The organism is Dokdonia sp. Asnod3-C12, from assembly GCF_045063975.1.
Lineage (GTDB): Bacteria > Bacteroidota > Bacteroidia > Flavobacteriales > Flavobacteriaceae > Dokdonia.
Map to the genome: position 1 here is coordinate 1,516,228 of NZ_JBEFNY010000003.1, position 230,686 is coordinate 1,746,913.

Sequence of the window (230,686 nt, forward strand, 5' to 3'; positions counted from 1 at the left end):
ATTAAGCGAACCACAAATTGCCGATGCTTTAATTACTCATCATAAAACTCCAGATGCCGAAGCTCATAAAATAGCTCATCAAGCACAAGGAGATTACCAGCAAGCGATGCATTTATTGCATCACGATGGTGATGATATTCAGTTTGAAAAATGGTTTGTTACTTGGGTGCGTACAGCCTTCCAAGCAAAGGGTAAAAAAGAGGCCGTTTTAGGGCTCATGGAGTGGAGCGAAATCATAGCAAAATCTGGTCGCGAAACTCAAAAGAATTTCCTGGCTTATTGCGTACAATTTTTTCGTCAAGCTTTGCTTAAAAATTACAAGGCAAATGATCTTGTTTTTATGGAACCAGAGACCGGTTTTGATCTCTCAAAATTTGCTCCGTTTGTTCACAATAATAATATATTTCCTATAGTAGAAGCCATACAAGACGCTTCATATCACATAGAACGTAATGGAAATGCAAAAATAATCTTGACAGATCTCTCAATTAAATTAACTCGATTTTTACATCGTAAGAGCTGATCATATCAAATAGTTACGTCTATATTTAGCCTAAACTAAATATATTTTTAGATAAATAAACAATAGTGTACGCTATCTATATGCTCAGATGAGCACAGATCTTTTACTAAACGACAACACTTAAAGACTATATAATCTACCGGCACGGTTTCTATCCCGCTAAGCAGTACCATTTGGTTGGTGAAATCTTATTTAAATAAGCTTGATTATATTGATGAAAATCATGTCGATTTCATGGTTTTATCTCGTCATTTATTGACGAGAAAAATCATCAAAAACGGGCAAAAAAAAAGCGATGATTTCTCATCGCTTTAAAAGCTATTTTAAACACTAGTGTTTAGTCTTCTTTCGGAGCATATTCTCCATTCATTTCTGTAAGAATTGCTTCTGTAAGATTCAATTCATCTTTACCATAAAGAACACTTCCAGCATCGTTAGATCCATAGATATAAGAGTACCCATTTGTCTTTCCGTAAGCCTTTACTTTATCCTTAACTTTTGTAATAAGTGAGTCTATTACTTTCTGGCTTTCTACTTGTAGTTGACCTATTCTTGCCTGGCGTTCTTGTTGTAATTGTTGTGCCTCTGCTCCTAGTTCGTTATAAGTTTCTTCTTGTTTTTTACGTGACATAGAGGGTCCGTTTTTTCTAAACAGGTCTTCTTTGATTTGGTAAGACTTAATCTTAAGCTCTAATTCGCCCATGATTTCGTCATTTTGCTTTGTAAAACGATCCTTTGCGCTTTTAAGCTCTGCATATTCTGTAAGTAACTCTTCAGTATCTACAAAACCAGTTTTCTCTGTTTGACAAGCTACAGCCATCATAGCAGTAACAAGTAGCATTCCTATTTTTTTCATTGTGTTATTTTGATTATTTGATGCGAAAATAGGTAGAATCCATTAAAACTTAATTAAAATCATGTCTATTTCCATTTTGATTCTCAAATAAATATAAATAGACTTAAAGTCCTCGATAATTCACTAAAACTTGAATCTTTTGAAACCTACACTTAGAGAATTAATTGAGAACGCTACAATTTAAAATAAAGAAGTAATTCTTAATTAATAAATACGATATACTGAAAGCATTAAAATTGAAAGCAGAAGTGAAATAATCAGGAAGATTGATAAACACATTACAGGGGATAGTAATCGTGTGATTTAAAAATGAAATTATTAATTGAAAATATTCCACGTGGAACATTTTACAACTAAATGCATTTTTAGCAGAAACTTTGAAAACCAAATTCTCAATCCCAGATTAAATATAAAAAGGTCAAAATTGATTGGAATAAGCCATCATAAGAAAAAGTAATGACCAAAAAGAGAATTAATAATAAAATCTTATTAAAAACGAAGCCTATAAACACTGTTTTTAAGCGGTTTCAGCATTTAGCCATATACATTTAAGGCATTCGTACTCATAAGCCCTTAAAAGCGCTTATTTGCAATTTAAGCGTGTTTTAGGACATAAATATGAGATGAATAACCTCCAGACTGCTTTGCTTTACGATTTGACTTGAATCCAGTTACAAATGCAGTGAAGAAATTCATTTTACCACTTTTATACTTTTCTGAAAGAAGACTCACGTAAAAGGAATCAAATTTCATAGGTAGTGTTTTTACTAATTGTAAATCTTGTTCTGCAAAAAGTCTTTTTATAGCAGTTTCTGAAAAATGGTATAAATGTCTTGGCACATCAAAAGCTGCCCAATATGATTTATAATAACTAGCATCATAAGATTCAAAATTAGGAACGGCAATAAATACAGTTCCATTTTTTGCTAGTTGCTTTTTTAACCATGCTATTTGCTCTTGTAAATCGTAAACATGTTCTAACACATGCCACATAGTTATCACATCGTATAATTCCCCTCCTACTTCATCGATAGTGTTATAAATATCGAGTCCTTTATGTTGAGCAAGCTTTTTAGCTTTAGCATTTGGCTCTACTCCTTTTACATTCCATTTTCTTTTAGATAGAAATTCCAAAAAATCCCCAGTTCCAGCTCCTATGTCTAAAACAGAACCTTGGTCAGGATGAAACTTTTTTAAGAGTTTTTGCTTTCGCGAAAGCGTGATTCCTTTTATAGTTTGATATGCGATTTCAAATAAAGTTCGTTTTCCATCTGTGTGAGATATATAATCTTCACTTTCATAATATGAAGGAAGCTTAGAAATATCCGGCTTAGGATTTGTGAAATACATGTGGTACTTCTTATCATACTTTAGTGTAAATTCTTCTCCACTTACCGAATGATCTCTTACTTTAAAATCTTCTTTCATCAACTTTGTTTCACGTGGAACGTATACTATTTAAAAATTATCGTCCCATATAAACTAACATTACACTTATATCTGAAGGAGAAACTCCACTCACTCTTGATGCTTGAGAAATTGTAGTTGGCCTAATTTTAGATAACTTTTCCCTTGCTTCAAAAGACAGCGACTTCAATTTTGTATAATCAAAACCTTCTGGGATTTTAATATTTTCTAATCGCTGTAACTTATCTGCATTTGCTTTTTCCTTTGCAATGTAACCAGCGTACTTCACTTTAATTTCTGCCTGTTCTAATACATCACGATCAAGATCTTTCTCCTCAATATATGCAGCTACTTTCTCAAAGCCCTTCATATCATCAAGCGTGATTTGGGGTCTAGAAAATACTTTAAACATTTTATCAGATTGTCTCATAGGAGAAGATCCTCTCTCCTCTAGTATATCATTTACTTCTTCAGGAAGAATACTTGTATCTTCAAAAAACTTAACAAGATCATTAGATTCCGCTTGCTTCTTTTCCATTGTAACAAGACGTTCCTCAGAGGCTAAACCTACGGCATTTGACATAGGCGTGAGACGCTCATCTGCATTATCTTGACGCAACAGTGTTCTATACTCAGCACGAGAAGTAAACATCCTATACGGCTCTTCTGTACCTTTTGTGATTAGATCATCTATAAGAACCCCTATATACGCTTCATCTCTTTTGAGCATGAAAGGATCTTTCTCATGCACCTTAAGGTGTGCATTCATACCAGCCATTAATCCTTGAGAGGCTGCTTCTTCATATCCAGTGGTTCCATTAATTTGTCCAGCAAAATACAGTCCGCTTACAAGCTTAGTTTCTAGCGTATGCTTTAACTGTGTAGGCGGAAAATAATCATACTCGATAGCATATCCCGGACGGAAGAATTTTACATTTTCAAAACCAGCTACAGACTTTAAAGCCTTAAACTGGACATCTTCTGGAAGTGATGTTGAGAATCCATTTACATAGATCTCACATGTATTCCACCCTTCTGGCTCTATAAATAATTGATGTCTATCCTTATCTGCAAAACGGTTAATCTTGTCTTCAATAGACGGACAATATCTTGGTCCAAGAGATTTAATTCGACCATTAAACATAGGCGAGCGATCAAAACCTTCTCTCAATATATCATGCACTTCTAGTGAAGTATAACTCATATGACAAGGACGCTGATGTGTAAGCGGACTTGTTTCTTTACTATAACTAAACTTCTCTGGAACTTCATCACCAGGCTGAATAATCATCTTAGAAAAATCTAACGATCTACCATCCACTCGTGGAGGTGTTCCCGTTTTCATTCTTCCAGATTCAAATCCAAATCCCGCTAGCTGTTCTGTAATTCCTGTAGCTGCTCTTTCACCTGCTCTACCTCCACCAAATTGTTTGTCTCCTATGTGGATTAATCCATTTAAAAAAGTACCATTAGTTAGTACTACGGATCTTCCTCTTACTTCTATTCCAAGAGAGGTTTTTACGCCAACTACTTTATCATTTTCTACAATAAGGCCGCTCACCATCTCTTGATAAAAATCAAGATTCTTAGTTCCCTCAAGCTTCATTCTCCACTCCTCTGCAAATCTCATTCTATCAGATTGCACACGTGGAGACCACATTGCAGGACCCTTAGATTTGTTAAGCATCTTGAATTGAATTGCTGTCTTATCAGATACGATACCGCTATATCCTCCTAGTGCATCAATCTCTCTTACTATTTGCCCTTTTGCGATTCCTCCCATAGCAGGATTACAACTCATTTGGGCAATGGTTTGTAGGTTCATAGTTATAAGAAGTGTAGAACTCCCCATATTTGCAGCAGCAGCGGCAGCCTCACAACCAGCATGGCCAGCACCTACTACTATAACATCGTATGTATCTTGAAATAGACTCATTGTTTCACGTGGAACATTAAAATATTAATATCTCTAAGAGAAGTTACGCTTTCGCGAAAGCGTTATATATATTCTTTTAAAGGCGTGCAAAGATACAGCCTTTAATTCTCTCTAACACAACTTCCCACTGGGACAGATGTTAAACCTTGAAATAGAGATCTGTAAGAAAATTACTACTTATCTAACTGATAAATATAAGTTTTCCTTTGCTCTCATCTCCTTAGCCTCATCCTCACTCTTATCTTTATAACCGCAATAGTGCAGTAGCCCGTGAACCATAACACGGCTTAATTCGTCTTTAAAGGAGGTTTTAAAATCTGCAGCATTATCCTCAACACGCTCTACAGAAATATATACATCCCCACTAATTACATCTCCACTCGTGTAATCAAAACTGATTACATCTGTAAGCGTGTCATGATTCAAATATTCAACATTGAGTTTATGCAAGTAGGCATCATCACAAAAAATGTAATTGATCTCCCCCATTTGTTTTTGCTCAGCTTCTATCACAGATGTTAACCACTGAAGTATTTCTTCAGGATTTGATAAGTCAAAATCATTTGTACTATTAAATTCAATCATTGTTTTTCTGGAAGTAATCTTGCACTTTACGCTTGTATTCTTCCTTAAGCGGAAGTGCATTTCTGTTTAATATTTCTGTTGTATTAAAATACTTTTTGGCTTTTTCGAGAGCACTATTTACAGGGTTTGCAAACTCCTTTAAGTTGGTATTTGCTTCACGCTTATTCTCTTCACCTTGTTGTAACGTTGCCTCTTTAAGTTTAAGTAGCTCGTGCTTAAGATTAGTCATACGTTGTAACGTTTCATTATTAAAACCTTTATCTAATAATTGCTGCTCAACATCCTTCATATCCTTTACCAGCTTCTCTGCATTATCCCCAAGACCTTCCCTTTGAATAGCATCTTCTAGTTGTTGTCTTAACTTAGACTGCTCTTTATAAATTTCATAAAGAAGTCCCTGCTCATACTCATCGCTTTGTCCATCTCCATTTTCTCCACCTCCATTCTCGCCATTTCCATCACCTTTTAAATCACTATTACTCGAGCCTTTTCCTCCACCTTGACCACCTTCACCTTCGCCTTCTTTTCCTCCCTCGCCTTCAGATCCAGGTTGATCACCGCCTCCTTTTCCTTGTCCTTCTTTACCTTCAGAACCTTCACCAGATTCTCCTTCCTTACCTTCACCTTCTTTTCCTTCTCCGGGTTTTTTACCCTCACCCATTTTCTTATTAAGTTCTTCTTGACTCTGTATAATATCCGGAAGTTGTTCTCCATTACCACTGCCAGAACCCATGCCCATACCCTTTCCTTTGCCTGAACCGCTACCAGACATCATTGCATTTTGCATATTATCCAGCGTCTGACTAAGGAAGTCTGCTAGTTTATTAGTTCCAGTTATAACATATTGCTGGCTACTTACACCTTGCATTATTTGATTTTCGGCAAGTCTTGAAAGTGCTTGATCCATGCTGTAATCAATATCGACTAAGGTCTCATTGATAATCTCATCCAGTTTTGGCTGACGTAATGACAAGGCATATAAACTATCATCTATATGTTTGAAATTTTGTTTGAGTACATTTTGCCTTCTTAACTTACGTGCATAATTAGGATTCTTATCATCCATCTTACGAAATTCCATCATTAAAGCTTCTTCCTCAAAACTAAAAACAAGAAGATTATCTAGTATCTGTCGTAACATCTCTGCATCTTCTTCAAGACTTTCTTCCCCATCCATTTGCATTTGAGACTGCATAGACTTGCTCATTTGCTTCATCTTCTCTGCAGCCTTTTTTTGCTTTTCTTGAGCACCAGATTTATCTTGAGGTGTTCCGTCTTGTTGTTCTTGACCTTCTTGTTTTTCTAGTTCTTCACTAGCTCCCTCCTGCTCTTCTTTGATTTCTTCTTGTTTCTTTTCGTCACCAGGAAGGTCCATAGGTTTTTTAAGTTCTTGGTTTTCTTTCTCAAGTTCCTTTAGCGCTTCTTCAAGTTTTTTGAACTCTTCATTGAGTTCATCTTGCTTTTCCTTAGTATTTTCTTTTCCTTCCTTCTTACTTAAGTCTTCTTGTTTTTTTGCGAGTTCCTCTAAGTCACGAGCAATTTGCTCGGTCTTTTTCTGAACATAATAACGCTTTGTAAGCTCAACCATTTGCTCTAGGTTTCGCTTATTATTTTTATTTTGCTTTTCAAGTTCCTCAAGCTTTTCAGAGAGTTCTTCTTTTGGCATTTTCTCTCGAAGCTCTTGTAATTCTTTTAAGAGCTTTTCATTTTCCTTTGCTTTCTTTTCTTGACGCTCTAGACGTTCCTTCAGTTTTTCTTTATCCTCATCTGTAAGCTCTTCTTCTTTTTGAAACTCATCTAGATTCTCCTTAAGTTGTTTAGAAAAATCTTTCATCATTTCCTCTTGCTGCTTCTGGCGTTTAAGAAAGCTATCAAGTTTCTTTTGATCGTTAAAACTCAGTTGCTTTTTCTCCTTCTGAGTTCGTGAGATTTCTTGTAATTCCTTCTCACTATCCTTCATCTTCTGTAAGGACTTATCAAGATTACCTATAGATTTTTGTTGTTGCTCAAGCTGTTTGTTTTTAAGCTCATCATCTGTCAGTTTTACAAAACTATATATCGTGCTCTTCGTACTTTTAAAACGATGGATGGCATCATTATCAAAAACCTCAAAATAATACTCATAATTTACTCCTTCTTGTAAATCAAGATTATTAGGGAATGCATATATAAACTGATCTACATTACCCTTTGAAATACTGATTTCCTCATACTGTTTATTATCACTCTCTGCAGGATAATAAACAATTTGTAATTTTTTAAGTCCGTAATCGTCGCTTACTTTTCCGTAGAAATAATTCTGCTGCTCGTTTACAGTATCCTTTTTTGCTTCCAAGGATATTTGAGGATACTGATCTTTTATGACTTGTAAGTTATAAGCCAGATTTTCATAGTTTTTCAGTTGGCTATTACTCGTACTTACTTCATAACTCGTGTTATTATAGATACGTTTTACTGCTTTAAAAACTTTTGAGGTTGTCACATTTTCGCTTAAAGCGAAAGGAATAATAGTATCCTTAAGCACAAGATCTACACCTTCCGTCTGCCTCGTACTTATATTCCAAGAAACGGTAGTTCCTTCTGGAATAATTGCATTGCCCGTATTTTTTACAGTCTCTTTTCCTTTGCGAGTATGTGCAGGATAGTTGAGTTCCATATCAAAATCCATAAGTACAGGAACCTTGAGTACCTCGATAGTATAAGGCTGGGATACGACTTTATTGCCCTTAAGATTAAAGGTGATATTTTCTGTAGGCTGTTCAAAGATATAGCTATACTCTCCCGGAGCAATTTGCTGTAAAAAATATACCTCATCATTAAATCTCACAGACGCCTCCTCAGGAATTATATCTCCCAGTGTGCGCACGCGCAACTCAAAATCTTTATTTTCTATCGCCTGTAAATTCTCATTGACTACATAAAAACTAAATGGAGCTGGTGGCTCATACGCCTCGTTGTAATTTACAACACGCTCATAGCTTGTTGAGAAAACCTTTTCCTTCCCCGCATAGTTTGCAATGAGAAATATAACTACAGGTATTGCAGCATATTTGAGGTACTTCTTATTTTTTGTAAAATCTATAGCTAGTCTAAAAGGGATAGGCTCAAGCTCTTCACTCTTCTGCTCTATGCTTGCGAGCATTAACTCTGAGTCTGTTACTTCACTATGTAATTGCAAGGTGTTTATAAGCTTGTCGCTTACTTCTGGAAAATAATTTCCTATCAAACTAGCGGCATCCTTATAGTTGATACCTTTTGACAATTTAAATAATCTGGCTAGTGGTATTGCTATAAACTTGATGAGTAAAGCAACCTCTACTACTATAAACGCCCAGAAAAGAACCGTTCTTCCCGCTGGACTAAGCCAGAAAAAGTACTCAATGAGCAGTGTGATTAAGAAATAAAATAGGCCTAGTGCAAAAAATAATATCGCACCGCGCAGCAATTCATTAGTGTAATATTTTCTAATAAATCCCTCTAGCTTCTTCTCTATTTTTTCAAATCTGTTCGTCATCTATCCTAATTCTCTTTATAGCAACCTCTAAAGTACTATTTTATTATGTTTTAAGAGGATGTCAACATTTACAAAGATATCACTGTGATCTTCATAAAAAACTTTAAACGGTAATCGTTAAGCCTTTTTAAAGGCTTAAAAGTATCTTTGCACAAAATCTAAGACTATGTCTCAAAACGTTCGGGTGCGATTTGCACCTTCACCTACTGGGCCATTGCACATCGGTGGTGTGCGTACGGCGCTTTTTAATTATTTATTTGCAAAAAAACATGGAGGTACTTTTATCCTTCGTATAGAAGATACAGATCAAAATCGCTATGTACCTGGTGCAGAAGATTATATACGTGAGAGTCTAGACTGGTGCGGGATATCGTATGACGAGGGGCCTACAAAAGACGGTGGTTTTGGACCTTATAGACAAAGTGAACGTAAGGATAAATATCACGCTTTCGCGAAAGCGTTAGTAGACTCAAATAATGCTTACTATGCATTTGATACTGCCGATAGTCTTGATGCACACAGAAAAGATCACGAAGCAAACGGCAAAACCTTTATCTATAACTGGCACAATCGCCTTAAACTAGATAACTCTCTCATTCTATCACAAGAGGAAACAGAGAAACGTATTGCCGCTGGTGAAAACTATGTTATCCGCTTTAAGTCTCCACAAGATGAAATATTACAACTACGTGATGAAATACGTGGTGCTATGGAGATTGATACTAACATTCTAGATGATAAGGTGTTATTTAAATCTGACGGGATGCCAACCTATCACCTAGCAAACATAGTAGATGACCATTTAATGGAAATTACTCATGTAATACGTGGTGAAGAGTGGTTACCATCTCTAGCGTTACACGTGTTATTATATAGAGCCTTTGGATGGGATGCGCCAATATTTGCTCACCTTCCACTTATTCTTAAGCCTGTAGGAAAAGGAAAATTAAGTAAGCGTGATGGTGATAAACTAGGATTTCCAGTATTTCCGCTACAATGGGAAGATCCAAAATCAAACGAAATCTCATCTGGATACAGAGAAGATGGTTACTTTGCAGAAGCCATGGTAAACATGCTTGCTTTCTTAGGATGGAATCCTGGTACAGAACAAGAAATTTTTAGTCTAGAAGAACTTGTAGCAGCTTTTGATTTAAAACGTGTTAATAAAGCTGGAGCAAAATTTGATCCAGAAAAGACTAAGTGGTTCCAGCAGCAGTATATGCAAGAATCTCCTGTAGCACTTATAGCAGATCAATTTATGACATTCTTAAAGGATAAGAATGTTACTACTACAGAGGAATACACTACACACGTAGTTGATCTTATTAAAGAACGCGCCATCTTTGTAGAAGATTTATGGACACTAGGAAGTTACTTCTTTACTGCTCCAACGGAGTTTGATGAAAAGGCAGCGAAGAAAGCTTGGAAAGAAGATACTGCAGCCATCATGGAAGAGGTAAAAATTATCTTATCTGGAGTATCAAATTTTACCACTATTGAAGCACAAACAGCTCTTAAGGAGTGGATTGTAGCAAAGGAATTAGGTTTTGGAAAAGTAATGCAACCTTTTAGATTATCACTTGTGGGCGCTATGCAAGGACCTGATGTTTTTGATATTGCTACCACCATTAGTAAAGAAGAAACATTACGACGTATAGATTATGCAATTACCACACTAGGATAACTGTTATACATCACATTATTAATTAAGGCTACAAATCATTGATTTGTAGCCTTAATTTTTTACCGATAGTTTATAAATAAAAGACCACTCCGGCGGCGATTATTGATGCATTGCCTTTAAAATCTCTCGTATTATTATCAATTACAAGGTTTTGATTATTGAGATTATTCAGGATGTTTGTAAATCCATATTGGTACTGCAGCGTGAGTCTTACGTGTTCAAAACCTCCTGTAAGTCCTATGACACCAAAACCATTTACTCGAGATATTTCTTGTATGTCACTTGCGGTAAGAGTAGTATAACCGCTTACTATATTTGTATTTTGACTAGAATTATCTAGCTTCATTTTACTGTTGATAAGTAGTGCAGGTCCAATGTCTACTGCTAGATGGTTTGCTATTATATTATAACTGAGTAATAGATTAAGTTGAGCACCTATAATATTATATTGAGTATTCTCACTAGTTAGTTGATCTAAGGAAGTTGTTTGAACTGTAACCGCAGTACTTAAAAAATCAATACCGTAAACCATACCCCAATTATTATACACATTTCCTCTAGTAGTAAAACCTGCTAGAAAACCTGTCTCTCCTTGTACATCAAAATTCTTTGTATCTATATCCATGAATGCAGCTTTACCTTGAAGGCCTATACGATTGTAGTTACCACTACTCTTGTAAGATTGAGCATTAATAGTTGTTGATGTGACAAGTAATAAAGCGAGAAGTGATAGATATTTCATAGGGGATTTTGTAAAGAGGTTATGCTTAATTAATGGTTCTAAGGTATAATAACTTTAAGGCAATCAAGAAACTTTTAGTTTATGTGTTACATTTTATCGATTATGGCTACTTATCTTTAAGATTACAATAATCACCATCAATAATTTTTAAAAATATCCAATATGGGACAGATTCTTTTACCAGTATTAATAGTACTAGCCATACTTATAATCCTTTCGGGGATATTTATGGTTAAGCAACAAACCGCCGCTGTTGTGGAGCGTTTTGGAAGATTTATTGGAGTGCGTAACTCGGGGCTTCAATTTAAAATTCCTGTATTTGATAAAATTGCAGGTCGTATTAATTTAAAAATACAGCAGCTTGATGTTGTTGTTGAGACTAAAACTAAGGATGACGTTTTTGTACGTCTTAAGATATCTGTACAGTTTCAAGTAGTAAAAGATAAAGTGTATGACGCATTTTATAAACTTGAAAATCCTCATGATCAGATTACTTCTTATGTATTTGACGTTGTAAGAGCAGAGGTTCCAAAAATGAAACTAGATGACGTTTTTGAGCGTAAAGATGATATTGCGATTGCGGTAAAACGTGAGCTTAACGAGGCTATGTCTAGTTATGGTTTTGACATCATTAAAACGCTTGTAACAGACATAGACCCAGATATGCAGGTAAAGGCAGCTATGAACAGAATTAATGCAGCAGAACGCGAGAAAGTGGCTGCAGAGTTTGAAGCAGAAGCAGATCGTATCAAGATTGTAGCAAAAGCTCGTGCAGAAGCAGAATCTAAGCGCTTACAAGGACAAGGTATTGCAGATCAAAGACGTGAGATTGCTCGTGGTCTTGAAGAGTCTGTAGATGTACTAAACAATGTGGGGATTAATTCTCAAGAAGCATCTGCACTTATTGTTGTGACACAACACTACGACACATTACAATCTATGGGAGAGCAAACTAACTCTAACTTAATTTTAATGCCTAACTCACCACAAGCTGGAAGTAATATGCTTAATGATATGATAACTTCATTTGTAGCTTCTAATCAAATAGGAGAACAAATGAAAAAAGATAATGAAGCAAAAGGTATTGTTAATAAGAAGAAAAGAGACACTCAAGAAGATTAATAATTACCATTGATCTCATAAAAAACCCCAAGAACAAATTGTTCTTGGGGTTTTTATTTATTTATAAAATAAGTCTTTACACTTTGTAATCTCCGTCCTTGTTCACTTCCTTGACACGCTTGTATCCAAAAATGGTACCTAGTAATTTTGTAACTACTGCTTTTTGAATCAAAGATCCTACAAGAGTTCCTAATGATGAAACTGGAGAAAATCCAGAGCTCATACCATTTTTAGCTCCATTTATATTGAGCCTTACCTCCTCCTCGCTTATTTGTCGTTTAAGTTTGAGAATTTTAAGATCATGCTCTATTTGTTCAAAACTACTATATTCGGTCATCAGTGTTTATATTTTGAGTTGCTACAGGAGCAACTGGTGAAACATCTGGAAGTGAATCATCACTAAAAGCGAGTTTACTATATTTCTTAAGTAACATAGTTTCGAGAGGCTTTGCAGCAAAAAGAAATACTAAAAAGAATATTACTAAGTAAATTCCTCCTACAATAAAGAATCCTGCACTCAAGCTATCTAGAGACTCCCCTATCACAATCGAAAGACCTATAGAAAAGAACATCATTGCTATAAGACCAAAAGTTGCTCTCAAAGCTAAGTTTGCACTACTTACTAATCCTCTCATTCCATTTTTGAACAAGCTTAGTTTGTAGTATTCTGCAGTGACTTTGGCATATTCCTGCCCGTTGTCTGTTAGTCCTTTTAAGTTATTTGTTAACTTTTCAAAAGCCATATCTGATTGGTTTCTTTTGGCTTATGATAATGCTTTCTCCACTTTGGCTACATTTTTATCTACAACTGCATCTTTTTGAAGTTTTGCATTTTGTACACGTAACTCAGCTAGTTTTGTTTCTAAAGTTGAGATTACATCATCTGCTTTATGACTCGCTGTTGAAATAGAGTCATTTAACTTTTCTTCAAAAGTTAACTTAGCTTTCTGAGCATTATCTGTAAGCGAGCTTCTTGTTTCTTTAAGTTGCTTTACTAATTTATCCTGCTCTTTCTTAGCTTTCTTAGAAAGATCTTTTCTTGTTTTAGTTCCTTTTTCTGGAGCATATAAAATTCCTGCTGCTGCACCTATTGCACCACCTAAAACTAACGCTAACAATGTATTACTTGACTTACTCATATGATTCTATTTTATATTAATAATTGGTTGAGTGTAAAGATATTTTGATATGTTTCTTTTCTCCGTTAATAACCGGTTAATATCTCTTTAACCAACTCACAATCTTTGTTAAAAGTAGTCTCTTATCTAGATAAATTTAAGCTTTAATCTAAAATACTGTTAAATTATCTTACTTTAATTATAAACTAATAGCCCTCTAAATTAAAATTTAGAGGGCTATTAACTTAAAAATATTAAAATCTTTAGCTTAGAATTGGTAAGCAGATATAACTCTATTCTTCTCATTTACAAAAACAACATTATCTACTTCATCTATAAAGTAATTAGGTGTTTTGTCTAAGAGTTCAATTTGTTTATCGCGTTTACCTGTGGCCTTATTTATCATATAAATATAATGCTGAGAACCTGTTTCCTTTTTGATTTTTGCAACTATAAATTTATGAGAATCAATAGATTTTGAGTTAAAATAACGTGTTTTTGTTATTTCAAAAACCTTGTAATAAGTACTAAGATCACCATCTACAGAATTTTCATCACCTATATATAATCCAACAACAGAATCAGTATTTGAGGTAACATCAGATTGATCACCTCTTGTTCTATATGCGCCATTAGATAGCGAAGAAAGCATACTTATGTTCTCCATAGATCCTTGTATATCTAAGTCTACTCCTGCAATATTTAATCCCAATTGCGCTAACCCTACAAATCCTCCTAGACTAGATGGTGGTGTATAGTAATCTGTATATTTCAAATTTCCAGATGGTTCTAATAAAGACATATGCTGGTCTGTTTGTAATAAATAACCTGCCCCTGGCACATACTCTGCAACTAGGGGCGTTTTTCTTTTTACCGCTTCCAGATCAATATCTTCTGCAAAAAGATTAATATCTCCTGTGGTAAGATCAAACTTATAACCATTGCCATTTTCAAAAAGAACCACTTTATCTTCTTGATTATCATAAGTTACTGCTGGTATGGTTCTAAATTTTACATCTCTTTTCCAAACATCTTTACCATCTTCAAAATCAAGAATATTTGATCTTTCTGTTGAGACATATAATACCCCTTTTTTTGTAGGTGTTACATAATATGCATACCCTTTTACTTTGCTATTCCAGATCTTATCACCTTCACGATCTACAAGAGCTATTGTACCATCATCTTCATCTTTACCGATAGCGATATAACCTTGCTCATTAGGAATCACTTCATCGAGAAATTCAATTTTAAAACTCTTTTTCCAAGTAAATTCGTTTGTTTTTGGGTCTATAATGTTGAAGCCCTCTGTTTCTACAAGGATAAGATTCCCATTATCTTGACGCACATCTATTAATGTACCACGAAGCTTTAATTTTCCTGGTGTTATATCTTCACCAGTAGAAGGATTAAGAACAATAAGTCTTTTTGATTTTCTAATACCTACGTAAAGACTATTATTAACATCTGAATATACTAAAGCGTTTATTTTTTTATCACCCTTATATTGCCACAACATCTCACCAGTAACGGCGTCTATTGTAAATATTTCATCTTTAATACTTATGATGATATTACCTTCTTTATTGAAAAAGGGACCTTTATCAATAATAGATATTCTTGTAAATTTCTTTAATAAATTTTTAGATTTCCCCAGTGCCGTTACCCATTGAGACTTCCAAGTTTTTAAGCTAAAAGACATAAAGTAACGCTCAGGACCATCAAGAAGTTCAAAGAAAATGGCTTCCTTTTCTGGTATCGTAGTAAAATTTCTAATTTTATACCCTTCATCCTTAGTATCAAAAAGTATATCTCCAGTACTAGAGTTGAGTAATAGACCTCTTATATTGCCTAAGATAGGCGTATACTCAACGTAAATAATAGGAAGACCCTCTATGGCAAAAAACGTGTTTTTATCAACAGCCTTCAATTCTTTATTATGCCATAAGGTTTCACCAGTAACATTATTAAGAGCTAAAAGTCCTTTATCACCAGCAGCAATAATAACACCATCATTAGATTGTTTAATCCAGCTTACATTGTAAAGCTCTTCCTTAAGATTCTTTTCCCATAGTTTATCTTGTGCACTCACAGTGTGAATACTCATAATTAAACCAAAAGTGACTAGTAATAATTTTTTCATAAATAGTTAATTGATTAGTTTTTGTCACACCATTAATTAAAAAAAAGGTATAATCTTCTACGTACGAATATACTGTGACCAATCAATACTAAAAAACACTATGCCGATTAAAAACTAATTTAATCGGCATTTGCTTTTCATTTATGTATTAAAATTAAAATCTAGACGCTGCATCTTGTAATATTTCGTTGCTATCTTCTTTTGCCTTTTCAACAAATTCTTCGGCTCCTTCAATGTCATTAATGGTTTTGTTTTGCGCTTTCGCGAAAGCGTACAAACTCTCAATACCCGCAATCCGAGTACCCACCTTTTTTGCCGATGTATTAAAGAATCCTTTTACCTCATCCTCTGTTAAACTCGCTGCTAACTTTTGTATATCTGCAACAGCCGCAATACGTTTATCTTCTGGTAGATTTGCAAGTTTCTTACCTAGTTTATTAATCGTACTAAGAGCTGAAGCTTTTTGCTGTTGCTGTGGTTTTGCTTGACCTTGCGTGTTACCTTGTGCTTGTTTAGGCTTCACTTTTGCCCATGAATCACGCAAACCTACCGTTCTATTAAAAATAAGGTGATCTGCTGTAGATTCTTTATCTACATTAAAATATCCCTTGCGCTGGAATTGGAATATATCCCCTACCTCAGCGTCTTTAAGACTTGGCTCAAGATATCCAGTAATAGTAGTAAGACTGTTAGGATTTATAAATTTCATAAAGTCTTTATCCTCATGACCATCTGGATTTTCATCACTAAATAGTCTATCAAATAAACGTACCTCCGCTTTAATCGCATGAGCAATAGAAACCCAATGTAGTGTTCCTTTTACATTGCGCTTAGAAGCTTCTGTACCGCTTCCAGATCTACTTTCTGGATCATAGGTACAGTGTATCTCTGTGATAACTCCGTTCTCATCTTTGATAACCTCACCACCTTTAATGATGTATGAGTTCTTTAAACGTACTTCTTTATCCGTAGTAAGGCGGAAATACTTGTTTCCAGCATTTTCTTTAAAATCCTCACGTTCTATGTACAACTCTCTACTAAAAGGAACTTTACGTTCTCCAGCAGCCTCATCTTCTGGATTATTCTCTGCATCTAGCCACTCCTCTTGCCCTTCTGGATAGTTAGTTATTACCAGTTTTACTGGATCTAATACTGCCATTACTCTAGGAGCAATGTTATTTAAATCCTGACGAATGTGGAATTCTAACAATGCAACATCAATCACATTCTCACGCTTTGCAACTCCTACTGCATCTATAAAATTACGTATTGCTGCAGCTGTATAACCACGACGTCTCAGCCCAGAAATAGTAGGCATACGTGGGTCATCCCATCCAGATACCACACCTTTTTCAACTAATGTGAGCAACTTGCGTTTACTCATAATTGTATAGTTGAGGTTAAGACGTGCAAACTCGCGCTGCTTAGGGCGTAAATCCTCACCAGAGTATACTTGGTCTAAGAACCAATCATAAAGTTCTCTGTGAGGCTTAAACTCAAGCGAACATAAACTATGACTTACCTGTTCTATATAATCGCTCTCTCCATGTGTCCAGTCATACATAGGGTAGATACACCAGTCACTACCTGTACGGTGGTGATCTTTGTGCAACACACGATAAATAATAGGATCACGCATTAACATGTTTACATGCGCCATATCAATTTTTGCACGTAAAATATGCTCTCCTTCCTTAAACTCACCCGCTTTCATTCTAGCAAAAAGGTCTAAGTTTTCTTCTACCGTACGATCACGGTAAGGTCCAGGTACACCAGGTTGTGTAGGTGTTCCCTTCTGCTCTGCCATTGCCTCACTAGATTGAGAATCTACATAAGCTTTTCCATCCTTAATAAGCTGGACAGTCCAATCATATAACTGCTGGAAATAATCACTTGAAAAACACTCCTTATCCCATTGATACCCTAACCAAGAAACATCTTCCTTGATAGCATCTACATATTCTTGCTCTTCTTTTGCTGGGTTAGTATCGTCAAAACGTAAGTTTACCGGTGCCCCGTACTTCTCCCCTAGCCCAAAACTTATACAGATTGCCTTACAGTGACCTATATGTAAATACCCATTAGGTTCTGGTGGAAAGCGAAAACGCAAATCCTCTTTAGAATAGCTCCCTTTAAGGTCTTCTTCAACAATTTGTTCTAGAAAATTCAATGATTTATTATCCTCTGTCATGATGTATGATTGTACGGGTAAAATTAATCAATTTGTAGTTGGATTTAATAAGTGTTTTCACTGATGTTTTTATTGCTTACGCGAAAACTTGAAATCATTATACAGAAGCATTCATACAAACCATTGTGCTAGGTAACTCTCTTACCAAGCATAGTATCAAAAGTTGTTGTTTATAACTGGCTTATAAGGTAAAAACGGTCATTGTGTAACATTTTAAAAAAATAGACACTCATCTATTATAACAACAATACACTATGAAACCACTTAATTATACTTGCGTAAAATGCCAAAACCATACTTACAAAATAGGCGAAATGCGTGCTACTGGTAGTTTTCTAACAAAATTGCTCAATATGCAAACAGAAAAGTACAGCACAGTAACATGTAAAAATTGCTCATACACGGAGTTTTACAAGGCCAAGACTGGAGCACTTAGTAATATTTTTGATTTGTTTGGAGGATAAGACAAGATTAAACCTCGTGTTTTAAAAATGCAAAATCATGTTTTGAGTTGTAACTTTGGACACTTATAAACAATACCATATCATGGGAAAAATAAGAGTAACAAACATACGTGCCTACGCCTACCACGGCTGTCTTTCTGAGGAAACTGCCATAGGATCAGACTACAGAGTAGATGTAGAGATTGAAGCAGATTTATCAAAAAGTGCACAAACAGATAAACTTGCAGACACGGTAGACTATGTATTACTTAACCGCATTGTAAAAGAAGAAATGGCAATTCCTTCTGCATTACTAGAAGTAGTGTGCGAGCGTATTTTAGTCCGATTTTTTAAGGAAGAAGCTCTTATACAGCTAGCTACGGTTGCAGTATCAAAAGTAAATCCTCCTATAGGTGGAGATGTAGAGATGGTTACTGTCGAGCGTACTCGAGTACGCTAATACCTTTATTCTCAGAGGTAAAACGAGTTAAAAATTCGTAAAAAGAATTTGTATTATTTATAAAGAAAAAAAAGAATATCTCATTTCGATATTTGTCAGTACTATTCCTATATTTGCACCCACATAAGGTGTCGTGGCCGAGTGGCTAGGCAATGGTCTGCAACACCATCTACAGCGGTTCGAATCCGCTCGACACCTCAAAAAGGAACTTCTAACGGAGTTCCTTTTTTTTTGTTCTTTATTGTAAAGACTTAATTAATGGATGGTGTCAGGCTTGATTTCTGGAATCTCTTGAAAACGTTCCATCTCTTGCTGGATATTAAACTCGTCTGAAGGAACAAAACCTTTTGTTACCAGTACAAGACCACAGAAAATAAGAATAAGACCTAAAACCTTTTTCACCTTAAAAATTCTGCGTGGTGTGAGGTAACGCTTAAGTTGCTTTGCAAGTATTATTTTACCTAAGTCTGTAACGAGATAAGCACCTATCATCCCTATAAAGAAACCTAGTAAACGGTCACCATCATTCTCTACCGTAGGACCTACAATTATTAAGATTCCTAACCAGAAAACAAGTACTCCTATATTGATAAAGTTGAGTAAAAATCCTTTTATAAATAGCTGTAAATAACCACCTTTCTTCACTTTGGCTCTGTTGGGATCAAGTGCATCTCGGGTAGGTTTTTTAAGATAAATGGTAAGTCCGTATACAATTAATATCGCTCCTCCAAAAACATAAAGCCCCGGCTGGTTACTTAAATTTTCTAGTAGTTGATAACTACTTAAATATGCAACTACTATAAACACGATATCTGCAATAATAACACCTATATCAAAGGTAAGTGCAGCTCTAAAACCTTTGGTAGCAGCCGTTTCTAGTAACACAAAAAACACAGGGCCTATCAAGAACGCTAAGAAAAATCCTAGAGGTATGGCCGTGTGTAAATCTTGAAACATATAGAAAGTGCTTTACACAAAGTTAGACAAAAGCATACAGTAAAAAGAAAAGGATGCCTACGTATGTAAACATCCTTTGTATATATCTATTGATTAATAATTTAAAGTGCTTTCAAACCTGTTATAGAAGATTGCACTATGATCGTAATAGCTTACATTATTTTGATACGCCCTCCAAAAGTACGACGACGCTTCACCTCTGCTGGGTTACCATAAATTACTATATCTCCACCTGCTCTTATTGTTAAATCTGCTAGTTTACTTGCATAAGCCTCTACTTCTCCTCCTGCTTGTACAAATATCTCGGCAGTTTCTGTTTCTAGATCTCTACCCTCATAGATGCCTCCTGTGTTCACTTTAACCTTTTGTAGGGTTGCTTGACCACTTGCTTCTATAATACCTCCTGTAACGGCTCTTAAATGCGCTTCTTTTACAAGTAAGCCTACTTTTACACGAGCACCTTCTTGCATTTTAATCTCAATCTTGTCTTGTTCTATGAGTTCATTTGAGGTAATTACAGCTCCTTCATTTCCATCTATTACTTGCAAGTTATTGTAATGCACATGTACAAAGGTTTTGTTTCCATCAAAAATAAGATCAAGATCCATTTTGATTTTTAACGTTCCATCCTTGTTTACTACTTGTACTTGGCTCACATCTTCACCCGTAATAATTACTTTATTCTCGGTAGACTTTACAAGATTTACTACAATGCGATCGTACACTTTTACTTCTGTAAAATCACCTACGTCTTTTGTAACTGGATTTTGAGCAAATGCTGTTGCTGTAATTACTAGCGCTACTATCGTATATATAAATTTCATATTCATTGTTTTTGTTTGATATAGAGACACAGCTATTACTAGATTGTTACAGTTTACAGCTTAATGCCTCTTCCCTTTCCATGTTCCACCATAGGTGTAACCTTCTTTATAACGATGTTTATTGCAACATGTTTCACATATAAAAACCCATTCCTTGGCGTGATTTAACCGCGCTCTAAAAGCTACAGTTATTTCTTCATTGCAAGTATGGCAGTTCTTTGTTTTAATATCAAATATTTTATGAAACAGCTCTTTGTGAAATGTGTTACGCTTTCGCGAAAGCGTATTTAAAAATCTATCTTCTTCTTAACTCAAATAAATCTTTACGACGATCTCTTAGGTTCTTAACAGCTCCAAACTGGTTGAGGTTACGTAATAAGTCTATATCACAATCTGCAATAAGAATCATCTCTGTGTTAGGTGTAGCCTCTGCCTTAATACCGTTTGCTGGAAATGAAAAGTCACAAGGAGTAAACACCATAGACTGTGCATACTGGATATCCATGTTATGCACCTTAGGTAAGTTACCTACACTACCTGCAATGGCAACGTAACATTCATTTTCAATAGCTCTTGCTTGTGCGCAGTTACGTACTCGAGAATATCCGTTTTGAGTGTCTGTAAGGAAAGGAACAAAAAGAATATCCATACCGTCGTCTGCAAGAATCCTACTTAGTTCTGGAAACTCAGAATCATAGCAAATAAGAATTCCTATTTTACCACAGTCTGTATCAAAAGAGTGTAATTTATTACCTCCTTGCATTCCCCATACTTTTGCCTCATCTGGAGTTACGTGAAGTTTTTCATAACGTTCTGTACTTCCATCTCTACGGCATAAATAGCCTACGTTGTATAGTAAATCATCTACCACTTCTGGCATACTACCTGTAATGATATTGATGTTATAAGATATTGCTAACTGTGAAAAACGATTTTTAATCTCCTCAGTATGTTTTGCGAGCTCACGTATTGCTTCTGAAACTGGTAGGTGATTATTTTCTGCCATAAGCGGAGCGTTAAAGAACTCTGGAAAGAGTGCAAAATCTGATCGGTAACCAGATACTGCATCTACAAAGTACTCTGCTTGCTGCATGAGCTCTTCAAGATCTTTATACAAACGCATTTGCCATTGTATTAAGCCAAGTCTTACTACCTTTTTTTGTGTAGCTGCAACAACAGATTTTTTCTCGTAGTAGATGTTATTCCACTCTAGAAGTACGGCAAACTCACCTGAGTCTTCATCACCAGGTAGGTATCCTTTTAAAATCTTAGCAGGGTGAAAATCGTTATTGATCTGGAAGTTTAATACTGGATCATGGATTTCTTTACGTTTTACCTTCTCAATATATTCCTTAGGAGTTACAGAATCTGCGTGTTTGTGGTAGTTAGGAATACGTCCTCCAAAGAGAATTCCTTTTAAGTTTTGCTCCTCACAAAGTTCTTTACGGTAGTCGTATAATCTTCTTCCTAGACGTAAACCTCTATATTCTGTTTTAATAAACACGTCTATACCGTATAGAATATCTCCATCTGGCTTATGCGTGTTGAACGTATAATTACCTGTGATTTCTTCGTAGGTATGAACACTGTCAAAAGTAGACTCATTAAGTTTTATGGAAAGCGCGCAACCTGCAAGTTTTCCATCAATTTTAATTACTACTTGACCTTCTGGAAACTTATTAATAAGTGCAGTGATTTGCTTCTCATTCCAGTACATGTCTGGCATATTAGAATACGCCTGTATCATTGCACTTTTAAGTTCTTCGTAATCGTTGAGCGTAAGATATTTAAGCTCGATATTTTCTATGGATGTTGACATGTAGTATGGTTAAGAAGATCGATTTTTAATTCTTCTTTAAGATCACAAAATTAGTGCGCTTTTTCTTAATAATTTGCTAAACTTCTAAGAATAATTAATAGCATAAAAAAAACCATCACACTTATGATAGTGTGATGGTTTAAACTTTAATATAAGTGATAAGTAACCTACTGATGCAACCCTTCCTTTACACCCACAAGTGTAAAATCAAGATGCTTCTTCACTAGATCTGCTTCTTTTACTTTGACAATTACTTCATCTCCTAGAGTAATTTGGTTGCCAGATTTCTGCCCTATTACAGAGTAGCTATCTTGATCAAATTCATAGTGATCACCCTTAATATCTCTTAAGCGAACCATTCCTTCACACTTGTTTGAGATTATCTCTACATAAATTCCCCATTCTGTTACTCCAGAAATAACACCTACAAACTCTTCATCCTTATGATCTTGCATGAACTTAACTTGCATATACTTGATGCTGTCTCGTTCTGAACTTGTAGCTAGCTGCTCCATTTGTGAAGAATGCTTACATTTTTGCTCATACTCTTCTTCACTAGCAGATTTACCACCATCAAGATAATGCTGCAATAATCTATGCACCATTACATCTGGATAACGACGTATAGGCGATGTAAAGTGACTGTAATAATCAAATGCTAGACCGTAGTGACCTATGTTATCTGTAGAGTATACTGCCTTACTCATGGTGCGTATAGCAAGTGTATCTACCATGTTTTGCTCCTTCTTCCCTTGTACATCTGTAAGAAGTTGGTTTAAAGAAGAGGTCGTAGTCTTACGATCTTTTAAGTCTAATTTATAACCAAACTTCCCTATCACTTTTTCAAGAGATGCTAGTTTTTCATCATTAGGCTCGTCGTGTATTCTGTATACAAATGTCTTTTTAGGAGATTGCTTTCCTATAAACTCAGATACTTTTCTGTTTGCTAGCAACATAAACTCTTCAATAAGTTTATTTGCATCCTTAGAGGTTTTAAAATAAACGCCCTCTGGATTCATGTCATCATCAAGCTTGAATTTTACTTCTACTTTATCAAAAGAAATAGCTCCATCCTTCATGCGCTGGCGGCGCATGATTTTTGCAATTCTGTCCATTTCTAATGTTGCTTCTACAAGCTCATCAGATACTTTATAAGCTTCTCCGGTAAGAGAAACTTCGGCTGGGATGAGGTTTGATCTGCTTTCTATAATTGCTTGCGCTTCTTCATATGCAAAGCGGGCATCACTATAAGTTACAGTACGTCCATACCAAGAATCTACTATTTTTCCAGAGTCTGCTTTCATTTCAAACACTGCAGAGAATGTATACTTCTCTTCATGAGGTCTTAATGAGCAAGCGCCATTACTCAATATTTCTGGTAACATAGGTACTACCCTATCTACTAGATATACTGATGTTGCACGCTCATAAGCTTCATCATCTAGTATCGTTCCCGGTACGAGATAATGACTTACATCTGCAATGTGAATTCCTATCTCATAATTACCATTCTCAAGTTTTTGAAAACTTAATGCATCATCAAAATCTTTTGCATCCTTAGGATCTATGGTATATGTGAGAACATCACGCATGTCGCGACGTTTTGCAATTTCGTCTGCTTTTATAGATGTATCTATCTTGTTTGCAAACTCTTCTACCTCTTCTGGAAACTCATATGGAAGTCCATATTGAGCAAGGATAGAATGTATTTCTGTATTGTGTTCTCCTGGTTTTCCTAAGACCTTTGTAATTCTTCCAAAGGGAGAATCTGCCTTATCTGGCCAGTCTTCTATAGTTACCACCACCTTATCACCATCTTCTGCCTTGCCCAGCTTTTTAAGCGGTACAAAAACATCGGTGTACATCTTGTTTGACTCAGAAGTAAGTACAAAAGCAAACTTCTTTTGAAGTTTTACTACGCCTACAAACTCTTCAGTTTTGCGCTTAATTATTTTTGTAATCTCTCCTTCATGCTTCTTGCTACGGCGCTGGCGGTAAATATATACCTCTACTTCGTCACCATTTAAAGCTTTATTTAAGTGATGCGGCGGTACATAAATGTCTTGTTCGAGATCATCTACCATCACATAACCTCCACCTTTTCCAGATACATCTAGAATTCCAGTGTGGTAATTTTTATTTGAAGCAATCTTAAACTGCCCGCGTTCTTCCTCTATAATCTGCTCTTTGGCCTTAAGTTGCTGTAAGTGTTTGATAATTTGGTTGCGGCTGGATGGATCGTCTACATCAAGTTTGGCCGCTATTTGTTTGTAATTGTAGGTTTTTTGGTGATCGTCTTTTAATATTCTAACGATTCTTTCTGAGAGGTTTGATATTTTTCCTGGTCCTCTCCTTCTCTTCTTGCTATTCATCTATTTTATTTCTGTCACAAAATTAGTCCTAAAAAGCTCAACTATAGCTTTTATGTTAAAAATTTAAGGTTTAGTAACGTTTTGTATACTTTAATTTGTTTTTATACGCTTTCGCGAAAGCGTACTTTAAAGATATAATATCTAATGCAACTCTTATACCGTTTTTACACAGTCTCACAACCCTAACAAGATCTATACTAAAGTTTAACACTCTAATTTTAACAAAATATTAGTATAATCTTAATAAAATCTTAATTTTGCTGTAACGTTTTGATTTTTATTACGTCTTTAAGTAGATGACAACTATGAATACCTCCAAATTAATACATAAAAACACGATTCTGCTCCTTGCTATATTCTTAGTAGGGGTAATCGTTGCTGTGGTATATATCAATGCAGCTTTTGAAGAGGAAACAAATAGCCGTCATACTACAGCACCTGCTACAACGAAAGGAGTTTCTTACCACTCATAAATTTCATTTAAGCTTTTCTTTTAAAACGATTCCTTCTTCTTCATTACAAAAGATAGAAGAATATACTCATGCCTTCATCTTTCTAGTATTTTTCTTTTCAAGTATACAGAAAGTCAAGTACTACGCTTTTAAAAATAAATCACTTCAGGATAATCAAAAGTAGTCACTCCCATTTTTTCATTCAATTGACTAAAGAGAGCTTTCATTTTACAGAATTCAATTTTTTAAATTTTAGATGTTATTCACATATATATATATATCATTTGTTTTCTTTTAAAATTTTAAAAAATAATGATGCTTATTATATACTGTGAATAGCGGTATAACTTTTAAGAAGGAATATTGTAAATATCACTTTTTGATAGTTGTTCACACCTTATCATACAGTTATGATATTGTTTTTCTACTGAAAACATGAGGTTTATGAATCACTGTTAACAAATGTTGATAACCATAGATTATTACAAATTGCTCATAAGTCGAGTTATCAACTTATTAAAAATCGGCTCTTTTTGTGCTCATAAAATTGATCACTATTAAGCAAAGAAAAATTTGGTTCGTGTACACTAAGTCTAGTATTGTTTTTTTAATCTTAATCTGCAAGTAGAGTTATCATTTACCGTCAAAAGTTATTGACAAACGCTATCAACAGGTATTCAAGGGTTATTAACAATAGTCTAGAATTGGAATATTTAGTCCCTAATTATGATAATTCACTATGTAAATATTGAGTTAAATAACTACATATTAGTCACTTAACGTTATTAACAATTGTCGTGCTTTATACCATAATGTAGTTAAGAGCTATCACTCACCTTATTGTTCATATAAGAAGGATATCACGTTACCACTTATTTATAAAACGAGAATGCTATTCCTTAACTTTGATGTGTAAAACAAACGTACTATGAAAATCTCTATAGGTAACGACCACGCAGGAACCAGTTATAAGAATCTTATTGTAAATTTTTTAAAAGAAGCTGGACATACCGTTAATAACTACGGCACAAACGATGATGGAAGTGTTGATTATCCAGACTTTGGACACCCTGTCGCTAGCGATGTAGAAAAGGGTGAGGCAGATTTTGGGATTGTTATTTGCGGTAGTGGTAACGGTATTGCCATGACTGTTAATAAACATCAAGGTGTAAGAGCAGCATTATGTTGGATTAAAGAAATTGCAGTGCTTGCACGTGAGCATAACAACGCAAATGTAATAGCAATTCCTGCTAGATATACTTCAGAAAATCAAGCACTAGACATGGTTAAAGCTTTTCTCGCAACAGATTTTGAAGGCGGACGCCACCAAAGACGCGTAGATAAGATAGCTTGTAAATAACTTAAAAAAATTCGCTGCGCGATATACATATGGAAGAAGCTGCCATTCATTTTATTATAAAGAAGTACGAGTTTATAAGTAGAGACGAATTATACGCCATACTACAGCTCAGATCTGAGGTTTTTGTAGTAGAACAAGATTGTGTGTACCAAGATATAGATGGTAAGGATGACAAAGCGGTACACGTTCTAGGTTATAAAGATGACCAACTCATTGCTTACACACGTATTTTCAAACCTGGCGCATACTTTGATCAAGCCAGTATAGGTCGCGTTCTTGTAAAAGAAAACCAACGTAAGTTCAAGTACGGTTATGATCTTATGAACGCATCTATAGAAGCCGTGCATAAATACTACGATGAGCGCATTATAAAAATATCTGCACAGAAGTACTTAAAAAGCTTTTACAACAACCTAGGTTTTAAAGAACAAGGACCAGAATATCTAGAAGATGGGATTCCTCACATTGTGATGATCAGAACATAAAAACAACGTATAATTATTGAGATAATTAGATGGTTGAGTTACGCTTTCGCGAAAGCGTAAGACGTTTAATAAAAAGCTATAATGATGACTCTCAAATCTTTTGAAACAGAGCGATTATTACTCATACCTACTACAGTAGATGACGCTCCTTTATTTCTTGAATTACTCAATATGCCTAAATGGCTTGAGTTTATAGGCGATAGAAATGTACACAATCTTATAGAGGCTCAAACGTATATCAAAACAAAAGTGCTTCCACAGTACGAACGTCTTAGTTATGGCAATTATACGGTGATTAGAAAGGCTGATAACGAAAAATTAGGCTGCTGTGGTCTCTATGACAGAGAAGGTCTAGATGGCGTAGATATAGGTTTTTCTTTTTTAGGAAAATTTGAAGGAAATGGCTATGCATATGAGGCTGCAACTTGCTTAAAAAACGCCGCCTTTAATACATTTAAGATACCAAATTTAGGAGCCATCACCATGGAAAGTAATATCGCCTCCCGAAAATTACTAGAAAAAATAGGACTTAGCTTTACAAAAAACATACAGCTAGAAAACGAGGAACTGATGTATTATGAGCTTGAAAATGAAGGACTGTAACAACTACTTCTTAGCCTTTACCTTCTTGATATAAGTTACATAAATTTCCACACGCTTATCATCTGCCGGGTCACCACCTAGTGGAAATCTGCTTCCAAAACCTTGATAACGCATGCGTTTTTTTGAAACTCCTTGATCTGCTAGATAATCATAAATGAACTTTGCTCTTGCTTCAGAGAGATTACGCTTGCCTGTTTTAAGATTGATACCATCGCGACCATGATCTACACAACACACATGACCTTGAATTTTAAATATGATTTCTGGATGTCCTTTTAAGTATTTGGCTAGCTTTTTTAAATCATTGTATGACTTCCCGTGTATGTAGCTATAGTTGGTTTTAAACAGGATGTTTTTAAGCAAAATACGATCTCCTTTGGCTATCGTGTCTTCTTCGTAGTTTTTATAGCGATCTATTTTAGTCGTGATTTCTTCAGCCACTTCTACTTCTTCTGGAGTAGCCTTGCGGGCTTGTTTTAGAGAAACGATAATTTCTACTTTTCGATTAAGTTTACGTTGTATCTCGCTTCCCGCATCATCTAATCTGGTGAGTAAAAGCTCTCCCTTTCCATCAGAATTTTTGATAATTGTGTCTGCAACACCTTGCAACATAAAAATGTCCTTAATAGTATTTGCGCGATCTTGCGAGAGACGTTTATTATAGGCATCTGTGCCACGATCATCACAATAACCATAAATAGATATATCTTCTATTTTATCTTTAGGCAGCGATGCGATAAAGCGATTTAAAGACGCTAGCTCTGTTTTAATAAGTGCCGACTTGTCTGTATCAAAAAAGGTTTCATGAGTGCGATCTACTTGCGCACTTGCAGAAAGTACACAGAGGTAACATGCAATATGTAAGGCAAGAAATTTAATAATTTAGAATCTTACTATAGCGTTTACTATCATTGAGCACAGTAGTCGCTTCTTTAATTTCTGTATTGTTAATAAGCTGGTATTCATACAGTCCGTCACGATAGAAGTATCGTTTTACAATCTCATCAATCAGTAAATTTTGAATCTCTTCTTGACGCTCATCTATCGCTTTATTTTTGGCTTGTGCAATAGCATTATCTAGTTGTGAGTATGCAGATTGTACTTCTTTTTTAAGATCATCTTTTTCTGCTTGCAAAAGCGCTTTTGCAAAAGCTTTTTCAGTCTCGGTCTCATAGTTAAAACCTGTGCGTGTTAAGAAATTTTTAAAATCACTAAAATCAGCTTGAGACCATGAGAATTCGCTCATATCGCTGTACTGATGCTTGTAATAATAATCTGTAGCGTACTCAAAAATGGCGTTATCCTTAAGTAACGCTGTAGTCACAGGACTAAGCTTTGCAGATGATACTTGAATGTCTGGTAGTACACCACCACCATCAAAAACCTTACGGCCGTTCTTAGTTTTAAACTCGTTATAATCTTCAGAATTCGTACGCACGGCATTACCATCATTATCACGATTCCAGTAATCTAACGCTTGGATACAACGTCCAGAAGGAGTATAATAGCGAGATATCGTAATCTTTACAGAAGTTCCATAAGTAAGTGGCTTAGGACGCTGTACAAGGCCTTTCCCAAAGGTTCTAGCTCCCACAACTACCGCGCGATCATAATCTTGTAAACCACCAGAAACAATCTCAGATGCAGAGGCAGATCTACCGTTTACGAGCACTACTAGTGGTATTTCAATATCCACCGGCTCTTGCTGGGTTACATAGGTTTTATTATACTTTTTAACAACAGACTTTGTCGTAGTAATAAGAGATCCTTTAGGTAAAAATAGATTACAGATATTGATAGCCTCACTTAGTAATCCACCACCATTACCACGTAGATCTAAAATGATTTTTTTTGCCCCATCCGTTTTTAAACTTACGAGTGCATCCTTCACTTGGCTTGATGCTTTTTTACTAAAAGTAGTAAGTACGATATACCCAGTATCTCCATCAATTAATTTTGAAAACGGAACCGCATCAATCTCAACAGAAGAACGTTTTATCGTAGTAGTATTCGTTTTTCCTTGACGTTCATAAGTGATAACGACCTCACTGTTAGGAGCTCCTTTTAATAAATCTCCTGCATCTCCGTCCATATCTGCAACGGTGATATCACCTATTTTAAGGATATTGTCACCCGCTTTTAATCCTGCTTTATCTGCTGGATATCCTTTGCGAGGCTCAACAATGGTCATTTTATTAGCTACGTTTCTTACCGTTGCTCCTATTCCAGAGTAATCTCCAGAGCGATTAATTTTGGCGTCCTCAACCTCTTGCTCAGTCCAGTATTTAGTATAAGGATCAAGATCTGCAAGCATCCCTTCTATTGCGCTATCCATCAATTCTGCAGGGTTAGTTTCATCTACATAATTCATGTTAAGCTCTTTGAAAAGCTCTGTAAAAATTTCGATTTGCTTTGCAATTTCAAAAAAGTCACTTTTAAAACTTACCGTTCCTATACCAATCGCAACCGCAATGATGGGGATGAATATTTTCTTTTTCATAATCTTTTATATCTGTAGTAGACCGTAACTGTGAGTATAACGCTTTCGCGAAAGCGTACGTATATTATTTACTTTTCTTTTTTATCCAGCGACGCACAAAAAACGTGCTTACACTTAACAAGATAAGAAATGGCCAAAGATGCAACAAACCTAAAAAGAATACCGAAACACCGTTCCAGCCACTTTTAAGGGCATTCATCATTTTTGAGCCATAGGAGTTTGTGACCTTAGTCGCCACCTCGTTCTTATAAAAATGTATGTGTAGTGTGCTTAGGGAGACTTGGCTTTGTAGATATTTAAGTCTTCCTTGCTTTGCTTCTATTTCTTCTCGTATCTCTGCGAGTTCGCCTTCTATTTCTAGCATTTCCTTGACATTTTTTGCCTTAGATAGTAAGTTAATGTAACGATCTTCTAGCGCTCGCTTTGCTTTAAGGCGGGCGTTGAGGTCTACAAATTCTTCGGTAACGTCTTTTTGAGAGATGGTCTTCTCGTCAAAATATGCTACACCTTTTGAAATCTCATCAAGTGCCATCTGGAAATTACGAGTAGGAACTCGCACAGTGAGATTTTGAAAAACGCCGCCGTAGCTCTCTTTACCAGAATTATCATTCTGTATATATCCTTCAGTCTTTTTTATAACTGTAAGAATATGTGCGTGCGTTGCCGCCATATCCTGAGTTTCAAAACGTAGATTTCCTGTTTTGATAATTTTTTGTGCAGTGGCTTGAGTATCTGGAGCAGTTTCTTCAAGTACTATTTCATCAAGCTCCATATCGTCATAAGCCTCGTAAGCTAGTCCTGGTTCGCTGGTGCTAGAAGTACCGTTCTCGGCATTTTCACATGAAATAATGAGTAAAAAACTAAGAAGTAGAAGGAGCTGTCGCATCGTTAAAACGTTTTATAAGTTTGACCATTGCCTTATGAAGAACTGCTTGAGAGACTTCCTCTTGGCCTGTATATAAAATAAGCATCGCAAATGTCGTGCCCTTCGTGTCTATAAGGTCTTTATGTAAACGATATGACTCTCGCATTAAACGTTTTATGCGATTGCGAGAAACAGCCAATTTAAAATTACGCTTGGATACAGAGACTCCAGCTTGTACCATGTAAGCATCAGTAGATAGCGGGGTCTCTATATAAACCATCCTAAGCGGAAAAGACTTGACAGACTTTCCCTCAATAAAAAGGGTGTCTATCAATTTTTTAGACTTTAATTTTTCGGCTTTTGGGTATGTGTGTGGCATTGCGAGCAAAGATAGTAGAATTGAAATAGGTTGTGTGGTAGTATTACGCTTTCGCGAAAGCAAAAAAGCACATAAAATTATGGATAAAATACGTTTAATAGGAATATATCCATAAATTTGTAGTGTGAACGAACTACAACCTCATAAAGTAAAAAGAGCCAAAGAAGATTATGCAGGTAATCGATCTGTGCAAACTGGTTTCCCCAGTCCCGCGACGCACTATCGAGAGCCTATGATTGACCTCAATAAAGAGCTCAGTTCTTCTCGAGATGCAACTTTCTTTGTACGCGTAAAAGGGGATACATGGAAGGATTACAATATTCTAGATCAAGACGTTTTAATTATAGACAGAGCTTTACATCCTAGTCAGGGCAAACTTGCTCTAGTGGTGACCTCAGACGGTTTTGATGTACAGAGAATCAACACTAATAAAATGGTAGAACTCTGGGGAATGATAAGCTACATAATTCACAAAGCGCTATGATTGCGATGGTAGATTGTAATAGCTTCTACGCCTCGTGCGAGCAAGTATTTCGTCCAGATTTACGAGGAAGACCAGTGGCTGTACTTAGCAATAATGATGGTTGTATTATCGCCAAAAATAAAGAAGCAAAGGCGCTCACACACATTCCTTATCGCGATCCACTATTTAAAATCAAGGGATTGCTAGCGCAAAATGATGTGACTCTATTTTCATCTAATTATACGCTGTACGGCGATATGTCTGATCGCGTGATGAATGTGCTGAGAGATTTCTCACCAGCCGTTGAGGTGTATAGTATAGATGAGTCATTTGTAGACCTATCTGGTATTACCCACGTAAACCTCGAAACATATGGGCACCAAATTAAAGATGCCGTTGTGCGACGCACAGGAGTGCCAGTAGGCGTAGGGATTGCACCTACTAAAGTCCTTGCAAAACTTGCCAATAGAATCTCAAAGAAGATAGCACGCTTTAATTACGTCTTTGTCATGGATACCGAAGAACGCCGTATAGAATGCCTCAAATGGGCCGAAACAAAAGATGTCTGGGGACTTGGTAAAAAGCATGTAGAACGCCTGGCAAATGTGGGTGTTTTTACAGCTTATGATTTTACACAATTGCCGCTAGCTTGGGTACGCAAAGAAATGACGGTAATAGGGGAGCGGCTCTGGCGCGAACTTAATGGAGAATCATGTATTCCTTTTGATACGCTTCCGCGAAAGAAAAAAGCAATAGGTACCGCAAAGTCTTTTGGTAAAAAGCTGGATAATCTGCCTCAAATTGAGGAGGCTTGTGCTTACTACATAAGTGAAGTAAGCGAGGTGTTACGTTTCCAGAAATGTTGCTGTACACAACTGCGTATCTATCTTACCACAAACTACCACAGCACAAATGATGTGCAACACGCAGACAAGACCATTATAACCTTGTCGGTGCCCACAAATGATACATTCATACTCATAGTAGAAGCTAAGAAAGCTTTAAAGCGAATCTATAAGCCAGGATTTAAGTATAAAAAAGTAGGAGTAGACCTCTTAGGCCTCATCCCAGAGGAGCAAGTACAAGGCAATCTCTTTATGCCTGAAGCGACGGGAGATAAACGTCTCATAAAAGCCTTTGACGCTATTAATAACCGCTATGGGAAGTCTACCGTTTCTGCAGGATTATCTGGAACCACAAAAAGTAACAAGGAATGGGAACTCATCAAAGAAGAGCGCAGCCCTAGATATACCACGCAGTGGGATAGTTTACTGGAGATAGGGGAATAAAAAAACCAACCCGCAATGGGTTGGTTTATAATTTTTATGTTTTCAGAGAGGTTCCTTACTCCTTCTCCCAAACGTTATCTGTTTGATCAATATCTGCCATCATTGATGTAGGATCAATCTTCATCATTTTTACCTCAGTTAGTGGTGCATCAATGGTGAATGTATAGGTAGGATTTGTCCAAGGCCAGTCTGCTAGTTGCTCACGAGCGATGTTTGGTGTTGGGTTTGGCTTTTCGGCACGCATCATGCGTAGCGGCATGTAGTATGATTTTTGAGAACCATCTGCCATATCAACGTAAAGATCTATAGGCATAGGCATAAGTCCTTTTCGCGTAAGCGTAACTTTAGTTTTATTACCATCTGCTTCTACACTTGTGATACCATAATCAATAGTGTTTGTAGTCTGTGCCCAGTCCATTAAATACCAGTCTAGCTCCATTCCAGAAACTTTTTCTGCAGTTCGTTTAATGTCGTTAGGTGTAGGGTGTTTAAAAGAAAAATCATCAAAATACTTTCTAAGTGTTTTCTTAAGGTTGTCTTCACCAATAACGTATCCTAACTGTGCAAGAAATACTGCTCCTTTGCTATATGCAGCGATGCTGTAAGGCATGTTCTCGTTATAACGATCTGCGTGCGTTGTTTGTGGTTGTTCTTTACCGCTTTTAACGAGGTAATAGTAGCCTCTGTACGATCCGGAAAGCGGATTAGGATTATCACCTCCTGTAAGTTCATTTTCGGCAAGAGAAGAGATGTACGACGTAAACCCTTCATCCATCCACTCATGTTTTGCTTCATTACTTGCTAGTAAGAACTGGAACCAAGTATGTGCCATCTCGTGTGCAGTCACACCAAAAAGGCTTCCAAACTTGCGCTCACCAGTAATAAGTGTGCTCATCGCATACTCCATACCACCATCACCACCTTGTATCACAGAGTACTGCTTGTATGGATATGTGCCTACATGCTTATTATAAAAGGCAAGTAAGTCTGCCGTCATAGGCTGGAGTTTCTTCCAGTTTTCCTTGATAGACTCTTTGTTTTTATAGAAAAAGTGAAGCTCCGTATCATTTTCTCCCATGATCATGTCGTGCACATACTCAGGATCTGCCGCCCATGTAAAGTCATGTACGTTAGGTGCTTTAAAGTGCCATTGTAATTTGCCACGTTTTGCATTTTTACCTGGCTTCATAGAAGTTCCTGCATACCCATGACCCATATCTTCTGGATCTTGTAAATATCCTGTACCACCTATTGTGTAGTTCTCATCAATATTGATTTTTACATCAAAATCTCCCCAAACTCCGTGAAACTCACGAGCGATATAAGGATCTGCGTGCCATCCTTCAAAATCATATTCGGCCATTTTTGGGTACCATTGCGTCATAGATAGTGCAACACCTTCTTTGTTGTTACGACCACTACGGCGTATTTGAGTAGGTACTTGACCTTTAAAATCCATCTCAAAAGTAGTCTTTGCTCCGGGTGCAATAGGAGTTGCAAGTTGTACTTCAAGTACTGTTCCCGCTACTTCGTAAGTTAACTTTTCACCATCTTGAGTAAGGCTATTTACTTTTATAAACCCAATCTCATCTGGAGCTAGCTTACTGATACGATCTTTTACACGACCATCTGGATCTGCAATGTTGCGTGAGCGCACGTCCATCTCACTTTCAGGTTGGAACGCGTTAAAATATAAGTGATAGAAAACACGGTCTAGCGTCTCTGGAGAGTTGTTTGTGTACTCTAGCTTTTGTGTACCATCATACTGATAGTTTTTTACATTCATGTCGATTTCCATTTCGTAATCGACGTGCTGTTGCCAGTAAGAGGTGTTGTTTTGTGCATACGCTTTCGCGAAAGCGAACAACGATACCATCAACAGTAATTTGTAAGCGTTTTTCATTATAGATTGATTTAAAGTTAAAATCCCAAACTCCATTATTGAGGAATTTGGGATTTTGAGAAATTACTAAAATTATTTTTGTAGTTCTGCTAGTTTAAAAGCGTTGTACATATTTACCATTTCGCCAGATTTTGATACTTCATTGAAGCGTGCTTGCTTCTCTGTATCTCCACCTAAAATTACCGAAGTATTAGTAGTAAGACCACTCTTCATGATAATATTTTTAACCTCGTTTGCAGAAAGCTTAGGGTAGTAGCTACGTAACATTGCAGCAACTCCAGCTGTGTTGGGCGCAGCCATAGACGTACCGCCTAGATACTCATACGTATCTTCTGGTGTAGTAGAGTAAATATCTACTCCAGGGGCAAATACATCTACATTAGATTTCCCATAGTTTGAGAAGTTTGCAAGCAACTGGCTTCCATACTTAGGTGCTAGAGCGCCTATCGTTAAGAAAGTATCTGCCATTTCTGTTACATTGTCTAGTTGATCATTAGGATACACACGGTTTGCTGGATCATCAAGAGATAACCCTTCATTACCTGCAGCGTTTACGATAAGCACATCATTTTTGGCAGCATACTTTATTGCATCATAAACCCACTCAGGGTTTTGTGCGTAGTACTTTCCAAAAGAGGTATTAATCACCTTTGCACCATTATCTACTGCGTAGCGTATTGCAAGTGCGATATCTTTATCATACTCATCTCCATCTGGCACTGCGCGCACTGCCATGATCTTAATGTTGCTATTTGCAACACCATTCATTCCTTTACCATTGTTACGAGTTGCAGCAATGATTCCTGCTACGTGCGTACCGTGCTTTGCACCGTCTGGCTCAGGTCCATATACATTGTTATTACCGTACTTAGTATCTGTGATATCGTAAGGATCATCACCTAGTACTTTTCTAAAATCTGCTGTTTTATTATAATTTGCTTCTAGCTGACCAGTAAAGTATTCAACACCTTCATCTATGTTTTTCATAAAATCAGGAATACTCTCTGTGTACTGAAACATTTGAGTAATAAACCCAATGTGGTTCTGCATCTCGGCAGAAGGGTTTTTAATAGTTGCAAGATCTGCTTGCGTGTAATCTTCTTTTCCTAATGCCTTTACTATCGCAGGATGTGAAGATTTAAGCTGGCTAGCGATTTGCTCGTATTGTGTTTTTTGACGCTGTGCACCTGCAACTTTCTCGTCATACTCAGCTTTTGCTTTTTGATATTGTAAGAAGATATCTTTTTGAGAAGCAGGAATAGTTGCGAGTGTTTTACCAGCAAACTCACCTTCAAAACGTTTGATGATACGTACAAACTCAAGTTGCTCTGCACCTACATCGCCTAGAAAATTCCAGCCATGTACATCATCTATATATCCATTGTTATCGTCATCCTTACCGTTACCAGCAATCTCTTTTGGATTCGTCCAGATGCGACCTTTAAGATCTTCGTGGTTGATATCTATACCAGAATCTATCACAGCAACAATTACTTGCTGTCCAGACTTACCAGGAAGAATTTCGGCATACGTACGATCTACGCTCATGCCTGGAATGGTATCAGTTCTAAGATCTCTTGAGCTCCATGCTTGTTTCTCACTTTCTGTAAGTGCAGAAACTTTGAGAGGGTTGCTATCTACATTTTCTACGGGTACAGTTACCAGTGCAGATGGAGTCTCACAAGAGGCTAAAAAAGTGGCAGCCATTGCTGCAATCACAAGAGATTTTGTGTGTTGTAAATTCATCATATTAGTTAAATAAGTCTTTAAAGGTATAAATTTCATTTGCACGCACGCCTTTCTCGGTGTGCTGTACGGTAATAATTTCATTGTGAGCATCGTGCTCTAGCCATAGATAGTAATTATTATCTGCAGCGATGTTTAAGAATTGTTCTTTCTCGCTTATAGAAAGTAGCGGTCTTGTATCATAACCTGTCACATAAGGAATGGGTAAGTGTCCTAGAGTAGGGAGCAGGTCTGCCATGAAAACAATGGTCTTACCTTGATACTCGATATGTGGAAGCATTTGCTTTTCTGTATGACCATCTGCAAAGAGAATACCAAAGTTGAGTTCGCTATTTTTTTGAAAAGCTTGTTCTCCTCGTTCTATAAAGTGAAGCTGTCCACTTTCTTGCATAGGGATGAGGTTTTCCTTTAAGAAACTAGCTTTCTCTCGATTGTTTGGCTCAACAGACCATTGCCAGTGATTTTCATTGGTCCAGAATTTCGCATTTTTAAATGCAGGTTCATAACCTGTTCGGTCTTTATTCCACTGGATGGCTCCACCTACGTGATCAAAATGTAGGTGCGTCATAAATACATCTGTAATGTCATCACGGTGAAAACCATATTGAGCAAGCGATGCATCTATGGAGTGGTCTCCCCACTGGTGGTAATAGCCAAAAAACTTTTCAGATTGCTTATCACCCATTCCATTATCAATGAGAATAAGCCTGTTGCCATCTTCTATAAGCATACATCTTGCGGCAATATCAATGAGATTATTAGCATCTGCAGGGTTTGTTCGGCTCCAGATAGTCTTTGGAACAACGCCAAACATGGCACCACCATCTAACTTAAAATTTCCGGCTTCAATGGGATATATTTTCATAAATAAGGTTGCATCTAAGTGGGATTACTACAGTTACGCTTTCGCGAAAGCGTGAAAATTGTAAAAAAGAGTACTATTCCCAAAAACAAAATCTCTGCAAAATACCAAAAAGGCGCTTTTTAAACGGTTGGCACCCCTAGTTTTTAACAAAGAATTGTAACTTCACAACGACCGCCAAAAACGGAAAAACACTAATATCGCATCAAAACAGAATTACCATGTTAGAACTCGCTGGAATCATTATTTTAGGAATCATTGCACAATGGGCCGCATGGCGTTTAAAATTACCAGCAATTTTACCATTACTACTCATAGGTCTCTTTGTAGGACCTGTATCTACTTTAATCTCTGAAGATGGTACAAAATGGATAGAACCTATATGGAATGGGGAAGAAGGACTTTTTCCAGGAGAGAGTTTGTATTGGTTTGTATCGCTTGCCATATCTATTATCCTTTTTGAAGGCGGACTTACACTAAAACGTGATGAAATTAAGAATGTAGGTCCAGTAATTACAAAGCTTATTTCTATAGGAAGCCTTGTAACATTTTTAGGAGCAGGATTTGCTGCCTACTGGATATTTGGACTTAGTCTTCAGATCTCTTTATTGTTCTCAGGACTTATCATTGTAACAGGACCTACCGTGATATCGCCAATTTTGAGAAACGTACCTGTAAAGCGAGATATCTCTACAGTACTTAAATGGGAAGGGATTCTTATAGATCCTATAGGAGCACTTGTGGCAGTATTAATGTATGAGTTTATCTCTGTAGGAGAAGGAGCAGCTTTTACAAAGACGGCCTTAGTGGAGTTTGGTAAAATTGTACTTTTTGGAAGTACGTTTGGGTTTACGTTTGCTCATGCGCTGGCTTTTATTATCAAAAAGAAGCTTGTACCACACTATCTGATGAATGTATTTACACTAGCCGCAGTGCTAGGTGTATTTGTAATGTCAGACCAGTTTGCTCACGAGTCTGGACTACTTGCAGTAGTTGTAATGGGAATGGTACTAGGAAACATAAACCTTCCTAATATTAAGGAACTACTATACTTTAAAGAGTCATTGAGTGTCTTACTTATTTCTGTGCTGTTCATTTTGCTTTCGGCAAATATGAATCTTGTGGACCTTGAGTTATTATATCGCTGGGAGACATTAGCGTTATTTCTTGTAGTGGTATTTGTGATACGACCTATAGGCGTCTTCTTGAGTACTTGGGGATCAGACTTACAGACGAATGCCAAGCTGTTTATTTCATGGGTAGGACCACGAGGAATTGTAGCAGCAGGTATTGCTTCACTTTTTGGGTCTAAGTTGTTAATAAAAGGAGAACCAGGAGCAGAGTACATCACACCATTGGTATTTATGATTGTACTGGGTACCGTATTATTGAATGCAACTACTGCACGATTATTTGCAAAGATGGTGGGTGTATTTCTTACTAAATCTGAGGGTATTCTTATTGTAGGAGCATCAGAAATGCCACGATTAATAGCCAAATATCTTCAAAAAAATGGTCGTCACGTTGTACTTCTTGATAGTAATTCTAATCATATACGTACCGCAAAAGAAGCTGGGCTCATGGCGCTAGAGGCAAATGTCTATGCAGATGATCTTACAGATGATGTTGAGCTTAGTGACATAGGATATTTAATGTCATTAACAGGAAACAGCGATATTAATAAATATGCGATTAACCGATTTAGAAAGCAGTTTGGAGAAAATGGAGCTTACCGTCTTATCTCTAAGAGAGAGATGGATAACATCGCACAACTACCTAAGGAAGGATTATTTTCGGCAACAGATGACTTCTTTAATATGACAGATGTTACGAGACAGTATCCTACGATTAATGAGGTTGCGGTATCTTCAAAGGAGGAGTACATGGCTATAGGAAAACTTGTGGCAGATGATAAAAATATGATTCCGCTGTTTGTAAAGAAGAAGGATAATACCTTAGAAATCATTAGCTCATTTATACAAGACGTGGATGTAAAATCTTTTGAGGGAAGCCACTTAATTTACCTAGGAAAACCGATTACCGATGAAGATCTAGCCAAAGTAACTGAAGCTAGCCAGACACTATCGAGTGATGATGGAGATGTTATTGTCCCAATAGGTGATTAAGATATACTTTAAGATAGCCTGTTGTAATACTTTTTCTTGTAAAAGAAGACGAGCATGCCTGCTCTAAAAAGCATCCATACGATAAAGGCGAGCCAGATGCCTATCACACCCCATCCTAAATATTTACTTATATAGAGCACAGGTACAAAACCTACAAAAGTAGCTAGTAATAGCGTGTTGCGTAGCCACGCCATCTCACCGAGCCCTTTAAAAATGGCATCTAGTGTGAATGCTACAGCATTAATAGGCTGCATGATAATTACCATAAAAAACACTCCGTAAAAGACAGAGAGTACCGTTTCTTCATTGCTAAAAAGAAGACCTAGAGGTTTGTATAAAAAGGTACAAACAATAATTAATACAGCCGAAACAACAAGATTGTAACGAACAACTTTCTTGGTTAATTGCCATAGATTAGGATAGTCTTTTGCTCCAAGTAGACGGCCGCTTAGCAGGTTTCCTGCAGCACCATAACCATCGATAAAAAAGGCTGTAAATAGCCAGATATTGGCAGCAATAGTATGTGCCGCCACAGTTTCATCACTTATTGCAGTTGCTTCTCTTACAGCCAGCACAAGCGCCACGTTAAGAGAAAATGAGCGCACAAACAAGTTAAGACTCATGGAGATAAGCCTTTTTATTTCCGGATGTAAGGGCAATGTAAGTTTAAGAGAAACCTCTGTTTTTACTAGTAAAAGTATGAGCGCCATAATGGCCATAACTCCTTGAGCAATCAAGCTAGCCCACGCAGCTCCTTTTACACCAAGCGGTTCGATAATTCCTTCTACACCGTACACTAATGCAATGTCTAAACCTATGTTTAGAGAAGCACCAATGATGGCAACAATCATAGGCCAAAAAGTGTTCTGCAATCCTCTGAAAATCCCAAAAACAGCAAACGTAAATAAGGTGAGCGGAAAGCCCCATACTCTAATATTATAGTAATCGATACTTAATGAGAGGACTAAACCTTTTGCATTGAGTAGCGTAAAAATTTCGGCAACAAAGAAATAGGTGCTAGCAAGTACCACAATACTTAGGATGATATTAAAGTAAATTGCTTGAGCAGGGAGAACCTTTATATCCTCTAGTTTTCCTGCTCCTAGATTTTGGGAGATAATGGTAGATATCGCACTACGTGTTTGACCTAAAATCCATATTAGCATAGATAAGAAAGAACCCACAATTCCTACCGCAGCAAGTGACTCAACGCTATTTTCTGCCATATTACCCACTACAGCGGCATCTGTACTAGACAGTATAGGCTCTGCAATACCAGCAACAAGCGCAGGAATGGCAAGCTGTTGTATACGCTTGAATGAAATATCTATATTACTTGTGGAGGTGCTGATAGGATAGTTTTTTAAATAGAAAGATCAATAAAATGTAAAATTACAGACTAATAAAATGATAACCCACCTCTAGAGAACTCTTTCGTAGCAGTAAAATGGGTACTCACTTTGTTTTGGAAAAAAGATACTCCCTAGTTTCTCATAACCTCGAGCTTCATAGAACTTTTGATTACGTTTATTTTGAGAAAAAGTATCGAGACGTATGGATGGTGCCGAGTGCGCTTTCGCGAAAGCGTATGCATAATCCATTAGTTTGCGAGCGTTTCCTTGTCCTTGATAGTCGGGATGTACGGCAAGTCTATGGATGTACAAATTATTTTTTGAAGGGGTGAGCCAGTCAATGTCTAGATACTCATCATCCATTAATGTTGACAACACAATGGTACCTATAACGCTATCATTCTCTTTGAGAAGAAAGAGCTCATCACGAGCAATATCTTGCTCAAAAGCAGTGGCAGTAGGATAGTGCTCATTCCACTGAAAAATATTTCTTGAGATCATTTCTTGCGCACAGGCACGAGTAAGTGAAAGGATTTCAGGGATTTCTGAATTTTTTGCAGGTACAATCACAGATTAAAAAGTATTTTTGTGTTAATAGGTAAAAATACAAGTTACAGTATGAAAAATATTCTCGTTCCCATAGGTTCTTCAGATAGCGCTTTTAATACGCTTCAATATGCAATAGATCTTGCACAAGAGATTGATGCAAATGTGTATGCGATATCAGTCTTTCAAGAGTTTTCTAAAGCAGGTAGTGCTTCAAAGCTCAATACCGTTATTAAAGAAGAGTCAGAAAGCAGGCTCGAGAAAGTTGTAAATGGAGTAGACCACAAAGGAGTATCTGTAGTTGCTCACCCTATTAAAGGAGGTGTGATAGAGGGCGTAGAGCGCTTTAATAAGCACGTTCCTGTAGATCTTATGGTATTGTCACCACGTAGTAACTCTGTGCGTGATGAGGTGTATCTAGGTAACATGACAGGGAAGCTTGTAAAAGGAACTGATATTGCGGTACTGGTAGTGCCAGAAAATGAAAAATTTAAGGAGCCTTCAAATATTTTAATGGCTTTCAAAAATGGAAAGTTTGATAAAAAACGTCATTTAGAACCATTGAGAAAGCTTCAAAAACATTTTGGGACAGAACTTCACTTATTGCACGTGGAAACTCCAGAATCTGACGAAGCTATGAAAGAAGTATCTGATGATCTTAAAAAAATGAGCGCGTCTTATAAAAACACAACAAATGCAACTACCTATCAAGGAGTGCTAGAGCACTTCCAGTCTGTAGAGCCAGATATGTTATGTGTTGTGCGCAGAAAACGTGGTTTCTTTAAGAAACTATGGGAGAAAAATGTTGTACTAAAGAAAGAATTCTTTACGACAAAACCTCTTCTTATTTTAAGAGTACAATAATATTGATTATGATGGGGGATTAGCTCATTTGGCTAGAGCGCTTGCCTGGCAGGCAAGAGGCGACCGGTTCGAATCCGGTATTCTCCACCAGTACTCAAAGGGCTTCAAGGGTTTTCAACTCTTGAAGCTTTTTTCATTTGCACGCAATTTGCACGCAAAATGGGCTTTTAAGAATATTAATTAATATTTGATCCATTTTGGTGTAAAACAAGATCTTCACTGCTTTTTATATCTTTTCTAGATTACTTCGAAGAATATAAGCAATGTTTAGATCCCTATAATCTCTATAGTAAAACATAACCTTCCGTTAAACAATTGAAATAATTAAAAATTATACCTAGCTTTACAATAAATGAAACTATTTCTTCACAAATCAATGGCAATCTTTATGGCTTGCGTGGTGCTCGTAACCACGACGTCATTCACCGTGGATATGCACTATTGTGGGGATAACTTGGAAGATTTCAGTTTATTCTCAAAAGCTGAAGGTTGCGGAATGGAAAAAGCGCAATCCGTAAAAAGTTGTGAGAATCCTAAAATGACTGAAAAATCGTGTTGTACTGACCAGCAAATTGTCAAGGAAGGCAAGGACGACCTCAAAATTTCATTTGACACACTTTCATTCGAGCAGCAAACGTTCATCGCTGCTTTTACCTATTCATATATAAACCTTTTTGAAGGAACCGAATCTGAAGAAGTTCCTTTTGAAGATTACCCGCGACCCTTTGTCAAACGGGATGTGCAAGTGTTGCACCAGACTTTCTTAATTTGATTTGTTAGATTTTTAGAATGAAGCCCAACAGCTATGCTGTCGTGGGCTAAAACTCGTGTTTGCCATTTTTTGCAATACGCAATTCCAATTATCTAATAATCAAATGCTATGCTGAATAAGAGCATTAAATTTCTCATAGAAAACAAACTTGTTGCTGTTCTACTACTCGCCCTATTCGTGGGTTGGGGCGTGGTTAATGCGCCTTTTAATTGGGAAACTGGCTTTCTGCCTACAGAGCCAGTTGCCGTAGATGCCATACCTGATATTGGCGAGAACCAGCAGATTGTTTTTACCAAGTGGCAAGGTCGCTCGCCACAGGATATAGAAGACCAAATCACATATCCGCTTACCACTTCCCTTCTGGGTATTCCAGGCGTGAAAACCATTCGTAGTTCTTCTATGTTTGGATTTTCGAGCATCTACATCATTTTTGAAGAAGACATTGAGTTCTACTGGTCACGCAGTCGCATACTCGAAAAACTGAACTCACTTCCTGCAAACCTTTTGCCCGATGGTGTCAACCCATCATTAGGGCCAGATGCCACAGGTCTGGGACAGATATTTTGGTACACGTTGGAAGGTCGTGATAAAGACGGAAACGTGACTGGCGGTTGGGATTTACAGGAATTGCGTAGTATTCAGGATTACTATGTAAAGTTCGGGCTATCCTCTGCAAGTGGTGTTTCTGAGGTAGCTTCCATAGGTGGCTATGTTCAGGAATATCAAGTCGATATCGACCCAGAAAAAATGCGCCAGTACAATGTAAGTATGGGCGATGTGGTCAAGGCCGTAAAGCAGAGTAATCAAGATATAGGCGCACAAACGCTCGAAATCAATCAAGCAGAATATCTTGTGCGCGGATTAGGTTACGTAAAGTCTATCGCAGACATTGAAAGTGCGGTGGTTGATTCTGAAAATTTTACTTCAATCCGTATCAAAGATGTGGCTAATGTTCATTTAGGGCCAGCCACAAGACGTGGTATTCTGGATAAGGAAGGTGCCGAAGTCGTAGGTGGTGTTGTAGTCGCTCGCTATGGTGCAAATCCGTTGGAAGTTATCAATAATGTGAAGGCACAAATTGCCGAAATCAGCTCTGGTCTTCCCACAAAAACCTTGGCAGATGGTCGCACTTCACAAGTAACCATCGTTCCATTTTACGACCGTACCGAACTCATTCAAGAAACGCTGGACACGCTAAACGAAGCCCTGACTTTGGAAATCTTGATTACCATTTTGGTCATTATCATAATGGTGTTCAACCTGCGAGCATCTATACTTATTTCAGGATTATTGCCCGTAGCCGTTTTGATGGTATTTATTACGATGAAGCTCTTTAATGTAGATGCAAATATCGTTGCGCTTTCAGGTATCGCCATTGCCATCGGTACAATGGTGGACGTGGGTGTCATACTCGCTGAAAATATGATACGGCATTTGGAAGATGAAAAGTTACGCCTTAATGAAAACGGTAAGGAATACAGTACAAACGAAATCATCTACAACGCAACTGCCGAAGTTTCTGGTGCTATCCTAACCGCAGTTTTAACAACAATAATCAGTTTCTTGCCCGTATTCACGATGATTGGTGCCGAAGGAAAACTGTTTCGTCCACTTGCCTTTACTAAAACAATGGCACTCACTGCATCGCTCGTCATTGCGCTGTTTATTATTCCACCCATCGCGGCATTCCTTTTCCGCAAGACGAGTGTACGAGAACGCACCCAATATGCCATCAATGGCGTACTTGTTTTATTGGGGATTCTCGCCATCGTTTATGGCTTTTGGTTAGGACTAATTCTTATCGCCTTTGCCATCACATCATTTTTAAAGATGCGTGGTACGCTTTCGCGAAAGCGTAAAAACCTAATCGACATTATCATTTCATCGGTTGCCATCGTGTTTTTGCTCGCGACCTATTGGCGACCGTTAGGCTTTGACCGAAGCATCGTGATGAACCTGATATTTGTTTCCACTATCTGTTTTGGATTGCTCGGTGTATTCTCAATTTTCAGGATATATTACGAGCGTATTTTGCGATGGGCACTTCAGAACCGATATCTATTCTTAATCGTTCCGGCTACGGTGCTCACGCTCGGTATTCTCATAATGCGAAATACGGGCAAAGAGTTTATGCCAGCGCTCAATGAAGGTTCATTCCTTTTAATGCCTACCTCACTACCGCACGCAGGTGTCGAAGAAAACAAACGTGTTCTGCAACAGCTCGATATGGCGGTGGCAAGCATTCCTGAAATTGAAACCGTGGTAGGAAAAGCTGGAAGGACAGAAAGCGCTCTTGACCCAGCACCACTCTCAATGTACGAAAACGTCATTCAGTATAAATCTGAATATATGCGAAATAGCTCTGGCGAGCGACAACGCTATAAGGTTAATGACGATGGATTGTTTGTGCTGAAGAACAATAAATTCATCATCAACCCAAATAATGACATAGATGAAGATGTAAACTATGAAAAAGCTTCGCTCAAGACTACTGCCTCACGCAATGATTTGATTGAAGATGAAGATGGCGAATACTATCGCAACTGGCGACCAGAAATCAGCAGTCCAGATGATATTTGGAACGAGATAGTACGAGTTACGAAGTTGCCTAGCGTGACATCTGCACCTAAGTTGCAACCCATCGAAACCCGATTGGTAATGCTACAAACGGGAATGCGAGCACCTATGGGTATCAAGGTAAAAGGTCCCGATTTAAAGTCGATAGAAAACTTTGGACTGCAACTGGAAGACATTTTAAAACAAGCCGAAGGTGTTAAAGAACAAGCCGTCTTTGCAGACCGAATCGTGGGCAAACCGTACTTGCTCATCGATATTAAGCGAGACCAACTGGCACGTTACGGCATATCTATAATGGATGTGCAGGAAATCCTTCAAGTGGCGGTTGGTGGTATGCCACTCACACAAACCGTGGAAGGTCGTGAACGCTATGCCGTGCGTGTACGTTATCCACGAGAGTTACGGGCAAATCCAGACGACCTTAAAAACATCTACGTTCCCGTAGAAAAAGGCAGTCCTGTACCGCTGGGTGAATTGGTTGAAATTCGATACGAACAAGGACCACAAGTCATTAAGAGCGAAGATACTTTTCTAATTGGCTATGTGCTGTTTGATAAACTCGATGGCTTTGCCGAAGTAGATGTGGTGGAAAATGCTCAAGCCTTAATCCAAGAAAACATTGACAACGGTACGCTGGTCGTACCCCAAGGTGTTAGCTATCGCTTTACGGGAACTTATGAAAATCAGTTGCGAGCAGAAAAAACCTTATCGGTTGTCGTACCACTTTGTTTGCTCGTTATTTTCTTGATTTTGTATTTCCAGTTTAGATCGGTTTCTACATCGCTTATGGTGTTTACAGCAATCGCCGTAGCCTTTGCAGGTGGTTTCATAATGATTTGGTTGTATGGGCAAGAATGGTTTTTCAATTTCAGCTTTTTTGGCGAGAACCTACGGGACTTATTCAATATGAAAACCATCAATTTAAGTGTGGCCGTTTGGGTTGGTTTTATAGCTCTTTTCGGTATCGCAACGGATGATGGCGTGGTAATGGCCACCTATTTAGACCAATCTTTCAAAAGCAATGACCCAGATTCTCAAAAAGATATAAGGCTCGCCACTTTGGAAGCGGCTGGAAAACGTATCCGTCCGTGTTTGATGACAACCGTAACCACAGTTTTGGCACTACTACCAGTACTCACATCTACAGGAAAGGGAAGCGATATAATGATACCGATGGCGATACCCATTTTTGGCGGAATGATAATCGATGTCACGTCCTATTTCCTACTGCCAGTCCTATACAGCTGGAAAAAGGAATACCAACTTAAAAAAGCAAACAGATGAAAAAATTAAAATATATACTGGTGTTCTTGTTTGTTTCCGCTTTCGCGAAAGCGCAACAATTACAATCCTACATTCAGGAAGCCGAAGCCAACAATCCAGAAATTCAAGCCTTTGAATTGCGCTACAACATCGCCGAAGAAAAGGTAAACGAAGCCAACTGGATTCCCAATACCGAAGTAAGTGCCGGCTATTTTGTGAGCGAGCCAGAAACCAGAGTGGGCGCGCAACGAGCACGTATAGGTGTCAAGCAAATGTTGCCGTGGTTCGGTACTATCACGGCTCGTGAAAATTATGCAACCGCAATGGCAGATGCCGAATATGTAGACATCACGATTGCAAAACGCAAACTCGCACTTTCGGTCGCACAATCCTATTATCGTTTGTATTCCATACGTGCCAAGCAAGCCGTACTGGACGAAAACATACAACTACTGGAAACCTATGAGCGACTTGCACTCACATCTGTAGAAGTGGGCAAAGCGAGCGCCGTAGATGTATTACGACTTCAGATACGGCAGAACGAGTTACAGCAACAAAAAGAAGTGCTGGAAGAAGAATTTACAGCAGAACAAACAGCTTTCAACAACTTGCTTAATCGTGATTCAATGATGAATGTTGACGTAATTCCAGAAATGGAAATTCCGCAGGAAGACCCATTTTATGACAATGAAGCGCTGACGCTAAATCCGGAACTACTCAAGTACGATAAGCTCTATGAATCGGTAGCACAATCTGAATTGCTCAACCAGCGTGAGAGCTTGCCTATGATTGGTTTTGGTTTGGATTACTTGCCTGTAACTGAACGTAGCGATGTCAACTTCAGCGATAATGGGAAAGATGTATTGATGCCTATGGTTTCGGTGTCCATCCCCATTTTCAACAACCGTTATAAATCTATTTCAAGGCAAAATGAACTGCGTCAGCAAGAAATAGAAACACAACGGGAACAACGATTAAATGTGTTGGAATCCGCTTTCGCGAAAGCGCAATCGCAACGCAATCAAGCACGCATAGCATACAACACACAAGCCCGAAACCTAAAGAAAGCGCAAGATGCCGAAGAAATTCTAATAAAAAATTATGAGACAGGCACTATAGACTTTAATGATGTGCTGGATATTCAGGAATTGCAGTTAAAATTTCAAATGAATCAAATCGAGTCGGTAAAAGGGTACTATGTGCAATCGTCCATTATCAACTATTTAATAAATCAATAATCTAAATATATATCCTATGAAAAACGTAATTAAAACAACATTATTAATGCTTGCCTTAGTAAGCTTTGTTTCGTGTAAGAATGAAACTAAAAACGATAAAAACACATCAAATTCTGAAACTGCTACGATGGCAGAATTGTCTTTTGAAGATGAAAATGTAGGCAAACAATTTCAGCATTATATCCACCTTAAAACCGCATTGGTAAATTCAGATATGGACGAAGCGAAAACTGGTGCAAAAATGCTTTTGGAAAATTCAGACGATGCCACTTTAAAAGAATTGCTTTCTAAAATTTCTGCATCAAATGATATTGAAAAACAGCGCGCCTTGTTTTCTGATGTGACAGAGAAAATGACTGGCATTGTCAACGAATCAATTAATTCGGGCGAAGTGTTTCAGCAATTCTGCCCAATGGCTTTTAACAATGAAGGTGGCTACTGGTTATCGACGGAAGAAGAAATCCGTAATCCTTACTTCGGCGATAGAATGTTAAAATGTGGTAAAGTGACGGAAACTATTAAGTAAAATGAAAAGTGATGGATAAATTTTTAGAACAATGGGGCGAAGCCGCATATACGACTACCGGATTTTTCTGGATGGCATTGTGGGCATTTATTTTGGGCTATATCATCAGTAGTATGATACAGGTTTTTATAACCGAAAAACGGATGCAGAAAACAATGGGCGAAAATGAAAAGAAGAGTGTACTTCTTGGAACATTTTTCGGATTTATAAGCAGTTCGTGCAGCTTTGCCGCACTTGCTTCTACCAAGTCCATTTTTAAGAAAGGTGCCAGCTTTGTTTCATCTATCGCTTTCTTACTGGCATCTACAAATCTTGTCATCGAGCTGGGTATCATCATATCCATTTTCTTGGGATGGCAGTTTGTAGTGGGCGAATATGTGGGCGGTATTTTGCTCATTCTCATTTGCTGGATTTTAATACGCCTTATCAACCCGAAAAAACTTATCCAAAAAGCCCGCAAAAACCTTAAAAGCGAAGGCGACGATGAAGAGATGGATGATTCCACCGATTGGAAAAAACAAATACAGCAAGAATCGAGCTGGGCAAAAGTAGCCAAGAAATACAAGATGGAATGGCAGATGGTCTGGAAGGATGTTACCGTAGGTTTTACCATCGCAGGTATCGTCGCGGCTTTTGTACCTGATTCATTTTTCCAAACGCTGTTTATCAATAGTGGTAAAGGCAATACAGATTTTACGTTTCTTGAAATATTGGAACATATAGTCGTAGGTCCAATTGCCGCATTCTTAACCTTTATAGGCTCGATGGGTAACATCCCATTGGCAGCTTTGTTATTTGGTAAAGGTGTGAGTTTTGCAGGGGTTATGGCATTTATTTTTAGTGATTTGGTGGTTTTTCCGGTATTACGTATCAACGCAAAATACTATGGTTGGAAAATGTCATTTTTCATTGTATTCCTATTATTCACAGCACTAATAGGTACGGCACTTGCCCTTCATTATAGTTTTGATTTACTGAACATATTGCCAGATCCGTCACAGGTTACCATTCAGGATAAAGAACATTTTAAATTGGATTATACCTTTTACCTGAATATCGCCTTCCTTGCCATTTCAGGATATCTAATTTATCTGGGATTTTTCAAGAAAAAAGATGTGGAACACTCAATGAGTGAGATGGCACCAAAAAGCCCATTGCTTGAAACCGTTTTAAAGTATGTCGCTATCGCCTGCTATATCTGGCTGGCAGGCGGATTAATCACTAAATTTTTAATTTAATAAAATGAAACACACATTTAACATACAAGGGATGACCTGCAATGGTTGTCGCACCAGCGTTGAGAAAAAGCTTTCGCAAGTAAACGGTGTTACAAACGCATCTGTAAATCTTGAAAAGGAAGAAGCGGTCATTCAAATGGATAGCCATATCGATACGGCAACATTTCAAAATGCACTTCCAGAAAAATATACCATTTCAGAAAAGAAAACCGAGCAAAATGTTTTTGCAAATATTAATGATGGTAACGCTTTCGCGAAAGCAGAAACCGAAAAAACCAAGCTTCAACAGCTCAAACCGTTGCTCATTATTTTAGGCTACATCGCTATTGCAACGGTTTTACTGAACTATTCACGGGAAAATTGGGATGGTGCGATGCTTGACTTTATGGGTCTGTTCTTCATTGTTTTCAGCTTCTTTAAGATTTTAGATTTAAAAGGCTTTCCTGACAGTTTTAGAATGTACGACCCGCTTGCCAAAGTTGTACCTGCCTATGCTTGGGTATATCCATTTATTGAAACAGCGCTGGGATTAATGTTCTTGATGCGATTTAAAATACCTACCGCATTAATCGCCACGCTTATCATTTTGGGAATTACAACCGTGGGTGTAACTAAAATATTGCTGGATAAGAAATCGATACAATGCGCTTGTCTGGGTACTGCTCTAAAGCTACCTATGACCGAAGCCACCTTTATAGAAAACGCCATTATGATTGTAATGGCCGTTGTAATGCTAATTCAATATGTAAACTAAAAAACCAAAAATTATGAATTCAAACGAACACACAAATTCAGGAAAATCAAAAAATCATTATACACGTTTTGTAGCGATGCTGGCTTGCTCTTTTGTAGCAATGTATATCACGATGTATTTAAATACCTATGAATGGGACCACGTATGGTTTAGTCTTACGAGATTTTATATGGTCTGTTTAGGTATCTCAGCTATGGCCATCATAATGTTTGTTGCAATGCGTGGTATGTATCAAAATAAAAAGAAAAATTTAGCGATAGTCTTGGGAAGTATAGTTCTCTTTGCAGGTGCATTGGGACTTGTACGTGACCAAAAGTCAACTGTTGGCGATATACTTTGGATGAAGGCAATGATACCGCACCACTCAATAGCAATTCTAACAAGTGAGCGTGCAGATATTAAAGACCCAGAAGTTAAAAAGCTAGCTGACGATATCATTAAGGCACAGCGTAAAGAAATTGCAGAGATGAAAGCAATGATAAACCGTTTACAGAACGAAGAATAAAATTATGAATAAAAACATTTTATATATAGGAATTGCTGTCGTGGTAGGGCTATTTGCTGGATGGCTTATTTTTGGAAATGGGTCGAGTGATTCAAATAAGGATATGTCTGAAATGTCAGACCACGACCACTCTGGCGAAACCGAAGACCAAATGTGGACGTGTTCAATGCACCCACAGATAATGCAACCCGAAGCTGGTGATTGCCCTATATGTGGAATGGACTTAATCCCTGCGGAAGCTGGTGCTGAAGGTCTTGCAGCAAACGAGATTAAAATGACCGAAAACGCAATGGCGTTGGCAAATATCCAAACTACTATCGTGGGGAATACGCAAGTAAGCGATGATGATGGGATGATATCCCTTTCGGGGAAAATAGCTGCAAACGAAGAAAATAATACCGTGCAAGCCAGTTATTTTAAAGGTAGGATAGAACGACTTAATGTCAACTATGAAGGTCAGCGAGTAAAGCGTGGTCAGTTACTGGCAACCATTTACGCGCCAGACCTTGTCGCGGCGCAGCAGGAATTAATTACAGCTGCATCGCTGAAAGAATCACAACCAGCTTTATACAAAGCGGTGCGCAATAAGCTCAAAAACTGGAAACTTTCAGAAAAACAAATCAATGCAATTGAAGAAAGTGGCAGCGTACGTGACAACTTCCCTATTTATGCAACTGTTTCAGGAACGGTTTCAGAAGTAATGGCTGCGCAGGGTGATTATGTTAATCAAGGACAGCCTATTATTAAATTGAGCAACCTTAATTCAGTTTGGGCAGAATTTGATGCCTATGAAAATCAGATTGCACAATTTAAGGTTGGACAAAAAATCAACATTACGACCAATGCCTATCCCAATAAGGAATTTGAAGGAACTATCTCTTTCATCGACCCTATGCTTAACAAAGCAACACGTACGGTAACGGTGCGTGCAACCTTACAAAATCGAGACGATCTATTTAAACCAGGAATGTTTGTGACTGGAAAGGTAGAAGGTGCAACCCAAACTATGGAAAACGCTCTTTCTGTTCCAGCAAGTGCTGTATTATGGACTGGCGAGCGTTCATTAGTATATATAAAAACCAATCCTAATGAGCCTATTTTTGAAATGCGAGAAGTTACCTTGGGCAATCGCTCTGGTGAGAATTACCAAGTATCGACTGGACTGAATAATGGCGATGAAATAGTAACTAATGGGACGTTTACAGTAGATGCAGCTGCGCAACTGCAAGGTAAAAAATCAATGATGAATCAGCTATGATGGGCGATATGGAAATGAGTTTCAGTAATACGTTCAGTTCTGATTTCAACAAAGCATTACCATCATATCTTAAAATGAAAGATGCTCTTGTGGCAAGCGATGCTGGTCAGGTTTCCGCTTTCGCGAAAGCGACATCAAAAAAATTAAAGGAAATATCTATAACGGAATTAGGCAAAATGGAAAAGCAGCATCTTACCAAAAGTATTGAGATGTTGGATGCTATTGTTGCCAATAACAATTTGGAAAACCAGCGAGCACATTTTGTGATACTCAATGAGAATATCGTGCCTATTGCTATGAACATAGAAAACTCAACAAATTACTATGTCCAAAAATGCCCAATGGCAAACAACAATAAAGGGGCGGTTTGGTTGAGTACAGAAGAAGAAATAAAGAATCCTTATTATGGCGATGCGATGTTGACCTGTGGTAGTGTGATTGATTCGTTGTAAAATCCCTTTGCAACTCAATTGCATCATTATTCTTTTATCTTTGTATAATTAATGAAAGCATTTTATTCTATATCAATGTCAATGTTATTCCTTTTTCAAGGAATAACGGCCAATATGGAAATATGTGAACAAATAGAGAAATTCTCACATTTTATATCACATTATCAAATGCATAAAGAGTATGGTGGAGATACCTTTTATGAATATGTAGTAGAGGTAATTTTCAGTGATCAAGCAGATAATAAAGACCATCACGACGGCTCGCACGATGATAGTGCACCAGTACATTCACACCATCAATGCTGTCATCCTACAGTTTTTTTAACGCCTTCTAACGCGTTAGCCTTAAAGCCTCTTCTTTTTAAAGAAAGAGCGACATATTCACATTATTCTTATCAATTTAATTCCAGATATCTGGAATCTCTTTTCCAGCCACCACGGGCATAATTCAGTTTTAATAGGACAACTATATCCTTTTTTGAAGTTTTCCTAATAGGAATACTCAACTATGTTTTTGCTTTCGCGAAAGCGTAAACTCATTTTTTTAACTGAATTAATACATTAATCTATGATTAATAGAATCATTGATTTTTCAATCAATAACAAATTTATCATTGGTCTTTTCACGTTGACTCTTATAGGAGTTGGTATTTGGTCAATGGCAACAGTAAACCTTGGGTCTGTACCAGATATTACAAATAATCAGGTGCAGGTCATCACGCAATCGCCTAATCTGGGAACGGAAGATATCGAACAGTTCGTAACCTATCCCGTAGAGCTATCTATGGGTAATTTACCTGGTGTTACTGAAATTAGATCCATTTCAAGATTTGGGCTCTCTGTAGTAACCATCGTTTTTGAAGACGATATGGGAACCTATCTTCCTAGACAACTGGTAGGGGAAAAACTCAACGAACTTGGAGAATCTATACCTGAAAAATTTGGAAGTCCATCTATGGGTCCCATTTCCACAGGATTAGGCCAAATTTATGAATACACAATTCAACCAGAAGAAGGTTTTGAAACCAAGTATTCGCCTATGGAACTGCGCACCGCGCAAGATTGGGTTATCAAAAGACAACTCACATTATTGGAAGGCGTTGTAGAGGTCAACTCTTATGGTGGTAGCATAAAACAATATGAAGTTGCTGTCGATCCAGAGAAGTTAAACAGTATGGGTATCAGCATTTCACAAGTGTATGAGGCTCTCTCACAGAACAACGTAAATACTGGTGGCGCTTATATAGAGAAAAATAAAATGTCAAATTTTATAAGAGGTGAAGGTCTAATTCGCTCTTTGGAAGACATTAAGGATATTTCCATTATTAATGAGGGCAACATTCCTATTACTATTGGGGACGTGGCAACGCGCGTCCATTTTGGGAGTCAAGTACGCTATGGTGCTTTTACACAAGACGGTAAAGAAGCTGTGGGCGGTATGATAATGATGCTCAAGGGCTCTAATCCTAATGCAGTCATTCAAAATGTAAAGGATCGTATGGCAGAAATTGAAAAATCTCTACCAGATGGTCTGACTATCGCCCCAATAATTGATCGTAGTGAGCTTATTGCAAGAACCACCGATACAGTTAAAACCAATCTTCTGGAAGGTGCATTGATTGTGATTTTTGCACTTGTCCTATTGTTGGGTAGTTTAAGAGGTGGAATCATAACTGCTACTACGATACCATTGTCCTTACTTTTTGCCTTTATTCTTATGAAGCAGTTTAATGTATGGGCAAACTTGATGAGTCTGGGAGCAATAGATTTTGGAATCATCATAGATGGTGCTGTAATTATTATTGAAGGAACGGTGTATGAAATCCAAAAAAGAATAAGGTCTGGTAAGCTAAAATTCAATCAAGGAGTGATGGATAAAGTTGCCTATGATGCCGGAAGCACGATGATGGGTTCTGCGTTCTTTGGACAGATTATTATTCTCATTGTTTTTACACCTATACTTTTTCTTACTGGTGTAGAAGGTAAAATGTTTAAACCTATGGCATACACCTTTGGGTTTGCAATGATAGGTGCCATCATTCTATGTCTTACGTACGTTCCTATGATGGCAGCACTTTTTATGAAACCAGTACAAAACACCAAAAATTGGTTTGGCAAATTTGAGCGCAGGCTCGAAAAGATAAGTGATAAAATCATAGGTGCTATTCATAGTGCATATATGCCTTTATTAAAAGGTGCTCTTAAACTGAAGTTTATCGTTTTATCAGCTGCTACCGTACTACTTGTTATCGCTGGATTCATATTTTCTAATATGGGAGGAGAATTTGTACCACAGCTTGATGAAGGAGATTTAGCAATGCAGGCACTTATAAGACCAGGAAGTTCGCTAACAGAATCTATTGAAGTTTCCAAGAAAATAGAAACCATCCTATTAGAAAGTTTCCCTGAAATCAAGACGGTAACTGCTCGTATAGGTGTTGCAGATATTCCTACAGATCCTATGCCTATGGATATTGCAGATATGTACATTATCCTTAATAAGGATATGGACGAGTGGACAACAGTTTCTACTAAAGAAGGTTTAATAGATGCTATAAGAGATAAACTGGATGATGAACTGGTGGGTGTGAATTTAGTTTTTACCCAACCGGTTGAATTGAGATTTAACGAGCTGTTAGAAGGCGTAAGAGAGGATATTGCTGTAAAGCTGTATGGCGAGGATTTAGAGGTTTTATCAGAAAAAGTTCAGGAAATGGCGGCTATTATACAAACCGTTCCTGGCGCTGGCGATGTAAGTGCAGAACGTACTGCTGGATTACCACAGATGACCGTAAAATATAGGCGTGATAAAATGGCGCAATACGGACTGAATATTCAAAAAGTAAATGATTACGTAAGTACCGCTTTTGCTGGAGGAACCGCTGGAGTCATCTTTGAAGGCGAAAAGCGATTTGATCTTGTTGTACGATTTGATGAAAGTCATAGAAAAAGTATTGATGACCTGCGCAATATGTATATTGATCTTAAGGATGGTAGTCAGGTGCCCATTATCGAAATAGCCGAGATTGAATATGTCCCTGGACCTATGCAAATCTCACGTGACAATACGTATAGAAGAACGTATGTAGGTGTAAATGCCCGAGGCAGAGATGTAGAATCTGTCGTTAAGGATATTCAACAAAAACTGAATGAAGAATTGGACTTACCATCAGGATATTATATTACCTATGGTGGAGAGTTTGAAAACCTACAAAGCGCAAAGGATCGTTTGATAATCGTTGTGCCCATCGCCCTGTTTTTAATCTTAATACTGCTATACTTTGCGTTAAAATCCTTTTCACAATCTTTAATGATTTACATCGCGATTCCTTTGGCAGCCATAGGTGGTGTATTTGCTTTATGGCTTCGCGGTATGCCATTTAGTATCTCGGCAGGTGTAGGGTTTATTGTACTATTTGGTGTGGCAGTTCTTAACGGTTTGGTACTTATAAACCGGTTTAATTCTCTTAAAGACGAAGGTGTTATAAGCATAAAGAATAGAATATTTCAAGGGACTAAAGAACGTATTCGCCCTATTATGCTCACGGCGACCACAGATATTTTTGGCTTTTTACCAATGGCATTTTCCACATCGGCTGGTGCAGAGGTACAACAGCCACTTGCGACGGTGGTTATAGGTGGTATGCTTACGGCAACGCTGCTTACATTAATCGTTCTTCCCGTGCTTTATACATTTATAGAAAAGAGACGTGAGCGCAAAGATCAGAACAAGATGGGTTCTTTTAATCCGCAAGCGTCAACTACGATTTTAATAGTTGGTTTTATTTTAGGTGGCACCGCTTTCGCGAAAGCGCAACAATCACAAGCACCTGTGCAAGACATTGTTGTCCAGGATAGCATCATACCCATCGCAATTTCACAAGCCATAGAAATTGCCAAAGAGAATTATCCTGTGCTGAAAGCGAGCCAACTCGAAATCGAAAGACAGAACGCACTTAAGGGCATTGCTTACGACTTCGGTAATACCCAAGTTTTTACTGGTGGCGAAGAGATTACAGACGGTCAAGGCATTTATACCGTGATAGGCATCGGGCAACAGAATATTGATCTACTGGGCATAGGAGCCAAAAAACGTTTGCAACAACGACGTATCGAGTTGGCACAAACTGCATTTAACCTTTCTGGAATTCAGATAGAATTGGAAGTCAAAAGAGCGTGGTCAGAAACATTTCAAGCAAAAAAGAAGTTCTCTTTGTACCGTGAATTGGATAGCATTTATGGTCAATTTTCAAAATCTGTAGAACTAAATTATGAAGTCGAAGCTATTTCACGGTTGGAATATGCCGCCGCGCGCAATCAGGCCTTGCAAATCAACAACAAATTTCAGCAGGCAGAAATTGATTATTTCATCGCGTTACAAAAACTCAATCTTTGGTTAACACCAGAAACGATGTATACCGTAACTAATGATTTGGAAGTTGCCGAAATTTCGATTTTGGATGCCGATGATACATTAGATGAACATCCCGATTTATTGCTTTCGCGAAAGCTTATAGATGAAGCACAAGCAAGCTACGACGCAGCTAGAGCAAACTTATTACCCAAGTTCAACCTGCAAGGTGGCTTGCAGCGTGTTAATGGCGATAGTAGTTTTTATACCTATCAAGCTGGAATTTCCATTCCGTTATTTTCTGGTCCAGACCGCAGTCGTGCAAAGACTGCAAAACTGGATACACAGATAGCAGAAACAAATGCCACTTTCAAACAACGAGAGTTGCAATCACAATTCATACAGGCACGGCAAAATTTTACAAAGTGGCGAGACACGTGGTTTTTCTATAAAATCGAAGCGCTGCCACTTGCCATAGACCAGCGCAAAGGCGCATTGCTCGCTTACAAGGAAGGAGCACTGGATTATGCCGCATTCACGCAAATCATACGCGATGCCATACAAACAGAAATGGATGCGCTGGACGCACTCGATAATTATTTAGATGCCTTGTTTGAAATACAATATTTTCAAAACTAAAAATATGAAAACGAAAAAATATATACCTATTACAGCGATGCTATTAGCATTATTATTGACCAGTTGTGGCGACTCAAAAACTGCCAAAGATGAAACTAAAGAAAGTACACAAACTGAAGAAAGCCATACAGAAGGCGAAGCTGAAGAAGTGATGCTCACGGCACAACAGTTTGAAGCCTTGCAGATGGAAATTGATACGCTCTCTCAACGCAATATGAGCGGTTATGTAGAAGCAAACGGTACGTTGGAAGTACCACCGCAAAACGAAGCAAATATTACAGCCCTTACGGGAGCAAATATTGCATCCATAGAGGTAATAGAGGGCGACGAAGTCAAAAGGAATCAAGCAGTTGCCTATCTATCTCATCCCAGTATTATACAGATACAGAGTGATTACCTAAATGCATACAGCAATAGTCGGTTTTTAAAACAAGAATATGAACGTCAAAAAAGGCTTTACGAAGCTGGCGTAGCATCTGGTATGAATTATCAAAAAGCCACGGCAGATTATCAAGCATCTACTGCAATGGTAAACGGGCTGGAAGCACAATTACGACAGTATAATATTAAGGTGAGTGGCGTCCGCAATGGTACAATTTATCAGCTTGTTGCTTTGCGCAGTCCTATTGCAGGTGTGGTAGAAAAAGTTTTCATAAAAACTGGTCAATATGTGGAGCCACAGACCAATCTAATGGAAATAGTAGATACAGACCACGTACACGCAGATTTGATGGTTTTTGAAAAGGATGTGGACAAAGTGAAGAAGGGACAAAAGGTACGGTTCAGCATTCAATCTCGACCAGGAAAAGAACTGGAAGCAAAGATTTATTCAGTCAGCCAGACTTTTGAGCAGGACCCAAAAGCGGTTCACGTTCACGCTGAGATCGAAAATAAAGAAGGTGGTCTTATCCCTGGAATGTACATTAAAGGTAAGATTGAAGTTGATAATGAGAAGACTACAGCATTTCCTGAAAGTGCTATAGTCACAGAAGCTGGTAAGAATTATGTGTTTGAAGCTCATAGGGAAGATGATGCGTGGAGTTTTATACCAATTGAAATTACTACAGGCGAGAAAGATGGCGAATGGATAGCCATACGCTTTTTTGAAACCCCAGATCCTAATGCTCGTTTTGCATACAATAATGCTTATTACCTAATGGGAGAAATGAAAAAGGGAGAAACTGAACACGAACATTAATAACTATGGATAAGACAAGAAGAAATAATCTAAAACAAGCCAGAACGCTTCAAATCTGGAATGTTATTTATGATGTGATAGAAGTAGTTGTGTCACTCATAGCAGGAATCACAGCAAATAGTTCAGCCTTAATAGGTTGGGCTTTAGATAGCGTTATAGAAGTAATAAGTGCAGCAACATTAGGATGGCGATTACACGGCGAACTCAAAGGCATCGATGAAGAAAAAGTAAAGCGAAGACAAAAAATCACGTTGAACGTGATTGCAGTTTCATTTACTCTCATCTGCATTTTCATTTCTTACGACTCGATTACCAAGCTTATCAATAAGGAAACTGCAAGCTGGAGTACGCTTGGATTGATTATACTATTGGTCTCGCTAGTCGTGAATCCTATTTTGATTTATTACAAGAGAAAGTATGGTAATAAGTTAGACAGTCCAGGCTTATTGGCAGATGCCAAGGATACCTTTATTTGTTTGTATCAGACCGTAGTTGTATTGATTGGATTGCTATTGGTCAACTGGCTGGGCTGGTGGTGGGCAGATCCCGTAGCAGCATTACTTATCGTCCCGTATGCAGCAAAAGAAGGTTGGGAAGCCTACAAGAAGGCAAAAGATATTAATTATAACATCGCACAAAATGACTGAAATAGAAAAAACATTAAATGATAACAATGTGCGTCCTACTGCTATGCGCATCTTGATTTATAAACATTTAGCACAAAAAGATGTCGCTCAAGCTTTACTGGATATAGAAACCGCTTTCGCGAAAGCGGAACGATCTACCATTTTTAGAACATTAAAGACTTTCGAAGAAAACGGTATCGTACACCAAATAGAAGATGGAACAGGAAACACGAAATATGCTCTTTGTGAACCAGGTTGCAATTGTGAGATAGACCAAGATTTACACTTGCATTTTCATTGCAGTAATTGTGATGAAACTGTTTGCTTGACAGAACATAAAATACCACACATCAACCTACCTGATGGATACATTGCAGAAGATGTAAATCTTGTTGTGACAGGTATTTGTGAAAAGTGTAGTGGTTGACTTTGCACAACAGTTGCGCAATCATTTCATTAAATTTAACAAATTAAAAAAACTGATAAAATGTTACAGATAATAAGTTCGGATAAGGAAAATGTAATTGCAGCTCGCATCACAAAAAAGGTTTCAAAAAACGATGTAGAAAAAATTCATCCACTCATCCACAATATTGTTGATAAAGGAATGAAAGCCCATTTCTATTTTGAATTGGTCGATTTTGAAGGCTATACCCTAAAGGGTTTTTGGGAAGATATAAAAGTAGATGCGGCTCATATTTCAGACTACGGGAAAATGGCTTTTGTAGGTGATAAAGATTGGCAAAAATGGGTAGCAAAAGCTACTGATTTCTTTACCAGTTCTGAAGTAAGATTTTTTGAACTAGAAAACAAAGAAGATGCACAAGAATGGATTAATCTATAAGTCGAATAAATGAAATTTAATATTGCCATTCCCACAGCATTGAAAGCGCACTATGATAAAGAGATAGAATCATATCGAGTTGCTTTAAAGGAACAAAACTGGTCAACTGCGTGGCAACACTTGGAACGCTCTCACGTAATTGGTCAATCCTATCCATTTGAGCACAGCTACTCGCATTGGTTAATGTTGAATTTTGGTTTTAAACAAAAGGACTTTAAAGAAGTTGCAGGACAATTGATACGACTACTTGTAGGTGGGTGGAAATCATTCATTAATCACGTCCCTAAAGGTAATACAGGTGGTTCAAATGTGCCGCCATTAAAGAAAATGGAAGTTCCAGCAGATTTGAAATTTATTTTAAATCAACACAATTAAATAGAATGAAAAAACAAAAACAAAATTTAAGGGATATAAATCCCAAAGAACATCAAGGCGAACACAGCCACGACGATGGACACGATCACGATCACGGAGATGGTAGTTCATTTAAAACATACATTCCTGCGATAATTAGTTTTGTAATGCTAATTGTAGGTATTGCGGTAGACTATTTTAATGCTATTCCAGCATTTGAAGGTTGGGTACGTATTGTCTGGTATACTATTGCTTATTTACCTGTAGGTTTTCCAGTTATTAAAGAAGGTTGGAAAAGTATTATGCGTGGCGATGTCTTCACAGAATTTTTCTTAATGTCTATTGCCACCTTGGGTGCATTTGCGATAGGAGAATATCCAGAAGGTGTAGCCGTAATGTTATTTTATGCCGTGGGCGAGCTGTTCCAGAACGCAGCGGTCAATCGAGCAAAGAGCAATATAAAAGCACTACTCGATGTACGACCTAATGAAGCACTTGTATATCGCACTGGAGACTACATAGCTGTAGATCCTGAAACTGTTGAGATAGGCGATAAAATTCAAGTACGTGTGGGCGAGAAAGTACCATTAGATGGAATTTTACTTTCAGAAAAAGGCTCGTTCAATACCGCAGCGCTCACAGGCGAAAGCAAACCTGATACTATTGCAAAAAACGATACTGTTTTTGCTGGAAGCATTAATCTCGACGGTGTTATCGAGGTTGAAACCACCAGAGAATTTAAGGACAGTTCCATTGCCCGAATTCTCGATATGGTGCAAAACGCCACAGCAAGAAAATCAAAAACCGAATTATTTATTAGGAAGTTTGCGCGCATCTATACGCCAATTGTAGTATTTCTCGCTATTGGCCTTACTTTTTTGCCTTACTTCTTCATTGATGATTACGTGTTTAGAGATTGGTTGTATCGTGCATTGATATTCCTTGTAATTTCTTGTCCTTGTGCTTTGGTGATCTCGATACCGCTAGGTTATTTCGGTGGTTTGGGAGCTGCATCACGCAATGGAATTTTATTCAAGGGCGCATCATTTTTGGATGCAATGACACAGGTTAATACCGTAGTGATGGATAAAACAGGTACAGTAACTAAAGCAGTATTTAAGATTAAGGAAATTGTTACTGCTTCCGCTTTCGCGAAAGCAGAATTTATGAAATACCTAATGGCAATGGAAGAGCAATCCACGCACCCAATTGCAATAGCCATTATGGAATATAAAGCTGAAGGAGCAGATTATAATGCTACAGACGTTTCTGAAATTGCAGGTAAAGGTTTGAAAGGTAGCGTAAATGGAAAAACAGTCTTAGTTGGGAACAAGGCATTAATGACAGCAAACCAGATAGAAGTTCCAGCAGAAACCGACAACATTGTTGAGTCTATGGTGATGGTAGGCATTGATGGCGCATTTGCAGGTTATGTAACAATCGCCGATGAATTGAAAGACGATGCACATCAAGCGATCAAAGAAATAAGATCAGCAGGAATCGATAAGATTATAATGTTGTCTGGAGATAAGGATTCTATTACTCAAGAAGTAGCAAAAGAATTAGGCATCGACTGGGCAAAAGGTGGAATGCTACCAGAAGACAAACTCAATGAGGTGGAAAAATTAAAACAGCAACCAGATACTAAAGTGGCTTTTATAGGTGATGGTATTAATGATGCACCTGTACTTGCTGCCAGTGATGTAGGGATTGCGATGGGTGGTCTTGGTAGCGATGTGGCGGTTGAAACCGCAGACGTTATTATACAAACAGATCAACCCAGTAAAATATCCAGAGCGATAAAGATAGGCCGTTCAACACGACGTGTTGTTTGGCAAAATATCATACTTGCCTTTGGCGTAAAAGTTATTGTTTTAATATTAGGCGCTGGTGGTCTTGCCACAATGTGGGAAGCAGTCTTTGCTGATGTAGGTGTAGCATTGCTCGCTATTCTCAATGCCGTTAGATTGCAGAAAATGAAGTGGGATTAATGTCTTTCTTTTAAAATAGTATTTCAAGCCTCTTAATTTTAGGGGGCTTTCTATTATGTGATTGATTCCGCTCCAGCCCTTCCCCTTTCATTCCGCAGAAAAAGCTCCATTCCAAGAAAAGAGCTTCACTCACAAAATCTTGAACACAATCTCAAAGTTAAAAGGATGGTGAAAATAGAAATGGCTGACTAGAGACTATAGCATATTTAACCTAGAAGGAACTTTGAGATAGCGTTCGCTAAAAAAAATCATACTAAAACCTGCGTTAATTATCCCTGATTTTTCCCCTTTTAAGCTTTTTGAAGTGTTGATAACCCAATTTTCTCCTGTTAGTAATATTTCTACCACATTTTCAAATTCTATCAAATCATCCCAAATAAAATTAATTGAAATTTTCACTCATTAATTTTGAATGATTTTATTACTCTTTGATACAACTAACTGATTTGAAGTTATCTGTGAATAACTATTGCCTTTTTTTACTGCTCCATAGGTCCGTTCTTTTACCTTTACTGCACACTTCCCACTAAGGGAAAGACAAAAGCGCTTTTGTCCATTTTGTAATCTAAAAAACAAATCAAATGGACAATTTTTTGATACTCGAACGGCTGGACCGTCTCGAAAAATTATTGATAGGAAGCAAGGAAGTACTTACCCTTGAGGAAACCTGTGATTATACCGGAATATCCAGAAGCTACCTCTACAAACTGACCGCCTCGGGCAAGATCCCACACTCCAAACCCAACGGGAAAATGATCTACTTCGAACGTAGAAAGATAGACAGATGGTTACTGCGCAATGAGCAGAAACTTCATCATACGGACGGCTAATTGCAAAGGTTATGAAAGCGATCCATTCACAGCTCTACACAGTTACAGACCCTAAGAAAAAGACCATCTATGATTATACCATAGAGTACCTTCTGGAAAAATATGACATCTACTATAATGAGATTTCCCACGATTTCCAGATTTCGATGCGAGGAAAGAAACAATGGCAGTATATCAATCTCAATTCACTTATTATCGAGCTCACCAAAGCTGGGATCGACATCAGCACCTCAAAGCTGGAAATCCTCATCAAGTCTGAACTCATCCCTAAATATAATCCGATTAGAGAGTACTTTGAATCCCTAAGTGCCTGGGATGGGTTTGACCACATCGGTAAACTAGCATCCTACGTGCCGGTGTATGACAATAAAGCGTTTGTTTATCATTTTAAGAAATGGTTGGTGCGTGCCATAAAGTGTGCCCTGGAACCCGGTTACTTTAATAAGCAGGCACTTATCATAAGCCATAGCGGGCAGAGTTCCGGTAAATCTACTTGGTGCCGTTTCCTGTGCCCGCCAGAGCTGTCAGAGTATATGGCCGAGGATATCAATAGCGATAAGGATGCACGTATCCAGTTGTGCCGGAATTTTCTCTATAACCTTGATGAGCTTGCGGTACTCTCAAAGAACGATGTGAATGCGCTAAAGGCCTTTTTCTCAAAAACGTTTATCAACGAAAGATTACCATATGACAGAAAGAACACCATCCTGCCCAGAATCTGCTCGTTTATGGGATCGACCAATATGTCCTCTTTTCTCAATGACGAAACGGGTTCCGTGAGATGGCTCTGTTTTGAGCTGATGCAACCCATCAACTTTGACTATAAAAAGGACCTAGATATCAAAAACGTTTGGACACAAGCGTACCATCTAGCGTATAGCGACAAAAGTTTCAACCCAGAACTTACCGTCCAAGATGTAAATGAGAACGAAGAGCGCAACCAGCGGTATACTAAAATGACCACCGAACAGGAACTCATCGCCAAATACTATTTGAAGTCAGATCAAGAGAAGGATTTTGTAACCGCCACGGATATTATGGTGAGTTTGAACTGTCTCAACATTAGGATCAGCCAGGTCAACTTGGGCCGTGCGCTTTCGGGGTTTGGATACCAGAGGGTCAAACATCCCAAGCGAAGAATCTATGGCTATCTGGCCAAACGGAACTTTAAGGACTCGCCCTATGATATAGGCTGATGAAAGAAAAAAGAGCAAATCCTCTTACCATGCTACCACAAATTTTCTAAAGTCCTATAAACAGTAACACCATTTGTGGTAGGATGTTCAATAACCATCTTACCACAAACCTACCTAACCTACCACACAACTGTGGTAAGATGGGTAAGATGAAAAAACAGTCCTAAGAACCATCAACCCCTGTAAACAAAAGGCTGGGTAAGATGGTAAGATGTTTTAGCAATTTTAAACTATTCACAGATGAAAACTATAAAACTATCCTGTAAGGAAGCCCGCGATATCTCTATTGTAGAGATGTTGGCTGTTCTAGGACACTTTCCAAAACGCCAGTCGGAAAGGGAAGCCTGGTACCTGAGTCCATTTCGGTCAGAAACAGAAGCATCCTTCAAAGTTTCTCTTTCGCTCAACAGGTGGTACGATCACGGAGAAGGCATTGGCGGGAATTGTATCGATTTGGTTTGTAAGATTAAAGAGTGTTCAGTAGGAACTGCACTTTATTTTTTGAAACACTTAGATTTTCAAACAACAGCGCCCATTCTAAAGTTGAGTAGTACGCTTTCGCGAAAGCTAAAAATTACAGAGGTCAAAGAGATTGAAAATTCAAATTTGATAACGTATTTGAGTGAGCGGAAAATCCCAATAAATATCGCAAAAAGATATTGCAGAGAGGTTCATTATGTATGGTCTGGCCGATCCTATTATTCCATCGGTCTGAAAAACCGGTCAGAGGGATGGGAGCTGAGAAATGCATACTGTAAGAACGGTTCGTCCCCAAAGGATATAACCCTAATCTTGAAAAAAGGAAGTAAAAATCTGGCCGTGGTTGAGGGAATGTTCGACCTGCTTTCACTGGTCAAAGAGGAACTGAACTATTTAAAGGAGGCGTCAATATTGGTTCTTAATTCCATTTCCTTTTTGGAGAAAGCATTTCCGATCATAAGGGAATTTGAAAATGTAGCACTCTATCTAGACAGGGATGAAGCTGGCAGAAAGGCAACCTCAAAATTATTGAACAGGCATACAAATACAATAGACAGATCTGATTTATACACTGATTATCATGACCTCAATGATTGGATCGTGAACAGGGTAAAATGACACAGCGCGAAGCAAAGCAAGATGTGTGCCTGTGGCCACAAATCTTGCTTTGCTCCCGAAGGTCGCAAAGTTTTTAAGGAATGAAAAGAGCCGTTATAAAATTTAGATGTACCGTCTACGAGAAGCGATTGCTTGCAGTAAAAGCGAAGCAGGCGGGAACCACTTTGAGCGCTTTTTGTAGAGATACCCTGATGGAAAAGCAACTCACCGAGCGTATGAGCGAAGAGCATATATCCATCTATAAGATGATGGTGCAATATCATAACAACTTTAAGCGAATTGGGAATATGTACAAAAAGAATAATCCAAAGCTCTCTGACGAAGTAGTGAACCTGGCCAATGAAATTAGACTTCACCTTAAAAAGATTACGGGATGATTGCAAAGGCAACCTCCATATCGAGCACTAGGGCTTCCATTGCTTACGGCAAGGATAAAGAAAAAGGTGCGGAGACGATATACTCACATCTGCTCACCTCAGAAGATCCTACAGAAGTCACTGCGGAGTTCAAAAGTGTTCAAGCCCTCAATTGCAATTGTAAGCGCAACACGCTCAGTTTTATAATCAGCCCCACAATAGAAGATGGCCAAAAATTGGACAGGCATTCTCTCAAGGAAATCACAGCTAATTTTATGAAGCAGATGAAACTTGGAGATCGGCAGGCCATTGCATTTGTTCATTTGGACAAGGCACACAAACATATCCACCTCTATGTTAATAGGATTGACCTTAATGGAAAGGCGTACAACGATAGCTTTATAGGCAAAAGAAGCCAGCTCGCTGCAGAACGGACTGCAAAGAAACTCGGGCTGACCACAGTAAAAGAGGTGCAAATGACCAAAGCTTTGGAATCAAAAAAGATTCGACAGCAGATTCGAAATATCCATAACGATACTTTAGAAAAGGTAAAGCCTAAAAACTTGGATCAGTATATCAAAGCAATGAACAAACTAAAGGTCAAAGTGATTCCTAGCATCAACAAATCAAAACAGTTACAAGGATTTCGTTTTGAATATAAAGGTCAAAGCTTTAAAGCGAGTGAAGTTCATCGCTCGATGTCAGGAGGTAAATTGCTTTCGGCTATAGACAGTAATACTTATAAAAATGTAATCAATAAAAGTACTAATAGTATTCTACTTAAAGGAGTTTCACTTCCACTGTCAACAAATCTTATTACGGCAATAGGGAAGAAGCTGATCACAAAAGCAATCAAAAAATCAATTCAAATAGGAATGGGAATATGACACGACTGGAAACCATATCACAATTACTTGTTGAGGAACTAGAAACCTTTAAGGAACAAATAGACAGGCTTGAGAAAGTTTCTGAAAACCTGAAGGATGTTCGTGTCAAGGCAGATAGCTCTGCCATCGAGAAATTATTAAGTGAACATTTGAAAATTGTAATCGAAAGATCAAATGAGCAACAAACTCAATTAGAGAATATGCATAATAGAATAAAGTCGGCAAAACTATATCCTAACTGGTTGATTGTTTTGACGCTACTTCTTTTTCTTTCAATGGCATTTTTAATAGGCTACCTATTGCTGTTTCATTGAACACCCATAAGTGCGCCCTATGCTGTTTTTACTTCACGCTTATCAACCCGAACACTATAAAAACAGCACAGGAACCACGCGCAGGTAAGTTTTGGTAGATTTGGGGGCTATCAATTTGATTAAAGGAGAATCATAAAATTCAATAGTAAAACTTCCTTTTTTCTTAAAGTTGTATATCAACTAGATTTCTGTTGTAATTGTCTAATATTTCATTGGGTAAGGTTTTTAGATAAATTTGAGTAGTTGATAACCGATTGTGTCCTAGCATCGCTGATATAGCTTGTAATGGTACGTCCTGTAGCATTGCTTGAGTTGCAAAACTATGACGAGATACGTATGAGGATAGGCGTTGATTAATTTTGCATTTTATTGCAATTTGCTTCAAACCTTTATTATATCTCTTTCGAGCCCACAACACATCTTTATACTGAAGTTCGAATGTATCTCTTTTTATGATTGGAAAAATAAAATCCGTGCTACTCTTATCTTTTAAATAGAATGAAAGTATTTTCCCTAATTGTTCAGTTATACCTATATCATAAGGCTTAGCTGTTTTTTTTCTTTGAAATTTAATGCGATTATCAATAATATTTTCAGTTTTTAAGAATGCCAGATCCATATACGAAATACCATAGAGCATATATGAGGCTAAAAAATAATTGCGGTAATGAAAGAGATTGTCAGATTCCTCAAGATCCAGGAGCATTATGGATTTTAAACTATTGATATCAAGAGCTCTTTTTTCGGTTGGAGCTGTTCTAATTTTATAGTTTGTGAAAGGATAAGCATCTTTAGATAGGACATCAGATCTGATTGCTACATTTATAATGGCTTTTATTGTTCTCATATATGTTGAAAGACTATTCACTGAATTTCCTCTTGAATAATGCCATCTTTCAAATTTGTTTAAAAAGTCATAATTGATCTCGTTGAATTTGAGATCGTTGCCATTAGTAAATTTTTCAAGCACCTTTATAACAGCATAATAGGTGTTGGCATTTCCAAAACGGTCTGCTGCTTTCATTTCGTCCACGAGCATTTTTCCGTATACGAAAAAAGACTCATAAGACGTAATTTTTACAATCTTGCTTTTGAGTTGAACAATTGATAAATGATCAAGTTCTTCTTTTTCATTCAAAGCGTCGATGATGTCTACTGCCCGAGCCTTTTCTTTTAAAAACTGATTATTTAATTTACTAACTGAATTTGTCCCCTTGAATGCACGCTTGATTTTCTCATTTTTATCATCCCAAAACTCTTTCTGGACGGAATGACCCAAGCTTATTGAGGTTGTTTTTCGAAAGTGAGTCAATCTTAAAATAATTGGGTAGGAGGAATCTTTTTTCTGCCTCCTCGTATCCAATGATATTTTTATGTTTGTATTCATTACAAACTAAAGGTAATAAAAATTTGCACGCAATTTGCACGCATATATCTGATATTAAAAGATATCAATTGTGCACAAAATTAATTAAAATACTGATATTCAGTAAATTATGTTATGTTTTGAAACTAATTGAGATGGTTATCGTGTGCCTGGCAGGCAAGAGGCGACCAGTTCGAATCTGGTATTCTCCACCAAGGTATAAAGGCATTTACAGGGTTTCTGTAAATGCCTTTTTTATTTGCGATATTGTTGGTTTTTACGCTTTCGCGAAAGCACAACAACCCTTAGATCTCCCTTTGTGTAAAAGGAATTTCTGGATTGAGTATCTCTGCTATCAGTGATTTTAAAACTCCTTCAAACTCCAAAAGTGTATCTTCTGTGACCTGCTCATTTTTATTATATCTAAATGGAAGATACCCCGATTGTAAATTTTTGAAAGATATGATACCAACGCTTACTGGGAAATCAAGCGGTTTTTTCTTGTTAAGCATATAAGCATACATCAAGACCTGAAAAGCTTTTTCAAACTTCCCTTCTGGTAATAGTAAATCATCAAATGCAGAGAGGTTCAAATCCTTCTGCGCTACTTTTCCGGTTTTATAATCTACGATGTTGATATTGTTATTGCGTTGTTCTACTAAGTCTACTTTTCCTCTCAAAAATATATCTTCTGTAAGCTGTATGTTTCTTAGATCATCTTCTACAGACATAATCGTTACGGTATCACCCTTTTTAAGGAGTCCTTTTTCTCTTTTGAGGTAATTCTCTACATAACGGGTAACTATTGCATAGACAATCTTATTTTTGCCCTCACTGATATGATTAAGTCCATATACAAGTTTAAACTGGTTGCGAACTTCAACTTCTATCATTGTAAGTAATTCTTCAATGATAGTAACAGTTAATTGTTGTCCTACGTGTGGTTTATATAATTCTTCTAGTGTATTATGAACTATAGTACCCATGGTATTTGCCGCCACAGTTTCTTCTACTTCATTACTTGAATTGATACCGAGAACATATCGCTCATAAAACACGATAGGATCTCTCAAGTAAGTCGTGAGAGCAGAGGGCGAAATACCTTTTTTAAATAAGTTCTTAAGAGAATCAATAATTGTTGTGTCCTTAGGAATATGAGGTAATCGCTCTTCAATCTTTATTGTAGATGGAGTAACGACGTGTTTTTTTATACTGTGTATACCTTCCTCTTCTATTTGTCTTATAAACCTGCTCTTCTCGCTGCTTCCTAAACCAGTACTATGTGTGGTATATAATAAATCTACAGTGTTAGCCCTGTGTAATAAATGATAGAAGTGATATGCATAAACCGCATCCTTCTCTGAGTAGGTGGGTAAATTATAGAGCTTTTTTAAGTCATACGGGATATATGAATTCTGACTTTTGCCAGACGGTAATATTCCCTCATTTACAGAAGTTATAATGACATGTTTATAATCTAGTACTCTAGACTCTAATACACCCATAATCTGAAGACCTTGCTCAGGATCACCCCGCAAATCTATAGTTTCTGATGATAATATTTCTCTATAAAAATGAATGAACGTTGGTATATCTTTAATGTGATCTTGTGCATCCATAAGCTGCTTGAGCTTATTAAATGCTACGTAAAATCCATAAATGTATTCTAGTTGTAGTGTGTTGTTACCAGTATCAAATAATGCTCTCAGTGCTTCTATGATATGTATACAGTTTGCCACTGCATCTTTAGGGTGTTCATTCCAAGTTTTAAATAGCAAATTAAAAACAGGATCTGCGCTATCACTACTAAGTTGAGCAAGTTGTAGAACACTAATAAATATAAGATTATTAGTAATAATCTCTTGTTCTAAATGCTCTGTCTGTGACCCTAGTAGTTCAGCAGATAATGGATTGCGAAGAATATTTAAAACATCTTTAAAATAATAACCGTTTTTATGAGGGTTCTTTTTTAAGGTAATGAGCTGGTCAAAAAAGGAGGCTGTGGGTGTCTTACTCAATGGTAACCCCATAGTAATATTCACCTTTTGTATAGAGCGAGGTAAGGCATTAAGAACTGGTAATAGAAGAGATTCCTCTCCTAATACAATAGCAGTGTTAGATAACTCTTGACTTGATATTTTAGAAAGGATTGTTCCTAATGTTTTAGCCTGTAAAATATCTTGAGAGCATGCGTATGTAGCGATATTTTTTTGAGCACTATAATTATCAAAGGTCCAGTTAAAAGGATTTGAGCTATAGTAAGACCACTTAGACTTATAGTTTTTTACAAACGAGTTAGTCTCGTGAAAAGGATTATTCAAAAAAGATTTTTCGGTATCCCAGTATATTTCTGCGTTGCCTTCTGAAAGCAAAGCTTGAATGAGTTGTTGTTCAGCAGTATTTAAAGCGTTGAATCCTATAAACACATGTCTAACATTAGATGACGAATGTATATAGTGTTCTATAGTCTCTACAGCTTGTCTGTAGACATAACCTTGATGTACTGCACCTTTATCCAGTGATTTTGAACAAAAGACCGTATAGATGTCAAATAAGCTATTCCAAAAATCAATATAGTTGAGTACTAATTCATTCTTTGAGGAAGACCAGTGATCTGAGAGTTCTTTAATATCCTTTAGATGATTAAATACTTCTGACTGATTTAAGAGAAATCTGTCTATCTCGTTGAAGTCACTCAAAATGGATTGAGCCCATCCACAGAACGTCTGGAAATCGGCAAGCTTTTCCTTGGCTACGACTTCTTTATAACTCTCAAATAGGATAAATATTAAGTCAATATTACTTGCAGATTTTAAACCGGTAACATGACTAATAAATTCTTCTATTGAAAAAACCTTAGGAGCAAACGAAGTGGTGATTGCTCGTGAAGCTATTTTTTTTGTAAGTGTATTTCCTGCACGACGGCTAGGAAGGATATAAATGATATTCTCGTTTTCAGAACCTTGTTCTTTATCAAGTACTACGTCAATAAAAGTTTGCATAGTCTAAAATAAAAAATGCCTCGCAATTGCGAGGCATTTTTAAGATTATAAAAATCTTATTTTCTATTGCTCAAGAATAGAAAGCTCAACACGTCTGTTTTCTTGACGTCCTGCAGCAGTTTTATTTGAAGCAACTGGTCTAGCTTCACCAAATCCTTTAGACTCTAAACGAGACGCTGGAATTCCTTTTCCTGTTAAGTAGCTTCTTACTGAAGCTGCTCTCTGATCAGAAAGGTTTAGGTTATAAGCATCACGTCCTCTATCATCAGTGTGACCTTCGATAAGGAAACGAGTTGTTGGGTATTCCATCATTACTGATGCTACTTTATCAAGAGTTGCATAAGATTCAGATCTGATAGATGCTTTGTTGTAATCAAAAAGAACTTTTTTAGTTTCTACGTTTAGCTCGTTAAGAACTTCAACAGATACTTCAGGACATCCGTTATTTGCTACAGTTCCTGCAACATCTGGACATTCGTCATCTTTGTCAAGTACACCGTCACCATCTTTATCTTCAAAAGGACATCCGTTGTTTGAACGTGGTCCAGCTTCATTAGGACAAGCATCATCAGCATCTTTGATTCCGTCTCCATCAGCATCAGGACAACCACCTAAAGCAGCGATTCCAGCAACAGTAGGACAAGCATCCTTAGGATCAGGGATTCCGTCTCCGTCAGTATCAGGACAACCATCAAACTCAGCTAAACCAGCAACAGTAGGACAAGCATCTTTAGAATCTTCGATACCATCACCGTCAGAATCAGGACAACCGTTAAATTCAGGTAAACCTGCTACTTCTGGACAAGCGTCATCTTTGTCATATATACCATCACCATCAGTATCTTTTCCTCCGAAAACAATACCTATAGCAGCAACGTGTTGGAAGTGCTTAATACCGTCATCTTCAAAAGCATGCTTATATTTAGATTGAACACCAACGTTGATGTTTTCTCCTAACCATATTTTTACACCAGCAGCAGCATTTGCTGTACCGAAACCATCAAGATCACCATCAAGAGTACTTTCTACCCAAGTATAACCAGCACCTACAGAAATGCTAGGATCAAACCATCCACCTTCACCGTTGATAAGATCTCTTAAACTATAAGAGAAATCTCCATCAGCACCGTAATACTGTAGTTCATTTCTAGGTCTTGCATCACCTAATTTTTCAATTCTGTTAATAGAACCAGAAACGCCAAATACGAATCCATCTCCTAAGTAACGAGATACATTAATGTAAGAAACAGATGGAATAATGCTCCAGTGATCTTCTACATTATAAAATTCTTCAAAAAGATTCCCTCTTGTTTCTCCTGCGCCAGGAACTCCATCAAATGCGTCTCCTACTGGATACGTATCGATAGCGTTAGCTCCGATAGAGAAAGCCCAAGGGTTGTTTGCGTCTTGTGCATTTACTGATGATCCTATAGCAAGAATCATAAGTGCTGCAACTAAAAATCTGCTAAGATGTTTCATTGTTTAGTCTTAAATTTAAGTGTTAATTGATGTCAAAAGTAAGTTGTTAAAATTAATCAACAAAGGTAAATGTACTAAAATTTTCCTAATACCCCTTATTTACAAGGGTTGAGGTAACATTAAACAACTTTTAATGCTTTTCCAACCTTAATAAATGCATTGATAGCCGTATCTAAATGTTCTATGGTATGAGCAGCGCTTAATTGCACTCTGATCCTAGCTTTTCCCTTAGGAACAACTGGGAAGAAGAACCCTATTACATAAATTCCTTCTTCTAATAATGCATCAGCCATATTTTGAGAAAGCTGCGCGTCATAAAGCATAACAGGTACAATAGCCGATTCTCCATCTATAATATCAAATCCAGCGTCTTTCATCCCTTTTTTGAAATATGCAGTATTGTGGGCAAGCTTATCTCTAAGCGAGGTGTCTTTTTCTAGCATGTCAAAGACCTTGATAGAAGCACCTACAATTGCCGGGGCAAGGGAGTTTGAAAATAAATAAGGACGACTACGCTGGCGCAGTATCTCTATAACTTCTTTCTTTGCTGTAGTATATCCACCCATTGCACCTCCTAGTGCTTTTCCTAATGTTCCAGTGATAATATCTACTCTCCCTAACACACCTTTTTCTTCAAGAGTACCTATGCCACGATCACCTATAAATCCAGTGGCGTGACATTCATCTATCATTACTAGTGCATCATACTTATCAGCTAGATCACAAATTTTATCTAATGGGGCTACAAGTCCGTCCATAGAGAATACACCATCTGTTACAATGATTTTATGACGAGCGCCATTTTCATTTGCTTTTTTAAGTTGCTCTTCTAGATCTGCCATATCATTATTTGCATAGCGATATCTTGCGGCTTTACACAATCTAACGCCATCTATAATAGACGCGTGATTAAGCGAGTCAGAGATTATAGCATCTTCTGCTCCTAGTAGTGGCTCAAAAACTCCACCATTTGCATCAAATGCTGCAGCGTATAAAATGGTATCTTCTGTACCATAAAACTTAGCAATACGATGTTCTAGTTCTTTGTGAATATCTTGAGTACCGCAAATAAAGCGCACAGAACTCATACCAAAACCATGCGTATCCATAGTGTCTTTGGCTGCTTGTATTACCTCTGGATGTGAAGAAAGCCCTAAGTAATTATTTGCACAAAAGTTAATCACCTTTTCTCCTGTAGAAATAGTAATCACAGCATCTTGTGCAGATGTAATGATGCGTTCTTTCTTATATAGTCCTGCCTCTTTAATTTCAGCAAGTTCTTTTTGTAAATATTGTTGAATATTACCGTACATGTGTTTGATTTTTTACAAAGGTATTAAACAGATATCACATCTACAGTGGCGTCTATATATACTAGAAATTTATTAGCTACTTTAAAGCCCATTTCTTCATAAAGTGCTCCATACATAGTGATTTGTTTACTGTGTGATGGATTATGCATTCCGGTTTTATAATCTATAATGGTGGTATCACCATTAGACAATACAACAACTCTATCAGGTATGTAAAATGAGCCGTCACTAGATAAAATCATTCGCTCGTTGTAAACCGTATTTTGATCTTGATAATAATCGGTTAGTTGGTGATTGCTCGTAATGTTGTGAAGAAGATTATTAATGGTTTCATATCCTTCCTCTGGGATAATACCTTGCTTTACGGCATCTTCTAGTACATGCTGGACGTCTGTATAACTATTAATCTGAGCCATTAGCTCATGAATGAGGTTTCCATAGGTAATAGCATTTTGTTTTTGCTCATCCCATAAAAAGGTGGCTTGAGTGATGATCTGAATACCTAATTCTTCTTTTGAGGTAGAGATAATTGAAGGAACAAATGAGGTATAATCTGCCTTGTTGTCTTCTTTTTTTGCAGGTGTCTCGCGTCCAAAAGTATAGGTGCGTTGATCTTCATTCCATAGATTATTCGTTTTAAGATAATCTATAAACAAATCGCTGTAGGTATTTATTTTTTCTTTGCTTTCGCGAAAGCGTGACAACACATATAATCGTTGGGCGGCTCTTGTGAGTGCTACGTACAATACATTAATGGTGTCAAATTGCTGTTCATTATTTCTCGTCTCATATAGCGATGTGCCAGCTTCCCCAAAATCTTTAAGACCACTATTATGGGGAACCATCAACGTTTTAAATCCTCCAAATGCTGGTTCGTCTATAGGATACCATTGATGTTCTCCTCGCACTCTATATAAATCTGAACTTGCATAAGGGTAGATGACAATAGGAAACTCTAATCCTTTAGATTTATGAATGGTCATGGTCTGTACAGCGCTATCTTGCTCTGGAGCAACAATACTAGACTTCTCCTTTTTTTCTTCCCAATAGTCTATAAATCCAAGAATGCCACCACTTTTACTCTGTGAGTAACTATAAGCAAGATCAAGATAAGCCACTACGTAAGCATCAGAAATTGCAGTGAGATTAAAGGATCTAATTATTGACTCTAGATATTCATAAAGCGGCAACGTTTGCATATAGTCAATGTGCACAAAAACATCAAATTGCTGTAAATGCTCAATAAACTCTAAAAATGTGCACGAGGTATTGGTACTATAAAATGTGTGTGTGTCTTCTACATTATAATAAGTTGACAGGAAGTAGAGTACAGGCAGTCTATTTTCTATTTGACTAGGGTAGGAGAGCATTGTTGCAAATGCATGAATAAACTGTACTGTGCTAGAGTTTGAGATAAGCAAGCTCTCAGAAGACACTACTTCTACATTTGCCTCTTGAAGGGCAGTTGCTATTAATGAGCCATCTATATTATTTCTCGTAAGTATACAAATGTCACTATGCAAGTAGCCTTGGCTAGTAGCTTCATTTATAATTTCAATAATGCGCGCAGGATATATCTCATTCGCTTCTTCTTTATTTTCATATTCTAAAAACTCAAGAGATACAAAGCCCTTTGTGTTACTATTAGTTTGTTGTGAGTTGTCTTTATAATAAATTTCTCGATATAGTTCGTTATCAAAGTGAGTTGCGAGATGTGTAAAAAACTGATTATTAAAGTTTATAATTTCGGCGCTACTTCTATAGTTAGTCTCTAGACGGTCTATGGTTGCTGGAGTAGAAAAGGGGTTTGTTTGATTACTCAACGCTATAAATTGCTCTGCTTCTCCTCCTCTCCATCTATAGATTGCTTGTTTAGGATCTCCTACGAGTAATAATGAATTTGCAACAGTATCTTCTGCCTGGCTACTTATGGTGTTATCTATAAGCGGTATTAAATTGTCCCATTGCATTACCGAAGTATCTTGAAACTCGTCTATAAAGTAGTTTGTATACCGCTCGCCAAGTCTTTCATATAAAAAAGCGGCTGGTTGATCTTTAAGCGACTGAGCAATAAGTGCATTAAAATCTGAGATGAGTAACACATTTTCATCTTCCTTTATAAGTTCTAGCTCTTTCTTAATTAAATGTAATACAGAGAGCGGTATAATCTTAGATCTAAAAGATTGTAACATACTTTGCTTAGAAGCAAGTTCCCTAAGCTTCAAAAACGTTGCTATAAAATGATCTCTATGCCCATCAATAGTAGCTTTGATATGGTCTTTTTGAGTCTTTGTATAAAAGGTGTAAGACGTAATATTATCTTTATATGCCGATCCTGTATACGCAAGTCCTTGTACACCATTTGCAACTTGGAGCATGAATTTATAAAAATATCCGCTCGCAAAACTTTTTTGATCTAACCCGAGTTCATGAATCAATGCTATGAGATCTTCTCCTAGCTGTTTTTGTGCTGATACAAGTGACTTAATTTGATTATGTAAATAGCTGGTTAATGTGTCAAAATCTGCAAGAGACTTATCTTTAATTAGCTCCAGCGCTTTGAGGTCGTTTTCATTATGCAGTAAGTTTGCTATTTCTAGCAAATCACGGGCAATGTCCCAGCTCTTATCATCATCTGCTTTTTCTAAAGCAAAATTTATTAGGACTTTAGTAATCTCATCATCTATGCCCACCTTTGCAATAAGGGCATCTACTGCTTGGGCATTGAGTGTTTTTTGATCTAATGAAACCTCAAAACTGCCAGAGATATTTAGGTCTTTTGCAAAAGTGCGTATGATTCTATGGGTAAGAGTATCTATCGTTACAATGTCAAAGGCAGCATAGTTATGTAGTATGCGATTGAGTATTTCTTTAGCCTTTTTTATGACTACCTCCTCAGGCAATGCACTAGATGAAACTAAGTCGTCTAGCATGTCTGGTTTTTTAGTGCCAGGCTCATAATGACCTAAGTTTTTGAGCGTGTCTAGCACACGATTTTTCATTTCTGCTACCGCCTTATTTGTAAAAGTAATAGCAAGAAGATGTCTAAACTTATTGGCATCATTACTCTTGAGAAGCGTTGTGATATATTGCTTTACGAGGCTGTATGTTTTTCCAGATCCCGCAGAAGCATTAAGTACGATAAACGTATTAGTTTCGGTCATAGTACTAAGATAGCAAAAGCGACTTAAAAGGGATAGTATTGTCATTATCTTAGTAATATTTAATTCGCACTAAGAGACTAATAGAAAATATAGCAGAGGTGGTAAGTTTATTACCTTGTAACTGTTTCACAGTTGAAAGAGATGTTTTTTTGCTTTCGCGAAAGCAAAAGCTAACTTTTATAAGAAATCTATAACATAAAGAGTAGCTTACTTTATGTAACTTTGTTAAAATTTGAAAAGAAGTTTAACCAAAAACGAAAAAGAAATGTCATTTACGTTACCAGAATTACCATACGCTAAAGATGCACTAGAGCCTAATATTGATGCTAAAACAATGGAGATACACCACGGGAAGCATCATGCGGGTTATACTTCAAAGCTTAATGCTGCTATCGAAGGAACTGACCTTAACGGAAAAACAATAGAAAATATACTTATCAACCTAGATATGTCTAACACTGCTGTGCGTAACAACGGTGGAGGTTTTTACAACCACAGACTTTTTTGGGAAGTAATGTCACCAGATGGTGGAGGAGAACCTACGGGAGAACTTGCCGAGGCAATAAACGCTGCTTACGGAAACTTTGAGTCTTTTAAAGATAAATTTTCATCTGCAGCTGGAGGACAGTTTGGTTCAGGATGGGCTTGGCTTTGTGTACACGAAGGTGGAAAAGTTGAGGTATGCTCAACTCCTAATCAAGATAACCCACTAATGCCTAAAGTAGGGTGTGGAGGTTTTCCTATCTTAGGACTTGATGTATGGGAGCATGCATACTACCTAAACTATCAAAACAGACGTCCAGATTATGTAAACGCATTTTTTAATGTGATTAACTGGGAAAAAGTGTCTGCATTATATGCGCAGAACAAATAAGAAATAACTCTTATATTAATTCTTAAAGCCCACTTTTATTGTGGGCTTTTTTTATACAAGAAAATGTAGGTAAATTCTTTCTCTAATTTCTTGCGTAAATTCTATCTCAACTTTTTTACTTACATAAAATCGGACGTTTAAAATAAAAATATAGACTGATGTGGTTTGATTCTAAAGGTGGTTTTGAATACTATATTTGGTAATTATAGCTCATTACCAATTAGATATATTTAGTAGTCTAGAAAGGATGATTTTTCAATCAAAACTGAATTACTTTAAAGATTGTATTTGAAGTTTAATGTTGAGGTCTTAAAACTTTAAAAATTGGGCATAAAAAAAGGTGGAAAGATCCACCTTTTTTTGCCCCAAATCTACCATGAACTTAACCTACTTATGCTATGGCAATGCTAATATAAGAGGGTTTTGGTCAGTAGCAGTATGTTTTAGACCAAAGGCATAAATTTTAGACGAAATACACAAATAATTTTTAAATTGTGATATCTTTAAGACCAAATGCATATTTTTTAGTAGGCTCTTTCTTTATTTCCTTCTACATAATTAATGAATGCTTTGTTTACAACGCGGTTACCTCCAGCTGTAGGATAGTCTCCTGTAAAGTACCAATCTCCAAGATTATCAGGACACGCTTTATGCAAGTTTTCTACAGTTTGATAGATGATATCTACTTCTGTTTTTACCGAGCTATCCGTAAGTAATTCTGCAATCTTTTTAGAAACTTCTCTCTGTTCAAAAGGAGCATATATATCCTTAACATGATTCTTTACTTCCTTGTCATCTAGATCTACTTGTGCCTTACACTTCTCATATACCTCTTGTATAAGACTTTCTTTGCCATTTTCTTTGAGTAAAGCAATCGCGGCTCTAAAAGCTATAAAATCTTCTAGTCGCGCCATGTCAATACCATAGCAATCTGGGTATCGTATTTGAGGAGCACTGGACACAACAATAATTTTGGCAGGGTTTAAGCGTGCCATCATTTTGATAATGCTCTTCTTAAGCGTTGTACCGCGCACAATGCTATCGTCTATAATTACGAGTTTGTCTTCTGGCTTAATAACACCGTAGGTAACGTCATAAACGTGCGCTACTAGGTCGTCACGACTACTATCTTCTGTAATAAATGTACGAAGCTTAGCATCTTTTATGGCAATCTTTTCTGTGCGTAAACGCTGTGAGAGAATCTCTGTTAGTTCGCTTTCATTTAGATTTCCCTTGGCAGCAAGAATCTTTTGTCCTTTTTGCTTGTTAAGTTCGTCTTGTGCAGCCTCTACAAGACCGTAAAAAGAGGTCTCGGCGGTATTAGGAATAAAGGAGAACACAGAGTTCTTGGTGTCGTGATTAATGCTTTCAAGTACTCGAGGCATTAATAAACGTCCAAGCATCTTGCGCTCCTTATAGATTTCTGCATCAGAACCTCTAGAGAAGTAAATGCGCTCAAAAGAACATGCCTTACGTTCTAATGGCTCTATGATTTGCTGTATGGTAAGTGTGCCATTCTTTTTAATGATTACTGCAGCCCCTGGATCTAATTCCTTTACTTCATCAAAAGGCACGTTAAACGCTGTCTGTATCACAGGACGCTCACTAGCTACTACAGCTACTTCATCGTTTTCAAAATAATATGCAGGTCTTATTCCCGCAGGATCTCTCAAAACAAAAGCATCACCATGACCTAAAAGTCCAGCCATTGCATAACCACCATCCCAATCTTTTGAAGCTCTTCTAAGTATTTTGCCTACTTTAAGTCTTTCTGCTATTTGAGGAGAGGCTTGTTGTTTATTAAATCCTTCCTTTTTTAATTTCTTGTAAAGTTTTCCAACTTCATCATCCAGAAAATGGCCTATCTTTTCCATTACTGTAATGGTGTCTGCCTGCTCTTTTGGATGCTGCCCTAAAGAAACCAACTTGTCAAAAAGCTGATTTACATTAGTCATATTAAAGTTACCTGCAACGATAAGGTTACGGTGCATCCAGTTATTTTGACGCAAAAATGGGTGTACACTCTCAACGCTGTTTTTTCCGAAGGTTCCATAACGTACGTGACCTAGTAACAACTCTCCTATGTAAGGGACATTACTCTTCTGCCAGGCTACATCATCCTTCTTATCAGGATTTGCAGTCATAAGCTCGTTTATACGACCATTAATTTCTGCAAAAATATCTTGTATAGGTTGTTGTGCTGTAGATCGCTGTCTAGATATGTAGCGTTGTCCTGGAGCGACATCTAGTTTTATACTAGCAAAACCTGCACCATCCTGACCACGATTGTGCTGCTTTTCCATCATTAAGTACATCTTGTTTACCCCGTAAAAAGCAGTACCGTATTTCTCTTTGTAAAATTCAAGTGGTTTTTTTAGTCTTATAACTGCAATACCACATTCATGCTTGATAGCGTCACTCATAGCTTGTAAAAACAAAAGCGCTCCAAAAATGGAGCGCAGGGTTTAGTTGTTTATGTTTATGTCAAATTGCACAAGTTTTTTAAACTGATGCAGTCTCTCTTTTATTTCTTCTGGCGTCACAGATTGTAAACGCTCTGTTCCAAATTTTTCTACCGTAAAGGAGGCAAGGCAAGAGCCATAAATAAGAGCCGTCTTCATAGTTTCAAAAGAAGTGTCTCCTGCTTGAGCTATATAGCCAGCAAATCCTCCAGCAAAGGTGTCTCCAGCTCCCGTAGGATCAAAAACATCTGCAAGTGGTAATGCAGGGGCAAAAAACATATTGTCTCCCTCAAAAATAAGAGCTCCATGTTCTCCTTTCTTTATAACTACATACTTAGGTCCCATCTCGTGGATTTTCTTTGCAGCAGTTACAAGTGAGTACTCTCCACTTAACTGGCGAGCTTCTTCATCATTTATAGTGATAACATCTACTTTTTTGAGCGTAGTCTTAAGCTCATCAAGTGCGATATCCATCCAGAAATTCATCGTGTCTAGTATTACAAGCTTAGGCTTTACTTCCATTTGCTCAATAACACTAAGCTGTACTTGTGGTTGTAAGTTACCTAGCATTACAATAGGTGCTTCCTTATGTGATGCAGGAACCTTAGGAGAAAAATCTGCTAGTACATTAAGTTCTGTAGCTAGTGTATCTCTAGAGTTCATATCATTGTGATACTTACCACTCCAGAAAAATGTTTTACCACCTTTTACTACTTCTATTCCGTCTGTGTTAATTCCTCTCTCTGCAAGAAAATCAAGATATTCTTGAGGGAAGTCATCACCTACAACGGCAACAATGGCTGGATCAACATTATCAAACTGTGCCGCAGCAAGTCCTATATAAGGAGAAGCTCCTCCAATAATTTTATCTGTTTTTCCAAAAGGTGTCTCTATTGCATCAAATGCACAAGAACCAACAATAACCAATTTACTCATCTATAATTTTTGTGCAAATATACGGTTTTGAATGTTTGACAACTCAATTTTAAGGAGACCGCTTTCGCGAAAAAATGTAATTTCAACTACGTAAATAAATTAGCAATAAAACTTTTTATAGCATCCCAGTTTTTGATGACAAGCATTGTAAGGAAAGCCGAAATTGCTATTGTGTAAATTCTCTTTTTTTCTCTTTTCATACTGACACTTATTTCCTCCCAAAATCTGCTGGGATTTCGCCCCAGGCTTTGGTTTCCCACTTCACAATCGTAGTGATGTAGGTGTTTGTTTTGAGCCACTGCTCTGCGCGCGCTATCAGTTCAAATACATCTTTATTTTTTGGGCTTTGCTTGAGGTTGGTCTTGCAATGTTTCTTTTTTACCCAGCCTATTGCTATACGGGAGTCACTATATATAAGACGATCACTACCTATCTTCTTTAAATAAGCAAGCCCATGCACGAGTGCGAGAAACTCTCCTATGTTGTTAGTTCCTTGCTTAAAAGGCCCTTGGTGGAAGAGTTGTTTTACCGTTTGAGTATCTACCCCGCGATATTCCATGATGCCTGGATTACCAGAACTTGCGGCATCTACAGCAATAGAGTAGAGGTTGGGGAAGCCATATTTGGCTTTTTCTTCGGCGGTGAGTACTTTTTTCTTTTTTGAGGAGCCTTTAAAGTCGTTATAGTCTCCATTATATGCGTTTTTTGCTTTGGCAAAGGTTTCAAAACTCTTGTATTTTGCGCCGGCATAACCATCTATCATCTTCTTGCATTCCTTCCAAGACTCATAGATTCCAGGTTTTTTACCTTCCCAGACTACATAGAATTTTTTTGTTTTTGCCATAGTTTAATATCATTCCTGCGAAGGCGGGAAATTCATCCCGAAAGCGTTGTGTAGAATCAAAAGTAAACGAAATTGATGATTTGCTTTGAAATTGAAGATACTAATCCGTCTATCTGGGTCCTCGGATACCAATATAAAATCAAGGGTAAAAGTAAAATAGTTAGACGATTTTGGTTTTTTTGAGAAAATATCGTGCGGAAAGATTATAGAGAATAGGCAGAACCCAAATAATAAGATCCAAATTACGACTCCAAAATTTAGAATTTGCAAACGATTTTTGGTATAAAACGTAAAGCAAAATAATAATCCAAAGAGCGGCAGGTATTAAAAATGCATACTGAGGTCGCTTGTCGTTGGTATAGAAAAAATTAAATGCATTGAGAAAAGCATTTAGTAATGTAAATAAGAATGCATATACTAGGGACATCAACCCAATCCTTGCCCCAGAATACGTATCCACATCTACTAATAAAGTACGCGTATTAGTGATTACAACTACTGCGATAAAACTAAATGCAAGTTGATAAACATAAAGCTTGGCTACTTTATTCTTCATTTCAAAAATTCCGCAATCACCTCTGGAAAATGAGCGTGTTCTAGTTGGTGTATTTTTTCGGCAATTGCTTCTGGAGTGTCTTCTTGGGTTACTTCAACTTTGGCTTGAAATAAGAAATCTCCTTTGTCATATTCTGGCGTTACTTTATGTATGGTGATGCCTGTATATACTTTTTGAGAAGGATTTTTATCGTGTTGCGCTTTCGCGAAAGCGTAAACAGCCTCATGCACATTCATGCCGTACATTCCCTTTCCTCCAAAATCTGGGAGCAATGCTGGATGTATATTTATGACCTTATCTGGAAACGCCGAAATTATTTTTTCTGGAAATAGCCATAAAAAACCTGCCAAAATGATGACATCTGGTCGTGCAGCTTTAAGAAGATGGAGTACATCATCACTTTTATAGAAAGCTTTTCTGTTAAAACTAAACGCAGCAACATCAAGGGCTGAGGCTCTTTGTAGTACTTTGGCACGAGGGTTGTTACTAAGAACTTGCACGACTTGTGCATCCGTACGATCCTGGAAAAACTCTATAATACGCTGGGCATTTGTACCGTTACCCGAGGCAAAAATCACAATTCGTTTCATTTTTCTTGTTGCTGTTGTGGGTGCGAAATAAAGAAATATTAGTAACTATTTGAAGGTTATGGAAAGGAACTTATTTTATATTTCCGTAAATTACCTTCACATTTTTGAGTTGCAAACTTGTTTAACGGTAAAGTTTGTTATTTTTGCGACTTAAATAAAAATTTAAATTAGAAAATTATGTCAGACATTGCATCAAGAGTAAAAGCGATTATCGTAGACAAATTAGGAGTAGACGAAAACGAAGTTGTAACGGAAGCGAGCTTCACAAACGACCTAGGCGCTGATTCACTAGACACAGTGGAACTCATTATGGAGTTTGAAAAAGAATTTGATATCCAAATTCCAGACGATCAAGCAGAAAATATTGCGACAGTAGGTCAAGCAGTATCTTATATAGAAGAGGCAAAATAAGTCTTTATTTATGGAGTTAAAGCGAGTAGTAGTTACCGGACTTGGTGCACTTACCCCGATAGGAAATAATATTCAGGAATACTGGGAAGGACTTTCTACAGGGAAAAGCGGGTGCGCGCCCATCACCTATTTTGATGCAGAAAAGTTTAAAACGAAGTTTGCTTGTGAACTTAAAAACTTTGACGCTCTCGACTTCTTTGATAGGAAAGAAGCTCGAAAGCTCGATAGATTTGCTCAGTATGCACTGGTAGCTTCAGATGAAGCTATCAGTGATGCGGGCATTGATCTTGACTCTGTTGATAAATTTAGGGTTGGGGTTATTTGGGGAGCCGGTATAGGTGGTCTGGAGACATTCCAGAATGAAGTCCTTAACTTTGGTGCTGGAGATGGCACCCCTAGATTTAATCCTTTCTTTATACCTAAGATGATTGCAGATATTGCCCCTGGTAATATCTCTATCAAGCATGGCTTTATGGGACCTAACTATACGACGGTTTCTGCTTGTGCTTCTTCTGCAAATGCAATGATAGATGCCTTTAACTATTTACGTTTAGGGCAATGTGATATTATTGTTACAGGAGGATCTGAGGCTGCGGTAACGCAGGCTGGTATGGGTGGTTTTAATGCAATGCATGCGTTGTCAACTAGAAATGATGATTTTGAAACGGCTTCAAGACCCTTTGACGCAACCAGAGATGGTTTTGTATTAGGAGAAGGTAGTGGTGCGTTAATCTTAGAAGAGTATGAACACGCTAAGGCACGTGGTGCCAAAATTTATGCTGAGGTTCTAGGTGGCGGTATGTCTAGTGATGCTTATCACATGACAGCACCTCATCCAGACGGTATAGGTGTAGAGCGAGTAATGCTTAACTGTTTACGTGACGCAGGTCTAACACCTGAAGATGTAGATCATATTAATACACACGGTACATCTACTCCACTAGGTGATGTAGCAGAGCTTAAGGCTATCAAAAAAGTATTTGGTGATCATGCAAAAGAAATAAATATTAATTCTACTAAGTCTATGACTGGACACCTTCTGGGTGCTGCTGGGGCTATAGAGTCTATTGCTGCTATCCTTGCGATGCAACATAGTCTTGTTCCTCCTACAATCAATCATACTACAGTAGATGAAAATATAGATCCCTCTTTTAATTTAACGCTTAATAAAGCACAAAAGAGAGAAGTAAACGTAGCAATGAGTAACACTTTCGGTTTTGGAGGTCACAATGCTTGCGTATTATTTAAAAAACTTGACGCTTAGATTATAATGAGCGCATTTAAAAAAATATTTAACTCTCGTGCTGAAAAGGACGGGAGTTTTTTTATGCGAATGCATGCCATCATAGGCTTTAAACCGAAAGAGATAAAGTACTATGAGAAAGCTTTTACCCATCGTTCTCTAGGTCTTAAAAAAGCAGATGGTAATCCTCTTAATTATGAGCGATTAGAGTTTTTAGGAGACGCAATGCTCGGGTCTGTTATTGCAGCACATCTCTTTAATGCCGTACAAGGTGGTAATGAAGGATATTTAACTAAAATGAGATCTAAGGTGGTAAGCCGCAAGCACCTCAATGAGCTAGGCAGAGATCTCAATCTTGTGAGATATGTGAGAGCAAGTATACCCCTAGATAATTTTGGGGTTAATATTCACGGCAATCTTTTTGAAGCTTTAGTAGGCGCTATATACCTTGATCGAGGTTATAAATATTGCGAGAAGTTTATAGCTAAGCGTGTTATAGAGCCCTATGTAGATATAGAGAAGCTTGAGGGCCGTATCATTAGTTACAAGAGTGTATTAATAGAATGGTGCCAGAAGGAAAAGCGCATATTTAAATTTGAAACTTTTGAAGATACTGGTCAAGACACTGTAAAGCATTTTGGGGTAAAACTTTTTATAGATGGTAAGGTTGTTGCAAAAGCTCGTGCTACAAGTAAGAAAAAGGCAGAAGAAATAGCTTCAAAACGCACTTTTTATGCTTTTCAACGAGAAATTGAAACTCAATAACGTAAGTTTATTAATTGATTTTACTACATTAGCTTTTTAATCATCTTTTTCCCCTAGAAGATTAAAGATTAGAGTCTTAGGGCTCCACCCCTTATGTTAGTAAAATTTCCAAAGAGATATTATCTCGTTTTTGCATTTTTTGCACTCATAACAGCAATTGCTGTTTATTGGGGAACATCTCGCATAATACAACAAGAGGAAGCTGCTCGTACACTTAACTTAGAAAGAGCAAATAGAGAAGCTGCAAAGGAATTTCAAGAAGCTCTTAACAATTATGCGACTCTAATTTCTGGAGTAAAAAGTTATATTGAAATATCTAATGGGAGCTTTACAGAGAACGATATATCTTCCTTTATAGAACGGCAGCTAGGTGGACTTATCATGGAACGTCCCTTTAGTGTCTCATATATTGATACGAGCCATATTTTTATTTTTGACTTTACCATGCAGCCTGTACCTAATGCAAATTTGGTAGGAAAATCAATAGCGAAATTTATAGGAAAGGAGGGTACATTGAGAATGGACTCTTTAATGCTTAAGAGTAATTTCTATGCCTCAGACCCCACAAATTTATTAGAAGGTAGAGTAGGACTTCCATTAGGTTTTGGTGTTTTGGACAGCCTTGGTAATTCTATGGGTTATATAACTAGTATTGCAGAGTTTGCCCCTATTTTAGATAAAGCATATGTTCATACTAATAAAGATGATTTTGTCTTTAAGTTTAAGAGTAGTAACGGTAATTACTTTGATCGTAGTAGAGCCCATAATGGACAAAAAATATATTCTGTAAATGAGGATCCAGAGTTTTTTAAAAACTTCGATGTTAAAGAAGAAACCTATATCTCTAGTGTAGTCCCTTTTTACAATAAAGAATTTATATTAAGCACCGCCTATAAGAAGTCTCATGAAGGTTTCTTAGCGCTAGGCGTTACATCATGTTTGTGGTATCTCGCCATATTAGGATTTATGTTCTTTTTGATAAGTCAGTATTATCTGTACGAGCGTAAGAATAAAATTATTGCCTCACAAAAAGTCCGATTGTCAGAGTTAGTAGCTACTAAAAATAAGTTTTTTTCAATTTTAGCAAACGATCTTAGAGGTCCTCTATCATCCGTAATAAACTTTCTAGATGTGTTAAAAGTAGAACACGCAAATAACAATCAAACCACCACTATAATAAACTCTCTTGAAGACTCTAGCCGAAATAGTATTTCATTACTTGACAACCTTCTGAAATGGTCAAAACTTCAAACAGATCAAGTTGAATTTACTCCTGTTGCATTAGATATCATGTCTATTACAAAAGATCAAATTAAAATACAAAACCACGCTCTTCAAAATAAAGGGCTCAATATACGTCTAGAGTCAAGCTTTAAAGGTGAAGTAGTAGGAGATAAAAATATGGTGGCGACCATAATTAGAAATGTACTGTCTAATGCAATTAAGTTTTCACACGATAATGATATCATAGTGATTGAGCTTACAAGGCTAGATAATAAGTTTGTTTTTAGTATTGAAGATAACGGAATAGGGATTCCAGAACATGACAAGCAACGACTCTTTGACTTAACTGAAATCACAAGTCGGGTGGGCACTAGAAACGAGAAAGGTTCAGGTTTAGGACTAGTTTTAAGTAATGAGTATCTCAAGGCTCATAGGGGAGATATACTTATAGAAAGTGAAGATGGTAAAGGAACTCTCGTTACATTCACATTGCCTTTAGGTTAATTACTTTACAATTTCTAGCGAAAACGTTTACGTAACTTTAATACCTCTCGCGTATTCCTTTGGATGCTTCTTTGTATCTTTCTAACTTGCTTAAACGTTATGGGAATGTATAAAATTCTTTTGGAAGACTCCATTGGTTATGACTTTACGCTCATAGCTATACATGGTTCATTAGAGCCATATTACTTGGCATACTTACTTAATAAGAATCTTGGATTAAGACTATCTCGTTCTCGTGAAGACCTCATTATTGGCAATCGAGAAGAAGAGGCAAGCTATCCCTTTTTTGAATTTAATGATGAGCATCAGTACGTAGATTACTATGTGTTATCAAATAAGACAAAGATAGAAGTAGAAGCTAAGGCTGTTGTAGGTCTTTTTGAATCAGAGAAAACACTCAAGACTACCTACTTTATTCCTGAGATGCCACAAGTAGATTATTTTATAAAAGTGGTTGAGGATGGTAACGCTTTCGCGAAAGCTAAAGCACTAAAAATTCTCAATCAAATATCACATATTGTTACCGCTTATGAAGTAGACGTAAGCTCGTTAAAAAATAAAGAACACTTAATTTTTGAATAATGCAGAAAAGAAAAAAAACCAAGATAGTTGCAACGCTAGGGCCAGCAACTAGTAAGCGACAAGTATTGCTAGACATGATGAATGCAGGAGTAGATGTATTCCGCATTAACTTTTCACATGCAGACTATGAGGATGTTAAGGAGCGCGTAGCTATGATTCGTGAGCTAAGCGAAGAGACTGGATACAACACGTCAATACTAGCAGATTTACAAGGACCAAAACTTCGTATAGGAAAAATGAAGGAAGAGGTAGTTGTAAATCCTGGAGATAAAATTACCTTCTCAACAGAAAGCGAATTTGAAGGAACAAAGGATCGTGTTTATATGAATTATAAGCAGTTTCCTCGTGACGTAAAAGCAGGTGAGCGCATTTTACTAGATGATGGTAAATTGATGTTTCAAGTTGATAAAACAGATGGTAAAACAGAAGTTGAGGCTACAGTAATTCAAGGAGGACCGTTACGTTCTAAAAAAGGGGTAAACTTACCTAATACAGACATATCACTTCCAGCACTTACTAAAAAAGATGTAAAAGATGCAATTTTCGCTTTAGGACTTAAGGTGGACTGGATGGCACTTTCTTTTGTAAGACATGCAGAAGACTTGCAGCAATTACAAGAGTTGATCAAGAAACACTCTGACCATAAAGTGCCAATTATTGCCAAAATTGAAAAGCCAGAGGCTGTAGCAAATATTGATAAGATTGTTGCTTATTGTGATGCTTTAATGGTGGCGCGTGGAGATCTAGGTGTAGAAATTCCAGCACATGAGGTGCCGTTAGTGCAAAAGCAATTAGTATTGCGCGCAAAAAAAGCAAGAATACCAGTAATCATTGCTACACAGATGATGGAAACAATGATTTCTAGTCTTACGCCTACACGTGCTGAGGTAAATGACGTTGCAAACTCCGTAATGGACGGAGCAGATGCAGTAATGCTTTCTGGAGAAACTTCTGTAGGTCAATATCCGGTACAGGTGATTGAAAAGATGGCTTCTATATGTCGTAATGTAGAAGATTCAGATCTTATTAAAGTTCCGCAGGCACCACCACATATTAAGACTAAACGTTACATTACTAAGGCAATATGTTATCACGCGGCTCACATGGCAGATGAGATAGACGCAAAAGCAATTACTACTTTAACAAATAGTGGTTACACAGCTTTTCAAATCTCTGCATGGAGACCGTCATCTCATATTCTTGTATTTACATCAAACAAGCGCATACTTACACAGCTTAATCTATTATGGGGTGTAAAAGCATTGTTTTATGACAAATTTGTAAGTACAGATGAGACGGTAGAAGATATAAGACAAATGGCTTTAAATACAGAATTAGTAGATAAAGGAGATATGCTTATCAACCTAGTAGCAATGCCATTACTAGATAAAGGAATGGTTAATACACTTCGAGTTTCTGAGGCGTAATTATCCGTATAGTGCATAAAAAAAGGGTAGCCAGCGGCTACCCTTTTTTAGTTAATGAGATTTACAGAGATATTTCTTCCTCTATGATTACAAAGGCATTGTCAGATTTTTTAATCACGACAGTGCGTTTATAATCTCTTAGCGCATAGGAGTAAGTAACATTTGCTATACCACCCTTAGGAGTAATATTGATAGTAAGTTGATCAGTTTGTGTACGATCTCTTTTACCTCCATTTATGATAGTCACTGGTTCTTTTCTATTTGATAGTTCAGGATTTATCCCTTTAGGAAGATTAAAGAGACGCTGAGAAATTCGGTATGCTTCATTCCAGTTTTTTGCAGGAAGCTCTAGCGTTGTAGTCATTCCATAATCTTCTCCCTTTTTATTAGCTTTCTTAATTACTTTAATAGGGTGTTCTGGAGTGCTTATGCGGTTTGTGTATGCTTCTAGACCTTCATTTGGTTGCGGTGGAGCAAGCGACGTTAAATAGCCATTAAAAGCAAAGCCTGTTGCACCTTGATAGTTCACTTCTATCATCTCACCAGTAATTCCATCTACGGTCATTTCTGTGTACTCAGGATTACTCAATAGAGATACTTGTGCACCATATGGGAGTGTGAGAATTTTTTTTGAGGTGAGATTTGTTCCAGATCTTAGTGATAAACCAGAGGAGGAGTTCACATAAAAGTGAGTTGGAGTCGCGAGGATTTTTGGAGTTGCGATGGCAAGAGTTTCTTGAGTAGCATGTTCATTCTTATTTTCTGTTGAAGAATCACAGCTTAAAAAGATAGTGAAGCAGGTTACGGAGAGGATGATGGTGTTGATTTTCATGATGAATGAGTTTTTAGATTAAACATTTATCAATAGAAACCACGATATGTGCCAAATATTAAATCGAAAAGGTTAAAAAAACGATAAAACCGCAACAACGTGTAGGCTATTTAAATATTGCCTGAGAATTGTTTAAAATTCGTAACCTAGACTTATAAACCACTCACTACGTTTAACTTCTGGGCTATAGGTATATTTAAGTCGCAAAGGACCAAGTAACGTTTCAGAGCCATAACCTAGAGAATAACCAGAAAATGTAGCTGGTGGCAACCAGTTATCTGGATTGTCAAAAATATCATAACCTACATTTGCAAAGTTTGCCGAGAGGTTGAGGTGGTTTTTTGGGAAAACCTCAAAGTCAATCTCAAAAAGTGCTTTTACATAGCCATCTCCAGCAATACTGAGGTAATCATACCCTAAAAACGGAACAATGTTATTTACTTTTTTTGCACCATAACCTCCTAAGAAAAAGTCGAGAGAATTATTATCTGCTCCACCTACTTTAAAGCCTCCTGCCGCCTCAACAGTAGCGGTAAATACATTACCTATACTACCAGCATATTTAATACGTGCATTTGCAACCCCAAACTCTGTAAAATCATTATTGTAATCTGATGAGGCTAGAAATAAATCAAAGTCTGCATCAAAAAGAACTCCTGAGTTAGGAAAGTACTTATTATCCAGAGAGTCATATTTTAATTGAGAATACAATCCTCCTAGGTTACTTCGTTCAAAAATAACAGCTGTTTCTTCCTCATTAGTGGACACAACAGTTTCTGTTTCTATATCTAAAAACTTATGCTGTATACCTATGTCAAATGTAAATTGCTTCGCTAGTAGCGTTTGTATATAAATTCTGTTTGTTAAGTCTTGATAATTAAGGCTCACTCTGTTAATTCCATCTAGAGATATGTCGCGTAAATCTTCAATAAGACGAGCGCTTACGCCTTGTTCAAAAGAGGTATAAGAAGAGTTTACTCCCACACTCCAGTAAAAACCTTTATCAATGTAGTAATCAAAATCGTATCTAATATTGTCTCCTAGAATAAAGTCTAAAGAAGCAATATCATTTTTAAAAAGCACACCTTTTTTTGTAAAATTAATAAGTGCAGCAGTGCGAAAAAGGTCATCATAATGTAATGCTAGGCGCAATGATTGCGTGCTACTAGACTCTTTTAACTCAACATGGAGTACAAACTCATCATTTACCTTCTGAAGTCTATGTCCTATTCTATTAAAGTTTTCGGTGGCTGTGAGGTTATTGATGCCATTATAAAAATCATCATAAGATACCGTTACAGGAGGAGTAAGCTTTAATTTTCCGAGAATGTAGGCTCTAGTATATTGCTCATTACCTGTAATACTCACGGCGGCAATCTGTAATGAATCTTGTGGTGTGGGTTTTATACGCTTTCGCGAAAGCGGTTTTTGCCTCATTGCAACTTGTTTAAGTGCATCATACTGTTCCATTGCCTTAGTGCGACCTGTGCCCATAATGACTTTGCCATCATTGAATGAAACCACAGAATAGGCATCAATAGAAGGTCTTATGTAAATATCTGTTTGTGTGCGTTTTTCCTCCATCGCCTTGGCAGTGCGATAGTTATTGATTTGCAATAATACCTCAGATGCAGATTTGAGATTGGACCTACCGCGCAGTGTATCTTGTACATCTACACCAATAATGATATCCATCCCCTTTGCTCGCAGTTCTTCTACAGGATAGTTATTTGTAACACCTCCATCTATAAGGAGTTTTCCATTTATGAGTACTGGACTAAATAATGAAGGTAATGCACCACTAGCTCCTAGCGCTTCTGGCAAATATCCTTTATCTAAAATAACTTGCTCTCCTTTTTCTACATCTGTAGCGATGCAGAAAAAAGGAATAGGGAGTTTGCTAAAATCATTGATATTCGAAATGTGATCGAGATTTTTAGCGAGTAAATTATAGGTATTTTGACCTTTACTTAAAGAACTAGGTAGGGATAGCTTGAGATGATCAAACGGTAGTGAGATTACATATCGCTCCGCATCATCACGCTCGTAGGAGGTCTTTGCTTTACGGGGTAAATTATCTTGAATGATATTATTAAAATTTACAGAGGTAAAAATAGAATCTATCTCTGCGGCATTATATCCAGAGGCATATAGTCCTCCTACAATAGCGCCCATACTTGTACCTGCAATATAATCTATGCGCACACCAGCTTCCTCTATAACCTTAAGAACCCCTATGTGCGCAAAGCCTTTTGCGCCACCACCACTTAGTACAAGACCTACTTTTACATCCTCTTTTTGCACTTCTTGCGCAAATGCAGAGAAGCTTAATATAAAGGCTGTAATTAGTATGAAGTACTTCATTCTTTAACGTGGTAGTGATTATATATGATAGCTGCTTTTGATGGGCCTATTACCTCTGTGAGACTCTTTTTACTTGCCACTTTTACTTTTGAAACAGAGCGGTAATGTTTTAATAAATCTACAATTGTTTTTTCACCTATACCACGTATTGTGTCTAGTTCTGTTCCTAGGGCTGCATTACTACGTTGATTACGGTGAAAGGTAATACCAAAGCGGTGTGCCTCATTACGTAACTGCTGTATGATTTTAAGGGTCTCACTCTTTTTGTCGAGATATAATGGAATACTATCACCAGGATAAAATAATTCTTCTAGTCGTTTTGCAATCCCTATGATTGCTATTTTGCCACGCAAGCCTAGATCATCTAGTGCCTTTACACCACTGGACAATTGCCCTTTACCACCATCTACAATAATGAGCTGAGGTAATGGTTGATCTTCGGCTAGGAGTCGTTTATAGCGTCTATAAACTACTTCTTCCATACTCGCAAAATCATCTGGACCTTCTACTGTCTTGATATTAAATTTGCGATAATCACTTTTACTAGCCTTTCCATTCTTAAAAACGACGCAGGCGGCTACAGGATTTGAACCTTGAATGTTTGAGTTGTCAAAGCATTCTATATGCCTAGGCTCCTCACTCAGTCGTAAATCTACCTTCATTTGTGCCATGATACGGTTAGTATGGCGGTCTGGATCTACAATTTTAGTTTGTTTAAAACGCTCCATCCTGTAATACTTAGCATTACGTTCAGAGAGTTCTAGTATGCGCTTTTTGTCACCCAGTTTAGGCACCGTGATTTTGTATTGATTACCTAGCTCTACGTCAAAGGGAACATAAATTTCCTTGGAGTTGTGGTCAAAACGTTGCTGTATCTCAATAATACCAAGCTCTAGTAATTCTTTATCAGTTTCGTCTAGTTGCTTTTTGAGTTCTAGGGTATGTGATTTAATAATGGCGCCGTGCGATATCTGTAAGAAGTTTACATACCCATAACCCTCGTCACTTATTATAGAGAACACATCTACATCGCTTATCTTAGGATTTACAACCGTACTTTTAGATTGATACCCCTCGAGGATGTCAAGTTTTTCTTTAATGCGTTGTGCATCTTCAAACTCCATGGCAGCAGCGTGCTCCTTCATTTTTTCGCGAAAGCGAGCTAGAGAGTCTTTAAAATCTCCTTTTACAATCTGCCGTATATGTTCTATGTGCTCATGATATTCTTTTTCTGATTGCTTGTCTTCACAAGGGCCTTCACAGTTACCTAAATGATATTCAAGGCATACTTTATACTTTCCAGCATCTATCTTATCTTTAGAAAGATCATAATTACAGGTGCGTAGCTTATAAAGGCTTTTAATTAAGTCTAGAAGCGTGCGCACTGTTTTCATGCTGGTGTATGGACCATAATACTCACTACCGTCTTTTATGAGTCTTCGCGTAGGGAAAATCCTAGGGAAGCGTTCATTTTTTATACAAATCCACGGGTAGCTTTTATCGTCCTTAAGTAAGACGTTATAGCGTGGCTGGTATTCTTTTATAAGACTGTTTTCAAGAAGAAGCGCATCTGTCTCGGTCTCGACCACGATATGCTTCATCTCGTGAATCTTTTTAACCATCGTTCTAATACGACCGTTATCTAGAGTTTTATTAAAATAGGAAAGTACTCGTTTTTTTAAGTTCTTTGCTTTTCCTACGTAAAGCAGTTTTCCGTTTTTATCGTAGTATTGATATATTCCCGGACTTGTAGGAAGTGTTTTGAGTTGAAGTTCTATTGGAGCAGCAGGCATACTCAAAGATAATATATGAGGCCGATTACGCTTTCGCGAAAGCATAAAAAATCGCATTAAAATCTTTATAAAGAAAGTACATATTTTATACCTTGCCACACTATGCCAAAACGCACTATAGGTCGCACTGACAAAGCAGATTTTCCAGTTTTAGGATTTTACGATATTGATATTAAGATCGATACGGGTGCTTACACCTCCTCGATACATTGTCACAGTATTGTTGAAAAGGAAAACAAACTAGTGTGCACATTCTTTGATGAAGAGCATCCACTCTATAATGGTCAAGAAATGATTTTTGAGGAGTATGATATTGCCGTTGTGCGCAGCAGCAATGGAGAAACTCAATATAGATATCAAGTCCAGAGTAGTATTACTATCTTTAGTAAGACTTACAAGATATCATTAACGCTCTCGTCAAGAGAAGATATGAGGTTTCCTGTTCTCATAGGAAGGAAATTTCTAACAAAAAAATTCATCGTGGATACAGAGTTTACAGACGTATCCTATAATCTTAAAAACAATGAATCTAAAGATATTATCTCGTAACCCACATTTATACAGTACATCTAGACTTGTAGAAGTAGGATTAAAGAGAGGGCATAGCGTTGAGGTGATTGATCCACTTAAATGTGACCTTATCATAGAAAAGAAAAAGCCAACGGTCTTTTATAAAGGACGCACGCTAGAAACAGCAGATGCAATTATACCTCGTATAGGTGCTTCTATTACTTTTTATGGTACTGCTGTGGTAAGACAGTTTGAGATGATGGATGCTTTTACGACCACTACGTCGCAGGCACTTGTAAGAAGTCGAGATAAACTGCGTAGTTTACAAGTGTTATCTAGATCAAAACTAGGGCTGCCTAAGACTATTTTTACAAATTACTCTCGTGATGTGGAGGAGATGATTGCTCATGTAGGAGGAGCACCTCTTATTATAAAACTTCTTGAGGGAACTCAAGGGTTAGGTGTAGTACTCGCAGAGACCAAAAATGCAGCAGAATCTGTAATTGAAGCTTTTAATGGACTAGAAGCCCGAGTGATTGTACAAGAATATATCAAGGAAGCAAAAGGAGCAGACATTAGAGCCTTTGTAGTAGATGGTCAGATTGTAGGAGCTATGAAGCGCCAAGGTAAAGAAGGAGAGTTTCGTTCTAATTTGCATAGAGGAGGTACCGCAGAGATTATAACCTTAACAGACGAAGAGGAAAATGCAGCTATAAAAGCAGCAAAAGCCATGGGTCTAGGAGTAGCGGGTGTAGATATGCTGCAAAGTGATCGCGGCCCACTTATTCTAGAAGTGAACTCATCTCCAGGTTTAGAAGGGATCGAAAAGGCTACTGGAAAAGATATTGCCAAAACGATTATTCGCTATATTGAACGTAATATATAAGAGATTGTGCCAAAAATAGACGACAATAACATCCTCACATTACTAGGCGAGCAAGTATTACCTGGTGAGAGCGCTACTATAAATTTTAATATTGCAAAGCTTTATACGGCCACCTCTGTAGAGGTTCCCATTATTATAGAGCGAGCAAAAAAGCCGGGTCCAGTAATTTTAATTACTTCTGGAATTCATGGGGATGAAATTAATGGAGTTGAAATCGTACGCCAGCTCATCGCAAAAAAAATAAATAAGCCTAAGCGAGGAACCATCATCTGTGTGCCGGTGGTAAATATCTTTGGGTTTTTAGATATGAAACGCACGTTTCCAGATGGAAGAGATCTCAATCGTGTATTTCCAGGTAATCCTAGAGGATCTCTTGCGAGTAGATTTGCCTATCAATTTGTAAAGAAAATATTACCAGTAGCCGATATATGTTTGGATTTTCACACTGGTGGAGCATCTAGATTTAATGTTGCTCAAGTACGTATAGAACCCTCAGATGAGACATCTCTAAAGTATGGATCTATCTTTAACGCACCATTTACACTTCATTCTAAAATGATACCAAAATCATATAGAGCCACTTGTGCGAGAATGGGAAAACCAGTGATTCTTTTTGAAGGTGGGAAGTCTAAAGTAAGTGACAAGGAAATTGCACGACTAGGAGTTTTTGGAACCATGAGAATATTGGACCATCTAGAAATGCTTGGTGCTAATTTTGAAGTGCCAGAAGTTCTAAAAGAATCGGTAACGGTAGATGCTACTACGTGGCTTAGAGCGCAATATTCTGGACTATTACATACTAAAGTGAGTTGTGGTGAGCGGTTATCTGTAGGCCAGCATATAGCTACAATCACAGATCCGTACGGCAAGTTTCGTCATGTTGTTAAGGCAAAAAACGAAGGATACGTAATTAATGTAAACGAGGCATCGCTAGTCTATCAAGGAGACGCAATTTTCAATATATCTATAGACCGTATACCTAATGATGACCAAGCAGGAGCTTAGAAAAAAGTATAAAGATTTAAGAGCTGCACTTACACAAGATGAGCGCGACGAGCGAAGTTTAGAAATCGCAAATCAAGCGCTCTCTATGGATATATGGAACCATGATTACTATCATATTTTCCTGCCAATAGACCGCTTGCGCGAAATAGACACTCAGTATCTTCTCTCCATTCTAGGAGGGAAAGATAAGAATGTTATAATCTCAAAGTCAAATTTTCAAGAAAACACGCTATCTCATTATTTACTCACAGACAATACTAAAATAGTAGTTAATGAGTATGGAATACCAGAACCCGAAGATGGAATAGAAATACCTGCATCTAAACTTGACGTTGTATTTATCCCACTTCTTGCTTATGATGAGCAGGGCAATCGTATAGGGTACGGTAAAGGTTTTTATGACCGTTTTCTTGCTCAATGCAAGCCAGATGTTATAAAAATTGGTCTTAGCTATTTTGAACCAGAAGAGCATTTAATCGACATAAACACACAAGACATCGGCATAAATCGCTGTATTTCACCGAAAAAGATATATAGTTTTTAAAAAATTATGAATATTATGGTATATTCATAGCTATATAACTTATAGTGATGAATTTATCTAGATTGTCTTTAAAGGGAAAAAAGAATGCTGCCGTAGAAAAAAATGCTACGAGCACTTCTGATTATTTTTCGATGGATAATTTCTACTATAGACAGATTTCTGAACTTACGGGAGCAGGAGGATGGAGTGTCGATTTTAAGAATAAAAAGAGCTTCTTTGATGAGCAAGCAAGAAATATTCTTAACGTACCTAAAGACTATAAGCCCACATTAAATACTGGTTTTAATTTTTATGCAGAGGAGCATATGGATAAAGCCACAGCACTCTTTTTTGATTGTGCTCAAGGAAAATCTTTTTCTACTCATGTAAAGATGAGAACCTATGATGGAGAAATATTTTGGGCAAAAGCAAGTGGACGTCCTCTTAGGGATAATGATAGGGAGATTATAGGTATACGTGGGGTTTTTCAAAATATTCATGAGGAGAAGCTTCGTGAAGAACAGTTAGAGCAGTCTTTTAGATTAATACAAGGACACAACTCAAGGCTATACGATTTTGCTCATATTATTTCTCATAATTTGAGATCCCAAGTTGGAAACTTACAAATGTCTGCGGCGCTATTTGACACCTCAAACCTAAGTGCAGACCAAAACGAATTACTTCAGAATTTTACAAAAATTGGAAAGAGTCTAGATATCACCTTAAAACATCTCAATAAGATAGTAAGCGTACATAGCGTAGCTAGTAAAACTAGAGATAGCGTTGTAATTGATGAGGTATACAAGCGCGTAGTCGCCGGATTATCGCAAACAATTAGAGAAAATAAGGTCGTGATGTATACAGATTTCTCAGAAGTAGAGGAGATTCCATACATCGAAGCGTATCTAGAAAGTATTTTGCAAAACTTAATAACAAACGCAATACGATATAAGCATCCAGATCGTGATCCAGAAATCTCTTTATATACCTATGAAGAAAATGGAAAAGTACACCTTCTTGTAAAAGACAACGGATTAGGAATAGACTTAGAGAAGCATGGAGAAGAGCTTTTTAAAATCTATAAAACTTTTCACGGTAATGATGATGCCTTGGGTCTAGGCTTGTTTCTCACTCGTAATGAAGTAGAGGCAATGGGTGGAGAAATCAACGTAGAAAGTAAAGTAGGTAAGGGATCAAAATTTATAGTAACGTTATAATAAACCAGCACACACCATTAACAATGGCAGAATATCCGATAGAAATAGCATGTATAATTGACGACGATGAGATGTACGTTAGTTTAATCACAAAGGTGATAGACATACGTAAACTTGCAAAAAATCTTATCGTTTTTAAAAATGGCGAACAAGCTCTTGATTACTTCGTCAAAACATTCTTACATAAGGAGGAACAAGCTATCCCGCAAATCATCCTGCTGGATCTCAACATGCCGGTAATGGATGGTTGGAAGTTTCTGGAAGAGCTCAGTAAGTACAACTTTCCAGCACTTAAAAATAGCACGCTATATATTGTAAGCTCCTCTATAAATCCGGTTGATATAAAGCGATCTCAAGAATTTAATCTAGTAAAAGACTTCTTAGTAAAACCTATTGGCCTTGACGACCTAGCAGCGGTCTTTAAAAAGGAAGTGGCTTAAGCTGCAGCTTTATTATCCTTCTCGTCCTGAGGAAATACTCTTTTATTAAATACAAGTAGTATTCCTACTCCAGTGCTTATTGCCATGTCTGCTATATTGAAGATAGCATTGAAGAAGGTAAATGTTTTGCCACCTAAAAATGGAACCCATTCTGGCCACATTGCATCCTGTATAAACGGGAAATATAACATGTCTACTACTTTTCCAAAGAGAGGGTCTGCATACCCACCACCATCAGGCATAAAAGTTGCAATCTGACTCGTGGTACTCTCGCTAAAAATAGATCCATAGATAAGCGAATCAATAATATTCCCTACTGCTCCAGCAAAGACAAGTGATAATGCAATCACAAGAAGCTTAGGTGCGTTATTTACTGCCGATTTGTACAAATAGTACCCAATTACAGGCGCTATAATTAGTCTAAAAAGTGATAGGGTAATCTTACCGTATTTACCAGGCAATTCTACTCCCCATGCGGCTCCTTGATTTTCAACAAAAAAGATTTGAAACCAGTCCATACCAAAAACTTGTATACTCTCACGTAAGTAAAAGTTAGTTTTTATATAAACCTTCAACACCTGATCTACTAATAAAATCAGGAAAACAATAAGGGCGACTTTCTTAAGAGACATAATTATTTTTTGACAAGGGACAAAAATAGGTTATTCACAACGATTTTACTATCGTGATATCACCATGTATACTTTCTAGTGTTATAGGTGATCCTAGTGTGATTTCTGGCGATATAACGATAGTTCCGTTACGAGATTGTGCAGTAATACTCGCTTTATCAATATCAAGATAGATACTTCCAGAGATGGTGTTTATAGTTGCGCTTTCGCGAAAGCGGAATCCTTCTCCCTTAAAGTGTCCTCTTCCCAAATCCATGTGTACTTGCCCGAAGGTTCCTTGCGTATCTACACCTGCAAGTGTACTATACACAGATACGTCTAGTCCCACAGGAACAGTTATTTCAAGCTCAATAGCCATCACTTTATGCGCAGAGAGTTTATCATTAAAAGGCTCGTAATCTGGTGTCTTGCCTGTTGTAATTTTAAGTACGTTTTTGGCGATAGCAGTGTTTAATAAGGTAGACGCAAATATTTCTCCGTCTATAATGGTATGCACGGTAATTTGATCAGTATCTGCTGCGGTAATTGTAATCTCAAAAATCTCATTACTATTAATGTATAATTCTTTTATACTCGCAGCATCATAGGTTTGCGACAGCCGCTTTTGAGCAACCATAGCAGTAGTAAATAAGGTAAGTAATAAAGCGAGAGATATTCTCATTATAAAAACTTTGTAAAAATTAAAAGCGCTCAGAGAGCGCTTTTTTATAACATCCTTTTGAGAATGGAGTACTTTGTAATTTTAATCTAAGAAAGGACTTACGCCTGCATATTCTTAGCCTCAATACTCAATGTAGCGTGCGGTACTAACTTTAATCGCTCTGGATTAATAAGTTTACCAGTCACACGACAAATTCCGTAAGTCTTATTCTGTATGCGTGTAAGTGCATTTTTAAGATCACGTATAAATTTTTCTTGACGTATAGCAAGAGCGCTGTTTGCCTCCTTACTCATCGTCGCACTACCTTCCTCAAAAGATTTAAATTGTGGAGAGGTGTCATCTGTACCATTATCTCCATCATTGAGATAAGCACTTTTGATAAGCTCAAGATCGTGTTGTGCTTTATCTATCTTTTTAAGAATGAGTTGCTTGAATTCCTCAAGCTGCGCATCATTAAACCTTTCTTGTATATCGTCTGCCATTACTAGTGTTTTGAAATGGATAAAAATGTTGTTATGTCGTCAAAAGCAATCTCCAGTCCATCACTTAATGTAGGTACTAGTTCTAGAGAATCTGCTAGTGTTTCTGCTTTAATATAGTCTGCGTTAGTCAGTACTGTCTGAGCAATTGACGGCTCTTCTTGTAGCTGTATATGGATACGATCTGTCACTTCAAATCCAGAGTCCTTACGTAGGTTCTGTATACGGTTAACCAATTCTCGTGCCACACCTTCTTTTTTGAGCTCTTCACTTATCGTAACATCTAGAGCTACTGTTACTCCAGCATTACTTGCAACTAGCCACCCTTCAATGTCTTGCGATGTTATCTCAACGTCACCAGCCTGCAAAATAGTATTTTCTCCATTAATTTCGACGGTTAATTCTCCATCTTGCTCAATTTTTGCAATATCCTCAGCTTGTAGTGAGTTTATCTTGCTAGCAATGAGCTTCATGTCCTTCCCAAAACGAGGTCCTAATACCTTGAAATTTGGCTTAATTTGCTTCACTAAGATCCCAGAATCGTCAGAAATAAGCTCAATCTCCTTAACGTTTACCTCAGATTTAATCAAATCAGCTACGGCCAGGATCTCATTCTTATCATTTTCATTAAGCACAGGAATCATAATACGCTGTAAAGGTTGGCGTACTTTTATCTTCTCTTTTGCTCTTAATGAGAGTGTTAGTGAGCTTACTATCTGTGCTTTTTGCATTTTGTGCTCAAGAGCAGCATCTATATAAGTTGCATCACTCACTGGGAATTCTGCAAGGTGTATGCTTTCAAAATCTTCTTTTCCAGTAGCAGCATTAAGATCTTTATAGAGTTTTTCCATAAAGAATGGTGCAACAGGAGCACTAAGCTTTGCTACGGTCTCAAGACACGTATATAATGTCTGGTATGCAGAGATTTTATCTGTGGCATATTCACCTTTCCAGAAACGTCTTCTACTTAATCTTACAAACCAGTTAGATAGGTTTTCTTGTACAAAGGTGTCTATCGCTCTAGTTGCTTTGGTAGGCTCATATTCTTCATAAAACTTATCTACAGTTGCGATAAGACTATGAAGTTCTGATAGTATCCATCTGTCTATTTCAGGTCGTTGAGAAAGTTCTATTTCCGCTTCCGCGAAAGCGAAATTATCAAGATTTGCATACAGCGCAAAGAAGTTATATGTGTTGTAAAGCGTCCCGAAGAACTTACGCTTCACCTCTTCTATTCCCTCTAAATCAAACTTGAGGTTGTCCCAAGGGTTTGCGTTAGAAATCATATACCAGCGAGTTGCATCTGGCCCGTATTTTTCTAAGGTCTCAAAAGGATCTGTTGCATTACCAAGACGTTTAGACATCTTCTGCCCATTCTTGTCAAGTACTAGTCCGTTAGAAACTACATTTTTATAAGCAACATCATCAAAGATCATCGTTGCAATCGCGTGGAGTGTATAAAACCATCCACGAGTTTGGTCTACACCTTCGGCTATAAAATCTGCCTTGCGCCAAGTGTCTTCTACGAGTTCTTTATTTTCAAAAGGGTAGTGCCATTGTGCATACGGCATAGATCCAGAGTCAAACCATACATCAATAAGATCTGCCTCACGCATCATAGGCTGGCCGCTGTCTGAGACTAAGGTAATTTTATCTACAATGTTTTTATGGAGATCTACAAGCTCATAATTCTCTTCACTCATATCGCCCACTTTAAACCCTTCAAAAGGATCTGTGTCCATCACACCTTTGTCAAGTGCTTTTTGGATTTCGGCCTTAAGTTCGGCTATAGAGCCTATGAGTATTTCTTCTTTTCCATCTTCGGTACGCCATATAGGAAGCGGTATTCCCCAGAAACGGCTACGTGATAAATTCCAGTCGTTTGCATTTGCAAGCCAATTTCCAAAACGTCCTTCTCCTGTAGACTTAGGTTTCCAGTTTACACCAAGGTTAAGCTCGTGCATACGATCTTTAAAATCGGTCACTTTTATAAACCAAGAATCTAGCGGGTAGTAAAGTACCGGCTTATCTGTACGCCAGCAATGTGGGTAACTGTGCACGTACTTCTCTACCTTAAAGGCTTTATTTTCTTCTTTTAAGCGTATCGCAAGTTCCACGTCCATAGAACGTTCTGGAGCCTCACCATCTGCATAATATTCATTCTTAATGTACTTGTTTCCAAACTCTTTGAGCTCAGGGCGAAATTTCCCCTGAAGATCCACAAGCGGCACAAGGTTACCATCTTCATTTTTAATAAGAAGTGGCGGAATTTCTGGTGAAGCTAGTTTTGCAACCAAAGCATCATCTGCACCAAAGGTAGGTGCCGTGTGTACAATACCTGTTCCATCCTCTGTAGTTACAAAATCTCCTGCAATTACACGGAAGGCATCTTGAGGATTATCATTAGGTTGTACAAAGTCAAATAGTTGCTCGTAGCGAAGTTCAAGAAGGTCTGCTCCTTTAAATTCTCTAGCTACGAAGTATGGTATTTTCTTATCTCCAGCAGTATATGCGTCCAGTTCTTCTTTCGCGGAAGCGGAAACAAATTTCTTATCAAACTGCTTAGAGATTAAATTCTTTGCAAGGATAACTTTTACTGGCTCAAATGTGTACTGGTTAAATGTCTCAACGAGTACATAATCAATCTTCTTCCCTACGGTAAGTGCCGTGTTTGAAGGCAGTGTCCATGGTGTCGTCGTCCAGGCGATAAAGTAGGTCTGCCCATCTGCAAGTTCTTTTGCAAGTGGGTTTTCACCTTGATCTGTGATTTTAAATTGTGCAACCACCGTAGTATCCGTCACATCACGGTAACAGCCAGGCTGGTTAAGTTCGTGAGAGCTTAATCCCGTTCCCGCCTTAGGAGAATACGGCTGGATGGTATACCCTTTGTATAGTAAATCTTTGTTATAGATTTGCTTAAGTAGCCACCATACGGTTTCCATATACTTGGCCTTGTAGGTGATGTATGGATCTTCCATATCTACCCAGTAGCCCATTTTTTCTGTAAGGTCGTTCCAGATATCTGTGTAGCGCATCACGGCTTTTTTACAAGCTTCGTTATACTCCTCTACAGTGATTTTTGTACCGATATCCTCTTTGGTAATACCAAGTTCTTTTTCAACACCAAGTTCTACAGGAAGTCCGTGTGTATCCCATCCAGCTTTACGCTTTACCTGAAAGCCTTTCATCGTTTTATAACGAGGAAAAATATCTTTAATCGCACGTGCTAGTACGTGGTGTACACCCGGTAGTCCGTTTGCCGAAGGTGGTCCTTCAAAAAACACGTACGGTTTTGCTCCTTCTCGAGAAGTAACCGACTTCTCAAAAACGTCATTTTCTTTCCAGTAGGCAAGTACCTCGCTAGCGATGTTAGGAAGGTCTAATCCTTTATATTCAGTGAACTTAGCGCTCATTTTGTAGTCTTTAAATGTTGTGCGCGAATTTACGAGATTTTTAGGCAATAAAGAAGTGCCTCAAGATGATAACATCTTGAGGCACTTCTTTGAAATCTATTAATGACTAAAGTTTGTAAGCAAGCCCCAGTTGAAATACTGAAGCCTTCACAGAATTTTGATTGGTAAGACCTCTAAAGTAGCCTAATTCAATCATCATATTCTCCGAAGCTTTGTAGCCTATTCTCGCGCTTGCATCAATCCCTATTTTATCATCATCTTGAAATCGAGAAACTACTAGCTCATCACCACTATCTACTTCTGTTTCGAAGTTTAGTGTGTAGGTAATTTGCGGACCAAGAAATAAGCTAAAGTCACTACCAATCTTATATTGTAATAGTATAGGCAGCAGAAGCTTACTCTGTTTTACATTTACATCTTCTTCATTCTCAAAAAATGTAGGGTCATTTTGGTCAAACACTAGAACTTGACTATAATCTATGTCTAGTTTAGCTCCTTGACTGCTGTAAAGCAATTCTGGTTGTAGCGAGAACTTATCACTGAGGCTAACGTTAATAAAACCACCTGCATAAAAGCCAACTTTGGCATTAAAATCTAAAAAATCATTGTTTGAATCTTCAAATTCATAAATGAGATTAGCGTAATTGAGTCCACCTTTTATACCATAACTTATATCATTTTGAGCAAAAGAAACTGCAGCTATAAAAAGGCAAATTGTTAATGAGAAAATTATTTTTTTCATTCTTTTAAATTAAATTTCAAATATAAACTTACACGTGTTTTCCTACTTCAAAACCGTGCTTCCCGAGATATTGATTTCCAGAATCTATGGCATCTTCCTCTAGGGTAGTTCCCATGGAGTCATTCCAGCGGTTAAGGTATCCAAAGAGTGAAATCACTCCCAGCATTTCTACAATCTCACCTTCATCCCAGTATTTATATAATTCTTCCTTGATTTTTGCGTCTACGGCATTTGGCACTTGACTTGCCGCAAGTGAAAAATCAAGCGCAGCACGCTCTGCATCAGAAAAAGCAGCGTGATGTCTGTATTCCCAGATGTTATCTAGTTGTTCTTGCTCTGCGCCATAACGTTCTGCAGCACGTATAGCGTGCGCCTGGCAGTAACGACATCCAGTAGCATTACTAGACACCCAAGCAATCATACGTTTTAAGGCGGAAGTTACTCGGCCTTGGTTTGCCATCACGGCTTTGTTGAGGTTTATAAATGCTCGTGAGATATCTGGACGACGCTGCATTGTAAGTACAGAGTTAGGACAAAAACCTAGCGTCTCATTAAAAAATAACGCAAGTTCTTTGGTTGTCTCATCATGTTCGGCAGAGAGTGGTGTTACTAATGGCATCGTATATATTTTAAATTAATGTTCTTATTTACGCTTTCGCGAAAGCAATATAGGCATTTTATCTACCAATTTTGTACCTTCATATTTCAAGCAAAACACACATAAAATGGCTGGACATACAGTAACTACAATTTATAAGCAAGGAATGCAATTTGAAACAGATAGCCCTACGGGTTATAAGGTTTTAATAGATACTTCTCCAGAAAATGGAGGTAATAACGATGGAATGGGGCCTAAGGCGATGATGCTTTCTGGTCTTGCGGGATGTACTGGTTTAGACATTGTTTTTGTGCTAAATAAAATGAGGGTAGACGTGCCTAAATTTAAAATGATTGTAAAAGGAGAACTCACAGAGGAGCACCCTAAAACATATCACACCGTATGGCTAGATTATCACTTTTATGGTGATGACTTAAATGAAGAAAAAATCCAAAAAGCAGTAACACTCTCTGAAGAGCAATACTGTGGAGTGATGGAAATGTTTAGAAAATTTGCCGATTTAAAAGTAGGCGTACACTTTCACGCACTTTCTGAATTAAATGAAGAGAGCGAAAACTAGAAAAATGAAAAAACTATTGAGTTTCCTGTGCATGCTTCCTATAATAGCGTCTGCTCAGGATTCAAAAACTTTTACTAGAGATAAAGAATTTTACATACGTGGCAACACTGCCGTGGTGGGTAATAATATATTAAGCAAAGACTCAGAAAAACCATTTAATGATCTCGAGAAAATAAACGATGAGTTCAAAATGCGCTATGTGGATATTGATAATGATCAAAGCACATGGAGTTCAAGTAGCGCTCACTTAGCGTTAAGAGAAGGAGTAAAGGTTGTGTATGCTGGATTGTATTGGTCGGGAACTTATTATGGTGAGCGCAGTGGAAAACGTCTCAAAGATGGTCAGGTTTACCACAAAAAACTAGACGATCGTGCTCATGATATAAGAGGCGTAAAATTAAAATTACCTGGTGGCACCTATGAGAACATACAAGGCTCGCTCATTTATGATGGCGAGGATGCGACACATAACTCTATAAGCTCTCGAGCGCCTTATGCATGCATGGCAGACGTTACGGCATTAGTACAAGGTGATATTAATGGCCAAGTGACTGTAGCAAATGTAAGTGCAACCCAAGGGGAGATTATAGGGGGGAGTTCTGCTGGGTGGTTGTTGTATGTGGTGTATGAAGATGAGACACAGCCATTGCAATATGTGACTACCTTTCACGGATTTGAATTTGTAAATAAAAAAGCTATTGAAGTCGATTTTGGTAATTTTCAATCTTCAGAAAAAGGAGAGTTAGAAACAGCGATTACCATTGGAGCTTTAGAAGGTGATGGGACTCTAGGTCGTGATGAGATAGGTATTTTTGATCCTAAAACGAAGGTTTTTGTTACGCTAGATAATAGCGTGAGAGCATCAAGTAATTTCTTTAATAGCACCATAACTATTAATGACAAGAGAGCCACAAATAGAATTCCTAATAGTCTAAATACCTTAGGCTTTGATCTTGCGAAAATTAAAATTCCTACCGCTCAAAATGCGATTATTGCTAATAGTACAGGAGGGGTGAAAATGAGATTTAAGACAAGATCAGATCGATTTTTCTTATTCTTTACCGCATTCCAAACAACGATAAGTGAGCGTTATTATAAAGAGAAAAATAGCAATGCCACTAGCGTTGCCTCTACTGAGCAAGTGGTAACGGCGCAACCACCTAAGAAGGTGATCACAAATCAGCAAGTTGCTATTGCGGTACCTCCAGCTCCAGACGAGCCTAAGCCAGCATATGTTGCGCCAGAAGTTGTAAACAAAGAACTTGCTTCGCTACTTGAAAAACCGTCGCTTAAGGTTGAAAATATAGGAGCCGGATATTACGTAGTAACTAACGTATTTTCAAACGCTACAAATGCCGAAAACTGGATGGCTATTCTTGCCACAAAAGGTCTCGAGCCACAAATGTTTTTCCGTCCAGATAATAATTACTTTTATGTGTTTGTAGACGCTGGGATGAATGCAGCCGCACTCTATAAAAAACTCGAAGAAGTAAGAACAATGCCCGACTTAAAAGAATCATGGATGCTTAAAATTAATCTTGATTAATGCGTTGGACTTTAAAACCAAAACCAGAAGCACAAAAAGTTACAAATCTTGCTAAAGAACTTGGAGTAGAGGAGCCTATTTCTCGTTTACTCATACAGCGTGACATAGACACGTTTGAAAAGGCAAAACAGTTTTTCCGTCCATCTCTAGATGACTTACATGATCCATTCTTAATGAAAGATATGGATGTTGCGGTGGCACGTATTGAACAAGCGATAGCTCAAGGGGAAAATATTCTCGTTTTTGGCGATTATGATGTAGATGGTACCACGAGTGTTGCCTTAATGAGCTCCTATCTCGATACAATCCATCCGCAGGTGGCGACCTATATTCCGGACCGTTATGCAGAGGGTTATGGTGTTTCTTATATGGGGATTGACTTTGCTGCAGATAATGATATGACACTCATTATCGCACTAGATTGTGGTGTAAAAGCTATTGAAAAGGTGGCTTATGCAAAAGAAAAAGGAATTGACTTCATTATTTGTGATCACCATAGACCCGGTGATCAGCTGCCAGATGCGGTTGCTATTTTAGATCCAAAAAGAGAAGATTGTTCATACCCATATGATGAGTTATGCGGTTGTGGTGTAGGTTTTAAACTTATAAGTGCAATTGCGCTTTCGCGAAAGCAAAACTTTGAAGAGCTTCTTCCTTACCTAGACCTTGTTGCTACGGCAATAGGAGCAGATATCGTACCTATTACAGGAGAAAATAGAATCCTTGCTTACCATGGATTAAATGTGATAAACCAAGCGCCTCGGGCAGGTTTTGAAGCCATTATAAAGCAAGTCAAAAAGCAAACGCTTACCATCACAGATGTAGTTTTTATCATAGGACCGCGTATAAACGCCGCGGGAAGAATGGTACACGGTAACCATGCCGTAACCTTATTAAGAGAGACAAACCTTGATGCGGCCATCAAATTTGCATCAGAAATAGAGCAATATAACTCCGACCGAAAGGAAGCAGATAAGAGTATTACCCAACAAGCCCTTGATCAAATTATAGAGAGCAAGGAAGAGGGAAATAAAACCACCGTTGTTTTTCAGGAAGACTGGCATAAAGGAGTGATAGGGATAGTAGCTTCAAGATTAATAGAAACATATTACCGTCCTACGCTAGTATTTACAAGAAGCGGAGATAAATATGCTGCCTCTGCAAGATCTGTAAAAGGTTTTGATGTGTATAACGCCTTGCATGAATGTGCTGAGCATATAGAGCAATTTGGTGGGCATAAATATGCCGCAGGACTTACACTAGCTCCAGAGCAGTATGAAGCATTTAAAGAAAAATTTGAACAGGTGGTTGCTGCTAGTTGTGATGAGCGCTTGCTGGTTCCAGAAATTGCCATTGACTCAGAGATAGACCTTGCAGATATCACGCCGAAATTTCACCGTATTTTAAAGCAGTTTGCTCCTTTTGGACCTCAGAATATGTCACCTACATTTATGACTCAAAACCTAGTAGACACAGGTTATGGTAAAAAAGTAGGAGCAGATCAAACACACCTAAAAGCTACCGTAGTACAGAATAATAGAGGGCAACGTATAGGGTGTATAGGTTTTAATCTAGGAGATAAATACGAACTAATTGAAGATAAAAAAATCTTTAAGGCTGCATACTCCCTTGATGAAAATGAATGGAACGGGAATGTGAGTTTGCAGTTGCGATTAAAAGATATTAAAGCCTAAGATCAAATTTTTCATTTGATAAGGAATAATTAATCTGCGCGCATAGTTGTTAAAATAAAAGAGCATGTATATGCCTTGTCTAGTGCAGGGGGTTTTCTTGCTTCATTTAGAGTATTATTCGAGAAATATGTTAAAAATTTGTGATATGGGTTATTTTTTCTTAAATTTATGTTAACACTTAACATAGATACACCATTATGGCAACCACAAAAAAATCAAATAATGAGATATACGAAATCATTGAAGTAGCATTAGTGACCTTTTGTTTGGCCATAGTAATGATTGTATTTTATCAATACAATGATTCAAATGCTATTGAAGATGCTCATTCTTCTTTTGCAAGCTCTATGGATACTTGGGACAAGCAAATAACGAGTACAATAAATAATTAAAAGGCTCCATATCTATTTAAAAGTAAAAACCCCTTCAATTGAAGGGGTTTTTACTTTTTAAGTTTTATTTCAAAAAATCCAAGATTAACTTGACAACCTCCTTGGGCTTTTCCTCTTGAATAAAGTGCTTTGCTTCTATAATATGGAAGTTCTCATCGTTAACTTGTAGGTTCTTTTTAAGCCCTTCTTTTTGAGGTTCTATGAGTAGAAAGGAATCATTACCACCCCATATTACTGCCGTAGGGATATCCAGTTCTTTTATCATATCGCTATAATCTGGCAAGTCATTACAAGTTTGTGTAAAGAAGTAATACATGCCTCTAGTTTTTCCTTCTCTTAGTGGTGTTTTATAACCAATAATATCTTCCTTGTTGAGGTTGTTCTCCATCATTCCAGACTTAAAAAGCTTCTTAAGCATCATGTTTGTAGTAATGCCGTTGCGATAGCTCCACATTGCGGTACGCGCCATAAAACCTTTTTTAAAACGAACAGGAGGCTCGAAGCCTTCTTCATAAATGATGGTATTGAGAAGCACGAGTCGCTTTACTTTTGATGGGTTTTCCTTTAAAAGTTCCCATGTCCATAAGCCACCTGCGTCATGCATAACATGCGTCCAGCTGTCTATGTTTAATGATTCCATAAGTGCTAGAAGACGCTCTGCGTGCTCCTCCTCAGAGTATATCTCATAACCCATAGGATTATCACTATTACCATAACCTAGCATGTCTGGCACAATCACTCGGTAACCTTGAGCTACAAGTGGGTCAATCATTTTTCTATATAACCATCCAGAAGTAGGCACACCATGTAATAAGAGTATGACTTGATTTCCTTGACCGCGATCTATATAGGTAATAGCGCCATCACTAGATGTAAATGTTTTCTGTTCCTTTCTAAAACTATCATAGGTAGTCTGTCCTTCTCTTAAAATCGTAGATTGATAAGGTTTACAAGAAAATAAAGCAAAACCACATAGGGCAATAAGAAGTAAACGCATGGATAAGTATTTGCTTAAAGATAACTAAGCAAGAAGTTTTACAGACTATTCCTTCTCAAATTCCTTGAGTTCAAATCCATTTTCATCATATACTCCATAAGTGTAATGATGTATCCAGTCTCCTAGATTATAATATGTGGAGCTCTCGCCCACTTGGATAGTCATAGGTAAGTGACGGTGTCCAAAAATAAAAAAATCAAAATGCTCCTTCTCTAGTTTGCGCTTAGCATACGTAGCCAGCCATTCCTGATCTTCGCCTAGAAAAACGTGGTCATCATCACCAGAGATGAGTTTGTTTTTTACAGACATGTATTGAGCAATTTTCATACCAATATCTGGATGTCCCCAGCGAAAGAGCCACTGAAAAAACTTCCCTCTAAACACCTTTTTCATGCGCTTGTAACCCATGTCTCCAGGACCTAATCCATCACCGTGACCTAAAAAGAACTTTTTATCATTTATTGTAAAAACTTCCGGATCATGATAAACAGGGATACCTAGCTCATCTTGAAAATAGCCGTTCATCCAGAGATCGTGGTTACCCACGAAAAAGTAAATCTCAATACCTTCGTCACGCATCTCTGCTAGTTTACCTAGTGTGCGCACAAAGCCTTTAGGCACTACAGTCTTATACTCAAACCAAAAATCAAAGAGATCTCCCATTAAGAAAATAGCTTGTGCGTCCTTGCGTGCCATCTCTAGCCATAGCAAGAATTTACGTTCACGAGGGCGACTTTCTTCCATAGTAGGAGCGCCCAAGTGATTGTCACTTGAGAAATAGATTTTCTTTCCTTTGGGGAGTGTTATCTTCATTTAATCTTGATCTGCAGCGTGCCATTCGGCATAGCTGGTTGCCGTTTCAGAGAGGCGTAGTGAGTGTAATTTTATAGTGTCTGGTAAAAATGATTGAATTTTTGCAGCAAAGTCTATTACCATCATTTCACTTGTAGGCTGATAGTCTACTAGAAGCACATCATGACCGCGGTCAGATAGTTCCTTTGCAAGCTCTACGTGCGGTGTGTTTTTATTAAAAACGGTAGCGTGATCAAAAACGTTTACAATCTCACGATTTACAATTTTCTTTAAATCGCCAAAATCGATAACCATCCCCAGTTTAGCATTACCTGTATCAGAAATAGGCTGTCCTATCACGGTAACACTTAGTTTGTAACTATGGCCGTGCACATTTTTACACTTTCCATCATAGCCATATAAGGCATGACCAGTCTCAAAGGTAAATTGTTTTGTAATTCTAATTTTTGACATACTGTATTATTGGTTTCCGCTTTCGCGAAAATTGAAACTTAAACGACCTAACGTCTGTTTCTAAATTTGTTGTACAAAACTACGATAATCAATACAAGTCCCAAGATTAGGAACAAACCGTTACCGCTTAAAAAGCTCATGAAGTCCATAATAATCTGTATTTAAAGATTAATTTTAAATTTTATTATTGATAATTTTTAATAGAAAATTAGTTCGTTTCTATAATTTGCATTGATCGTATAGACTCTTTCAACTTATTTAAGGTTCTAGTTTTTAATCTGACTTGATTTCCTTTAATATCGATAATTTCGAATTCGAAAGTTTTCCCTAAAATTAGATCAAAAGAAGAATCATTTACTTCAACAATAGTAAGTTGATAATCACACTCGGAAGTCCAGTTAACCTTACTTTTAAACCAAAAATTTTCTGATTTTGAGCTATCAATTTGAATAGAATCTCTTCTTTTTACTATTATTTCGTTCGACCTTGAGTCTAAGTATTTGAATGTACCATTTTTAATTGTTCTACAGCTAGTATTTTGGGCTGTGACTGTGATTGATGTTAAAAATAATACAAGCATTACTAGTTTCATTAATTCTATGTTTTCATTAGTACCCCACAACTTTTCTAACTCTTTCTATCACTCCAATTGCAACCTTGGTTGCTTTTTCTGCTCCTATTTTTAATGCAGCATCAATCTCGTTGAGATTGTCCATATAATAATGGTATTTCTCACGCTGTGTCGCATATCTCTCTATAATCACTTCATAGACAGCTTGCTTTGCGTGACCGTAGCCAAAGTCTGTTCTTTTATAATTTTCGCGTAAGCGGTCTATTTGTTCTGGTGATGCTAGTAATTTATAAAGGTTAAACACATTACAGCCCTCTGTTTCCATAGGTTCTTCCATAGGAGTGCTGTCTGTTTTAATCCCCATAATTTGCTTGCGTAGCTTCTTGTCTGGCAAGAATATATCAATAATATTCCCTTTAGACTTAGACATCTTTGCGCCATCTGTACCTGGAATATACATGGTTTCTTCATTGTGACTAGCTTCTGGTAATACAAAAACCTCCTTACCTGTTGCTGCGTGAAAACGGCTAGCAACATCACGAGTCATTTCTATATGCTGCGCTTGATCTTTCCCCACGGGAACAACCTCTGCGTCATACAGCAAGATATCTGCCGCCATAAGCATAGGGTAGGAGAATAATCCAGCATTTACATCCTCTAGGCGATCTGCTTTGTCCTTAAAACTGTGAGCGAGTGTGAGTCGCTGGTATGGAAAGAAACAGCTCAAGTACCAAGTAAGCTCTGTAGTTTGAGGTACATCGCTCTGTCTATAAAATACCGTTTTATCAATATCAAGACCAAAGGCAAGCCAGGTAGCTGCCGTGCTATAGGTATTGTGACGTAGCTGTGCGCCGTCCTTTATCTGAGTAAGCGAGTGCATATCTGCAATAAAGAGAAATGCCTCGTTTGCAGGATTATTTGCCATCTCGATAGCAGGGATAATCGCTCCTAATAAATTTCCTAAGTGGGGTGTACCTGTACTTTGTACACCAGTAAGTATTCTTGACATAAAATTAAGTAAAAAGCAAAGTTAACTTTTTCTAGGCATTGGCTAGGGCGAATTACCTATTTTTGGCACCATGCATTTTTTAAGAAACATAGCGGTTGCTGTTTGGAAAGTATGGTTTTACTTTTTAATGCTTGTGGTGATACTTATTTTATCTCCACTTCTCATTATTAGTATCCTCAAAGAAACGTGGTACGGAATGTTTTTTCGTCTAGCGCAAATATGGGCTCGTACGATTATGTTACTCATGGGATTATTCCCAAAAGTAGTAAGAGAAGAGAAGTTTGAGCGAGGCAAAGGATATATGCTGGTGAGTAACCACACCTCTATGATGGATATTCTGTTAATGCTTCACCTTGCAAAAAGTCCTTTTGTATTTGTAGGTAAAGCAGAGCTAGCAAAGCTGCCACTCTTTGGTTTCTTTTATAAGCGCACTTGTATCTTAGTAGATAGAGGTAATGCGCGCAGTCGTAAGCAAGTATTTGATCAGGCACAACGACGCCTTAGTCAGGGTTTTAGTATCTGTATTTTTCCAGAAGGTGGCGTTCCTAATGATTTGTCACTAGTGCTAGATACTTTTAAGGATGGAGCTTTTAGACTAGCAATAGACCATCATCTTCCTATTGTACCTATCACCTTTTATGATAATAAGAAGCGATTTCCTTACTCATTTTTCAAAGGAATTCCAGGGGTAATGAGAGCAAAGGTGCACTATTTTATTCCTACGGTAGCGATGACGCAAGATGATAAGAGAGCCTTAAGGGAGCAAACACGTGAGGTTATCTTACATGAATTAACTAAGTAGATTAGACCGCTTTCGCGAAAGCGTATACATAAAAAGGCTCCGTAACCAGCGGAGCCTTTCTTGTTATCATTGCAAGAGCAACGATTACCTAACCAACTAAAAAACTAACCTAATACCAAGTAAACTACACTTGGTATAGCTTCTTTACTAGAACTTATAGCTTACGCCAGTATATACACCTATGTAATATGGCTGAAAATCTACCACCTTATTATCAAAACTATTAAGTTGATATTTAAGTGAAGGTTCTATATTAAATATGATTTTTTTTGTGAATTTATAATCTAAGCCTACACCTAAGTTTGTGGTAAAACTCACCTCATTTACACCATTTGCTGTCCCTAAACTTGTAGTGAGCTGTGATGACTTTAAGACAACGTCATTCTCATTGAGAAATAAAGTGCTTACTCCACCTATAAGAGATAGTCCTACGCGTTTATCTGAAATTACGTAAATAGCTTCTAGCGGTACTTCTAAGTAGCTTAGTTGCTGTTGTAGGGAGCCATTTGAGGATGCGCCTATTCTTGATATAGCGTTGTCTGCAGTAAAACTATGTTGAGTAGCCGGATTGTCTAAAATGGCCAGTACTTTTGCATTGTCATTAAATGAAATCCCTCGCACACTGCGTCCTAATCCATTGGTCGAAAAGGATATCTCATTAGTATTATAACTTAAGTCTACATTGCTCACTCCAGTACGTATCTTGAATTTTGGACTTATAGCATAACTCACTTGAACCCCATAACTTAAATTCACATCGCCAGATTTATCATTATCTGCAAACTGTTTGTCTAGTCCAGAACCACCAAAATCGCCATAGTAAACAGGAGCAGCGACGGCCCCAACATCCCAGCGCTTTATTGCAGTGTTGTTATCTACTTGAGCAAGCTCGTCCTCTTGCAAGGTTTCTATTTTCTGAGCTTCGTCGATGAGGTTTTTATTGTTATTAGAACTCTCGTCAAGTGTGCTTGTTTGAGCAATCGCATTGGTAATTTTTTGTGGAGAGTCATTATTTTCAACTTCAGCTTTATTTAGATGAAGCGGGCTATCTGTGTTTCCTGTATTTGGTTGAGATGAATTTGCTTGATAAGTAATTCCCGCAGTGTTTTGCTCAGTTGTTGCGAGGTTAGCTTTGTTTGGACTGTTTTGAGATCCATTTCTAGAGTTATTGTCGTCTCTTCTAGATGCTAGAGTAGCGCTTTTTGGATTTCTTGACGTCGTGTTGTTATTTATACCTGAAGTGATTTGAGATTCATCAGCAGTTGCAAGTTTATTGCCCTCCTCATTACTTGTTGATACTTGAGGAGTAATTGACGTTGTAGCCCTATTCTCTTGTGAGACTGTATTTTCATCATTAATAATAGACGTCTCTACAACCTGAGTATTCTCTTGATTAGCAGTATCGATAAATAAGCTACCTATGCCAAAAAGCAATAGGAGCGCAGCAGCTATACCGCCCAACTTCCACCATAATGGAATGACCTTTTTATTTTCTTTTTCTTTTTGCGCTGCAAGAATATTATTCCAAACGCGGTCGCTAGGGTGCGATTCAAAATCTTTGAATTTCTCTTGGAATAATCTATCTATGTTCTTCTTCTCCTTCATTATTGTATGTGAGATTTGCTTTTGGGGTTAAACTGGCTCATCTCTATTTTTTCTTTTAATATTCCTCGGGCGCGTGCAAGATTTGATTTTGAAGTGCCCTGAGAAATTGTAAGCAATGCTGATATTTCTTTGTGTGAGTGCCCATCCATTACATAAAGGTTGAAAACCATTCTGTATCGATCTGGAAGCTCTTGTATAATCTTAAGTAGGAAATCGAGAGGAACACTTTCTTCTTCTATCTCAACTTCTACTTCCTTTATATTTTCTTCATTAACTAGGTTAAAAACTCCTGGTTTTCTATAGCGCTGTAGCGCAGTATTTATTACAACTCTTTTGAGCCACCCTTCAAACGAACCTTTGTTTTTGTACTGACTTACTTTGTCAAAAATGGTCATAAAGGCATCTTGCAGAATATCTTCTGCTTCTGCATAATTAGGAGCATACTTTAAGCATACAGAAAACAAGACGCTTGAATAGCGATTGTATAATTCTGCTTGAGCCTTAGGCTGCTTCTTCTTACAGTTCTTTATGAGTTGGTCTTGACTCAACCGGTTGTTTGGTTTTAATGTTCTCATAACAAGATAAGAACAGATATCTATTTAAAGTGCTCATGAGCTACATTATGATATCATTTATGGACGTCTACTCGTATACTTTCTATAAAATTTTATCTGGTTAACACTACGTAGATGCTAAAAAAATAAAAAGGTTGCGTTTAAAATGCAAAAACCTCCCTTATGGGAGGTTTTTATTATCAATATGATATAATTGCTTACTCGTTAGATAATTTGATAGCTTCATGAATTTTTGCTTCTAGCTCGTCCATAAGGTCTGGATTATCTAGTAATAATGCTTTTACAGCATCACGACCTTGACCTAACTTAGTATCTTGATAGCTAAACCATGATCCAGCTTTCTTTACAATCTCATAGTTTACACCTATATCTATAATCTCTCCTACTTTTGAGATTCCTTCCCCATACATAATGTCAAATTCTGCCATACGGAAAGGTGGTGCAACCTTGTTCTTTACAACTTTAACTCGGGTCTTGTTACCCATTACGTTTGCGTTACTATCCTTAATCTGTGTAGAACGACGTATGTCAAGACGTACAGAAGCATAAAACTTAAGTGCATTACCACCGGTTGTAGTTTCTGGATTTCCAAACATAACCCCTATCTTCTCACGAAGTTGGTTAATGAAAATCACTGTACAATTAGTTTTACTAATGGATCCAGTAAGTTTACGAAGTGCTTGAGACATTAAACGAGCGTGAAGTCCCATTTTTGAATCTCCCATCTCACCTTCTATCTCACTTTTAGGAGTAAGTGCAGCAACAGAATCTACTACGACAATATCAATAGCTCCAGAGCGTATAAGATTGTCTGCGATTTCAAGTGCTTGCTCTCCGTTATCTGGTTGTGATATGATCAAGTTATCGATATCCACCCCTAGCTTTTCTGCATAGAAACGGTCAAAAGCGTGCTCTGCATCAATAAATGCTGCAATTCCTCCAGCTTTTTGAGCCTGAGCAATGGCATGTAATGTCAAGGTGGTTTTACCCGAAGATTCTGGCCCGTAAATTTCAATTACACGACCTCTTGGATATCCTCCTACACCTAAAGCAACATCTAGCCCTAGAGAACCCGTTGGTATAGACTCTACATCTACGATAGCTTGATCTCCCATTTTCATCACAGCTCCTTTACCGTAAGTCTTGTCTAGCTTGTCTAGGGTGAGTTTAAGGGCTTTTAATTTTGCATCTTTTTCACTACTCATATCTTCAGTTTTGTATTGTAAATTTAATTGTTAAATAATGGGTAAACAAGGTGCGCTTTCGCGAAAGCGTAATATTTTTAACATAATTCTTGTCGATGATGACGCAACCATTTAATTATTATTGCATCTTAGCAACGAGAATAAGTCTAACGCACACCAAACACATTATTCCCGACGTTTTGTCAAAGATACTAAAATTTGGAATCTTTACTAAAATTAGGAGGGCCACAGCTACAAAGTATTAAAAAAATTACGACGACATTAAATAAAATGTAAACCTGAATTAGCCAAAATTCACAAAAAAATGCCCGCAGGATAGACCTCCGGGCATTTTTTGTACCCTTAATTCAAAGACTTATATTTGCCGAAGAAATAATTCTTTTAACTTAAAACGAAGGTATAGCATGCAACTGTACAACAAATTAAGCGCAAAAGAGAGAGCACAGCTTATAGAAGAGGCGGGAGAAGAACGCCTTACACTCTCTTTTTACCAGTATCATAAGATTGGAAACCCAGAACTTTTCAGAAACCACCTTTTTGTGGCTTGGGATGAGATGGAAGCCTTGGGACGTATTTATGTGGCAAATGAGGGTATAAATGCCCAGATGTCTGTTCCAGCCAAAAAATTTACAGCATTTAAGGAATTTCTTGATGGGATAAACTTCCTAGAGAATGTACGCCTCAATATTGCAAGAGAGCAAGACGATAAGTCGTTCTTAAAACTCAAAGTAAAAGTGCGTAACAAGATTGTTGCAGATGGACTAGTAGATGATACTTTTGATGTAACAAACAAAGGAGTTCACGTAGACGCTTCTACTTTTAATGAGCTTATAGAAGACGAGAATACAGTGCTCGTTGATATGCGTAACCACTATGAGAGTGAGATAGGGCATTTTAAAAATGCAGTAACTCCAGATGTAGATACTTTTAGGGATAGTCTTGATATTATTGAAGAAGATCTAAAAGATCACAAGGAAGATAAAAAACTTGTGATGTACTGCACAGGTGGAATACGTTGTGAGAAAGCAAGCGCTTATTTTAAGCACAAAGGCTTTAAAAATGTTTTCCAGCTAGAAGGAGGAATCATTGAGTATGCTCGCCAGGTAGAAGCAGAGAAGCTTGATAATAAGTTCAAGGGTAAGAATTTTGTGTTTGATCACCGTCGTGGAGAGCGTATCTCAGACGATGTTATCTCAAACTGTCATCAGTGTGGTACTCCTTGCGATGAGCACGTAAACTGTGCAAATGAAGCTTGTCACTTACTTTTTATACAATGTGAGGAATGTGCAAAGGCCAATGAAAAATGCTGCTCTACAGAGTGTGCAGAGATTAATGCACTGCCATACGAAGAGCAAAAGAAATTACGTTCTGGTAAAGGAAATAGTAATAAGATTTTTAAGAAAGGTAGATCAGAAAAGCTTGCTTTTAAGAAGTAAAAAGCAGAAAAAGAATCTGTTGATTTTGATTTTGGAAAAGGCGCTATAGATTACCTATCTTTATCGATAGTTCATTGTGAACATAAATATAACGCGTACACGCGGCTGTTACTCTCTTAACGATTGATATAGAGCGATGTACATTTAAATATACAAAATATGGCATGTGGCAGTTGTGGCACAGGTGAAGACGGATCTCCTAAAGGTTGTAAGAACAATGGAACCTGCGGAACCGACGGATGTAATAAACTTACAGTCTTTGACTGGCTTTCTAATATGTCCCTTCCTGATGGACAAGAAGCTTTTAACTACGTAGAAGTACGTTTTAAAAACGGACGGAAAGATTACTATAAAAACGAAGAAAAAGTCACCTTAAGTATAGGTGATATTGTAGCCACTCAAGCAGAGTCTGGTCACGATATTGGTATGGTAACTCTTACCGGTGAGCTTGTGCGTGTGCAAATGAAGCGCAAGAAAGTAAGGCAAGACACTCCAGAAACGCTTAAAATTTATCGCAAGGCATCACAAAGAGATATAGACATCTGGACTACGGCGCGCGAGAAAGAAGAAAGTATGAAGGTGCGCGCTAGACAGATAGCGATACGTCTAGATCTCCAAATGAAAATCTCAGATATTGAGTTTCAAGGAGACGGTTCTAAAGCGACATTTTATTATACGGCAGAAGATCGTGTAGATTTTCGCCAACTCATAAAAGAATTTGCTCAAGATTTCCGCACTCGTATTGAGATGAGACAAATAGGTCTGCGTCAGGAAGCGGCACGTCTGGGTGGTATAGGTTCTTGTGGTCGCGAACTTTGTTGTTCTACATGGTTAACAGATTTTAGGTCTGTAACTACGAGTGCTGCTAGATACCAGCAATTATCACTTAACCCGCAAAAGCTTGCTGGACAATGTGGGAAATTGAAGTGCTGTCTTAATTATGAGCTAGATGCTTACATGGATGCGCTCAAAAGTTTTCCAAAAAGTGAGACAAAATTATACACTCAAAAAGGAACTGCAGTCTGCCAGAAAATTGACATTTTTCAAGGACATCTATGGTATGCCTACGAGGGAGAATGGATGAACTGGCATAAACTTACTACAGATCATGCAAATGAGATTATAGCTGCAAATAAAAAGAAAGAGCCGGTTGCAAGTCTGGAAGAATTTGCTGCCGAACTTATAGAAGAAACAGTAATAGACTTTGGCAATGTAGTAGGACAAGATAGTCTTACTCGTTTTGACAAGCCTAAAACTACAAACAAGCGTCGCAATAGTCGTAAGAGAAAACCTGCTGGTAAAGGAAACAAGCCTCAGGGAGATAGACCAAAAGCTAAGGATAGAACTCCCAGAAAACCTAATCAAGATGGTGCAAAAGGTCCAAGACCTGCAGCAAAGAAAGGACCAAAACCTCAAGCAAAGGGACCTAGACCAGAAGGTAAAGGCCCAAAGCCTCAAGCAAAAGGACCGAGACCTGAAGGTAAAGGACCTAGGCCTAAAAGTAGAGGCCCAAAGCCGCAAGCTCAGGGAAACAAACCTAAAGATGCAACGAGCCAAAAACCAACTCAAGAAGGTCAAAAAGCTGGAGGATCAAAGCCTGCAAATAAAAATAAAAGGCGTCCTCAAAAACCAAAACCTAATGCGTAACGTATTACTATTGATACTCATTATTTTATGTGTTTCATGTGATTCAAAACAAGTGTATCATTCATACACGTCGTTAGGTAGCTCATGGAATATTAATGAACCTGTGATATTAGAAGTAAACGAGCTTGATAGTGTGCCATTATATAATGCATATATCACCGTTCGCAACAATAATCAATACCCATATAGTAATCTTTTTTTGATTACAGAGATGCAGTTTCCACAAGGGCGTACGTACACAGATACCCTTGAGTACGAAATGGCAAATCCAGATGGAACATGGATGGGTACTGGTTTTGGAGATATTAAAGAAAGTAAATTGTTGTATAGAGAAGGAGTACGCTTTCGCGAAAGCGGAACCTACACCTTTACTATAGAGCATGCAGTAAGAAAAAACGGAAACATCGCTGGAGATGCCTATCTAGAAGGAATTACCGAAGTAGGATTACGTATTGAAAAGCAAGAATAAACAGATCATAATGGCAAAACAAACACCTCCAAAAAAAGCTCCAAAAAAAAGCGAAGGAGATTACAGTAAATATATTTCTTGGTTTTGGCGACTATTTGCAGGAGGAGTCACACTAGCAATACTATTGTTTTTACTAGCAAGTTGGAATGTTTTTGGAACACTCCCCACCTTTGAAGAACTTGAAAATCCAGAAAGCAACCTTGCTACAAAAATCATTTCTGTAGATGGAAAGCAACTTGGTACTTATTATAATGAAAATAGGACTCCTATTAAATATGATCAACTACCGCAAAACCTTGTTGATGCACTAGTTGCAACAGAAGATGAGCGTTATTATGAGCACTCTGGTATAGACTTTAGAGGAACGGCTAGAGCGATGGCTTATCTAGGTAAAAACGGTGGTGCAAGTACAGTAACACAACAGCTTTCTAAGTTGTTATTTTCAAACCCTCCTAGCTCTACACTGGAGCGTCTTCTTCAGAAGGCAAAAGAGTATGTAATTGCAACAAGGCTAGAACGCCAGTATACAAAGCAAGAAATCATTGCGATGTATCTCAATAAATTTGATTTTCTTTTTAATGCTATTGGTATAAGTTCTGCCGCTCGTATTTACTTTAATAAAGATGTAAAAGATCTTGATTTACATGAAAGCGCTGTTTTTGTAGCAATGCTTAAGAATCCAAGACAGTATAATCCATACCGTGAGATATCTAAGGAGAAATCACTAAGAAGGCGCAATCAAGTCTTCAAGCAGATGGAAGTAAACGGGATGATTACTACTGCCGAAAAAGATTCCCTCACAGCATTACCTATGGAAGTAAAGTTTACTCCAGAAGGACACGCAGATGGAACGGCAACGTACTTTAGAGAAAACCTTAAGAAATTTATGGCTTCATGGATTAAAGAGAATCCTAAAGGAGAAGATGCAGAGGGTAATACTACGTATTATAACATTTACCGTGATGGCCTTACGATAACGACAACTATAGATTCTCGTATGCAGAAAATGGCAGAAGATGCTGTTGCTGCTCACATGCCAAGGTTGCAAGCCGAGTTTGATAGACAAAACGAGAAAAACAAAACAGCTCCTTTTAGAGATATCGAAGAGGAGGATGTGGAGCGCATTTTTAATAATGCTATAAAGAGCTCATCTCGCTGGCGCAAACTTAAGGCGCAAGGAAAAACCGAGGCTGCAATTAGAAAATCATTTGATGTAAAGACAGATATGACCATTTTTACATGGGCAGGAGATGTAGATACATTAATGACTCCGCGCGATTCTATACGTTACTACAAGAAATTTTTACGTACCGGGATGATGTCTATGGTACCTCAAACTGGAGAGGTGAGAGCATGGGTAGGTGGTATTAATATGAACCACTTTCAATATGATCACGTACAGTTAGGAAAACGCCAGGTAGGATCTACCTTCAAGCCTTTCTTATATGCAACTGCTGTAGACCAACTTCATTTATCTCCATGTGATACATTACCTAACACGCTTTATACAATACCTGCAGGGGCACATGGTAATACAAAGAACTGGACACCAGAAAACTCTGGAGGAGAGATGGGTGGTATGATTACTATGAAGGAAGCACTTGCTCAATCTGTGAATACAATTTCTGCGAGATTAATGGACAAGGTAGGGCCTAGACCAGTAATTGATTTAGTAGGTAAGCTAGGAGTTGATACAAAGGATATTCCAGTAGTACCTTCTATCGCGCTGGGGACAGCAGATTTAAGTGTGTACGAGATGGTATCTGCTTACGGAGCTTTTGCAAATCAAGGGGTTTACGTAAAACCACAGATTGTAAGTACCATACAAGATAAAAATGGAACTATTTTATACCAACATGTTCCAGAAACTAGAGATGTATTAAGTGCAGAGAGTGCTTATGTGACCTTGCAGTTAATGGAAGGAGTTACAAGGTCAGGTTCTGGAGCAAGATTACGTCACACATGGCGTAAAGATGCAATATATCGCAATGCCGTAACGGGTTATCCATACGGGTTTGATAATGCAATAGCTGGTAAAACGGGTACTACACAAAATCAAAGTGATGGATGGTTTATGGGGATTGTCCCTAACCTTGTTACTGGAGTTTGGGTAGGTGGTGATGATCGTGCAGTTCACTTCCCAGGTATTGGTTATGGTCAGGGAGCAACAATGGCATTACCTATCTGGGGAATGTATATGAAAGAAGTATATAAGAATGAAGACTTGGAGATTTCTAAAAGCGAATTTTCAAAGCCTAGTAACTTAACAATCACAACTAATTGTGATGATTATAAGAGTTCTGGTGTAAGCGACGAGCTACCAGATGAGCTAGATTTTTAATAGTATAATACAGACATAATGATAAAGAGTGCGAGCAATCGCGCTCTTTTTTTTTGGATTCATTTTTAGATGTTCAATTACGCTTTCGCGAAAGCGTAATTTGATACAAAATCCGTACTTTTAGTACTTATAAACTAAGAATATGATAACAAAGAAAGTGACTGGAGTAGACGCCGCACTAGAAGGTGTTGAAAGTGGAATGACAATGATGCTTGGAGGTTTTGGTCTCAGCGGTATTCCAGAAAATTCTATAGCTAAACTAGTAGCTCTTGATGTCAATAATCTCACCTGTATTTCTAATAATGCCGGAGTCGATGATTTTGGACTAGGGCTGTTGTTACAGAAAAAGCAAATAAAGAAAATGGTTTCTAGCTATGTGGGTGAAAACGCCGAGTTTGAACGCCAGATGCTTAGTGGTGAGCTTGATGTAGAGCTTATACCACAAGGAACACTTGCAGAGCGATGCAGAGCCGCTCAAGCAGGATTTCCAGCCATATATACACCAGCAGGATACGGAACTGAAGTAGCCGAAGGAAAAGAAACGAGAGAATTTGACGGAAAGATGTATGTGCTAGAACATGCCTTTAAAGCAGATTTTGCTTTCGTAAAGGCATGGAAAGGTGACGCTGCAGGTAACTTAATATTTAAAGGGACTGCAAGAAACTTTAATCCCAATATGTGTGGGGCGGCTACCATAACTGTTGCAGAGGTGGAAGAGCTTGTGCCGGTAGGGACACTAGACCCTAATCAAATACACATTCCAGGGATTTTTGTACAACGTATTTTCCAAGGAGAAACGTATGAAAAGAGAATAGAACAACGCACCGTTAGAACAAGAGACTAATTATGGCTTTAGATAAAAATCAAATTGCACAACGCATTGCAAGAGAAGTACAAGATGGATATTATGTAAACCTAGGTATCGGTATCCCTACGCTTGTTGCAAACTATGTACGTGAAGATATTGACGTAGAGTTTCAAAGTGAGAATGGAGTGCTGGGAATGGGGCCTTTTCCATATGATGGAGAAGAGGATGCAGATATTATCAATGCAGGAAAACAAACAATCACAACCTTGCCAGGAGCAAGTTTTTTTGATAGTGCTACTAGCTTTAGTATGATACGTGGTAAACATGTAGACCTCACCATTCTAGGTGCTATGGAAGTTGCAGAAAATGGTGACATCGCAAACTGGAAAATACCAGGTAAAATGGTAAAAGGTATGGGAGGAGCAATGGATCTCGTTGCAAGTGCAGAAAATATTATTGTAGCCATGATGCATACTAATCGTGCAGGAGAATCAAAACTTTTGAGAAAATGTAGCCTACCACTTACTGGTGTAGGATGCGTAAAAAAGATAGTGAGTAATCTTGCCGTACTAGAAGTTACCGAAGCAGGTTTTAAACTACTTGAGAGAGCTCCAGGAGTATCTGTAGAAGAGATTCAAGCAGCAACCGAAGGAACATTAATTATAGATGGTGATATCCCAGAAATGAAGTTTTAATATACTTCAATTTAGTAAAACATAGTCTCCAATTATCTGATGAACCATTAAAAAATGGTTTTTTGAGATAGTTGGAGATTTTTATTTTAAAGAAACCTTGTGGTCGTATTCTCTTCTTAAGATCACACAGGTTTTATCCTTCTCAGGTTCTATTTTTTCTTCATAAACAATCCTTTGTTTTGTGTTAGAGCATATGGAGGCTCTAATAATAAATATGCTTGATTTAAAACGCTTCCCTCAAGATGGTTTTAATGAGCTCTATATGACTATTTATCAGTTGTAAAAATGTAGAGCGCTTGCTCCTTGATTTTGCCTTAATAAAGAATATTCTTACATTTTGTACTGTGTTTTATCTACACAAATTAAAAGAGAGGTTTCCTAGCTTAAAATCGAAAACATCAATTAATGACGTTTAAAAACTCAATATTTCGATGAAATACACAATATTTTAACATTACAGCAAATTTTCTTAATCAAAAGCCTTGCAGATGTGTAATTTTATAGTACTTTAGCCGTCCCCCAAATCAAGTAATTGATTTCGATTAAATGCTAAGTAAGTTCGTTAACGAACGTGGTAATTTAGTTTTATAGTATGACTTAAACGTATAAGAGTGTTTTAAGTTATGATTTGTTAGAAATCCGCGGGGGGAGCCCTGCGGATTTTGTTTTAAACCTCATTTGTCTTTCATCCCTACTATGGAAAAACTAACAAACTCTACTAGATCATTTGTTTCTGGTGTAAAACATGCTGCAGATTTTACCACAAATTGTGCTAGGCTAGCAAAGAAGGTATTTCTATTTATGATCTAGTAACGCTTACATTCCTTTTGGAATGGCATGAATAAGTTTTTGAGTATACTCCTTTTCTGGCTGTTCATAAATACGGTCTGCATCTCCTATCTCTTCTATTTTACCTTTATTCATAACCACTAGCTGGTCAGACATGTATTTTACCACAGCAAGATCATGCGAGATAAAAATATAGGTAAAGCCAAAATCTGTTTTAAGTTCATTAAGAAGGTTAAGCACCTGTGCTTGTACAGATATATCTAGGGCACTTACAGACTCATCACAAATAATTAATTTAGGATTTACAGCAATAGTACGAGCAATCCCTATGCGTTGTCGCTGCCCTCCAGAGAACTCATGAGGATAACGATCATAATGCGATGCCTCAAGACCTACGCGTTCTAGCAACTCTAGCACGCGCTGCTTTCTTATAGATTTAGAATCATAAAGTTTATGGACTTCCATAGGTTCTATAATGGCTTGGCCTACAGTAAGCCTGGGATTAAGAGAGGCAAAAGGATCTTGAAAGATAATTTGTATTTCCTTTCTTAAACTTCTCAATGCTGCTCCACGCATCTCATTAATAGCCATTCCTTTGTATAAAATGGTTCCTGCAGTCGCTTTGTCTAATTGCAAGATGGCGTTTCCCAGGGTAGATTTACCACAACCAGACTCGCCTACTAGCCCAAGAGTTTCTCCCTCATAAATGGAGAATGAAACATCATCTACGGCTTTAAAAGCGATATCTTCAGCGAAGATGCCAGCACTAGAAAAGTATGTTTTTTCTACATTAATCACCTCTAGTAAAGGTGGTTGTGCATACAGATTTCTTAAATGTTCGGCTCTTTCAGATGTTGTTTCGGCTTTAGAAAGTGGTTTTTTATCTAGGTAATCTTTTATCGTTGGTAACTTTTTCAGGCGTTCATCTAGAGACGGTCTTGCACTTAATAATGCTTTTGTGTACTCATGTTGTGGGTTTGAAAATAACGCTTTCGCGAAAGCGTACTCAACAATATCTCCTTTATACATCACAGCAACCCTGTCTGCAATCTCGCTCACTAAGGAAAGGTCATGAGAGATGAAAATAATACTCATCTGATTTTCTAACTGTAATTCCTTAAGTAGTAGTATAATCTCCTGCTGAACGGTAACATCTAGGGCAGTAGTAGGCTCATCTGCAATAAGAATTTTAGGTTTACAAGCGATAGCCATTGCAATCATTACGCGTTGTTTTTGACCTCCAGAAATCTCATGAGGATATGCGCGAAAAATCTTCTCCACCGTAGGCAGTTTTACCTTTTCAAATAAGCGCAGCGTTTCTTCCTTTGCAGATTTTCGGTTGAGCGAAGTATGTTGTAAAAGAATTTCTACCACTTGCTCACCGCAACGCATTGACGGATTGAGACTACTCATGGGTTCTTGAAAAATCATGGAGATTTCATTACCTCGTATTTTCTGAAAATCCTTTTCACTAGTATCTAGTAATGATTGATTTTCAAAAACTATGGTGCCTTCAATAAGCGTGTTTTTCTTAGGTAAAAGCCCTAGAATGGCAAGTGATGATACACTCTTTCCAGACCCTGATTCACCCACAATAGCAAGAATTTCATTTTTATAAAGATCAAATGAAATGTTATGTATTACTTCTTGTACTTCCCCTTGCTGTTTAAAGGATATAAATAGTTGGTCTACAGTAAGGATTTTTTGTGGCTGCATACTTCAAAAATACGATTTCTTACGGTCTGTTATTAAAAGGATACATCGCAATTTGTAACACAAAAATAAGCTTGATTTGAGACTTTTTATGGTTATCATAATATTTCAAACATTATTAAATGTATTCAGCTATAGAAAATGAGTAGTTCTTGTTTAGGGATTCATCCAGTTCTTCACACAAATCGTATTTCTTAAAAAAATCTTAAAAATTTTTGTGTAGTTCGTCGAAAAGATTATGATTTCTTCAGTGAAATGACGTCATTTACTGAGTAAGCATATAATTTTAGCAAAATTTTTGCTGTAAAATGTATTTTATTAAGATTTCCCTATAATTAATTTAAAACTACAGTATGAAGAAAATCTACTCCTTTTTCCTAATGTCATTACTATTAGGAACCACCGTTTATGCACAGACCAGTGTGGACGGAATTGTCCAAAATTATCTAAGTAGCAATGCAGAAGAAGTTGGCTTGAAGTCTACAGACGTTGCTCAATGGAAAATTACTGATATTGTTCCTTCTCTCAATCCTGAAATACAGCACGTTTATGTAAAGCAAATGTATCAAGGTATTCCAGTACAAAACGGAACATACAAACTCACCGTAAGAGATGGTAAAGTTACCTACGAGATAAACCAGTTTGCAAAAGATGTTGCTCAGAAAGCTGCTGGAGCATCACTTTCATTGTCTCCAGAAAACGCAATCTTAAAGGTTGTGAATGCTCATAGTCTTAAGACACCAAGCAATCTAGGAGTTACAAAATCTTCAGGTAATCTTCTTGAATATGCAAATTCTGGAATAAGCTTAGAGCCTATCAAAGTAGAAAAAACATACCTAGCAATAGGTGATAAAATGCACCTCACTTGGAATGTATCTCTTTATCAACTTGATGCGCAGCACTGGTGGAATGTAAATGTAGATGCATCTACAGGAGAAATCCTTAAAACCACAGACTGGGTGATTTCTTGTTCTTTTGAAGATCCTAATCACACAGAGCATGGTCATACAACTACAGAAGAGCCAGTAGTAAATTATGGACCACGCAGTGCTACAGAAGCGAGCTATGCAGCTGCTGCAGTAGGAGGAGGTTCTTATAATGTTTTCCCGCTAGGGATTGAAAGTCCTAGTCACGGTAACCGTGTTGTAGTAACAGATCCAGCAAATGCTAATGCTTCTCCTTATGGATGGCACGACACAAACGGATCTGCTGGTGCAGAGTTTACAACAACGCGTGGTAATAATGTACTCGCGCAAGACGATACTAATGGTAATAATGGAACAGGTACAAGTCCTAATGGAGGAAGTGCTCTTAACTTTGATTTTAGCCTTAATTTAAATAACACTCCATCTACTTTCTTACCAGCAGCTACTACAAACTTATTTTACTGGAATAATATCATGCATGATGTATGGTACCAATATGGTTTTACAGAGGCGGCAGGTAATTTTCAAGAAAACAACTATGGTAAAGGCGGAGTAGGAAGTGATTCTGTAAATGCAGATGCTCAAGACGGCAGCGGGACTAATAATGCAAACTTTGCAACACCACCAGATGGTCAAAACCCTAGAATGCAAATGTTTTTATTCACAAATCCTACTCGCGATGGTGATTTTGACAATGTAATTATTGCACATGAGTATGGTCATGGTATTTCTACACGTCTCGTAGGAGGACCTGGTACAAACGCATTAGGAGGTTCTGAACAAATGGGTGAAGGATGGTCAGACTGGTTAGGTATGGTAATGACTATACGTCCAGGAGATACAAGAGATACTGCGAGAGGAGTAGGAACCTATGCAATAGGAGAGCCTACAACAGGGGCAGGAATACGTCCTACGAGATATGCTACAGACTTTGCTGTTAATGGAACAACATACAGTGACGTTCCGGGATTAGTAGCACCACACGGAGTGGGGTATGGTTTTGCAACTATTCTTTGGGATATGACTTGGGATCTTATTGATCAAGAAGGATATGACCCTAATCAATACAGTGGTAATGGCGGTAATAACATCGCAATGTCACTAGTAATAGAGGGACTCAAAAACACTGCAAATAATCCAGGATATGTTTCTGGTCGTAATGGAATCCTACAAGCAGACCAAGATCTTTACGGAGGTCAGTACAACTGTTTAATATGGGATGCTTTTGCTAGACGCGGAGTAGGTGTAGATGCTGTAGAAAATAGCAACGGAGGAACAAACACAAATTCAGATCAGGTAGTGTCATTTACAAGTGGATGTTCTGGACCACCAGCGCCAGTATCTTGTACTAGTACCGTAGCGTCGTTCCCGTATGCTGAAGGTTTTGAAAACACAATTGGAGCATGGTCTCAAGATACATCAGATAATATTGACTGGACAGTAAACTCATCTGGCACGCCATCTTCTGGTACAGGACCAGCAGCTGCAAATGAGGGATCATTTTACATCTATGTAGAAGCATCTGGTGACGGTGCAGGATTTCCAACTAAGACAGCAACTTTAAATTCTCCTTGTTTTGATCTAACAGGAGTAAACGGAGCAGAAGTAACATTTAGTTACCAGATGACTGGTAATGCTGTAGGGACTGTACGTCTTGAAGCAAGAGATGATGCAACGCAAACATGGGATGAATTATGGGTGCAATCAGGAGATAAAGGAGCGGCTTGGCTAGATGCAACCGTAAGTCTTGCATCTTATGATGGAGCCACACAATTGCGTTTCCGTGCTACTACTGGAACTTCTTGGCAGGGTGATATTGCTATTGATGGCTTTGCTATTGATGGTACTGCTCCGGCAGATACCCAAGCACCTACTGCGCCTACTAATCTTGCAGTAACAGATGTTACTACAACATCTGTAGCTTTATCATGGACAGCAGCTACAGATAATGTAGCAGTAACAGCATACGATGTCTTCCAAGGAACTAATAACCTAGGAGAAGTAACTGCTACTTCGGCAAATATAACAGGTTTAGTAGAAGGAACTACCTATCAATTTACGGTTCGCGCCAAAGATGAAGCAGGTAATATCTCAGGAAATAGTAATACTGTAAGTGCGACAACTGATACTACTGCACCACCTAGTGGGTGTGTAGGTACAGCAAGTGCTCCATATAGTGAGAGTTTTGAGTCAGGACTAGGTCAGTGGTCACAAGCTACAGGAGATGATATAAATTGGACACGTGATGCTTCAGGAACGCCATCTAATAATACAGGGCCAAGTTCTGGAGCTGATGGATCTTTCTATTTATATGTAGAAGCGTCAGGTAATGGAACAGGTTTTCCTAACAAAAGAGCGATTATAAACTCACCTTGTTTTGATTTAACAGGAGAAACAGAAGCAAATTTTACCTTTGATTATCATATGTTTGGATCTACAGACGGTGGTCGTATAGATCTTGAAGCAAGTGCAGATGGAGGTACGACATGGACAAGCCTATGGAACCAAACTGGAAACCAAGGTAACCAGTGGAATGCTGTAACAATCAATCTTGATGGATACACTGGCGGAACAGTGCAATTACGTTTCAACCGTATTACTGGAAGTACATGGCAATCTGACGTTGCTATTGATAATGTAGTACTATCTGCTGGAGGTGGAGGAGGTGACACAGGAGCGCCATCTGGATACTGTGCATCAAATGGAAATAATACTAATGATGAGTATATACAACGTTTACAAATAGGAAGTATTAATAATGCAACTGGAGCGTCTGCTGGAGGTTACGGAGATTTTACAAACCTTTCTACAACATTAGGAAGTAGTAATACAATCACAATTACTCCAAGATGGACTGGAACTGTATATAATGAAGGGTATGCAGTATTTGTAGACTGGAACCGTGATGGAGATTTTACAGATGCAGGAGAGACCGTATACACGAGAGCAGCAACATCTGCTACTCCAATAACAGGAACATTTAGCGTGCCTTCTGGAGCATCTCAAGGAGCAACGAGAATGAGAGTTTCTATGAAGTATAATGGGATCCCTACAGCTTGCGAAAGCTTCCAGTATGGAGAAGTAGAGGATTATATTGTAAATGTGGTGAGTAGTGCTGGATTTGGGGCAAATGATGCTCAGAGCAGCCTTACTGAAGCAGCAGGAAGTGGAGAATTCTCTATATTCCCTAATCCTGTAACTCGCGGAGAACTTTCAATTAACTTAAACGGCACAGAAGCAACTGCTGTGACTATCTATAATTTATTAGGTCAGGTAGTACACAAAGGTAATTTTGAAAACACACTTGATGTTTCAAGATTAGAGACTGGTGTTTATATTCTTGAAGTGGAAACGGCAACTACAAAAATGGTAAAACGTTTTATTAAGAAATAGTGTTCATTTCTTAGTGTAGTAGACTATAAATAAAAGCCCGATATCAAATTGATATCGGGCTTTTTCTATGTGAATAATTACGCTTTCGCGAAAGCGTACTCAACTTAATAAAACAACATTATCATTTATTGAGAAATTTCTTAAATTCTTCTGTGGTGTATATTTTCCAGATACCTAGTATTCCTGCAATGACCTGTAAAAACGTACCGCCACTTAATAATTCTGGAGCAAACTGCCAGTGTAATATTTTAAACATGGCACCTAGTACTGTACAGATAAGTCCTGCTATAAATATTGCTAAAATGTGTTTTACCTTCATGATGAGTAGTAACTAGTTATACAGAAATGATTTCGCTCTCTTCGAGTAGTTTCTCGTTGCGCAGTCTCAATACAATTTGAGCAACAGCAACGGTATCTTTTTCACAATATACTACAATACGTTTTATATCCTTTTCTTCGTAGTAGACTGCCCTTACTTGGCTGCCGTCTATATCGTCCTTAGGAGAAGGGATGCCGAGTATTTTTGTGAGCAGTTTTAAGGAGGTGTAGTGTTTATAATCTCCAAACTTCCATAAGTCTAAGGTGTCAATGTGAGGTATCTCCCAAGGTTTTTTTCCAAAGAGGTTAAGCTTATGAGGTAATGTAACGCCATTTATAATCATCCTACGAGCGATATATGGAAAGTCAAACTCCTTACCATTATGAGCACAAAGAAGATGCTGCTTGCCATTAAAATGTGTTTCTAGTAGGGTTTTAAAATCATTGAGGAGAATTGCTTCATCATCTCCGGCAAAAGAGGTGGTTCTAAATCTTTTTCCTGCTACACTAGCGTTAAAATATCCTACGGAGATACATACGATTTTTCCAAATTCTGCCCAGATTCCGGCACGCTCATAAAAAGCTTCTGGTGTATGCTCGTCTTTGCGTAAATATTTTGTTTTATCTGTATAAAGTAACTTTTCAGTTTCATCTAGATTGTCATAAGAAGCATGCTGAGGTACGGTCTCAATATCAAGAAAAAGAATATGTTCTAGCTGTAACGTATCTATCATTTGTCTAATAGGTTAATTTCAAGCCTAAAGCCTTATTTAATGATGTTAAAATACAATAAAATGCTAATTGGCAGCGGTTTATGTATTTTGAAATTTGCAATTAGGTTATCCGTAAGACTATTTTCGGTAGATACATAAAAGTTTTCTTTGCTTTCGCGAAAGCGAGATTTAAAGCATTACCTCAAAACAATGAGCCCTGGGTAACGGGACTTTCATGTGCTAGTAGCCATTTTTTTCGATGCAATCCGCCAGCATAACCAGTAAGAGAGCCATCGCTGCCTATTACCCTGTGACAAGGAATTATTATAGAAATGGGGTTTTTGCCATTTGCACTTGCTGCTGCGCGTATGACCTTAGCATCACCCAGCTGTTTTGCCATGGCGAGATACGAGGTAGTCTTCCCAAATGGTATCGTCTCTAACTCCCTCCACACTCGACGTTGAAAATCTGTTCCTAACGGATCAAGCTTTAGAGAAAAAGTAGTGCGCTCTCCCGAAAAGTATTCTTGAAGTTGGGTGGCAGCATCCTCCAGTACATCTGGAATTGTAGAAGAAGGCGTTACATCTGTTTCGATAAATAGCACAGAACTCAGGCCATCGCTGGTACCTTCTAGCTGTAATAATCCCATAGGTGTAGCTATAACTGCGTGTTCCATTATCTCAAATATACCATTTAAGAAGTTGTTTATCTTACTACCAATCAGTACTTTTATAGATTATAATATCTACATATGCGGCTCGCGCAACACCTTACTTATCTTATTTTTAGCTTATTTTCTTTCATAATAATGGCGCAAACGCCATCTCAAAACATAGAAAATTATCAAAGCAATACTCTGGATCTTGCTGCTATCCAATTGCAGAATCAAGAATATAAAAGTGCTATCCAAACGCTCGATGAGGTTCTTAAAAGAGCGCAAAATCAAGATGATAAAAACAAGCAGTATAGTGGTTACTCCATTCTAGGTAATGTGTATTTATCATTACAAGACACCACAAAGTCACGTAATGTTTTTGAGAAGGCATTAGTGATAGCTCAAGAGCTTAAAAATGATACACTACTAGCATCCTCCTATAACGATTTAGGAAAGTTATATGCATCCTCTGAGGAATATCAAGAAAAGGCAATTAACTACTTGCAAAGAAACATCGAACTCATAGAGAAGTTAGATGGCTCAGATAAGTCACTTGCAGCCCGCATAAACCTCGCAACACTGTACTTAAAACAAGAAAATTTTGAAGAAGCTTATCCTGCTTTAATGCAAGCAAAATTTGCCAGTTTGCGCGATTCTTTAGATCGTAAAAGTCGCGCACGAGTACTCACATTGTTAGGAAGATACTACACTAGCAGTAAACAAGAAACACTCGCCGAAGATGCTTTTATGGAAGCGATAGATATCAGCTTCTCAGAAGGCTTAGTAGCCGAAGAGGAGGAAGCTCAAAAGCATCTTGCAAAATATTATGAAAACAATAAAAATTTTGAGGCAGCATACTACCATTCACAACGACAATTACAGCTAGCAAACGAGGTTTTTAAAAATGAAAACCAAAAGGAGTTACAAGTAGCAAGTGCTCAGTTTTACTCTCGAGAGAATGAACGTGACCTTGAGATAGCAACAAAGGAAAAAGAACTTTTAGATAGATTGGCTGAGAGTTCGCTTAAGACCACGACAGCACTCCTTTTTGCTTCATCCATATTACTTGTGGCGCTTTTTATAATTTTCACATTGTATCGAGCACGCAAGCAAAACTTATTGCGCTTACGCGAAAAAAATAAGCAACTAGAAAAAGCAAAGAATGACGCCGAAGAGCTTTCAAAGCTTAAAACCCAATTCTTCTCAACTATAAGCCACGAGTTACGTACACCGCTTTACGGTGTTATAGGGATTGCCTCAATTTTGCTTGAAGATGCCGAAGTAAATAAGCATAGACATGATTTGAGGTCGCTTAAATTCTCTGCAGATTATCTACTTGCACTCATTAACGATGTGCTCCTTATGAGTAAGATGGAGGCAAAAAACATTAAGCTTGAGCACACTCCTTTTAAACTCAATACCCTCTTACGCAGTATCACGCATTCATTTGAATTTAGTCTAGAGCAAAACAATAACAAGTTACACTTAGAGATAGATAAAGACCTTCCTAACCAACTTGTGGGAGACTCAGTAAGGCTATCTCAAATTTTAATGAACCTGATAGGAAACGCCATTAAATTTAATGAAAATGGAAATATATGGGTGCGTATAAAAAAGGAGTCTATTACCCCAGATGGACTGTATAGAACAGCCTTTGTTATAGAAGATGACGGAATGGGTATCCCTAAAAATAGCCAGCAGAGTGTATTTGAAGAATTCTCTCAAGTAGAAAATAAAAATTATAATTATCAGGGTACTGGATTAGGATTACCTATCGTAAAAAAACTACTAGCGCTTTACGGAAGTGATATCACACTAGTAAGTGAGGAAGGTAAAGGGGCGACATTCTCATTTGTAATTAACTTAGAGAAAGCTACGGGAATTGCTGCTATAGAGCAACAACAACTAGACACTATAGAAAGTGTTCATACATTGCAAGGAGCACATCTTCTAGTAGTAGATGATAACCGCATTAATCAAAAGATCACCCAAAAACTTCTTGAAAACAAAGGGTTTACATGTGACCTCGCTAGTGACGGTATAGAAGCAGTAACCATGGCTCAAAAGGAAGCATATGATTTAATCCTTATGGATATTCATATGCCTAAAAAAGACGGTGTCGAAGCAACTAAGGACATTAGAAATTTTGACACAGATATCCCAATAGTAGCACTTACCGCTGTGGAGATTGATGAGATACGCCATAAAATCTACAAAGCTGGTATGGACGATATTCTAGTAAAGCCTTACGATGTATCTCTATTCTTAAGTGTGATACTTCGTAATATAAAAAACAAAAAGGCACAAACAATTTTACCTACTGGAGAAGAGCTTCTAAATTGATGTTATAAACCAGAAGGCTTATTTTCTGGATTGCTGTCATCATAAAGACCTAAGGTCTTTGCACGCTTTTGCCAGTTTTTTCTAGCTAGTGTTTGCAAGTCGGCAACGCTGTCGCTCTCGTCCATAATTTCAAGACCTAATAAAGTTTCAATCACGTCTTCCATAGTAACAAGACCACTCATAGTTCCATACTCATCTACCACTAGTGCAACATGATTTTTAGTTGAAACTAGCTGGTCAAAAAGATCTGGAATAGGCAGATTGCGTTTAGTAACAAGAATAGGACGTTCTATCTCCTTCAATGTGGTGGCGTGCTTGTCTAAAGCCATCTCGCGATATACCTCACTTTTTAAAACAATACCAGTGATATGATCTCTCGTTCCTTCAAAAATAGGAATACGAGAAAAACGTAATGATTGATTTTCGGCAAAGAAATCTGCAACGGTGGTTGATGCATCTGCCATTTTGATCACCGTACGAGGCGTCATGATATCCTTGGTAAGCACTTCTTTAAAAGTGAGAAGGTTGTTAAGAATTTTTGATTCGCTTTCTTCAAAAACACCATCTTCACCCGCCATTTGTGCCATTGCAGTAAAGTCTTCACGGCTCAACACACTCTCGTGATGACCGCCACCACCTACCATGCGCGTAAAAAGCTGTAGTAACCATAAAATACCTGTGTACTTCAAGAGTAAGACCATTATTTTAAGCGTCTTTGCAGAGAAATTTGCAAGAGACTTCCAAAATTTTGCACCTATAGTTTTAGGTATAATCTCACTAGCAATTAAGATAAGTAACGTCATTATAGCAGAGACAAAACCAAGAAAATTAATCTCTGTAAAGCCTAAGTTGATAACAAACTCTGGGTATAAATCTGCAGCTACAGTACCTACCATCATTGCACCTACTGTATGTGCAAGTGTGTTTAAGGTAAGGATTGCAATAAGCGGTTTATCTACATCTTTTTTAAGTTCTTCAAGAGTTTCGGCATAGGCTTTTCCCTCGTTTTTCTTGATGTTTATAAACGTAGGTGTCACACTTAGAAGAACAGCTTCAAGTATAGAACACAAGAATGAAAAAAAGATTGAGATAGTTGCCCACAACAGTAATTGACCCATAATAATGTAATTATTTTATGTAAATGTAGGGAAAAAGCGACGATACTTTAGTGGTGTGAGACGTACTTTATAGGTAGTTACGCTTTCGCGAAAGCGTAATTAATCAAACCACCCTCAAATCATAACAATAATTTAAGACCAAACACTTGATTTTTGGGTAGGTTCGCATCTCTTATAATTAGATATGAAAAAGCAAGAATTAAAGGCAGTACTTTTTGATTTTGACGGAACCTTAGTAAACTCAGAGTCGCTTCATTTTGATGCATTTAATGAGCTTCTTGAGCCGGTTAATATCAAATATACTTGGGAAGAATATGCTGCTACTATGGCTGGGAAACCAGCGTATTATGCATTAGAACAAATTATCAAAGAACATAACCTTGATGTTCCCTTTGAAGAAACGCTTAAGAAAAAAGAAGCGTTGTCTTATAAAAATCTTCGTAACTCACCAATTACATTTATGCCTCATGCAATAGAGACACTCAATTATTATAGAGACAAAGGAATTACACTAGCACTTGTCACAGGGAGTGATCGTGAGATGGTAGACATTATTTTTGGTAAGGAAGATCTCGCACACTTTTTTGAGATTACAGTGACTTCCTCAGATGTAAAGGATACAAAACCTAATCCAGAATCTTACCTCAAAGCACTTAGTGATCTAGGTCTCCAGCCAGAAAATTGTATCGCTATAGAAGACACACACAGCGGTATGACTTCTGCAAAAGATGCAGGATTACAGTGTTTAATAGTGCAACATGACATTACACTACATAAGAGGTTGCAAAGAGCAGATGCACTCTACACAGATTTAAGAGAAGCACGAGCACATATTGAATCGCGGTTTTCTTTCTAGAAACTCATTTTTTCGCGAAAGCGGAAACTTTACTCAGGCCTTTCAAAAACTTCTTTAAAAGTAAATGCATGCTCACTAGCACCATTTTCTTGGAGATAAGCAAGTCTTTCGATCGCTTCTTTTTCTGTGGGAGTAATTCCAGCCTTTATCCACCATAGCGCATAATGTGCTTCACCATACTTTTGAAACCATTCCTTCTGGCGTTTCATAATAGCCGTGTGGAATGTCGTATAAGTATAAGCTCTAAGCGACTCAACATCTTCCCACACGGAGAAATTTATAAGTACCTGCTCATCTGCCAGCGCATTGGGTTTAGGATCGGCATTCTCATCAAAAACATCCCGCCACACAAAACCTTTAGATTGTTCTGCAAGCGCGTTTACCTCATCTGTATGATCTCTAAAATCCTTCATCTCGGGATCATTTATAGAGACCCCTTTCATGCGGGCGACGTTTACTTGAGCGAGGTGGTAAACTGTAATCATATTGGTAATATCATTGCGTAAAGACTTAAAACAGCATAGATATTTATAATCCCGAAAATCAAACCAAATATAAGCTCCTTGTTTACGCTATAATTTTTTAATTCTGAACCGATTGTGCGTAGTGTGAATTGATCATTATATCCAACTTGAGTTCTGGCTATATAATCACCTATTCTTCGCATTGGATTGAGTATCGTAAACAAAAGATCTATCGGTATTATTGGTAATATATTTCTAAGTGCGCCTTTCCATTCAGAGGTACTTTTAGATTGCAAATCTTGGACTTGTATCCCAAAAATCCTCTTTCCTATACTTTTACCGTTTAGAAAATCTTTATTAATTGCAGCTGGATAAATAAGGAGCATTGTTATAATTAAGTCTGAGGTTAACAACATGATTAGACCTCCTATACCTATCATAATAAGATAGTCTACCAAAAAAGATATAGCCCTTAATTTCAACATTAGCTTGAGTATGTTTTGACCTAACAATTAACTAATCAGCTTCACAACATCCTTTGCAAAGTAACTTGCCATCATGGTTGCTCCTGCACGTTTAATGGCAATTACTTGCTCCATCATCACGCTATCGTGATCTAACCAACCTTTTTCGGCAGCCGCTTTGAGCATTGCATACTCGCCACTCACTTGATATACGGCAATAGGTACATTTACTGCTTCTCGTAGGTCACGCACGATATCTAGGTAGCAAAGGCCTGGTTTTACCATCACTATATCTGCTCCTTCCTCTATATCCATGAGCGTTTCTTTAATCGCCTCATCACGATTTGCGAAATCCATCTGATACGTTTTCTTATCCTTTGGAACATCTTTGAGATCAACAGGGGCACTATCTAGTGCATCGCGGAAAGGACCATAAAAAGAGCTCGCATACTTTGCGCTATAGCTCATAATGCCAGTGTTATAAAAACCTTCATCTTCAAGGAGGCTACGCATTTCAAAAATACGACCATCCATCATATCGCTTGGCGCAAGAATATCTGCACCTGCACGAGCGTGGCTTAGTCCCATTTCGGCAAGAACAGCGGCAGTGTCGTCATTTACAATCTCTCCATTACCTACAATCCCATCGTGGCCAAAAGAAGAATACGGATCTAATGCCACATCTGTCATCACAACCATTTCTGGGCATGCATTTTTTACTGTTTTAATAGCACGTTGCATGAGCCCGTCACTATTAAGTGCTTCTGTTCCAGAGTTATCTTTAAGGTTATCTGGTACTTTTACAAAAAGCAGTACAGATTTTAATCCCATTGACCACAACTCTTTTACCTCTTTGGCTATGAGCTCTAAGCTATACCTGTAATACCCAGGCATAGAGTTAATTTCTTCTTTCACACCCTTTCCTTCTACCACAAAAAGTGGAACAATAAAATCATTAGGAGTGATGTATGTCTCACGCACGATAGAACGTATAGCTTCTGAGGTGCGTAGTCTGCGATTTCTGCGTAGCATAAAAAGAGGTATATAGATTTATAATCGTCTCGTTAGGTGCTCACAACTCTTTGTAAATAGTCGTTCGTACTTCGAATTGTGTGCCTTATATTTAAACAAATTTACCAATTAATTTACCACTCCCTTTGCTTAAAGAAGCCTTTCATTTCATATACCCGTGGCGCACCTATCAGGAGCGATTTTTAAAGGATTTTAAAAGCCATGCTTCAGATGATCATTTGCATGTAGTCGCACCTCCAGGGTCTGGAAAGACGGTACTTGGCCTCGAGATGATGCGACGTGTCAATCAGAAGACACTCGTACTTGCACCTACGATTACGATAAGAAACCAGTGGGAGCAACGTATGTTTGAGTGTTTTGTGAGCGAGGAAAATTTTACTATTCCGCTTTCGCGAAATATAAAAGAGCCTGCACATATCACTTTTGCTACTTACCAGTCACTACATGCTTTTTCAAAAAATGAAATGGAAGGCGATATGGATCGGCTGGTAGCTTTTTTCGCGGAAGCGGGCATCAAACATATTGTATTAGACGAAGCACATCACCTTAAAAATGAGTGGTGGAAACCTCTTTTTGCCCTCAAAAAACTGGAGGGAACGCTCACCGCACTGACCGCCACACCACCTTATGATAGTGAGCAACGAGAAATAGCCAAATATTTCCAATTATGCGGTCCGATAGATATTGAAATAAGCGTTCCAGAATTAGTAGGAGAAGGGAATCTATGCGCGCATCAAGATTACATTTATTTCTCCGAACCAGACGAAGCTCAAATTCAATATATTCTTAAATACCGAGTAAAATCAAAGGGTTTCATTGATTCTCTAGTTAGAAACGAAGATTTTGGAACGTTCGTTCTAGAACATAATTTGTACACATTGACAGATGGATTACTTGATCCTATCTATGAGAAACCAGATTTTTACGTTGCCATTCTCGTGTATCTTCAAGCACGTGGTCATGAGATTCCAAAAGAGAAAATAGAGGTCCTTGGAGTAGACACCGAGAAGGCACAATTACCACTTTTTAATCAAGAATGGGCAGAGCGATTATTACAACCCATACTCGTTACAGATAGAGAGCTTTTTCTAGAAGATGAGGAGATGCTGCTGGATGTAGAAAAGCAGTTGCGCAGAGTTGGTGCCTTTGATAATAATAGGGTGAACTTTAAAGGAGAGCGTCAGCTCTATAAATCACTTGCGCAAAGTCCAAATAAACTTAAAAGTATTTGCGAGATCATAAATTTTGAATCCCAAGGAATGGGAGCAGATCTTCGTGCAGTAATCCTCACGGATTATGTGCGTAAAGAATTTTTAGAAAGTGTAAATGATGACCTGGCAGATGTAAATAAACTTGGTGTTGTTCCAATTTTTCATCACCTACGGCACTCGCTTGCGCAACACGTAGAAAGCTGGCAAGGAATAAACAAATTAGAAAAACTAGCCGTTCTCACGGGTACACTTGTTGTCGTGCATAAACGCTTAGAAAGCGAAATCATCAAAGTACTTTCTAATGATGATTATACCATTACACCTCTTGATGGGACGGAGTTTATCATTGTAAAAACAAAGGAACGAGCAAAGAGCATTATTGTGAGTGTGATTACTCAGTTATTTACAGATGGTCACATACAAATTCTGGTAGGCACCGCTGCCTTGCTAGGAGAAGGATGGGATGCTCCTGCTATTAATACTTTAGTACTTGGTTCCTACGTAAGCTCTTTTGTAATGTCTAATCAGATGCGTGGTCGTGCTATACGCGTGCAATCTGGTAATCCAGATAAAGTGGCTTCCATCTGGCACCTCGCGTGTATAGATCCTACCATTGATGGCGGTGGTGAAGATGTGGCAAAACTTGTAAAACGTTTTGACGCCTTTTGTGGAGTCTCCCTTGAAAATGATCCTTTTATTGAAAATGGCGCCGATCGGTTTGCACTGCCTACAACTATTGTCAATAAAGAAATACTTAATAATAAAATGCTGCAGCTAGCAGTAAAGAGAAGCCATATTAAAGAGCGCTGGAATAAAGCTATAGGGACTGGAAAGTTACTCGTAAGAGAACTAAAGTTTGATTTTAGCCCCAGTACCAAGAAGAAAGAATCCGAAACACAAAAGGTCTATTATAAAGATGCTGTAAAATATAGTTTTATGCAGCTAGGGGCTGTCATAACTATGACTATTCCAGAGGTGATTATTAACAATGTAGGAAGCTATTTTTCTAAAGGAATGTTGTTTTTTATATACGCCACCCTTGGCTCTATTGTTCTCGTATTAGCACCTAAAACTTATAAGGCGATTGTCAAATACCTTAAATTTGGGCGTATCGATAAGCAAGTGTATAAAATGGGGCAAGTGGTATTAAAGTCACTGCGTGAGCGATTACTCATTACCACCCAACTACAACAAATGAAGCTTGGCGTAGAGTATTTACCTAACGGGGAGATTGCTTGTTTTCTCAAAGGCGCCACGGCAAAGGAGGAAATACTTTTTGTAAACTGCCTGCAAGAACTTCTAGAACCCGTAGATAATGCACGCTATATGATTGAACAATCGGGTTGGTTTCAAGAGAAATTTGGACTTGCAAACTACTACAGCGTCCCGTCTATATTTACAGCCAATAAGAAAGATGCTGCCTTGTTTTTCAAGTACTGGCAGATTTTTGTGAGTGATGACGCACGACTGACTTTTACAAGAACACGGGATGGAAGGAAGCAATTACTTAAAGCACGTTTTCACTATTTGTATACCGAGAATGGCCTTAAAACCAAGACGAGTGCTATATGGAGGTAAGAGGTTTTTCGCTTTCGCGAAAATGTGAAGACTCATTGGTCATAAGTCACACAGGGTAATTTATGACCAATAAGTAGTTTTGGTGTTTAAGAAACCCACTCCTTCGGTTGCTGCAATACTTTAATTAATCGTTCTTCTTCGCTTCCTGGTGCTGGGTGGTGATCATATTTCCACTGTACTACGGGAGGAAGGCTCATTAAGATACTTTCAATGCGGCCATTAGTTTTTAGACCAAAGAGGGTTCCTTTATCGTGTACTAGGTTAAATTCTACGTAACGACCTCGGCGTACCTCTTGCCAGTCTTTTTGTTCTTTCGCGAAAGCGGTATCCTTTCTACGCTCCACAATAGGGACATACGCCTCTAAGAAACTATCGCCCACAGTGGTGACAAAGTTGTACCAATCTTGCATAGAGCGCTCTTCGGTAGCTTTGCAATAGTCAAAAAATAAGCCTCCTATACCGCGACCTTCGTTGCGGTGTGCGTTGTAAAAATACTCATCACAACGTGCTTTGTATTTTGGGTAAAAGTCGGCATCGTGTGCATCACAAGCGTTTTTACAAGTCTGGTGAAAATGAGTAGCATCTTCATCAAAAAGATAGTATGGTGTGAGATCTTGACCTCCACCAAACCACTGATCTACAATGTTACCCTCGCTGTCATACATCTCAAAATAACGCCAGTTTGCGTGCACTGTAGGCACCATAGGACTGCTAGGATGAAGCACTAATGAGAGACCGCAGGCAAAGAAATTTGCATCTTTCACACCAAAGTGTTTTTGCATTGCCTCAGGAAGTATACCATGCACTTGTGAGGTATTTACACCTCCTTTTTCAAAAATATTTCCATTTTCAATCACACGCGTGCGACCACCACCTCCTTCTGGGCGTTTCCAGTTATCTTCTTGAAAGCTGGCCTTACCATCTAGTTGCTCTAGTGTGCTAGTAATTTGATCTTGAAGATTGAGTATGTAGTTTACAAATTGTTCTTTCATTATATATTTTTTAGGTGGTGACCTATGCAGTCAGGCTAGTGTGATGATCCTTGTCAAGCAGTTTTATGGTTTGTACCGTTGCTGCAGTTACAGAGATGGGTAAAACGAGTATAATTCCCACAAGTGGGATGATAAGAAACAGCATAAATACAATACCGTTACCTATGGCTTGGCCCTTGTTTCTTTTCACAAAATCTACGCTTTCTCTATACTTAAAATGACGTTCTAGTGTGTAGTCCATATTACCAAAACCTGCGTAGTAAGCTTGTGTAAGAAATAGTAAAATAGTGGCAGCAATACTCCCTATAATTGGGATAAAATTGAGCAGTAAGATAGGTAGTGTGATAAGCAATTCTAGTCCCAAATTACGCACGTTTATGCGTATGCCTCGTATAAGTTGTTCGGTGTTTGAGGTGTCTCTATGGGTGTGATTTTTTCCTTTAAGGTGAGCTTCTATTTTTTCTGAAACAGGGCTCATAAATGGCGCGCTCAGTGCCATTATAATGTGTTTATACAAGATAAGACCTATGGCGATAATGAGTAGTGCGCTTACTATCTCTGCAAATATAAAGAAGGCGTGTCTTCCCGTTTCCCAAGGCCAGATTTGCTCTACCCAGTGACCTATATTATCAGAAAATCCCCAGGCAGATGCCGCAATCATCGAGGCAGTAATAAGACTTATAGCCATTGGGATGGCAAAATACTTCCAAAGCCCAAGCTTTGAGATTAACCCAAATGATGTTCTATACGTCTGTAATCCGTTTAAGATGCCTTTTATCATATTATACTGCTATATCTTCTTTGAGAACTTCTCTATCTTCCTTTGTGATTCCTTTTGACCAAATGGCTAACCCAAAGGTAAGTACTCCTAACCTCCCTATAAACATAAGAATAATGATTACAATTTTTCCTATGCTACTCAAATCTCCTGTGATACCTGTGCTTACTCCCACAGTTCCAAGAGCAGAGGCAACTTCAAACAGAATGTTTTCAAAGTCAAAACTTTCTGAGAATGTGAGAATAAACGTCCCTACAAAAATGAGCGTTGTATAAAATATAAATGATGACGTCGCAACATAAAGACGTTCATAAGGAATACGCCTACCTAAAAATGTGATATTTTTAGAACCTTTAAGCCTACTCTTCATGATGGCAAATACAGCGGTTAGTGTGGTAATTTTCATTCCTCCAGCTGTACCAGAAGGAGAGGCACCTATGTACATTAAAAATATAGTTACAAGGAGCATAGGTAAGACAAAGGAGCCAAAATCAACTGTATTAAATCCTACGGTTGTCATCGCAGTCATAGATTGGAAAAAAGCAGCGCTCACACGAGCAGATCCGCTTAAATTTGAAATTGACGGTTCTAGAAAATAGAAGAATAAGTATCCAAATACTAGTAGTATAAGCGACCCCATAGTCACAATCTTTGTAGTGAAACTTAGGGAATGTGCTCTATTTTTAATCCATAAACCAACATCTGTAATCACTATAAATCCTAAAGAGCCACAAATAGCAAGCATAGAAATTGTAAAATTGATTAGACCATTATCTACATAATCTGTAAACCCACTATTAAATAAACTAAAGCCAGCTGTGCAAAATGCGCTTATACTGTGAAAAATGGATGACCAGATCGCCTCTCCCGTATCCATACCATCCGTTTTAAAGGCGATAAAGAAAAGAATCGCTCCCAGCACTTCCATAATTACAGTATAGAGAATAACAGATTTTAAAAAATCCTTAATTTTTATTGTCACAGGAAGCGTAAACTCTGTATTTAAAATGCTTTTATGCCAAGGCGTTATCTTATGAGTGGTAGATAATAGCATAAATGTCGTAAACGTAAGATAACCTATCCCACCTAGTTGGAATAGTGTCATAATTACAAATTGACCTCCTACATTGTAAGAATCAAAAATAGACATCGTAACAAGTCCTGTAGTGCTTACCGCAGATGTAGCAGTAAAGAGATGGTCAAGTATAGGAGCACTCGTTTTTTGTAGCCAAGGAAGGCATAAAAGAATCGTCCCGACACCAACGTATGTAAGAAATCCGTAAAATAAATTTTGTTGCGGTGTCCAACCTCTTTTTAGTGCAATGTACCGCAACTTAAGTTTATTGTAACGTGTTCTCATACTAGTAAATTAACTGCAAAACTATTATTTAAGATATTAAAGAAGTGTTTTGGTATCGTTAAATTATCTCGTCTATATGGACTAGTACATCTTTTTCTAACGAAGTATTATATGCGTCAGTAAGCTTTTGCGAAAGCGGAACCATTTTAAGTAAGTGTGCGACAAAGAAATGCTCTTCTTCTGGGTGAAACTGAGCTATTATATCACGGCCTACACGGTTATTGTGCAAGTCCATCGCTCTTGCTAGGGCAGCGTTTGGTGAAAAATCTTCATGCCAGTCTGTGATTTTTTTTGACCAGGCTAGTGATCGTTGTAAAGGCAAGCCTTTTTGAGTGCTATAATGAACGAGAAGGACATTCCACAATGCATGGCGAAAGGCATTCTCTGGCCCATTGAGGTGCTGCTTGTCACCATATAACTCATCGCAAATTGTGATCGTGCGACGTGTTCCTCTTATTGTGGGTAAAATGAATCTGGGGTGGCGCGCACTGAGCCAGAACAAACTCAAGAGCTGTCTATAATCCATAGATCGTAAGACAGCTCTTAGGTTCATTATGCTTTGTATTCTTTTACCGCTTCAATAAACGCTCCTGCATTTTCAATAGGAATGTTAGGTAAAATACCGTGACCAAGATTTACAATGTATTTGTCTTTTCCAAATTCATTAATCATCTCGTGCACCATTCTCTTAATCTCACTAGGAGGAGAGAATAATCGAGTAGGGTCAAAGTTACCTTGTAATGTGATATTGCCACCAGTAAGGTAACGGGCATTGCGTGCAGAGCACGTCCAGTCTACTCCTAGTGCAGATGCTCCAGATTTTGCCATTTTATCAAGTGCAAACCAGCATCCTTTCCCAAAAGCAATTACGGGAGCCTCATCTTTAAGCGCATCGATAATTTGCTGTATGTATTGCCATGAGAATTCTTGATAATCTACTGGAGAAAGCATCCCTCCCCAGCTATCAAAAACTTGTACTGCATTTACTCCTGCTTCCACTTTTTTCTTAAGGTAAGCAATGGTAGTATCTGTGATTTTTTGAAGTAAAGCGTGAGCTGCTAGTGGTTGTGTAAAACAAAACTCCTTTGCTTTATCAAAGTTTTTTGAGCCTTGACCTTGCACACAGTAACAAAGAATCGTCCATGGAGAACCTGCAAAACCAATTAATGGAATCTCATCATTAAGTTTCTCTTTAGTCATCTTGATGGCGTCCATCACATAGCCTAAAGTCACATCGATATCTGGAACAATTACTTGCTCCACATCCTTAGCAGATCGTATAGGGTTAGGTAACCATGGACCTATATTAGGTTTCATTTCTACCTCAATATTCATCGCTTGTGGTATCACCAGGATATCAGAAAATAAAATAGCAGCATCCATACCATAGCGACGTATAGGCTGTACGGTAATCTCACTTGCAAGCTCAGGAGTCTGGCAGCGTGTAAAGAAATCATATTTTGCTTTGATTTCCATAAATTCTGGAAGGTATCTTCCAGCCTGACGCATCATCCATACAGGCGGACGGTCTACAGTTTCTCCTTTAAGTGCTCTTAAAAATAGGTCGTTTTTTATGCTCATATCTCTAGGTCTGTTCGAGCGCAGTCGAGAACTTAATTGTACTCTTATAATAAACCTCTCGACTGCGCTCGAGGGGACGATTTTATGTTATTCTAGTAACTTATACTCTAGATTGTTCTTTCAATGTTTTCACCGCTTTAGCAATCGTGCTTTCTATACTTGTTGCATTAGACACAACTACCTTTTTAAAGTGTAGTCTTGCCGTTGTTGCAGTGGTCTCGCCTATGCAAAACGCTGTGCTGTCTATTGCTCGTGTGTTTTTGTTCGCTTTCGCGAAAGCGTTAACACCACTCGGACTAAAAAATAATATACCATCAAATGTACGGTCAAAAGACTGTGTTATTTGATGTGTTTCATAAACAACCACTTCATTGCACGCTACATTATTTTCTTTGAGCAATGTAGGTAACTCATCTCTGCGCTGTCTCCCACAGAAATAGGTGAATGGTTCGTTTTTATAGTTTTCTACTATAAAATGAGCCAATTCTTCTCCATTTTGAGCTGTTTTTGTCGTTTTTATCCCGATTTCGGCTAAAAGCGCCGTTGTTTTTTCGCCAACAGTAAAACAACTTTTTATACTTTCTAATTGTTCACTAGAAAGATTGTTAAGTAAAGCGCGTGCTCCATTTTGACTAGTGATGATTACATTTTTAAGCTTTCGCGAAAGCGTAAAAGCAACCTCTTGTGTGCGTATCGCATCATATTCCACAAATTGTAAACCTGCATTGAGAAGTAATTCTCGCTGGTTAGGTTTTAATTTTTTTGTGGATAGCACGGTCATTTTTTTAAACTACTCTTAATCTCCTTCATTAACTCTCGTCCTCCATCATCAAGAATATCAAGGGCGCAATCTGTACCAAAACCAACAGCATTTGCTTTTGAAACAACCTGCTCTACTTCAATTTTTGTGGCACCATCTAGAGAGAATAATACTCCTCTAAATCGAATGTCGTCTCCTATTTCTTCTGCAAGAGCTCCTATAGGTGCTGTACAGCCACCTTCTAATGTTTTTAAAAACTCACGTTCTATATAAGTGCACAAAGCCGTAGGCTTGTGGTTTAGTGTGGCGCATGCATCTAGACAAAATTGATCCTCTTCCATCGCGACAATGAGCATGGCTCCTTGTGCTGGAGCAGGAAGCATCCAGTCTAGTACTTCGTAATTTTCTGGAAGTACATTAATACGCTCTAACCCAGCCTTTGCAAATATGGCACCCGTCCAGTCACTATCTTCCAGTTTTTGAAGTCGTGTATTTACGTTACCGCGTAAATCTGTAGTCTGATGGTTAGGATATCTATTGAGCCATTGTGCCTGTCTTCTTAAACTTCCTGTAGCAATTGTACAAGGTTGTTTGTAGTCTGGTGCTCCTTTATGTACAAGAATATCTTCGGTTGCAGCTCTTTTAAGAACTGCGGCTTGCACAATCCCTATAGGTAATGCGGTTGGAACATCTTTCATGCTGTGTACAGCAATGTCAACGGTGCCGTTAAGCATTGCAACATCTAGCGTTTTTGTAAAAATGCCTGTGATTCCTAGCTCGTAGAGTGGCTTATCTAAGATAAGATCTCCAGTAGATTTTACTGGTACAAGTTCAGTTTTGTATCCGTTTGCTTCTAGTTGTGATTGCACGGTTTTAGCTTGCCAGAGTGCTAGCTCGCTATCTCGAGTACCAATTCGTATGGTTTTACTCATTGTCGTTTTCGAGTTGAAATATAGATTGTATAAGTGCTATACTTTGATCTGTAGATCCGTTTGCGTTGCGTAAATGATGCGCAAACTGATTTGTAATTTTTTGAATAATCTTATCACTCATAGCAGTTGCACTCGCCTCACTAAAATCTGGCGTTTTCTTACGTACATTTTCAATCTCTGCAGCTTGTACTTCTTGAAGTCTTACTTTGAGAGCTTTCATGGTAGGAGCAAACTTTCTAGTTTGTAACCACACATTAAACTCGTCTGTGATTTCTGCAATGATTGCTTCTGCTTGAGGAATATAACCCTGGCGACGTTTTAAGGTCGCGTCTGTCATTTTTGATAATTGGTCTAAGTGAAGGAGTGTGACATTCTCAAGCTCTTCTACATCATTAGACACATTTTTAGGAATAGAGAGATCTAGAATAAGTAATGGCTTTTTACTGTGTAGTAATTCTTTACTTATTGTAGGTTTCTGAGCACCTGTAGCAACTACAAGGATGTCCGTTTGTGCAATCTCACTTTGTATATCTGCATATTCCTTTACGAGTAAATTAAATTTACCAGCAATTTTCTCTGCCTTTTCTTTAGTTCTATTAATAAGCGTGATATGCTCATTTTTAGTATGCTTTACTAAATTCTCACAAGTATTGCGACCTATTTTTCCAGTTCCAAAAAGAAGGATATTCTTGTCTGAAACATAAGGAACGCGAGCCATAATATATTGAACAGCTGCAAAGCTCACAGAGGTAGCACCACTGGAAATCTCTGTTTCGTTCTTAATACGTTTACTGGCTTGGATAACAGCATTTACTAAGCGCTCCATAAATGGATTGATGAGCTGTAATTTCTTAGCACGCTTAAAACCAATTTTGAGTTGGCCAATGATCTCAAAGTCACCTAGAATCTGACTGTCAAGACCAGTACCTACTTTAAAGAGATGTGCAATTGCATCGTCGCCTTTATGTAAATATGCAACGTCAAGAAATTCCTCAATGGTTCCGTGGGTGTGCTCGCAGAGAATTTTAACCAGCGTCATGGCGTCTGGTGCAAAGCCGTATAACTCTGTTCTATTGCAAGTAGAAATAACAGTAAGAGCAGTTACTCCTTCATTTTTGGCACCTTTAAGAATTGCCTCTTGAGCAGTTTCAGATATTGCAAAATGACCGCGCGTAGTTGCGTCGGCTTTTTTGTAACTAATACCTATGGCGTAAAATCGTTGTCTTTTCAAAAGCAAATATTCATTTCCTCTGATACTATCAGGGACGCAAAAGTAATAGTCACTTTCTTAAAAAAATAACGCTAGCGGTATCATTTATATCGTACAAGGTGTAAAATGAACGATAGAAGACGTAATTTTACATGAAGCACAGTGTTTACAGTAAAGTAGATGCCCTTGCTATTTTGTTTATTTAGAGCGATTCTAAATAAAATAATTACTTTTGCTATGGATGTATCACAAAAAAACAACGCTGAAAGCCTAACTAATGAAACCCTCATAGAGGATGGCTTTTTTATATTGAGATTTGATAATGAATCTGCTCAAAAACAGCAAGTTGAGCGTACGGTAAATAGTAGTTACATCCAGTTTCACTTTTGCTTGAAAGGGGCAGCTATTTTTAATTTTAATGATGGCGCTTATCAGCTACCTATACAAGAAGAAAACTCATTATTACTTTACAATCCGCAGCGGGATTTACCTATGAATTTAGAGCTAGCCCCAGAAACTTGGGTCGTTACACTCTTGATGTCTATTAAAAAGTTTCACAATTTATTTTCAAACGAGGCGAGTTTCATTCACTTCTTGAGTGATGAAAATAAAGATCGTAAATACTATAAAGATGGAAGCATTTCTCCTAGTATGGCGATTGTGCTTAATCAGTTAATGAATTACAGCCTGCATCCTTCTATCCAAAAATTATATTTTAAAGGAAAGGCTTATGAGCTGCTTAGTCTATATTTTAATCGCCCTGCAGATGCAGATATTGAGCAATGTCCTTTCCTTGTTGATGAGGATAATGTTCAGAAAATAAAGCGTGCTAAGCAAATTATTATTGCGAGAATGGATGCACCACCTACTCTAAGCGAACTGTCAGATGAGATAGGCTTATCACTTAATAAGCTTAAAGAAGGCTTTAAGCAGATTTATGGAGATTCGGTGTTTAGTTTTCTATTTGACTATAAGATGGAAGTTGCGCGCCAGCTGCTAGAAACAGGATCCCACAATGTGAACGAAGTAGGATTAAAGGTAGGCTACAGCACCGCAAGTCACTTTATTACGGCATTTAAGAAGAAATTTGGCACTACGCCAAAAAAGTATTTAATGAGCTTAGGGTAAAAGACATTACGCTTTCGCGAAAGCATAAAAAAGACAATACCAGTATCATAAAGTCTTATGGATAACATGAGGATGATACGATTGATATACTGTATTTTTGTTAAGGAAAAACTGAGAATAAATGAACAAAGGAGTTTTAATGGTAAATCTGGGATCACCAGATAGTACAGATCCAAAAGACGTAAAAAAATATTTAGGCGAGTTCTTAATGGACGAACGCGTAATTGATGTTCCTTATGCAGCACGTGCATTACTAGTAAAGGGAATCATATTAAATACACGTCCTAAGAAGAGTGCAGAGGCTTATAGTAAAATATGGTGGGATGAAGGATCACCGTTAATTGTACTTACACAGCGCCTTCAGAAAAAAGTGCAAGAGCATACAAAGTTGCCTGTTGAAATTGCAATGCGTTACGGTTCTCTATCTATTAAAGAAGGACTCCAGAAATTACATGATCAAGGAGTAGATGAGGTAATGCTATTACCACTTTACCCTCATTATGCAATGGCAACCACAGAAACCATTACGGTACTTGCAGAGGATTTAAGAGCTGAGTTTTTCCCAAAGATGAAAATTACAGATGTAAAACCATTCTACAAGGATGCAGATTACATTAAAGTATTAGGAGATTCTATTGCAGAGAGTCTTGAAGGTGTAGATTATGAGCACGTATTATTTTCATACCACGGAGTTCCTGAGCGCCACATACGTAAAAGCGATGTAACTAAGGTACACTGTAAAATTGATGGTTCATGTTGTATGTCTGAGTCTGCAGCACATGAATTTTGCTACAGGCACCAGTGTTATGAGACTACTAGAATGGTAGGAGAATATCTAGGATGGGAGCCTTTAAAGTTTTCTACTAGTTTCCAGTCGCGTTTAGGTTTTGATCCATGGTTACAACCTTATACAGATCGTACTATTGAGCGCATGGGAAAAGAAGGATTTAAGAAAATGGCAATTGCTACACCAGCTTTTGTTTCAGACTGCTTAGAGACCCTAGAAGAAATTGCGATGGAAGGTGAAGAAATCTTTCATGAAGCTGGAGGAAAGGATTTCCATACCATTCCTTGTATAAATGATCGAGATGACTGGGCTGCGCTCATCGCCAAATGGGCAAATGAGTGGGCACTTGTAGAAAGTGGTAAAGCTATAGCTTAATAAAAGCTATAAATACATTACTTGAAGTAATAGAAAGTGAATTTTGCTTGATGTAATTACCTTAACGGTTCTTCTGTGAGTGGTGATTTTTCACCAAATTTCACTTTCTTTATTTCTTTTTGTGCCTCCTTGAGGGTATCAAAAACAGTGAGTTTATATTTTGAAAAATTTTGCTCAAACTGCACTATCTGCTTCGTGTTAAACTTCTGTGCAACCACAAACATTGCATTAATATCTGCATAATAAGGACACTGTATATAAACAATAGGGTCGATTGTATAATCAATGGTTCTGTCAAATATGAATCCATATTTTAAACCGTTGTAGAAGGGGCGAGATTGCTCATGAAGAGCTATTGCTTTAGGAACATCTAGAACGATACCTTCATTCATTTTACAAACCACATAGGTTTTGTAAAACTCAATTATAGCAAAATTGAGATCTTTTTTTTGTAGTAAATCATCCATAGTTGCACTAGTTTGGGAGGTTTCAATGTCTTGAAAAACATCAGTTTAAATAGGGATAGTAGGTAATTTAAGAATTATATATTTGATTGACTGTTAACTACACACTAAATAATATTTTAATTGTACCATAGCAACTAGTATTAAAACTCAATATTAACTTGGCAAATAAAAATTCTACAGCCTTAGGCACAGAGCCCATTTCAAAACTATTGGTTAAGCAGGCCGTTCCTGCATCTATAGGAATACTTGTAATGTCGCTCAATATGATTGTAGATACCATTTTTGTAGGGAGATGGATAGGCCCTCTTGCAATTAGTGCTATTACAGTTGTTATTCCTGTAACATTTTTTATAGCAGCCATAGGACTAGCAGTAGGTATAGGAGGTAGTTCTGTACTATCACGTGCCTTAGGATCTGGTGATGATGATAAGGCACTTCGTGTTTTTGGTAATCAGATCACACTTACCTTTCTAGTATCTGGGCTTCTAGCAGTCTTAGGGCTCGTATTTCAAGATACGCTCATTGAGTTTTTTGGAGCAGATGACTCCTTTAAAGATATGGCGCTTACATATTATCGTATTGTGCTTTATGGCATTGTCATGCTCGCTATGTGCATGATGGGTAATAACGTGATACGTGCAGAAGGCAAGCCTAAGTTTGCTATGTATGCTATGATTCTTCCTGCAATAGGTAATATAGGTATGGACTACGTACTCATAAATGTACTAGGTTATGGCATGGAAGGTGCCGCCTGGGCAACTTTTATTAGTTATGCTATATGCTTTGCATTTATCGTTTGGTTTTTCATATTCAAGAGCGAACTAAGAATCGTAGCCGAATGTCTCAAACTTAAAAAGAAAGTCGTCGCAGAAATCTCAGGACTTAGCGCAGTAACCCTTGCACGTCAAGGAGTGATATCTGTGCTTACTATTTTACTTAACAATGTGCTAATCAATTATGGAGACGCCCTAGACGTTGCCAGTTATGGGATTATAAGTAGGATGTTAATGTTTGCGCTGTTTCCCGTGATAGGAGTTACACAAGGTTTTATGCCTATCGCCAGCTATAATTATGGTGCAAATCAATATGACAGAGTGAGAGAAACTATTAAAACATCTATTATATATGCAGGAGGATTAGCACTCGCCATTTTTATCATTATTATGGTAGTTCCAGATTTCTTTGTCTCTTGGTTTATAAGTGATAGCCATGCAGATGCTCAGGCTATTGCAGATAATAATATACTAATGGAGCGGACACCAGATGCTTTGAGATGGGTTTTTGCGGCAACACCAGTAATTGTAATTCAATTAATAGGCGCTGTCTATTTCCAAGCGATAGGTAAGGCCGTTCCTGCATTATTACTCAGTCTTACAAAACAAGGTTTTTTCTTAATTCCGCTGGTATTGATATTACCTAATTACTTGGGAGTTTTTGGCGTTTGGATTGCATTTCCTATTGCAGATGTACTCTCCACAGTGGTTACAGGCTATTTCTTAAGGCGTGATGTGACTAAAAATCTTACAGTAGCAGAAGAGTAGAAGTACTACGCTTTCGCGAAAATGTGAAATGCTTCAAAAAATCTTATTTCCGTCATTTCGAGCTTGTCGAGAAATCACATAACAGTGAGCAGTCGTTGATGAGAATGATTTATTAGAATTTTTTGAGCCTGATGTGTGATCTCTCCTTCGTCGAGATGACGATTGCTTTTCGTATTCTCTCTATTGCTGAGATGATAATAATGACGTTAATTTTATAGAGATTATAGGGTATACGCTTTCGCGAAAGCGTTAAAAACTCATCGTTACTTCTTACTTCATAGAGAATTGTGTAATTTTCTTAGCTATAACAAACACAATCCAAATGAAGACAAAATTATGCTACCTATTACTGGCGGTTTGCTCAGTATTATCTTTTGATACGTTTGCACAAACACCAGACCCCTCTACTTACGAAGCTTTAGAATATAGACTCATTGGCCCTTTCCGAGGTGGTCGAAGTGCTGCCGTTACTGGAGTGCCAGGTCAGCCTGACTTATTTTATATGGGAAGTACTGGTGGCGGTGTGTGGCGCACTACAGATGGTGGTAAAGAATGGGAAAATATCTCCGATGGATATTTTGGAGGTAGTATAGGAGCTGTTGAGGTTTCAAAAAGCGACCCAAACGTTATTTACGTAGGTGGTGGAGAGAAAACTCTCAGAGGAAACGTATCTTCTGGATACGGAATCTGGAAGTCTGAAGACGCAGGAAAAACGTGGATCCAGTCGGGTCTCAAGGAAAGCCGCCACGTGCCAAGAATACGTGTCCATCCTACTAATTCTGATATTGTATATGCTGGCGTTTTAGGTAATATCTATAAGCCTACACAAGAGCGCGGTGTTTATAAAAGTACAGATGGAGGGAAGACTTGGAAAAGAACCTTATTTTCAAATGCAGATAGTGGTGTAGTAGATTTAATTATAGACCCAAACAATCCACGTGTGTTATATGCAACAACTTGGAATGCTCGAAGAACACCTTATAGCTTGAGTTCTGGTGGAGAAGGATCTGCCGTATGGAAAAGTACAGACAGCGGTGAAACGTGGAAGGAGATTTCTACAAACGATGGTTTTGCCGAAGGTATCTTGGGTATTATGGGAATTACTGTTTCACCAGTAAACAGTAACCGACTATATGCAATGGTAGAAAACCAAGAAGAGGGGGGTTTATACACATCTACAGATGCAGGAATAACTTGGAAAAAAATAAACGATGAGCGCAAATTGCGCCAGCGTGCTTGGTATTACACACGTCTATATGCAGATACTAAGGATGAGAATACCGTTTATGTATTAAACGTGCGTTACCATAAATCTACAGATGGAGGTAAAACTTTTAGTACGCATAACGCACCACACGGAGATCACCATGACTTATGGATATCTCCAGAAGATCCTAACCGAATGATTATAGGTGACGACGGTGGCGCACAAGTGTCTTATGACGGTGGGCGTTCTTGGAGTACGTATATGAATCAGCCTACGGCTCAGTTTTACCGTGTAACTACAGATAATGCATTTCCGTACAGAATTTATGTAGCACAGCAAGATAATAGTACAATACGTATCCCACACAGAACAGAAGGTGGATCTATAGGAGAGACAGACTGGGAAAGCACCGCAGGAGGAGAGTCGGCACATATTGCGGTAGATCCAGAGGATAATGAAATTGTGTATGGAGGTAGTTACGACGGATTCTTAACGCGTGTAAACCACGAGAAAAACACGGTACGTAGCGTATCTGTATGGCCAGATAACCCAATGGGACATGGTGTAGAAGATATGAAATACCGCTTCCAGTGGAATTTTCCTATCATTTTCTCAAAGCATAACCCTAACAGATTGTACACATTCTCACAAAGCGTGCACGTGAGTGAAAATGAAGGTCAAAGCTGGGAAGTAATAAGTGGTGATCTTACCACAAATGATCCAGAAAAAATGAAATCTTCTGGAGGACCTATCACACAAGATAATACTTCTGTAGAGTACTACTGTACCATATTTGCAGCAGCAGAGTCTCCTATGAAGGAAGGGTTATTATATGTAGGTAGTGATGATGGACTTGTACACGTTACTCGTAATGGTGGTACATCTTGGGAAAACGTAACGCCTAAAGGGATGCCAGAAAATATGATGATAAATAGCGTAGAGCCATCTGCCTTTGAAGAAGGAACTGCTTACGTGGCTGGAACACGCTACAAGCTAGGTGATTTTGCTCCTTATTTATATAAAACGACAGACTACGGAAAGTCGTGGAAAAAGATTACAAACGGTATTCCAGCAGAGCATTTTACACGTGTAGTACGCGAAGATCCTAAGCAAAAGGGATTATTATATGCCGGTACAGAAGCGGGAATGTACATCAGTTTTGACGATGGTAAAAACTGGAAATCGTTCCAACTTAACTTACCTATCGTTCCTATTACAGACCTTACTATTAAGGATGATAACCTCATTGTAGCAACGCAGGGGCGTAGCCTTTGGATTATAGATGACCTTGGGATGTTGCATCAGTCCGCTTTCGCGAAAGCTGGAACAAACAAATTATTTAAGCCAAAACCAACCTACAGAATGGGCGGAAATGGTGGAAAATCAAGCCTGACTGCTGGAACTAATCATCCAGGTGGTGTAATGACTTACTTCAACTTGAAAGATTTTGATGCTAAGAAAGATACTGTAATGTTATCTTATATGACGATGGCTGGTGATACGCTCAAGTCGTTTAGCACAGGAGCTAGGAAAAAAGGTGAAAAGCTAAAAGCTAAGAAAGGTGGAAATATGTTTGCATGGAACACGAGAAAAGACGGAGCCGAAAAGCTTGATAAAATGGTATTATGGTGGGCAAGTCTAGAAGGTCCTAAAGCGGTACCTGGAAATTATAAAGTAGCTCTTAATGTTAATGGTGAGGTGCAGACAGAAACGTTTGAGATAGTGGCAAATCCAAATGCAGAGGCTACAGTGGCAGATATGCAAAAGCAACATGACTTTATATCTGATGTAAATAAATCTGTAGACAGAGCGCACCAAAGCATAAAAAAGATTAAGAAAATTAATAATCAGCTCAAGTCGTTTACTACGCAATACAAAGACGATGAACGCACTGCAGATTTGCGTGAGAAAGCAAAAACAATGCAAGAAGAGTTTGGTAAGATTGAGAAAGAATTATACCAGACGAAGAATCGCTCAGGACAAGATCCACTTAACTTCCCTATTAAGTTAACAAACAAACTAGGGCACTTAAATAGTCTTGTGGGTATGGGAGATTTTGGACCTACAGATCAAGACCTAGCTGTAAAAAATGAACTTACGGCAGCAATCAATACACAGCTTGATGCATTTGACACAATGCTAGATGCAGAGGTAACTAAGTTTAATGATGAGTTTAATAGCTTGAAGTTAGATTACCTTTTTGTGGAGGATGCAAAGGAGTAGGTAGAGTAATTTTATTATTAGAAAGGCGCAGAAGAAATTCTGCGCCTTTATTGTTTTGTGCACTATTACCTTAAAATCCTCATATCATAATTTCCTTTATCTTTGTTAGAAAGCCACTATTATGGACTTAGATGCAACTAAAATCAAACTCGTAGAACTCTTACTTAAAGTGAAAGAGGAGGGCACATTGTATAAAATAAAGAGCATTCTTGATGAAGAAGCTCCTACAGATTGGTGGGGTAATTTAAGTAACGAAGAAAGAGCAGCTATTGAGCTTGGAAAAAAGCAAGCAGATGAGGGTTTATTGATTCCGCACGACGAGGTAATGAATGTTTTTGATAAATGGCGTATAAAGTAACGTGGACGCCTAACGCGAAGGAAGGTCTTCAAGATGTTATTCTTTATCTTGAGCAAGAATGGACTTCAAAAGAAATTTTAAAATTAGATACTGCTATTTCTGCTACGGTAAAAACGATTTCCTCAAATCCATTAAGCTTTCCTCTTTCATCAACAGTATTTGAGGTTCATAAAGCAGTTGTAGATAAAAATAATTTTATAGCTTACGAGGTCTTACAACATATTAATGAAGTAAGAATATTAGCTTTTCAAAGTACTAAGAAACTCCCTAAATACTAATGGCAGAATACTACTTTTATTTTAAATCCCTACACATCATCTTCGTTGTCACTTGGTTCGCAGGTTTGTTTTACATGCCGCGTCTTTTTGTATATCAGATAGAAGCTAGTGAAAAACCGTCACCAGATAAAGAAATACTTGGCAAGCAACTTGGCTTAATGGCACATCGCCTTTGGAAGATAATTACAGGGCCTTCTATGGTGCTCACTGTGATTTTTGGGAGCTTGATGTTTTATGTAAACCCTGGTCTTTTTAGTGCTCCGTGGATGCATATTAAATTAGCATTCATAGTACTCCTATTTTTATATCATTGGAAAAGTTGGCGTATACACAGAAGTTTACAAGAGGGAGTTTTTAAATACTCATCCGGCCAGATGAGACTGTGGAATGAAGGCGCAACGCTTATCTTATTTGCAGTGGTTTTTCTAGCAGTCACAAAAAGTACAACCAATTGGATTTTTGGAATGCTAGGCCTCGTAGGTTTGGCAGTATTGTTGATGTTAGGCATTAAATTGTATAAGAAAATACAAGATAAAAACCCAAATGCTTAATGCTCACTTTTAATCGTACCTCACTAGGAACAAAGATCTTTACCTCCATGCTCATGCTGGTATTGATTGCCTTTTTAATGATAGCAGGGGTCACTTATTTTCAATATAAAGAGCAGATAAGAGATTATAATGAGGAGCGATTAGAGCGCAAGGAGTCTTCCATAAGAAAGACGATAGATTTTGTGTTGAATAATACGAGCTACGAACTCAAAACCGAAAAAATCCCATATATCTTTAAAGAAAAGATCTATGAGATTGCAAGTATACAAGGTGAGAACATCAGTATGTATGACCTTGAGGGAGAGCCATTGATATCATCAAAGGATCAACTATTTGATAGCCCAGAACAAAAGAAGCTTTGTCTAGAAACACTTCAAAATCTTGAAGAATCTGAAGAAAAGAGATACGTAAATCAGCTAGATGGAGAAGTATCACAGCAGCTTTCATACTCATTTATAAACGATCCCAAATATAAGCCACTTGCTATATTAGAAATCGAGTATGAAGATAGCGAGGCTTTTATCAATAAGGAGCTTCGTGAGATTTTATGGCGTCTTGTGGTTGTAAATATATTGATGGTTATCACAGCTATTCTACTAGCGTATTTTCTGGCTAGGTATATTACTAAGACCTTAAAAACGGTAGAGGATAATATCAAAGAAACTCAACTAGACAAACGTAACGAGAAAATAGATACTACAGAGCTCCCATCAGAACTTACAACATTGGTCAATGCCTATAATCGTATGATTGATGAGCTAGAAGGCAGTGCTGTGAAGCTTGCGCAAAATGAACGAGAAGCCGCTTGGAGAGAGATGGCAAAGCAGGTGGCTCATGAGATTAAAAATCCACTTACGCCTATGCGACTTACGGTGCAGAGTTTTGAGCGCCGTTTTGACCCAGAAGATCCAGAGGTTCACGGCAAAATTAAGGAATACAGCAAGACACTTATTCAGCAAATTGACACGATGAGTAGTATTGCTAGTGCTTTTTCGAACTTTGCAGACATGCCAGCGCAGCAAAGCGAGATTCTTAATGTGCCTAATATTGTAAAGCTCTCTGTAGATATATTTAATGAGCGTTACATCTATTTCTCTAGTGAAAAGGAAGAGCTGTTTGCAAATTTTGACAGGACGCAACTGATTCGCGTGGTTACTAATCTCGTAAAGAATGCAGTACAAGCTACAAAAGACACAGATAACCCTAATATTATCGTAGCAGTACAAGAGCTAGATACTAAGGTCGAGATTAGTGTTATAGATAATGGAACTGGCATTACAAAAGAAAATGAAGCTAAAATATTCGAACCTAAATTTACTACCAAATCAAGTGGGATGGGACTAGGACTAGCAATGGTAAAAAATATTATGGAGACCTATAATGGAAGTATTACCTTTACTTCAGAAGAAGGAAAAGGAACCATTTTTAAGGTTGTTTTTCCAAAATAAGACGTCTCAAGGCGTAGCGATTAAGGCTTTATACGAACCAACATTAAAATCAACATAGTATTATGTACAATAATATTCTTTCAACTACAGAAAACGGTATCACTACCATCACAATCAATCGTCCATCTAAGCTTAATGCTTTAAACAAAGAGACTATTGAGGAACTTCATAACGCTTTCGCGAAAGCGGAAGAAGATGCAACCGTACGCGTTGCAATTATAACCGGTTCTGGCGAAAAAGCTTTTGTAGCAGGAGCAGATATCTCAGAGTTTGCAAATTTCTCAGAATCTGAAGGGGCAGAACTTGCTCGCATGGGACAAGAAATTTTATTTGATTATGTAGCAGATATGGGAACTCCAGTTATCGCTGCAATTAATGGTTTTGCACTAGGTGGCGGACTAGAACTTGCGATGGCGGCACATTTTAGAATAGCTAGTGATAATGCACGTATGGGACTGCCAGAAGTAGGCCTAGGAGTTATCCCTGGATATGGTGGTACACAGCGCTTACCACAATTAGTAGGTAAAGGACGTGCTATGGAGATGATTATGACTGCAGGAATGATAGACGCAAATACTGCACTTGATTACGGTCTTATCAATCATATTGTTGCACAAGAAGAATTGTTACCACTTGCAGAGAAGCTAGGAGGTAAAATCATGCGCAACTCACCTATGGCAATCGCAGCGGCAATTAATGCTGTAAATGCAGGTTATGAAGACGGTGTAGACGGGTATGATACAGAGATTGAAGAATTTGGAGGTTGTTTTGGAACTGATCAGTTTATAGAAGGAACAACGGCATTTCTTGAGAAGAGAAAGGCTGATTTTTAGAAAGAAAGAGTAATATCTCGTTATAAATTTAGAGGTTCGTCTATCTTTAGATAAAATAATCACAACGCTACGTTCTTGATAAATAGATTGGGATACTGAAATGGATGATTATTAAATAAAAACTATTTAAAATTAGGTATTATGGCAAAGAGTAAAGATTCAAAGAAGAACGTGAAGAAAGAACCTACTAAAACTGCCAAAGAGAAAAAAGCAGAAAAGAGAGAGAAAAAAGCAAAATAGACCATTTTATTCATTTCCATAAAAAAATCCGCAATTGTATGATTGCGGATTTTTTTGTTTTTAAATGAAATAATTATAACTCCCAGCCCTTACGATAGTCACGCTTCACCCATGCATTTGCTTCCTCATAATTAGTTACACGCATATTATCTCCGTCCCACTTAATCGTACGACGACCAGGGTAGTTATATGGATCCCAGTCTCCTGATTTTTTACCTTCTTTCAATTCTTTGTGTTGGTAAGCTTTAATCGCAAGATTGCCCATAAGTACAGCTTCTGTAAGCGGCCCTCCATAAGAAAATGGTGATGAGGTAGTACCGCCATTGATACAGGCCTCAATCCACTCTCCTGCGTGACCAGCGGTTACCCTTTTTATAGTTTGCGGTATTTCCGCCATATCGTTCATACGCTCGCTAGGTAGTAGTCGCGGGTTTGCACTATAGGTATCTGTAACCATAATGCCATCGCTACCGTAAAAAATGCTACCACCACCGCCATCACCTGGCTTCTCTCCCTCTCCTAGTTCGCTAGGTAAATCCGGCATAATTCCACCATCATACCAGTTTAGGCCCACGTCACCTTGCGTAGGCGAGTTAAACTTTAATCGTACTATAGAACTTGGTGGGCAAGCCTCGCGATAATCTGCCTCCACAAAATCACCAGACCAGATGCTCGTGCAACTAGCCTCGGCTTCATAAGGAAAGCCTAGATTTAATGCTTTAAATGGAGTTTCCATAATGTGGCAACCCATATCTCCCATGGCTCCTGTACCAAAATCCCAAAAACCTCTCCACTTAAATGGTAGGTAATTCTCATTATAAGCACGGTATGAAGCAGGCCCTAACCATAAATCCCAATCTAGGTTTTCGGGCACTGGATGTCCTTCTGTAATATGTTTAAATCCTTGTGGCCAAACGGGGCGATTAGTCCAGCAGTCTACACGAGAGACAGTGCCAATTACTCCGGAGTTAATCCATTCCTGCGCTACTCTAATCCCATCACCAGAAGCTCCTTGGTTTCCCATCTGGGTTACAATGCCTTGTTGTTGTGCTACGGTTGCCATTAAGCGAGCCTCATAAATATTATGCGTAAGAGGCTTCTCTACATAGGCATGTTTATTCTCATGCATAAAAGGTAATGCGATGGTAGCATGCGTGTGGTCTGGTGTTCCCACCATTACAGCATCTATTTCTTTAATATGATTGTCATATAACTCTCTAAAGTCTCTATACGTTTTGGCTTTAGGATGCATGGCATAGCTCGCAGCACCCATCTTATCATCTACGTCACACATAGCTACAAACTTCACTTTACCATAGTTTGTAAGATCATTTACCACGCCACCGCCACGACCACCCACTCCTATTGCTCCTATATACAAAGTATCAGAAGGAGGTATATGATTTCCACCTAACACAAAGCTAGGAACGATAGTAAAAGCAGCGCTGGCTGCAGCACTTTTTTGAAGAAAGGAACGACGTTTCATAAGGGTTGCTTGTTTGAATCTCTCCTAAAGATATTAAAAATCAATTGGATATAATGTTTAATAGGGGTTGTTGCGCTTTCGCGAAAGCGGAAACTAACAAGAGATTTTTAAGTGGTTGTCAGATCTGATCTATAAGGCATGAGGTTTTTGTAGAATAGGGATGCCTTTGTGAAACAGATAAGTGGTAGTTCGGTTTGTGTAAATGGATACCCTAAGCTTTACTTATATTTGAGATGTTGTAACATTGTTAAGCCTTGTTACACTCATACCATATGACTAAGTCTTTATACCTTTTTCTTTTTTTTGTACTTATTCTCGGTGCTTCTGCGGCTATTGCACAGCAGGACACTCTTGCTACCACTAGTTATGATGAGTTGAGAGAGATTATACTAAGCGAGCTAAAGGATCAAAAGGATACTCTGCGCGCGATAGAGATTACTAAGTATCATAAAAACCGAGCGATTAAGGAAAATAACCAAGAGGAAATAAGTTTTGGGTACGGCCGCTATGGTTTTCTCATTGGAATCAAGGGAGAGGTAGAAGAGAGTATTGCTGCATTAGATACAGCTATTACTATTGCAGAGGCTAATAAGCTTAACGAACTGGCACTTAGAGCTCATGTTACTAAAGCGCTCGTTTATAATTCAAATTTTCTAATTACCGAGAGTATAGATTCTTATTACAAAGCACTAGAGCTAGCATATCAAGAAGAGGATTATGCAACGGCTTATGGAATTATTAATGCTTTGGGCTGGATAAAAGGCAGCATGGAAGATTATGACGGTGCCATAGATATATTAAGAAGAGGATTGCGTAGTGTATCTGACGAGGATATTATAATAGATAAGAAGATAATTACAAGACGCGAACTCAAAATAGCTTTTAATCTTAATATCGCTGTGGCTCATCGCAATGCGCGTCGCTTAGACTCTACATTGTTATATATAGATCGAGCAGAAGAAATTATATTTTTACCTGTAGATAGCTGTTACATAAGTACCGCTTTTGAACTTAAAGCAAACACGCTAGTAGATAAAAACAACTTTGATGAAGCAAGTGTTTATCTCAAAAAATCTACAGAATACTGCCGTCCAAAGTCTGCCTTAGATAGTTTGAGATGGAGTAATACCAAGGGAGCGATATATCTGGGTAATAAAAAATACAAAGAAGCTATTAACGTCTTAAATCGTGGGTTGAAAATCTATACAGTTACTCCTGCAGAGGAGAAGTTTATGGTAGACTATTATAAGACACTTGCTAAGGCTTATAAAAATATAGGTATGGTAGATAGTGCAAACTATTTTCTTGAGAAGCACCTCAATACCACTAGCAAATCTAATGACTTGAGAAGCGGACTATCAAACTCTTTTAGGAGACAAGAAATTAAAGAATTTCAAAAAGAGCTTAATGAACTTTCAAAACAAAAATCTCAAAAAGAAAGCATACTTCTATATGGAGGTATAGCCGGTGGTCTTATTATACTTTTACTTATTTACGGTCTCTTTCGTAGCAATAAAAAAAGGAAAGAAAATGAGGAGAAATTCAATATTCTTGAGGCTAAAATATCGGCGGCAAAGGAGTCTGAAAATATTATCGACACTAAGGATGAGGTGCTAGAAGAACAAACGACCTCAGATGTAAATCCAGAGACTACACAACTTATACTAGACGGTCTTAAAAAATTGGAAGAGCAATACTATTTCTTACACCCAGCCTGCAGCGCACCTAATGTAGCAAAGCGTATTAAAACGAATACGACATACCTATCTAAGGTGATTAATGCTCAGTTTGGTAAAAACTTTAGCACTTACATAAATGATTTGCGTATTAATTATGCTATCAAAAGATTGAAGCAAGATCCAAAATTTCGCAATTATACCATTAGTTCGATAGCTACAGAATTAGGATATAAAAGTGCAGATTCGTTTACAAAGTACTTCAAAAAAGATACAGGACTTCTTCCTTCATTCTACATTAAAAAGCTCAACGAGGCAGCTTAAAATTTCACTTTTTCTTCATGATCAAACCCTAAATTTATAAAATTAGGGTGAGGATTTTTTTGCTTTCGCGAAAGCGTGCATATATTCATTAAAGCCAGTTGTAGCAGTGCTTTACGGCGATTATATACTGCCCTAATTTTCCTAAAATCGGGTAGCTATTCTTTTATATAGGTTAATCTTAACACATCTTTGGTTTTAGAAATCAATCACATATCAATTCTAAAAGCCGAACATTATGACATCATTAAAAAAAGTAATTAAGTATATACTCTTACTGGTTGTGGGATTATTTGCAGGGGTATTTATCGCAGGAGCTATAAGCGGCGCAAAAGATGCTTTAAGTGCAGATAAGTCTGACGCAATTCAAGCAGTACTTCTAGATCACTGCGAGTGCGAGTCTGTGACTTCTTTTATCTACACAAAGGGGATCCACTTTAGCAAAGAAGATGGTGTATCTACCGAAACAGCCGAATATGAACTCAAAAATTGTACTTACGATAATTTGTACAAGGAAGTAGCGCGTCTCAATCTAGTACTCCTAGAAGAAGTAGAAGGTTATGAACAACTTGACCTTCTTAAACTAGAGTTTGTAGGAGCAGAAAAACATGAAACTATTACCATAAAAAATGGTGTGGTGCAGTGATAACAACTAGCGATGACGCTTAATACATACTCCTAGATAAAATCAATTAACCATCTAATCATCAAAAATCAACAATTATGAAACCAGCAATAAACACAGATCGATTTGCACAAATGGGCAAACTCGCCATAGGAGTCTTAACAAGCTTTGCGATACTATTTCTTATTCATATTTCTAATTATTAATATCAATCATTATGACCACAATAATCAAGTATATCATAAGTCTCTTAATAGGCATTTGTGCGCAGCAAGCAGTCGCACAACAACTCACAGGATCTTATGCAGGGACTATAACTGCTCAAGGAGTTGAAATTGAACTTATTTATAATTTTGAAACTGTAGATGGCAATCTTACGGCAACCATGGATGTACCTATGCAAGGAGCGTCTGGAATAGCTATGGATAGCGCCACACTTGAAGAAAATAAGATTTCTATAACAAGTGCAAAACTAAAAATGAGGTATCTTGGGACTATTACAAATGATAACATCTCAGGAACCTACACTCAGCTAGGTGCTGACTATCCATTACAATTAATGAAAACAGAAAAAACACTCCCAGGAAATACATCATTACCGTCATCAAGCGAGGCACTTGCAAAGCTAATTGCACAAGAAGATGGAGATTTTAAATATAAAGTAGAAGATTACTTCCAGACGCCAGAGGCGTATGCTTTTAAACTTTCACCAGATGGAAAGTACTTGTCGTACATGAAGCGTAGAGAAGATGGAAAAAGAGATCTTTTTCTAAAAAATACGACTACTCAAAAAGAAATCAAGCTTGTAGAACAGCAAGAAGATTTAATACGTAGCTACTTCTGGGCGAGCGAAGATCGCATTGTGTATTCTCAAGATAAAGGAGGTAATGAAAATTACCATCTCTTTGGAGTAAATCTAGACGGCAGCGATAATGAAGAGTTAACACCTTTTGATGAGGTGCGCGTAGCTGTACTGGCCGTTCTTAAGGAGGACAAGGATCACGTTATCGTGCAGATGAATAAGGACAACCCTGCACAAGAAGAGCCTTACAAATTAAACATCAACACGGGAGCTATTGAGAAGCTGTACACCGCACATGAGGGAGATGCACCGGTAGCAGGATATGATTTTGATAAGCATGGAAAGCTACGTGCAATCTCAAGAATTATCAATGGCGTAGACATGGAGTTGCTTTACAATATTGATGGTGAGTTTGTAAAAATAATGGAAGTCCCTTTTGGAGAAACTTTCGGTATCAGTCGTTTTGATTATGCTTCAGATAATCCAGATGCGGCTTATGTGATTTCTAATCTTGAGACAGATAAAATCGAGATCCAGCGTTATGATTTGCGAGCAAATAAGGTGCTGGCAACCATGTACAAGGATGAGACGTATGACGTGAGCGGAATTACGCTTTCGCGAAAGCGTAACTACGAGATTGATTATTTTTCGCACAATGGTGAGAAAGCGGTTATCGTACCTGTAAGTGATACCTATAAAAAGGTACAGAAGCGTTTGCAGAAAGATTTTGGCGATAAAGATTTTTATGTGGTAGGACGCACAGATGATGAGAGTAAAATGATGGTTGTGGTAACGAGCGATCGCATTATAGGTGAGTATCATCTCTATGACGTGGAGGAGAATACGGTAACGTTGCTGTATAAAATTCTTCCTCAGCTTGAGGAGCAAGATATGGCTGCAATGACTCCTATTACTTTTAAGAGTCGTGATGGGATTACTTTACACGGGTATCTTACCATGCCTAATGGGGTAAAAGAAGGTCAAAAAGTACCTATGATTGTAAATCCGCATGGAGGACCGCAAGGAATACGTGATAGCTGGGGCTTTAACCCAGAAGCACAATTATTTGCTAGCCGTGGATATGCTACGCTAGCAGTAAATTTTAGAATTTCTGGCGGATATGGTAAGGAATTTTACACCTCTGGTTTTGGACAAATAGGTCGTAAAGCGATGGATGATGTAGAAGATGGTGTTGATTATGCAGTTTCCCTTGGACAGATTGACAAAGATAAAGTTGCTATTTACGGTGCAAGTCACGGTGGATATGCCGTGCTACGTGGAATGACCAAAACACCAGAAAAATATGCTTGTGGTGTTGATTATGTAGGTGTAAGTAACTTGCATACTTTTATGGAAACTATCCCGGCGTACTGGGAGAAGTATCGTGATATGTTGCATACCATCTGGTACAATCCAAACAAGCCAGATGAGAAGAAAATCATGGATGAGATTTCTCCAGCCTTACATGTAGATAAGATTGTAAAACCACTGTTTGTGGTACAAGGAGCAAATGATCCTCGCGTAAATATAGACGAGGCAGACCAGATTGTAGAGCAATTAAGAACTCGCGGAGTTGAGGTACCGTACATGGTAAAGTATGATGAAGGTCATGGTTTTGGGAAAGAAGAAAACACGTTAGAATTGTATAAAGCAATGATGGGCTTCTTTGCAGAGCACTTAAAACAAGAAGAAGTAGTTGCACTTAAAAAGTAGATTATATTTTACGCTTTCGCGAAAATTTGAATAAAAAAACCCTGAATGTCATTTGACATTCAGGGTTTTTAATGAGGTGTAATCTGCTATTTTAATCCTTCCCATTCGGCATAAAATTGGGCTAGGAAGCCTTCCATATAATGGTGGCGTTTCTCTGCCATTTTCTTACCAGTTTTTGTGTTCATTCTATCTTTTAATAGTAGCAGCTTTTCGTAAAAGTGATTGATGGTAGGAGCGGTACTTTTTTTATACTCCTCTACTGTCATAGCTAGCTGAGGTGCTATTGCTGGATCATAGAGTTTTCTGTTTTTAAACCCACCGTAGTTAAAGGTACGTGCAATCCCTATGGCTCCTATTGCGTCTAGTCTATCTGCATCTTGTACTACATCAAGCTCTGGAGATGTAAACGCTTGCGCTTTATTTCCTCCTTTAAAAGAGATGTTTTTTATAATCTGTACGACATGCTCAATCACGGTACTATCGCAGTTTTGGTTTAACAAAAACTCTGTTGCCATTTTAGGAGCAATAGTTTCATCACCATTAAAAAATTTCGAATCTGCAATGTCATGTAATAACGCGCCAAGCGCTACAACGAGAGGATCTACCTTTTCTCCTTGAGCTATCTTTACGGCGCTTTTATACACCCGTTCTATATGAAACCAGTCATGACCACCTTCGGCATTTGCAAGGGTGGTTTTTACAAAGGTGATGGTGTTGTCTATGAGTTCTTGGTGTTCGTGTGTCATCTTTAGAAGGAATAGGATAGATTATAATCTCAAATGTCGGCAGTTTGATTCATACCTACAAGGTTACTTATGGCAAAACTATGCAGTTTGAATTGTTACTTTTTCGCGAAAGCGCACTGAAAACAACATTCATACGCATAAAAAAACCACCCTAAAAAGAGTGGCTTATTTTTTATTGCCGTCTAGCGACTAAAGTCTACAGACTACTTTACGTGCTCGTTAAAAGCATCCATAAGGTTTTCTGCAATCATTTCTGCAGGTCTACCTTCAATGTGGTGACGCTCTAGCATATGTACTAACTCGCCATCTTTAAAAAGAGCCATTGAAGGGCTTGATGGAGGAAATGGCACCATAAAAGAACGTGCAAGATCTGTTGCCTCGCCGTCTACTCCTGCAAACACAGTAAATAAGTTGTCTGGCGTTTTCCCGTTTACTGTAGCATGTACAGCAGCTGGACGTGCATTACGAGCAGCACAACCACAAACAGAATTTACAACCATAAGAGTTGTTCCTTCTTTTTTCATTGCAGCGTGTACATCGTCTGTTGTATGTAATTCTGTGAAGCCATTTCTGGTAAGGTCTTCACGCATAGGTTTTACTAAATCTGGTGGATACATAATCAATATATTTTGATAACAAAGGTACAAAAAGTGTTCCTCCTTTGTATGACGGAAAATATGGCAGATTCTTACAATTATTTCCTACCGCTTTTATAACAAGCTGTAACTATGGCACAAAAGCGTAACAAACAGAATTTGCTCTCGTCTAATCTTAAGAACTCGTAGATTTGCAGTTCTAAAAGATTGAAAAGTACATATGATTAAATATATAGGAGCCGTAGTAGGTTGGTTTTTGGCACGTGGGTTTTTTGGCGCTGTCATAGGCTACTTTATCGGTAGTGCGATAGACATGATGATGAGTACAAATAAGGGAGCATCTGAAGGTGGATCTCGTGGGCAACGCTTTAAAGATGTTTTTGAGCAAGCCACACAGCAGAATGTCTCGCCTGGGGATTTTGAACTTAATTTGCTTTCACTCGCATCTATCGTGATCAAGGCAGATGGAAAAATAAGCCAGACAGAGCTAGACTATGCTAGAGCCTACTTTGTGAGAGCATATGGAAAGGAGCGAGCAAATGCAACCTTTAGAACTTTTAATGATGTGATTAAAAATCGTGAGATTTCGGCATCAAATATATGTACATACCTTAATGCAAGAACGCGTTATGAGGTGCGATTACAGATTTTACACTTCTTATTTGGCATCGCAGGAGCAGATGGTCAAATAAGTCAGCCAGAGGTAAATGTCCTGGGTACAATTGCAGGATATTTTAGAATCAACCATCAAGATTTTGAGAGTATCAAAAATATGTTTGTTAAGAAAGCAGACAGTGCCTATAAAATACTTGAAATAGATAAATCTGCTAGTAATGATGAGGTGAAGAAAGCCTTTAGAACCATGGCCAAAAAATATCATCCAGATAAACTCATGGACATGGATGAAGCCTACCGAAAGGGTGCCGAGGAGAAGTTTAGAAACGTGCAAGAAGCTTACGAGCAGATTCAAAAAGAACGCGGTATTTAACGTCTTTCTTAGTATAACCTTACTATTTCTTTAAGATACATTGTGTAAAGCACTGACTAACTTTGCAGCAAAACAATGTTATGAAGACGCCTTCCGTATTATTTTTTGATGTTAACGAGACTCTTTTAGAGCTTACAGCTTTAAAAAAAAGTATCACTACTGTTTTAAATGGAAGAGAGGAGCTTGTGCCATTATGGTTTAGCACGTTATTACATTACTCATTGGTGGAAAATGTAACAGGAGATTATAAAGATTTTAGCGAGATAGGTGTCGCGGCATTGCAAATGGTAGCCGCAGGCAATGACATTACCATTACAAAGGAGCAAGCTGAAGATGCGGTAATTAAGCCTTTTAAAAGTTTGATGCCTTATAAAGAGGTAAAACAAGCATTAGAGGCACTCAGGGATCAAGGCTTCAAGCTCGTTGCGCTCACAAATTCATCAACTTCTGGACTAGCAGAGAAGTTAGCATTTGCTGGTGTAAAGGATAATTTTGATACATTATTGAGTTGCGAGACTGTAGGAGCTTTTAAACCTAGCTTAGAAGTTTATAGTTGGGCACTTTCAAAATTGAATGTACAAGCAGAAGATGCTATGATGATTGCTGCTCACGGTTGGGATATTACTGGTGCAAAAAAAGCAGGAATGCAAACTACGTTTATAAGCAGGCCAGGCAAACAAATGTATCCACTAGCTCAAAAGCCAGATTATACTGTCGATACACTCGATGGTCTGGTAGACATCTTTTCAAATAAATAAGCTACTACTTTTTAAATAACACCTCAAATGCTCCTTTTATAAAAGGAATTTTAGGCGCACTTAAAATAACTTCAAGCTCGTCTTTATAGGATGATTCTTCATCTAGAAATTTAAAGATATGTGCGGTTTTTCCTTTTTTAAACATGCGTGTAAAAATCTCTGCACCACGTTCATTGTGCGCAGCAAGAACTTCAAGCAATACGCCATCATAAAAAGTCCAGCGATTTTTAAGGCTATAATTTTTTAGAGGTTTACCACTTTTTAAAAAGTCAATAAGCGCCGCAGATTTTTTCAAGGTATGTTTAAATGTATATCCTGTACTCGCTTTAGTCCACCCGCCTGCGGTACCTATATGTAGCACATGCTTGCTATTGTGTTGAGCAAAGTTATAAGTGGTCATAGGGATACTCCCGTATTCTCGATCTGTGATTTCATAATCTGTTACTCCAAGATTATTTAAATAATCCTTTATAGCTTCTTCGTACTCTTTTTTAGGAAGTAAATCTTTAGAGAAAAGCGTGTATTCTATAAGTGCTTCTTGAGGAGAAGTAGGAAGTATATACATAAATCTGCAATTACCTTTTTGAGGTATGCTAAAATCCATGTACGTTGCTACTTTAGTATTAAAAACAGCCTTATCAGTCTTTACAAACCAGCCTACAAAGTGCTGTTGTAATACCACAACTTTTTGCTGATTTTCTAATTGCTTTGGTTTGTAAATGCTATTTAAAATTGTGGTAGCATGATATTCATTATCAACAGTTTTTGCTATTGCTCCGTTTTCTTTTTCAGAGACATGTGTTACTTTACCTTGTATAAATTTGATATTGCTATGTTGCGATAATTCCGCTTTCGCGAAAGCGTACAATTGTTCACTCTCCACCTTTTTGTAGGTATATGGAGATATGTCTATGGTCGTACTTTGTTTATTTCCTTTAATTAGTACCGATGGCCAAGAGTAAGAAACTACACTTTCAAACAGATCTGGAGTAATCTCCCAAAAGCACCAAGTGCGATCGTTTTTTTTATCAAGATCTTGGTCGATGATAGCAATAGACACATTTTTAAAAAAAGGATCTCTTGCCATACGAAGCGCTGTTGTTAGTCCAGAAAGACCAGCACCTAGAATAATATAATCGTATTGATTTTGCACATGATAAAGATACGGGGAAGTTGTAAAAGAAGTAGCGTCATTTGTAACTTTACAAAGTGACTCAAACTACAATTTCCAATAATACATTTTTACTACACCCTACTGGCGCAATGTACTGGCAGGAGCAAGATGTATTACTCATCGCCGATGTGCATTTTGGGAAAGTAGCTCATTTTAGAAAACATGGTAGTGCCGTTCCTCAAGAGGCGATACAAACTAATTTTGAGCAGTTAGATAAAGCAATTGCTTATTACAACCCTAAGGAGGTTTGCTTTCTAGGAGACTTATTTCACTCTGATCTTAATATAGAATGGGCTTATTTTGAAAAATGGATAAGTGATCAAACTGTTAGATTCACGCTGGTGATTGGAAATCATGACATCATCTCTCCATTACGATTTGAAGGACTGGGCATTACAATTTATGACGAAAGAATCATTGATGGTTTTTTACTCACGCACCATCCTGAAGAACGAGATGGGCTATATAATTTTTGTGGTCATATTCACCCAGGAGTTCGACTGCAGGGTATGGGAAGACAAGCGCTAAAAATGCCTTGTTTTTTCAAGAAGAAAAGCCAACTCATATTACCAGCCTTTGGAACTTTTACAGGTAATTATTTACTAGAACCAGAAGAAGGAGATGAGGTATTTGTACTAACTCCAAATGAAGTAATTTTAATAGCATAATTTATGTGCAGCATCATGAGGAAATACTAGTTCCTGCAATCTTCTTTTTAATTACCACGGCACACATTTTTAATGGTCTGAGCAATAGTCTAACTTTGCAGCCTTAATACAACAGGTGATGGATAAAGACAAATTAGAGCTTTCAAAAGAAGAAATGACTGCCTACGGATACCGTATTGTAGATGCCGTAGTAGAACATTTTGACACACAAAATAGTAAGTTTCCTTTGGCTTCTGGAACTCGCGAAGAAATGGATAAGATGTTTCTAGAAGAAGCGCCAGAAAAAGCTTCAGACCCACAAGAAGTACTTGAATTTGTGATAGAAAAAGTGATGAAACAAAGTGCGATTTCTACGCATCCTAAATCATTTTCATTTGTCCCTGGACCTAGTAACTACGTAAGTGCTATGTCTGACACGCTAGCTACAGGATTTAATATATTTTCTGGAGGCTGGTCACAATCACCACCTGCAGCAGAGCTAGAGATTGTAACCATAAGTTGGTTACTCAAGATTTTTGGCTTTCCAGTAAAAAAAGGAGGAGGGATCTTTACAAGTGGTGGATCTATGGCAAACCTTACTGCCATTGTTACTGCTCGTCGTGTGATGTGCGGAGAAGATTTTGCAAATGCAGTTATTTATCTTTCAGATCAAGCACACTCATCAAATATTAAGGCGCTACGTATCGTAGGCTTTACGAAAGATCAAATACGATTAATCCCAACAGATTCAGAGTTTAAATTTTCCACTATAAAACTTCGTAGTGCTATCGCTCGTGATAGACTGGAAGGATACAATCCGTTTTGTGTAATTGCTACCGCAGGAACTACAAATACGGGAACAGTAGATCCTCTTACTGAAATCTCAAAAATCTGTAAAGAAGAGAAACTTTGGTTCCACATAGATGGAGCATATGGAGGAGCGGCGATTCTTGCAAAAAACGGAAAGGAACTTTTGAAAGGTATTTCAAAAGCAGATTCTCTTACTGTAGATCCGCATAAGTGGTTTTTCCAACCTTATGAGATGGGTTGCTTGTTAATACGCAATCACAAATACCTGAAAAGTACTTTTGTTGAGAAGCCAGAGTACTTAAGAGATATAGAAGGTAATGAATCTGAGATTAATTTTTATGATCACGGTGTCCAACTAACAAGACGTTTTAGAGCACTTAAATTCTATATGTCTTTAAAAACTTTTGGACTAGAAGGATTTAGAAATGCCATTACATATAACATCAAAATAGCCGAAAAGACCGAAAAGCTACTCCGTAAAAGTAAAAAGTGGGAGATTGTATCACCTGCTACGCTTGCGATTATTAATTTTAGGTACAATCCCTTAGGAAATAAATTTTCAGAGAAGCAACTAGATGAACTCAACCAGAAAATCTCTGGTATGGTAACAGCATCTCGTGAGGCTCAACTAGTAACTACGATACTTAATAAGCAAGTAGTGCTGCGTATGTGTTTAATTAATCCGCGTACAACTTTTGACGACGTACAAGATACGCTTACACTTTGCGAGAAATTTGCAGATGAGATTTTAGGATAAGCAAAGCCTTGGTTTTGTGAATATTTTAGCAGTAGCTATGGGTGTTTGAAGATAGTAGCCTATGTAACTTTACTAAAAATCAGTGATTATGAAAAAGACCTATGCGATTGTAAATTTTCTTTCTGTGTTATTGGTACTGGCAGTAAACGGACTTTCACAAGCCCAGCGCTGGAATAATACTACGATAGGTGAAGCTTCAGATAAGTATGAGAATTTGTTTACGCCAGCAGGATATGCATTTTCTATCTGGGGTGTCATTTTCTTAATGCTATTAGGGTATTCACTTTTTCAAATACGACGCGCTTTCTTCAGTAAAAAAGAATCACCATTCATTATACAAACTGGCTGGTGGTTTGCTATTGCAAACTTTCTTAATGCGGCATGGGTGGTTGCCTTTACGTATGACTACATAGGATTATCTGTACTTATCATGCTAGGAATTTTGTCTAGCTTAATACTAGTAATCTCGCGTACTAATATGGAACGATGGGATGCTCCTATTGAAGTTATAGGACTTGTGTGGTGGCCTATTTGCATCTATTCTGGGTGGATTGCAGTAGCAACTATTGCAAATTTTTCCGCCTTTTTTGCAAGTATAGGTTGGACCGGAGGACCGCTTAATGAAGTAGTATGGACTATGGTGATGATCACAATTGCAGTACTTATAAACGTACTTATGGTGTGGATGCGCAATATGCGAGAGTTTGCACTAGTAGCTGTGTGGGCACTTGTCGCGATATTTATAAGACATAAAGATCAGCATGAAAGCATTGCTTATTATGCATTATTAGGAGCAGTAGTATTATTAGTAATTACAATGTTACACGCCTTTAAGAATAAGGAAACCGCTCCTCATTTAAAATTCAAGGAACGGTTTCTTGATAATTAAACCATACTCTGCATATCACTAGCAAACGTAGGATATGCAAAAATCGTTTCTCTAAACTGTGTACAAGTCATCTTTTGCTGTATTGCCATAGCAAATAGGTTAATCATCTCACTCGCTTCTGGTGCAAGTATCTCTGCGCCTAAGATTTCATCGTTAGGGCCTTTTATGGTTTTGTAGCAATAGTCTGGTGAGTTAAGACGCTTTATACTAAACCAGTCTGGAACATGCTCTTCTAGCACTTTGTATTCAATTCCTTGTGCCTTTGCTTGTTCTTCGGTTAAACCTACAATAGCGAGTTGTGGCGTGGTATAAACCGCGGTAGGAATCGCAGGAAAGGTATATGCTTTGCGCTCGCCGGTTGCGAGTTGTATCCCTACATGTTTTCCTTCTAAACTAGAAAGCGGAGTTAATGGTAAAGAGCCACTATCTGCCACATCACCACATGCATACACATTAGGATTAGAGACGCTCTGTAAGTATTTATTCACCTTGATTCCTCTGGAGGTTGCTTCCACGTTACCTTTGTCAAGGGCGAGCATGTCAATAGAAGGAACACGTCCAGAAGTATTAAAAACCATTTCGGCTTTTAGTTCATGCTCTTTTCCGTCTTGCTTGTAATAGACACGTGTATTTTTTTGAAGCATTTCCGCCCCTATTACATCTGCATTAAAAATGAACTTAATTCCTATATCTGAAGATGCTTTCTGGAGCTGGTCTGTGATTTGCTCGTCAAACATTTTTAGCACGCGTTCTCCGCGTTCTACAATTGTGACATCTACACCGCATCGAGCAGCAATATGAGCAAATTCCATGGCGATATAACCTCCACCTACAAAGATGATGCTTTCTGGAAGCTCTGGAAGCTCAAGAAAATCGTCTGATGTTTTAAAAAGCTCAGCTCCTTTAAAGTGAAGTGGTCTTGGGATAAGTCCGGTGGCAATTACCACTTTATCTGCAGTAACCTTTTTGCCTTCTACAATGAGTAATCCTTCTTCTATAAATTCTGGAGACTGGTGATACATGGTAATCCCAGCTTGTTCGAGAGAATCTTCTGTTTTTACAGGCATTGCAGAAACAAATTTTTCTTTAAATTTTTGCAGCGCTTGCCAGTTTATAGTAGCTACGTCTGTAACTCCTACCTCTGCCATGTGCGAGGTGCGAGCAATAATTTCGCTAGCGTTGAGTAATACTTTTTTGGGATCGCAGCCTCTATTTGCACACGTTCCGCCATATTCACGATTATCTGCAATGGCTACTTTCATTCCCGCCTCTGCGCAACGTGTTGCAACTTGTCTTCCTGCACTTCCTGTACCTATAACAAATATGTCGTAATGTTCAAATCCCATCTTTTCCTTTTTTATAAAGGTAGGGAGCACACACTTTTGTTGCTGTTATGAAAATGGTAAAATGTTAGTTACGCTTTCGCGAAAGCGTATGATTAACTATTACAAACCAGTGAAGTTGTAATTACTGTGAGCTTGTAAATCCATCTACTACCGTTTTTGGTGTTCCGTCTATTGCAAAGGTGTTGTGACGTAAATTTTTAATAAAGATGAAGAAGAAAATCACATAAATCATTTGTGAGCCTACCAGATCCCAGTCTTCTTTAAAAGAGGTTCCTGCCATTAATAATGTGATTAATATAAAACTTAGTGCTGCAGCAAGACGTGTTTTAAAACCTATGATGAGTAGCACTCCTAGTACAAGTTCTACAATAGGAAGTCCAAAAGCAATAGGCTCCACAAGCGCAGGAGGTAACATCGTTCCCTCAAAACCTTTTGATAGTCCGCTGGCAAAACCTTCCATTTTAGGAAGTCGCACTACACCGTGCAATAAGAAATTAATACCTATTGTAATACGCGCGATTACAAATGCAAGCTGATGATCTGTCCAGTTTTTCATAATTTAAAATTATAGAACCTTAAGGTAGCGTAGTGTTATGAAAATGGTAAAAAGTAAATAACGCTTTCGCGAAAGCTGTTGCACTCCGTATCTTTGTAAAAAATCTAATTACTTGAGTAACATCCAACTCTCGCAACACTTTGCACAGTCTCTGCAACTGCAGAAACTAGGGGAATCTATTGCCTATTCTAAAGAAAATATTGCAAACATACAGGCCAAAGGTCTAGTGGGCTCTGCACTGTCATTTATGATAAGCAGCGCTTTTGAAAAAGCAGAAACGCCTTTTCTCATCATTCTAAATGACAAGGAGGAGGCTGCCTATTTTCTTAATGACTTAGAGCAACTACGTAAAGAAGAAAATGTACTTTTTTATCCAGGAAGCTATAGAAGGCCTTACCAGATAGAAGAAATAGACAATGCAAATATCTTGCTGAGGGCAGAGGTTTTAAACAGAATAAACTCTCGCCGCAAGCCAGCATTGCTAGTTACCTATCCAGATGCGCTTTTTGAAAAAGTAGTTACTCGTAAAGAACTAGATAGACAGACACTTAAAATAGCGGTGAGTGATCAACTGTCGCTGGATTTTGTAAATGAGATGCTGTTTGAATATAAATTTAAACGTGTTGATTTTGTTACAGAGCCGGGAGAATTTTCAGTGCGTGGAGGGATTGTAGATGTATTTTCATTTTCTCATGATGAGCCGTATCGTATTGAGTTTTTTGGTGATGAGGTAGATAGTATAAGGACGTTTGATGTGGAGAGCCAACTCTCAACTGGGCAGGTAAAAAAGATTTCGGTGATGCCTAATGTGGAGAACAAGGCATTAACAGAAGTACGCCAGAGTTTTCTAGAGTATATCTCGCCTAAAACGGTAGTTTTTATAAAAAACAGATCACTTCTTGTAGATCGTACTGATAAAAATTTCGCGAAAGCGGAAGAAGCATTTTCTAACCTTGACTCAGAGATAAAGCGCAACTCACCAGAGGAGCTTTTTATGCATGGAGCTGCATTACAGCAGCAGTTGGATCAATTTACTACAGTAGATCTTACCCCAAAAATTGACGGCGCCACAGCAGATACAACAATCACTTTTGAGCAGCAACCGCAACCTTCTTTTAATAAGCAGTTCGACTTATTAATTGCAAACTTGAATGAAAATTCGGCAAAGGGTTATAAGAATTATATTGCCTGTGTGACGGAGCAAGCTGCAAAGCGTTTTCATGACATTTTTGATGATGCAGATGCGATTGTAAAGCAATATGAAACAGTGGTACTGTCATTATATCAGGGATTTATAGATGATGAGCAGAAAATAGCGGTCTACACAGATCACCAAATTTTTGAGCGTTATCACAAGTTTAATCTTAAGAATGGGTATGCAAAAAAGCAATCCATAACGCTTAAGGAATTGAGCCATCTCTCCGTAGGTGATTATGTGACGCATATTGATCACGGGATTGGAAAATTTGGTGGATTACAGAAAATTGATGTAGAAGGAAAGCCGCAAGAAGCAATTAAATTGATTTACGGCGAGCGTGATATTTTGTACCTAAGTATTCACTCGCTTCATAAAATCACAAAGTATAACGGTAAAGATGGCAAGCCGCCACAAATTTATAAACTAGGAAGCCAGGCTTGGAAAAAACTTAAGGCAAAGACCAAATCTAGAGTCAAGCACGTTGCGTTTAACCTCATTAAATTATATGCAAAACGTAGGTTGCAAAAAGGCTATGCCTTTGGGCCAGATACGCACATGCAGCATGAGTTAGAGGCAAGTTTTATCTATGAAGACACGCCAGATCAAAGTAGCGCTACCGAGGATGTAAAGCGCGATATGGAAAGCGAGCGACCTATGGATCGCTTGGTGTGTGGTGATGTAGGTTTCGGAAAAACAGAAGTAGCCATTCGCGCCGCATTTAAAGCGGTTGACGGAGGAAAGCAAGTGGCAATACTCGTTCCTACAACGATTCTAGCCTATCAACATGCACGAACATTTAAGGAGCGTCTCAAAGATTTTCCTGTAAAAATTGATTATCTCAACCGTTTTAGAACGGCTAAAGAAAAGCGCGAAGTGCTAGCGGGCATCGAGAGCGGAGCCATCGATATAGTGATAGGTACGCACCAACTTACTAGCAAAAATGTAAACTTTAAAGACTTAGGTCTTCTCGTTATAGATGAGGAGCAAAAGTTTGGCGTTGCGGTAAAAGATAAGCTCAAAACTATTTCTGAAACCGTAGATACGCTCACACTTACAGCAACTCCTATCCCGAGAACGTTGCAGTTCTCGCTCATGGCAGCAAGGGATTTAAGTACCATAAATACAGCGCCACCTAATAGATATCCTATAGAAAGTAACGTAGTGCGCTTCTCTGAGGAGGTGATACGAGATGCGGTACAATATGAAATACAGCGTGGCGGTCAGGTATTCTTTATCCATAACCGTATTGAAAATATCAAGGAAGTTGCGGGTCTTATTCAGCGCCTTGTGCCAGATGCAAAAGTGGGAGTAGGTCACGGGCAAATGGAAGGAAAAACGTTAGAAACAAAGATGCTATCGTTTATGAATGGCGAGTTTGATGTACTAGTATCTACCACTATTATTGAGAGCGGACTAGATGTGCCTAATGCGAACACGATTTTTATAAATAACGCAAATAACTTCGGACTGTCAGATCTTCACCAGATGCGTGGGCGTGTGGGACGTAGCAACAAGAAAGCGTTCTGCTACTTCATCACACCACCATATAGTGCCATGACAGATGATGCTCGTAAGCGCATCCAAGCACTGGAGCAATTTTCTGTGCTAGGAAGTGGTTTCAATATCGCGATGAAGGATCTTGAGATACGTGGTGCCGGAGATTTACTAGGAGGAGAACAGAGTGGATTTATCAATGAGATAGGTTTTGATACTTACCAGAAAATATTAAATGAAGCCATTGAAGAGCTTAAGGAAGATGAATTTTCAGAGTTATATAATGATGATCCCGCTTTCGCGAAAGCAGAAAAAGATTATGTAAAAGACACTGTAATTGATACTGACTTTAGTCTGCTATTTCCAGATGACTACGTAAACAATATCACTGAACGCTTAAACTTATACACGCAGCTCAATAATGTAAAAACAGAGGAGCAACTGGATGATTTTGAACGCCAACTCGTAGATCGTTTTGGGCCATTACCAGAAGAAGCCGAAGATTTGCTAGATTCTGTTCGTATCAAGTGGGTAGCGACTAAAATAGGTCTCGAGAAAGTAGTTCTCAAAAATGGAAAACTCACTGGCTTTTTTATTGCAGACCAGCAGAGTGCCTTCTATCAAAGCCCAGCCTTTGGCCGTGTGCTTAAATTTGTACAAGAAAACGCATACCGTATTGGGATAAAAGAGAAAAAACTATCTAAGGGACTGCGATTACTCTTAAAATCTGACGATGCTAAGACGGTAAATGATGTGGTAGCATTGCTACGACCATTAATGCCAGAGAGTACAAAGAAAAAAGCAGCAGAGCTGCCTATGGATGATGGGGAGTAAATCTTGGAAACCAACGCTTGCAGTAATTGCTGCAATTATCACCATTATAGGTTTGGTAACTGGGAAGTTCCTCTTCTTTGTGATATGGCTGCCCTTAGGATGGCTATTTAATTCAAAAAAGGAAGATCGTGTGGACTAGATATTCTTTCTCCTTAATGTGTATTTGTGTTTTGCTACAGACATCTATGTGTCGTGCGCAAGCACAAGATGCTGTAAAAACGGAAAGAGAATACCGAATTAAACCCGAGCTTGTTCCACAAAAAGCAAAAGACTTTATTGCCACCTTCCATATAAATCGGTCCATAAAATGGCTACAAGAAGTAGGTGATGATGGCGTTAGTATTGAAGCAAAATTTAGATACAAAGGAAAACGTCATAGTGTAGAGTTTACTACAGATGGAGTTCTAGAAGATGTAGAAATAGTTATTGGGTTAGGAGATTTGCCTGAAGAGACAAGACAAGAGATATCAAACTATTTTACGCAAGAATTTGATTATTTTAAGGTAGAGAAAATACAAGCACAGTATAATAACACTGCAAATGAAATCGTAGATAGGAATGTAGAGATGCTTACGGCATCATCGCTCACGCCGCATTTTGAGATAGTAGTAAAAACACGCAATTCTGGTAGAAAATCAAAGCGTTATGAAGTTCTTTTTAATGAGAAAGGAGCCTTCATAAGTAGGTCTCAAGTAAGCATACGACGTGATAATATTTTACGCTTTTGAGTATGTTTAAATTCTCATCCTTTATACTCATATTTTTCACGAGCACGTTACTTTACGGGCAATCGCTTTATGAAGTGGGTATACTTCCAGAAGTAAATATTGGCACAAAAATCAATGAGCTGTGGAACATCAATGTAGAATTTGCACCTCGTTTTGAAATAAGTGAAGGAGATTTTAAGGGTAATAATGATACAGATGTATTTTACTCCTTGCTAGATGTCACTACGGTTGCCACGCGCACTGTGGGAGTAGATGCAAAAGTGGGGATAGGATACTTGGCTCGTTTTCGTGACAAGGACCTTATACATCGTGCGATACAACAGTACTCATTTACTGTACCTTATTTTAGTTTCCGTTTGGGGCATCGCTTCCGTACAGATCAAACATTTAATGCTAGGCAAAAGGTTGAGTTTAGAGCGCGATACAGACTATCTTCAGATATATCGCTCAATGGTGAGTTTATAGACCCAGGAGAAGTGTATTTAAAACTAGGGAACGAGTATGTATATTCCATTCAAGGAGATGCAACAGATCTCGAGGTCAGGTTTGTTCCTGCTTTAGGTTATTTCGCAAACGATGCAAATAAACTTGAGATTGGTGTGGACTACCGTATGGATTCATTTCTTAAAGCTACTGCAAATCATCGATTCTGGATAAATTTAGGATATTACTTGAGTTTGTAGGGTTGCGCTTTCGCGAAAGCGTAAATAGCACAACGCATCATTAGACAACCCTTAAAGACTAGCCAGCTTTTTTGAACTTTGAGGATTCAAATATCTTTTTAAAACTCCTCCCTTAACATTATTTACATCAAACTCTACGATAAAAGCATCGGGATCACAGGAGTCTATGAGCTTGTGTATTTTGCGCAGGTGTATACGGTTTATCACGGTTTGTATCACGCGGCGTTCATTATTATGACCCGTACTTCCATAACCAGCAGCAGCTTTATAGACGGTGATACCAGTGCCTAGTTCGTTAAGAATCTTTTGTTCTATTTCTTCAGATGATGGAGAGATAATGGTGATCCCTATAAAATCTTCAAACCCCTCTATAAAAAAATCGATAAACTTTGCCGTAACGATATAGGTAAGTATGGAATATAGCGCTACCTCTACACTAAGTACTAAAGCAGTGACAATAAATAGCATAATATTGAAAGCCAAAATGGTCTTACCTATGCTTATTCCAAAAAGATCAAAGACATAAATCCCTAGAATTTCAGATCCGTCGAGTACCGCACCGTTGCGTATACTGATGCCGATACCAGCTCCTAGAAACATACCGCCAAAAATTGCAATAAGCAGCTTATCTTCAGTAATTACTGGGAAGGACTCAACCCCGATAAGCACTGCTAGTATTAAGATGGACACCGTGCTTTTTAATAGAATATTTCGCGAAAGCTTATAAAAACCCAACACAAGAAACGGAATGCTCACAATAAATAGCAGTAATGAGATGTCTAGATCTAACTTTTTACTTAATAAAATCGCGATACCCGTAGCTCCACCATCCAGAAAACCATTAGGCAGTAAAAAGGCTTTAAGCCCTATACTCGCGAGGGCAATACCTATTGCTATTTGTACATACTCAGAAAGTGATTTTAATATAGCAGTCATACCTTGGTGGTTTTGCGTTAAGGTAGCCATTATTTCATTTTTTAAGACCTAAAACGGCATTGAACAATCATTAGGAGCGTTCATTCTCTATCGCTTTGGTTTTGAGTACGCTTTCGCGAAAGCGTGATTAAAAATTATATTAACTCCAGTTTATAATGCAGAGGTAAAGCGGCATCCCCAGTGTGATGTTAAAGGGGAATGTAATGGCAAGTGCCATAGGTAAGTATAGTCCTTCGTTTGCTTTAGGCGCAGCGAGTTTCATAGCGGCAGGGACTGCAATATAGGAGGCACTTGCTGCAAGTATGGCAAACAACAACCTGTTACCTACAGACTCTGTTATAAACCCACTTAGTAAACTCACGATAATACCATTTACAATAGGGATGGCGATTGCAAATACATAAGGAAAAGCGCCATACTCCTTGAGGCTTCCTATTTTTTTACCGCTTGAGATTCCCATATCTAGTAAAAAGACAGCTAGAAAACCTTTAAAAATATCTGTGGTAAAAGGTGCAATACCTTGTGCTTGTGCGTCACTTGCCATAAAACCTATGATAAGACTTCCTATAATTAGAAGAACACTACCATTAGTCACGGAGTGCTTGATGATACTACCCATAGAGATAGTCTTGTCACGGTTTGCGGTAAAGACCATCATTAATAGTACACCTATAATAATGGATGGTGCCTCCATGATTGCCATAACTGCGACCATATAACCACTGTAGGATATCTGCTCCATATCGAGATATGCTACAGTAGTTACAAATGTCACTGCGCTAACGGAGCCGTAAGCAGCGGCGATAGCTGCAGCATTTTGAACACCTACGCGCTTTTTAAGTATAAAAAAAGCATATAATGGAACCACAAGAGCTAGTACTATCCCAAAAAGTAAGGACCAGACAATCTCCATATTAAGCTCTGAGTGAGCTAGCTCTTGACCTCCTTTAAATCCTATGGATAATAGTAGGTATAGGGATATGAATTTTGAAGAACTAGGCGGTATGGCTAAGTCACTTTTGAGTTGTACCGCTAGTAATCCTAAAAAGAAAAACAAGAGAGCAGGATTAGTCAAGTTATCAACCAGTAGATGTAAGTCCATATATATGGGTTAGATGTTGTTTGTGGAGAGGCAATTATTTTTTTAGACTTATTTGTACGGTACTTTTTATTTCCAGTTTGCTACCATCTGCGCGCACTGAATTTAAAAAGTCTTTTAATTTTCCTTTCTCATCTATAAGTTCGATGATGCGGCCGCTATCATACTCACATGCATCGCCTATGTTGCCTTCTGTGCGGCTTAAGCGTTGTAATTTGTGAAAGTTTATTTTCTTGTCAAGCATTGCGTGTAAGATATCTCCAGCTTCGGTTGCTGTAAATACTCCATCTATAAGGTTGATTTTTTGATCTGTCATTGTGAGTACGTCTGTTGTTTGTGTGTTCATGATAGTATGTATTTAAAATGTGAATGAATTATGACTTTCCGCCAGCAATATTGATAAACGAGATGAGTAAGATTAAAAACGAAGCAGATGCTATTTCTTTAAAAAAGAGAAAATCACTAAGGACAGATAGTGTTAGTGCCACGATGGGAATTGCTATAAGCACTGCCTTTTGAATAGTTTTAAATAGGGAAGCCCATTGTATTTCAGGTTGTGAAGTGCCTTCTTTTTGAGAGTACTCACGAGCGTTAAATGTGGTCATTTTAAGTTTGTGTAACATATCTCTGTGTTTTTGATGGTGCAAAGATGTGGGCTAGAGTTCATATATTTTTATTTATATTTATAATGAATTACATAAATAATTTTAATGCATTATACATTGCACCAGCTTCAGGTTTTCTTGAAGGTCACAGAATTTAAGAGCATCACAAAAGCTGCAGAGGAGCTACATCTCACGCAGCCAGCGGTCTCGATACAGATTAAAAATTTCCAAAATCAGTTTCCTATTCCGCTTACGGAAGTTGTGGGGAGACAATTATTTGTAACAGATTTTGGCGAAGAAATTGCAGCTGCAGCACGTAAAATAATAGCCGAAGTAGATGCAATTAATTACAAAACGATGGCTTATCAAGGTCAGCTGTCGGGTAAATTGAAGATATCCATCGTCTCTACGGGTAAATATTTGATGCCTTATTACATAGCAGATTTTATGAATATGCATCCTGGTGTAGATTTAGAGATGGATGTGACAAACAAGACTCGCGTGGTGCGCCATCTTGAAAAAAATGAAACAGATTTTGCGCTGGTATCTGTAGTTCCAGACCACATTGCTATAGAAACTGTCGCGCTCATGCCTAATAAATTATTTTTAGTAGGAGGCAGACAGCACACTTACTCAGGTAAAACCATATCAAAAAAAGACTTTGATAAATTACCTGTGGTGTATAGAGAAAAAGGATCTGCAACACGGGCAGCTATGGAAAATTATATTGCAGACAGACAACTTCCTACTCGTAAAAAAATAGAGCTTACCTCAAACGAGGCGGTAAAGCAAGCAGTGATTTCTGGAATAGGAATTTCTATACTCCCGCTAGTGGGGCTTAAAAATGCACTTACGAGCGGTGATGCTCAAATCATCCCCAGCAAAGGATTGCCTATCACCACACACTGGAATCTCATCTGGCAAAAAAGCAAGCAGCTTTCTCCCACCGCACAAGCCTTTGTGAGTTACCTCGAGGAGCATAAAACAGCGCTTAATGAGAAGCATTTTGGGTGGTTAGATACATATTAAAAGGTACGCTTTCGCGAAAGCGTAAAACGTGCAAAACGTTGTGTTTACTGAAGTGACGTGCAAATGTCGGGTTAAATACTGCTCAAAAAATGAAACAAATCATAAATGAGCCATACTATTGTAGTGTAGAACTTCTTGTACATTTGATGCGCATCATTACAAGGCAAAACATTTATGATGAAACAACCAGAATTAGGACAAAAGATTTTAGAGCTGCGCAAGCAGAAAGGATTAACGCAGGAAGAACTTGTAGAACAGTGTAATATTTCTGTGCGCACGATACAACGCATAGAAGCTGGAGAAACAATGCCACGTGTTTATACGATTAAAACCATTCTCTCTGCGCTAGATAGAGATCTAGATGACCTGCAAGAAGACACCATTTTTGAAACCAAAGTAAAAAAGGCAATGCTTTTTGAAATAGATGAAAGTAGGGATGTGTCGTATCTCTTTACACAACTTCACGTAGGCTGGATTGCTGGAATATTAAGTATGATCGCATTTGTATTTGAACTTGTAGATGATTTTTACTTTGTAGCGGAGGGTACCTATTACTTTGGAAGAGTTTTTACCATTATACTTGGGGTGCTTTCTATTATTTTTTTTTCAGTATTTATGCGCACTTTTATACTTATCGGAAACTTATTTAAGAACAATTTTTTGAAAATAATTTCGACGCTATTTATTATCATTAACGCAATTCTTGCTGGATATGCCCTTATTGATATGAACTATGTTGTAATGCCTATGGAGGCTTATGGTGTTATGTACGTAGTGTTTTTTGGTGTAATGTCCATGTTTTTTGGTTATAGTTTATTTAAGCTTAAAGGCTTAGGACAGTTGCCACAAGCATCCGGTATTTTACAAATGGTATTGGGTTTTATGATGCTAACTATATTTTTAGCTATTGTAGCAGGACCAGCAAGTATACTGGCACAAGCTGTAAATGTGGCACTTATTCTCAGAGTGTATGAGACAATAAAAAAGCAAGTAGGTTAATAAGAACTGTCATTTTAAAAAAAGTAAAAAGCATCCTCAAAATGTTCCAAGCGCACTTGTTTTGAGTTTTTAAGTACTCCTATAATATCAAATCGGACTTCGACATCTAGATCATTTTCTAGTACATACTCATTTGCTACTTTAACGATTGTCTTCTGTTTTCCAGGACTTACAAAACTCTGCGGATCGCCAAAGAAATCTGAGTTACGTGCTTTTACTTCTACTACAACGAGGATTCCTTCTTCCTTCTGGCAGATAATGTCAACTTCAATTTTTCCAAAAAACCAATTACGTTCAAGAATAGTGTAACCCTGCTTTATTAAATGCAGGGTTGCTAGTTCTTCACCGTATTCGCCTAGTTCTTTTGGGGTCATCAGTTGTTTAGAGATAAGTTATTTTTGTGGTATTTTGAGTGACAACAAGTTCAATCTCACTCCCCAACTTCAGCGCATTATTATTATCTACGTGACCTGCTGGGAAGTCAAACGCTACTGGGAAGTCACATTCCTTTACAGCATCTAGTACAATCTCTTGAGCCGTTTTCCCAAAAGGGATTCTGTTATCGTGCATCTTCGTCATACCACCCACAACCATACCCGCACAGTGATCCAGCATCCTGTTGCGTTTTAGGTTGACTACCATTCTATCTATATGATAGAGGTACTCATCCAGATCTTCTATAAATAAGATTTTGCCAGCCGTATCAAGGTCAGAGCTGCTTCCGCAAAGGCTGTAAAGAATAGAGAGATTTCCGCCCACAAGCGTGCCTTTTGCAGTGCCTAGTCTATTAAGTTTATTTGTGGTGTTGTAACTAAAGTTAGGTTGCTCGCCAAAAAGCGATTGTTTTAATGACGCTTTCGCGAAAGCGGTATTGTCATCAAGCGATACAGGCATTGTCCCATGTATCGTTTTGAACCCTATTTTATGAATGTGGCTATGTAAAACTGTCACATCAGAGTAGCCCACAATCCACTTGGGATACTTGACAAACTTGTAAAAATCTAGATCATCTACTATGCGTACCGTCCCGTAGCCACCACGCGCGCACCATATGGCTTTAATCTCCGTATTATCTAGCATTTGCTGAAAGTCTTGTGCTCTCTGAAAATCTGTGCCAGCATACTGATTATCTTCTAGCCCAATGGTGTTGCCCAATACGGGAACTAAGCCCCAGCTTTTAAGTAAGGCAATGCCTTCTTCTAGCTCTCTTTTAGAAATTTTACGTGCCGTAGCAACGATTGCGACTTTGTCGCCTTGTACAAGATAAGGAGGTGTAACCATTAATGTATTTTTCACACCTCAATATACTAACTTAACGGCAGTTTGGATTTTAAACTATCTGGTAATTTGATGAAAAGGTTAATTACTTATTATCTTAAAACAAGATGATTTGAGAGGTGCTTATAACTCCTAAACCATGCTCCATAGCCCCGATAGCAATGAAAATCCCGCAACCTAGCGATAGCAAGGTGAGGAATTGTAATGAATAGCGGGAGAGGCAGCTGCTTATTACAACTACTGCAGCGCTCCTAGCATAACAATACCGAGTTAAAGCTAGAATACTTTATAGATACTCCTTGCTTGTTTTTCTTTATTTTTGTCGCTTCTTAAAGAACACAATATGTCTCAGAATCCACAACGATATACAATTACAGCGGCACTGCCGTATACTAACGGACCTATACACATAGGCCACCTTGCAGGAGTGTATGTTCCGGCAGATATTTATGCGCGTTACCAGCGTATGCAGGGAGCAGATGTTGCTTTTATATGTGGTAGTGATGAGCATGGAGTGCCTATTACAATTAAGGCAAAAAAGGAAGGGGTAACTCCGCAAGATGTAGTAGATAAATACAATGCGATTATCAAAAAATCTTTTGAAGATTTTGGGATCACTTTTGACAACTACTCACGTACCTCTGCAAAAATTCACCATGACACAGCGTCTGAGTTTTTTAAAAACATGTACGATCAAGGTAAGTTTATAGAAGAAACTAACGAGCAGTTGTATGATGCAGAGGCAAACCAGTTTCTTGCAGACCGTTTTGTGACGGGAACTTGCCCTAAGTGTGGTTTTGAAGAGGCTTATGGAGATCAGTGTGAGAGCTGTGGTACTTCGCACAATGCAACAGACTTAATTAACCCAAAGAGTGCGATTACGGGAGCTGTACCTACACTTAAGGAAACAAAGCACTGGTTTTTACCACTTGATCAATATAATGACTTCTTTAAGGAGTGGATTATAGAAGGACATAAAAAAGACTGGAAAACTAACGTTTACGGGCAGTGTAAATCATGGATAGATGATGGACTACGTCCTCGTGCCGTAACTCGTGATTTGGACTGGGGAATCCCTGTGCCAGTAGAAGGAGCAGAGGGCAAGGTATTGTACGTTTGGTTTGATGCGCCTATTGGCTATATTTCTTCTACAAAGGAGTGGGCAGCACGTGAAGGAAAGGATTGGGAACCTTATTGGAAAGATGAAAACACAAAATTACTTCACTTCATTGGGAAGGATAATATCGTTTTTCACTGTTTGATTTTTCCTGCAATGTTAAAGGGGCATGGAGGATATATTTTACCAGATAACGTGCCTGCAAACGAGTTTTTAAACCTAGAAGGTCGCAAGCTTTCTACGTCAAAAAATTGGGCGGTGTGGCTACATGAATATTTGGAAGAATTTCCAGATCAGCAGGACGTGTTGCGTTATGTACTTACCGCAAATGCCCCAGAATCTAAGGATAATGACTTTACTTGGAAAGATTTTCAAACTAGAAATAATAGCGAACTCGTAGCGATTTTTGGTAATTTAATTAATCGCGTGACGGTGCTTACACATAAGTATTATGGAGGTGTTGTGCCTACGCCTGGAGCTTTTAATGAGCTAGATAAAGAAGTGCTAGATGCTATAAAAGCATATCCAGCGGTGATAGGTAGTAGTATTGAAAAATACCGCTTTCGCGAAAGCCAAACAGAATTCATGAATCTCGCTCGCCTAGGAAATAAATACCTAGCAGACGAAGAGCCGTGGAAGACTATCAAAACTGACGAGGAGCGCACTAAAACAGTAATGTATGTGGCTTTACAAATTGCTACAGCACTTGCTATATTAAGTGAGCCGTTATTACCACATACAAGTGTAACGCTTAAAAATATTCTTGACCTTCCTGCTAGTGATGTTGAGAATGCATTACAGTGGAGTGACATCACTTCAAAAGAAGTGTTATTGCCAGCTGGACACACAATCAATAAATCTCAATTACTCTTTTCAAAAATAGAAGATAGTCAGATACAAGTACAGCTAGATAAACTAGAAGCAAGTAAAGCTGCAAATGAAGCAGAAGCTGCTGCCGAAAATGCGGTAGTAGAGCCACAAAAAGAGCTTATTAACTTTGACGATTTTACAAAACTCGATATGCGAGTAGGTACCATCATTGAAGCAGAAAAGATGAAGAAAACGAAGAAACTCCTCATCTTAAAAGTAGATACAGGTATAGATGTGCGTACCATCGTTTCTGGTATCGCAGAGAGCTTTACTCCAGAAGAAGTAATTGGGAAGCAAGTAACGGTACTTGTAAACCTGGCTCCAAGAGCACTACGTGGAGTAGAGAGTGAAGGAATGATTTTAATGACAGAGGATGCTAGCGGTAAGTTGGTTTTTGTAAATCCTGACGCTGAAGGGGTGAGTAATGGGAATATGATAAGTTAAGCGTGTGGAGGTTTTACAATTCGTAATCAAAAGCTCAGGCTTATCAGAAAAAGGTGTAAAGGCTACCTTAAATCTTCTTTCAGAAGACTGCACACTTCCATTTATAGCCCGCTACCGTAAGGAAGCGACGGGTGGACTAGATGAGGTGCAGATTGGAAAAATTATCGAGCTTAAAGAGCAGTTTGAGACTTTAGAAAAACGTAAAAAATCAATTCTTAAATCACTAGAAGAGCAAGACGTTCTTACCAGCGAACTCAAAGATAAGATTGAAAAAACGCAAGATCTTACGACCTTAGAAGATTTGTATCTGCCGTACAAGAAAAAACGTAAAACTAAGGCTGAGACAGCGCGTATAAACGGACTAGAACCACTTGCCAAAATTATTATGTCTCAAAATGCGCAAGACCCAGAAGGGCTAGCGCATCGATATACTAATAAGGAAGTTCTGGATGCACAAAGTGCGCTAGAAGGAGCACGCCACATTATAGCTGAGTGGATTAATGAGCGCATAGATATACGCGATAACATCCGTGAGCAGTTAAAGCGTTTTGCCACCATAGAGACGAAGGTGGTTAAGAAAATGGCAGAAGAGGAAAAGTCTCAGAAATTCCGTGATTATTTTGACTGGTCTGAGTCACTAAGCCGCTGTCCTTCGCATAGGCTCCTCGCTATTTTAAGAGCCGAAAATGAAGGTTACATTCGTGTGAAAGTTGTCATTGATGATGAGCGAGCGCTTGATAAAATAGAACGCAAACTCATACGCTCTTGTGGAGATAGCGCTACACAGATTGAGATAGCCCTAAAAGACGCCTACAAGCGACTATTATTTCCTGCATTGAGCAATGAGAGTCTCTCAGAAGCAAAGAAAACAGCAGATGAAACTGCTATTCAAGTTTTTGCAAAAAATTTAAAACAATTACTCCTTGGTTCGCCGCTAGGTGAGAAGCGTATTCTTGCACTAGACCCAGGTTTTAGAACAGGTTGTAAACTGGTGTGCCTTGATGCACAGGGACAGTTGTTACATAATGAAACCATCTACCCACACGCACCAAAAAATGATGATACAGGTGCTATAAAGAAAATCTCTAGTCTTACAGATGCTTATAAAATTGAAGCAATCGCCATCGGTAACGGTACGGCTTCCCGCGAGACAGAGAGGCTTGTAAAACGCATTCACTTTAAGAATGCGATGGAGGTTTTTGTAGTGAGTGAGGCAGGGGCTTCTATTTACAGTGCAAGTAAGATTGCCCGCGATGAGTTTCCTAATTATGATGTGACAGTTCGCGGCGCAGTTTCTATAGGTCGTAGGTTGCAAGACCCGCTGGCAGAGCTGGTGAAGATAGATGCAAAGTCCATTGGCGTCGGGCAATATCAGCACGATGTAGATCAGACTGCACTTCAAAAATCACTAGATCAGACGGTAGAAAACTGTGTAAATGCCGTGGGTGTCAATATAAATACGGCAAGTGCTCCGCTATTGAGTTATGTGTCAGGTATTGGACCAAAACTTGCCGAGGGCGTAGTACGCTTTCGCGAAAGCGAAGGACCCTTCAAAACACGTCAGGAGATTAAAAAGGTACCACGTCTGGGAGGAAAAGCATTTGTGCAAGCCGCAGGCTTTTTAAGAATTACTGGTGCCGAAAATCCGCTAGATAACTCGTCTGTACATCCAGAAAGATATAAATTGGTTGCAAGTATCGCCAAAGATCAAAAAGTCTCTATCGCCGAAATGATAGGAAATACAAGCCTTCTTAAATCGATAGACCTTCAAAAATATGTAACCGATGAGGTAGGACTTCCTACACTCACCGATATTATAAGCGAACTAGAAAAGCCTGGGCTAGACATTAGAGAAAAAGCAAAGGTGTTTACTTTTAATCAAAACATACGAACCATAGAAGATGTACAGCCAGGTCAATTGCTGCCAGGGATTGTAAATAATGTAACGGCCTTTGGAGCCTTTGTAGACATAGGCATCAAAGAAAGCGGCCTCATACACATCTCAAACTTGGCAGATGGTTTTGTGAGTGATGTAAGTGTACATGTAAGTTTACAACAGCAGGTGATTGTAAAAGTGCTGGAAGTTGATATCGCAAGAAAGAGGATACAATTGAAGTTGGAGAAGTAAAAGTTTTGTCACCTCGAGCGTGTCGAGAGGTCACACAAGTAGCTTTTTTTAGCACTTACTCATATGCGATTTCTCGGCAAGCTCGAAATGACGAGGGATTGTCATCTCGACGTTAGGAGAGATCACACGAGTAGCTCAAAAATACAGGCTGCGGAAAACTTGATTGTTCGCGACATAGTCCTAGTCACCTCGAGCTTGTCGAGAGGTCACACGACTAGATTTTTATGCGCTTACTCCTATGAGATTTCTCGACAGGCTCGAAATGACGAGTGATTGTCATCTCGACGTTAGGAGAGATCACACGAGAAACTAAGAATTTACTCTTTAAAACACTTCATTATTTAAGCTCTCCCATTTAGGATTAACAGTTTCTATAAGCTGGTTTTTCTTTTTTCTACTCCACCTTTTTAGTTGTTTCTCTCTGTAAATAGCATCTTTTGCATATTGGAAACCCTCATAATAGACGAGTTCATAACAATTGTACTTACCGGCAAATGATTTTTTCTCATTTTGAGAGTCAAAATAATGCTGACTAATCCTTCTTTGAATATTGTTTGTTACGCCTATATATATAGTCGTTCGGTATTGGTTTGTAGTTATGTAGATGTAGAAATTGGTAAACATAATAGATTGTAAATCATAAATATAGCGTATTTGCAAGAAAGCATTCTTGTCACCTCGAGCGTGTCGAGAGGTCACACGAGTAGCTCCTCACTTTCTTTTGTTATGTTCTCACTCCTATGCGCTTTCTCGGCAAGCTCGAAATGACGAGGGATTGTCATCTCGACAATAGGAGAGATCACACGAGTAGCTCCTCACTTTCTTTTTTTTATGTTCTCACTCCTATGAGATCTCTCGGCAAGCTCGAAATGACGAGGGATTGTCATCTCGACGATAGGAGAGATCACACGAGTAGCTCCTCACTTTCCTTTTTTTATGTACTTACTCCTATGCGATTTCTCGGCAAGCTCGAAATGACGAGTGATTGTATATTTGTATACTCATCATAATATACTTAATGCTCAAAATCGCATTCCACCCCATTTACAAACACCCACTGCCTGAGGGGCATCGCTTCCCTATGGAGAAGTATGATTTGCTTCCTAAGCAGTTAGTGTATGAAGGTACGTGTACAGAGGATAACTTTTTTGTCCCTACACAGGTAGCTCACGAGCATATTTTGCGATGTCATACTACAGAGTATGTAGAGAATCTTAAAGCGCTAGCTATCGACCCTAGAGCACAGCGAAAAACGGGTTTTCCGCTCTCACAAGAACTTGTAGATCGCGAATTAATCATCACTCAAGGAACCATTGATGGGTGTCACTACGCGCTTGAAAATGGTATTGCGATGAATATTGCTGGCGGTACGCATCACGCTTATACAGATCACGGAGAGGCGTTTTGCCTTCTCAACGACCAAGCGATTGCTGCGCGATATTTACAAGCAAACGAGCTTGCAAAAAAGATACTCATTGTAGATCTCGATGTACATCAAGGTAATGGTACGGCAGAGATTTTTACGGGTGATGACTCGGTGTTTACGTTTTCTATGCATGGTAAGGCAAACTATCCTTTTAGAAAAGAAATCTCAGATCTTGATATTGCATTAGAGACTGATACAGGCGATGTGGAGTATCTCGATACTCTCAAAAAAACATTGCCAAATCTCATTAAAGAGCAACAACCAGATTTCATCTTTTACCTATGCGGAGTCGATATTTTAGCGAGTGACGAATTGGGTAAGCTTGGATGTAGTATAGAAGGTTGTAAAGAGCGCGATCGGTTTGTATTACAAACCTGTTACGATTTAAAAATTCCCGTGCAATGTAGTATGGGCGGTGGCTATTCCCCAGACATAAAAGTTATTATTGAGGCACACGCAAATACCTTTAGAACGGCGCAAGATATTTACTTTTAGTACAATCTTTCGTAGGGCTATTATTTCTTTTTCCGCATCAACTTTGCAGTCATTTTCTTGATCCTGTCGGCTAGTTTTTCGCTGCTCAATTTTTCGCGTAAGCGGTCTGTAATTATTGGAAAAGATAAAGGCGTAGGTTGCTCGCAATCCATCCATATAATTTCTTGCGTCTCTATACGCTCAAGCGCTTGTTGCAGGCGACCTTCTTCTAGTTGATGCTCAAAAGTCTCTGTAAATGCCTGTTGAAACAGTAAGTTCTCTGCCTCATAATCACGGAACACATCAAAAAACAGCTGACTACTACTTTGCAGGTGTTTCTGTTTGATTTGCTTGTTTGGGAAACCAGTAAAAACAAGCCCAGAGATTACCGCAATATCTCTAAATTTTCGCCTGGCCATCTCCGTAGCATTAAGACTGTTTTGCAAGTCGTCGTGCATATATGCAGTCGTAAATAAGTCGTTATCTAGTAGCTGCTGTATGTCTATAGGTTGGTCTGAAAGTAGCTCAAAACCATAGTCGTTAAAGGCAAGAGAGAAGGTAATAGGGTCTAGTAAACTAAGACGATACCCAAGTAAACTTCCCATAGCCTCGTGCACAAAACGACCTTCAAAAGGGTAAAAAACGTGATGATAACCATCGCGTGTTTTAAAAGTTTCAATGAGCAGTTGCTCATCACTCGGGATGATGCTCTCTACCTTTTGCTGTCTAAAAATGTGCTCTAGCGCATTAATCTCTAGAGACCGCTTTCGCGAAAGCGAATTCCCAGTATAAAGTTCCTCCCGTAGTAGTTGGGACATTTGGCTACTCAAGGTAAGTCGGCCGCCCATCCACGAGGGGACTTTATTAGTTTTCTTTGAGCTGTTACGCACGTGCACCTCCATATTTTTAATACGGATAAACTCGAGGTTGCGACCTGCAAAAGTAAACACATCACCACGCGTTAACTTACTGATGAAAAACTCCTCAATAGTGCCTATGTAACCACCTTTTTGATATTTGACTACAAGATTTGCATCGCTCACAATGGTACCTATTTGCAGGCGATGGCGCATTGCCACCATACGAGAATTCACTTTAAATCTGCCGTCCTCAAGAATCTCCACTTTCTTATACTCGTCATAAGCTTGTAGCGATTGCGCACCCATCGTCATAAAATTAAGGCACCATTCCCATTGCTCTTTTGTCATTGCTTGAAAGCAAAACGTAGTCTGTATCTCTGGCCAGATATCTTCGGGTAAAAATCCGTCAGACACGGCTAGCGTCACGAGATACTGAATCAGGACGTCAAAACTATTGAGATACGGAATTCTATCTTCCACCGTGTTTTCCTTAACAGCGCGTTGCAAAGCAGAGGCTTCTACCAGCTCTATGGCGTGTGTAGGCAAAAAGTAAATCACACTCTCCTTGCCAGGACTGTGACCAGATCGCCCAGCACGTTGTAAAAAGCGTGCGACACCCTTTGGGCCGCCTATTTGGATAATGGTTTCTACTGGCGCAAAGTCTACTCCTAGATCAAGGCTAGAAGTACAAACTACTGCCTTGAGAGAGCCGTTGCGAATGGCGCCCTCAACCCACGTGCGCGTCTCTTTATTGATACTCCCGTGATGCATTGCAATCTCACCAGCATACTCAGGATGTGCCGCAAGAATACGCTGAAACCAGATCTCACACTGGCTTCGCGTGTTCGTAAAAAGTAAGGTCGTCTTGCTGTTGTTGATAATGGGTACGACGTATTCCAGCAAATGCAATCCCAAATGACCACGCCAAGGAAAGGTTTCCATCTCGTCTGGAATGATAGACTTGACGGTAATTTTTTTGTTGATGTTTGCTTTGACAATTACGCTTTCGCGAAAAGCGTCACTTTCATAACCCAGTAGTACTTCTCGAGCTTGCTCAAGATTTCCAATCGTTGCCGAAATCCCCCAGATACGCATATTTGAAGCGACAGTTTTCAATCGGCTCAAGGCGAGTTCCATTTGGACGCCTCGCTTAGTGCCAAGTAGTTCGTGCCACTCATCTACTATTACGGCAGAGCAGTCTTTAAAGACTTTCTCATACCCTTTAGAAGCAATCAAAAGCATCAAGCTCTCGGGTGTGGTGATGAGCAAGTCAGGCATGGAACGTTTTTGCTTGGCACGTTCAGACTGAGAAGTATCGCCATTGCGTATTCCTACCGTCATTTGTGTGCCGAGATCTTGTGTGATGCGAGAAGCCGAAAGCTCAATCTCATTAGAAAGCGAGCGCAGCGGAGTGATCCAAATGGCCTTTAATCCTTTTTTATGTTTGGTCTTGTAATCAGGGTTTCGTTTGATGTAATTAAGAACCACCGGAAACCAAAGTGCATACGTCTTACCACTCCCAGTAGGTGCATTAAGCAATCCATTTTTACCCGCAAGAAACGCCTTCCACGTTTGTTTTTGAAACGGAAAAGGTTTCCAGTCTTGCGACTGGAACCAGTTATTTGCGATATCTAGTAGTTGCTTATTATTCATAATTACGAGTGTAGCGAAGTAATCTGTTGCGATTCAATAACCACCAAACCAAATACACCTATTACCATATTTCTTTTATTAAATAATCATCATTTCCAAGCGAAGCGTAGGAACTTGCCAAATCTAACCAATCAGGATTTTTACTTTCGATTAATGAAATTTTCCGTTTTCTATTTCCAGATTTCAACTGCTTTTCTCTTGCGAGAGCTTCATTATGCGTTTCAAATAATTCGTAGTACATCAAGTTGTAGCAATTGTATTGCGCGCTAAAAGACTTGGGGTAATATTTAGTCTTATGTTGAACCATTCGTATTTTAAGATTACGAGTCGCTCCTACATAAAGAACAGTTTTATTCTTATTAGTTAGTATATAAGTGTAATATGGCATCTTAATGAAGTTGATATTGCAAATGTTCTTACTCTTATGCGGAGATTTATATGTTGCTTTCTTATACCATTATTTTGTGGGCGGAAGAGATTCCTTCACAACATGCCCTTCGGCCTCGTTGCTCGGAATCATCCCTTTCAAATCCTCTAGTGTATTTGCATCTTCTATCTTCTTGTCGTGTCGCCAGCGTAGCATTCTTGGGAAACGTGTGGCTATACCACTTTTATGTCTTTTTGATAACGCTATACCTTCAAAGGCAATTTCAAACACGTGATGAGGAGTTACAGATCTCACTGGGCCAAAACGTTCTAACGTGTTTTTTTTAATCCAGTTATCTACTTTTCTAAACTCGGCATCTGTGAGACCTGAGTAGGCTTTTGCAAAAGTAACGAGCTCGGTTTTATCTTCATTCCATAAGCCAAAGGTGTAATCTGTAAATAAATTACTTCGTCTACCGTGACCACGCATTGCATAGGTGAGCACCGCATCAATAGTAAGCGGATCTACTTTCCATTTCCACCAGTCGCCTTTCTTGCGACCTACGCGATACGGACTGTCCTTACGTTTAATCATTAATCCTTCTGATTGCATCTCTCTACTACGGTCTCTTTCTTGTGCCATTGCTTCCCAACTATCAAACTCCATTGTTTCAGAAATGCCAATAGGCAGACCCTTATCTGTGATATTGCGATATAACGATTCGAGTATTGTTCTCCTTTTCGCGAAAGCGGTCTCACGCAAGTCTTTTCCTTCCCATTCTAAAATATCATACATTTTAATGATGACAGGAACGTCTTTAAGCATTTTCTTGCTCACAGTTTTACGTCCTATACGCGCTTGTAAGTCGTTAAATGTGCCAATCTGCCCATCATAAAAAGGCAGTAACTCACCATCTATGACCGTTCCGTCTGGTATGTGTTCTTTGAGAATCTCTAGTTCTGGGTACTTATCTGTAACTAGCTCTTCACCGCGACTCCAGATAAAAATCTCGCCATTACGAAAGATGGTTTGTGAGCGAATACCATCCCACTTATGTTCGGCAAGAAAGTCTGTCACATCACCCAGCGCCGAAGGTTCATCTTCAACTGCATAGGCAAGGTAAAATGGATACGGTCTTGAAAACTCTTGACTTGCATCTTCTTCGATAACCAGATCGTGAAAGGTAACCGTCTGCGGTTTCCAGTCTCCCATAAGTTTATAAGCTAGTACGTCTTCTTCTATGTCTGTTGCTTGTGATAATGCGCGCGTCATCAACTTCTGACTCACGCCTATTCTAAATCCTCCGGTAATAAGCTTTGTAAACACAAAACGTTCATAATAGTTGAGATTTGCCCAGTTATCAAAGAGGTATTCTTTTTTCTCTTCATCCGTTTTTCGCTTAAGCGAAATCATCTCTTCCAGAAATTGTGTAAGCGACTTCTCAGAAGATGCTGTTGCTGCGGGAACCACAAGTGCAATCGTTTCTGCAAGGTCACCCACGATGTGATAACTTTCTTCAAAAAGCCATAATGGGATGTTTGATAGTTCGCTCGCCCATTCTCTAAGTAAGGTAGTATTTACAGGTCGGGGAGGGCGACGGTGCGATAAGATGGCAATGGTCCACACCTTGTCTTTATCTGGCGCTTCCTTAAAATAATGCGCAAGCGCCTTGACCTTTTCGTTAGTCTTGTTTGTAGAATCGAGTGTCTTTATGAGTGCTGCAAATAGTTTCATACGCTAGTTTCCTCCTCCTCTTTTTTTGCATCTCCTTCTGCTAGTTCGCCTTCGTATTGCGTTTCTTCTGTGCGCGCATCATACCCTATACTGCGTAGGTATTTGGAAAATATATCTGTGTATCCGTGAGTACAAATGATTTTTTCTGCACCTGTAGCTTCTATACTTTCTAGTAAGCTAGGCCAATCGCAATGATCGCTCATTACAAATCCTTTGTCAATAGCTCTGCGCCTTCGTGCTCCTCTAAAGGCCATCCAGCCGCTTGCGCTTGCGGTAACATAAGGTACCATCTTGCGTATCCACGTACTGCCGTGAGTGGCTGGTGGTGCCAGGACGATACTCCCTTTAAAATCTTCTTTTTTAGTATCTCTAGTGATTAATTCTGTTGCAGGCATATCAATCATAGGGCGCAGGACCTCTGTCATTTTTTCTATAGCGCCGTGTGTGAGGATTTTGCCTATACTCGGGTCAAGATGTTTGAGTAGCCGTTGCGCTTTACCTAAGCTGTAGGCAAAAAGCACAGAGCATTTTCCTTCGGCTTTATTTTGTGCCCACCAGGTGTTTATGTCGTGCATTACTTCGGCTTGTGGAGTCCACTTGAAGGCTGGGAGTCCGAAGGTACATTCGGTGATGAAAGTGTCACATTTTACGGGTTCGTAGGGCTCAGAAACGCCATCAATTTCAGTCTTATAATCACCTGTAAACACCCACACTTCGCCTTTGTGTTCTACACGTATCTGACTAGACCCAGGAATGTGACCAGCGGGATGAAAGGTAAATTTTACATTGTTGATGTTTACGCTTTCGCGAAAGCGTACCCCAGAAACATTGATATCTCCCAGACGATGTGAGATGATAGGCACATTGCTCTCGTGTGTGATGTACTGTTTATGTCCCCACCGGCTATGGTCTGCGTGGCCGTGCGTGATGAGGGCTTTATCTACAGGTTTCCACGGGTCTAGATAGACCTTTGCGGGCGGGCAGTAGATGCCCTTATCTGTAAATTCTAGAAGTGGTTTTTTCAAGTTTTTTTCTTTTTCATCTTAAAGATACGGGTCGACATACCTTTACATTAGGGTTTTAGGAAAACTTTAGGGCATAAAAAAGCCTCTTTATTGCAAGAGGCTTTTATGAATTTTAAGATCAATTATTATTCGATTACTTCTAAATGGAGTATGATTCCATCACTTGAGCTGTCTTTAGATTTGTCTACGGCTTTATAGTGAACTAAATATTCTAGACCTACATTATCATTCTTTGTAAGTAGCTTACCATTAATACTTGTAGTAGCATCAATTTCTAAAATTCTAGGCTCATTGTCGCCATCAGTAAAGAAGAAATATCCTCCCTCGTAAGCGTCAAATGTAAGGTGCTCTGTAAATGCTTCTTTAGAATTCTCTGTTGTCGTAAAAGGGCTCACTCCTAATAAAACGGTGCTGAATAATATAAGTATGGTCTTCATAATATCGATGGTTTAGTTAGTTTCGGTAAGCTGATATGGTCGCTTACTGAGTATAAATATAGCGCTAGTCTTAGCCTATCGATTTTTAATTAACCATTGTTTGTGAGAGAATGTTAAGGGTATGAAAAATTAACAATCTCTAATAAAGCGAGACTTAATTAATTTTCTGAATTATCCAATTCTATTATTTCTGTTTTAGAAATCACAGCTCCATCTTCGCTAATCCCCTCTATAAAAAGTGTGATAGATTTAGTATTTGTATTAATAATATTAAAAGTGTTGACCCTGTTTTTACTTAAGATTATTTCTGGCTCCCAGTGAATTGTACCATAATTTATAAAGCCTTTATCGTTCAATATGGTATATACTGGATTGTAGAATTTTTTAGCAACAGAATACCCTTCACGTATAGCGTAAGTGAAAATATTGTTTTGAATTTTTTTTCTAGGATTTGTTGATGGTAAGTCAATATTAAAATTACGTCTAGAGTATAATCTCACTACACCTTCGCCTCCTCTTGAACCACTTCTTGAGTCAAACCTATTGATGTAATAACTTTCAATAAAATCTGATCGTAATCCATATAATACATCTAAATCTAATAACTCTACATCATCTAAATATACAAGAGGAGAGCGAGGGCCTGAAAAACCTGAAACTCTGCGAGAAGTAATGGATATTCTGCTTGTTGAGGCGAAGGATAACTCTTCTCTAACTACAAAACCATTTTGACGTATAATGTCCGTGACAAATGGATATAAAAATGTATCATCCTCTGTAACTACCTTAATTCTATTCTTTAAATATGAAGGAACATTTGGATTGTCAATAATTTCAGTTTTCTTTTTTTCAAATTCCAATATAACTTCATCTAGCTCAATAAGTGATGGGTCAATCATTTGAGGCACTATTAATTTTTCCTCTTTTAGTGGTTTTCTAATAGGAATGTGCTTGGTTGTGGTTGAAGTAATATTAATAGGGTCAACGCGAGTTGTTTTTTCATAAACAAACAAACTTGGTCTAGATAATTGCCCTTTATCATTGATAAGGGAAAAAGAGATTTTTTCATTAGTTTTTGTATATAATCCTCCTAAAGCAAACATATTATCTTCAGGAGCTATAGTTAAACCTTCATTATGAAATGTAGGATGTACATAAACCTTTTCTTTGGATTCAATACTTCGGTTAAGCTTACCTACTACGGTAGTTCCTTGTTCAAAATCAAATTCTTTTTTTGGAGGACTACTATTAATGTTCTCCCAAGTATATGAACTCCAACCTTGCGTAAGTAGTAGTAGATCTAGATTTTCCTTGTTGTCGTTATTGCCGTTAAAATATTGCTTGGGATTTTCTATAGTACCTTGTAAATATGGCTTTAAATAAAATGAGCTGAGTATATTGTTTTCTGGGTCATAACCTTTAGTATTTGTAGGAAGAACAGATACACTGAGATTTTTTTTAGAAGTGTTTTCTCCTAAGTTATTTAGGGTAATTGTAATAGAGTCTGATTTTTGATTGATTAAAGAGGACACCGCTACATCAAAATCAAGTTCATCTGCCCAATTAAAGTAGAGTCTTTCTGATAAGGGATTATCATTAGCATCAAATAAGGTAATAGTATTCATGCCAGAAAATAGGGATGATTTACTCACTACAAATGCTGAGATATTTGCTTCTTGATTAAGAGGAGTTTTAATTTTTTTTGCAATTCCATTTTTGTGTATTAATACATATAATCCTTGACGTTTTATAGTATTCCTTATTTGATAGTTACTCTTAATTTTTATTGATATTACACCTCCATCTTCTTCGACTACTGCAATGCTGGGCGTGGTGTTTACTACGTTGGGTAGAGGTACAACTACTTCAGTATTGTCATCAAATGTAAAGTGTGCTGTATAAGTTTGCGTTGGTACAGGGATAATATCAAATTTTGCAAACCCGTAGGGTTTACCTTTTATTTGCAGAAGATTTATACCATTTTGATTTTTTATTGTTGCGCTTTTAAAAGAAGCTCCAAACCCATCCTGATCTAAAACTTTTACACCTACCGTATTAGTTGTGCTATGTATCAAGTGGCCTCCTTCTGGTAGTAATTGAATGTCGTACGCTTTTTCTTTCTCAATATTATTGCCAGATATTTTATTACTGACAATTGTTATTTTTTGCATGAAAGATTCGTCTTCCTTAAAATTTTTCATCCATTGCGTAGAGCCTCTCAAGTAATAGGTGCCACTCTGCATAGTGGAATCTATTTTAATGTTACCATGGCTTACACCATTATCGACTATAAATTTTTCTGATTTGAACAGTAATCCATCAGATTTAAAAATATCTATATATAAGGTTGTCTTTTCTGAGAAGGATTTTTCTAACTGTCTAGTTCGTAAGTAAGCCTTAAACCATATCTCTTCATTTTCTGTAAAATGAGTTTTATTTAAATGGATATAAGCGCTTTGTCTAGGCAATTCAAAATAAGAACTATAGTTTTCTATTAATTCGCTTTTATTAGAGTTTTGGGCGAAAAGAAAGCTTGTAAATAGAAGTAAACTAATAGTAAAGAGTTTGAATAGTAGTTGTGAAAACATTTTTTTTGATGATTGAGATATCTGATGATTAAACAGATTGTTAGTAATTGATGAATTGAAGTTTAATTAGAAATATTTAGTGTTTTAATGGTTGAAATGAGCAATCCATCAAGAGTCATGCCTTCAATGTGAATCATAAATTTTTTAACACCAGTGTCTTTAATTTTGAATGATGAAGACTTCTTGCCATCTAGAATGAGCTGTGGTTCCCAGTGAATAACTCCAAAATTTGTGAAAGCTTTATCTTCATAGGTTGAGTAATCAGGTTGTATGAATTTTTTCTCTTTTTGAAAACCATTTTTTATGGGATATGAAAAAACTTCTGATAGGTTAGAAATCTCTTTTTTTGAATCTGATTTTATAGGCTTATTTAAATTACGTCTTGTATAGATTCTAATAACACCTCCAGTCCCGTTTACGCCTTCTGAGGCACCATTTCTTTGAAAATAAAAGCTTTCTAGGTCTTCTGTTCGTAAGCCGGTTAAGATGTCAAAATCTATTAACTTGACATCATCAAAATAAATCACAGGTTGTGGAAAAGCTCTTTCAGAACCACCACTTCCTAATCCAAAGGATTGTTGAGTCCGCACCCTTATTTGTACACGAGTTGTGCTTGCAAACTGAAGATCCTCTCTTACAGTATAACCTCTAGATCTAATAATATCTAAAAAGCTAGGTTGTTTAAAAATAAGGTCTTCTGTAACCACTGTAACTTTATTTTTGAGAAAAGAAGGAACTAGTGGGTTACTAGACTGGTATGAGACTTTCTTCTTACCAGTTAGTATAACCTCGTTGAGTTGTTCTATATCATCAAAATTTGATACGATAGGCAGTATCTTGGCCTTATTAGAGAATGAATCAGTATTATTAAACGTTTTTTCTTTTATAAAATCTTTCTCTAAAATATCCTTAGATAGAATGCTGAGTGAGGGTTTTGTTAGTTTACCTCTACCTGAAATTATTGAAAACTGTAAAGCTTGTTCTGTTTCAGGAAATATCAAAGGAAGTGTGAAATTGCCATTTTCTAATTTTAGAGTTTGGGCGGGATACGTAGTGCCCGCATGCAAGAAAAGCTGTTCGTTGCTTCTTAACTTCTTGTTTAATGTCCCCTTAATTGATACTCCTTGTGAGAAGGTGTATGTTTTCTTTGGAGGATTATTTGATATTCTCTTCCAAGAATACCTACTTTGTCCTTGTGAGATTAGTAAAGCATCAAGTTCTAGTGAGTCTATGTTATTTTTTGAAAAGTAACGCTCGTAGGAGATATTTTGATTTTTCAAATAGGGCTTTAAATAAAATGCAGATAGTATATTTTGTGAGGGTGCATTACTTATGGTTTCAAATGGTAAGACAGATATGCTCAAATTTGAAACTGAATTTAATGTTTGTTTGGAAAGCAAGATAATAAGAGAGTCAGTTTGGGTTTTTGTTATCGTTGGTTTTTTGATTTCTTCGTATTTGATACTGTGAGTGTTAAAGTAAATACGCTCTGCGATGGGCTCTTTACTGTCATGAAATAAGGAGAAAATATTTACTCCTTGCTGTAATTGAGATTTATCAAATAAATAAGAGGCGTAGTTTACATCCTTAGGTATCCTTAGGGTTATTTTTTTCGCCATTCCATCCCTATGGATTAATAGGGATAATGTATCATTAATGATTGATGTTGTCGTTTTTTTATCTAATCTTAAGGTGATGGCAATCTTATCCTTAGAGTGGCTTGCGATAGCAAGTCCTACAGCATTCTTTTTTGGAGGAGCTATCTTCTGTAGCTGTTTACTTCCATCCTCATATTCAATTTCTAAAGAATATTCAAATGTAGCTCGAGGCGAAAATGTTACAACGGCGATATTGTTTTTGCCAGGGGTAAATGTTGTTAAGTGATATCCATATTGATCTTTAATAATTCCACTTGTAAAGGGTTTTGAATAACCGTGTTCATCAGAAACTCTTATCGCAACATTATTTGTTACATCATTTACAAGGGAGCCGCCTTCTGGGGTAAATTCTATTTTTCTAACTGATGATAGGTTGCTTAAATCCTCACTTACGCTGCCATTGTAGATGGTTATTTTTTGCTGAAAAGAATCGTCTTCATAAAAATTTTTCATCCAATTTGTAGATGCTTTAATGTAATAGCTTCCACTTTGAAATGAAGAATCTAAATCAAAGTGACCGTTCCCAAATCCGTTAGCAGAAATAAACTGCTTTTTAATTACTTGATTCCCTAAGGAGTCATAAATGCCAACAATTAAATTTGTGGTTTCAGAAAATGGTTTACCTGTTTGCCTATTGTAGACGTACGCTTTAAAATAGATGTCTTCCCCAGTTATGTAAGTTGTTTTGTTTAGATGGAGAAATATGCTTTCTCTTGGTAGTTCAAAATATTTACTATAAACAGTGCCTAGCTCTTGACTTTTCACTTGAAGTGAAAATGACAGGATTATAGTGGTAACTATTAAAAGCCTTATATTTTTCAGCATTGTTTATATTGAATTTTAAAAGTAAATAACTCGCTCAAATAAAAAGCAGTCAGCACTGTTAAGTTAATTGAGGGTAAACTTATTGCTAAGCTGTAATTTTGAGAAAAAGAAAAAAGATGAACCTATCCTTAAGTATTCCCGCATTGCTATTTCCGGCAATATCACTTACGATGCTAGCTTATAATGCCCGTTATCTTGCAATTGCAGGTTTGATACGTAGTTTACATGCTTCTTATCAAGAAACGCACTCAGAAGGAGTAGGACTACAGGTTAAAAAGTTAAGAATACGCCTTACAATAATAAAAAACATGCAAGCTGTAGCGATTGTGAGCTTTCTACTCGCGGTAATTACGATGTTCTTAATTTATATAGAAGAGGCTTTTTATGCAAAAATTGTCTTTGGGATTAGTCTATTTGCATTAATGCTGTCGCTTGTTCTATCATTAATAGAAGTACAGCTTTCCACAAAGGCGCTTTCTATACAGCTACGAGATATGGAATAAAAAAAGCCTCAATCGTTACAGATTGAGGCTTTTGTACCTAGGATGGGAATCGAACCCACACTTCAAAGAAACTCGAGTTTGAGTCGAGCGCGTCTACCAATTCCGCCACCTAGGCTTTTTGGAAGTGCAAAATTAAAGAATAATTTAATTTACAGCGTATAAAACATCATTTATTGTACTGCTCTACTCATTTTTAATTCCTATTTTTGCACCTCCTTAGAGGGAAAAGAATTGTAATTAAACCATTTAACTGTCACAACTGATGACCGCTACCGTACCGCAACCGAAGATATTTGCTTGTCAAAACAGCAAACCACTGGCCGAAAAAATTGCAAAAGCCTTTGGGCAGCCGCTGGGTAACGTCATAACATCGACATATAGTGATGGAGAATTCCAACCTTCTTTTGAAGAATCTGTACGTGGATCACGTGTATTTATTATAGGGAGTACTATGCCATCATCTGATAATATGATGGAAATGTTATTGATGCTAGATGCTGCAAAGCGCGCTAGTGCAAGACACATAACGGCAGTGATACCTTATTTTGGATGGGCGAGACAAGATCGTAAGGATAAACCTAGAGTGCCTATAGCTGCAAAGCTTATGGCAAACCTACTGGAAACAGCTGGTGCTACTCGTATTATCACGATGGATTTACACGCAGATCAAATACAAGGTTTCTTTGAGAAGCCGGTAGATCATTTATTTGCGTCTACTATATTCTTGCCTTATTTAAAAGGGTTAGGATTAGAAAATCTTACGATTGCTTCTCCAGATATGGGAGGTAGTAAGAGAGCTTATGCATATAGCAAGGCGATGGAGAGTGATGTAGTTATATGCTTCAAGCAACGTGCAAAAGCAAATGTAATCTCACACATGGAACTCATAGGTGAGGTAAAAGGGCAGCACGTAGTGCTTGTAGATGATATGGTAGATACTGCTGGAACCTTAACAAAGGCAGCAGATTTGATGATAGAAAAGGGTGCGCTTAGTGTACGAGCGATCTGTACCCACGCTATTTTAAGTGGTAACGCTTACGATAAAATAGAAAACAGTAAACTGGCAGAATTAATCGTAACAGATTCAATTCCTAAGGAACACAAAAGTGGAAAAGTAAGGGTATTGACCTGTGCGCCACTTTTTGCAGATGTAATGCACCGTGTTAATAGTAACACGAGTATTGCTTCGAAGTTTATTATGTAATATTTTTTTAACTATAATTATTTAATATGAAATCAGTTTCGATCCACGGATCTAAAAGAGAAAGCGTAGGCAAGAAAGCTACAAAGGCCTTACGTAATGCTGGACTGGTACCTTGCGTTGTATACGGAGGGGACACGCCATTGCATTTTAGCGCACCAGAACTAGCGTTCAAAGAATTGGTATACACTCCAGACGCGCACACAGTAGAAATCGAATTAGACGGTGTAACCGTAAAGGCGATTCTTCAAGATATCCAGTTCCACCCGGTAACTGATCGTATTTTACACATAGACTTCTACCAGATTTTTGAAGGTAAAGAAGTAACTATGAATATCCCAGTACACTTTACAGGTAACTCTCGTGGAGTAATGAATGGTGGTGTTTTACGTAAAACTAACCGTGTATTACGTGTGAAAGCACTTCCTAAAGATCTTCCTGATTACTTAGTTGCAGATATCACAAACCTTAAAATAGGTAACAAGTTATACATAGGAGCTTTACCACAAGAAAACCTAACACTTATGCACCCTGATAACACAGTAGTGTGTCAAGTTAGAACTTCTCGTACAGCAATCCTTGATGCTGACGATGATGATGATGAAACTGAAGCAGGAGATGTTCCTTCTACACAAACAGATGATGCCGCTGCAGTAGCAGAATAATCAATCCGTTATATTTAATACAAAAGCATCTCGTTCTTCGAGATGCTTTTTTTATTTTTATACGATAGTAATAAGCAGTGTCTTTAACGTAATTAGTAAAGCCTTGACGCAAATTACATTCTAACAAACAGCAAATGATGCGCTCTTTTTTCGGTAGACTATTTGGTAGAGTAACGGTAGAAGAGGAAGTAATAGACCCCATGAAAAAATTTCTCATCGTTGGTTTAGGAAACATAGGTCCTAAGTACACAGAAACTAGGCATAATATAGGATTTAAGGTGGTAGACGCTTTCGCGAAAGCGCAAGAAACCACTTTCGAAACTGAAAAACTAGGTGACATCGCGCGTACCAAAGTAAAAGGCAAAACCGTTATCTTATTAAAGCCTAATACCTTTATGAATTTAAGTGGTAAGGCTATACGATACTGGTTGCAGCAAGAAAAAATCCCTGTAGAAAATCTTCTTGTGATTACAGATGATTTGAATTTGGAATTTGGAACCATAAGAGTGAAAACTAAAGGTTCTGCTGGAGGACACAATGGATTAAAAGACACGCAGGCTCAACTTAATACTTCTGCATATAATAGATTTCGTTTTGGCATAAGTGATGCATTTTCAACTGGACGTCAGGTAGATTATGTGTTAGGAGAATGGACGCCAGAGGAGCAAGCAAGCCTTCCGGAGCGACTGGATATGAGTTGTGAGGTAATCACTTCTTTTGTGAGTGGAGGAATTAATAATACGATGAACGCGTACAACGGTAAATAATCTTGAAAACTCACAATAGCGCACATACATTTAACTCAGAAAAAGGAACTGTCGTTACGATAGGCACCTTTGACGGAGTACATTTAGGACATCGCCAGATTATTAATAGGCTTAACGAAAGTGCGCGAGCAAATGGCTGGGAGTCATGTGTACTTACCTTTTTTCCACATCCTAGGATGGTGTTGCAAAAAGACACTTCGCTCAAGCTTATAAACACCATAGATGAGCGAGCGCAACTATTGGAAGGTCTAGGTCTAGATCACCTCGTGATTCACCCTTTTACCTTAGATTTTTCAAGATATCATGCAGAGACATTTGTAGAAGAGATTCTTGTAAATTCTCTTAACGCAAAGAAGGTAATTATAGGTTACGATCACCGTTTTGGACGTAATCGTAATGCTAATATTGAGGATCTCAAACGTTTTGGAGAACAACTAGGTTTTGAGGTAGAAGAGATATCAAAGCAAGAACTAGAAGATGTAGCTGTAAGCTCAACTAAAGTGCGTAAATCACTAGAGGCAGGAGATGTAGCGCTAGCAAATAGCTACCTCGATCAAGCATTTATGCTTACGGGAACCGTTGTAAAAGGCAGAAGTCTAGGTAGAACTATAGGCTACCCTACTGCAAATCTCGATATAGCCGAAGATTATAAACTAATACCCGCGCAAGGCGTTTATGTAGTGCAGTCTCGTATAAATGGTGCTACTGTTTACGGAATGATGAATATAGGCACAAACCCAACAGTAGGAGGAAGTGCGCAAACTATTGAAACCTATTTCTTTGATTTTAGTAAGGACTTATATGGACAAGAGCTCGAAATACAATTACTAGACCGCATACGTGATGAGAAAACCTTTGCCAGTGTAGATGAGCTTGTAAAAGCGATGAAAGAGGATGAGAAGTATGCACGGGATTATATAAATAAGCTCTAATCAAATAAGATGTCACTTAATAAGCTCCTCTTTACTAGAATAGATAACAGCGCGCTCATTGTGTTTCGCGTTTTTTTTGGTTTTCTAATTACTTGTGAGGCTTGGGGAGCGCTTGCTACCGGATGGGTGCGACGTATACTCGTAACACCAGAATTCACTTTTAACTTTATAGGTTTTGACTTTTTACAAACATTTCCAGGGCCTGGGCCACAAATGTATGCGTGGTTTGGTTTAATGGGAGTCTTTGGGGTGATGGTAATGCTTGGTTTTAAATATCGTGTAGCGATTATTGGCTATGCAATTATGTGGAGTACCGTGTATTTCATGCAAAAAACAGCTTATAATAACCACTATTATCTATTAATGCTGCTGTTATGGATTATGGCAATTCTCCCTGCAAACGCTGCGTTTTCTCTTGATGCACGCTTTCGCGAAAGCGTAAAAAACATAAGTATGCCACGCTGGGTAACCTTGTTTATCATTTTCCAACTGTGGATTGTTTATACCTACGCGTCTATTGCCAAAATATATCCCGACTGGTTAGATGCGACGGTACCAGAAATATTAATGCGTGGTAAAAAGGATTACTGGCTCGTGGGTGGTGTGCTTCAAAAGAACTGGACACACTGGATTATTTCTTATGTAGGAATCGCATTTGATGGTTTGATCATCCCATTATTGTTATGGAAACGTACACGTACATGGGCATTTTTTATCTCCATATTCTTTCATCTCTTTAACTCATTTGTGTTTCAGATTGGGATTTTTCCATACATGTCGCTGGCATTTACGGTATTCTTTTTTGAGCCGAGAACCATTCATAATTTATTTCTTAAACGCTGGAAACCTTTTTACGAGCGCAGCAAAGTGAATCCTTACAATCAAGAAATTACAACTGATTCATTTAGTGACTCACCTCAAACTTTAATCATCCCAAAATATAAAACAGCAATGCTCACTGTGTTTGCAGTGTATTTTGTAGTCCAAATAGGCTTGCCGCTGCGACAGCATTTTATACAAGACAATGTGCTGTGGTCTGAGGAAGGCCATCGTTTGAGTTGGCGTATGATGCTCCGCTCTAAAGGTGGTACAGTTTCGTTTACGGTAGAAGATAAGGCAAGTGGTAAGCGAACGGTACTAGACCATAAAGAGTACCTTACAAAAAACCAACAACGCAACATCAGATCAAAACCAGATGTGATATGGCAATTTGCACAATACATAAAACAGCTCAAAAAGACAGAAGGACAAGACGTAGCGGTCTACGTAAAATGTAGAATTCGCATAAACGGCCGTAAATCACAGGAGCTCATAGATCCAGGAGTGGATCTGGCGAGTGTAGACTGGAACTGGTTCTCTCACAATCCTTGGGTCCTAGATAGCGATGGTTATCTAGATGATAAGAGGTTGTTTCCTAGTTTTGGAGATGACTAATAAAATACTCTCCTATAAAATCTAGAAACTCTCTTATAAAATTAAAGAGGAGAGTTTGAATTACTATAGCTTTATTTTAATAAAACTTTTATTTCTCTTTTATAGATTAATAATTGTAGCGCTAATAAAACTGTGGGTTGCCATATCAGATATAAAGAGTTAATCATTTTTGAGTATATGCCTAACATTCCAATGATGAATAAAATGCAAATGGTCAAAATAACAATGCAATTGAATAAAAAGTCTTTTTTAATGTCAAATAAAAATGTGTAACCAAAAACAGTTAATAACGGGGAAATTACCCCTACGCTAAGAGAAATAAAGAATTTGTTTTCTGGAAAATTACTGTATGCTTCACGACTTACAATATCAACTGCACCTGTGATCAGATAAAATGGTATTGAAGATATAAGAATAGAAAGAAAAAAAATGAGAACAGACAGTAGGATTGATATTAATAAACTTACTGAAGTTAAGTATTTCAGTTTATTTGTATTGAAAAGAATTACTATCAATGCAAAAATCAAGATAAACTGAAAGCCTCCCATGAAATCTTTTATAAGAAGTAAAAGAAAGCATATGATTATAGGAAGTATTATCCTAGATGCGAGATTAAAAATTTTCATAAAGTTCTAATTGTAATTTATCAAAAGTTTTCCCGTAAAATCTTGCCCTGAGGTACTTATAAGATCTGTAATTTTAGCTTTTTTGTCTAAAATTCCTATTGATGTAATTGGATCAAACGATGCTTTTTCAAAAAAAACGCTATCTATAAATCTTTTATCATCAACGCTACATCTATGTTTCACTTCATTAATCTGAGTAAATTTGCCTACAATTTTTCTATCTGTACTGTGTCTAATTCGGTAATAGTTCATTTTAAAAAGTTAAATCATTGAGATGATCATGAGTAGAAAATAGATAGCGAGTTTAGTACACTTTTGCGTCTCAGAAATAATATGGTCTCACCTACTTCATTACTCTATCTAGCATAATTGAATTTGGTATAACAACGTCATACTCACCTTCTTTTTTTAATAATACGTTTTCTTTTTCTAAGGCAGGATTTAGAAGGCTTAAACTATCACCTCCGTCCATAAAAATTAAATATGAAGTGTCTAATACTTCTTTGCAAAAATTATTTAGATAAAATATGTCTGTGTAAATTTTGTAAGGAGTAACCTTTAAACACACTTCATCAGTTTTATTATCTATACTATTAAATATAGTAATACCATTTTTGATATACTTAATTTCTATTATCGCAGTATCGTAGTATGCATTTTCAAAGTGACTTACTTTTTCATCATATTTTATTTTGTACTTAGGTATTATTTTCAAAGTCAAAGTGTCAGATGCATTTGTCCAAAGCCATTCTCCCTTTAATCTTGTAAAGGTGGCTTTATCTTTTATATAAAAATTCTTTTTTAAATTCATACCATAGGTGGGCGTATGAATATTTATAATTTTTAGTTTTGAGCTACAAGAAGAAAATAATAAGATGCAAAATAATAGTTTAAGTATTTTCATTTTAGTTGTTTTAAATTTCTTCTGCAATCCCTATTACCTCATAGAAAATATAGTGCTTGGCGTTTTTCTTCACAAAAAATAATGTCTTGCTTCTAATTATCACTTATTATAATGGGATAATATTTCAAGGCCTATTTTTCTTTATCCAGTCTTCCAAATTACCAATCTTATTTTCAACAAACCATTTCCAATCCGTTGTATGAGTTAAGCCTAATTTCTTAAGCGCTTCGATATACCACTCCTGAGAACCAAAAATCACTATATCATAGAAATCATCTTGCCTTGACCTTGTGAGCCATAAACTCTCTATTTTAGACAGTATTTCTAGTTTTGATAATTTTGTTTTGTTTAATTCAGAGTTATTCACCCACTGGTAAACATTTAAAATTTCAATTTCGAATAAATGTTTTAAAACATCGATAGCGTCTTCTTGAACAGATTTTTTATCATATTCCTTTGAAGTATACTTAAGTTGGTTTAAAAGCATATGGATGTACTCAAAAGAGTGCGGTGCAAAAAGGTTGACGTTTTTATAAATATCTTCTTTTCTCATGAGAGAGTAAATTTTATTACCTGTTTTACACCTTCGAAAATACTAGGAAAATTAAGATCAATAGTCGGAGAAAATCCAGATTGAGGTTCAGTTCTAAATGAAATGAAATTTCCATTATTCATAGTGGCTTTCAATACGCCAGGTTGAACCTCTACCAAACGTAGCGCATTTCTCATATGTCACTTTTTAAATTTCTTCTGCAATCCCTATTACCTCATAGAAAATATAGTGCTCGGCGTTTTTCTTTACGAAAAACAATGTCTTGCCTCTTAAAAATTTCCAAAATTCTAGCGTTTTTACGTATAAGTTATCCTTTTCAATTAAAAGATTATTATTATTTAAAACATCTTTAAAATCTTGAGTATCTCGACTGATACTATTCTTCTGGATTCCCTGAATTTCAAAAAAGAAATTTCCTTGAATTTCTGGTGTCGCCCTTAAATACAACCGATCCTTTTTATTTCCAAAATCGACGGATATTTCTTTCAAATAATCAGTATTATACTCAAAATATAAAGTATCAGATATATGTGGCTCTTGAGCGCTAGTTTCTTGGAAAGAAAGAATAATTACGAATAGTGTTATTACTTTATTCATGATATTATTAATTAGGCAATTTGTTTCTGTTACTTAGGTTCAAAAATTTTTGCTTCGTAACTGTTATATGTAACTCTAAAATATAAATCACTTTGTGTATGATTAATAGTAGTAATTCTACAAAATATATCCGCGTGAATATAGTCGTGCAATAGCTCTAACAACATCTAAACCAGAAATTGAAGCTGCTAGTTACGTGTTAACCTCAAAACTACATCACCTCACATTAACTATGTTACGGATTTCCTTTATTTGAGTAAAATTTTAATTTCTAGAGAAATAAAAAAATCTAAGCCCTCTGTAACTGTATACTTAAGAGCATTTCCTTAAATTTACCTTTTCCTTTAAAAACCATTCCACTATGCTAGAAGTAGCACACATTAGAGAAAACAAAGAAGCTTTCGCGAAAGCGTTATCTAAAAGAAATATTGACGCCGCAACCTTACTTGATCAAGTAGTGGCGGCAGATGATCTTCGCCGTAGTTCGCAAGCGCAACTTGATGAAGTACTTGCAGATAGTAATAAGTTTTCCAAGGAAATAGGAATGCTTTTTAAGAGTGGAGAAGCTCAAAAGGCAAATATTCTTAAAGAGAAAACTGCAGGTTTAAAAGAGCAGTCTAAAACCCTTCAAGAGCAATTAAACACTGCTTCTGAGGATTTGCAAAACTTGCTTTATCAAATCCCAAATATCCCACATGACAGTGTTCCTGAGGGTAACAGTGATGAGGATAATGAAGAAATCTTCCGCAAGGGAGATATTCCTGAGTTGCATGAAGCAGCACAGCCACACTGGGAGCTTGCAAAGAAATATGATATTATTGATTTTGAACTAGGAACTAAGATTGCTGGGGCTGGTTTTCCGGTGTATAAAGGCAAAGGAGCACGTTTACAACGTGCGCTTATCGCTTACTTTTTAGACAAAAATACCGAGGCTGGATATACAGAATACCAAGTGCCGCACCTTGTAAATGAGGCGTCAGGTTTTGGTACTGGCCAACTTCCAGATAAGGAAGGGCAAATGTATCATGTGACCGAAGACGATTTATATTTAATCCCTACGGCAGAGGTACCAGTGACAAATATGTTTCGCGGTGATTTACGCAATCATAATGAACTGCCTATTACATGTACTGGGTACACACCATGTTTCCGTCGTGAGGCAGGATCTTATGGTGCGCACGTGCGTGGCTTAAATCGCTTGCACCAGTTTGATAAAGTTGAGATTGTACGCATAGAACGTCCAGAAGATAGTGCAGCCGCGCTAGACGGGATGGTAGATCACGTAAAAATAATACTTGATGAGTTAGAATTACCATACAGAATCTTACGCCTTTGTGGTGGTGACCTTGGGTTTACAGCACACCTTACGTATGATTTTGAATTATTTTCTACAGCGCAAGATCGCTGGTTAGAAATTAGTTCTGTTTCTAACTTCTTGACCTTTCAAGCAAACCGTTTAAAACTTCGTTTTAAGGACGAAGATGGTCAGAACAAGCTTGCACATACACTTAATGGTAGCTCACTAGCGCTGCCACGTGTACTTGCAGGAATTCTTGAAAACTGCCAGACGCCAGAAGGAATAAAAATTCCTAAGGCACTTATCCCTTATTGCGGATTTGATATGATTAACTAATAACGCATTAACAGTGATAAGAAACGTGTCAGAGCAATTGCTATGGCACGTTTTTCGTTATCTTTAGGATATGAAGAAAAATTGGTTTTTAATACTCATCTGTGTGTTTGGTTTTTTCGCTTTCGCGAAAGCGCAAACAGAACAACTTGCTCGCAACTATGCAGATCAAGGTGAGTTTGAGAAGGCCATCATTTCTTATAAAAAAGCATTACTTAAGCAGAAGGGTAATCACGTACTCATTACCGGTCTTGTAAAAAGCTACCAGCAGTTAGAAAAATATAAAGAAGCCGAAAGTGTGCTTAACGAAAACCTTGCCGCTACTCGCGATAAAGGTTTTTATTATGTAGAGATAGGATACAACCATCAACTACAACAGCGAGATTCTATCGCTCAGGATTATTATAATCAGGTAATTGCAGGCATAGAGAGTAATACTATGAGTGCATATCGCGCTGCTCGAGCTTTTCAAGAGCATAGCTTACTTAGAAGGGCTGTTCAAGCATACGAGATTGCGATGGCAAATAATCCAAGAGCAAACTACAATGTGCAACTAGCGAGACTCTATGGGGAGCTAGGAGAGGTAGAGAAGATGTTTAATGCCTACTTAGACTTAATTAATAAGAGTGAAAACTATCTACAAGCCGCTCAACGTAATTTTGCCCTTTACGTAAATGATGACCCGCTTAATGAGGCTAATATTATTTTTAGAAAGACCTTGTTAAAGCGATTACAAACAGAACAAAATGTGCTTTATAATGAGTTGCTAAGTTGGCTTTTTATACAGCAAAAGGATTATAGAAAAGCATTTGCACAAGAAAAGGCGATTTATCGTCGTACAGAAGGAAGACATGAAGGCATCGTAAATCTAGCCGAAATAGCGATAGAAGAAAGTGCTATTGAAGATGCAACAGAGATATTAGAATTTCTAAGAGATAACGTAGTTGCTGGTAGTGTTAAGCTTTATGCAGAGCAACAATTGATACAACTAGCGGTAAAAAAAGCAGTCACGGCAGAAGATGAATCGCTTGTCAAAACACGTTTTGAAGCTTTGCTAGATCAATATATCAAGAAGGAATACACGGTGCCTTTGCAAATAGATTATGCACATTTTCTTGCGTTTAACATGGAGCAGCCAGATGAGGCTATTGCATATCTTAAAAAAGGGATTGAAATCCCTCGCGATAGATTTGACCACGCTCGTCTCAAGATGGAGCTAGCAGATATTTTGGTGCTTACAGAAAAGTTTAATCAGGCACTTATCTATTATTCTCAAATTCAGAATGAAATCCAGAATAATGTGATCTCGCAGGAAGCTCGATTTAAGGTGGCAAAGACTAGTTACTATAAAGCAGATTTTGACTGGGCAGAGTCGCAGCTCAATGTGTTAAAAGCTGGGGCAACACAGCTTATTGCAAATGATGCACTAGAGCTGTTACTCGTTATTAGAGATAACTCTATGGATGATAGTTTACAAACGGCACTTAAAAAATATGCCACTGCAGATTTACTAGCTTTCCAAAACAAGCCTGAAGAGGCTATCGCATTATACGATGATATTTTAGAGAAGCACAAGGGAGAAAAGATAGAAGACGAGGCATTGCTTTCTCAGGCTAAACTGTATGAGCGTAAAGAAGCTTTCGCGAAAGCAGAAAAAAACTACCTCACAATCATAGAATATTATAGCGATGGCGTACTAGCAGATGATGCTTATTATCGCCTAGCAAGATTATACGAAGGACCACTCAATCAACCAGAAAAGGCAAAAAATAATTACGAACGCATTATTTTTGACCTAGCAGACAGCATCTATTATGTAGAGGCACAGAAGCGCTTTAGGAATTTGAGAGGAGATGCAATTAATTAGAAAACATAGAAAATGCTTATATATAACGTTACCATAAACATAGAAGAATCTGTAGAAAAAGAATGGCTCGCCTGGATGCAACAAGTGCATATTCCAGAGGTTATTGCTACAGGTAAATTTGTAAAAGCATTAATGACTAGAGTGCGCACAGAAGAAGAAATGGGCGGAGTGACATACTCTGTTCAATATGGTTGCCCTAGCCAGCAACATCTAGATGCTTACTACGAGCAAGATGCAGATAGACTAAGACTTGCGAGTAATAAGTTTGCTGGTAAGTTTGTCGCTTTTAGAACAGAACTAGAAATAATCAGTCAGCACTAATGGCGAAGCACAGCTCAAAACGTAAGTTTGAAAAGCCACATGCACATCGTGATACACACGATCAAGGCATTAAGGCAAAGAAGCACTTAGGACAGCATTTCTTAGGAGATGAATCAGTTGCAAAAGATATTGCAGACACCCTTACTTATGTGGGATATAGTCATGTGCTAGAAATAGGTCCTGGTACAGGAGTACTTACAAAGTATCTTCTTGAAAAACCCACACATCTTAGTGTGATGGATCTCGATAGAGAATCTATTGCTTATTTACAGAGTGCTTTTACACTAGAGCATAAGCTCAATGATGAGCATTTTACGGTTCTTGAAGCAGATTTTTTACGATATGATCTCGATACGATATATCCAGGGGAGCAACTTGCAATTACTGGCAACTTCCCTTATAATATTAGTACTCAAATCGTATTTAAGACCATAGAACATAAGGAGCGCATACCAGAGTTTACGGGAATGTTTCAAAAAGAAGTGGCTGCTCGTATTTGTGCAGATCACGGTAGTAAGACCTACGGAATTATGTCTGTGCTAGTACAAGCTTTTTTTGATGCAGAATACCTATTTACGGTACCGCCTACCGTATTTATACCACCGCCAAAAGTAGATAGTGGTGTTTTACGCTTAAAGCGAAAAGAAGGATACCAAGATATAGGTTGTACACAAGAGATGCTATTTAAGGTTGTAAAAATGGCTTTCCAGCAGCGCAGGAAGACATTACGAAATAGTCTGAAAGGAATGGGGTTAAGTGATGAGTTTAGAGAGCGAGAAATCTTAACGAGGAGACCAGAACAAATATCTGTACAAGAATTTATAGCACTCACGGCAGCAATTACAGAAGATATCGCTACTTCATAAATTCTATGAGGTAACTATTCTATCTCCGTAAGCGCTTTTCCTATATTTGCCCAACTACCAAAAATTACCCTATGCAATTTGAACTCACTAGCGATCTTATCGATCAAATACAAGCATATGTAGCTGTTCAAAATGAGACCGCACTTAAAGAGTTGCTCTCTGAGCTTCACCATGCAGATATAGCCGAAGTATTAGATGAGGTAGATGCAGATGAAGCTGCATACCTAGTTCTTTTACTAGATAGTGAGCAAACCTCAGAGGCTCTTATGGAGCTTGATGAGGATGTGCGTGAAAAGTTACTGGGCAATCTTACTCCAGCAGAAATAGCAGACGAAGTTGATGAAATGGATACCGATGATGCGGTAGACATGATTGCAGAGCTTGATGATGATGTGCAGCTTGCTGTTATTAATCAAATAGAAGATGAGGAGCACAAGGCAGACATACGAGAGATGCTGCAATATGATGAGAATAGTGCTGGTGGATTAATGGCAAAAGAGCTCATAAGAGTAAAGGATTCTTGGACTGTAGGTGGTTGTGTAAGTGAGATGCGTCGTCAGGCAGAAGAAGTCACTAGAGTACACTCCATTTATGTAGTTACAAAAAGAGACGAACTTATAGGTCGCTTATCTCTTAAGGATTTACTTACCTCTGATACAAAAACTAAAATTGCCGAAATATATATTCCTAAGGTTGATTCTGTAAATATTAATGACAGTGCAGAAGATGTAGCTAAGCTCATGCAGAAGTATGACCTAGAGGCGATACCGGTGGTGAATGATAAGAATATTTTAATGGGACGTATTACCATTGACGATATTGTAGATTTTATAAAAGAAGAAGCCGAAAAAGATTACCAGATGGCTGCAGGTATCTCTCAAGATGTTGAGGCAGATGATAGTATTCTTACACTCACACGAGCAAGATTGCCATGGCTGTTTTTAGGCTTAGTAGGTGGAGTAGGAGCTGCGACTATCATGGGAGGATTTGAAGATATACTAGAGAGCTACGCATTGCTCTTTTTCTATACACCGCTTATTGCAGCGATGGCTGGAAATGTAGGTGTACAGTCTAGTGCGATTATTGTGCAAGGATTGGCTAATGATGATGTAAAAGGAAGTATAGGTAATCGTCTTGTAAAGGAAATGCTACTAGCAGCACTTAACGGACTCCTATTAGGACTTGCGTTGTTTGCCTTTACGGCATTGTGGTATGGAGATGTGAGAGCAGCGATTGCAATTTCTGCATCACTTTTTGTAGTAATTATCATGGCAGGAATTATAGGTACGTTTATTCCATTATTTCTTCATAAACGTGGGATTGACCCAGCGATTGCAACGGGACCATTTATCACTACAAGTAATGATATTTTCGGAATATTAATTTACTTCTGGATTGCAAAAATGGTGTTAGGTATTTGAAAAAACAACCGTTTTCATATCACCTCACCGTTCCACCATCTGCTATAGATGTGCTAGGTCACGTGAATAACGTAGTATACTTAGATTGGGTTCAGATTGCTGCATCAAAACACTGGAATGCTGCAACAGCAACTTATTTTAAAGATGAAGACCCAGAGGAAGAACGGCTAGGTATCAATAAAATGGCGTGGGTCGTTATGGATCACCATATCAAATATAAAGCAGAAGCTTTTGAGGGTGATGAGATTGTGGTCACCACTTTCGTGAAAACGTTTACTGCCGCAACCTCTGTCCGTCACACAGAAATACGTCGTAAAGGAGAAGATAAGATTCTTGTAAGTGCAGTAACTAACTGGTGCTTACTAAAAATGCCCGAAGGCAGACCTATGCGTGTGCCTAAAGAGATATTAGAATTGTTTTAATACATAACGTGTTATCCATTATCTAGACAGTGACAGTTTTATAAATCCTTATCTTTATCTTAAAGAAGTCGTTTTATGAAACCCATCAACATAAAAGAAAAGTACTCCAAGTTTGACAAACAATGGCATCCGCACCAGATTGCCACGGTAGATGATATGCAAGTCTTGCTTGCTAAGATTTCTGGATCCTTTGTATGGCATAGTCATAAGGATGAAGACGAGTTGTTTTATGTGCAAAAAGGGGTGTTAGAGATGCGCTTTCGCGAAAGCGGAAACCCAGAAAATGAGTGGTCTGAAATTGTAAATCAAGGCGAAATAATTGTCGTGCCTAAAGGTGTGGAGCACTGCCCTACAACCAAAGAAGGTGAGGAAGTACACCTACTACTTTTTGAGAAAACAAGTACTGCTCACACAGGTGAAGTGAGTCATGAGAAAACACAAACTAGCTACCCTAAAATTTAAACTAGGATTATGAATAATAAAAAAATTGTAGGTGTTATTATCATGGCAATTGCGGGAGTGTTGATTTTTGGTTTTGACGATGTAACTGGAGGTATAGGTTTTGTGTCTGGAATAATGATGGCAATAGGACTAGGTCTTTTTTTAGGCTGGATTCCTGTGAGAAAAAAATAAAAAACATTTAATGAAGATATTACACTTAGATAATAATCATCCACTTCTTATAGAGCAGCTCACGGCTGCGGGTCATGAGAATGTGGAGGATTATGCAATAACAAAAAAAGAGACAGAAGCTATCATTGCGCAATACGATGGTATTGTGATAAGAAGCCGTTTTAATATTGATAAGGAGTTTATTGATGCAGCGCCTAATCTCAAATTTATCGCTCGCGTGGGCGCGGGACTGGAAAGTATTGATATTCCTTATGCAGAGAGCAAGGGAATTTATCTCATTAGTGCACCAGAGGGTAATCGAAATGCCGTAGGAGAACAAGCGCTAGGAATGTTATTGAGTCTCTTCAATAACTTAAATCGTGCAGATGCAGAAGTAAAAGCAGGTAACTGGAACCGAGAGGCAAACAGAGGTGTTGAGCTAGAAGGCAAGACGGTCGGAATCATAGGTTACGGTAACATGGGAAAGGCTTTTGCAAAGAAACTTCAGGGTTTTGATTGTGAGGTGCTCTGTTATGATATTAAAGAAATCGTGGGAGACGAGCGTGCACGCCAAGTATCATTACAAGAATTTCAAGAGCAAGTAGATGTTGTGAGTTTGCACACACCTTGGACTCCGCAAACGGATAAAATGGTAGATGCCACTTTTATAAATGCATTTGCAAAACCATTTTATCTCATAAATACTGCTAGAGGGAAATCTGTAGTTACTGCAGATCTGGTATCAGCTATGAAAAGTGGTAAAGTATTAGGTGCAGGGCTTGATGTGCTAGAGTATGAAAAGCTCTCTTTTGAGAATTTATTTACCACAGATGGAAGTTCAAATCTGCCAGCACCATTGGAATATCTTATTAAGCAAGACAATGTACTACTTACTCCGCACATCGCGGGCTGGACAGTAGAAAGTAAAATCAAATTATCTCAAACGATTGTAGATAAGGTACTGAAACGATTCTCTTAAATTCAATCTATTAATTATACATATAATACTATGAGTTTAGTAATAAAGAAGTTTGGAATGATTGCCTTTTTTATAGGCTTGCTTGGTTTTTCACTAGCTCTATATTTAGGTAAGAGTCTTGATTATGGAACACAAGAGCTCGTAGGATGGGGAGTTATGGGTATGACAGCGGCTATGGTGTATTTTGGTGTTGCTTATCAGCGTGATACGGTGTATGCTGGAAAAATATCTTTCGGGAAAGCCTTAAAAACAGGAATTATTATTGCGGCTCTAGGAGGGTTAGGCGTAGCGCTGGCAGACATTGTCTATACCTTATTTGTAAATCCATCTTTTTTTATAGAGTATAATGACTATGCTATGGAACTTGCTGTGGAGTCAAAGAATCCAGTTGCTATCTCTCAGCTTGAAGCTCAAAGAGAAATGTATAGTCAATATAGTGGGACAGAGATGTCATTTATTGCAGGGCTTATGATGTTTGTAATGACGTTTATACTTGGTTTTGTGGTTAGTCTTATTGCAGCATTTATTCTCAAGAAAGAGTAAGTCACTTAAATATATAGCGTTATGAAAAGAGTCACAGGTATAGGAGGAATGTTTTTTAAAAGTGAAGATCCAGATGCACAAAAGGCATGGTATAAAAATCACCTAGGCATTCCTACAGATCAATACGGCTGGACATTCTGGTGGCGTGATGAGAACGGAAAGAAGTGCTCTACACAATGGAGCCCCATGAATAATGATACGACCTATTTTTCTCCTAGTAAGAAACAGTTCATGTTTAACTTTAGGGTTGATGATTTAATTGCGTTATTGGCTGTCCTCAAAGAAGAAGGTGTTACGATTGTAGGAGAGATAGAAGAATATAGCTATGGGAAATTTGGCTGGATACTTGACCCAGAAGGAAACAAAATCGAATTGTGGGAGCCTATTGATAGTGAGTTTTTAAAGGAAGAATAGCGTAGAAGTATCTCAATCTTTTTTGTAGTTTTAGAGCTAATTAACCAACAACCAACCAGATGAGTTTAGAAGACGAAAAAATACCGGGTGACAAGCCAGGTAATGATGCAAAAAACATGGCAGACGATGCAAAGAAAGCTGCAAGTGATTTTGCTAACGAAGCAAAAGATACTGCCAATGAATTTGGCAATAGTGCAAAAGAAGAGTGGAATAAAGTAACTAACGGTACTGATAACAAAAAAATGCTCGCTGGTCTTCTAGGGATCTTTCTTGGGGCATTTGGAGTACATAAGTTTATTTTGGGATATCAAAAGGAAGGAATTATTATGCTTGTTATAAGTATTGTGGGTATTATTCTTTCTTGTGTAGGGATAGGTGTACTAGTAGTCTGGGCAACAGGATTAATAGGATTAATCGAGGGTATTATTTATCTAACGAAATCTGATGAAGAATTTTATAATACATACCAAGTAGGTAGAAAACCTTGGTTCTAGTATAATAGAAGCCCAGCTAGTCTGGGCTTTTTTGTTAAATATTGTATCGTAATATAGCGATATTACAATTTATGTATATCTTTAGAGTATAAACAACGCAATATTATGGGAGTTACAAAAAGGCATATACATTCTATGAGGGCAAATCAGATTGCAGATCTGGCAAAGATTCTCTCTAACCCGGCACGTGTGGCTATCATAGAATACATAGGTGATTGTGATGGCTGCCTATGTCAAGATATTTCTGAAAAAATTAGGCTTTCGCAACCCACTACTTCACAGCACTTACAAGTAATTAAAAGAGCAGGAGTTTTAAAAAGTCAGTTTAAAGGCAAGGCCCAATATTACAGCATAGATGCTCGTAAATGGGAGCAATTGCAGGGATTGTTTTATGACTTTTTTGAGCACACAAAATCCAAAATGTCTGAGAAGTAATGAGTACATCCCTATTAAAAAAAGCCTACGACAGCTCACTTTTCAAAGAAGAAGGGACGGATCTAGTTAATCAAATATCGCAATATCTGTCTGACACTACCTCTGGACAGTCTGAGAAAGTCATCACATGGACAACGCCAGAAAATGAGTATCAATTTTGGAAAGAGTATATCTCAGCTGCTCATACAACCTCAGACTTTTTTAAGACTGTTATCGCGAGATCGATACACACGCACCATCCTAAATATATAGGTCATCAGGTCGCGCCTACGGTGCCTGTATCTGCTTTAGCCACATTGTTAAGCGCACAGCTTAATAATGGGATGGCGGTATATGAGATGGGCGCAGCCTCTACCGCACTAGAGCGTTTAATAATCGAGCAGTTCGCAAAAACTATTGGTTTTGAAAATGGCGACGGATTTCTAACTTCTGGAGGGACGCTTGCAAACCTTACGGCATTACTCGCTGCTCGTAGAGTGATGGCAGAAGATGATGTTTGGAATGAAGGACACAGCAGTAAACTAGCTATTATGGTATCTGAGGAGGCGCACTATTGCGTAGATAGAGCCGCTAGAATTATGGGTCTTGGGAGCGAGGGTATTATAAAAATACCTGCAGATGATGGTTACAAGATGCGCACAGAGTTGCTAGATACTTATTATGATTCGGCTGTGGGAAAGGGTTATGAAGTGATAGCCATTGTGGGTAGTGCACCTAGTACAAGTACTGGGGTTTATGACGATTTAGAAAAGATTCACGCTTTCGCGAAAGCAAAAAAAATATGGTTTCACATAGACGCAGCACATGGTGGAGCAGCTATTTTTTCACCAAAGTATAAACATCTCTTAAATGGAGCAGATAAAGCCGATTCCATAATTATAGATGGTCATAAAATGATGGGCACAAGTGCGCTGGCAACTGCAGTTATCTTTAAAGAAAGTACGGCGAGCTATGCTACTTTTGAGCAAAAAGCACAATATCTCTGGGAAAAGAACGAAGATGCAGACTGGTTTAACCTAGCCAAAAGGACTTTTGAGTGTACAAAAAGCATGATGAGCTTGCGCTTTTATGCTATTATAAATGCATATGGAGTTCAATTTTTTGATGATTTTGTTACCACGCTTTATGATGCGGGAAAGGAATTTGGGGCGCTGGTAGAGCAGCAAGAAGATTTTGAGGTGGCGCTAGCTCCTGTCTCAAATATTGTATGTTTTAGATACAAAGCGAGTGCTGGTGATATCAATCGTATCAATCAAAACATACGAAAAGCACTACTAGAAGATGGAGAGTTTTATATTGTGGGAACCTCTTTACGTGGAGAATTCTATTTAAGAACCACATTTATGAATCCCTTTACGACAACAAAGCACACAGAGCGTCTACTTAATGTTATTAGAGAAGTTGCCGCCACAACATCCTTGTAATAATTGGGAAATGATTTTTCTAGGGTTGAGTTAATTATTCAGGATATAATCTATTTTTTGATTGATTAGTTAGACTTTTTTATTGTGCAACAGTAGCGTTAAGTAAATGTTAATCATTCGCATTTGCCAAATTTAAAATTAATTTTAGAATGCTATGGAACTAAAAATAACTACTTTAGTCTACTAATGTAATATAACAGCTCTGTAAATCAGAATGTTATAGCAACCCTATAAATGAAAACTTCTAATTCCCCCACTTCAACATTCCCATCACTTGATGAGGATGTATCATTATTGCTACAAGAAGCAGCCTCAATTGGTATGTGGGAGTTTAATGTGGGAGGAGAAAAAGTGCTCTGGAGTGCAGGCACAAAAAAGTTACACGGAGTTTCCTGTGATTTTGAGCCTACAGTGATGCAGGCTATAAAATTTTATAAAGAAGGTTTTTATCGTGATAAGGTACAGCGAGACTTTGAAAATGCTATTACTCACGCACAAAAATTTGATGGTCATTATATAATTATTACCGCGTGTGGTAAAGAGAAGTGGGTTCGATCTGTAGGAGTTCCAGTAGTTGAAAATGGATCGTGCACCAAAATTTATGGTATTTTTCAAGATATAGATTCTCAAAAAAAAGCACAATTAGAGCTTAAACAGAAAGAGCAAAAATTTAGAAAAACCTTTCTAAATGCTCCTAATGGAGTGGCTCTCATTTCACTTAAAGGAGAGTGGATGCAATTTAATCCTCAGGTATCTAAGATTTTTGGATATACAGTAGATGAAATTAGTGCACTAAGACTTCGCGATTTGAATTACCCAGGAGATCTTGCTATTAATATAATTCTCAAAGATAAATTACTATCTGGAGATACTGAGAACTATCAAGCAGAGAGGCGTTTTATACATAAAACGGGTAAAACTATCTGGGCGCTTATTTCTGTGTCATTAGTAAGATCTGAGATTTCAAGTCCAGATTATTATATATGCCAGATTACAGATATAACATCTCTCAAAAATGCAAATCATCAAATAGAAGATTTGTTAAGTAAGACAGAAGGGCAAAATGAGAAATTATTAAATTTTAAACACATTGTCTCGCATAATTTAAGATCACATACCAGTAATTTGGATATGTTATTGACTTTTTTAAAACAGGATATTCCTAAAATAGAAGAATCCTCTGTATTTCAAATGCTAGAAAATGCATTTGGAAATCTAGAAGAAACTATTGAGAATTTAAGCGAAGTATCTTCTTTTGAAAATGTTACCTCAGATGATTTTGTAGAGATCAATGTAGTCCAGATTATAGATAAGACACTCACAAGTCTAAACACCTTATTTCATGAGGTTTGTGGTACTGTAACAGTAAGCGTATCTCCTCAGCTCAGGGTTATGGCGATACCAGAATATCTGAGAAGTATATTCTTAAATATTTTATCTAATACTATTAAATACAGACGTGAGAATGAGCCGTTAAAAGTTGTAGTTAGTGCTACGCAAGATGATAATTATACAATCATACATTTTACAGATAATGGCCTTGGAATAGACTTAGATCTACACGGAAGTAAAATTTTTGGTCTCTACAAGACTTTTCATAGAAATGAAAGTTCAAGAGGCTTAGGCTTATACATCGTAAAAAACCAGATTGAAGCGTTAGGAGGATGTGTTCAAGTAGACAGTACAGTAGGTAAAGGATCTACATTTAAAATTTATTTAAAGCGATGAAGCAAATAGATATAGCCTGCATAATAGACGATGATCCAATTTTTGTTTTTGGAGCACAGCGATTAATGAAAATGAGTAACTTCTGTAAGGGGTTTTTAATTTTTCATGATGGAGAACAAGCACTCAATCACCTTGCTCCTGTATTGCGAGGTACCGTAGAGTCTGCAATCCCAGATGTCATACTGTTAGACATAAATATGCCTATTCTTGATGGGTGGCAATTTTTAGATGGTATTATTACAATAGAAGTAATTAAGAAAATTACCATCTTTATTGTAACAAGTTCCATAGATCCTAGAGATAAAGAGAAAGCCAAATCATACAGTAATGTAAAAAACTTTATTGTCAAGCCTATTACTCAAGATAAGCTCAACGATTTGATGGCGCAAATGGAAGGTTGATTTTTACGCTTTCGCGAAAGCGTACTATCCACAGTAAATAGAAGTCTGAAGCTATGTAAATCGAGTTTTAATATAATTTGTAATTCAAAAATGTAAGTTATTAACAGTTTAAACGTCAAATCTTAGATATGAAAGAAAAACCTGATTTCTCAAACCTAAAAGCGCTGTATATAAATTGCACGCTCAAAAAAACACCTCACATGAGCCATACTAAGGCACTCATGGATGTCTCTATAGATGTTATGCGAGCTGAAGGTGTTACTGTAGAATATTTAAGATTTGTAAATCATGATGTAGCCTTTGGGGTGTATCATGACATGACAGAGCATGGAGAAGAGACAGATGAATGGCCAGAAATTTTTAAAAAAATAGAAGAGGCAGATATTCTCGTAGTAGGAACTCCTATCTGGTTAGGTGAGAAGTCCTCTGTTGCAACAAAGCTTATAGAACGTTTATACGGAGAAAGTGGTAACCGCAATGAGAAAGGGCAATACTATTTTTATGGAAAAGCAGGTGGTTGTATCATCACCGGTAATGAGGATGGTATTAAGCACGTAGCCATGAGTACACTGTATTCATTACAACATATAGGTTATAGTATACCGCCACAAGCAGATTGCGGATGGATAGGTGAAGCTGGTCCTGGTGCTAGCTATAATGATGAAGAAAGTGGAGCAAAAAATAATGACTTTACAAATCGCAACACGACCTTCATGACATACAACTTACTGCATCTTGCAAGTATGCTTAAAGCACAAGGGGGATATCCAGCTTATGGGAATTCTCGAGGTGACTGGGACGATGGTACTCGCTGGAACTTTGAAAATCCAGAATACAGGTAGTATAAGATTTATATAGAAAGAGGAGTAAACGTTTTTTACTCCTCTTCTGTATTACGCTGATTATATTTTTTTTCAAGCTCTGCTTGAAACTCTTCCATAACAGGTTTTACAGTGCTCTCTGGTAGATCTGCAATACGGATATACATAAGACCATCAATGGCATTATTAAACAGTGGGTCTACGTTAAAGGCAATAACCTTTGCATTCTGCTTAATATACTTTTTTATGAGCACAGGAAGGCGTAGCGACCCTGGTTCTACTTCTTCAATGAGTTTGTCAAACTTATTAAGGTCTGCTTTACTCTCATCAAAAACAAACTCCTTATCGGCATCTTTGAGGTTTACTTTCCATTCTTTTTTAGGACGTATAAACTGTGCGATATAAGGATCGTAATAGTGTGATTTCATAAATTCAATCATCAGTGACTTTGAGAAGTTTGAAAATTGATTTGAAATACTCACTCCACCTATGAGGTATTTATGCTCTGGAAAGCGCAATGTAGTATGTACTATACCCTTCCATAAAAGGAAAAGTGGCATAGGTTTTTGTTGGTACTCTTTTATGATAAATGCACGACCCATTTCAATACTCTCACTCATCATTTTGTGAAGCTCTGGCTCAAAACGGAAAAGATCTTGAAGGTAAAACCCGTCAATACCGTGCTCTTTATAAATCTTAGATCCTAGTCCCATTCTATAGGCTCCTGCAAGTGCATTTGCTTCATTATCCCATAAGAACATATGATAATAGTATCTATCAAATTTGTCTAGATCTATAGCTTCATTTGTTCCCTCTCCTATCGCTCTAAAGGTGATTTCTCTAAGTCGTCCTATTTCTCGCAAAATGCTAGGCATCTCTTGAGCAGGAGCTA

205 protein-coding genes, 3 tRNA genes and 1 pseudogene (2 of these 209 running past the window's edge) are annotated in these 230,686 nt (G+C 37.9%); 114 read left to right on the forward strand and 95 right to left on the reverse strand.

Features of this window, described 5'->3' with window-relative positions; translation table 11 throughout:
• Positions 1-523: the final stretch of an ATP-binding protein gene (locus tag ACJJVW_RS07020; protein ID WP_405253069.1), read on the forward strand. It extends 626 nt beyond the left edge of the window; the window shows 523 of its 1,149 coding nt (coding positions 627-1,149); its start codon lies off the left edge, out of view; the stop codon is at positions 521-523.
• Positions 524-860: 337 nt separating this feature from the next.
• On the opposite strand, the gene ACJJVW_RS07025 is transcribed toward ACJJVW_RS07020, so the two are convergent.
• The 5 genes from ACJJVW_RS07025 to ACJJVW_RS07045 all read right to left on the reverse strand — a co-directional run bounded on the left by ACJJVW_RS07025 (position 861) and on the right by ACJJVW_RS07045 (position 8,821).
• Entirely contained in the window at positions 861-1,379 is a 519-nt protein-coding gene (locus ACJJVW_RS07025; protein WP_239057571.1) for an OmpH family outer membrane protein, read from the reverse strand.
• Positions 1,380-1,973: 594 nt separating this feature from the next.
• Positions 1,974-2,807, reverse strand: a complete 834-nt coding sequence (locus tag ACJJVW_RS07030; RefSeq protein WP_405251168.1) for a class I SAM-dependent methyltransferase — start codon at positions 2,805-2,807, stop codon at positions 1,974-1,976.
• Positions 2,808-2,844: 37 nt separating this feature from the next.
• Positions 2,845-4,722: a tRNA uridine-5-carboxymethylaminomethyl(34) synthesis enzyme MnmG gene (gene mnmG, locus ACJJVW_RS07035; protein ID WP_405251170.1), complete on the reverse strand. Its 1,878-nt coding sequence runs from the start codon at positions 4,720-4,722 to the stop codon at positions 2,845-2,847.
• A 177-nt stretch (positions 4,723-4,899) separates the two neighbouring features.
• Positions 4,900-5,307 carry an rRNA maturation RNase YbeY gene (ybeY, locus tag ACJJVW_RS07040; RefSeq protein ID WP_405251171.1) on the reverse strand — a complete coding sequence of 136 codons (408 nt, stop codon included), beginning with the start codon at positions 5,305-5,307 and terminating at the stop codon, positions 4,900-4,902.
• Entirely contained in the window at positions 5,300-8,821 is a 3,522-nt protein-coding gene (locus tag ACJJVW_RS07045) for a hypothetical protein (protein ID WP_405251173.1), read from the reverse strand. The genes ybeY and ACJJVW_RS07045 overlap by 8 nt, the downstream gene beginning before the upstream one ends.
• A gap of 166 nt (positions 8,822-8,987) precedes the next feature.
• Between ACJJVW_RS07045 and gltX the strand changes: the two genes are divergently transcribed.
• The gene (gene gltX, locus ACJJVW_RS07050; RefSeq protein WP_405251174.1) at positions 8,988-10,505 is read left to right on the forward strand and encodes a glutamate--tRNA ligase; all 1,518 of its coding nucleotides are present in this window, start codon (positions 8,988-8,990) and stop codon (positions 10,503-10,505) included.
• A gap of 70 nt (positions 10,506-10,575) precedes the next feature.
• On the opposite strand, the gene ACJJVW_RS07055 is transcribed toward gltX, so the two are convergent.
• Positions 10,576-11,247: a hypothetical protein gene (locus ACJJVW_RS07055; RefSeq protein WP_405251175.1), complete on the reverse strand. Its 672-nt coding sequence runs from the start codon at positions 11,245-11,247 to the stop codon at positions 10,576-10,578.
• Between the two features lie 162 nt (positions 11,248-11,409).
• Here ACJJVW_RS07055 and ACJJVW_RS07060 point away from each other — a divergent pair, with 162 nt between their 5' ends.
• Positions 11,410-12,369: an SPFH domain-containing protein gene (locus tag ACJJVW_RS07060; RefSeq protein WP_339846129.1), complete on the forward strand. Its 960-nt coding sequence runs from the start codon at positions 11,410-11,412 to the stop codon at positions 12,367-12,369.
• A 76-nt stretch (positions 12,370-12,445) separates the two neighbouring features.
• Here the strand turns inward: ACJJVW_RS07060 and ACJJVW_RS07065 are convergent, their stop codons facing one another.
• The 5 genes from ACJJVW_RS07065 to ACJJVW_RS07085 all read right to left on the reverse strand — a co-directional run bounded on the left by ACJJVW_RS07065 (position 12,446) and on the right by ACJJVW_RS07085 (position 17,821).
• Entirely contained in the window at positions 12,446-12,706 is a 261-nt protein-coding gene (locus ACJJVW_RS07065) for a DUF6327 family protein (RefSeq protein WP_298323384.1), read from the reverse strand.
• Entirely contained in the window at positions 12,693-13,112 is a 420-nt protein-coding gene (locus ACJJVW_RS07070; protein ID WP_405251176.1) for a hypothetical protein, read from the reverse strand. The genes ACJJVW_RS07065 and ACJJVW_RS07070 overlap by 14 nt, the downstream gene beginning before the upstream one ends.
• Positions 13,113-13,133: 21 nt before the next feature.
• Positions 13,134-13,508 carry a YtxH domain-containing protein gene (locus tag ACJJVW_RS07075; protein WP_298323380.1) on the reverse strand — a complete coding sequence of 125 codons (375 nt, stop codon included), beginning with the start codon at positions 13,506-13,508 and terminating at the stop codon, positions 13,134-13,136.
• A 247-nt stretch (positions 13,509-13,755) separates the two neighbouring features.
• Positions 13,756-15,630 carry a PQQ-binding-like beta-propeller repeat protein gene (locus tag ACJJVW_RS07080; protein WP_298323376.1) on the reverse strand — a complete coding sequence of 625 codons (1,875 nt, stop codon included), beginning with the start codon at positions 15,628-15,630 and terminating at the stop codon, positions 13,756-13,758.
• Positions 15,631-15,784: 154 nt separating this feature from the next.
• Entirely contained in the window at positions 15,785-17,821 is a 2,037-nt protein-coding gene (locus tag ACJJVW_RS07085; protein ID WP_405251177.1) for a glutamine--tRNA ligase/YqeY domain fusion protein, read from the reverse strand.
• Between the two features lie 254 nt (positions 17,822-18,075).
• Here ACJJVW_RS07085 and ACJJVW_RS07090 point away from each other — a divergent pair, with 254 nt between their 5' ends.
• The 3 genes from ACJJVW_RS07090 to ACJJVW_RS07100 all read left to right on the forward strand — a co-directional run bounded on the left by ACJJVW_RS07090 (position 18,076) and on the right by ACJJVW_RS07100 (position 18,922).
• Positions 18,076-18,285: a zinc ribbon domain-containing protein gene (locus tag ACJJVW_RS07090; protein WP_013750656.1), complete on the forward strand. Its 210-nt coding sequence runs from the start codon at positions 18,076-18,078 to the stop codon at positions 18,283-18,285.
• Between the two features lie 82 nt (positions 18,286-18,367).
• On the forward strand, positions 18,368-18,724 hold the full coding sequence (gene folB, locus ACJJVW_RS07095; protein ID WP_108877472.1) for a dihydroneopterin aldolase: 357 nt from the start codon (positions 18,368-18,370) through the stop codon (positions 18,722-18,724).
• Positions 18,725-18,851: 127 nt separating this feature from the next.
• Positions 18,852-18,922, forward strand: a tRNA-Cys gene (locus tag ACJJVW_RS07100).
• 57 nt (positions 18,923-18,979) lie between these two features.
• Here ACJJVW_RS07100 and ACJJVW_RS07105 read toward each other — a convergent pair.
• The 4 genes from ACJJVW_RS07105 to rnr all read right to left on the reverse strand — a co-directional run bounded on the left by ACJJVW_RS07105 (position 18,980) and on the right by rnr (position 24,696).
• The gene (locus ACJJVW_RS07105; RefSeq protein WP_298323368.1) at positions 18,980-19,681 is read right to left on the reverse strand and encodes a LysE family translocator; all 702 of its coding nucleotides are present in this window, start codon (positions 19,679-19,681) and stop codon (positions 18,980-18,982) included.
• 152 nt (positions 19,682-19,833) lie between these two features.
• Positions 19,834-20,505 (reverse strand): head GIN domain-containing protein, encoded by a 672-nt coding sequence (locus ACJJVW_RS07110; RefSeq protein ID WP_041295636.1) that lies wholly within the window; start codon positions 20,503-20,505, stop codon positions 19,834-19,836.
• A 295-nt stretch (positions 20,506-20,800) separates the two neighbouring features.
• Complete coding sequence (locus ACJJVW_RS07115; protein WP_298323363.1) at positions 20,801-22,324, reverse strand: carbon-nitrogen hydrolase family protein; 1,524 nt, start codon at positions 22,322-22,324, stop codon at positions 20,801-20,803.
• Between the two features lie 167 nt (positions 22,325-22,491).
• On the reverse strand, positions 22,492-24,696 hold the full coding sequence (gene rnr, locus ACJJVW_RS07120) for a ribonuclease R (RefSeq protein ID WP_405251178.1): 2,205 nt from the start codon (positions 24,694-24,696) through the stop codon (positions 22,492-22,494).
• A 305-nt stretch (positions 24,697-25,001) separates the two neighbouring features.
• On the opposite strand from rnr, the gene ACJJVW_RS07125 reads away from it, so the two are divergent.
• The 4 genes from ACJJVW_RS07125 (at position 25,002) to ACJJVW_RS07140 (ending at position 27,596) form a co-directional block, all read left to right on the forward strand.
• Positions 25,002-25,169, forward strand: coding sequence for a hypothetical protein (locus ACJJVW_RS07125; protein ID WP_298323358.1), 168 nt, complete (start codon positions 25,002-25,004; stop codon positions 25,167-25,169).
• A gap of 907 nt (positions 25,170-26,076) precedes the next feature.
• Positions 26,077-26,508, forward strand: coding sequence for a ribose 5-phosphate isomerase B (gene rpiB, locus ACJJVW_RS07130; RefSeq protein WP_298323356.1), 432 nt, complete (start codon positions 26,077-26,079; stop codon positions 26,506-26,508).
• Positions 26,509-26,537: 29 nt separating this feature from the next.
• Positions 26,538-26,993 carry a GNAT family N-acetyltransferase gene (locus ACJJVW_RS07135; protein ID WP_405251179.1) on the forward strand — a complete coding sequence of 152 codons (456 nt, stop codon included), beginning with the start codon at positions 26,538-26,540 and terminating at the stop codon, positions 26,991-26,993.
• A gap of 81 nt (positions 26,994-27,074) precedes the next feature.
• Entirely contained in the window at positions 27,075-27,596 is a 522-nt protein-coding gene (locus ACJJVW_RS07140) for a GNAT family N-acetyltransferase (RefSeq protein ID WP_405251180.1), read from the forward strand.
• A gap of 3 nt (positions 27,597-27,599) precedes the next feature.
• On the opposite strand, the gene ACJJVW_RS07145 is transcribed toward ACJJVW_RS07140, so the two are convergent.
• From ACJJVW_RS07145 to rnpA, 4 genes are all read right to left on the reverse strand, one after another.
• On the reverse strand, positions 27,600-28,478 hold the full coding sequence (locus tag ACJJVW_RS07145) for an OmpA family protein (RefSeq protein WP_405253071.1): 879 nt from the start codon (positions 28,476-28,478) through the stop codon (positions 27,600-27,602).
• Positions 28,471-30,096, reverse strand: a complete 1,626-nt coding sequence (locus tag ACJJVW_RS07150) for a S41 family peptidase (protein ID WP_405251181.1) — start codon at positions 30,094-30,096, stop codon at positions 28,471-28,473. Before ACJJVW_RS07150 ends, ACJJVW_RS07145 begins: the two co-directional genes overlap by 8 nt.
• A gap of 64 nt (positions 30,097-30,160) precedes the next feature.
• Positions 30,161-30,982 (reverse strand): DUF4349 domain-containing protein, encoded by an 822-nt coding sequence (locus ACJJVW_RS07155; RefSeq protein WP_405251182.1) that lies wholly within the window; start codon positions 30,980-30,982, stop codon positions 30,161-30,163.
• The gene (rnpA, locus tag ACJJVW_RS07160; protein ID WP_405251183.1) at positions 30,957-31,340 is read right to left on the reverse strand and encodes a ribonuclease P protein component; all 384 of its coding nucleotides are present in this window, start codon (positions 31,338-31,340) and stop codon (positions 30,957-30,959) included. The genes ACJJVW_RS07155 and rnpA overlap by 26 nt, the downstream gene beginning before the upstream one ends.
• Positions 31,341-31,464: 124 nt before the next feature.
• On the opposite strand from rnpA, the gene ACJJVW_RS07165 reads away from it, so the two are divergent.
• Positions 31,465-31,824 (forward strand): S24 family peptidase, encoded by a 360-nt coding sequence (locus ACJJVW_RS07165; protein ID WP_405251184.1) that lies wholly within the window; start codon positions 31,465-31,467, stop codon positions 31,822-31,824.
• Positions 31,821-33,092: a Y-family DNA polymerase gene (locus ACJJVW_RS07170; protein WP_298323342.1), complete on the forward strand. Its 1,272-nt coding sequence runs from the start codon at positions 31,821-31,823 to the stop codon at positions 33,090-33,092. The genes ACJJVW_RS07165 and ACJJVW_RS07170 overlap by 4 nt, the downstream gene beginning before the upstream one ends.
• Positions 33,093-33,147: 55 nt before the next feature.
• On the opposite strand, the gene ACJJVW_RS07175 is transcribed toward ACJJVW_RS07170, so the two are convergent.
• The 3 genes from ACJJVW_RS07175 to ACJJVW_RS07185 all read right to left on the reverse strand — a co-directional run bounded on the left by ACJJVW_RS07175 (position 33,148) and on the right by ACJJVW_RS07185 (position 37,606).
• The gene (locus tag ACJJVW_RS07175; RefSeq protein WP_405251185.1) at positions 33,148-34,995 is read right to left on the reverse strand and encodes a M1 family metallopeptidase; all 1,848 of its coding nucleotides are present in this window, start codon (positions 34,993-34,995) and stop codon (positions 33,148-33,150) included.
• A 72-nt stretch (positions 34,996-35,067) separates the two neighbouring features.
• Positions 35,068-36,741 (reverse strand): S8 family peptidase, encoded by a 1,674-nt coding sequence (locus ACJJVW_RS07180; RefSeq protein ID WP_405253073.1) that lies wholly within the window; start codon positions 36,739-36,741, stop codon positions 35,068-35,070.
• A gap of 4 nt (positions 36,742-36,745) precedes the next feature.
• Positions 36,746-37,606, reverse strand: a complete 861-nt coding sequence (locus tag ACJJVW_RS07185; protein ID WP_405251186.1) for an MBL fold metallo-hydrolase — start codon at positions 37,604-37,606, stop codon at positions 36,746-36,748.
• Between the two features lie 218 nt (positions 37,607-37,824).
• Between ACJJVW_RS07185 and ACJJVW_RS07190 the strand changes: the two genes are divergently transcribed.
• Positions 37,825-39,729 carry a sodium:proton antiporter gene (locus ACJJVW_RS07190; RefSeq protein WP_298323336.1) on the forward strand — a complete coding sequence of 635 codons (1,905 nt, stop codon included), beginning with the start codon at positions 37,825-37,827 and terminating at the stop codon, positions 39,727-39,729.
• Positions 39,730-39,737: 8 nt separating this feature from the next.
• On the opposite strand, the gene ACJJVW_RS07195 is transcribed toward ACJJVW_RS07190, so the two are convergent.
• Positions 39,738-41,081 (reverse strand): MATE family efflux transporter, encoded by a 1,344-nt coding sequence (locus ACJJVW_RS07195; protein ID WP_298323849.1) that lies wholly within the window; start codon positions 41,079-41,081, stop codon positions 39,738-39,740.
• Positions 41,082-41,150: 69 nt separating this feature from the next.
• Positions 41,151-41,651 carry a GNAT family N-acetyltransferase gene (locus ACJJVW_RS07200; protein ID WP_298323335.1) on the reverse strand — a complete coding sequence of 167 codons (501 nt, stop codon included), beginning with the start codon at positions 41,649-41,651 and terminating at the stop codon, positions 41,151-41,153.
• A gap of 48 nt (positions 41,652-41,699) precedes the next feature.
• Here ACJJVW_RS07200 and ACJJVW_RS07205 point away from each other — a divergent pair, with 48 nt between their 5' ends.
• From ACJJVW_RS07205 to ACJJVW_RS07290, 18 genes and pseudogenes are all read left to right on the forward strand, one after another.
• Positions 41,700-42,491: a universal stress protein gene (locus tag ACJJVW_RS07205; protein ID WP_035335057.1), complete on the forward strand. Its 792-nt coding sequence runs from the start codon at positions 41,700-41,702 to the stop codon at positions 42,489-42,491.
• A 13-nt stretch (positions 42,492-42,504) separates the two neighbouring features.
• A tRNA-Ala gene (locus ACJJVW_RS07210) sits at positions 42,505-42,581 on the forward strand.
• 262 nt (positions 42,582-42,843) lie between these two features.
• A complete protein-coding gene (locus ACJJVW_RS07215) occupies positions 42,844-43,263 on the forward strand; it encodes an HYC_CC_PP family protein (protein WP_405251187.1) in 420 nt (139 codons plus the stop codon).
• Positions 43,264-43,371: 108 nt separating this feature from the next.
• Positions 43,372-47,124: an efflux RND transporter permease subunit gene (locus ACJJVW_RS07220; RefSeq protein WP_108877497.1), complete on the forward strand. Its 3,753-nt coding sequence runs from the start codon at positions 43,372-43,374 to the stop codon at positions 47,122-47,124.
• On the forward strand, positions 47,121-48,341 hold the full coding sequence (locus tag ACJJVW_RS07225) for a TolC family protein (RefSeq protein WP_405251188.1): 1,221 nt from the start codon (positions 47,121-47,123) through the stop codon (positions 48,339-48,341). The genes ACJJVW_RS07220 and ACJJVW_RS07225 overlap by 4 nt, the downstream gene beginning before the upstream one ends.
• Positions 48,342-48,357: 16 nt before the next feature.
• Positions 48,358-48,867 (forward strand): DUF3347 domain-containing protein, encoded by a 510-nt coding sequence (locus tag ACJJVW_RS07230; protein ID WP_298323326.1) that lies wholly within the window; start codon positions 48,358-48,360, stop codon positions 48,865-48,867.
• 11 nt (positions 48,868-48,878) lie between these two features.
• A complete protein-coding gene (locus tag ACJJVW_RS07235) occupies positions 48,879-50,105 on the forward strand; it encodes a permease (RefSeq protein ID WP_108877500.1) in 1,227 nt (408 codons plus the stop codon).
• Between the two features lie 4 nt (positions 50,106-50,109).
• Entirely contained in the window at positions 50,110-50,859 is a 750-nt protein-coding gene (locus tag ACJJVW_RS07240) for a heavy-metal-associated domain-containing protein (protein WP_108877501.1), read from the forward strand.
• 13 nt (positions 50,860-50,872) lie between these two features.
• The gene (locus ACJJVW_RS07245) at positions 50,873-51,364 is read left to right on the forward strand and encodes a DUF305 domain-containing protein (RefSeq protein WP_108877502.1); all 492 of its coding nucleotides are present in this window, start codon (positions 50,873-50,875) and stop codon (positions 51,362-51,364) included.
• A gap of 4 nt (positions 51,365-51,368) precedes the next feature.
• Positions 51,369-53,074 (forward strand): annotated as a pseudogene (locus ACJJVW_RS07250) (efflux RND transporter periplasmic adaptor subunit).
• Between the two features lie 51 nt (positions 53,075-53,125).
• Positions 53,126-53,521, forward strand: coding sequence for a hypothetical protein (locus ACJJVW_RS07255; protein ID WP_239057574.1), 396 nt, complete (start codon positions 53,126-53,128; stop codon positions 53,519-53,521).
• A gap of 121 nt (positions 53,522-53,642) precedes the next feature.
• A complete protein-coding gene (locus ACJJVW_RS07260; protein ID WP_405251189.1) occupies positions 53,643-58,064 on the forward strand; it encodes a CusA/CzcA family heavy metal efflux RND transporter in 4,422 nt (1,473 codons plus the stop codon).
• A 4-nt stretch (positions 58,065-58,068) separates the two neighbouring features.
• The gene (locus tag ACJJVW_RS07265; protein ID WP_108879251.1) at positions 58,069-59,262 is read left to right on the forward strand and encodes an efflux RND transporter periplasmic adaptor subunit; all 1,194 of its coding nucleotides are present in this window, start codon (positions 58,069-58,071) and stop codon (positions 59,260-59,262) included.
• Between the two features lie 5 nt (positions 59,263-59,267).
• The gene (locus ACJJVW_RS07270; protein ID WP_108877506.1) at positions 59,268-59,909 is read left to right on the forward strand and encodes a cation diffusion facilitator family transporter; all 642 of its coding nucleotides are present in this window, start codon (positions 59,268-59,270) and stop codon (positions 59,907-59,909) included.
• Complete coding sequence (locus ACJJVW_RS07275; protein WP_108877507.1) at positions 59,902-60,315, forward strand: Fur family transcriptional regulator; 414 nt, start codon at positions 59,902-59,904, stop codon at positions 60,313-60,315. The genes ACJJVW_RS07270 and ACJJVW_RS07275 overlap by 8 nt, the downstream gene beginning before the upstream one ends.
• A gap of 60 nt (positions 60,316-60,375) precedes the next feature.
• Complete coding sequence (locus ACJJVW_RS07280) at positions 60,376-60,732, forward strand: STAS/SEC14 domain-containing protein (RefSeq protein WP_108877508.1); 357 nt, start codon at positions 60,376-60,378, stop codon at positions 60,730-60,732.
• A gap of 9 nt (positions 60,733-60,741) precedes the next feature.
• Positions 60,742-61,107, forward strand: a complete 366-nt coding sequence (locus ACJJVW_RS07285; RefSeq protein WP_298323310.1) for a DUF3703 domain-containing protein — start codon at positions 60,742-60,744, stop codon at positions 61,105-61,107.
• Positions 61,108-61,112: 5 nt separating this feature from the next.
• A complete protein-coding gene (locus tag ACJJVW_RS07290) occupies positions 61,113-63,077 on the forward strand; it encodes a heavy metal translocating P-type ATPase (RefSeq protein ID WP_108877509.1) in 1,965 nt (654 codons plus the stop codon).
• A gap of 195 nt (positions 63,078-63,272) precedes the next feature.
• Here the strand turns inward: ACJJVW_RS07290 and ACJJVW_RS07295 are convergent, their stop codons facing one another.
• Complete coding sequence (locus ACJJVW_RS07295; RefSeq protein ID WP_013750612.1) at positions 63,273-63,476, reverse strand: hypothetical protein; 204 nt, start codon at positions 63,474-63,476, stop codon at positions 63,273-63,275.
• A gap of 182 nt (positions 63,477-63,658) precedes the next feature.
• Here ACJJVW_RS07295 and ACJJVW_RS07300 point away from each other — a divergent pair, with 182 nt between their 5' ends.
• From ACJJVW_RS07300 to ACJJVW_RS07325, 6 genes are all read left to right on the forward strand, one after another.
• Positions 63,659-63,907 carry a helix-turn-helix domain-containing protein gene (locus ACJJVW_RS07300; protein WP_013750611.1) on the forward strand — a complete coding sequence of 83 codons (249 nt, stop codon included), beginning with the start codon at positions 63,659-63,661 and terminating at the stop codon, positions 63,905-63,907.
• Positions 63,908-63,918: 11 nt separating this feature from the next.
• Entirely contained in the window at positions 63,919-65,103 is a 1,185-nt protein-coding gene (locus tag ACJJVW_RS07305) for a VapE domain-containing protein (protein WP_405251190.1), read from the forward strand.
• 240 nt (positions 65,104-65,343) lie between these two features.
• Positions 65,344-66,201 carry a toprim domain-containing protein gene (locus ACJJVW_RS07310; RefSeq protein ID WP_013750609.1) on the forward strand — a complete coding sequence of 286 codons (858 nt, stop codon included), beginning with the start codon at positions 65,344-65,346 and terminating at the stop codon, positions 66,199-66,201.
• Between the two features lie 80 nt (positions 66,202-66,281).
• Positions 66,282-66,578, forward strand: coding sequence for a mobilization protein MbpA (mbpA, locus tag ACJJVW_RS07315; RefSeq protein ID WP_013750608.1), 297 nt, complete (start codon positions 66,282-66,284; stop codon positions 66,576-66,578).
• Positions 66,575-67,444, forward strand: coding sequence for a relaxase/mobilization nuclease domain-containing protein (locus tag ACJJVW_RS07320; protein ID WP_013750607.1), 870 nt, complete (start codon positions 66,575-66,577; stop codon positions 67,442-67,444). Before mbpA ends, ACJJVW_RS07320 begins: the two co-directional genes overlap by 4 nt.
• The gene (locus tag ACJJVW_RS07325; RefSeq protein ID WP_013750606.1) at positions 67,441-67,758 is read left to right on the forward strand and encodes a DUF6730 family protein; all 318 of its coding nucleotides are present in this window, start codon (positions 67,441-67,443) and stop codon (positions 67,756-67,758) included. Before ACJJVW_RS07320 ends, ACJJVW_RS07325 begins: the two co-directional genes overlap by 4 nt.
• Positions 67,759-67,921: 163 nt before the next feature.
• Here the strand turns inward: ACJJVW_RS07325 and ACJJVW_RS07330 are convergent, their stop codons facing one another.
• From ACJJVW_RS07330 to ACJJVW_RS07350, 5 genes are all read right to left on the reverse strand, one after another.
• Entirely contained in the window at positions 67,922-69,145 is a 1,224-nt protein-coding gene (locus ACJJVW_RS07330) for a phage integrase SAM-like domain-containing protein (protein ID WP_405251191.1), read from the reverse strand.
• 284 nt (positions 69,146-69,429) lie between these two features.
• Entirely contained in the window at positions 69,430-72,126 is a 2,697-nt protein-coding gene (locus ACJJVW_RS07335) for a PD-(D/E)XK nuclease family protein (protein ID WP_298323295.1), read from the reverse strand.
• 63 nt (positions 72,127-72,189) lie between these two features.
• Positions 72,190-73,605: an OmpA family protein gene (locus ACJJVW_RS07340; protein ID WP_298323293.1), complete on the reverse strand. Its 1,416-nt coding sequence runs from the start codon at positions 73,603-73,605 to the stop codon at positions 72,190-72,192.
• 119 nt (positions 73,606-73,724) lie between these two features.
• Entirely contained in the window at positions 73,725-74,918 is a 1,194-nt protein-coding gene (gene kbl, locus ACJJVW_RS07345) for a glycine C-acetyltransferase (protein WP_298323291.1), read from the reverse strand.
• 23 nt (positions 74,919-74,941) lie between these two features.
• Positions 74,942-78,082, reverse strand: a complete 3,141-nt coding sequence (locus ACJJVW_RS07350; protein ID WP_298323289.1) for an exodeoxyribonuclease V subunit beta — start codon at positions 78,080-78,082, stop codon at positions 74,942-74,944.
• Positions 78,083-78,347: 265 nt separating this feature from the next.
• On the opposite strand from ACJJVW_RS07350, the gene ACJJVW_RS07355 reads away from it, so the two are divergent.
• Complete coding sequence (locus tag ACJJVW_RS07355; protein WP_108877514.1) at positions 78,348-78,956, forward strand: superoxide dismutase; 609 nt, start codon at positions 78,348-78,350, stop codon at positions 78,954-78,956.
• 524 nt (positions 78,957-79,480) lie between these two features.
• Here ACJJVW_RS07355 and ACJJVW_RS07360 read toward each other — a convergent pair.
• The 5 genes from ACJJVW_RS07360 to ACJJVW_RS07380 form a co-directional block, all read right to left on the reverse strand.
• On the reverse strand, positions 79,481-81,379 hold the full coding sequence (locus tag ACJJVW_RS07360; RefSeq protein WP_298323286.1) for an amidophosphoribosyltransferase: 1,899 nt from the start codon (positions 81,377-81,379) through the stop codon (positions 79,481-79,483).
• Between the two features lie 42 nt (positions 81,380-81,421).
• On the reverse strand, positions 81,422-82,354 hold the full coding sequence (locus tag ACJJVW_RS07365) for a PfkB family carbohydrate kinase (RefSeq protein ID WP_108877515.1): 933 nt from the start codon (positions 82,352-82,354) through the stop codon (positions 81,422-81,424).
• A 208-nt stretch (positions 82,355-82,562) separates the two neighbouring features.
• Entirely contained in the window at positions 82,563-83,198 is a 636-nt protein-coding gene (locus tag ACJJVW_RS07370; RefSeq protein ID WP_298323280.1) for a ribonuclease H family protein, read from the reverse strand.
• A 160-nt stretch (positions 83,199-83,358) separates the two neighbouring features.
• Positions 83,359-83,754 carry a hypothetical protein gene (locus tag ACJJVW_RS07375; RefSeq protein ID WP_405251192.1) on the reverse strand — a complete coding sequence of 132 codons (396 nt, stop codon included), beginning with the start codon at positions 83,752-83,754 and terminating at the stop codon, positions 83,359-83,361.
• Positions 83,751-84,344 carry a phosphoribosylglycinamide formyltransferase gene (locus ACJJVW_RS07380; RefSeq protein WP_405251193.1) on the reverse strand — a complete coding sequence of 198 codons (594 nt, stop codon included), beginning with the start codon at positions 84,342-84,344 and terminating at the stop codon, positions 83,751-83,753. The genes ACJJVW_RS07375 and ACJJVW_RS07380 overlap by 4 nt, the downstream gene beginning before the upstream one ends.
• Before the next feature lie 177 nt (positions 84,345-84,521).
• Here ACJJVW_RS07380 and ACJJVW_RS07385 point away from each other — a divergent pair, with 177 nt between their 5' ends.
• The 6 genes from ACJJVW_RS07385 to pyk all read left to right on the forward strand — a co-directional run bounded on the left by ACJJVW_RS07385 (position 84,522) and on the right by pyk (position 90,500).
• A complete protein-coding gene (locus tag ACJJVW_RS07385) occupies positions 84,522-84,755 on the forward strand; it encodes an acyl carrier protein (RefSeq protein ID WP_013750595.1) in 234 nt (77 codons plus the stop codon).
• A gap of 10 nt (positions 84,756-84,765) precedes the next feature.
• Positions 84,766-86,019 carry a beta-ketoacyl-ACP synthase II gene (gene fabF / locus ACJJVW_RS07390; RefSeq protein ID WP_108877517.1) on the forward strand — a complete coding sequence of 418 codons (1,254 nt, stop codon included), beginning with the start codon at positions 84,766-84,768 and terminating at the stop codon, positions 86,017-86,019.
• A 6-nt stretch (positions 86,020-86,025) separates the two neighbouring features.
• Complete coding sequence (rnc, locus tag ACJJVW_RS07395; protein ID WP_298323272.1) at positions 86,026-86,763, forward strand: ribonuclease III; 738 nt, start codon at positions 86,026-86,028, stop codon at positions 86,761-86,763.
• 93 nt (positions 86,764-86,856) lie between these two features.
• Positions 86,857-88,491, forward strand: a complete 1,635-nt coding sequence (locus ACJJVW_RS07400) for a sensor histidine kinase (protein WP_405251194.1) — start codon at positions 86,857-86,859, stop codon at positions 88,489-88,491.
• A 105-nt stretch (positions 88,492-88,596) separates the two neighbouring features.
• A complete protein-coding gene (locus ACJJVW_RS07405; RefSeq protein ID WP_013750591.1) occupies positions 88,597-89,073 on the forward strand; it encodes an IPExxxVDY family protein in 477 nt (158 codons plus the stop codon).
• Complete coding sequence (gene pyk, locus ACJJVW_RS07410; protein WP_298323267.1) at positions 89,073-90,500, forward strand: pyruvate kinase; 1,428 nt, start codon at positions 89,073-89,075, stop codon at positions 90,498-90,500. Before ACJJVW_RS07405 ends, pyk begins: the two co-directional genes overlap by 1 nt.
• 61 nt (positions 90,501-90,561) lie before the next feature.
• Here pyk and ACJJVW_RS07415 read toward each other — a convergent pair whose 3' ends face one another.
• The 3 genes from ACJJVW_RS07415 to uvrC form a co-directional block, all read right to left on the reverse strand.
• Complete coding sequence (locus tag ACJJVW_RS07415; RefSeq protein WP_405251195.1) at positions 90,562-91,332, reverse strand: hypothetical protein; 771 nt, start codon at positions 91,330-91,332, stop codon at positions 90,562-90,564.
• Between the two features lie 132 nt (positions 91,333-91,464).
• Positions 91,465-93,696: a patatin-like phospholipase family protein gene (locus ACJJVW_RS07420; RefSeq protein WP_339845995.1), complete on the reverse strand. Its 2,232-nt coding sequence runs from the start codon at positions 93,694-93,696 to the stop codon at positions 91,465-91,467.
• On the reverse strand, positions 93,693-95,489 hold the full coding sequence (gene uvrC, locus ACJJVW_RS07425; RefSeq protein ID WP_298323847.1) for an excinuclease ABC subunit UvrC: 1,797 nt from the start codon (positions 95,487-95,489) through the stop codon (positions 93,693-93,695). The genes ACJJVW_RS07420 and uvrC overlap by 4 nt, the downstream gene beginning before the upstream one ends.
• Before the next feature lie 102 nt (positions 95,490-95,591).
• On the opposite strand from uvrC, the gene ACJJVW_RS07430 reads away from it, so the two are divergent.
• From ACJJVW_RS07430 to ACJJVW_RS07455, 6 genes are read left to right on the forward strand one after another with little or no spacing between them, the layout of a single operon-like run.
• Positions 95,592-96,038, forward strand: a complete 447-nt coding sequence (locus ACJJVW_RS07430; RefSeq protein ID WP_339845992.1) for a RimK/LysX family protein — start codon at positions 95,592-95,594, stop codon at positions 96,036-96,038.
• Positions 96,013-96,885, forward strand: a complete 873-nt coding sequence (gene rimK, locus ACJJVW_RS07435) for a 30S ribosomal protein S6--L-glutamate ligase (protein ID WP_298323259.1) — start codon at positions 96,013-96,015, stop codon at positions 96,883-96,885. The genes ACJJVW_RS07430 and rimK overlap by 26 nt, the downstream gene beginning before the upstream one ends.
• A 6-nt stretch (positions 96,886-96,891) precedes the next feature.
• Entirely contained in the window at positions 96,892-97,890 is a 999-nt protein-coding gene (locus ACJJVW_RS07440) for a succinylglutamate desuccinylase/aspartoacylase family protein (protein ID WP_298323257.1), read from the forward strand.
• Positions 97,871-98,434, forward strand: coding sequence for a 5-formyltetrahydrofolate cyclo-ligase (locus ACJJVW_RS07445; protein WP_405253075.1), 564 nt, complete (start codon positions 97,871-97,873; stop codon positions 98,432-98,434). The genes ACJJVW_RS07440 and ACJJVW_RS07445 overlap by 20 nt, the downstream gene beginning before the upstream one ends.
• 47 nt (positions 98,435-98,481) lie before the next feature.
• Positions 98,482-99,630 (forward strand): ATP-binding protein, encoded by a 1,149-nt coding sequence (locus tag ACJJVW_RS07450; RefSeq protein ID WP_405251196.1) that lies wholly within the window; start codon positions 98,482-98,484, stop codon positions 99,628-99,630.
• A 23-nt stretch (positions 99,631-99,653) separates the two neighbouring features.
• A complete protein-coding gene (locus ACJJVW_RS07455; protein ID WP_035335035.1) occupies positions 99,654-100,070 on the forward strand; it encodes a response regulator in 417 nt (138 codons plus the stop codon).
• Here ACJJVW_RS07455 and ACJJVW_RS07460 read toward each other — a convergent pair.
• From ACJJVW_RS07460 to ACJJVW_RS07485, 6 genes are all read right to left on the reverse strand, one after another.
• Positions 100,067-100,702: a lipoprotein signal peptidase gene (locus ACJJVW_RS07460; protein ID WP_405251197.1), complete on the reverse strand. Its 636-nt coding sequence runs from the start codon at positions 100,700-100,702 to the stop codon at positions 100,067-100,069. The two genes, ACJJVW_RS07455 and ACJJVW_RS07460, sit on opposite strands and share 4 nt — an antisense overlap.
• Before the next feature lie 34 nt (positions 100,703-100,736).
• Positions 100,737-101,363: a hypothetical protein gene (locus ACJJVW_RS07465; protein ID WP_339845982.1), complete on the reverse strand. Its 627-nt coding sequence runs from the start codon at positions 101,361-101,363 to the stop codon at positions 100,737-100,739.
• Positions 101,364-101,461: 98 nt separating this feature from the next.
• Positions 101,462-101,845 (reverse strand): TraR/DksA C4-type zinc finger protein, encoded by a 384-nt coding sequence (locus tag ACJJVW_RS07470; RefSeq protein ID WP_035335029.1) that lies wholly within the window; start codon positions 101,843-101,845, stop codon positions 101,462-101,464.
• Positions 101,846-101,847: 2 nt separating this feature from the next.
• A complete protein-coding gene (gene ileS / locus ACJJVW_RS07475; protein WP_405251198.1) occupies positions 101,848-105,255 on the reverse strand; it encodes an isoleucine--tRNA ligase in 3,408 nt (1,135 codons plus the stop codon).
• Between the two features lie 106 nt (positions 105,256-105,361).
• A complete protein-coding gene (locus tag ACJJVW_RS07480) occupies positions 105,362-105,997 on the reverse strand; it encodes a porin family protein (RefSeq protein WP_405251199.1) in 636 nt (211 codons plus the stop codon).
• Positions 105,998-106,025: 28 nt separating this feature from the next.
• Positions 106,026-106,616 (reverse strand): carboxymuconolactone decarboxylase family protein, encoded by a 591-nt coding sequence (locus ACJJVW_RS07485; protein WP_035335022.1) that lies wholly within the window; start codon positions 106,614-106,616, stop codon positions 106,026-106,028.
• Between the two features lie 106 nt (positions 106,617-106,722).
• Here ACJJVW_RS07485 and ACJJVW_RS07490 point away from each other — a divergent pair, with 106 nt between their 5' ends.
• The 4 genes from ACJJVW_RS07490 to ACJJVW_RS07505 all read left to right on the forward strand — a co-directional run bounded on the left by ACJJVW_RS07490 (position 106,723) and on the right by ACJJVW_RS07505 (position 110,807).
• Entirely contained in the window at positions 106,723-107,175 is a 453-nt protein-coding gene (locus ACJJVW_RS07490) for an OsmC family protein (protein ID WP_035335019.1), read from the forward strand.
• A 4-nt stretch (positions 107,176-107,179) separates the two neighbouring features.
• The gene (locus ACJJVW_RS07495; RefSeq protein WP_405251200.1) at positions 107,180-108,721 is read left to right on the forward strand and encodes an SPOR domain-containing protein; all 1,542 of its coding nucleotides are present in this window, start codon (positions 107,180-107,182) and stop codon (positions 108,719-108,721) included.
• The gene (gene recJ, locus ACJJVW_RS07500) at positions 108,721-110,415 is read left to right on the forward strand and encodes a single-stranded-DNA-specific exonuclease RecJ (protein WP_298323233.1); all 1,695 of its coding nucleotides are present in this window, start codon (positions 108,721-108,723) and stop codon (positions 110,413-110,415) included. Before ACJJVW_RS07495 ends, recJ begins: the two co-directional genes overlap by 1 nt.
• A gap of 197 nt (positions 110,416-110,612) precedes the next feature.
• Entirely contained in the window at positions 110,613-110,807 is a 195-nt protein-coding gene (locus tag ACJJVW_RS07505; RefSeq protein ID WP_298323230.1) for a hypothetical protein, read from the forward strand.
• A 64-nt stretch (positions 110,808-110,871) separates the two neighbouring features.
• On the opposite strand, the gene ACJJVW_RS07510 is transcribed toward ACJJVW_RS07505, so the two are convergent.
• The 5 genes from ACJJVW_RS07510 to trpS form a co-directional block, all read right to left on the reverse strand.
• On the reverse strand, positions 110,872-111,804 hold the full coding sequence (locus ACJJVW_RS07510) for an alpha/beta fold hydrolase (RefSeq protein WP_379952864.1): 933 nt from the start codon (positions 111,802-111,804) through the stop codon (positions 110,872-110,874).
• A gap of 45 nt (positions 111,805-111,849) precedes the next feature.
• Positions 111,850-112,611, reverse strand: a complete 762-nt coding sequence (locus ACJJVW_RS07515; RefSeq protein WP_298323842.1) for a UDP-2,3-diacylglucosamine diphosphatase — start codon at positions 112,609-112,611, stop codon at positions 111,850-111,852.
• Between the two features lie 6 nt (positions 112,612-112,617).
• Positions 112,618-113,070 (reverse strand): 6-carboxytetrahydropterin synthase, encoded by a 453-nt coding sequence (locus ACJJVW_RS07520; protein WP_298323224.1) that lies wholly within the window; start codon positions 113,068-113,070, stop codon positions 112,618-112,620.
• A 208-nt stretch (positions 113,071-113,278) separates the two neighbouring features.
• The gene (locus ACJJVW_RS07525; RefSeq protein WP_298323221.1) at positions 113,279-113,662 is read right to left on the reverse strand and encodes a hypothetical protein; all 384 of its coding nucleotides are present in this window, start codon (positions 113,660-113,662) and stop codon (positions 113,279-113,281) included.
• A 16-nt stretch (positions 113,663-113,678) separates the two neighbouring features.
• Positions 113,679-114,650 carry a tryptophan--tRNA ligase gene (gene trpS / locus ACJJVW_RS07530; RefSeq protein WP_298323218.1) on the reverse strand — a complete coding sequence of 324 codons (972 nt, stop codon included), beginning with the start codon at positions 114,648-114,650 and terminating at the stop codon, positions 113,679-113,681.
• Positions 114,651-114,720: 70 nt separating this feature from the next.
• On the opposite strand from trpS, the gene ACJJVW_RS07535 reads away from it, so the two are divergent.
• Complete coding sequence (locus ACJJVW_RS07535) at positions 114,721-115,452, forward strand: 1-acyl-sn-glycerol-3-phosphate acyltransferase (RefSeq protein WP_298323215.1); 732 nt, start codon at positions 114,721-114,723, stop codon at positions 115,450-115,452.
• A gap of 147 nt (positions 115,453-115,599) precedes the next feature.
• Here ACJJVW_RS07535 and ACJJVW_RS07540 read toward each other — a convergent pair whose 3' ends face one another.
• From ACJJVW_RS07540 to recA, 3 genes are all read right to left on the reverse strand, one after another.
• Positions 115,600-117,057: a hypothetical protein gene (locus tag ACJJVW_RS07540; RefSeq protein ID WP_405251201.1), complete on the reverse strand. Its 1,458-nt coding sequence runs from the start codon at positions 117,055-117,057 to the stop codon at positions 115,600-115,602.
• Positions 117,057-117,632, reverse strand: coding sequence for an RNA polymerase sigma factor (locus ACJJVW_RS07545; protein ID WP_405251202.1), 576 nt, complete (start codon positions 117,630-117,632; stop codon positions 117,057-117,059). Before ACJJVW_RS07545 ends, ACJJVW_RS07540 begins: the two co-directional genes overlap by 1 nt.
• A gap of 197 nt (positions 117,633-117,829) precedes the next feature.
• A complete protein-coding gene (recA, locus tag ACJJVW_RS07550) occupies positions 117,830-118,837 on the reverse strand; it encodes a recombinase RecA (RefSeq protein ID WP_298323206.1) in 1,008 nt (335 codons plus the stop codon).
• 404 nt (positions 118,838-119,241) lie between these two features.
• On the opposite strand from recA, the gene ACJJVW_RS07555 reads away from it, so the two are divergent.
• The 6 genes from ACJJVW_RS07555 to ACJJVW_RS07580 all read left to right on the forward strand — a co-directional run bounded on the left by ACJJVW_RS07555 (position 119,242) and on the right by ACJJVW_RS07580 (position 126,233).
• Positions 119,242-120,273: a rhodanese-related sulfurtransferase gene (locus ACJJVW_RS07555; RefSeq protein WP_405251204.1), complete on the forward strand. Its 1,032-nt coding sequence runs from the start codon at positions 119,242-119,244 to the stop codon at positions 120,271-120,273.
• A 159-nt stretch (positions 120,274-120,432) separates the two neighbouring features.
• Positions 120,433-121,920, forward strand: coding sequence for a regulatory iron-sulfur-containing complex subunit RicT (ricT, locus tag ACJJVW_RS07560; RefSeq protein WP_405251205.1), 1,488 nt, complete (start codon positions 120,433-120,435; stop codon positions 121,918-121,920).
• Positions 121,913-122,389, forward strand: a complete 477-nt coding sequence (locus ACJJVW_RS07565) for a gliding motility lipoprotein GldH (protein ID WP_339845946.1) — start codon at positions 121,913-121,915, stop codon at positions 122,387-122,389. The genes ricT and ACJJVW_RS07565 overlap by 8 nt, the downstream gene beginning before the upstream one ends.
• Before the next feature lie 10 nt (positions 122,390-122,399).
• On the forward strand, positions 122,400-124,730 hold the full coding sequence (locus ACJJVW_RS07570; RefSeq protein ID WP_405221504.1) for a penicillin-binding protein 1A: 2,331 nt from the start codon (positions 122,400-122,402) through the stop codon (positions 124,728-124,730).
• A gap of 142 nt (positions 124,731-124,872) precedes the next feature.
• Entirely contained in the window at positions 124,873-125,574 is a 702-nt protein-coding gene (locus ACJJVW_RS07575; RefSeq protein WP_108877549.1) for a CoA transferase subunit A, read from the forward strand.
• 2 nt (positions 125,575-125,576) lie between these two features.
• The gene (locus tag ACJJVW_RS07580; protein WP_405251207.1) at positions 125,577-126,233 is read left to right on the forward strand and encodes a CoA transferase subunit B; all 657 of its coding nucleotides are present in this window, start codon (positions 125,577-125,579) and stop codon (positions 126,231-126,233) included.
• 816 nt (positions 126,234-127,049) lie between these two features.
• On the opposite strand, the gene ACJJVW_RS07585 is transcribed toward ACJJVW_RS07580, so the two are convergent.
• Complete coding sequence (locus tag ACJJVW_RS07585) at positions 127,050-128,738, reverse strand: ABC transporter ATP-binding protein (protein ID WP_405251208.1); 1,689 nt, start codon at positions 128,736-128,738, stop codon at positions 127,050-127,052.
• Between the two features lie 350 nt (positions 128,739-129,088).
• Between ACJJVW_RS07585 and ACJJVW_RS07590 the strand changes: the two genes are divergently transcribed.
• Entirely contained in the window at positions 129,089-133,054 is a 3,966-nt protein-coding gene (locus ACJJVW_RS07590; RefSeq protein ID WP_405251209.1) for a M36 family metallopeptidase, read from the forward strand.
• 121 nt (positions 133,055-133,175) lie between these two features.
• On the opposite strand, the gene ACJJVW_RS07595 is transcribed toward ACJJVW_RS07590, so the two are convergent.
• The 3 genes from ACJJVW_RS07595 to ACJJVW_RS07605 form a co-directional block, all read right to left on the reverse strand.
• Complete coding sequence (locus ACJJVW_RS07595; RefSeq protein ID WP_405251210.1) at positions 133,176-133,373, reverse strand: gliding motility protein GldL; 198 nt, start codon at positions 133,371-133,373, stop codon at positions 133,176-133,178.
• A 16-nt stretch (positions 133,374-133,389) separates the two neighbouring features.
• The gene (locus ACJJVW_RS07600) at positions 133,390-134,106 is read right to left on the reverse strand and encodes a 3'-5' exonuclease (RefSeq protein ID WP_405251211.1); all 717 of its coding nucleotides are present in this window, start codon (positions 134,104-134,106) and stop codon (positions 133,390-133,392) included.
• Between the two features lie 181 nt (positions 134,107-134,287).
• The gene (locus ACJJVW_RS07605) at positions 134,288-134,761 is read right to left on the reverse strand and encodes a methylated-DNA--[protein]-cysteine S-methyltransferase (protein WP_405251212.1); all 474 of its coding nucleotides are present in this window, start codon (positions 134,759-134,761) and stop codon (positions 134,288-134,290) included.
• Between the two features lie 132 nt (positions 134,762-134,893).
• On the opposite strand from ACJJVW_RS07605, the gene ACJJVW_RS07610 reads away from it, so the two are divergent.
• Positions 134,894-137,083 carry a response regulator gene (locus tag ACJJVW_RS07610; RefSeq protein ID WP_405251213.1) on the forward strand — a complete coding sequence of 730 codons (2,190 nt, stop codon included), beginning with the start codon at positions 134,894-134,896 and terminating at the stop codon, positions 137,081-137,083.
• A 2-nt stretch (positions 137,084-137,085) separates the two neighbouring features.
• On the opposite strand, the gene ACJJVW_RS07615 is transcribed toward ACJJVW_RS07610, so the two are convergent.
• Positions 137,086-138,201, reverse strand: a complete 1,116-nt coding sequence (locus tag ACJJVW_RS07615) for a CNNM domain-containing protein (RefSeq protein WP_405251215.1) — start codon at positions 138,199-138,201, stop codon at positions 137,086-137,088.
• A 184-nt stretch (positions 138,202-138,385) separates the two neighbouring features.
• Between ACJJVW_RS07615 and ACJJVW_RS07620 the strand changes: the two genes are divergently transcribed.
• Positions 138,386-139,057 carry an HAD family hydrolase gene (locus ACJJVW_RS07620; protein WP_405251217.1) on the forward strand — a complete coding sequence of 224 codons (672 nt, stop codon included), beginning with the start codon at positions 138,386-138,388 and terminating at the stop codon, positions 139,055-139,057.
• 29 nt (positions 139,058-139,086) lie between these two features.
• Here the strand turns inward: ACJJVW_RS07620 and ACJJVW_RS07625 are convergent, their stop codons facing one another.
• The 3 genes from ACJJVW_RS07625 to hemB form a co-directional block, all read right to left on the reverse strand.
• The gene (locus ACJJVW_RS07625; RefSeq protein ID WP_405251218.1) at positions 139,087-139,542 is read right to left on the reverse strand and encodes a DUF3291 domain-containing protein; all 456 of its coding nucleotides are present in this window, start codon (positions 139,540-139,542) and stop codon (positions 139,087-139,089) included.
• Positions 139,539-139,961 carry an RDD family protein gene (locus ACJJVW_RS07630; RefSeq protein ID WP_160164959.1) on the reverse strand — a complete coding sequence of 141 codons (423 nt, stop codon included), beginning with the start codon at positions 139,959-139,961 and terminating at the stop codon, positions 139,539-139,541. Before ACJJVW_RS07630 ends, ACJJVW_RS07625 begins: the two co-directional genes overlap by 4 nt.
• Before the next feature lie 72 nt (positions 139,962-140,033).
• Positions 140,034-141,017: a porphobilinogen synthase gene (hemB, locus tag ACJJVW_RS07635; RefSeq protein WP_405251219.1), complete on the reverse strand. Its 984-nt coding sequence runs from the start codon at positions 141,015-141,017 to the stop codon at positions 140,034-140,036.
• 125 nt (positions 141,018-141,142) lie between these two features.
• On the opposite strand from hemB, the gene ACJJVW_RS07640 reads away from it, so the two are divergent.
• Entirely contained in the window at positions 141,143-143,806 is a 2,664-nt protein-coding gene (locus ACJJVW_RS07640; RefSeq protein WP_405251220.1) for a DEAD/DEAH box helicase family protein, read from the forward strand.
• Positions 143,807-143,892: 86 nt separating this feature from the next.
• Here ACJJVW_RS07640 and hemF read toward each other — a convergent pair whose 3' ends face one another.
• From hemF to hemA, 8 genes are all read right to left on the reverse strand, one after another.
• On the reverse strand, positions 143,893-144,798 hold the full coding sequence (gene hemF / locus ACJJVW_RS07645) for an oxygen-dependent coproporphyrinogen oxidase (protein ID WP_405251221.1): 906 nt from the start codon (positions 144,796-144,798) through the stop codon (positions 143,893-143,895).
• 22 nt (positions 144,799-144,820) lie between these two features.
• Entirely contained in the window at positions 144,821-145,579 is a 759-nt protein-coding gene (locus tag ACJJVW_RS07650; RefSeq protein WP_405251222.1) for an EI24 domain-containing protein, read from the reverse strand.
• A 1-nt stretch (position 145,580) separates the two neighbouring features.
• Positions 145,581-146,936, reverse strand: coding sequence for a TrkH family potassium uptake protein (locus tag ACJJVW_RS07655; RefSeq protein WP_405251223.1), 1,356 nt, complete (start codon positions 146,934-146,936; stop codon positions 145,581-145,583).
• 58 nt (positions 146,937-146,994) lie between these two features.
• Entirely contained in the window at positions 146,995-147,489 is a 495-nt protein-coding gene (locus tag ACJJVW_RS07660; RefSeq protein ID WP_405251224.1) for a DUF6973 domain-containing protein, read from the reverse strand.
• Positions 147,489-148,517: a uroporphyrinogen decarboxylase gene (gene hemE, locus ACJJVW_RS07665; RefSeq protein ID WP_405251225.1), complete on the reverse strand. Its 1,029-nt coding sequence runs from the start codon at positions 148,515-148,517 to the stop codon at positions 147,489-147,491. Before hemE ends, ACJJVW_RS07660 begins: the two co-directional genes overlap by 1 nt.
• Positions 148,518-148,617: 100 nt before the next feature.
• Positions 148,618-149,298, reverse strand: a complete 681-nt coding sequence (locus ACJJVW_RS07670; RefSeq protein ID WP_405251226.1) for a uroporphyrinogen-III synthase — start codon at positions 149,296-149,298, stop codon at positions 148,618-148,620.
• Entirely contained in the window at positions 149,295-150,209 is a 915-nt protein-coding gene (gene hemC / locus ACJJVW_RS07675) for a hydroxymethylbilane synthase (protein ID WP_405251227.1), read from the reverse strand. The genes ACJJVW_RS07670 and hemC overlap by 4 nt, the downstream gene beginning before the upstream one ends.
• Positions 150,202-151,446 (reverse strand): glutamyl-tRNA reductase, encoded by a 1,245-nt coding sequence (gene hemA / locus ACJJVW_RS07680; RefSeq protein WP_108877569.1) that lies wholly within the window; start codon positions 151,444-151,446, stop codon positions 150,202-150,204. The genes hemC and hemA overlap by 8 nt, the downstream gene beginning before the upstream one ends.
• Positions 151,447-151,656: 210 nt before the next feature.
• On the opposite strand from hemA, the gene ACJJVW_RS07685 reads away from it, so the two are divergent.
• Together ACJJVW_RS07685 and hemH are read left to right on the forward strand one after the other, a co-directional pair.
• Entirely contained in the window at positions 151,657-152,547 is an 891-nt protein-coding gene (locus ACJJVW_RS07685; RefSeq protein WP_108877570.1) for a helix-turn-helix transcriptional regulator, read from the forward strand.
• A gap of 121 nt (positions 152,548-152,668) precedes the next feature.
• Positions 152,669-153,709, forward strand: coding sequence for a ferrochelatase (gene hemH / locus ACJJVW_RS07690; protein WP_405251228.1), 1,041 nt, complete (start codon positions 152,669-152,671; stop codon positions 153,707-153,709).
• 56 nt (positions 153,710-153,765) lie between these two features.
• On the opposite strand, the gene ACJJVW_RS07695 is transcribed toward hemH, so the two are convergent.
• The gene (locus ACJJVW_RS07695; RefSeq protein WP_339845878.1) at positions 153,766-154,176 is read right to left on the reverse strand and encodes a hypothetical protein; all 411 of its coding nucleotides are present in this window, start codon (positions 154,174-154,176) and stop codon (positions 153,766-153,768) included.
• Positions 154,177-154,334: 158 nt separating this feature from the next.
• Here ACJJVW_RS07695 and ACJJVW_RS07700 point away from each other — a divergent pair, with 158 nt between their 5' ends.
• The 7 genes from ACJJVW_RS07700 (at position 154,335) to ACJJVW_RS07730 (ending at position 162,615) form a co-directional block, all read left to right on the forward strand.
• Positions 154,335-155,717, forward strand: coding sequence for an MATE family efflux transporter (locus ACJJVW_RS07700; protein ID WP_405251229.1), 1,383 nt, complete (start codon positions 154,335-154,337; stop codon positions 155,715-155,717).
• A 322-nt stretch (positions 155,718-156,039) separates the two neighbouring features.
• The gene (locus tag ACJJVW_RS07705; protein WP_405251230.1) at positions 156,040-159,147 is read left to right on the forward strand and encodes a glycosyl hydrolase; all 3,108 of its coding nucleotides are present in this window, start codon (positions 156,040-156,042) and stop codon (positions 159,145-159,147) included.
• Between the two features lie 121 nt (positions 159,148-159,268).
• The gene (locus ACJJVW_RS07710; protein WP_298323116.1) at positions 159,269-159,505 is read left to right on the forward strand and encodes a hypothetical protein; all 237 of its coding nucleotides are present in this window, start codon (positions 159,269-159,271) and stop codon (positions 159,503-159,505) included.
• The gene (locus tag ACJJVW_RS07715; protein ID WP_405251231.1) at positions 159,490-159,783 is read left to right on the forward strand and encodes a type II toxin-antitoxin system RelE/ParE family toxin; all 294 of its coding nucleotides are present in this window, start codon (positions 159,490-159,492) and stop codon (positions 159,781-159,783) included. The genes ACJJVW_RS07710 and ACJJVW_RS07715 overlap by 16 nt, the downstream gene beginning before the upstream one ends.
• Positions 159,783-160,334 (forward strand): CopD family protein, encoded by a 552-nt coding sequence (locus ACJJVW_RS07720; protein WP_405251232.1) that lies wholly within the window; start codon positions 159,783-159,785, stop codon positions 160,332-160,334. The genes ACJJVW_RS07715 and ACJJVW_RS07720 overlap by 1 nt, the downstream gene beginning before the upstream one ends.
• Positions 160,334-161,782 carry a PAS domain-containing sensor histidine kinase gene (locus tag ACJJVW_RS07725; RefSeq protein ID WP_298323110.1) on the forward strand — a complete coding sequence of 483 codons (1,449 nt, stop codon included), beginning with the start codon at positions 160,334-160,336 and terminating at the stop codon, positions 161,780-161,782. The genes ACJJVW_RS07720 and ACJJVW_RS07725 overlap by 1 nt, the downstream gene beginning before the upstream one ends.
• A gap of 59 nt (positions 161,783-161,841) precedes the next feature.
• Positions 161,842-162,615, forward strand: coding sequence for an enoyl-CoA hydratase/isomerase family protein (locus ACJJVW_RS07730; protein WP_405253077.1), 774 nt, complete (start codon positions 161,842-161,844; stop codon positions 162,613-162,615).
• Between the two features lie 313 nt (positions 162,616-162,928).
• Here the strand turns inward: ACJJVW_RS07730 and ACJJVW_RS07735 are convergent, their stop codons facing one another.
• Positions 162,929-164,341: a Gfo/Idh/MocA family protein gene (locus ACJJVW_RS07735; RefSeq protein WP_405251233.1), complete on the reverse strand. Its 1,413-nt coding sequence runs from the start codon at positions 164,339-164,341 to the stop codon at positions 162,929-162,931.
• Positions 164,342-164,613: 272 nt separating this feature from the next.
• Here ACJJVW_RS07735 and ACJJVW_RS07740 point away from each other — a divergent pair, with 272 nt between their 5' ends.
• The 3 genes from ACJJVW_RS07740 (at position 164,614) to ACJJVW_RS07750 (ending at position 169,478) form a co-directional block, all read left to right on the forward strand.
• A complete protein-coding gene (locus tag ACJJVW_RS07740) occupies positions 164,614-166,341 on the forward strand; it encodes a helix-turn-helix domain-containing protein (protein WP_405251234.1) in 1,728 nt (575 codons plus the stop codon).
• Between the two features lie 235 nt (positions 166,342-166,576).
• Positions 166,577-166,984, forward strand: a complete 408-nt coding sequence (locus ACJJVW_RS07745) for a hypothetical protein (RefSeq protein WP_405251235.1) — start codon at positions 166,577-166,579, stop codon at positions 166,982-166,984.
• Between the two features lie 196 nt (positions 166,985-167,180).
• A complete protein-coding gene (locus ACJJVW_RS07750) occupies positions 167,181-169,478 on the forward strand; it encodes a prolyl oligopeptidase family serine peptidase (protein WP_405251236.1) in 2,298 nt (765 codons plus the stop codon).
• An 86-nt stretch (positions 169,479-169,564) separates the two neighbouring features.
• On the opposite strand, the gene ACJJVW_RS07755 is transcribed toward ACJJVW_RS07750, so the two are convergent.
• Positions 169,565-170,224, reverse strand: coding sequence for an HD domain-containing protein (locus tag ACJJVW_RS07755; RefSeq protein ID WP_144782694.1), 660 nt, complete (start codon positions 170,222-170,224; stop codon positions 169,565-169,567).
• Positions 170,225-170,427: 203 nt separating this feature from the next.
• Positions 170,428-170,841 carry a BrxA/BrxB family bacilliredoxin gene (locus ACJJVW_RS07760; RefSeq protein ID WP_108877581.1) on the reverse strand — a complete coding sequence of 138 codons (414 nt, stop codon included), beginning with the start codon at positions 170,839-170,841 and terminating at the stop codon, positions 170,428-170,430.
• A 199-nt stretch (positions 170,842-171,040) separates the two neighbouring features.
• On the opposite strand from ACJJVW_RS07760, the gene ACJJVW_RS07765 reads away from it, so the two are divergent.
• Both ACJJVW_RS07765 and ACJJVW_RS07770 read left to right on the forward strand, forming a co-directional pair.
• A complete protein-coding gene (locus ACJJVW_RS07765; protein ID WP_013750523.1) occupies positions 171,041-171,808 on the forward strand; it encodes a TerB family tellurite resistance protein in 768 nt (255 codons plus the stop codon).
• Between the two features lie 80 nt (positions 171,809-171,888).
• Positions 171,889-172,566 (forward strand): haloacid dehalogenase type II, encoded by a 678-nt coding sequence (locus tag ACJJVW_RS07770; protein ID WP_405251237.1) that lies wholly within the window; start codon positions 171,889-171,891, stop codon positions 172,564-172,566.
• A 4-nt stretch (positions 172,567-172,570) separates the two neighbouring features.
• Here ACJJVW_RS07770 and ACJJVW_RS07775 read toward each other — a convergent pair whose 3' ends face one another.
• Positions 172,571-173,719, reverse strand: a complete 1,149-nt coding sequence (locus tag ACJJVW_RS07775; RefSeq protein WP_405251238.1) for a lycopene cyclase family protein — start codon at positions 173,717-173,719, stop codon at positions 172,571-172,573.
• A gap of 56 nt (positions 173,720-173,775) precedes the next feature.
• Between ACJJVW_RS07775 and pdeM the strand changes: the two genes are divergently transcribed.
• The 3 genes from pdeM (at position 173,776) to ACJJVW_RS07790 (ending at position 176,843) form a co-directional block, all read left to right on the forward strand.
• Positions 173,776-174,408, forward strand: coding sequence for a ligase-associated DNA damage response endonuclease PdeM (pdeM, locus tag ACJJVW_RS07780; RefSeq protein ID WP_405251239.1), 633 nt, complete (start codon positions 173,776-173,778; stop codon positions 174,406-174,408).
• Positions 174,409-174,526: 118 nt separating this feature from the next.
• On the forward strand, positions 174,527-175,954 hold the full coding sequence (locus ACJJVW_RS07785; RefSeq protein ID WP_339845839.1) for an aminotransferase class V-fold PLP-dependent enzyme: 1,428 nt from the start codon (positions 174,527-174,529) through the stop codon (positions 175,952-175,954).
• Between the two features lie 88 nt (positions 175,955-176,042).
• Complete coding sequence (locus ACJJVW_RS07790) at positions 176,043-176,843, forward strand: tryptophan-rich sensory protein (RefSeq protein ID WP_405251240.1); 801 nt, start codon at positions 176,043-176,045, stop codon at positions 176,841-176,843.
• Here the strand turns inward: ACJJVW_RS07790 and ACJJVW_RS07795 are convergent.
• Together ACJJVW_RS07795 and ACJJVW_RS07800 are read right to left on the reverse strand one after the other, a co-directional pair.
• Positions 176,840-178,189: a dihydrolipoyl dehydrogenase family protein gene (locus ACJJVW_RS07795; protein ID WP_405251241.1), complete on the reverse strand. Its 1,350-nt coding sequence runs from the start codon at positions 178,187-178,189 to the stop codon at positions 176,840-176,842. The two genes, ACJJVW_RS07790 and ACJJVW_RS07795, sit on opposite strands and share 4 nt — an antisense overlap.
• 121 nt (positions 178,190-178,310) lie before the next feature.
• Complete coding sequence (locus ACJJVW_RS07800; RefSeq protein WP_405251242.1) at positions 178,311-178,745, reverse strand: DoxX family protein; 435 nt, start codon at positions 178,743-178,745, stop codon at positions 178,311-178,313.
• 112 nt (positions 178,746-178,857) lie between these two features.
• Here ACJJVW_RS07800 and mfd point away from each other — a divergent pair, with 112 nt between their 5' ends.
• From mfd to ACJJVW_RS07820, 4 genes are read left to right on the forward strand one after another with little or no spacing between them, the layout of a single operon-like run.
• Positions 178,858-182,271, forward strand: a complete 3,414-nt coding sequence (mfd, locus tag ACJJVW_RS07805) for a transcription-repair coupling factor (protein ID WP_405251243.1) — start codon at positions 178,858-178,860, stop codon at positions 182,269-182,271.
• The gene (locus ACJJVW_RS07810) at positions 182,258-182,410 is read left to right on the forward strand and encodes a hypothetical protein (RefSeq protein ID WP_339845827.1); all 153 of its coding nucleotides are present in this window, start codon (positions 182,258-182,260) and stop codon (positions 182,408-182,410) included. Before mfd ends, ACJJVW_RS07810 begins: the two co-directional genes overlap by 14 nt.
• A gap of 46 nt (positions 182,411-182,456) precedes the next feature.
• The gene (locus tag ACJJVW_RS07815) at positions 182,457-182,999 is read left to right on the forward strand and encodes a hypothetical protein (protein WP_405251244.1); all 543 of its coding nucleotides are present in this window, start codon (positions 182,457-182,459) and stop codon (positions 182,997-182,999) included.
• A gap of 2 nt (positions 183,000-183,001) precedes the next feature.
• Positions 183,002-183,682: a DUF2490 domain-containing protein gene (locus tag ACJJVW_RS07820; RefSeq protein ID WP_405251245.1), complete on the forward strand. Its 681-nt coding sequence runs from the start codon at positions 183,002-183,004 to the stop codon at positions 183,680-183,682.
• A 51-nt stretch (positions 183,683-183,733) separates the two neighbouring features.
• On the opposite strand, the gene ACJJVW_RS07825 is transcribed toward ACJJVW_RS07820, so the two are convergent.
• The 4 genes from ACJJVW_RS07825 to ACJJVW_RS07840 form a co-directional block, all read right to left on the reverse strand.
• Positions 183,734-184,618: a YitT family protein gene (locus ACJJVW_RS07825; protein ID WP_405251246.1), complete on the reverse strand. Its 885-nt coding sequence runs from the start codon at positions 184,616-184,618 to the stop codon at positions 183,734-183,736.
• 139 nt (positions 184,619-184,757) lie between these two features.
• A complete protein-coding gene (locus tag ACJJVW_RS07830; RefSeq protein ID WP_405251247.1) occupies positions 184,758-185,720 on the reverse strand; it encodes a sodium-dependent bicarbonate transport family permease in 963 nt (320 codons plus the stop codon).
• A gap of 34 nt (positions 185,721-185,754) precedes the next feature.
• Positions 185,755-186,063 carry a hypothetical protein gene (locus ACJJVW_RS07835; RefSeq protein ID WP_405251248.1) on the reverse strand — a complete coding sequence of 103 codons (309 nt, stop codon included), beginning with the start codon at positions 186,061-186,063 and terminating at the stop codon, positions 185,755-185,757.
• A gap of 28 nt (positions 186,064-186,091) precedes the next feature.
• On the reverse strand, positions 186,092-186,340 hold the full coding sequence (locus ACJJVW_RS07840) for a hypothetical protein (RefSeq protein WP_405251249.1): 249 nt from the start codon (positions 186,338-186,340) through the stop codon (positions 186,092-186,094).
• 87 nt (positions 186,341-186,427) lie between these two features.
• On the opposite strand from ACJJVW_RS07840, the gene ACJJVW_RS07845 reads away from it, so the two are divergent.
• On the forward strand, positions 186,428-187,351 hold the full coding sequence (locus ACJJVW_RS07845; protein WP_405251250.1) for a LysR family transcriptional regulator: 924 nt from the start codon (positions 186,428-186,430) through the stop codon (positions 187,349-187,351).
• 174 nt (positions 187,352-187,525) lie between these two features.
• A complete protein-coding gene (locus ACJJVW_RS07850; RefSeq protein ID WP_405251251.1) occupies positions 187,526-188,350 on the forward strand; it encodes a helix-turn-helix domain-containing protein in 825 nt (274 codons plus the stop codon).
• 14 nt (positions 188,351-188,364) lie between these two features.
• Here ACJJVW_RS07850 and ACJJVW_RS07855 read toward each other — a convergent pair whose 3' ends face one another.
• On the reverse strand, positions 188,365-188,724 hold the full coding sequence (locus tag ACJJVW_RS07855) for a YraN family protein (RefSeq protein ID WP_405251252.1): 360 nt from the start codon (positions 188,722-188,724) through the stop codon (positions 188,365-188,367).
• 7 nt (positions 188,725-188,731) lie between these two features.
• Entirely contained in the window at positions 188,732-189,631 is a 900-nt protein-coding gene (locus ACJJVW_RS07860; protein ID WP_405253079.1) for an LD-carboxypeptidase, read from the reverse strand.
• 340 nt (positions 189,632-189,971) lie between these two features.
• On the opposite strand from ACJJVW_RS07860, the gene metG reads away from it, so the two are divergent.
• Together metG and ACJJVW_RS07870 are read left to right on the forward strand one after the other, a co-directional pair.
• Complete coding sequence (metG, locus tag ACJJVW_RS07865; protein ID WP_405251254.1) at positions 189,972-192,059, forward strand: methionine--tRNA ligase; 2,088 nt, start codon at positions 189,972-189,974, stop codon at positions 192,057-192,059.
• Between the two features lie 4 nt (positions 192,060-192,063).
• The gene (locus ACJJVW_RS07870; RefSeq protein ID WP_405251255.1) at positions 192,064-194,187 is read left to right on the forward strand and encodes a Tex family protein; all 2,124 of its coding nucleotides are present in this window, start codon (positions 192,064-192,066) and stop codon (positions 194,185-194,187) included.
• 324 nt (positions 194,188-194,511) lie between these two features.
• Here the strand turns inward: ACJJVW_RS07870 and ACJJVW_RS07875 are convergent, their stop codons facing one another.
• A complete protein-coding gene (locus tag ACJJVW_RS07875) occupies positions 194,512-194,811 on the reverse strand; it encodes a GIY-YIG nuclease family protein (protein WP_339845800.1) in 300 nt (99 codons plus the stop codon).
• Between the two features lie 394 nt (positions 194,812-195,205).
• Here ACJJVW_RS07875 and ACJJVW_RS07880 point away from each other — a divergent pair, with 394 nt between their 5' ends.
• Positions 195,206-196,108: a histone deacetylase gene (locus tag ACJJVW_RS07880; protein ID WP_405251256.1), complete on the forward strand. Its 903-nt coding sequence runs from the start codon at positions 195,206-195,208 to the stop codon at positions 196,106-196,108.
• A 20-nt stretch (positions 196,109-196,128) separates the two neighbouring features.
• On the opposite strand, the gene ACJJVW_RS07885 is transcribed toward ACJJVW_RS07880, so the two are convergent.
• The 7 genes from ACJJVW_RS07885 to ACJJVW_RS07915 form a co-directional block, all read right to left on the reverse strand.
• A complete protein-coding gene (locus ACJJVW_RS07885; RefSeq protein ID WP_405251258.1) occupies positions 196,129-198,600 on the reverse strand; it encodes a ligase-associated DNA damage response DEXH box helicase in 2,472 nt (823 codons plus the stop codon).
• A 61-nt stretch (positions 198,601-198,661) separates the two neighbouring features.
• Positions 198,662-198,988, reverse strand: a complete 327-nt coding sequence (locus tag ACJJVW_RS07890) for a GIY-YIG nuclease family protein (protein WP_405251259.1) — start codon at positions 198,986-198,988, stop codon at positions 198,662-198,664.
• 69 nt (positions 198,989-199,057) lie between these two features.
• A complete protein-coding gene (locus ACJJVW_RS07895) occupies positions 199,058-200,701 on the reverse strand; it encodes an ATP-dependent DNA ligase (RefSeq protein ID WP_405251260.1) in 1,644 nt (547 codons plus the stop codon).
• Positions 200,698-201,726, reverse strand: a complete 1,029-nt coding sequence (locus ACJJVW_RS07900) for a ligase-associated DNA damage response exonuclease (RefSeq protein ID WP_405251261.1) — start codon at positions 201,724-201,726, stop codon at positions 200,698-200,700. The genes ACJJVW_RS07895 and ACJJVW_RS07900 overlap by 4 nt, the downstream gene beginning before the upstream one ends.
• Positions 201,727-201,851: 125 nt before the next feature.
• Positions 201,852-202,163, reverse strand: coding sequence for a hypothetical protein (locus ACJJVW_RS07905; protein WP_405251262.1), 312 nt, complete (start codon positions 202,161-202,163; stop codon positions 201,852-201,854).
• Positions 202,164-202,321: 158 nt separating this feature from the next.
• Entirely contained in the window at positions 202,322-204,751 is a 2,430-nt protein-coding gene (locus ACJJVW_RS07910; RefSeq protein ID WP_405251263.1) for a hypothetical protein, read from the reverse strand.
• Positions 204,752-204,813: 62 nt separating this feature from the next.
• A complete protein-coding gene (locus ACJJVW_RS07915; RefSeq protein WP_405251264.1) occupies positions 204,814-207,234 on the reverse strand; it encodes a hypothetical protein in 2,421 nt (806 codons plus the stop codon).
• Between the two features lie 116 nt (positions 207,235-207,350).
• Here ACJJVW_RS07915 and ACJJVW_RS07920 point away from each other — a divergent pair, with 116 nt between their 5' ends.
• Positions 207,351-207,737 (forward strand): DUF2721 domain-containing protein, encoded by a 387-nt coding sequence (locus ACJJVW_RS07920; RefSeq protein ID WP_405251265.1) that lies wholly within the window; start codon positions 207,351-207,353, stop codon positions 207,735-207,737.
• A 34-nt stretch (positions 207,738-207,771) separates the two neighbouring features.
• Here ACJJVW_RS07920 and ACJJVW_RS07925 read toward each other — a convergent pair.
• Positions 207,772-207,852, reverse strand: a tRNA-Leu gene (locus tag ACJJVW_RS07925).
• A 147-nt stretch (positions 207,853-207,999) separates the two neighbouring features.
• On the opposite strand from ACJJVW_RS07925, the gene ACJJVW_RS07930 reads away from it, so the two are divergent.
• The 5 genes from ACJJVW_RS07930 (at position 208,000) to ACJJVW_RS07950 (ending at position 212,736) form a co-directional block, all read left to right on the forward strand.
• Positions 208,000-208,941 carry a ribose-phosphate pyrophosphokinase gene (locus ACJJVW_RS07930; protein WP_298322982.1) on the forward strand — a complete coding sequence of 314 codons (942 nt, stop codon included), beginning with the start codon at positions 208,000-208,002 and terminating at the stop codon, positions 208,939-208,941.
• A 26-nt stretch (positions 208,942-208,967) separates the two neighbouring features.
• Positions 208,968-209,603 carry a 50S ribosomal protein L25/general stress protein Ctc gene (locus tag ACJJVW_RS07935; protein ID WP_144782752.1) on the forward strand — a complete coding sequence of 212 codons (636 nt, stop codon included), beginning with the start codon at positions 208,968-208,970 and terminating at the stop codon, positions 209,601-209,603.
• Positions 209,604-209,740: 137 nt separating this feature from the next.
• The gene (gene pth, locus ACJJVW_RS07940) at positions 209,741-210,370 is read left to right on the forward strand and encodes an aminoacyl-tRNA hydrolase (protein WP_298323840.1); all 630 of its coding nucleotides are present in this window, start codon (positions 209,741-209,743) and stop codon (positions 210,368-210,370) included.
• Positions 210,371-210,372: 2 nt separating this feature from the next.
• Positions 210,373-211,302, forward strand: a complete 930-nt coding sequence (locus ACJJVW_RS07945) for a bifunctional riboflavin kinase/FAD synthetase (protein ID WP_298322971.1) — start codon at positions 210,373-210,375, stop codon at positions 211,300-211,302.
• 9 nt (positions 211,303-211,311) lie between these two features.
• Positions 211,312-212,736, forward strand: coding sequence for an HTTM domain-containing protein (locus tag ACJJVW_RS07950; protein WP_405251266.1), 1,425 nt, complete (start codon positions 211,312-211,314; stop codon positions 212,734-212,736).
• A 632-nt stretch (positions 212,737-213,368) separates the two neighbouring features.
• Here ACJJVW_RS07950 and ACJJVW_RS07955 read toward each other — a convergent pair.
• From ACJJVW_RS07955 to ACJJVW_RS07970, 4 genes are all read right to left on the reverse strand, one after another.
• Complete coding sequence (locus tag ACJJVW_RS07955) at positions 213,369-213,614, reverse strand: hypothetical protein (protein WP_298322966.1); 246 nt, start codon at positions 213,612-213,614, stop codon at positions 213,369-213,371.
• A gap of 91 nt (positions 213,615-213,705) precedes the next feature.
• Complete coding sequence (locus tag ACJJVW_RS07960) at positions 213,706-214,266, reverse strand: hypothetical protein (RefSeq protein ID WP_405251267.1); 561 nt, start codon at positions 214,264-214,266, stop codon at positions 213,706-213,708.
• A gap of 124 nt (positions 214,267-214,390) precedes the next feature.
• Positions 214,391-214,819 carry a hypothetical protein gene (locus ACJJVW_RS07965; RefSeq protein ID WP_405251268.1) on the reverse strand — a complete coding sequence of 143 codons (429 nt, stop codon included), beginning with the start codon at positions 214,817-214,819 and terminating at the stop codon, positions 214,391-214,393.
• Positions 214,820-215,005: 186 nt separating this feature from the next.
• Positions 215,006-215,416 carry a hypothetical protein gene (locus tag ACJJVW_RS07970; protein ID WP_405251269.1) on the reverse strand — a complete coding sequence of 137 codons (411 nt, stop codon included), beginning with the start codon at positions 215,414-215,416 and terminating at the stop codon, positions 215,006-215,008.
• Positions 215,417-215,777: 361 nt separating this feature from the next.
• On the opposite strand from ACJJVW_RS07970, the gene serS reads away from it, so the two are divergent.
• The 17 genes from serS (at position 215,778) to ACJJVW_RS08055 (ending at position 229,815) form a co-directional block, all read left to right on the forward strand.
• Positions 215,778-217,049 (forward strand): serine--tRNA ligase, encoded by a 1,272-nt coding sequence (gene serS / locus ACJJVW_RS07975; protein ID WP_405251270.1) that lies wholly within the window; start codon positions 215,778-215,780, stop codon positions 217,047-217,049.
• 70 nt (positions 217,050-217,119) lie between these two features.
• Positions 217,120-218,913, forward strand: a complete 1,794-nt coding sequence (locus tag ACJJVW_RS07980) for a tetratricopeptide repeat protein (RefSeq protein WP_298322951.1) — start codon at positions 217,120-217,122, stop codon at positions 218,911-218,913.
• Between the two features lie 12 nt (positions 218,914-218,925).
• Positions 218,926-219,234, forward strand: coding sequence for a DUF4286 family protein (locus ACJJVW_RS07985; RefSeq protein WP_013750480.1), 309 nt, complete (start codon positions 218,926-218,928; stop codon positions 219,232-219,234).
• Positions 219,234-220,100, forward strand: coding sequence for a 16S rRNA (adenine(1518)-N(6)/adenine(1519)-N(6))-dimethyltransferase RsmA (rsmA, locus tag ACJJVW_RS07990; RefSeq protein WP_013750479.1), 867 nt, complete (start codon positions 219,234-219,236; stop codon positions 220,098-220,100). Before ACJJVW_RS07985 ends, rsmA begins: the two co-directional genes overlap by 1 nt.
• A 71-nt stretch (positions 220,101-220,171) precedes the next feature.
• Entirely contained in the window at positions 220,172-221,521 is a 1,350-nt protein-coding gene (mgtE, locus tag ACJJVW_RS07995) for a magnesium transporter (RefSeq protein WP_108877627.1), read from the forward strand.
• Positions 221,518-221,943, forward strand: coding sequence for an acyl-CoA thioesterase (locus ACJJVW_RS08000; protein ID WP_405251272.1), 426 nt, complete (start codon positions 221,518-221,520; stop codon positions 221,941-221,943). Before mgtE ends, ACJJVW_RS08000 begins: the two co-directional genes overlap by 4 nt.
• A gap of 75 nt (positions 221,944-222,018) precedes the next feature.
• Positions 222,019-222,405 carry a cupin domain-containing protein gene (locus ACJJVW_RS08005; protein WP_405251273.1) on the forward strand — a complete coding sequence of 129 codons (387 nt, stop codon included), beginning with the start codon at positions 222,019-222,021 and terminating at the stop codon, positions 222,403-222,405.
• A 9-nt stretch (positions 222,406-222,414) separates the two neighbouring features.
• Positions 222,415-222,576, forward strand: coding sequence for a hypothetical protein (locus tag ACJJVW_RS08010; RefSeq protein WP_405221304.1), 162 nt, complete (start codon positions 222,415-222,417; stop codon positions 222,574-222,576).
• A gap of 10 nt (positions 222,577-222,586) precedes the next feature.
• Positions 222,587-223,534, forward strand: a complete 948-nt coding sequence (locus ACJJVW_RS08015) for a 2-hydroxyacid dehydrogenase (RefSeq protein WP_405251274.1) — start codon at positions 222,587-222,589, stop codon at positions 223,532-223,534.
• 30 nt (positions 223,535-223,564) lie between these two features.
• Positions 223,565-224,077, forward strand: a complete 513-nt coding sequence (locus tag ACJJVW_RS08020; protein WP_405251275.1) for a DUF4199 domain-containing protein — start codon at positions 223,565-223,567, stop codon at positions 224,075-224,077.
• Positions 224,078-224,098: 21 nt separating this feature from the next.
• Positions 224,099-224,491 carry a VOC family protein gene (locus ACJJVW_RS08025; RefSeq protein ID WP_405251276.1) on the forward strand — a complete coding sequence of 131 codons (393 nt, stop codon included), beginning with the start codon at positions 224,099-224,101 and terminating at the stop codon, positions 224,489-224,491.
• A gap of 59 nt (positions 224,492-224,550) precedes the next feature.
• Positions 224,551-224,985: a TM2 domain-containing protein gene (locus tag ACJJVW_RS08030; protein WP_298322924.1), complete on the forward strand. Its 435-nt coding sequence runs from the start codon at positions 224,551-224,553 to the stop codon at positions 224,983-224,985.
• A 105-nt stretch (positions 224,986-225,090) separates the two neighbouring features.
• Entirely contained in the window at positions 225,091-225,420 is a 330-nt protein-coding gene (locus ACJJVW_RS08035) for a helix-turn-helix transcriptional regulator (RefSeq protein WP_013750470.1), read from the forward strand.
• Positions 225,420-226,844: a pyridoxal phosphate-dependent decarboxylase family protein gene (locus ACJJVW_RS08040; RefSeq protein WP_405251277.1), complete on the forward strand. Its 1,425-nt coding sequence runs from the start codon at positions 225,420-225,422 to the stop codon at positions 226,842-226,844. The genes ACJJVW_RS08035 and ACJJVW_RS08040 overlap by 1 nt, the downstream gene beginning before the upstream one ends.
• A gap of 234 nt (positions 226,845-227,078) precedes the next feature.
• Positions 227,079-228,572 carry a PAS domain S-box protein gene (locus ACJJVW_RS08045; protein ID WP_405251279.1) on the forward strand — a complete coding sequence of 498 codons (1,494 nt, stop codon included), beginning with the start codon at positions 227,079-227,081 and terminating at the stop codon, positions 228,570-228,572.
• Complete coding sequence (locus ACJJVW_RS08050) at positions 228,569-228,973, forward strand: response regulator (RefSeq protein ID WP_405221286.1); 405 nt, start codon at positions 228,569-228,571, stop codon at positions 228,971-228,973. The genes ACJJVW_RS08045 and ACJJVW_RS08050 overlap by 4 nt, the downstream gene beginning before the upstream one ends.
• A gap of 128 nt (positions 228,974-229,101) precedes the next feature.
• A complete protein-coding gene (locus ACJJVW_RS08055) occupies positions 229,102-229,815 on the forward strand; it encodes a flavodoxin family protein (RefSeq protein ID WP_405251280.1) in 714 nt (237 codons plus the stop codon).
• 35 nt (positions 229,816-229,850) lie between these two features.
• On the opposite strand, the gene ACJJVW_RS08060 is transcribed toward ACJJVW_RS08055, so the two are convergent.
• Positions 229,851-230,686: the final stretch of a lysophospholipid acyltransferase family protein gene (locus tag ACJJVW_RS08060; protein WP_339845736.1), read on the reverse strand. It continues 979 nt past the right edge of the window; only the last 836 of its 1,815 coding nucleotides appear in the window; its start codon lies beyond the right edge, outside the window; it ends in the stop codon at positions 229,851-229,853.

What these genes read in the sequence shown, in the direction of transcription:
- ACJJVW_RS08010 (WP_405221304.1), top strand. Translation starts at nt 222,415, where the DNA reads ATGAATAATAAAAAAATTGTAGGTGTTATTATCATGGCAATTGCGGGA.
- rnpA (WP_405251183.1), bottom strand. Translation starts at nt 31,340, where the DNA reads ATGCCACACACATACCCAAAAGCCGAAAAATTAAAGTCTAAAAAATTG.
- ACJJVW_RS07495 (WP_405251200.1), top strand. Translation starts at nt 107,180, where the DNA reads ATGAAAAAACTATTGAGTTTCCTGTGCATGCTTCCTATAATAGCGTCT.
- ACJJVW_RS07935 (WP_144782752.1), top strand. Translation starts at nt 208,968, where the DNA reads ATGAAATCAGTTTCGATCCACGGATCTAAAAGAGAAAGCGTAGGCAAG.
- ACJJVW_RS07215 (WP_405251187.1), top strand. Translation starts at nt 42,844, where the DNA reads ATGAAACTATTTCTTCACAAATCAATGGCAATCTTTATGGCTTGCGTG.
- ACJJVW_RS08020 (WP_405251275.1), top strand. Translation starts at nt 223,565, where the DNA reads ATGAGTTTAGTAATAAAGAAGTTTGGAATGATTGCCTTTTTTATAGGC.
- ACJJVW_RS07225 (WP_405251188.1), top strand. Translation starts at nt 47,121, where the DNA reads ATGAAAAAATTAAAATATATACTGGTGTTCTTGTTTGTTTCCGCTTTC.
- ACJJVW_RS07535 (WP_298323215.1), top strand. Translation starts at nt 114,721, where the DNA reads ATGCATTTTTTAAGAAACATAGCGGTTGCTGTTTGGAAAGTATGGTTT.
- ACJJVW_RS07520 (WP_298323224.1), bottom strand. Translation starts at nt 113,070, where the DNA reads ATGTCAAAAATTAGAATTACAAAACAATTTACCTTTGAGACTGGTCAT.
- ACJJVW_RS07670 (WP_405251226.1), bottom strand. Translation starts at nt 149,298, where the DNA reads ATGACCGTGCTATCCACAAAAAAATTAAAACCTAACCAGCGAGAATTA.
- ACJJVW_RS07755 (WP_144782694.1), bottom strand. Translation starts at nt 170,224, where the DNA reads ATGACACACGAACACCAAGAACTCATAGACAACACCATCACCTTTGTA.
- ACJJVW_RS08005 (WP_405251273.1), top strand. Translation starts at nt 222,019, where the DNA reads ATGAAACCCATCAACATAAAAGAAAAGTACTCCAAGTTTGACAAACAA.
- ACJJVW_RS07685 (WP_108877570.1), top strand. Translation starts at nt 151,657, where the DNA reads ATGGATGTATCACAAAAAAACAACGCTGAAAGCCTAACTAATGAAACC.
- ACJJVW_RS07555 (WP_405251204.1), top strand. Translation starts at nt 119,242, where the DNA reads ATGCAACTGTACAACAAATTAAGCGCAAAAGAGAGAGCACAGCTTATA.
- ACJJVW_RS07465 (WP_339845982.1), bottom strand. Translation starts at nt 101,363, where the DNA reads ATGAGAATATCTCTCGCTTTATTACTTACCTTATTTACTACTGCTATG.
- ACJJVW_RS07450 (WP_405251196.1), top strand. Translation starts at nt 98,482, where the DNA reads ATGAATTTATCTAGATTGTCTTTAAAGGGAAAAAAGAATGCTGCCGTA.
- ACJJVW_RS07590 (WP_405251209.1), top strand. Translation starts at nt 129,089, where the DNA reads ATGAAGAAAATCTACTCCTTTTTCCTAATGTCATTACTATTAGGAACC.
- rnr (WP_405251178.1), bottom strand. Translation starts at nt 24,696, where the DNA reads ATGAATAGCAAGAAGAGAAGGAGAGGACCAGGAAAAATATCAAACCTC.
- ACJJVW_RS07890 (WP_405251259.1), bottom strand. Translation starts at nt 198,988, where the DNA reads ATGCCATATTACACTTATATACTAACTAATAAGAATAAAACTGTTCTT.
- ACJJVW_RS07545 (WP_405251202.1), bottom strand. Translation starts at nt 117,632, where the DNA reads ATGAGAACATTAAAACCAAACAACCGGTTGAGTCAAGACCAACTCATA.
- ACJJVW_RS07585 (WP_405251208.1), bottom strand. Translation starts at nt 128,738, where the DNA reads ATGCAGCCACAAAAAATCCTTACTGTAGACCAACTATTTATATCCTTT.
- ACJJVW_RS07565 (WP_339845946.1), top strand. Translation starts at nt 121,913, where the DNA reads ATGCGTAACGTATTACTATTGATACTCATTATTTTATGTGTTTCATGT.
- ACJJVW_RS07355 (WP_108877514.1), top strand. Translation starts at nt 78,348, where the DNA reads ATGTCATTTACGTTACCAGAATTACCATACGCTAAAGATGCACTAGAG.
- ACJJVW_RS07800 (WP_405251242.1), bottom strand. Translation starts at nt 178,745, where the DNA reads ATGAAAAACTGGACAGATCATCAGCTTGCATTTGTAATCGCGCGTATT.
- ACJJVW_RS08030 (WP_298322924.1), top strand. Translation starts at nt 224,551, where the DNA reads ATGAGTTTAGAAGACGAAAAAATACCGGGTGACAAGCCAGGTAATGAT.
- ACJJVW_RS07740 (WP_405251234.1), top strand. Translation starts at nt 164,614, where the DNA reads ATGACTAAGTCTTTATACCTTTTTCTTTTTTTTGTACTTATTCTCGGT.
- ACJJVW_RS08025 (WP_405251276.1), top strand. Translation starts at nt 224,099, where the DNA reads ATGAAAAGAGTCACAGGTATAGGAGGAATGTTTTTTAAAAGTGAAGAT.
- ACJJVW_RS07655 (WP_405251223.1), bottom strand. Translation starts at nt 146,936, where the DNA reads ATGAGAACACGTTACAATAAACTTAAGTTGCGGTACATTGCACTAAAA.
- ACJJVW_RS07140 (WP_405251180.1), top strand. Translation starts at nt 27,075, where the DNA reads ATGATGACTCTCAAATCTTTTGAAACAGAGCGATTATTACTCATACCT.
- ACJJVW_RS07630 (WP_160164959.1), bottom strand. Translation starts at nt 139,961, where the DNA reads ATGATAGGTATAGGAGGTCTAATCATGTTGTTAACCTCAGACTTAATT.
- ACJJVW_RS07280 (WP_108877508.1), top strand. Translation starts at nt 60,376, where the DNA reads ATGTTACAGATAATAAGTTCGGATAAGGAAAATGTAATTGCAGCTCGC.
- trpS (WP_298323218.1), bottom strand. Translation starts at nt 114,650, where the DNA reads ATGTCAAGAATACTTACTGGTGTACAAAGTACAGGTACACCCCACTTA.
- rsmA (WP_013750479.1), top strand. Translation starts at nt 219,234, where the DNA reads ATGGCGAAGCACAGCTCAAAACGTAAGTTTGAAAAGCCACATGCACAT.
- ACJJVW_RS07650 (WP_405251222.1), bottom strand. Translation starts at nt 145,579, where the DNA reads ATGATAAAAGGCATCTTAAACGGATTACAGACGTATAGAACATCATTT.
- ACJJVW_RS07505 (WP_298323230.1), top strand. Translation starts at nt 110,613, where the DNA reads ATGGCAACCACAAAAAAATCAAATAATGAGATATACGAAATCATTGAA.
- ACJJVW_RS07980 (WP_298322951.1), top strand. Translation starts at nt 217,120, where the DNA reads ATGAAGAAAAATTGGTTTTTAATACTCATCTGTGTGTTTGGTTTTTTC.
- ACJJVW_RS07375 (WP_405251192.1), bottom strand. Translation starts at nt 83,754, where the DNA reads ATGAAGAATAAAGTAGCCAAGCTTTATGTTTATCAACTTGCATTTAGT.
- ACJJVW_RS07480 (WP_405251199.1), bottom strand. Translation starts at nt 105,997, where the DNA reads ATGAAAAAAATAATTTTCTCATTAACAATTTGCCTTTTTATAGCTGCA.
- ACJJVW_RS07895 (WP_405251260.1), bottom strand. Translation starts at nt 200,701, where the DNA reads ATGAAACTATTTGCAGCACTCATAAAGACACTCGATTCTACAAACAAG.
- ACJJVW_RS07765 (WP_013750523.1), top strand. Translation starts at nt 171,041, where the DNA reads ATGATTAAATATATAGGAGCCGTAGTAGGTTGGTTTTTGGCACGTGGG.
- ACJJVW_RS07325 (WP_013750606.1), top strand. Translation starts at nt 67,441, where the DNA reads ATGACACGACTGGAAACCATATCACAATTACTTGTTGAGGAACTAGAA.
- ACJJVW_RS07815 (WP_405251244.1), top strand. Translation starts at nt 182,457, where the DNA reads ATGTGTCGTGCGCAAGCACAAGATGCTGTAAAAACGGAAAGAGAATAC.
- folB (WP_108877472.1), top strand. Translation starts at nt 18,368, where the DNA reads ATGGGAAAAATAAGAGTAACAAACATACGTGCCTACGCCTACCACGGC.
- ACJJVW_RS07965 (WP_405251268.1), bottom strand. Translation starts at nt 214,819, where the DNA reads ATGAGAAAAGAAGATATTTATAAAAACGTCAACCTTTTTGCACCGCAC.
- ACJJVW_RS07575 (WP_108877549.1), top strand. Translation starts at nt 124,873, where the DNA reads ATGATAACAAAGAAAGTGACTGGAGTAGACGCCGCACTAGAAGGTGTT.
- ACJJVW_RS07860 (WP_405253079.1), bottom strand. Translation starts at nt 189,631, where the DNA reads ATGGTTACACCTCCTTATCTTGTACAAGGCGACAAAGTCGCAATCGTT.
- ACJJVW_RS08015 (WP_405251274.1), top strand. Translation starts at nt 222,587, where the DNA reads ATGAAGATATTACACTTAGATAATAATCATCCACTTCTTATAGAGCAG.
- ACJJVW_RS07445 (WP_405253075.1), top strand. Translation starts at nt 97,871, where the DNA reads ATGACCAAGCAGGAGCTTAGAAAAAAGTATAAAGATTTAAGAGCTGCA.
- ACJJVW_RS07150 (WP_405251181.1), bottom strand. Translation starts at nt 30,096, where the DNA reads ATGAAAAAGAAAATATTCATCCCCATCATTGCGGTTGCGATTGGTATA.
- ACJJVW_RS07110 (WP_041295636.1), bottom strand. Translation starts at nt 20,505, where the DNA reads ATGAAATTTATATATACGATAGTAGCGCTAGTAATTACAGCAACAGCA.
- ACJJVW_RS07625 (WP_405251218.1), bottom strand. Translation starts at nt 139,542, where the DNA reads ATGATTACAGTTTACCACCTCGCTCAAGTAAACGTCGCCCGCATGAAA.
- ACJJVW_RS07610 (WP_405251213.1), top strand. Translation starts at nt 134,894, where the DNA reads ATGGCGCAAACGCCATCTCAAAACATAGAAAATTATCAAAGCAATACT.
- hemB (WP_405251219.1), bottom strand. Translation starts at nt 141,017, where the DNA reads ATGCTACGCAGAAATCGCAGACTACGCACCTCAGAAGCTATACGTTCT.
- uvrC (WP_298323847.1), bottom strand. Translation starts at nt 95,489, where the DNA reads ATGCCTGCTGCTCCAATAGAACTTCAACTCAAAACACTTCCTACAAGT.
- ACJJVW_RS08055 (WP_405251280.1), top strand. Translation starts at nt 229,102, where the DNA reads ATGAAAGAAAAACCTGATTTCTCAAACCTAAAAGCGCTGTATATAAAT.
- fabF (WP_108877517.1), top strand. Translation starts at nt 84,766, where the DNA reads ATGGAGTTAAAGCGAGTAGTAGTTACCGGACTTGGTGCACTTACCCCG.
- ACJJVW_RS07285 (WP_298323310.1), top strand. Translation starts at nt 60,742, where the DNA reads ATGAAATTTAATATTGCCATTCCCACAGCATTGAAAGCGCACTATGAT.
- ACJJVW_RS07400 (WP_405251194.1), top strand. Translation starts at nt 86,857, where the DNA reads ATGTTAGTAAAATTTCCAAAGAGATATTATCTCGTTTTTGCATTTTTT.
- ACJJVW_RS07785 (WP_339845839.1), top strand. Translation starts at nt 174,527, where the DNA reads ATGGATAAAGACAAATTAGAGCTTTCAAAAGAAGAAATGACTGCCTAC.
- ACJJVW_RS07235 (WP_108877500.1), top strand. Translation starts at nt 48,879, where the DNA reads ATGGATAAATTTTTAGAACAATGGGGCGAAGCCGCATATACGACTACC.
- mnmG (WP_405251170.1), bottom strand. Translation starts at nt 4,722, where the DNA reads ATGAGTCTATTTCAAGATACATACGATGTTATAGTAGTAGGTGCTGGC.
- ACJJVW_RS07170 (WP_298323342.1), top strand. Translation starts at nt 31,821, where the DNA reads ATGATTGCGATGGTAGATTGTAATAGCTTCTACGCCTCGTGCGAGCAA.
- ACJJVW_RS07770 (WP_405251237.1), top strand. Translation starts at nt 171,889, where the DNA reads ATGAAGACGCCTTCCGTATTATTTTTTGATGTTAACGAGACTCTTTTA.
- ACJJVW_RS07905 (WP_405251262.1), bottom strand. Translation starts at nt 202,163, where the DNA reads ATGAAGACCATACTTATATTATTCAGCACCGTTTTATTAGGAGTGAGC.
- ACJJVW_RS08035 (WP_013750470.1), top strand. Translation starts at nt 225,091, where the DNA reads ATGGGAGTTACAAAAAGGCATATACATTCTATGAGGGCAAATCAGATT.
- ACJJVW_RS07125 (WP_298323358.1), top strand. Translation starts at nt 25,002, where the DNA reads ATGAATACCTCCAAATTAATACATAAAAACACGATTCTGCTCCTTGCT.
- ACJJVW_RS07840 (WP_405251249.1), bottom strand. Translation starts at nt 186,340, where the DNA reads ATGTTACACAAACTTAAAATGACCACATTTAACGCTCGTGAGTACTCT.
- ACJJVW_RS07615 (WP_405251215.1), bottom strand. Translation starts at nt 138,201, where the DNA reads ATGGGTCAATTACTGTTGTGGGCAACTATCTCAATCTTTTTTTCATTC.
- ACJJVW_RS07705 (WP_405251230.1), top strand. Translation starts at nt 156,040, where the DNA reads ATGAAGACAAAATTATGCTACCTATTACTGGCGGTTTGCTCAGTATTA.
- ACJJVW_RS07220 (WP_108877497.1), top strand. Translation starts at nt 43,372, where the DNA reads ATGCTGAATAAGAGCATTAAATTTCTCATAGAAAACAAACTTGTTGCT.
- ACJJVW_RS07080 (WP_298323376.1), bottom strand. Translation starts at nt 15,630, where the DNA reads ATGAAAAAATTATTACTAGTCACTTTTGGTTTAATTATGAGTATTCAC.
- ACJJVW_RS07970 (WP_405251269.1), bottom strand. Translation starts at nt 215,416, where the DNA reads ATGAATAAAGTAATAACACTATTCGTAATTATTCTTTCTTTCCAAGAA.
- ACJJVW_RS07460 (WP_405251197.1), bottom strand. Translation starts at nt 100,702, where the DNA reads ATGTCTCTTAAGAAAGTCGCCCTTATTGTTTTCCTGATTTTATTAGTA.
- ACJJVW_RS07055 (WP_405251175.1), bottom strand. Translation starts at nt 11,247, where the DNA reads ATGAAATATCTATCACTTCTCGCTTTATTACTTGTCACATCAACAACT.
- ACJJVW_RS07605 (WP_405251212.1), bottom strand. Translation starts at nt 134,761, where the DNA reads ATGGAACACGCAGTTATAGCTACACCTATGGGATTATTACAGCTAGAA.
- ybeY (WP_405251171.1), bottom strand. Translation starts at nt 5,307, where the DNA reads ATGATTGAATTTAATAGTACAAATGATTTTGACTTATCAAATCCTGAA.
- ACJJVW_RS07365 (WP_108877515.1), bottom strand. Translation starts at nt 82,354, where the DNA reads ATGAGTAAATTGGTTATTGTTGGTTCTTGTGCATTTGATGCAATAGAG.
- ACJJVW_RS07525 (WP_298323221.1), bottom strand. Translation starts at nt 113,662, where the DNA reads ATGAAACTAGTAATGCTTGTATTATTTTTAACATCAATCACAGTCACA.
- ACJJVW_RS07620 (WP_405251217.1), top strand. Translation starts at nt 138,386, where the DNA reads ATGAAAAAGCAAGAATTAAAGGCAGTACTTTTTGATTTTGACGGAACC.
- ACJJVW_RS07310 (WP_013750609.1), top strand. Translation starts at nt 65,344, where the DNA reads ATGAAAACTATAAAACTATCCTGTAAGGAAGCCCGCGATATCTCTATT.
- ACJJVW_RS07155 (WP_405251182.1), bottom strand. Translation starts at nt 30,982, where the DNA reads ATGCGACAGCTCCTTCTACTTCTTAGTTTTTTACTCATTATTTCATGT.
- ACJJVW_RS07485 (WP_035335022.1), bottom strand. Translation starts at nt 106,616, where the DNA reads ATGCCATTAGTAACACCACTCTCTGCCGAACATGATGAGACAACCAAA.
- ACJJVW_RS07510 (WP_379952864.1), bottom strand. Translation starts at nt 111,804, where the DNA reads ATGCGTTTACTTCTTATTGCCCTATGTGGTTTTGCTTTATTTTCTTGT.
- ACJJVW_RS07880 (WP_405251256.1), top strand. Translation starts at nt 195,206, where the DNA reads ATGCTCAAAATCGCATTCCACCCCATTTACAAACACCCACTGCCTGAG.
- ACJJVW_RS07025 (WP_239057571.1), bottom strand. Translation starts at nt 1,379, where the DNA reads ATGAAAAAAATAGGAATGCTACTTGTTACTGCTATGATGGCTGTAGCT.
- ACJJVW_RS07380 (WP_405251193.1), bottom strand. Translation starts at nt 84,344, where the DNA reads ATGAAACGAATTGTGATTTTTGCCTCGGGTAACGGTACAAATGCCCAG.
- ACJJVW_RS07370 (WP_298323280.1), bottom strand. Translation starts at nt 83,198, where the DNA reads ATGGCAAAAACAAAAAAATTCTATGTAGTCTGGGAAGGTAAAAAACCT.
- ACJJVW_RS07240 (WP_108877501.1), top strand. Translation starts at nt 50,110, where the DNA reads ATGAAACACACATTTAACATACAAGGGATGACCTGCAATGGTTGTCGC.
- ACJJVW_RS07135 (WP_405251179.1), top strand. Translation starts at nt 26,538, where the DNA reads ATGGAAGAAGCTGCCATTCATTTTATTATAAAGAAGTACGAGTTTATA.
- ileS (WP_405251198.1), bottom strand. Translation starts at nt 105,255, where the DNA reads ATGAGCGCTAAGTTCACTGAATATAAAGGATTAGACCTTCCTAACATC.
- ACJJVW_RS07320 (WP_013750607.1), top strand. Translation starts at nt 66,575, where the DNA reads ATGATTGCAAAGGCAACCTCCATATCGAGCACTAGGGCTTCCATTGCT.
- rimK (WP_298323259.1), top strand. Translation starts at nt 96,013, where the DNA reads ATGAATCTAAAGATATTATCTCGTAACCCACATTTATACAGTACATCT.
- ACJJVW_RS07270 (WP_108877506.1), top strand. Translation starts at nt 59,268, where the DNA reads ATGGATAAGACAAGAAGAAATAATCTAAAACAAGCCAGAACGCTTCAA.
- ricT (WP_405251205.1), top strand. Translation starts at nt 120,433, where the DNA reads ATGGCATGTGGCAGTTGTGGCACAGGTGAAGACGGATCTCCTAAAGGT.
- ACJJVW_RS07490 (WP_035335019.1), top strand. Translation starts at nt 106,723, where the DNA reads ATGGCTGGACATACAGTAACTACAATTTATAAGCAAGGAATGCAATTT.
- ACJJVW_RS07405 (WP_013750591.1), top strand. Translation starts at nt 88,597, where the DNA reads ATGTATAAAATTCTTTTGGAAGACTCCATTGGTTATGACTTTACGCTC.
- ACJJVW_RS07580 (WP_405251207.1), top strand. Translation starts at nt 125,577, where the DNA reads ATGGCTTTAGATAAAAATCAAATTGCACAACGCATTGCAAGAGAAGTA.
- ACJJVW_RS07045 (WP_405251173.1), bottom strand. Translation starts at nt 8,821, where the DNA reads ATGACGAACAGATTTGAAAAAATAGAGAAGAAGCTAGAGGGATTTATT.
- ACJJVW_RS07105 (WP_298323368.1), bottom strand. Translation starts at nt 19,681, where the DNA reads ATGTTTCAAGATTTACACACGGCCATACCTCTAGGATTTTTCTTAGCG.
- ACJJVW_RS07360 (WP_298323286.1), bottom strand. Translation starts at nt 81,379, where the DNA reads ATGAGTGACGCTATCAAGCATGAATGTGGTATTGCAGTTATAAGACTA.
- ACJJVW_RS07175 (WP_405251185.1), bottom strand. Translation starts at nt 34,995, where the DNA reads ATGAAAAACGCTTACAAATTACTGTTGATGGTATCGTTGTTCGCTTTC.
- ACJJVW_RS07960 (WP_405251267.1), bottom strand. Translation starts at nt 214,266, where the DNA reads ATGAAAATACTTAAACTATTATTTTGCATCTTATTATTTTCTTCTTGT.
- ACJJVW_RS07825 (WP_405251246.1), bottom strand. Translation starts at nt 184,618, where the DNA reads ATGACTGCTATATTAAAATCACTTTCTGAGTATGTACAAATAGCAATA.
- ACJJVW_RS07350 (WP_298323289.1), bottom strand. Translation starts at nt 78,082, where the DNA reads ATGACCGAAACTAATACGTTTATCGTACTTAATGCTTCTGCGGGATCT.
- ACJJVW_RS07275 (WP_108877507.1), top strand. Translation starts at nt 59,902, where the DNA reads ATGACTGAAATAGAAAAAACATTAAATGATAACAATGTGCGTCCTACT.
- pyk (WP_298323267.1), top strand. Translation starts at nt 89,073, where the DNA reads ATGCAGAAAAGAAAAAAAACCAAGATAGTTGCAACGCTAGGGCCAGCA.
- ACJJVW_RS07205 (WP_035335057.1), top strand. Translation starts at nt 41,700, where the DNA reads ATGAAAAATATTCTCGTTCCCATAGGTTCTTCAGATAGCGCTTTTAAT.
- ACJJVW_RS07230 (WP_298323326.1), top strand. Translation starts at nt 48,358, where the DNA reads ATGAAAAACGTAATTAAAACAACATTATTAATGCTTGCCTTAGTAAGC.
- ACJJVW_RS07810 (WP_339845827.1), top strand. Translation starts at nt 182,258, where the DNA reads ATGATGGGGAGTAAATCTTGGAAACCAACGCTTGCAGTAATTGCTGCA.
- ACJJVW_RS07190 (WP_298323336.1), top strand. Translation starts at nt 37,825, where the DNA reads ATGTTAGAACTCGCTGGAATCATTATTTTAGGAATCATTGCACAATGG.
- ACJJVW_RS07335 (WP_298323295.1), bottom strand. Translation starts at nt 72,126, where the DNA reads ATGCAAACTTTTATTGACGTAGTACTTGATAAAGAACAAGGTTCTGAA.
- ACJJVW_RS07060 (WP_339846129.1), top strand. Translation starts at nt 11,410, where the DNA reads ATGGGACAGATTCTTTTACCAGTATTAATAGTACTAGCCATACTTATA.
- ACJJVW_RS07085 (WP_405251177.1), bottom strand. Translation starts at nt 17,821, where the DNA reads ATGACAGAGGATAATAAATCATTGAATTTTCTAGAACAAATTGTTGAA.
- ACJJVW_RS07065 (WP_298323384.1), bottom strand. Translation starts at nt 12,706, where the DNA reads ATGACCGAATATAGTAGTTTTGAACAAATAGAGCATGATCTTAAAATT.
- ACJJVW_RS07340 (WP_298323293.1), bottom strand. Translation starts at nt 73,605, where the DNA reads ATGAAACATCTTAGCAGATTTTTAGTTGCAGCACTTATGATTCTTGCT.
- ACJJVW_RS07470 (WP_035335029.1), bottom strand. Translation starts at nt 101,845, where the DNA reads ATGGCAGACGATATACAAGAAAGGTTTAATGATGCGCAGCTTGAGGAA.
- ACJJVW_RS07070 (WP_405251176.1), bottom strand. Translation starts at nt 13,112, where the DNA reads ATGGCTTTTGAAAAGTTAACAAATAACTTAAAAGGACTAACAGACAAC.
- ACJJVW_RS07090 (WP_013750656.1), top strand. Translation starts at nt 18,076, where the DNA reads ATGAAACCACTTAATTATACTTGCGTAAAATGCCAAAACCATACTTAC.
- ACJJVW_RS07660 (WP_405251224.1), bottom strand. Translation starts at nt 147,489, where the DNA reads ATGAACCTAAGAGCTGTCTTACGATCTATGGATTATAGACAGCTCTTG.
- ACJJVW_RS07185 (WP_405251186.1), bottom strand. Translation starts at nt 37,606, where the DNA reads ATGAAAATATATCCCATTGAAGCCGGAAATTTTAAGTTAGATGGTGGT.
- ACJJVW_RS07985 (WP_013750480.1), top strand. Translation starts at nt 218,926, where the DNA reads ATGCTTATATATAACGTTACCATAAACATAGAAGAATCTGTAGAAAAA.
- ACJJVW_RS07540 (WP_405251201.1), bottom strand. Translation starts at nt 117,057, where the DNA reads ATGAAGGAGAAGAAGAACATAGATAGATTATTCCAAGAGAAATTCAAA.
- ACJJVW_RS07710 (WP_298323116.1), top strand. Translation starts at nt 159,269, where the DNA reads ATGGACTTAGATGCAACTAAAATCAAACTCGTAGAACTCTTACTTAAA.
- rpiB (WP_298323356.1), top strand. Translation starts at nt 26,077, where the DNA reads ATGAAAATCTCTATAGGTAACGACCACGCAGGAACCAGTTATAAGAAT.
- hemH (WP_405251228.1), top strand. Translation starts at nt 152,669, where the DNA reads ATGAACAAAGGAGTTTTAATGGTAAATCTGGGATCACCAGATAGTACA.
- recJ (WP_298323233.1), top strand. Translation starts at nt 108,721, where the DNA reads ATGCGTTGGACTTTAAAACCAAAACCAGAAGCACAAAAAGTTACAAAT.
- ACJJVW_RS07910 (WP_405251263.1), bottom strand. Translation starts at nt 204,751, where the DNA reads ATGTTTTCACAACTACTATTCAAACTCTTTACTATTAGTTTACTTCTA.
- ACJJVW_RS07920 (WP_405251265.1), top strand. Translation starts at nt 207,351, where the DNA reads ATGAACCTATCCTTAAGTATTCCCGCATTGCTATTTCCGGCAATATCA.
- hemC (WP_405251227.1), bottom strand. Translation starts at nt 150,209, where the DNA reads ATGAGTAAAACCATACGAATTGGTACTCGAGATAGCGAGCTAGCACTC.
- rnc (WP_298323272.1), top strand. Translation starts at nt 86,026, where the DNA reads ATGAGCGCATTTAAAAAAATATTTAACTCTCGTGCTGAAAAGGACGGG.
- hemF (WP_405251221.1), bottom strand. Translation starts at nt 144,798, where the DNA reads ATGAAAGAACAATTTGTAAACTACATACTCAATCTTCAAGATCAAATT.
- ACJJVW_RS07385 (WP_013750595.1), top strand. Translation starts at nt 84,522, where the DNA reads ATGTCAGACATTGCATCAAGAGTAAAAGCGATTATCGTAGACAAATTA.
- ACJJVW_RS07030 (WP_405251168.1), bottom strand. Translation starts at nt 2,807, where the DNA reads ATGAAAGAAGATTTTAAAGTAAGAGATCATTCGGTAAGTGGAGAAGAA.
- ACJJVW_RS07290 (WP_108877509.1), top strand. Translation starts at nt 61,113, where the DNA reads ATGAAAAAACAAAAACAAAATTTAAGGGATATAAATCCCAAAGAACAT.
- mgtE (WP_108877627.1), top strand. Translation starts at nt 220,172, where the DNA reads ATGCAATTTGAACTCACTAGCGATCTTATCGATCAAATACAAGCATAT.
- ACJJVW_RS07725 (WP_298323110.1), top strand. Translation starts at nt 160,334, where the DNA reads ATGCTCACTTTTAATCGTACCTCACTAGGAACAAAGATCTTTACCTCC.
- ACJJVW_RS07255 (WP_239057574.1), top strand. Translation starts at nt 53,126, where the DNA reads ATGAAAGCATTTTATTCTATATCAATGTCAATGTTATTCCTTTTTCAA.
- kbl (WP_298323291.1), bottom strand. Translation starts at nt 74,918, where the DNA reads ATGTACGGTAATATTCAACAATATTTACAAAAAGAACTTGCTGAAATT.
- ACJJVW_RS07930 (WP_298322982.1), top strand. Translation starts at nt 208,000, where the DNA reads ATGACCGCTACCGTACCGCAACCGAAGATATTTGCTTGTCAAAACAGC.
- ACJJVW_RS07745 (WP_405251235.1), top strand. Translation starts at nt 166,577, where the DNA reads ATGACATCATTAAAAAAAGTAATTAAGTATATACTCTTACTGGTTGTG.
- ACJJVW_RS07305 (WP_405251190.1), top strand. Translation starts at nt 63,919, where the DNA reads ATGAAAGCGATCCATTCACAGCTCTACACAGTTACAGACCCTAAGAAA.
- recA (WP_298323206.1), bottom strand. Translation starts at nt 118,837, where the DNA reads ATGAGTAGTGAAAAAGATGCAAAATTAAAAGCCCTTAAACTCACCCTA.
- ACJJVW_RS07950 (WP_405251266.1), top strand. Translation starts at nt 211,312, where the DNA reads ATGTCACTTAATAAGCTCCTCTTTACTAGAATAGATAACAGCGCGCTC.
- ACJJVW_RS07720 (WP_405251232.1), top strand. Translation starts at nt 159,783, where the DNA reads ATGGCAGAATACTACTTTTATTTTAAATCCCTACACATCATCTTCGTT.
- ACJJVW_RS08050 (WP_405221286.1), top strand. Translation starts at nt 228,569, where the DNA reads ATGAAGCAAATAGATATAGCCTGCATAATAGACGATGATCCAATTTTT.
- ACJJVW_RS07600 (WP_405251211.1), bottom strand. Translation starts at nt 134,106, where the DNA reads ATGATAGATACGTTACAGCTAGAACATATTCTTTTTCTTGATATTGAG.
- ACJJVW_RS07265 (WP_108879251.1), top strand. Translation starts at nt 58,069, where the DNA reads ATGAAAACGAAAAAATATATACCTATTACAGCGATGCTATTAGCATTA.
- ACJJVW_RS07455 (WP_035335035.1), top strand. Translation starts at nt 99,654, where the DNA reads ATGGCAGAATATCCGATAGAAATAGCATGTATAATTGACGACGATGAG.
- ACJJVW_RS07115 (WP_298323363.1), bottom strand. Translation starts at nt 22,324, where the DNA reads ATGTCAACATCCATAGAAAATATCGAGCTTAAATATCTTACGCTCAAC.
- ACJJVW_RS07915 (WP_405251264.1), bottom strand. Translation starts at nt 207,234, where the DNA reads ATGCTGAAAAATATAAGGCTTTTAATAGTTACCACTATAATCCTGTCA.
- ACJJVW_RS07420 (WP_339845995.1), bottom strand. Translation starts at nt 93,696, where the DNA reads ATGAAGTACTTCATACTAATTACAGCCTTTATATTAAGCTTCTCTGCA.
- ACJJVW_RS07790 (WP_405251240.1), top strand. Translation starts at nt 176,043, where the DNA reads ATGAAAAAGACCTATGCGATTGTAAATTTTCTTTCTGTGTTATTGGTA.
- ACJJVW_RS07415 (WP_405251195.1), bottom strand. Translation starts at nt 91,332, where the DNA reads ATGAAAATCAACACCATCATCCTCTCCGTAACCTGCTTCACTATCTTT.
- ACJJVW_RS07850 (WP_405251251.1), top strand. Translation starts at nt 187,526, where the DNA reads ATGATGAAACAACCAGAATTAGGACAAAAGATTTTAGAGCTGCGCAAG.
- ACJJVW_RS07075 (WP_298323380.1), bottom strand. Translation starts at nt 13,508, where the DNA reads ATGAGTAAGTCAAGTAATACATTGTTAGCGTTAGTTTTAGGTGGTGCA.
- ACJJVW_RS08040 (WP_405251277.1), top strand. Translation starts at nt 225,420, where the DNA reads ATGAGTACATCCCTATTAAAAAAAGCCTACGACAGCTCACTTTTCAAA.
- ACJJVW_RS07830 (WP_405251247.1), bottom strand. Translation starts at nt 185,720, where the DNA reads ATGGACTTACATCTACTGGTTGATAACTTGACTAATCCTGCTCTCTTG.
- ACJJVW_RS07300 (WP_013750611.1), top strand. Translation starts at nt 63,659, where the DNA reads ATGGACAATTTTTTGATACTCGAACGGCTGGACCGTCTCGAAAAATTA.
- hemE (WP_405251225.1), bottom strand. Translation starts at nt 148,517, where the DNA reads ATGAGCATAAAAAACGACCTATTTTTAAGAGCACTTAAAGGAGAAACT.
- mbpA (WP_013750608.1), top strand. Translation starts at nt 66,282, where the DNA reads ATGAAAAGAGCCGTTATAAAATTTAGATGTACCGTCTACGAGAAGCGA.
- ACJJVW_RS07760 (WP_108877581.1), bottom strand. Translation starts at nt 170,841, where the DNA reads ATGTATCCACCAGATTTAGTAAAACCTATGCGTGAAGACCTTACCAGA.
- ACJJVW_RS08045 (WP_405251279.1), top strand. Translation starts at nt 227,079, where the DNA reads ATGAAAACTTCTAATTCCCCCACTTCAACATTCCCATCACTTGATGAG.
- ACJJVW_RS07955 (WP_298322966.1), bottom strand. Translation starts at nt 213,614, where the DNA reads ATGAACTATTACCGAATTAGACACAGTACAGATAGAAAAATTGTAGGC.
- ACJJVW_RS07695 (WP_339845878.1), bottom strand. Translation starts at nt 154,176, where the DNA reads ATGGATGATTTACTACAAAAAAAAGATCTCAATTTTGCTATAATTGAG.
- ACJJVW_RS07570 (WP_405221504.1), top strand. Translation starts at nt 122,400, where the DNA reads ATGGCAAAACAAACACCTCCAAAAAAAGCTCCAAAAAAAAGCGAAGGA.
- gltX (WP_405251174.1), top strand. Translation starts at nt 8,988, where the DNA reads ATGTCTCAAAACGTTCGGGTGCGATTTGCACCTTCACCTACTGGGCCA.
- ACJJVW_RS07715 (WP_405251231.1), top strand. Translation starts at nt 159,490, where the DNA reads ATGGCGTATAAAGTAACGTGGACGCCTAACGCGAAGGAAGGTCTTCAA.
- ACJJVW_RS07855 (WP_405251252.1), bottom strand. Translation starts at nt 188,724, where the DNA reads ATGACCCCAAAAGAACTAGGCGAATACGGTGAAGAACTAGCAACCCTG.
- ACJJVW_RS07835 (WP_405251248.1), bottom strand. Translation starts at nt 186,063, where the DNA reads ATGAACACACAAACAACAGACGTACTCACAATGACAGATCAAAAAATC.
- ACJJVW_RS07595 (WP_405251210.1), bottom strand. Translation starts at nt 133,373, where the DNA reads ATGAAGGTAAAACACATTTTAGCAATATTTATAGCAGGACTTATCTGT.
- ACJJVW_RS07820 (WP_405251245.1), top strand. Translation starts at nt 183,002, where the DNA reads ATGTTTAAATTCTCATCCTTTATACTCATATTTTTCACGAGCACGTTA.
- ACJJVW_RS07245 (WP_108877502.1), top strand. Translation starts at nt 50,873, where the DNA reads ATGAATTCAAACGAACACACAAATTCAGGAAAATCAAAAAATCATTAT.
- ACJJVW_RS07795 (WP_405251241.1), bottom strand. Translation starts at nt 178,189, where the DNA reads ATGGGATTTGAACATTACGACATATTTGTTATAGGTACAGGAAGTGCA.
- ACJJVW_RS07875 (WP_339845800.1), bottom strand. Translation starts at nt 194,811, where the DNA reads ATGTTTACCAATTTCTACATCTACATAACTACAAACCAATACCGAACG.
- ACJJVW_RS07430 (WP_339845992.1), top strand. Translation starts at nt 95,592, where the DNA reads ATGCCAAAACGCACTATAGGTCGCACTGACAAAGCAGATTTTCCAGTT.
- ACJJVW_RS07735 (WP_405251233.1), bottom strand. Translation starts at nt 164,341, where the DNA reads ATGAAACGTCGTTCCTTTCTTCAAAAAAGTGCTGCAGCCAGCGCTGCT.
- pth (WP_298323840.1), top strand. Translation starts at nt 209,741, where the DNA reads ATGCGCTCTTTTTTCGGTAGACTATTTGGTAGAGTAACGGTAGAAGAG.
- ACJJVW_RS07260 (WP_405251189.1), top strand. Translation starts at nt 53,643, where the DNA reads ATGATTAATAGAATCATTGATTTTTCAATCAATAACAAATTTATCATT.
- ACJJVW_RS07885 (WP_405251258.1), bottom strand. Translation starts at nt 198,600, where the DNA reads ATGAATAATAAGCAACTACTAGATATCGCAAATAACTGGTTCCAGTCG.
- ACJJVW_RS07330 (WP_405251191.1), bottom strand. Translation starts at nt 69,145, where the DNA reads ATGAATACAAACATAAAAATATCATTGGATACGAGGAGGCAGAAAAAA.
- metG (WP_405251254.1), top strand. Translation starts at nt 189,972, where the DNA reads ATGTCTCAGAATCCACAACGATATACAATTACAGCGGCACTGCCGTAT.
- ACJJVW_RS07845 (WP_405251250.1), top strand. Translation starts at nt 186,428, where the DNA reads ATGCATTATACATTGCACCAGCTTCAGGTTTTCTTGAAGGTCACAGAA.
- ACJJVW_RS07750 (WP_405251236.1), top strand. Translation starts at nt 167,181, where the DNA reads ATGACCACAATAATCAAGTATATCATAAGTCTCTTAATAGGCATTTGT.
- serS (WP_405251270.1), top strand. Translation starts at nt 215,778, where the DNA reads ATGCTAGAAGTAGCACACATTAGAGAAAACAAAGAAGCTTTCGCGAAA.
- ACJJVW_RS07180 (WP_405253073.1), bottom strand. Translation starts at nt 36,741, where the DNA reads ATGAATTTACAACACACAAAATCTCTTGTGATTGCAGCAATGGCTGCC.